We start from the raw sequence: 230,686 nt of genomic DNA on the forward strand, positions 1-230,686 counted from the left end.
AGTGGGTGATTATAGTTTTGTCGCCGGTAATACCGCGCTCGGCTAAATACTCGCGCGCGTCAGAGCGAATGCGCAAACTATTATCGCGGTCCATCAGCTCGGTCCACTCCACATTGATGGCGCCGGGAATATGTCCGGCTTTTTGCGCCAGCACTTTTTCGCCACTGTATTCGGCAGGGTTGCGAGCATCTAAGATTTGAATCGAATGCGTCTCAAGTCCCGCCAAAATGTCGGGAATCTCAATCAGGCGTTCGGGGCTTATTTCTACCTCAATGGGCTTGGTATTGGGGTCTTCCACGGCTTGGGTAACCGGTAAATCGTCATTTAGCCATGCATGTAGGCCGCCATTGAGATAGCTATAATGCTTGTGGCCAATCATATCCAACGTCCAAATAAAGCGGCCCGCCCAGCCGCCACCCTCGTCGTCGTAAACCACAACGTGGGTTTCTGGTGTGAGCCCTAGGTAGGTAAATAACCGGTTCAGTTGCTCAACCGGGGCAATACGTCCAGGTGCCGGCGGTCGGTTGCACAGTAGCATTTGCGGCGGCACGTGGGCGGCACCGGGTATGTGACCGCGACGGTAGTTTGCCTCGCTGGATAAATCCACAATCAGCGGCGCCGCTGGCCCGTCTAAAAGGGGCAACAGCTCGGCAGGCTCGACAATTAAAGGGAGGGTGGACATACGGCTATCCTTACTTATCAATTGCAGTGCGGTATACGCGCCGCGCGATGGTGCAGATCATGATGACAGTTGTTCGTGAGCTTAATAGCTCCCTCGGCCCGGGTGCAAATCCGCCAGAATATGGCGGTAGCCAGCCAGTCGGCCAGGGCTAATGTCGCCCGTTTCTAACGCTTCCAAGATAGCACAGCCCGGTTCGTGGGTATGTGAGCAATCGCGGAATTTGCAGTAACCGATATAGGGTCGAAACTCCTTAAAGCCCGCTAGCACATCATCCGGGGCTATGTGCCACAGACCAAACTCACGAATCCCGGGCGAGTCGATTAAACAGCCGCCGGTGGGGATATGGAACAGCTGTGCACTGGTGGTGGTGTGGGTGCCGGTTTGGCGCTCACTTAAGCCCCCGACACGAATATTGCTCTCGGGGAGCAATGCATTCACTAGGGATGATTTACCGACCCCCGACTGCCCTACAAAAACGCTGGTAAAGTGGGCCAGATAAGCTCTAAGTGGCTCGAGCCCCTCATCATTTTTGGCGGAGGCGCGCAGTACCTGATAGCCAAGCTTGGTATAAAGCGCGGCAATGGCTTCGACTTTAGCCCGCTGCTGGTCATCAATTAAATCGACTTTATTGATGACCAGCGCCGGCTCAATGCCAATCGCCTCGGCGGCCACTAGGTAGCGGTCAATCAAGTTAAAGTGCGGCTCGGGGTAGGGGGCAACCACAATGGCGATACGATCGATATTGGCCGCGACCGTCTTCATGTCGCCGTAGGGATCAGGGCGGCTGAGGGCCGACTCGCGCTCGCGTTTGGCAACCACTACGCCGTAGGGGTTACCGTCGCGCCAGATTACCTTGTCACCGGTGACAAGCCCGCCTAAATTACTGCGAAAATGGCAGCGTTTGCGCATCCGCTCGGCGTCTTCAATCATCACCTGAGTGCCGTAGTGAGTGACAATTAAGCCGTCCTGTTCCGGGCCCAAATCGCTTTCGCCCAACTTGGCGTCGGCGGTGTCGTCACGCCGCGAGACACGCTTTTCACGCTCTTTTTGAATCTTCTCGATCCGCCATGATTGGCGTCTTGTCAGTTTGCGTTTGCTCAACGGCACGTCTCGGTCAGTAGATGTTAAGATGCTGAAAACATCATTGTAAAGGAAAACACGGTATGAACCCTACCTCCAACGATGACAATCTGATCTGGATCGACCTAGAAATGACCGGTCTCGACCCGGACAGCGACGTTATCATCGAAATCGCCACCATCGTCACTGATGCCAATCTCAATATTCTTGCCGAAGGCCCCGTCCATGCCATCTATCAAGCGCAGAGCTTTTTAGACGGTATGGACGAGTGGAACACCCGCCAGCACGGTAAATCGGGCCTCACCGAGCGGGTGCAAAACTCCAAAATCAGCGCCGCCCAGGCCGAAGCCGAAACCATCGAGTTTTTGCAGCAGTGGGTGCCCGCGGGCAAATCCCCCATGTGTGGAAACTCCATTTGCCAGGATCGCCGCTTTCTCGCCCGCGGTATGCCCACACTCGAGCGCTACTTTCACTACCGTAATCTAGACGTGAGTACCCTCAAAGAACTCGCCCGCCGCTGGAAACCCGACGTACTCGCCGGCGTTAAAAAATCCGGTGCGCACTTGGCGATGGATGATATTAAAGACTCGATTGCGGAGTTGGTGCATTACCGGGAAGAGTTTATTGATTTGGGGTGATGTAGTTGTAGTAGGGCGTAACTAACACAGAAGGGGCGCTAAGCCTCAGGTGGCTCCGTGCCCTGCTTTGGCAGGGCCTAGTATTTAGAGTTTCTTGAATTTACTAAAAACCATTTTGAACCTCCATTAGCTGGCCATTACAGTTACTAAGATAGTAGATTTGGGGGGAAGTTCAATTGTTTTGATTAGCTTTCACTGACTCTATGTATGTTGAGAATTTTGGAGAGTTCGCCATCAGATCTATAAAGTCAGTCTCGGGAGCCTTTTTGTCTTCTTCTTTCTGTATTCCGGAGTCTTCAAGTAAAACTTCGATAAGCTGCTCTTTGGAGAGCTCTAGTGATAGCTTAAGATATTTGATGACTTCGTCAACATATGATTCTGGTTGGCAACTTTCTCTGTGATGAAGGTGCATTATGCATGCATGGTTGTAGTGTATAACCCCTTGCTCAAACTCAGTGAGTTTTGGAGCATCAGAGCTGATTTCTTTGACTAGAAGCTTTAGTGATTTGCAGGAATACTCATACGCTTCGTCGTCTCGATTCATATAGCTAAGGCTAGAGGCCACACCCGCATAGCCTTCTGCGGTAGGTTCTATGTTTATAGATTTCAAGTAAGTTTTGTACGCGGCACTGTAACTGTCGTCTCTCAGTAGCTGGGCTGCTCTAACTCGAAGGTTGGCGGCCGTAATGTGTACCAGTTCTTCGTGTATTTTGACGTCGTCGACTCTTAGGGCTTCGACTTGGTTGGTAAGCTCGCTAACTTTTTTATCTAAAGTCTTTGTTACTCCGTCTACAATTGAGCTTAGCACTTTGACTGACGCTAAGCCTCCAATGGCAGAAATTGAAGACAGTATGAACCAAGCTTTCATTGCCTCATAGTTTTTCTTGCAGCCTGTGGTGCCGCACTCGTTTTCAAATACTGGGTCTAAGTCTATATTGGTAAGCCACATTGCTATTGCAATTAACGTTATCGAGCCAAAAGCACCGGACGCGAAAGTCCAAAGAGGGTTGTCAGTTATGACCTCAGGAAAGATGCGCGCTCTTTTTTTGTTAGCTTGTTTTTGACTGTTAACAAAATGAGTGCTTAGTAGTCCGGCTATGCCGCCAAGAAAGATAGCCCATATAATAGGTGGGTATATTAAAGGGCCTAAAAAATTCAAGAGATAATTGGTGTCGATCACTTGTTCTCCTTGTGGTAGAGCGGCGCCTTCACAATGTGAGGCTCCGCTGCTCCTGTTATTGTGGTGTTAGACTTAAGCTCACGCACGTTGTTTTTAGTCGAGTGGTTTTCGTGATGCGAGAAAAGCTATGTAGATGCACAAGCAGAAACGGGGAGCTATAAGCTCCCCGTTTTTGTGTGTGGCTTCTCGGCGTCAGTCCTCAGACGTCCGACTTTACACGTCGTAAGTCGTAGACGCCGTATCTCCACCACGACCGGTCCAGTTGGTGTGGAAGAATTCACCGCGTGGCTTGTCTAAACGCTCGTAGGTGTGGGCGCCAAAGTAGTCGCGCTGCGCTTGCAGTAAGTTGGCGGGCAAGCGCTCGGTGCGGTAGCCGTCAAAGTAATTCAGTGCTGCGGTTAAGCAAGGCACAGGTACGCCGTTGGTAATGGCGGTGGCCGCCACGTTGCGCCAGCCTTGTTGTGATTTAACCACTACATCTTTGAAGTAATCGTCCAGCAATAGGTTGTTAAGCTCTGGGTTCTTATCGAAGGCCGCTTTAATGTCGCCCAGGAAAGCCGAGCGGATAATACAGCCGCCGCGCCACATCAGGGCGATGCCGCCGTAGTTTAAGTGCCAGCCAAACTCTTTCGCCGCTTCGCGCATTAAAGTGTAGCCCTGTGCGTAGGAAACGATTTTAGCCGCCAGTACCGCTTGGCGCAGGTCTTCAATAAACGCGGCTTTATCGCCGGTGAAGTTCTTCGCGGGGCCGGTAAGTACTTTAGAGGCTTCTACGCGCTCGTCTTTAAGCGCTGAGATGCAGCGGGCAAATACCGACTCGGCAATTAGAGTCAGAGGTACGCCAAAGTCCAGTGCGACAACACCGGTCCATTTGCCGGTGCCTTTTTGGCCGGCGGTGTCGAGGATTTTCTCAACCAGTGGCTCGCCGTCTTCGTCTTTGTAGGCCATGATGTCGCGGCTGATTTCAACGAGGTAGGAGTCCAGCTCGGTGTTGTTCCACTCGGCAAATACCTGGTGGATTTCATCGGCGCTCATGCCCAGTAGTTCTTTCATGATTTGGTAGGCTTCACACAACAACTGCATGTCGCCGTACTCGATGCCGTTGTGCACCATTTTGACAAAGTGGCCGGCGCCATTTTCACCAACCCAGTCGCAGCAAGGTGAACCGTCTTCAACTTTGGCCGAGATGCCTTGAAAAATAGGCTTAACATATTCCCATGCCTCGGGGGCGCCACCGGGCATAATGGATGGGCCAATGAGTGCGCCTTCTTCGCCACCGGATACGCCGGCACCAATAAAGTGAATGCCTTTCTCGCGCAGGTATTCAACGCGGCGGTTGGTGTCGGGGAAGTGGGTGTTACCGCCATCAATAATGATGTCGCCTTTGTCCAGATGCGGGATCAGTTGCTCGATAAATGCGTCAACCGGTGCGCCGGCTTTTACCATCAGCATAATTTTGCGGGGCTTTTCGAGCGATGCTACCAGTTCTTCAATCGATTCGGCGCCGCGAATGTTTTTGCCCGCTGCGCGACCTTCAATAAAGTTGGTGACCTTGTCCACAGAGCGATTGTACGCCGTTACTGTGAAGCCTTTGCTTTCCATGTTGAGGATAAGGTTCTCACCCATAACGGCGAGACCGACTAAACCGATATCAGACAGTGTTTTCATAGCGGACCGTATTTTTCAGTGGTTAGTATAAGAGAGCTGTGTGACCGGTTAACGCCGTCAGGTGTTGCTGGGCATTTGCGGCTGGGCCACAGAGGGCGGCAATTGTACCCGAAAATCTGGGCTTTTGCTTGTCAGGGCCTATTTTTATTGACTATGACGGCAATAGTGAAGGGTTAATAAGACCTTGAAACCGGTTGCTTCGGGGGTGTTATCGCTTACTGGACGGCTGTTTGATTTTACGCCGCCGGCGCCGGTTGGGGTTGGCCTGTTGCGCAAGGGCCCACTGGATGTGTTCATCGACCATGGGGCTAACATGGCCCAGTGCCTGCTCGAGGGCGGTGATAATGTCTGCTTGTGAGGGCGCATTGCCCAAGCCGATGGCGAGGTTGCGCTGCCAGCGCTCAAACCCGATTCGGCGAATGGCCGAGCCCTCGGTGTTTTTTAAAAACGTCGCCTCGTCCCATTTAAACAACGTGAGCAGGTCGGTGTTGTCCAGCCCGTGGCGCGGTAAAAAGTCGGGCTCAAGGGTAGGCGTGGCGTATTTGTTCCAAGGGCATATGGCCTGGCAATCGTCGCAGCCGAATACCCGGTTGCCCATAGGCTCGCGAAACTCCTCGGCAATCGCGCCTTTGTGCTCGATGGTTAAATACGAGATGCAGCGCCGGGCGTCCAGTGTGTAGGGCTCGGGGAAGGCGTCGGTGGGGCAGACTTTTAAGCAGGCGGTGCAGTCGCCGCAGCGGTTGGGCTGCTCACTGACATCGATCGGCAGTGGCAGGTAGGTGTAGAGTTCGCCCAAAAAAAACCAACTGCCGACCTTATCGTTGAGTATTAAAGTGTGTTTGCCGGTCCAGCCCAGGCCAGCTTTATCGGCCAGCGGGCGCTCCATGACCGGGGCGCTATCTACCAGCGCGCGCATTTGTTGATCGCCCTTGGGCTTTAATTCATCGGGCAGGGCGCTTTCAATTTTGTGCCCCAGCGTGGCTAGGCGCTTGCGAATTAATTTGTGGTAGTCGCGCCCCAGTGCGTAGCGAGAAACGTAGGCTTTTTCGGGGTTTTTAAGCACTTTTATTTGCTGCGTATCGCCGGGCAAATAATCCATCCGCGCTGAGATGACTCGCAGTGTCCCTGGCACTAACTCGGCCGGGCGCGAGCGCTTATTGCCGTGTTCGGCGAGCCACTGCATATCGCCCTGATAGCCTTTTGCCAGCCATGCCTGTAGCGCACGCTCCTGTTGGGCGAGGTCGGTGTCGGTGATGCCCACCTGCTGAAAGCCCAGCTCGCGGCCCCAGCGTTTAATATCGCGGGCAAGTTGCTCCCAATCAAAGGTGGTGGTCAAAATAGTTCTCGTTGGCGTCCGTTGGGCGGCATGTTGGTTGTTGCATAGTGTTGCTTGCGTGCATCCCCTATAATGGCGTTTTTACGATACGGGCTGGCGTTTTGTCGGCTTATTGTACTGATTTTTGTCCCAACTTTTGCGGGTTTCCCTATTTTATGAGTGCCATCACACGATCGACCGCGCTTTACACCGCCGCTCAAGTGCGCGCCCTTGACAGCGCGTTTATCGCCAGCGGCGTACCGGCAGCGGCACTAATGAAGCGCGCCGGCCGCGCCGCGTTTGAATTACTGCTAGAGCGTTTTAGTGAGCCAGACGAGATTACGATTTTTGCCGGCGCGGGCAATAATGCCGGCGATGGCTTTGTGGTGGCGGCATTGGCCGCGACACGCCGTATACCGGTTACCGTGGTGCTGTTGGGCGAGCCAGAAAAATTCAGCGCCGCTGCGCGCGCCGCTTACGAATACGCCCGCCAAGAGGGCGTGGTCATGATGCCGCCGGGCCCCGCGCCCACCAGCGGCGTAATTGTCGATGGTTTGCTGGGCACTGGTATAAGCGGTGAGGTGCGACCCGAGTATCGCAAAGTTATCGAGCAGATTAACAGCACCCCATTACCCGTGCTGGCACTGGATATCCCCTCGGGCCTGTGTGCCGACACCGGTGCCGAGCTGGGCGTGGCGATTAACGCCGATATTACCCTGACCTTTATCGGTAAAAAGCGCGGCCTGTTTACCGGCCGTGGCCCAGCCCTGAGCGGCGAGCTGGTATTTGATGATTTAGCCGCGCCCGATGAGATTTATCACGAGGTTGAGGCTACGGTTTGTCGGCAAGATTTCGCGAGCTTGCGAGCCACCCTGCCCGAACGCCAAGCGGATGCTCACAAAGGTGATTTTGGTCACGTGATGGTAATCGGTGGCGATGTGGGCCACGGTGGCGCCGCAATGATGGCCGCCGAGGCCGCGGCGCGCGGTGGTGCCGGTTTAGTGAGCTTGGCCACAAGGCCCGAGCACGTGGCCGCCATGCTGGCGCGCCAGCCCGAGGTAATGGCCTGTGGTGTTATTTCGGGCCAAGAGCTCGAGCCGTGGCTGGCTCGCCCGACCGTATTGGTGGTGGGGCCGGGGCTCGGGCAATCGCCTTGGTCTGAGCAAATGCTGCAGCAGGCGTTGGCCACCGACTTACCCTTAGTACTGGATGCCGACGCATTAAATTTAATTGCTAAGGGCCGTCTGTGGCCAGCGGGTAAAACCCGCGACAACTGGCTGCTAACGCCGCACCCAGGTGAGGCGGCGCGCCTGCTTGGTTGTGAGAGTGCGGAGGTACAAGCCGAGCGCTTCGCCAGTGTACAAAAGCTGCAACAACAATACGGTGGCGTCGCGCTGCTAAAAGGCGCAGGCACGTTAGTGGCCGGTGCCCAGCGGCCGGTTAACATTATTGGCGGCGGCAACCCCGGTATGGCCAGCGGCGGTATGGGCGATGTACTAAGCGGTTTGCTGGGGGCGCTGTTAGCACAAGGGCTAAACGCCTATGACGCGGCCAATCTGGGCGCCAGCGTGCACGCCCATGCTGCTGATTTGGCGGCGGCCGATGGCGGGCAGTTGAGCTTGCTGGCAACGGACATTCTGGCGTATGTGGGGGAGCTTTTAGGTGACTGAGTGGTCTACCTGGCTGGCTGACGAGTCGGCGACGGTCGCGTTTGGCGAGTGCTTGGCTGAGCAGCTAGCACATTGCTCAGGCTGTATTAGCGTGCACTTAGATGGCGATTTAGGTGCGGGTAAAACCACCTTGACGCGCGGCGTGTTGCGTTACTTTGGTCATTCAGGCGCGGTTAAGAGCCCGACCTATACGCTGGTTGAAGGCTACGAGCTGCCTGCGCGTACGGTGTACCACTTTGATTTGTACCGTTTGGGTGACCCGGAAGAGCTGGAGTATATGGGCATTCGCGATTACTTTGCCGACAATAGCCTTTGCCTGATTGAGTGGCCCGTGCGCGGCGCCGGTATTTTGCCGGAGCCGGATCTAACCGCTGCGCTCAAGGTGCAAGCGGGGGGGCGTCTTGTTATGCTGGAGGCGCATACCGATACTGGTGCGGCGGTGCTGGCCGCAATGCCTGCACGCTCTTAAACCGCTACTTCTTTTAAACACTAAAAAACGATGATATGCCGCGAACCATTTTGACACTACTTAAGCCCCTGCGGGCGCGTCGCTTAGGCCAGCTACTACTAGCGTGTGCCTTGTGGTGGCCGCTATTGGGGCAGGCAGTAGATGTCGACAGTGTAAGACTTTGGCGCGCACCTGATCACACCCGCTTAGTGTTTGATTTGTCTGGCCCGGCGCAGCACACCTTATTTACCTTAGATAACCCCGACCGGGTAGTGATTGATGTGAGCAACACGCGCTTTAAGGCCGATTTAGCGTCACTTAACTTAAGCGAAACCCCTATTAAAGAAATTCGCTACGCACCGCGTGATGGTAGCAACTTGCGGGTGGTGTTGGATTTATCGACCAAGGTGAACCCCGACAGTTTTTTCTTGCAGCGCCAAGCGGGCGCGGCCGATCGCTTAGTTGTTGACCTAAAAGATCGTGGCCCCACAAGTGCTGGTCCGCCGTCGCCGGTAACTCAGCCGCCAGAAGAGGCGAGCGGCAGTATGCGCGATATTATTATCGCCATCGATGCCGGTCACGGTGGCGAAGACCCGGGCGCCTCCGGCCCCAATCGGCTGCGCGAAAAAGACGTGGTGTTTAAGATCGCCCAAGAGCTGGCTCGTGCGATTAATAATCGGCCGGGTTATGTGGCTAAATTAGTGCGCACCGGTGATTACTACGTGGCCCTGCGCGAGCGGCGCAATATTGCGCGTAAAATGCAGGCTGACTTGTTTATCTCGATTCACGCCGATGCCTTTACCAAGCCCTCGGCCAAAGGCGCCTCTGTGTTTGCCTTGTCGCGCCGCGGCGCCACCAGTGAGATGGCTCGTTTTTTAGCGCAACGAGAAAACGAGTCGGATTTAATTGGCGGTGTCGGCAGTGTTAGCTTAGAGGATAAAGACGAAGTGCTGGCCGGTGTGTTGGTGGATTTATCCATGACCGCCACGCTGGGCGCAAGCTTGCAAGTGGGCGATTACGTTTTAAAGTCTATGGGACAGGTGGCACACTTGCATAAGCATCAAGTCGAACAGGCGGGCTTTGCGGTGCTTAAATCGCCGGATGTACCGTCTATTTTGGTCGAGACGGGGTTTATCTCAAACCCTACCGAGGCTAAAAACTTAGCCAGCAGCCGTTACCGCACAAAATTGGCGGCGCAGTTGCTTAAAGGTATCGAGCAGTATTTTAATCAGTTTCCCCCCGCAGGCACTTACTTGGCCAACAAAAAGTTTGGTCCGGGCGGTGGCGTGACGGAATATATCATCGCCCGCGGTGATACCTTAAGTGAGATCGCCAAACGTTTTAACGTGAGCGTGAGCCAGCTAGAGCAGCTGAATAATCTGAACTCTCAAACCATCAAGGTGGGGCAAACCCTACGGATTCCCACCTCTTAAACGGCAGTAACTCTTATTTATTATGGCTAAAATTAAGCTATTAAGCCCCCGCCTTGCCAACCAGATAGCCGCCGGCGAGGTGGTCGAGCGGCCGTCGTCCGTGGTGAAAGAACTACTAGAAAACAGTCTTGATGCCGGCGCGACGCGCTTGGATGTCGAGGTTGAAGACGGCGGCGTTAAATTAATGCGTGTGCGCGATAACGGCTTTGGCATTGATAAAGAAGATCTCGCCATGGCGCTATCGCGTCATGCCACCAGTAAAATTATGGACTTGGACGACCTTGAGGCGGTGGCGACGTTGGGTTTTCGCGGTGAAGCGCTGGCCAGTATTAGCTCTGTGGCGCGTTTGGCGCTCACTAGCGCCACCGACGAGACCGGTGCCGGCTGGCAAGTGATGGCCGAGGGCCGCGATATGGAGGCCGAGCTTTCACCCGCCCCTCACCCGCGAGGCGCCACTGTCGAGGTACGCGATTTATTTTTTAACACGCCCGCGCGCCGCAAGTTTTTACGCACCGAAAAAACCGAGTACAACCACTTAGAAGATGTGGTTAAGCGCCTGGCACTGTCGCGCTTTGATGTGGCGTTTACTTTGCGTCACAACGGCCGGGCGATTCACAACTGGCGCCCCGGTGTCGGGCAAGCCGAGCGCGAGCGTCGAGTGGCCCAGGTGTGCGGCCCGGCATTTATGGACAACGCCGTGCACTTGGATATCGAGCGCGCTGGTTTGCGTTTGTGGGGGTGGGTGGCGCTGCCGACCTTCTCCCGCTCGCAGGCTGACTTACAACATTTTTTTGTGAATGGGCGCTCGATTCGCGACAAGCTTGTGAGTCACGCGGTGCGCCAGGCGTACCAAGATGTGCTGTATCACGGCCGGCACCCGGCCTATGTGCTCTATTTGGAAGTCGACCCCGCGACGGTGGATGTTAATGTTCACCCCACCAAGCACGAGGTGCGCTTTCGCGATGGCCGCACGGTACACAATTTTATTTTTAGCTCGTTGCACCATGCCCTAGCCGAGGTAACGCCGGGCGCCATGCTCGAGCGCGAGCGTGCCGAGGCGGAAAAAATCCCCGATAACGCCGCCGGGCAAATGTCGCAGCAGTCGGCCATGGCCTTGTCGGGGCGTTCATTCGAGCAGCCGCGCCCCGACGGTGATTGGCGGGCCAGCTACTTTCCTGCGGCTATGGGTGAGGGCGCTGCGGGCGTGGCCGAGGCGCAGCCTCAGGGTTACTCGCCAGCCACCGGTGGTGGCTATGCCCCTAGTGCATCGGTGAGCCGCTTGGCGGATATTGATGATGCTGAAGGCGAGGTGCCGCCGCTCGGTTTTGCTATCGCGCAGCTTAAAGGCATTTATATTCTGGCCGAGAACGCTCAGGGTTTGATCATCGTCGATATGCACGCGGCCCACGAGCGTATTACCTACGAGCGCATGAAGACCTCATTTGCCGAGGGGCGGATTCAGGCTCAACCCCTGTTGGTACCGGCAACTCTGGCGGTCAGTGAAAAAGAAGCCGCTTGCGCCGAAGATAACCCAGATACTTTTGCCGCGCTGGGTTTTGAGCTGCAGCGCGCGGGGCCCGAGTCTTTGTTGATTCGCCAAGTGCCCTCTATTTTGCATGGCGCCAAGGTGGATCAGTTAGTGCGCGATGTGCTGAGCGATTTAATCGAACACGGCGCCAGCGAACGTCTGGGGCAGCATGTGAACGAGATTTTATCGACCATGGCTTGTCACGGCTCGGTGCGTGCTAACCGGCGCTTAACCGTCCCCGAGATGAACGCGCTACTGCGCGATATGGAAGCCACCGAGCGCAGCGGTCAGTGTAACCACGGTCGTCCGACCTGGACGCTGCAGTCGCTGGATGAGCTGGATAAGCTCTTTATGCGCGGGCAATAATAGTGAGCGATTACAAACCCCAAGTGCTTTTTTTAATGGGGCCCACCGCCTCCGGCAAGACAGATTTAGCAATCGGTTTGCGCGACCACTTGCCGGTCGAGCTGGTGAGTGTGGACTCGACCTTGGTGTACCGCGGTATGGATATTGGCACTGCCAAACCCAGCGCCGCCGAGCAGGCCGCCGCACCGCACCGCTTACTTGATATTCGCGATCCAGCTGAGCCTTACTCGGCGGCGGACTTTGTCAGTGACGCCGAGCGCGAGATTGCCGATATTCACGCCGCCGGTCGTATTCCGCTGCTGGTCGGCGGCACCATGCTGTACTTTAAGGCGCTGCTGGACGGCTTGGCGCCGATGCCAGCGGCTGACTCCGCCGTGCGTGAGCGTATTGAACGAGACGCCCGCGAGCACGGCTGGGAGTCTGTGCATCGCCAACTGGCCGAGGTCGACCCTAAAATGGCCGCCGAGATTCACCCGAATCATTCCCAGCGGTTATCCCGGGCGCTTGAGGTGTACCTAAGCTCAGGGCAAACCATGACCGAGCTGCGTGAGCAGCAGGCGCGCGAGCGAGGCCCGGTTTTTACCGATCGATTCAATTTGACCCAGCTGGTGATCGCGCCGCGCGATCGCAGCGTGTTGCATCAACGTATTGAGCGGCGCTTTAGCGCCATGATGGCGGCCGGTTTAGTGGCCGAGGTCGAGGCGCTGTATCACCGGGGCGACTTACACAGCGAACTTCCCGCGATTCGCGCGGTCGGTTATCGTCAGGTGTGGGACTACCTCGATGGTCGCCTCGGTTACGATGAAATGATCGAGCGCGGTGTGATTGCCACCCGGCAACTGGCCAAGCGTCAATTCACTTGGTTGCGTGGTTGGGAGGGGGCAAATTGGCTATTTAGTCAAAATATCGATGGAAAAGCGTATTCTCGTGAAGAAATTATACGATTTAGCTTGAATTTCATGCCATCGGGGGCCATATAATATAACTGTGAAAACCCTAGTCAGTTTTTCATGCTTATCATCGCCCCCTTTCAGATCGATCTGAAAGACTTAGGCGTATATTTATTATCTAAAGGAGAACAAAAATGTCAAAAGGGCACAGCTTACAAGACCCTTACTTGAACGTGCTGCGCAAAGAGCGGGTTCCAGTATCTATTTATCTAGTGAACGGTATTAAGCTGCAGGGCCAGGTCGAGTCATTTGACCAGTTTGTGGTGCTGCTGAAAAATACGGTCAGCCAAATGGTGTATAAGCACGCCATTTCTACGGTTGTTCCGTCGCGCGCTGTTCGTGTGCCGCTGCTCAACCCCGCCGAAGGCGAGGGAGAGGGTGACGACGAAGGACAGGGCGAATAACCAACCTTTGAGGTAAGTCATTGTTTTTTGATCGTCCCGATTCAGGTGAACTGGCGGTGCTGGTTCACTTGGATATCTCTAGTGGCCAAGAGCCCGAAGACCCCCGCGAATTTGAAGAATTAGTCCTGTCAGCCGGTGGTGACCCTGTCACCATGGTGTTTGGTTCGCGCGCGCGTCCCCACGCCAAATATTTTGTCGGCACGGGTAAGCTGCAAGAGCTGCAAGAGCTGGTGATTGAGCACGAGGCTCAGCTAGTGATCTTTAACCACACCCTCAGCCCCTCGCAAGAGCGCAATCTAGAGCAGGCGTTGGAGTGTCGGGTGCTGGACCGGACCGGCCTGATTTTGGATATTTTTGCCCAGCGAGCCCGTACCTTTGAAGGCAAATTGCAGGTAGAGCTGGCGCAACTTAGGCACATGTCGACCCGTTTAGTGCGCGGCTGGACTCACTTGGAGCGCCAAAAAGGCGGTATTGGTCTGCGTGGCCCCGGTGAGACTCAGCTGGAAACCGACCGTCGTTTATTGCGCGGCCGTATTAGCACGATCGAGAAGCGCTTATCTAAAGTGCGTACCCAGCGTGAGCAGGGCCGCCGCGCTCGTCAGCGAGCGGCGATTCCGACCGTGTCACTGGTGGGTTATACCAACGCCGGCAAGTCGACGTTGTTTAACCGCATTACGGGCTCCGATGTCTTTGCCGAAGATCAGCTTTTTGCCACGCTCGACCCGACCATGCGGCGAGTCGAGCAAGATGATATTGGCGCGATGATCTTGGCCGACACCGTGGGCTTTATCAGCCATTTGCCGCACAAACTAGTGGAGGCCTTTAGGGCGACGCTGGAAGAGGCGGCGAGCTCTAACTTGCTGCTCCACGTAATCGACTCGGCCGCCGATGAGCGCATGCACTATATCGAGCAAGTTGACGAGGTGCTGGACGAAATTGGCGCTTCGGAGCTGCCGCAAATTCGGGTTTACAACAAAGTGGACCTGATTGGGCTGGAGCCTCGCATTGACCGAAATGATACCGGCAGCCCTGTCGCGGTATGGCTATCGGCGCAAAGCGGCGCTGGCTGTGAGCTGTTGCAACAGGCGATATCTGAGCTATTGGGTGAGGAGATCATTCAGGGTGAGTTGATTTTGTCTCCCGCTGATGGTCGCCTGCGCGCCCGGTTATTTGAGCAAAACGCCATTGGCGGTGAGCGCTATCGCGATGATGGCGCCAGTGTGCTGACGTTGCGTATCCCGGCGAGCGATTTATTGCGTATTTTGAGTGCTGTTGATGTTCAGTTTGACCAGCTGCGCTGGGTCGAGGACGTAGAGCCACCCCAGCAGTTGGCAGAAAACTTCTAAAGCCGTTTGTAAGTGCGTGAGTTCACCCCTAACGCGCAGTATTTGCTAGAATCCAATGGCACATAAGAAAACCGAATTTCCAGGTAAGCACACGGGGCGGGTTAGCCCTTTGTGCTTACCTTTTATTTTAATAACTGGAGTAAACCTATGGCCTGGAATGAACCGGGAGGCGGCGATAAAGACCCTTGGGGTAACCGCAATGGTAATAAAGGCGATGGCCCGCCGGATTTGGATGAAGCCCTGAAAAAGCTACAGGAAAAGCTCAGCGGCCTGTTTGGCGGTTCGGGCAAAGGTAATAACGGCAGCGGTGGCAGTAGTAGTGGCAGCTTTAGCACCTTGATTATTGCCGTATTGGTGATAGGTGCGTTGCTTTACTTGTTTGCCGGTATTTATCAGGTTGATGAGAAAGAGCGCGCCGTGGTGTTGCGCTTTGGTGCCTTTCACGAGATTAAGCAGCCGGGGCTGGGCTGGAATGCGCCCTTGGTTACCGAGGTCTTTATCGAGAACGTGACCGAAGAGCGCCAATACCCAAGCCGTGGCTTGATGTTGACCGAAGACGAAAGCATTGTTGAGCTGCCGATTACCGTGCAGTACAACGTCAACGACGTAAAAGCCTATGTGTTGAATGTTCGCGACCCCGAGGTGAGCTTGCGTCATGCGGCTGATTCGGCGCTGCGTCACGTGGTGGGTTCGACCGAGCTTGAGCAAGTGTTATCTGAAGGTCGTGGCAAAATAGCCGACGAAGTGGAAGCGCGCTTGCAGCAATACCTCGACAGTTACGGTACCGGTATTTTAGTGCGCGACGTCAATATTCAAGAGGGGCGCCCGCCCGAGGAAGTGCGCGCTGCCTTTGATGATGTGATCAAAGCTAAAGAGGATGAAGAGCGCCTTAAAAACGAAGCACAAGCCTACGCCAATGGCGTGGTGCCCGGTGCTCGTGGTCGCTCGCAGCGTCTGCTAGAAGAGGCTGAGGCCTATCGCGCCGAGGTAACCAGTCGCGCCGAAGGTGAAACTTCACGGTTCTTGAACTTGTTGGCTGAGTATAAAAAAGCGCCAGAAGTGACTCGCGAGCGTCTCTATATCGAGGCGGTTGAACAGGTGATGGGCAATGCCTCTAAGGTGTTGGTCGATGTCGAAGGTGGCAATAACATGATGTACTTGCCGCTGGACAAGCTGATGCAAGAGGGCGCTAATGCCAGTGGCCCTGCGCGGGCAACGCTCACGCAAGATCAATTGCGCCAGATCAGTGACTATGTGTCGCGCCAGCTTGGCCGTGACAACAATACTCGTCAGGGGGTGCGCTAATGTCTAATCGTTCATTTTTAGGCTTGATTGCCGTTGTCATCCTGCTTGCGGTGGGCGCCAACAGTGTGTATATCGTATCCGAGTACGAGCGTGCGGTAGTGCTGCGCTTTGGTCGCTTGATTAACCCTGACGTGGCACCGGGGCTGCACGTCAAAATTCCGTTTGCTGACAAGTTGCGTAAATTTGATGGCCGTATTTTGACTACCGATGCTCGTCCTGAAAGTTTTTACACCATTGAAAATAAGCGTCTGATTGTCGACTCTTACTCTAAATGGCGGGTGCAGGATGTGCAGAAGTATTACAAAACCACCGGTGGCGACGAAACGGTTGCCGCCAGCCGTTTGGCCAACCGGGTTGCCGATGTGCTGCGTAACCAAGTCGGTGGGCGCACTTTGCACGAGGTGGTCTCAGGTAAGCGCGACGAGTTGATGCACGAGCTGACCGTCGAACTCAACCAAACCGCCAATGAGCTGTTGGGTATTGAGGTGTTGGATATTCGCGTTAAGCGCATCGACCTGCCCGAAGACGTGAGCCAATCGGTGTTCGACCGGATGTCTGCCGACCGCGAAAAAGAAGCCCGTGAGTACCGCTCTAAAGGTGCCGAGCAGGCCGAAGTAATTCGCGCCGATGCCGACCGACAAGTGGCAGTGCTTGAGGCCAATGCTTATCGCGATGCCGAAAAGATCCGCGGTGAAGGCGATGCCACTGCCGCAGCGACCTTTGCCGAGGCCTATCAGCAAGATGCCGACTTCTACGCTTTCGTCCGCTCATTAACGGCTTACAAAAACTCGTTTGCCAATAAGAGCGACCTGATGGTGGTGGACCCCGAGAGTGAATTCTTTCGCTACTTGAAGGATCCACAGGGCACAAAATAGGCGATTTATCGCTCAACATTTGCCACGGAAAGATGGTAAAATCCCCCAGCCGGGCCGTAAGGCCCGGTTTTTTTGTGTCAGGAGAGTGGTCTCGCACCGATCAATCTGACGAGCGCGGTGTGTTTGGTGTTTGCCTGCTGCCGCTGCCTCATCTGTTAAACCCTTTTTTGCCTGCGGTTTGAATGCTGCTGGCTGAACGTAAAACGAACCGACAGAGTCTGTTATGACTTACGCCGATCGCTGGCTGTTGCCTGATGGGGTGGAAGAAATCCTCCCTGCCGAGGCACGGCCGATAGAATTATTGCGCCGCAGGTTGCTGGAGCTTTACCGCACCTGGGGTTATGACATGGTGATTCCGCCCCTGCTGGAATACACCGATTCACTGCTTATTGGCCTGGGCCGCGATGTGGATTTGCTGACCTTTAAGGTCACCGATCAGCTCAGTGGGCGCACCCTGGGTATTCGCGCCGATATCACCCCGCAAATTGCCCGTATGGACGCTCACAGCTACAAGCGCGATGGCGCTAACCGCTTGTGTTATGCCGGCCATGTGGTGCACACCAAACCAAAAAATCCGCTGGCGACCCGCACCCCGATTCAAGCCGGTGTTGAGCTATACGGCGAGCCGGGTTTACCGGCCGATGCCGAGGTCGTATCGCTGCTGGCCGAGTCACTGCGCACGGCGGGTTTGCCCCGTTTGCACATCGATTTGGGCCATGTGGGCATCTACCGCGCGTTAATGGCTAAAGTGGATGTAGAGCCGGCCCTCAAAGACGCCTTCTTTGCCATGCTACAACGCAAGGCAGTAGCCGAGATCGAGCAGTGGGTGGCTGACAATATCAGCACGCCAGCTATCGCAAAAGTGCTGCTGGCGCTGCCCGGCTTGGCCGGCGGCCGTGAAATTCTGGCCAATGCTCGCGCCCTTTTTGCCGCCGTGGCGAGCGATGCGGTTACCGCAGTTGATCAGCTGGCCGGTATTGCCGATGTGATCGAGCAGCGCTACCCCGAGGTTGAGCTGTACTTTGATTTGGGTGAGCTGCGCGGTTACCACTATTTAACCGGGTTGGTGTTTGCCGCTTTTGCGCCCGGCTACGGCAACCCCATTGCCAGCGGTGGTCGCTACGATCACATTGGTGAGGTGTTTGGTCGCCGTCGTCCTGCTACCGGTTTTGCGGTGGATATTACTGCGCTGTCCAAGTTGGGCTTGCTCAGTGCCGATAAGGGCATTTTGATCGGCGTGGTAAACGATGGTAGTGATGCACAGTGGGCCGCTATTGGCGCCTTGCGGGCCGAGGGTGAACGCGTGGTTAGCGCAGAGTCGCGCGCTGCATTAGCCGGCCTTGGTTGCGATCGAGAGTTGGTTAAGCAAGACGAACAGTATCGGGTGGTAGCGCTTTAAGCTGCCGCTTGGTGCTTCATTGAATTTACATTTAGTTTAGAGAGTAAGGCCAAAACATGGGCAAGAATGTCGTGGTATTAGGCACCCAGTGGGGTGACGAAGGTAAAGGTAAAATCGTCGACCTGCTGACCGATCAAGTGTCGCTGGTTTCCCGTTTTCAGGGCGGCCACAATGCCGGCCACACGTTGGTGATTGACGGTAAGAAAACTGTTTTGCACCTTATCCCCTCTGGCGTCTTACGCGAAGGTGTAACCTGTTTGATTGGCAACGGGGTGGTGCTCTCGCCCGAGGCGCTGTTTAAAGAGTTAGCCGAGCTGGAAGACGGCGGTGTGCCGGTGCGTGAGCGTTTGCGTTTGTCGCCTGCCTGCCCGTTGATTTTGCCTTATCATATTGCCCTTGACCAAGCTCGTGAGTTAAAGCGCGGCAAAGATAAAATCGGTACCACCGGCCGTGGTATTGGCCCCGCTTACGAAGATAAAGTCGCCCGCCGCGGGTTGCGCCTTGGTGACTTGCTCGACATGGAAAGCTTTGCCAAAAAACTTCAGGATGTGATGGAGTTTCACAACTTCGCGCTGACCGAATACTACAAAGTCGATGCGGTGGACTACGAGGCCACCCTTGAGCAAGTTAAGGCGTGGGCTATCGAGCTTAAGCCGATGATTGCCGACGTGACTGATATTTTACATACTGCGCGCGAAGAAGATCGCAGTATTTTGTTTGAGGGTGCGCAGGGTTCGCTGCTAGATATCGACCACGGCACTTATCCGTTTGTGACCAGCTCTAACACCACCGCTGGCGGTACCGCTACCGGTTCTGGTTTTGGTCCGCTGTATCTTGATTACGTTTTGGGTATAACCAAGGCTTACACTACCCGTGTTGGCTCTGGCCCTTTCCCTACCGAGCTTGATTGTGAAGTTGGCCGTCACTTAGGTGAAAAAGGCCACGAGTTTGGTGCCACCACTGGCCGTCAGCGTCGCTGCGGTTGGTTTGATGCGGTTGCTGTGCACCACGCCAATCGCATCAATAGCGTAACCGGTATATGCTTAACCAAGCTCGACGTACTGGATGGTTTAGAGACCGTTAAAATTTGTATTGGTTATCAGGATTTAAACGGTAACCCCATGCCGATTCCGTTTGATGCGGATGGTTGGGACCGCGTACAGCCAATTTATGAAGAGATGCCCGGCTGGAGCGAATCGACATTTGGTGTTCACGCCCTAGAAGAATTGCCGCAAAATGCGCGCAACTATATTAAACGCCTAGAAGAGTTGTTGCATACACCGGTGGACATTATCTCTACCGGACCGGATCGGGTAGAGACTATCGTGCTGCGCCACCCGTTTGCCGAGTAAAAGATAGCGCTTAAAAAGACATACGGTGCAAACCGAATCGGCTGTCTTTTACAGTAAAAAGCCCGGGCTGTTGTCTCGGGCTTTTTTTAACCGTTATAAAGGGCATTCGGTTTTGGAGTGCCACCGCTTGGCTCTAGCAGGTATTGCGTGCCGTTTCGCCTATCAAGCGACAAAATCGTGCCACTCTACGCCATCGGGCTGATAAGTTGGCGGTAATCTGGTATGTTTCGCTAGCCTTTTCATAATTCTGTTACATAAATATTGTAGGCGGGCGATCAAATTGCCTACCGCATTTGCGCGCCTAGTAAAAAAACGGCCGAGATCGGTCGCTAGCAGCAATAATAACGAGATCGTGTTTTATGGATGAAAACAAAGAGGCGGACGTGACTCCCCCCGGTTCTTCGCTTGCGCTGATGCCGTTACCCAAAAGGTATGGTTTGTTTGGCGTGCTCGCGCTTATGCAAATTTTGTTGGTTGCGAGGGTCGCTTGGCAAGCCGATTGGTCTTGGTTGCAGTTTTTTAATACCGCTGCGATTTCGGCTTTTTCTGTCGTGGTATTTTTTTTACTCTGGTACTCGGCGCTATCACAGCTGCGTTACCGCTGGACGGGGACGGTTACAAAAGCTGTGATTGCCATCTATGCGCTGCTGCTGGTTTACCACTGGTTGCGACTTGAGCCCTTATCTTTTTTGATCGTCTACAAAAACGGCGCCGACTTGTTGACCTGGGAGGCGGTAGATTACCTGCTTAGTAATGCTTCTGTTGTGGGGTGGGTCGCGCTGCTGGCGGCCGTGTTTGTGGTGATCTGGCTGTTTCGGCGTTATGAGATGGTTGGCTCGCCTCTGCGGTACCCTGCTAAGGTGCCGGCCCTTATTGTCCTTTTACTTTTAAATATCGTTTCTGTGGCGGCCTTCTCGTCCTCTCGTAACGAAATTGTCGAATTCAGTGCCTCGGTGTACCGCTATTTTCAATATGATGACTCGGACTGGAATGATCACGAACCTTATCCGTACTTAAAAAAGTCGGACGGGGCGAATGATCATTTTGATGCCGATTTTGCCCCCAACGTGTTTGTGGTTATGTTGGAGTCGTTTAGCGCTGAGTATATTGATAAGGTCGAAAATGGGCAGTCGGTTACCCCGTTTTTTAATCGCTTAAAAGATGAAGGGTTATACGTAAATAACTTTTTTAGCGCCTCGGTCGAGACCAGTAAAGGCCAGTTTGCGACTCTGTGCTCTGTGTACCCCAGTTACCGCACCAATGTTTTTACCAGTTACCCTGATAACAATTTTCATTGCTTGTCACATATTCTGCAAGAGCGTGGCTATACCACGGTATTTATGAAGGCGTTTCACAGCTTGGGTTTTGAAAATACCGGAGATTTTGTGGCCGCTAATGGTTTTGAGTATGCCCACGGGATGGACGGCAAGTTTGTAACCCCGCAAGAGCGCAAGCAGTACAAGATAGGGTGGGGGATAAGAGATGATATTTTTTATCGCAAAACGTTCGACTACCTTGACTCGCTAGAGAAATCTAACAGAGATAATCCTAAGCAAAAGAGCCCGTTCTTTGTCACAACCATGAGCGTGACAAATCATATGATGTTTGATGATATCCCGCCTGAGCATCGGTATATCCACGCTAACCCGCAGTCGCATCAAGATAATTATGCCAATTCGATGTACCTGACGGATCAGTATCTTAAGGTGTTTTTTGAGGAGTTGAATAAACGCGACTATTTAAAAAACAGCGTGGTTGTGGTGCTGGGAGACAACGGCTTTCCGATGGGCCAACACAACAATTACCACAATACCAAAACGGTGTATAACGAGCTTTTTAAAACACCTCTGCTCGTTTGGTGGCCGGGGCATGTTAAGCCCAAGGCTGTTACGAATACGGCCAGGTCGCAATTGGATGTGGCGCCGACCGTGACGGATTTACTTGATATTGATACCAATCATCACTTTGTGGGTGGCAGTGTCTTACGTACACCGGCAGACGACTATTTTGTGCCCTTGATTCAGCCCTTTGACGGGACGTATCTCGCATCACTGCGGTATCCCTATAAATACGTGAAGCACTTAAAAACGGGGAAAGAGTCTTTGTTTGATCTCCGCCAAGACCCGCAAGAGCGCACTGACCTGATGGCTGAACGAGAGTCGCCGGACACCCCGCTGCCTTGGGGTGTCCCCCTGGCGAGTTTGCGGCACGACGTTCAGGTGTTAAAGCGCAACGAGGCTTTGCTGAAAGAGGACCGCATTTACCCGTCTGGCGAGCGGGACAATGTCCGAGTGGTTTTTACGGCGAACCGTATTGGCGAGGGCCAACCGCTGATTTATCGGGTGTTAGGCGACACAGATGGCGTCTCGGTGGCGATCACCCTTGAGCCTTATGTTAAAGCAAAAGGAACAACCTTTTTAGCGGATGTGTCGCGCTCTGAAACAGAGGTTTTTGCGGTTGCCGCCGAGCGCTTTGAGCCGGGCGTTAGCCGGGTGAGCTTTGAGGTTTATGTCGACGATGAGCTAAGTTCTACCACCTCGGGTGATGTTTTTGTCAGTACCGGGGAGGTTAGGTTATTGTCAGACCTGGGGGCACAAGGGCAGCAAGACTGGGGCTCGCTGCATACCAACCGCAGCGTGCGTGGTGGCCCGTTAAGAGTGGCGGGTAACTCTTATGGTTTTGGCCTGGGTACACACGCGAGCAGTGACTACCGCGTTAATTTAGATCGCGACTATGAGATGCTTTATATTGCTTTTGGTCTCGATGACGAATCCGCTTGTGGGAACGGTGCTAAGTTTAGAGTGTTTGCCGACGGAGAGGCTATTTACATCAGTGAGCGCATTAAAAGTGGTGAGTTTGATTCGGCACTGTTGAATGTTGCCGGCCATAGTCACTTGCGCCTGAGCACACGCAACTTGGGCAATGGCGCCTGCGATCATACTAACTGGATTAATCCAGTGCTGTTTCGTCAGAACCCAGCGGCCCTTTAGCGTGGCAGGTTTGAGTGCCTGAGGTTAAGGCTAACTTCGTCTCGCAGTGAGGTAAATACCCCAACCTCTTCGGCTAACTCGGGCCAGCGTTTGACGCTGTTAATGACCTCATCGATAACGGCGTTGGCTTGCTGTTCGCTAAAACGGGTAATCAGTGTAGCCACTTGCAACAGATCGTGGCGGGTAAAATGGTCGCGCTTACCGTTGATGGACATTTGATGGCTATTAACCCACGGGGAGCCTGGCTTGTAACTGTAAGCGATGTCGTAGCCGGGCGCTAAACGCCAGTTAAAGTCGTCATCGACAAAAAAGGCGGTGTTTTTTGTGTGGTCATCATGGTTGCGAGCTATCACATTAAATACCATGCGGCGATAAATTTGCTTTTGCTCAGGTATCGTCAGGTTCAGCTGCCGGGCGACCGTTAGTAGCTCTTCGTAACTGAAATAACCGGGCTGCTTATAATCGGCATGCGCCATCGCGCATAGTGTGAGCATGTGATATTTTTGGTTGTTCTCCCGGTCAAAGCGCTTGGTCATAAAGTGGCTGCGGCCATTCTCCGTCAGAATTTCGCTGGGGGCCATGTCTATGCCGCAGTTGCGCGCCATCTGGTAGTAGGCGTACTCCATTAAGCCGTAGCCTTTGGGGTCACCAAAAGTTTCCCGGTCAGCGTGGTGCTCGACCACGCCATCAAATTTTAATAGGTAGTGCTCAAAGCCGTCTGGTGCATCTACTTGCCCGGATACAATGTGTGTCCGCGCTCTATTGATGGCGATTACCGCTTTGGGGCGGGCGCCGCCAGCTGAGGTACCCACTTGCAGTAGGTGTGTCATCGCGCCGCTGTTGTATGCGGTAACGTCTAGATCATTGCGGGCATTTAGAACCTGCTGCGCCAGGGTGACCAGCTCTGAAAGCTGTAAGTTGTTGGCTTGGTTATTAAATGGGTTGATGGCGGTTTGGTACTCTAAGGCGCCCATACCCCGGGTGCCTGTGTAGAGTAATCGGTCGATGGCGCTGAACTGAGATTTGTCCAGCCCTTGGCGGGCCAGCCAGCTATTAATAAGGGCGTTGCCAAAGTCATCGGGAAGAGAGTCGGCAAAGGCGGCCGGCAGCCCTCGGAACGTGTTTGGCGAAAGCGCAGGAAACTGATACACCGCCGCTGTAAGCGGCATGTAAAGTGGAGCGATAGAGAACCCCTCTGCAAGCCATGAGCGCTCGTACTCAAACGTTGCATAAGGTGAGTCGTCGGTATAGGCGAGGGTGCCGACATCGACTCCCATAAACTGTACTTTGCAGGCATTGGCCACCATGTTTTTGCCTTCTCCTTTATTGGTCCCGGGTTTTTAAGCGCTGGCGAGCGGCGAGCCGTTCGCCGACTCCTGCAGAGGGCTCCCTGATGCCCTCTGCGCTAGACTGGGTTTGACGCCAGACATCGGTAGGTCGAACCGTGGGCTGGGGTATCAGCGAGTCTAGGTTTTCTAATAGGTTGAGTTGGCGTAATAGGGTCAGCAATACCATAACGCTGCAGCTGCCCTTTTTGAGGTTGCGGTAGGTTTTGGGGGTAATATCAATACGCGCAGCCATATCGGCCTGAGTAATTTGCAAGGCCTTGCGGCGCGCTTCAATGCGGGCAAACAATTGCTCGGCAATGACTTCGTCGGTCATGGCGGCGCTAATTTTTTTCATGGGTAGTAATATACCTTATTTTAGCGATTAACAGGTTTAAGGGTATTATAGTACCTCTTTTGTACAAAGTTTACATTTTGGGTCTTATTTTACTCTTTTTGTTTATTTTAGATTTTTATGGGTAATATTTTACCTTTCTTGGTGGGCATTGTCTTTTGATACAAGCTATTTGAGTTGAGAGTGTAGAAATAGCCGGCAAAGCTCTGGTGAGAGCCTTGTTGCCTGTAGATGCGGCATCTATGATGGTTAAATGAATGTTGCAAATAATTTGGGCCACAAGGATTGCGCGCATGATCATGGTTCTACAGTCAGGAGTGACTCTGCGATGTTTGCTAATAGGTGGTTTAGTGGTGGCGCTTAGTGGGTTTACGGGCTGCAGCTCGGCGCCAGATCGTAGCGGTATTGCGAAGGGGTACGCCGGTGAGCCGCCCACTGACACTGACCTGGCTCGATGGGTGTCACAGCTGCGTGACAATAGCACGGCTATAGAGGGGGACTCGGGTGTTCATTTGTTGGGCGCCGGTACCGAGGCCTATGCGGCGCGTTTGGCCTTGATTGCTGCGGCTAGCGAGAGTATTGATGTGCAATACTACTTGTTTCACCAAGATGCGACCGGGACAGTTCTAACGTGGTCTTTGTGGCAAGCGGCAGAGCGTGGCGTAAAAGTACGCTTGTTATTAGATGACCTGGAAAAGCGCCCCGACGATTTTCCTATTAATATACTCGATGCCCACCCTAACATTGAGGTACGGCTGTATAACCCGTTTTACCGTCGCAGCGGCCGTGCATTGCAAATGTTGGGGCAGTTTGCCCGGCTTAACCACCGCATGCACAATAAATCGCTAACCGCCGATAACCTTGCGACGGTAGTCGGCGGGCGCAATGTGGGCGATGAATACTTTGACGCTAACAAGCGAGTTAATTTTGGTGACCTCGATGTGCTTGCGGTAGGCCCTGTGGTGAGCGAAGTCTCCAGTGCATTTGATCGCTATTGGAACAGTGAGTTGGTGTATCCCTATCAAATGCTCACGAACAACGGTGGCGTAGAGCAAGGTGATAAAGCCCGAGCCCAGGCCCAAGTCGAGCAGAGTATTACGGCGTTGGAAGGTAGCCCTTATGCCGATGCATTGGTCGACTCGGAAATTGCTAAACACTTAAAAGATGCCAGCCTAAGCATGGCATGGGCGCCTATGGCCCTGTGGGTTGATAAGCCCGATTTGGTGGCCATGAATGCGCGCGAGAGCGGTGGTACTTTTGTGATCGACCGCTTGCTGACCTTGTTTGGCAATGCAGAGAAAGAGCTGTTTTTGGTGTCGCCTTACTTTGTGCCACGTAAAATTGGTACCGAGCTGCTTACCGAGAAAGCTGAGGCTGGCGTTAAGGTGACCGTTGTTACCAATGCATTGGCTGCGACCGATGTCGTCGCGGTACACAGCGGCTATGCTAAGCGGCGTAAAACATTGCTTAAGCATGGCGTTAATGCCTATGAGATTAAAGCCTCTCCCGATGTTGATCCAAAGGCATGGAGTATTGAATCCAACTCGAGTTTGCACGCAAAAACCTTTGTGATTGATCGGCGCTGGGTGTTTGTTGGCTCATTCAATCTCGATCCGCGCTCCGCTTGGCTCAACACCGAGATGGGTATTTTGATTGACTCGCCCAAGCTTGCCGAAACCATGCTGCACAACATGCAAGAGATGATCGATAAAGTGGCTTACAAGGTAGAGCTGGCTAATGACGATTTAGTCTGGATCGATACCTTTAATAAAAAACGTTACGACACAGAGCCTAATGCTGGCTGGTGGCGGCGTTTTAGTGCTGGGTTTATGAGTTTTATGCCGGTGGAAGCGCAGCTATAACAAAAAACTTAGCCGGCGTTGAGAGCGCCGGCTAAGTTATATTCACGTTACTTTTTACGCTTCTCGGGGCGACGCCATTCGTCGCCCTGTTTGCAGAATGAGTAATCTCCCCGCGAGTGCGCGCCATTTTTATCGGTCAGTTCGATACCGGTGAGCCGGCAACGGTTGCCCTGCTCGTCAGTGCTGGTATTGAGTGGCGTTAAACGGGCGCTGTGTCCTTCGTATTGCCACTGTCTCGCTTCGCCATCCTGATTGTTGTTTAGCGTGTCGCTTAGAGTTGTACTTAGGCTGTCCCAATCGCTGCGACTAAAGTTGCTGGCCGCTGTTTTGGTTACCACCCACTTGCCATTTTGTTGGCACACATCGGCGTGATAAAAGTCGCGGCGATTTTCGTCGTTGCGTAAATCGACAATGGCATTGCGACATTCGGTACCATTGTTGCGGTAGCTGTATTTGATCTTAACCCGGCCGCGTAAGTTTGATGTGTCAGACTGCCAATTGATGGTGCGTAAGTCGGGTGTGGTGTTTAGGGCTTCGCCAATACGCTCTTTAAACGACGACACCTCAGCGGCACTGAGCTCGCTGATAACACTGCGGTTCATAAATTGGAGGTTGGCGCCAAAGGCGGTGTTGCCTGCGAGCAACAGTGTCAAGCCTGCAATGAGACGGCGGTTGTTCATAGGTACTCCGAGACTAATCCTTGTAAGAAACAGGCGCGTAAGTAGTGAGCGTTTTGGCCATGCTACACTGACGCTGCCAAGCATTAGCTTATGATAGCGTGAACCCGCCGTGAGCGCAGTAAGTCACCGCAATAAAACCAGGATCGCCGGTATGGAGTTAACAATTTCATTTGTTTGGGGGTTGCTACAGCAGCTGCTGATTTGGGGGCACTTGCTGTTGGTTATCACCTTTTCGGTGCGGGTTATTATGCTGCGCCTACCGGTGGGCGTTTCACTCGCCTGGCTGTTGGTGTTGGTGCTGCTGCCCTACGTGGGGGTGGGGCTGTACCTATTGTTTGGCGAACGGTTTTTAGGGGTTAAGCGCTCGGCTCGCACCGCCCGCCTAAAGCAGGCGTATCTTCATGCGCGGCGCAACGGGCCCCATAATCATCCCGAGAGCTGGCGTGACAGTCACCCGGCGAGTCAGGCGTTAGCGCGCCTTGAGTATCATACCTCGGGCATCCCGCCGCTGGGGGGCAACCGGGTTGGCTTTTTACAAGGCGCCGAGCACATTATCGATGCGCTGGTGGCGGATATCGACCGCGCCGAGCAGTTTTGTCACCTTGAGTTTTATATTTGGCAGTCGGGCGGTCTAATCGAGCGGGTGGTTGATGCCTTGCTGGCGGCCGCCGGGCGCGGCGTACTTTGCCGTATTATGCTTGATGCGGTGGGCAGCTCGGTATTTTTTTCATCGTCCGCTTTGCACCGTTTGCAAGTGCCCAACATCACCGTTGTAAAAGCCTGCCCCATTCGTTTTATGCCCTGGCAGTTGGCCCGCTACGATCTGCGCAACCACCGTAAAACCGTTATTATTGACAATAAAGTTGCCTATATGGGCAGCTTTAACTTGGTGGACCCAGCGCACTTTAAAGTTGACGCCGGTGTGGGCCAATGGATCGATATGATGGCGCGTATCGAGGGGCCGACTGTTCCGGTGTTTGACGGCGTGTTTCGCTGGTACTGGAACATTGAAACCGCAGATGAGCTGCCGCTGCTTGAGCGTGACATTGAGTCGGATGATTCGCCCGCCTTGTTGCAGGCCGCCCCTTCTGGGCCAGATGTGGCCAAAGAGAGTATCTTAAGCGCACTGCTGCAAGCCATTTACGCCGCGGTTGAATCTGTCGATATCGTTACGCCCTATTTTGTACCGGGCGAGGCACTCGAGCAGGCCTTAAAAATTGCCGCGCGGCGCGGTGTGAAAGTGCGATTAATTGTGCCGGAAAAAGTCGATTCGTTTCTGGTGCGCCATGCCAGCCACTCGTATTTTGCTGGCATGTTGGAGTCAGGGGTAGAGGTCTATACCTACAGTGCAGGGTTGCTGCATACCAAGGCGGTGGTGATCGACTCCGCCCTGGCTTTTTTTGGTACCGTCAATCTCGATTTGCGTTCGCTCTGGCTTAACTTTGAAATGACCATGATCATTTATGATCGCGCTACCGCCGCAGAGTTGGGTGGGTTTTTGGATGAGTACCGCGCGGATGCCGACGCTTTAAGCCTGAGTGTTTGGCGCCAGCGCAGCGCCATGTCACGATTTTTTGAAAACATTACCCACTTGTTTAGCCCGTTGATTTAACGGGCGGCTACCCACTCTTTTTAACAAACTCCGTCAAAATCACAATGCGGGTGCCGTTAACCCGGCCCTCGATGTGAGCGGGGTTGTCGGTGAGGGATATCCCTCTAACCGCCGTGCCGCGTTTGGCGACAAAGCTGGTACCTTTAACGTTTAAATCTTTAATAATGGTGACGGTATCGCCGGCGGCGAGGATCGCGCCGTTGCTGTCTTTGTGCACCACCGCGTGCTCATCTGCCGTGGTAATGCCGGCCTCGGCCCAGGCGCGAATATCGTCTTCTAGGTAGGCCATATCCAGCTGCTCTTGCGCCCAGGTTTCACTGCGCAGCTCGTGCAGCAGTCGATACGACAAAACCTGTGCGGCGGGGGTGGTGCTCCAAACGCTGGTGGTGAGGCAGCGCAAATGATTCACATCGGTGGGTGCGCCGGCCTGCTCTGTGCAGATGGCGCATAGCGCTAAGCGGTCGTCTTGGCCATCGCTATTAGGCAGATGATAGGTGGCAAGCGCCGCCTCAGCGTTGCACAGCTCACATTGGTCTGCGCAGCGCTGCTTAAGATCGTTATCCAGTGACATAGTAAAGCCTAAAGAGGTAAAGCCGCGCATTATGCCCGAGCGCGCGGCACTTGTCTTTTGCGTGGCGGTTAGTCTGCTAGCTAAACGCTGCGGCGAACGTGTCGTGGCCATTGACTAACGGGTAGATTCTGCCGAGTGTGGATTTGTGATCCAGGCAATAAGCTAAAGCGCCGGCGACGTCCTCACGGGTGATAATTTGTGCGTCTTTATCGTTTGGCATCTCGGTGCTAAGCAGGCCGGTGGCGGGCTCGTTGGTCAGCCGGCCGGGGCGCACAATGGTGTAGGGCACATGGCTGCGCAGTAAATGGTCGTCGGCGATTTTTTTGCACACCGAGTAGTGCTTAATGGCGGCCGGGCCATTGTTTGGGTCCTCGGCGCCGCGCGAGCTGACCATCACAAACTGTTTGATGTTGTGCTTTTGGGCTAAGTCGACTGCGCGCATCGCGCTCCACATGTCCACTAAAATCGTTTTATCGGCACCGGTGCTGGCGCCTGAACCGGCGCTAAATACGATCTTGTCACAGCCTTTTATTGCGTGCTCAAAGTCCTCTTCTAGGTTGGCGACCACCACCTCTGCCCCCAGCGCCTCAAGAGCTGGCGCTGCACTGCGCACCATGGCTCGTGGCCGCTCGCCGCGCTCGCACAGCAGTTTGACTAAGGTTTGGCCGATCTGGCCGTTGGCGCCAATAATTAGAGTCGTCATAGGAGCTCCTAGGTGGGGAATAACATCATTTGCTGGTATGGTAACGCGCTCAGCTGGCGGGCGCGAGCCGCCCTTAGCGTACCCCATTAATTGATTCGACAGAGGTGATGTATGTCTAACACAGTAGTAATTACCGGCGCTAATCGCGGTATTGGTTTGTCGTTTGCGCAGTTGTACTTAGCGCGCGGTTATACCGTGTACGCGGCTTGTCGCAGCGCATCGGCCGAGCTGAGTGGTAGTGGGGCAAAGGTGATAGAAGGCGTTGATGTTGGCACTGATGCCGGAGTCAAAAAATTAGATGATGCGCTGCAGGGCGTAAGCATTGATTTGCTGATTAACAACGCGGGCATTTTGCACAATGAGAGCTTAGGGCAGCTTAATCTCGATACCATTCGCGCCCAGTTTGAAACCAATACGCTGGCACCACTGCGGATCACCGATAAGCTTGCCGACCGTTTAGCGGACAATGCCAAAGTTGCGTTAATTACCAGTCGTATGGGTTCTATTACCGATAACACCAGCGGTGGACGCTACGGTTACCGTATGTCCAAGGCCGCCTTAAATGCGGCAGGTATGTCGCTGGCGTGCGATTTAAAACCGCGCGGCATTGCGGTGGCAATTTTGCATCCGGGTTTGGTGGGTACCGAGATGATTGGTGGCCATGGCGATATTACTCCGGATCAGGCGGCCGAGCGTTTAGTGGCGCGTATCGATGAGTTAAATCTGGATAACAGTGGCACCTTTTGGCACTCCAATGGGCAGCAGTTGCCTTGGTAGGTGATAAGCCCACCCACGCGGTAGGGCTGGGCGATCCGAACTATCGCTTGGCGTTTTGTGTGGCCAATCGTCCGGGGTTGGATCACTACCCAGCGCTCGATCATATGGCGCCCCTGGTGACGGGCGAGCTGCAACATATTGTGGCCAATACCAGCAACCACTGGCGTAAACTTTTTAGTGTTTACGCCAAGTTTTTGTACGCGTTAGGGGGGCAGCCGGATTGGCCCGAGCGCTGGCAGGATTACCGCGATCATCGTTTGTTGCACGCCGGTAGTGAGGTGGCTTTACTGTTTAGCGAACCGGACGTTACCCGCAACGCGGTGCATATTGTGGCCGGTAAAACCTACGCCGCCGAGTTAGGGCTTAAAGGTCTAACCTGGCTCGATAGCTACTTTGCTATCGACCTAGAGCATCGTTTATTGGTGTCGCCTTATCTGGATTACCGGCAGTTATCCAACGAGAAAATTGCTATACTGGTGTCGCTTATTCACCAGCACCGGCTGCTCAATAACGCTGATTAACGAGCGGCGTCTCCTTAAACTCTTATTCAATTCATCATGTCGTGGGACCTAACGAATGAACGTAATGCTGTTGACCTTTGGGCCGAATACCAAAAATCACTATCAAGCATGCTTTGCGATTTTGACTATTTTAAAGGCTCAGCTTAAACCCGCGATTACGGTCTACACCGATGTGCCGGAGTATTATGCAAGCTTTGGCGACAGTATTCATATCGAATACACTTCGCCTGAGCGGCTGCAGCAGTGGCGCGGCGAGCAAGACTTTTTTTGGCGTATAAAATGTAAAGCTGTGCAGGACATGGTGCAGCGTCACCCCGGCGAGCACTTAATGTATGTCGACTCGGATACATTTTTAGCCTCTGAGTTGGACGGTATCGTGCAACAGCTGGATCGTGGTGTGTGTTTAATGCACGAGCGTGAAGGGTGCTTGTCTGAGTTTAGCAGTAAAACTGAGTCGGCCATGTGGCAGGCGCTGCGCGGTGGTTGCTACAACGAGGTTTCAGTCAATGAGAGCACCGCTATGTGGAATGCGGGCGTTATTGCGATTCCGGGTCAAATAAGCCAACAGGTGGCGGATCATGCCGTGCATTTGTGCGACAGTTTGTGCGCCACCCAAGCACCTTGGCGGCTGCTAGAGCAGTTTGCATTTTCACTGGCGCTAGCGCAGCAAGGCCCGCTGGAGCCAGCGGCTAGGTGGATTGGGCATTACTGGGGTAATAAAGATGACTGGAATGCAGCCATTGCTGAGTTCTGTTTGACCTCAAAGCTCAAGGCACACACGTTAGAACAAGATCTGCAAGCGCTGGATGGATTTGATTACTCGGCTATAGCGCTGCGCCGTAAAACGAAATCGTCAAAAAAACGCTTGGTCCGTTGGTTGAACCAACTAATGCCGGATAAAAACCTACAGTTTTTCTCACCCTAAAACCAAGCTTTTATTTCATGCGCTTTAGGTGCTTGCGCGTTATTATTAGCGTTCTTTTTTCTGTGCCTCTGTTGCGGTTAGCTCCCGCATTAGCGCATTTAAAGTAGTCGAGTGAAACTCGCGCCGGTAAAGTACAAAGACGACTGCGCCCACCGCCGCAATAAAAAAATACGTATTAAAAAACCATGGCAAGATGGCCAGTGAAAAGTAATAGGCACGCAGTCCGTAGTTATAGCTATGGCCCGCCTGATCGATAATTTTTGCAGTGCTTACGGCGTAGCGGCGGCGCTCGTCTTCTGATATGTCTGCATCGTGAGCCGGCGCCGCACCCAATAAAATCGAGCAAAAACCATACTGGCGCATGGCCCAAGTCAGAGTGAAAAAGGCATACACGTAAATGACCAGCAGCAATATAATTTTAAGCTGTAACTGATGGGCCGACATGGACTCGTTGGCAAATGGCAGAGCGGTGATGGTGATATAGACCTTGTCGATCGAGGCCATAATCGTCACGAAGCCCGCGATAATCAAAATAGAGGTCGACGCCAAGAAAGACACATTGCGCTCTAAACTGGCAATCAGCGCGGTGTCGGCAATACGGTTTTCCCGGCTCAACATCTCAATCATCCAGTTTTTGCGGTACACGTGCAGCACCGAGGCCAGGCAGTGATCGGTGCGGGCGCGCTTGCGCGCAAAGCGGGCGTAACCGGCCCAGCAGATAAGCAGCCAAAAAGCGGCGCCGATGTTTAGATAATCGTGAGGGGTCAACTAACGCTCCTTAAGTGATGCGGTACATCATCTAGTCGATATCCCGTATCTTACTACAGACCAAATGTTATTTTTGCTCTGTATCAAAATTTGACGAGCCAATCGGGAGTGCGCTGGCGGCAACCCTTCGCTAGTATGGGGGTAAGCAAGCCCTTTGGCGGGATAACGCTATGACACATACAACGGCATCCGATCATACCGAGCAATTTGAAGCCCGCTGGCGCCAAGTGCTTGAGCGCGATAAGCGAGCCGACCACCAGTTTGTGTTTGCGGTGCGCACGACCGGCATCTTTTGTCGGCCTAGCTGCCCGGCCCGGCGCCCCAAACGCGAGAACGTTGCCTTCTATACTGACGCACTGGCCGCTGAGGCGGCAGGCTTTAGGTCCTGCAAACGCTGCCTGCCCAGGCAGGCGATCACTCCTGGCGATCAAGCTATCGCGGGTGTTTGTCGGGCCTTGCAACAAGCGGTTATTAGCGCCGAGCGCCCCCCGACGGCGGAGCAGCTTGCGGTTGTGGTGAAGCTTAGCGCGTCTCGGTTGCACACATTGTTTAAAGCCGCTGTCGGAATGACGATCAATCAATATACGCAAGCATTACGCAGCGTTCAGGTGCGCGATGCTCTGGATAAAGGCGCATCGATAACCGACGCGATCTTTGCCGCAGGTTACAGCTCGACCGGACACTTTTATAGGCGTGCCGAACGCGAACTAGGTATGCCGGCGCGCCGTTATCAAAACAAAGGGCAAGCAATGACTATTGAATACACTATTGCCACGTGCGAGCTGGGTCAGCTGCTAGTGGCACGCAGTGAGCGTGGTATTTGCGCTATTGCGCTGGGCGATAGTGGCGATGAGTTGATCGCCGACTTACTCGAACGCTTTTCTAATGCTCAAAAAATTATGCCGAGCGATGATTTCGCCGAGCAAATACAGCAGGTTATTAGCCATATCGAGCAGCCCGGCGCAGCCTCGCTTAACCTGCCGCTGGATGTACGCGGCACCGCGTTTCAGCGCCGGGTATGGCAAGCTTTGCAAAATATTAAGCCGGGGCAAACCATTAGCTACCGCGAGCTGGCGGAGCAAATTGGCGCGCCCACCGCGGCACGCGCCGTGGCCAATGCCTGCGGTGCCAACACCTTGGCGGTGTTGGTGCCGTGTCACCGCGTAGTGCGCGGCGATGGTAGCTTGTCCGGCTATCGCTGGGGTGTTGAGCGTAAGCGTGAGCTGCTTAAACGCGAAAAGATGAAATAGTATTGAGCGTACATCGATAAATTGAAGGGGAGCAGCGCTTCCCTAGCTGAAGGCCGTGAGCGCCGTCGCTAACCGAGCGGCGAACCTGACGCCGCCCGTGTTTTTTAGAGCGGTAAATTGGACTGAATAAAAGCGTACCTTTGAGGTACGCTTTTAACTTTTAGGGCCTAAAGGCTATAGTGCCTAGCGCTCAAGCCAAGGCGTATTGATATCAGCTTGGCCTCTCGGTAAGTCGCGTCCGGCTCCGATGTTGCTTACTACCACCTTGAATGCAATGTCTTCGCCCAGATAGTCGTAACACCGGGCTTTATGTTCAGCTTGATAATGTTTTCACAGACCTTTCATGGCCGCGCGTGCCCATTTGAGTGCTCCGCTGCTTGTCCATTCTGGTAGGGTGGCTTGGCGGTACAGCCAGGCCTCGTCTTCACCGCCGAGCGTGAAGCCAAAAGGTGACATTTCTGGTTGTTTGGCTTTGGCCTTAAGTAGCATATTGAGCGCGGTTTGGTGGCGCTCGGCCGCTGTCGTTAGCGCCAGCTTGGCCTCCTTGGGCCGGTTTAGCATGTACAGTGCCAGGATGCGGTTTAATGGCATATGGCATGCCGCTTCATCCGGGTATTGCTCGGCAAGTTGCAGTACTTTTTGCGGTTGGTTGCGGCGCAGGTAGGCAGCCGCTAAGTCCCAGCGCACGCCTTGGTTATCGTTGGGGTTGAGCTCCAGCAGCAGCTCGGCGTAAGCGCAGGCGCGCTCCAGCTCATTGTGCGCAAAGTAGTCTTCGGCTATTAAATGAATCAGGCTTAGAAACGGGCGGTTTTCCAAAAAGCCCCAGGGCAGTTCCTGCGCTGGCGGTTTTACGTTGAGCGTCAGCTTGATCAGCGCTTCGCTGCGCTGGATAAGCGGCTCGTAAAGCATTTGATTCAGATCGGGGTCATCGCCGCCAGCCAGAAGGTTGAGCAAGTCGCTTATAACCATAGCACTGTGCCAGAGCTCTTTTTGGCGCAGCAGTAGTGGCGCCCAGTCGTCCAAGCACTCCCAGGGTGAAAGCTCGTGCCACAACTCGGTGGCTGCTCCCCATTTGTCTTCAGCTTGGGCGAGCTTAGGCGGGCTTTGTAGTACGGCCACATCGCCGTGATCTTCTAAGGTGTAAAGGGCCTTAGGGACGGGCGCGTCGTCCAGCGCCTGCACCAGCTCCACCAATAGAGCGGCTTGTGCCTCAGGGGCATCATGCGCCACTGACCGGAGTGCTCCTACGGGGTCTGAGGTGCAGTGCGTGAGTAGCTCTAGCAACTCCGGATGACCAAAACCTTTGCGTTGCAGGCGAGCCAGCCAAAATTGTGCCCTCGCACGGGCTTGCTCTGTTTCGTTGTTGGCACACAGCAGTGTCAACTCCAGTATCGCCAGCGCTGGCGAATCGGGTGCGACTCGCTGAGCCTGTTTAAACGCCGCCCAAGCGCCGGCGGTATCACCTTCGTCCATCAGCATAGAGGCCTTGCGCTGCCAAGCATCGGCCTGCAGGTTCGAGTCCTTGGCTTGACAGCCCCGCTCAAGCAGTTGTTGGCGCTTGCGGGGTTTGTGCACAATCAAATACACATCCATCATGGGGTCAAACAAGGGCTGGTGGCGTCGCGTGAGCGGCCCATTGCCTTTAAACCAAGGCTCTAACAGCGCTAAAGCGCGTCGTTCATCACCTTCGCTCAACCATTGCATCGCCGTATCTGCCAGCGCCTCGGTGTCTATCCGACTGTGTGGCAACTCGCCCATCGCCTTTTGCGGGTAACTATCAAGCACATGGCGGAGCATATTGTAACCCTCCAGCATGGGTATATTTTCCATTCGCTCACAGCACTGTTTGTACTTGCGGCCCGAGCCGCACAGGCAGGGCTCGTTGCGCTTGGGTTTAGGGATGGGGCAGGGCCTGAAATCGTTCGCAGGCAGCGGGGTAATATTGTAAAGCTGTACCCCCATTAAACGGAAAAATTCACTGGGGGAGCCGCTTTGCGGGTTTATGCCTGCGCTCATGGTTGGCGCCAATACGGGGCCGGCCTCGGCCATCCAATCCAAAAAGGGCTGGGGCTCGGGCGATTCCGCCAGCTTGCGACCGGCGATAGAAAGAATCAGAGGCAGTTCGTTGTTGGTTTCCGATGTTTGGTTATGCATGAGTGTGTCGGTGCTGTAGTTAAACTTGTCTTACCTTAACGGTTTGCAGCGCGTTAATAAAGCCGGCTAAGCAAGTGCTTTTTTGGCATTGAAAACCATGTTTCTCACTTTGTACGAATGGTGGTTTGGCGCTTACTTCTGGGCTATTGCCACATACGCTGCCGGCCGTTTATGGTTGCTGGGAGGTATATCCAGTCGTTTTGGCCTACAAGCCTAAAGGTTAAATTCTGTTTTCTTGGAGTGTGCCGGTCAACTCACAAACGCCTCCGTTTTATAGACAGCCCATAAATAGATATTTAGCTTTTTCAGTGTACCGACAGGCGCTAATCTGCCGAGGTGGTCATGACCTCGTTTTTCATCATGTTTCAGCGTTGAAGACCAGCTAAGTTCACGAGCCTGCTCTAAAGTGCGCGACGCTCAGCACCCGTTAGAGTGAAAGCACTAACCCCAAGAGTTGATTAAAAGTTGCCGCAGCTCCGGGAACCGTTTAGTTGCTGGGGGTGATTAGCTGAACGACTGCGTTAAGTATCTGACTGTTACGGCCATTTTTAATACCGCGGGGCAAATCAACGCTTATCGCCTTGAAAGCATTCGCTTGGAGCCCATGTTAGAGTGGTGTTTGATGTTTTCACCTGCGGGTGGGCATCTTCCTTTTTATACAACCACTTCCGGGACAGAGCACTATGGATACCCTCTACAAACCGTTTCAACAGCGGTCTTTCTGGCAGTTAGCGCCGCTGATGGCGCTGGTTTTATTACTCAGCGGCTGTGGCATCAATAATATTCCCACGTTTGATGAGAAGGTCACTGCCGCCTGGGCTCAGGTGGAAAACCAATACCAGCGTCGGGCCGATTTGATTCCCAATCTGGTAGAAACTGTTAAGGGTTTTGCGGCCCAGGAGCAGGAAACCCTGACGGCGGTGATTGAGGCTCGCTCTAAGGCGACGTCGATTCAGGTGGACGAAAGCATCCTTAATAACCCGCAGAAGCTAAAGCAGTTTCAGCAAGCGCAGGGTGAGCTTAGTAGCGCCTTGAGCCGTTTGATGGCGGTATCTGAGCGCTATCCGGATTTGAAGTCGAACCAGAACTTTCTGGCTTTGCAGTCTCAGCTTGAAGGCACTGAGAATCGTATTGCCGTGGCACGTCGGGATTTTATTCAGGCGGTGGAGCGTTACAACACCGAGCTGCGCACCTTTCCGGGAAAAATCTGGCACAGCATTCTGTACAGCGACTTAGAGCGGCGCGCTAACTTTGAAGCCACCACGGAAAATGCGGACGAAGCGCCCGCGGTGGAGTTCTAATGGTTTTATTGTTGCGCAAAAACCTGTTGCTGGGGTTACTGTTGTTGCTGCCGGCTATGGCTTGGGCTCAGTCGGCACCGGAGTTTCCCGAACTGACCGGCCGGGTGGTAGACCGGGCCCAGATGCTCTCGCCAGAGGTGGAGGCCCGCCTTAGTCAGATGCTTCAGGCCCACGAACAGGCCAGCACTGAGCAGGTGGTCGTAGTCACCTTGGCTAACCTTCAGGGGTACCCAATAGAAGATTACGGCTATCAGTTGGGGCGGCACTGGGGAATCGGCCAAAAGGATAAGGACAACGGCGCTCTGCTGATTGTGGCCAAAGAGGAACGCAAAATCCGTATTGAGGTGGGATATGGTCTTGAAGGCCGACTCACCGACGCGCAATCATCGGTCATTATCGATAGCGTGATCACTCCGGCGTTTCGCCAGGGTGATTTTCAGGCCGGCATCGTCAAGGGCACCGCCGCAATGGTTAAGGTTCTGGGAGGCGAGCCTATGGCGATGCCTCGGGGGCAGCCAACCCGTGCGGCTCAGGAAAAGCCCAATGTTATTGTGGCCGCGCTGTTTCTTATTGTGATATCCGTGTTGTTGCTTTTTGGTGGCCGTGGCGGGCGCGGTGGCACGGCGTTGATAGGCGCGGCCTTGCTCGGTGCTGCCATGGGTGGTGGTCGTGGGGGCGGCGGCTTCGGTGGCGGAGGTTTTAGCGGCGGCGGAGGCGGCTTTGGCGGAGGCGGTGCCTCTGGCGGCTGGTAACTCTGCATGGGTATTCGCGCGCGCTAAACCCCTCATCTGAAATAAGAGCCAAACAATTATGACATTACTCAGTAAAAATGATCAGCAAGCCGTTACCGCTGCCATCAGCGCGGTGGAGCGAGAGACTGACGCCGAGTTGGTGACCGTGCTGACCGCGCAGTCCGACAACTACAGCTACATTCCCTTGTTGTGGGCCGGCATTCTGGCGCTGCTGGTGCCGGGCGCTGCCAATTACGTTGGCAACTGGTTGGGGGCTGATACGCTGCTGCTGGTGCAGTGGGGGACTTTTATCCTGCTCAGCCTGCTGTTTCGCATACCCGGCATCAATACCCGCTTGATTCCTCGGCAGGTGCGCTACTGGCGTGCCTCCAATCTGGCGCGACGTCAGTTTTTGGAGCAAAACCTGCATCACACCAAAGGCGCCACAGGTGTGCTGATCTTCGTCTCGGAGGCCGAGCGCTATGTGGAGATTTTGGTGGATCAAGGCATTGCCGATGTTCTGGACAACGCCGTATGGGAAGGCATCGTGGCTGATTTTACCGCGAAAGTGCGCCAAGGTCAGACTCGGCAAGGGTTTCTGGATTGCATCGCCGCCTGCGGCAGGCTTTTACAAGAGCACGTGCCCGCCACCCACGAGCGCAATGAATTGCCCAATCACTTAGTGATTTTGCCGTAATGTTCGCGCCGGTTTATGGTTGGGTAGGTCGCTCAACCTTTGCTGGCTGACGCGGGATGGATGTATTTAAGCAATAAAAAAGGCCGAGCCCCCAAGGGGTTCGGCCTTTTTTGTATATGGTGCCCAGGAGAGGACTTGAACCTCCACGGCCGTGAGGCCACTAGCACCTGAAGCTAGCGTGTCTACCAATTTCACCACCTGGGCAGATGGTTAGCGGTGTTTTACGCCCGATTGACTTGCTGTCCAATTCCGCTTGGGCATTGCATCTGACGTAGGCCAAAAGCTAAGGACGCGCATATTAGTGGGCGGCTGTTGGCTTGTCAACGCTTGGATGAAGAAAATCACGATTTTGTATATGGCTTGTTCAAGCCGATGTTTTTACGTGGGTTTTTGGTAGTAACACGATAGGTTTGTGTAATTTGAGTTATTATATTATATTTATAGCTATCAAGCTCGACGTACACTGCCAGCGTACGCAAACCTAATAAAATAGATAAGAGGTAGATATGAATAAGATCTTTGCGAGTGTTGCGCTCGCCTCTATGGTTGTTGCCTCTCAGGCCGCAAGCGCCTTGACGGTGGGGTTTTCTCAGGTTGGCTCTGAAAGTGGCTGGCGCACGACCTTCTCGGAGTCTGTTAAAGCCGAAGCCGAACGCCGCGGAATCGATCTCAAGTTCTCGGACGCCCAGCAAAAGCAAGAAAACCAAATCAAAGCCATTCGCAGTTTTATCGCTCAAGGTGTGGATGCGATTGTTGTCGCCCCTGTGGTTGAGACCGGTTGGCGGCCGGTGCTGATGGAGGCCGCTCGCTCGCGCATTCCAGTGGTGATTGTCGACCGCAATGTGGATGTGGGCAATAGTCGCTTGTATGTGACTCGAATTGCCCCGGACTTTGTCGATGAAGGGCGCAAGGCGGCGGGCTGGCTGATGGACGCCACCGGTGGCGATTGCGACATTGTTGAGTTGCAGGGCACGGTAGGCTCAAGTGCCGCGATTGGCCGCATGGAAGGGTTTAATGAGGTGCTGGCTGAGTACCCGAATGCGCAGATTGTTCGCTCGCAAACCGCTGAATTTACTCGCTCGAAGGGTAAAGAGGTGATGGAAAGTATTTTAAAAGCTGAGGGCGGCGGTAAAAATTTATGCGCGCTTTGGACTCACAACGATGAGATGGCGCTGGGCGCTATTCAGGCCATTAAAGAGGCGGGGCTGCAGCCGGGCAAAGACATTTTAGTGGTGTCGGTGGATGCAGTAGACGATATTTTTACCGCGCTTAAAGCTGGTGATGTAAATGCGACTGTGGAGATGAGTCCACACTTAGGTGGCCCGGCGTTTGATGTGATTGATGAATACTTAAAAGGTAAGCGCGATTTTGAAAAATGGATCGTGATGGACGGCGAGGTTTTTACGCAACAAAATTACCAGGCCGAATACAACAAGCGCATGGGTGCCGAGTAGGCGCTGCAATTAATAATAATGATGGTGCTGTTTGTGTTCGGCCCAAGCCCTAGGGTGTTGGTCGCGCGATCAGCCAGTCGACGAGTCAGATTATGAGTCAAGAAGAAGCAGTGTTAACGCTTCGCGGATTGGTAAAAACCTTCCCGGGCGTCAAAGCGCTCGACGGCGTAGATTTTACTTTGCGTCGTGGCGAGATCCACGCGTTACTGGGCGAGAACGGCGCGGGGAAATCTACCTTAATTAAGGTGATGACCGGCGTCTACACCCGCGATGGGGGCGATATTACGCTTGATGGTGACGCGATATTTCCGGCTAATACCGGCGATGCCCAGGATCTGGGGATTAGCACCGTATACCAAGAGGTGAACTTGCTGCCGAACTTATCGGTGGCACAGAATTTATATCTGGGTCGTGAGCCAAAACGGTTTGGCTTAATCGACTGGCGCCGTATGAACCGCGAGGCGCGCGAGCTACTGTTGGAATACAAACTCGATTTGGATGTGAGTGCGCCGTTAACCGATTATTCGGTAGCGATTCAGCAGTTGATTGCGATTGCCCGCGGTGTGTCTATGTCGGCCAAGGTGCTAATTTTAGATGAGCCTACCGCTAGTTTAGATGCCGACGAAGTTCGATCTCTGTTTGAGATTATGCGTTCGCTTAAGGCTCAGGGCATCGGTATTGTGTTTGTGACACATTTTCTCGATCAAGTTTATGCCGTGTGTGATCGCATCACTGTTTTGCGCAATGGTGCATTGGTGGGCGAGTATAAAACAGCAACCCTAACGCAAGATAAGCTCGTTAGTCATATGCTGGGTAAGGACTTGGAAAAAGCGGTGCATCAAAAGCGGGTCGACAATGAAGATCACGCTGGCGAAACACTGTTGAAGCTCGACCAGTTTGGCGGTGACGATTTACAGCCACTCGATTTGTCGGTGCGTGCCGGTCAAGTGGTTGGTTTGGCAGGTTTGCTGGGTTCCGGCCGAACGGAATTATGCAAGCTGGTGTTTGGAGTCGACTCAGCCAGCACTGGCACTATGACACTGAGACAGCAAAGCACACGCTTTAAGCATACCCGCCAAGCGGTTATGGCCGGGCTGGGCTTATGCCCGGAAGATCGTAAGCGCGACGGTATTTTTGGCCCTATGTCGATTCGCGAGAATATGATAATGGCGCTGCAAAACAAACGTGGCTGGTGGCGTTATATCCCCCGCAGCAAACAGCGTGAGCTGGCCGAGCACTATGTGCAAGCGCTTAATATTGCCACCAGTGATATCGAAAAACCCATCAACCAGTTAAGTGGCGGCAATCAGCAAAAGGTTATTTTGGCGCGCTGGCTTGCCTCTGAACCGCAGCTGTTGTTGCTGGATGAACCCACCCGCGGTATTGACGTAGGCGCCCACGCCGAGATTATTCAATTGATCCGCAAGCTGTGCGATCAAGGCCTTGGTTTGTTGGTCGCCTCGTCAGAGCTGGATGAGTTAGTCGACTTTGCCGATAAAGTGGTGGTGTTGCGCGATCGGCGCAAAGTGGCCGAAGTGGCGGGTAACGATATCTCGCAGCAAACGATTATGCAGGCCATCGCCGGCCAATAAGTTAGGTTTTATCATGAGTTATGCAAATTTATCACCCGAGGTGCGGCGCTTTATTTGGCCCATCGCAGGGTTAGTGTTGTTGTTGCTGGTCAATGTATTGATCTCGCCTGAATTTTTCCAGCTAGAGGTAAAAGACGGCCGTTTGTACGGCAGCGTAATCGATGTGCTTAATCGCGCGGCGCCGGTGGCGCTGCTGGCGATTGGCATGACCTTAGTGATCGCCACTGGCGGTATCGACTTATCGGTTGGTTCGGTAATGGCCATTGCCGGTGCAGTTAGCGCGAGTTTAATTGTCAGCGGTGTCGATAATATCGCGCTGATCATTGGCGGCGGTTTGTTGGCGGGTGTCGCAGCGGGTTTTGTCAATGGCTTTTTAGTGGGCTACTTTGGTATTCAGCCGATCGTTGCCACCTTGATTTTAATGGTGGCAGGGCGGGGCATTGCGCAGCTTATTAACGCCGGCCAAATTGTGACTTTCCATCACGATGCATTTGCTTTTTTAGGGGTGGGTTACTTTTTGGGTCTACCTTTTCCTATTGTGCTTGTCATTATAACGTTCGTGTTAGTGCAGCTTTTGATGCGCCGCACCGCACTTGGTTTGTTTGTCGAGGGTGTTGGCGCTAACGCCAGCGCCAGCCATTACATTGGCATTAACGATAAACTGATTAAGTTAATGGTGTACTGCATCTCCGGCCTGTGCGCTGCAGTGGCCGGCATGATTGCCGCAGCGGATATCGGCGGTAGCGACGCTAATAACGCGGGCCTATGGTTGGAGTTGGATGCAATTCTTGCCGTGGTGATTGGTGGCGCTTCACTGATGGGTGGGCGATTTTCTATATTTTTGTCGATTATCGGCGCGCTGATCATTCAAACGTTAACCATTACTATTATTTTAAGTGGTGTTCCGCCTAAGTTTAATCTTCTGATTAAGGCGGCCGCTATTATCATCATTTTGTTGTTGCAATCACCTGAGTTTCACCGCCAGGTTGCACGTTTTCGCAAGCGGCGGGGTGCGTAATGTTTAACCGTAAATTTTTACCCTTATATGTTACTTGTTCGCTGTTTTCATTGTTGTTTTTAGCCGGCTCCGTCCAATTTGAGAATTTTGGTACGCTGCGGGTTTTTATGAACCTGTTTACCGATAACGCGTTCTTGATTATTACGGCCGTCGGCATGACGTTTGTGATTTTGTCGGGCGGCATTGACTTGTCGGTCGGCTCCACCATTGCTTTAAGCGGCGTCATTATCAGTGTGTTGTTGCAAGCCGGTTGGCATCCGCTACCGGCGTTTGCCGTGGTGTTGGTCCTGGGAACCGTGTTTGGTGCTGTGATGGGGGCAATTATTCACTACTATAAGTTGCAGCCTTTTATTGTCACCTTGGCGGGGATGTTTTTTGCGCGCGGTTTGAGCTCGGTTATCAGTGAAGAGTCTGTGCCTATCATGCACGAGTTTTACGACAGCGCCGCCATGTTTGCCTTTGAGTTGCCGGGCGGGGCTTGGCTGGGTAGCTCTACCATTATTGCGTTATTGGTGGTGGTGCTGGCAATTGTGCTGGCGAATTTTACTCGCTTTGGTGGCCGGGTGTATGGCTTGGGGGGCGATGCCCACTCAGCGGCCCTGATGGGCATTAATATTGCGCGCACGACTATTAGCGTTTATGCCCTTAGCTCGTTCTTGGCGGCTCTTGCCGGTATCGTATTTAGTTTTTATACCTTCTCGGGTTACTCGTTAGCGGCGGTCGGGGTTGAACTGGACGCGATTGCGGCCGTGGTGATCGGCGGCACCCTGCTAACCGGTGGTTATGGCTATGTTATCGGCACCCTGTTTGGGGTACTTATTATGGGTGTGGTGCAAACTTATATCTCGTTTGACGGTACCTTAAGCAGCTGGTGGACGAAGATTGTGATTGGCCTGCTGTTGTTTATCTTTATCGCTTTGCAGCGCTTTTTGGTGCGTCGCCGGCGTTAATGTTGCTTACACTTGAGTGAACCCGCCGATGGCGTATGCTAAGGTATCCTTAGTGTTAGCAATAATAGGGTGCTGGTTATGAGGCTTGCTGTCAGCGGGGGCTTGCTTGTTGCTCTGGCGAATCGGCTATTTAGCGTTTGGCTCAAGAGCGCGACCTGGCTGTTGGCTTGTTTGGTTTGGACCCCTCACTTGCAAGCCGTTGACGCTGAGCCTCGGTTAACCACAACGAGCCGGGCAGCTGACACTGATGCCGGGATTCGCTCAGATAAAGATACCACCGTGCTGCGAGTTCGGTACCCTCATAATAACTCTCCCGATCCCGCTTATGCCCACCGCCTGGAATATGTCGAGTCGGTGCTCGATCTTGTTTTGTCGCACTCGGGGCAACCTTATACGTTGCTGCCGGTGCCCACTCAAACGGTCACTGATAATCGCAACAGCCGAAACCTGCTATCGGGGTATTACGATGTGAACTGGTTGCACACTAATCGTCAGCGGGAGGCGGCCTTGCAGTCCGTGCGAATCCCGTTGTTTAAAGGTGTTACCGGTTGGCGTGTTCTATTAATCCACAGTAATGACCAAGCGCGCTTTAGCGCGATTGATCATCTTGAGCAGTTAAAGGCTTTGCGCGCCGGTCAAGGTCATGATTGGCCGGACACGCCTTTGTTGGCGTCTCACAGTTTTTCGATGCAAACATCGGTCAGCCGCAATAGTTTGATCAGTATGTTGGCCGGTCAGCGTATTGATTATTTTCCGCGTTCGGTGGTTGAGGTATTTGATGAGCTGGAAATGTATCAACACGAGAACATTGCGTTGGAGCAAACTTTGGCGCTGGTGTATCCCACTGCACAGTATTTCTTTGTGGCGCCAGACAACCAACGCTTAGCCGATGTACTTAAGTCAGGGCTTGAAGCGACTATTGCCAGTGGCGATTTTACTGACTTGTTTAACCGCTTTTACGGTGATGCGATAGCCCGTGCGCACCTATCCAACCGCCACGTTTTTAAGCTGACTAATCCGCTGTTGCCCAAAGAGACGCCGCTCGACCGACCAGAGCTGTGGCTGCGCTTCCCACGGGCCGAGTAGCCGTGATTTTTAATGGCTTTGCCCGCGTTATAGGATTGTTTTTGCTCGCGCGTTCGTACTGAATGTGACTTTTACCTGCGCTTTTTGTTGCCTGTTCCGCGATGCGTTTGGTCAAAGCGTTGGCGCTAAGGTTTAACCATGGCGGGTAGGATGGTATTCTTTTAGCGCGCCGATCGCGGCAGCTCGGCGCACCCTTCACCTTCAGTGTGTTCACCCCTAACTTAAGTAGGCACCCCTTTGTACGATCAGTATCAAGCCATCATCTTTGATATGGATGGCACCTTAATCGATAGTGGCCAGCTGCACGAAGTCGCTTGGACGGAAACCCTCAATAAGTTTGCGATTCCCATCGATAGGCCGCTAATGCGCTCGTTGGCGGGCGTGCCAACCAAAGGCACCATCGAAATTTTGCTCAAACATTTTGACTGCAAGGTTGAGGCATCGTTGGATGTCATGAACGACTTTAAAGAGGCGGTGGTGCGCGACAAGATTAACGATTACGTTAAGCCCACCGCATTGCTGCAGCTGGCTGAGCGCTATTACGGTAAAAAGCCCATGAGCGTGGGCACCGGTGCCTACACTGACGAGGCGAAGAGCATTATTGAGCAGTGCCAGATTAGCTACCTGATCGATCATGTGGTGGGGGCCGATTTAGTGGCTGCCCCTAAGCCCGCCCCCGATACCTTTTTGCGCTGCGCCGAGTTAATGGGGGTTGCCCCGGAGCACTGTGTGGTGTTTGAAGACGCCAAGCTGGGGTTAGAGGCTGCACGCCGCGCCGGTATGGCGGCCGTTGATGTGCTGGATGTGCTGGGTATTGAGAACGATTACTTTTTATAGTCCTAGACGCAGTGGCTAGCGCTTGGCGGTGAGGTTAATGGCTCACCCCAGCGCGGCCAAAATGTCCAGCGCCGTTACTACGCCTACCAGTACTCCTTGCTCGGTGAGGTAAATCACATCTGCTTGCTGCGCCAGCATCAGGCTGCGCACCGTTTCTATGCTGGTGTCGGCGTCGGCACTGACCGGATTGGTTCGCATAATCTGGTGCGCCGTGCAGTAAACCTGGGCGCGTCGCACCCATTGGGTTAACTCGTCGAGGTTCTCCACCTCGGTGCCCGTCGCACGTCTAAAGCTATCGTTTACCGCCTGAGCGCGGTAGGTCTCGTCGCTGTTAAGAAACCCCGCAATCTCACCGCTACTAAGCACGCCGACCAACTGATGGTCCGAGGCGATCACTGGCGCCTGGCTGACATTGTGGCGCGCCAAAAAGTGGCGTGCGCGATCGACTGACCAGCCTTCATAAATGCAGGTGACGTGGGGGCTCATGATAGAGCGCACGGGGGTGGTACCTAATGTGTCGGTCATTGTTGTCAAGGTGTCGTTGTTATTTTGGTCATGCGACATCTTAGCGCTAATCGATGTTTTTGACGACCTGTGTCAGCGCTGTCTTTTTTATTATAATATAAAACTATTAAAATCTTTATGTTGGCAAGAATAATAATCTGAGGGCCTGTTGAGAGGGGTGAGAGCGCATTAGCCGAGGCATTTCGGGCTTAGTGAATACGCCCTGGCACTGCGAAAGCCTAAGTCGCCTCGGGTTCACCCTGTAAAAGTGTTTGACAAGGGTGGAAGTGATTAGGATAATATTATAATACAAAATAAAGATGCGCCCGAATTCCGTGCGCTTGGGATATGTCTTATGAGTTCTTATGCCTTGGGCCTGGATTACGGCTCAGATTCAGTCAGAGCACTGTTGGTCAACACCGCCACTGGTGAAGAGGTGGCCACCAGCGTTATTAATTACCCCCGCTGGGCTAAAGGCCTTTACTGCGAGCCGGCGGCAGATCAGTTCCGTCAGCACCCGCTGGATTACCTAGAGAGCCTAGAGCAGGTGTTGGCTGGGCTGTGGCAGCGCGCACCAAAGGGTGCGGCGCAGGCCGTGGTGGGAGTCAGCTTTGACACCACAGGGTCTACCCCGATTGCGGTAGATGCCGAGGGTACGGCTCTGGCGTTAAAGCCGGCGTTTGCCGACAACCCCAACGCAATGTTTGTGCTTTGGAAGGATCACACCGCTGTGCGCGAGGCCGCCGAGATTACCGCGGCCGCTGAGCAGGCCCCCGAGAACTACCTAAAGTACGAGGGCGGTATTTACTCGTCCGAGTGGTATTGGTCGAAGGCGCTGCACGTAATGCGCGCCGACAAAGCCGTCGCGGCTGCCGCCTATATGTGGGTTGAGCACTGCGATTGGATGTCGGCCATATTAACCGGCACCACTCACCCGGATGTGTTCCGCATGGGCCGTTGTGCGGCAGGCCATAAAGTCATGTGGCACGAGAGCTGGGGCGGCTACCCACCCAACGATTTTTTTACCGGCATCGACCCGCTATTAGACGGTTTATGCGAGCGCCTGCCGAGCGAAACCTTTTGCGCCGATGAGCGCGTTGGCGGCTTAACCGCTGAATGGGCCGAGCGTTTGGGGTTGCCCGAGGGCATCGCCGTGGGCTTTAGCGCGTTTGATTGCCACATGGGCGCGGTAGCGGCCAATGTGCAGCCCGGCGTACTCACCAAAATTATGGGTACCTCCACCTGCGATATCACCATTGCCAGCCACGCGGCTATTGGCGATAACTGCGTGCGCGGTATTTGCGGCCAAGTGGACGGTTCGGTCATTCCCGGCATGGTGGGGTTAGAGGCGGGGCAGTCGGCCTTTGGTGACTTATACGCTTGGTTTAAACGCTTAGTGAATGGCCCGGCGATTCAGGTTATCGAGCAATCTGAGCATTTAGACGCGGCCACCCGCGAGCGGTTACTGGCCGAGCTAGAAGATAAAAGCTTAATCGCCATGAGCGCGGCCGCAGCAAAATTAGCGCCAGGTACCAGTGGCGTTACCGCACTCGATTGGGTTAACGGCCGGCGCACGCCGGATGCTGATCAAACCGTATCGGGCGCGATTACCGGCTTAAAAATGGGCAGCACCAGTGCCGAAGTGTTTCGCGCACTGGTCGAGGCTACTGCCTTTGGTGCCCGCGCTATTATCGAGCGTTTTCGCGCTGAAGGCGTTGCCGTCGACAGCGTGGTGGCCATTGGCGGTATCTCGAAAAAGTCCGACTTTGTCATGCAAACCTGCGCCGATGTTTGGAATTGCCCCATCGATGTTCTGGAAAGTGAGCAAAGCTGCGCACTGGGTGCCGCGATTTTTGCCGCGACAGTCGGCGGGGCTCACCCGGATGTTGCCAGTGCGCAACAAGCTATGGGCTCCAGCGTGAGCCAAACCTATCAACCCAACGAGCAAGCGGCGGCGATTTTTGATGAGCTGTACAAGCAGTATCAAGCGCTAGGCCAATACGTGGAGGCGGCAAAATCGTGAGCAAATATCTCGAATTAAAACGTCAGGCGTTTGAAGCCAACATGGAACTAAACGCACGCGGTTTAGTGGTTTACACCTGGGGTAACGTATCGCAAATTGATCGCGCCGAAGGTGTTATTGCCATTAAGCCCAGCGGCGTGGCTTACGCCGATATGCAGGTTGACGACATTGTTGTGGTGGATTTGGACAATAACATTGTTGAAGGCGCGATGCGGCCCTCGTCGGACACCCGCACTCATACCCATCTGTATCGACACTTCGACGCCATTGGCGGTGTGACTCATACCCACTCGACGTACGCCACCGCGTGGGCACAGGCGCAAGAGTCGATTCCGTGCCTCGGCACCACTCACGCGGACTACGCCTATGGCGCTATTCCCTGCACAGCGGTAATGAGCGATGCACAAATTGCGCGCGATTACGAAGAAGAAACCGGTGTGCAGATTACCGATTGCTACAAAGATCGCAACCCGGTGGAATCACCCATGGTGATTATTGCCGGCCACGCGCCCTTTACTTGGGGCAAAGATGCGGCGCAATCGGTTTCCCATGCCGTCATCTTAGAAGAAATCGCCAAGATGGCTTACCTGACTCGCACCCTTAAGCGCGATGTAGCGCCGCTTAAACAAGGCATTATCGATAAACACTATTTGCGCAAGCACGGCAAAAACGCTTACTACGGGCAGAGCTAAAGCTCGGCCACGACCCCAATAAAAGAGAGGCTATTATGAAAGTATACGGCGATAAAAAAGTATGGTTTGTGACCGGCTCGCAGCATTTGTACGGGCCGGCAATGCTTAAAGAAGTGGCTGACAACAGCGCAAAGATTGCCGAGGGATTAACGGCCTCGGATGCGCTCTCGGCAGAAATTGTCAGCAAAGGTGTGGTCACGACCCCTGAAGAGATCTTGGATGTATGCCAAGCGGCCAACTCAGATAAAAACTGTGTGGGTTTGATTTTGTGGATGCACACGTTCTCGCCCGCCAAAATGTGGATTGCCGGTTTGTCAGCGTTAAGCAAACCCTATATGCATTTGCACACCCAGTTTGGCGCCGAGCTGCCTTGGGCAGACATCAATATGCACTATATGAACCTTAACCAAAGTGCCCACGGTGATCGGGAGTTTGGTTACATTGGTACCCGCTTGCGTCAGGAGCGCAAAGTCGTGGTGGGCCACTGGCAGCGAGAGAGCGTACAGCAGCAAGTTGATAACTGGGTACGCGCCGCCATGGGTTGGCACGAGTCGCACACCCTAAAGGTGGCACGCTTTGGCGATAACATGCGGCAAGTCGCGGTAACCGAAGGCGATAAAGTCTCGGCACAAATTCAGTTCGGTTACGAGGTGCATGCGTTTGGTTTAGGTGATTTGTCGGCCGCGTGCGACAAAATTACCGATTCTGAGATTGCCAGCCAGCTTGAGTTATACAAGCAAGAATACACGATTGATGCCGCCGTATTTGACGATGCCCACCAGCTAGAAATGCTGCAAAACGAAGCGCGCTTAGAGCTGGGAATGGAGCGCTTTATGGAGGCCGGTAACTTTAAAGCCTTTACTAATTGCTTTGAAAACCTCACCGGTTTGTCTGGCCTGCCGGGCTTGGCAACGCAGCGCTTGATGAGCAAAGGCTACGGCTACGGTGGTGAGGGCGATTGGAAAACCGCCGCCATGAACCGCATCGTTAAAGTGATGAGCAAAGGCCGCACCGGTGGCACCTCGTTTATGGAAGATTACACCTACCACTTTGGCGCGACCGATCAAGTGCTGGGGGCGCATATGCTAGAAATTTGCCCCAGCATTACCGACGCGAAACCAGAGGTTGTCGTGGCGCCGCACACCATTGGTATTAAGAAAGACATTGCGCGCTTACTGTTTACCGGTGCCAGCGGTCCGGCGCTTAATATATCAACCATCGATATGGGCACGCGCTTTCGTATTATTGTGAACGAAGTAGAAACGGTAGCGCCGCCGGCCGATTTGCCTAATTTACCTGTTGCTAAAGCCCTGTGGGAACCTAAGCCAAGCTTAGAGGTTGCCGGCGCTGCCTGGATTCACGCCGGGGGTGCGCACCACAGTGTCTACACTCAGGGCATTACCACCGAGCAAGTCATCGATTTTGCCGAGATGGCGGGTGTCGAGTTGGTGGTGATTGACGAGAACACCAATATTCGCGAGTTTAAACAAGAGCTGCGCCACAATGCGGTGTTCTACCATTTAAGTCAGGGCATCTAAGCGTTTAGCGTTTAAAGCTTGGCGCCGGTGTAACGCCGGCGCGGCTGAGGCCGTCAGTTTAATGTTAAGCCACCTGTAAGTCATAATCCTACGGGTGGGGCCGCTATAAACGAGGCGCTTTAGTGGCTCGCCCTACGGCAAAGGCCTTTTGGGGCTTTGTCTTCAAGTAATCGCAACATTGATGATAACAAACTAGCCTAAGGGGACGCGAGCGGCAATAATGTTCGTTTAAGTCAAAGCTTAATCGCTAAGTGCAATAATAACGTTTGATGCCGGAGTAGCCTCCGGCCACGACAGGCAGATAATAATGAAGACAGAAAAGCTATCGGTACTGGAGAAAGTTGGTTTTGGTGCAGGGGATATGGCGGTAAACGTCATGATCGCGGCCATGTTCTACTTTATGCAGTACTTCTATACCGACATCTTCGGTCTTAAGCCTGCCCACGTGGGGATGCTATTTTTAGCGGCCCGCTTTGTCGACGCCTTTAGCGACCCCTTTATGGGGTTGTTAACCGATAAGTACAAATCCCGTTGGGGGCGGTTTCGCCCGTACTTTTTGTACTTAGCCATTCCTTATGGCTTCTCGGTGTTCTTGCTGTTTACCACGCCCGATTTTAGCTACAACGCCAAGCTGGTGTGGGCCTACGTTACCTATTTGTTTGCCACCTTAATGTTTACCGGCGTGGCCATTCCCTATATCTCGTACATCGGGGTGCTAACGTCCGAGCCGCAAGAGCGGTTATCGGCCAATGGCTATCGGATGTTTTTTGCCAAGATCGCCAACGTGGTTATCGTCGCGTCGGTGCCAAAATTGGCCATCATGTGGGGCGATGGCAACCCGGCACAAGGTTATCAGGCGGCGATGGGCTTGATGTCGTTTCTGGGCGTGCTGTTGCTGCTTATGTGCTTTTTTACCACTCGCGAGCGGGTTGAGCATGTGGTGGATAAAAAGTCGTTGCGCGAGCAGGCCAAATACCTACTTAAAAATGACCAGTGGCTGGTGCTTAGCGCTTGTTGCGTATTAGGCACGCTGGGTTACGCTCTGCGCGGTGGCGTTGCCTTTTATTACGGAATTTATTTTTTGGGCGGCGATGAGGCCTTGGCCGGTAATTTTACCGCCGCCGGTATTGCCGCCTCTATTGCCTCAATGGTCGCCTCCACCTGGATTACCAAGCGCTTTTGTAAAGTACAGCTGTTTCGCTGGTCACAGATTTTGGTGTTTGTGTTAAGTGTACTGATGTATTTTGCGGTCGATCCCGGCGATATCGTTTTGGCGTTTGGCTTGTATATTTTATTGTCGTTTGTGGTCGACTTGCATGCGCCGGTGTTTTGGTCGGCCATTGCCGAAGCGGTTGACTACGGCGAGGCGAAAACCGGTAAAAGAGTATCTGGCCTCTCGTTTGGAGGGATTTCATTCTGCCAAAAAGCCGGCTCCGGTTTGGCCGGTTACGTTACCGGTATGCTGCTAACCTACTATGGGTATCAGGCCGGTGAAGTACAAAGCGATTTTACCATGAATGGCTTGGCATTGATGTTGACCGTTATTCCCGGCGTATTTCACGCCTTGATGGGGCTGGTAATGTTTAAGTACCGCATTACCGATCGTTTTTATAACGAGCTAAAAGCGCGCGGCGAAATAGCCGGCGAACAAGCGCCCGACCACACAACAGAGACACCTTTATAGCGGGCTGCTGGTGCGTTATAGGTTTGTTTTAAATATTATTGGAGAGACACGTGAGCGTATTAACCCCTTTGATCGAGCAGCGCGCCGATCCGTATATACACAAGCATACCGACGGTTACTATTATTTTACCGCTTCGGTGCCCGCTTACGATGGAATCGAGCTGCGCCGTGCCACCACGATTGCCGGATTGGCAGCTGCCGAAACCGTGATGGTGTGGACTAAGCCCGACACCGGCCCCTATAGCGATTTGATTTGGGCGCCCGAGATTCATTTTAATGAGGGTGCTTGGTACGTTTATTTTGCCGCTGCGCCCTCGCGAGACATTAAAGACGACTTGTTTCAACATCGTATGTATGCGATCTCGACGAACGCGGATAACCCATTAACTGGCGACTGGACTTTTGAGGGCCAAATCGAGACCGGCATGGACACCTTTTGTTTAGATGCTACCACCTTTAATCACAAGGGGGTGTTGTACTATTTGTGGGCACAAAAAGAAGAGGGTGTTCGCGGTAACTCAAACCTCTATATTGCCCCCATGAAAACACCGGTCGAGATCGACGGCAAACCAGTGCGCTTAACTATCCCCGAGTACGATTGGGAAACCATCGGCTTTTGGGTTAACGAAGGCCCGGCTGTTGTTAAACACGGTGGCCGTTTGTTTATCACCTACTCGGCCAGCGCAACCGATGAAAATTACGCGATGGGTCTGCTGTGGGCGGACGAATCGTCTGACTTATTAGACCCGGCCAGTTGGAGTAAATCAAAAACCCCGGTGCTGACCAGCAGCCCCGGTTACAATATTTTTGGCCCCGGCCACAACAGCTTTACCCAATCGGAAGATGGCCAAACCGATATGTTGGTTTACCATGCCCGTACCTACACCGAAATTGAAGGTGACCCGCTGTGGGACCCTAATCGCCATACTTTTGTTAAGCCGCTAAAGTGGGGTGACGATGGTATGCCGGTATTTGGTGATGCGGCATTGGATGATTAACTGTTTATGGCCCGCAACTGCGGGCCTTTTTTTACGCACGCAATAACCGCCTGTCATTGATATTGAGATTCCCCATGAAATTGTCCGCATTATTGCTTGGCGCTGCGCTGAGCATGGCCACAGTCACGCCCGCTCTAGCCGTTGAATATTTTCCGCTGCAGGATGTTCGCCTAACGGAAGGTCCCTTTAAGCACGCGCAAGAGAAAAACCTGCAATACGTACTGGCGATGCAGCCCGATCGGTTGTTAGCGCCTTATTTAATAGAGGCGGGGCTTAAACCCAAGGCCGATAATTACGGCAACTGGGAAGATACCGGCCTTAATGGCCATATCGGCGGTCACTACCTAACCGCGTTAAGCCTTGCCTACGCCGCCACTGGTAACGCGGAAGTGTTGCGACGGCTTAACTATATGCTCGATGAGCTAGCGCGGGCGCAACAAGCCAATGGCAACGGTTATTTGGGCGGTGTACCCAAAGGTGACAAGCTTTGGCACGAGATCGCCAAAGGCGATATTCGCGCCGACTTGTTCGCGCTTAACGGCTATTGGGTGCCTTGGTATAATTTACACAAAGTATTTGCCGGCCTGCGCGATGCTTATAGTTACACCGGCAGCGAGCAGGCCAAAACCATGCTGCTAGCCTGGGCCGATTGGGCGGCTAACCTGGTGGACGATTTAACCGATGAGCAAGTTCAAATTATGCTCACCACCGAATACGGCGGCATGAACGAAACCTTTGCCGATGTCTACGCCATTACACACGATAAACGCTATTTAACGCTAGCCGAGCAGTTTTCTCACGAGACTATTTTGCAACCGCTGGAAAAACATCGAGACCAGCTCACCGGTTTGCACGCTAATACCCAGATTCCTAAAGTGATTGGCTTTGAACGAGTTGCAGAGGAGGGAGGCTTAGCGAGCTGGCACGAGGCTGCCGAATATTTTTGGCATACTGTTGTACGCGAGCGCAGCGTGGCGATAGGCGGTAACAGTGTGCGTGAACACTTTCATGCCAAAGACGATTTCGAGCCGATGGTAACCGAGGTCGAAGGCCCGGAAACCTGCAATACCTATAACATGCTTAAACTCACCAAGCTGTTGTACGGTCGCGATGACAAGCTCGAATATGTTAACTACTACGAGCGGGCACTCTACAATCATATCTTGTCGTCGCAAGATCCAGACACAGGCGGCTTAGTGTATTTTACCCCCATGCGGCCTAATCATTATCGTATGTATTCGCAGCCGCAAGAGGCTATGTGGTGCTGCGTGGGTTCAGGCATCGAGAATCATATGAAGTACGGCGAGTTTATATACGCCCACGAAGGCGATGCGCTGTACGTCAATTTGTTTATTGCCTCGACTTTGCAGTGGCCAGAAAAATCACTGGCGTTAACCCAAGTAACTCGCTTCCCCGACGAGTCTTCGACCAAGCTAACGTTTAACAAATCGGCAGATATTACGTTAAAGCTGCGCTACCCGGAGTGGGCCGCTAAAGATCAAGCTGTGGTAAAAGTTAATGGTAAACCCGTACCAGTGAAGGCCGCACCAGGGCAGTACATCAGCTTGCAGCGCGAGTGGCAAAAAGACGACGTAGTGATCCTTGAGCTGCCCATGCAAACGCACCTAGAGGCGTTGCCGGATGGCTCGGATTACTACGCCATTTTATATGGCCCTATTGTGCTCTCGGCCGCAACCAAGCCTTTTAAAGATGAAGTGCTTAACTACTATTCCGATGCCAGCCGTATGGGACATATTGCTAGTGGCGAGATGTGTCCGATTGAGCAAGCGCCTATGCTGGTGGCTAACAGCACCGAGTTTGCCGATAAAATTAAGCGCCTTGACGGCGATACGCTGCGCTTTGAAGCCGCCGGGATTATTCAGCCAAAAGCCTATAAAGACCTTGAATTGATTCCGTTTTTTCGTGTGCATCAGTCGCGCTATATGTTGTATTGGCCCTATAGCACGCCCGATAATTTAGCCGCGAAGCGCGCGGCCGGCGCCGAAAAAGAAGCCGTTATGCTAGCGCTTGAAGCGCGCACGGTTGATAAAGTCGCGCCCGGGGAGCAACAGCCCGAGTCCGATCACTTTTTTAAAGCGGGTAACAGTGAAGCCGGCGTTAACGCTGGCCGCCATTGGCGCCACGCTTACGACTGGTTTAGCTACCAGTTGAACGACCCGGACGCGCAGGCAAAGGTGTTGCGCATTACCTATTTTGGTGGCGATCAAGGCCGTCGTTTTAGTATTTTGTTGAACGGTGAGACCATTGCCAATGTGGCACTTAGCAACGAGCAAGGCCCGGTGTTTTACACTGTGGATTACCCGCTACCAGAGGCGGTACTCGCCCAGGCCCAAGGCGGCAAGCACGAGCTAAAATTTGTCGCCGCTGAGGGCTCTATTGCCGGTGGTATTTATGGTGTGCGCCTGTTAAAAATGTCCTCACCATCAGCATTAACGAATTAGCTTCTAATGAGCGGCAAGGATGCTCTTCTTACTTACCGTCGCGCGGCGAATATTTAATATTCGCCAGCATCTTTTTACCTATCGCGACAAAAGCCTCGTGCTCTTCGGGGGTTAAACCGTGGAGGTATTGCGCCTCTACCTCCTGCTCTGCTGCGCGAATTTTTCCTAGCAGAGCGATTCCTTTTCTGGTGAGTGACAGTATTTGGCTGCGTCCGTCCTCTGGGTGAGGGCGGCGGTCGATAAGCCGTTGGGCCTCTAGTTCTTTAACGAGCCGGGTAATCTGCCCTTTGTCCCGACCGCTAACGGCGCACAAACGGTTGGCGGTGCAGGGTTGTTTTTCGGCTTGTATCAGGTGCAGGGCTCGCACATGCATACCACCCAAAGAGACGCCAAACTCTTGCGCCGCGCGCTTGCAGTTCACTTTTATATGGAACGCTAGTTGCCATAATGTGTCGTGTATATCGGATGCTTGGCTCATAAACTGGTTGACTTTATCAACTTGAAATAATATGGTTGATATTGTCTACTATATTTCTGTCTGCTACAAGTTGTTTGCCACAAGGGGAATCCTTATGTCTCGACCTGCTCCGCGGTTGCTGCGTGTCATACGTGCCTACTCTGTCACTCCCCATATGCGTCGCATCGTGCTGGGGGGCGAGGGGTTAACGGGGTTTCCTGACGGTCATGAAAGCGCCAACTTTAAACTGCTGCTGCCTCCGGCTGATGGCGGGCCGTTAAACCTTGATGACCTCCGCGCTACCGATCGTGCCACTCGCCCTATTGTGCGCACCTACACCGTGCGTTATTACGACGCCGAGCGGCAAGAGGTGGCCGTCGACTTTATGATGCATCGCAATCATGGGCCGGCCTCAGGCTGGGCTGCTCAAGCGTCGCCAGGTGATGAGGTGGGATTTGCCGGGCCGGGACAGCCCAAGTTTGTGAATGCCGAGGCTGACTGGTTTTTCTTCGCTGGTGATATGTCGGCACTGCCTGCCATTGGTGCAAATATCGAACGCTTGCCTCCGGCGGCGAAAGGCCATGCCGTGCTTGAGGTATTGAGCGAAGAAGATCGCCAAGAGTTGACGTTCCCTAAGGGAATAAAGGTTACCTGGGTAATTAACCCCGAGCCGGAGCGGTCTAACTCGTTATTGTTGGATGCGGTGAAACGCCAGCCGTGGTTAAGCGGTCAGCCTTCGGTTTGGGCGGCTGGTGAAGGGCAAACCGCCCGCGCGTTGCGCCACTATTTTAAGCGGGAGCGGCAGGTCGAAAAGCACAATCTATACACCAGTGGTTATTGGCAAATCGGTATGACGGAAGATGTTCATCAAATTGCAAAACGTAAAGAGTAAGCGCTTTGTTGGCGCGGATCACACTTGTCGGTGTTTTGTGCAACGTGATCTGCGTCGTATCGGGGCCGGCGCGTTTTCGCTTATTCTTGCGCCCCCAACCCTTGTTTAGCCTATCACGGAGAGGCCATTATGAAGTGGATAAAAATCTTACGTAGCGCGGTATTCATGCTGTTAGTTGTCGCCAGTTATGCCAAAGCAGAAGACGCGTTATCGCTAAAGTTGTTAGAGCGTTGGGCTGCGACTAACGTAGAGTTAAAGCCGCTTGGCGAGCAAGTGAAAGACTTTCAAAACACTGAAGCTCTTAAAAATTACTCTGAAGATCCGTTCGAAATATTGACACTTAGTGACGCCAAACAGGACGAGCTAATAAATGCCGCGTTAAAAGAGCGTGGTATTTACGACGATGTGCAGGCGGTTATGGACGAGTACGACTGGGACAATTACGGCGAATTTTCCCGTGTTCATATGCGTTTTTCGGGGCTTTATATGTATAAAATGCAGCAAGATCGTGGCGGGCAAGCGTATGCGCCTATACTGGAAAAGCTGCAATTAACACAGGAGGATCTCGATTTTTTAGAGGCTCACTGGGAGCAGATGCAAGCGGCGATGACACAAGTCGGCAGCTCTTAATTCTGCGAGGATGAAGAGGGCCTACCGGGGTAGGCCCTCCGTTATAAACCGTTCAGAAACGATTATTTAAACACCCTCCGTTTAGTTACAGTTGCCGCTAAAACAATCGTCGGTATGGCCAAAGCCAATGACACCGCTGCAGTGCATGGTTTCTGAGTAAGAGCCGCCACCACATTCGCCGTTGGCGTAAGTCGCCGTGTTGTACTCCATATCTTCCGCCTGACGATTCTCACCATTGACCGTGACGTAATCTAAAATCACATCGCGGCCAGAGGCGTCGTTGTCGTATTCAACGTTTACATCGCCACTGGCGCCACCGCTATAGGTGTAGCTTTGGTTGCTGGTGGTTAATGTCCAGTCGGCTACCGTCGCACCGCCCACCCGCAGGTTAATGTGTTCACTGCCGCTGACGCCGCGCGCGCGTACGGTAACATCGCCACCATTGTTGCTGCCGCCACCGTTATTGCCACCGCCGGTTGTGCCAAGGGTAATGTTGGAGTTACCGCTGCTTTGATAGCCTTCGGTAGCCATCACCATGTAGTCGTGGTTACCGAGGTTTAAGCCGTGGCTGGCCCAGGCGTCAAAGTGATTACCGGTGGTAATGGTGCCGCCAGTGCGTTTTTGCTGACGCACGCTCCAGTATTGGTAGAAGGTAGCGGTACCCTGAATTGAGGGCTGGTTAACCCGCTGGGTGCGGTAGATATCGTAGGTGCCGCCGTCGGTATTAACGGTGCCGTAGTAGGTGCCGCTCTCGCCGGGGCGATAGCTGCCCCAGTTATCGACGATGTAATACTCAATCAGTGGGCTGGTGGTCCAGCCGTACAGTGTCAGGTATCCGTTACCGGACGGGTTAAAGGTACCGGAGTAACTTACGGTACGACGCCCGCCCGGATTCCAACCTTTGCCGCCCACCCAGTTGCCGGTATTGCTCCACTGTGACGAATAGTTGCCGCCGGAGCCCAGCGTCATCGATACCGTGCCTGGGGCATCGGTCCAGAACGAGTAGTAGTAACCGTTGTGGGTACCGGTTTGGTTAGAGGTTAGGGTTTGTGCCTGGGTGGCGGCTACCGATAATACGGCAGCGGCGGTAGTCAGAATGGCTAAGCTTTTTTTGGCGTGCATTTTTGTGGCTTTTATTATGGTCATAATAACTCTCCGGTTATGCCTCGCAACCAATACCACCTTTAGAGGAAGAGGCGTTAAGGATGGTTTGCTTTCTAGGAGCAAACATTTGGGCGACTTAACCCACTGCTTTTATCGTTAAAAAGAGTTAAGCGGTTAACACTGTAGAGGTCACAGCTTTCGTGGTCAATGGGACTATAAGGTTTTGGTCGAAATAACCATAAGGTGAGAGGTGGTTCGCGTAATCGTTGTTAACTTTAACTGTTCTAGCAAGAAATAATCATATAAATAAGAGGGGCTATTAGTCGCATTGGTCTGACTTTATTGATCGTTATCGTGTATCGGGGGGGTGCATTTGACGTAGTGTGGTGAGCATCTTTGTGCATTAACCTGAGCTTTTGATTGGGTCAGGTATGCAGCACGTTGGGGTAATCAAAGAGATATGGCGCTATCCGGTTAAAGGGATGGCGGGGGAGTCGCTCGCTCAGTGTGACCTTGGCCCTGAGGGGCTTGAGGGGGATCGAGTTTGGGCGCTGCGCGATTCTGCCCGTGGGGAAATTCAAAGTTGCAAGTTTCGTCCGGAGTTACTGCAGTGCACGGCAGCGCTACGCCCCAGCGGTGCGGTTGATGTGGTTATGCCCAGCGGCGATGTCATCGCCAGCGACGACTTACATATTCATCAACGGCTGTCGGAGCTAGTGGGGCACCCGTCGACGCTAGAATCGCTCAAGCCGTTGGATAAGGCGGGTGACAACCGACACTTTTACCGGCGCTATAAGCCTAATAAGCACAGCTGGCTCGATGAGTTAAAAGACACTTTTGCCCGCGAGCCTGGCGAACCTCTGCCGGATTTTAGTCAAATGCCGCAACAGGCGCAGGACTTTGTCACATTGCCCGGCACCTTCTTTCTGGTGTCGCCGTTTCATATTATTACTACGGCAAGCGTAAGGTGTCTGCAAAAGCAATTGCCGGCGGCTGATTGGGATGTGCGTCGTTTTCGTCCAAATGTTGTTATTGAGACCAGCGATGGGGCTGAGGGGTTGTTAGAGCAAACTTGGCTGGGGCGGCAATTGTTGCTGGCGGGCTTGCCCATAGATTGTACGGCAGCCGCGCCACGCTGTGGCGCCGTTACACGCGCGCAAGCCGGCCTCGGAGCCGATAAAACCATGTTGCGCACCATTGTTCGCCGGGCGGCGCAAAATCTGGGTATTTATGGCGCCCTTCGCGAGGCGGGGACAATTCGGGTCGGAGATCCGGTGGCATTACTCTGAGGCGTTGAAGCCTATCATTAATTCATACCGTCCGAGCTTCACTAATGCGGCCGCGCTGCATAGAATAGCCGCTTAAATTGTTTCTAGGCTGGAGCTATTATGAACGACCAAACGCAAACTGAAATCGAGGCCGCCGCATTTCGCCGTCTTATCGAGCATCTCGACAGTCGCAAAGACGTGCAAAATATTGATTTAATGGACTTGGCCGGTTTTTGCCGCAACTGCCTGAGCCGCTGGTACCAAGAGGCCGCCGAAGAGCGTGGCGTCGCTATGGATAAAGAAGCCGCTCGCGAAGTTGTGTATAAAATGCCGCACAGTGAGTGGAAAGATAAATATCAAACTCCGCGCTAGGGGGTTGGTGCAGTCTGTCGATCGTGGTTTACTGCACGTTTAACGATCTTGGGGGCGCCGTTGATCATGAAGTATTCGTTTTTTGCGCTCGTCTTAATAGTGGCTACCTGCTCGTTACAAGCGGCGCAGTGTGTCTCTGAAGACGCCAGCGCGCAGAAAGATACGGCTATCTCATTGGCGGGCTTCGCCGACGCTATACATCATTGGTACAACCGCACCGACCAGTTAGATGCGCCCCTTTACGATACTTTTAACACCGTTGCCATTGCCGACAATATTGTTTTGTATCAGCGCGACAATGGCGGCTGGCCTGAGAACAAACACCCACAGCGCGTATTAAGCCCAGACGAAACAGTCATTATTGCAGCGAATAAATCACAAGCTGATGCCAGCTTTGATAACCGCAATATCTACCCGCAAATAACTTACCTAATGTGTGCGTACGAACAAACGGGTAACGAGCACTACCGCGCCGCGGCGCTAAAAGGCTTAACCTTCACGCTAGGCGCGCAATACGCTAACGGCGGCTGGCCGCACTCCCCCGGGCGCGCCGATCGCCCCTATGGCGATTACATTACCTTTGCCGATGAGGTAATGCCTGGTGTGCTGAGCTTTTTGCGGCAAGTGGCCAGCGCGCAGCCGCCCTTTAAAAGTATTCCTGCACCGCTACGTCAGCAAGCGGCGGCGGCCGTAACAAAAGGCGATGCATTAGTGCTTAACTTGCAAGTGCGAACAAAAGGACAGCGAGCCATTTGGGCGGGGCAGTATCATCCGCAAACCCTCGCGCCGATGGCGGCGCGCACTTATGAATTACCGGCGCTACAAACCTGGGAGAGCGTCGCCGTGGTGGAATATTTAATGTCGATTCCCAACCCTTCGCCCGAGGTAATAGCCGCCGTTGACAGTGCGGTGACTTGGTTTAGCGCCAATCGCATAGCGGGTGTACGTGTTGAAGAGTTTGCTATTGATCCGGTTCGGTTTACCTACCACACGGCGCGGTTCGATCGAAAGCTGGTAGCAGACGCGAATGCGCCGGGTTTATGGGCGCGTTTCTACGACTTAGACACCAGTGAGCCATTTTTTACCAATCGCGACGGCTCGAGAGTCGATGCGTTGGCAGACGTCGCACTCGAGCGTCGCAGCGGGTACGACTGGTACGGTAATTGGCCGGTGCACCTTATCCGCGATGCTTACCCCCGGTGGCGCGCTACAGTCAAAGAATAAAGTGGTTACTTATCGCTGTAAATGTAACAACGACAACGCCATTGTGAGTTTTGCCTAAAAAGATAACTAATTTGGTGTCAATCTAGGGTTAGAAAGGCGCTTGGAGGCTGGTTTAAATTTTGCTTTCTTTCTAGTTTAGGCACTTACAGTAGAAGGAGTTTGGCATGAAACCGACGGCAACGCTTTATCGCATGGTAACCCCCGAGCATGTCTGTCCTTTTGGATTAAAGTCGCGCGCGCTACTTAGGCGTAAGGGGTTTGCGCTAGAGGATCATAAGCTCAGCTCCCGCGAGCAAACCGATGCCTTTAAAAAACAACACGACGTTGATACCACACCGCAAACGTTTATCGATGGCAAGCGAATTGGTGGTTACGACGATCTGCGCCGCTATTTTGGCTTATCGCAAGAAGGTAGTGAGGGCACGAGTTACACGCCAGTAATCGCAATTTTTGCCACCTGTTTTTTATTGGCGTTGGCAGCGGTGTGGGCAAGCGATATTAGTTTACTGTCGGCCCGAACACTGGAGGTCTTTGTGGCGCTGAGCATGACTGTGCTGGCGATTCAAAAACTGCAGGATTTAACCGCGTTTTCTAACCAGTTTATTACCTACGATCTGCTCTCAATGCGCTTTGTGCGCTACGCCTATGTGTACCCCTTTGCCGAGGCCTACGCGGGTATTGGTATGCTGGCCGGGCTCAGTGCGTGGCTGGTGTCGCCGGTGGCGTTGGTTATCGGCTCGCTGGGCGCGATATCGGTGATTAAGGCCGTATATATTGATAAGCGCGAGTTAAAGTGTGCCTGTGTCGGCGGCAACAGCAATGTGCCGTTGGGTTTTATCTCGCTCACCGAAAACCTCTTTATGGTGGGGGCTGCTATTTGGATGTGGCTAAAATAGCGGGTTCTTCTGCGCGCGTCACCGGTACATTCACAAGCCGTTCACAGGGGGAGGGTTAAGCTCGCGACAATACGTTTATTACTGTGAGGTTAACTGTGGAGAACACACAAGTGCCGGCCCCTGCGGCTGGTATAACGCGCATTATCAAAGCGGGTGGTTACTCGCTTAAAGGGCTGGCCTTTGCCTGGCGCGCGGAGGCGGCGTTTCGTCAAGAGGTAGTGCTGTGTGCCGGTTTGCTGATGTGCGCAATGTTGGTGTCTGTGTCGGCCGTCGAGCGAGCGTTATTGATACTTACTTTAGGTTTGGTGCTCGTGGTCGAGCTGGTTAATACCGCGCTCGAGGCTTGTATTGACCGTATCGGGCCGGACTATCACGCTTTGAGTGGCGCGGCAAAAGACGTCGGCTCTGCCGCGGTGCTGGTAGCGTTTGTGGTGGGAGCTTTGGTTTGGGCTACCATTCTACTGTAAGTGCGGTTAGGTGGAGGTAGTGGAGGTAAAAGGAGCAATCTCAATCGTGACAGTAAACCTTTGCTCGTTGCTGGCAACGTTATAACCCCAATGGTTTAGCTCGCAAATACGCTCGATGATTTGTAAGCCGATGCCTTGCCGGGATTGCTCGAGTTCATTATCAATAGCGTTGCTAATGTTTATACCGGATGCAGTAATCGCCAGCGTAATGCAGCCTGTACTGTGTTGCGTCGCGTTGCGTATTAAGTTGTCCAGCACAATGTTCAACAAGTCACTGTTTATGTTCCAATCCAGTGAGGCAACGTGCCATTGTATGCGTTCACGATTTTGCTCGCCGGCGTGCTCCAGTAATAGATTCACAATATTTTCTAGGTCGCATTTTTGCAGTGGCGATACTTTTGTTTCATCTAGGCGCTCAGACTCTCGGCCTAAGTACAAAAAGGCGTTTATCAGCAGTGTTATGCGGTGGCTCGCGGCATCCAGCCGGCTAATCGCCCGGTGGGTTACCTCGGGGGCTAAGCCATCTTTTTTTAGCAGATCAATATTGCCGCGGATAACTGCCGCCGGCGAGCGCAGCTCGTGACTGGCAAAGCGGGTAAAGTCGCGTTCGCGCAGGGCAAAGGCTTGCATTCGATTAAACAAATTACCAAAGGCACGGCTAAGCTGGCCTATCTCGTCATCGCGCGATAGCGTGGGAAACTGAGTGTCCTCTGCAGAAAGGTTTTGCACCGAGTGGGTGAGCGAAACGACAGGCTCAGCTAGTTGGCGTGCCATTTTAGTCGCCATAATAAACAAAATAAGGGTGGCCAGTACCACCGCCATAAGAATAAACACCATGTCGTCAAACTCAGCGATAAAAAAATCGCCCAGCCCCGTCGCCTTAGAGACGACGTAATAACGCTGTTGGTTTGCTGGGTTGATACCCACATACACAGGCGTATCGGTTAGCGCTTCGGGCTGGTTTGATGTTAAAGCTTGGCGAATAATCTCGGGCAGTTCGGCCTCATTAAAATAGACGGTATAGTCGTCGGTGACAAAGGTATTGTGCCCTTCATCGCTGTGTTGCAGTGCGATAGCTATTGCCGTTTGCGCACTGGCGCCGGCTGAGGCATCCTCCTCTGAGGCTTCAATCATTAACCAAACAATAGAAAACGTAAACAGCATCAGCAAGCAGCTGTAGCCTACCAAAGAGGCGATTAGTTTTTGTGTGTAGTTAAGCTTCATCGGCGGTGCCTGCGCTGCCATCGGTAATACAAAAGCCAACGCCACGAATGGTTTTAAGTAACGGTTGCTCGAATGGTTTGTCTATTAATCGGCGCAGTTGATACAAGTGGCTGCGTAATGCGTCACTCTCTGGCGGTTGATCGTGCCAGATGGCTGACTCTAAATTCTCACGGCTAACAATACGTGGTGACTGGGTCATCAAGTGGCGCAGAATTTGAAACTGATATTTATTAAGGGAAATCGTTTGGCCATCGCGCTGAACGATATTTTGTTCTACATCCATTGTGAGCGGCCCGACCGAGAGCTGGCGCGCTTGATGACGCGAAATCCGTAGGCTGAGCGCGCGTATACGGTACAAAAGCTCTTCCATGGCAAAAGGTTTTACCAGGTAATCATCGCCACCGGCTTTAAAGCCGTCAATTTTATCAAGCAGGGTGTCGCGCGCAGTTAAAAAGAGTATGGGGGTGGTGCAGCCAGCGGAGCGCAAAAGTTGGCAGGCGTTTAAGCCATCCATGCCGGGCATCATAACGTCCAACACAATGACATCGTAGCGATGTTGCGAGGCTAAGCTCACCGCCTCCCGGCCGTTGCGGGCGCAATCGGTTTGCATGCCGTGTGCCTGAAGCTGGTCGATAATGGTGGCTAAAATATCGCGATCATCATCGACGACAAGTACGTCCATAGCGGCTCACTACTGAATGCGCCAATAGGCGGCTTTGAGTGGGTTTGGAGAGTTGTTTCACGATTCTAGCAGACCCGTAGCGACACTGGCTATGTAAGTGGCGTGGCGCGCGGCAATGGCCGCCGGTAGATAACACAGTAACAGGCCAGCGCGGAAAACCAACAAATAGCGAGCGTCCATAGATCGTGCGATACAAAGTGTGCGCCGCGCAATTGTTGCGTTACGCCAAATAGTAAACCTAACAGTAATACTAGCCCCAGCGCCCAGCCACGTTTGCTCGGGGCATACCGCAAGGCAATAAAATACAACCCTATCCAGGCGTACCCCGCACTGGCGTGACCGGCAGGAAAGCACTGGCCGGCGGGTATCGTATCGGGACGACGGGAAAATATCGGCGTGTAATCTAAGCTGCCGCCAAATAGCGCTAAGTCCCACGGGCAGTTAACACCAGTGGTGTGTTTTCCCACCGATACCAGCGTTGCCGCGACTCCGGCTGATAAGAATAGGTAGCCCATCGCCTGCTGGTACGGTTTAAGCTTCGCTACCGCAAAACTCAAGCTCCATGTACCCAGGAGTATCACCAGCATTAGCACCATAAGGTTGCGTCCGCCGCGGTGGAGTACTTGCTCGAGTAGCCAATGATTTTTCAGTGCCCAAGAATCGCCCTCGGCGTGATAGAAAAGCTGCCCTAACGTCAAATCAAAGTGGCTTAGCTCGAGCGTTGCCGCCAGGGCGATAAATACCGCCAAGGGTATCCACAAGTGAGTGAAGTAGAAGCGTCGGCTGTTCATCGCTTGGCGATTACATTTAAGGGCTGTCCAGCCGTTTGGCACTGGCTGATGATGTCCATGTTTGGAGTGTAGTTGTCGGTATCCACAGCCATTAATCCGAGCAGTGAGTGGTATAGGTTATCGTGGCTTAAGCTCTGTGAGGCCTTGTCGGCAAGGCATTGCTTAGAAACGTGAAATTGCATTTGATAATCGTCCGACAGCCACATAATCATAGGTACATGCTTTTGCTCATCGGGGGCTAAAAAATAGGGTAAACCGTGTAAAAAGACATTGCCCTCGCCGAGGGATTCGCCGTGATCGGATACGTACAGCATCGCGGTGGTATAGGTTTGTTGTCGAGCTTTTAAGTAATCAATAACCTTGGATAAAAAATGATCGGTATAGCGGATGCTGTTGTCATAGGCATTGATGATCTCTTGCCGGCTACAGCGTTGTAAATCACCGGTTTTACAGGCGGGTTGAAACACCGAGAATTCGTCGGGGTAGCGCTTATCGTACGCGGGACCATGGCTGCCTTTTTGGTGCAAAACAATCAATGTGTCGCCATTGTTTTTTGCTAAATACTGATCTAGGTTGTCGAGTAACATGTCGTCAAAGCATTCACTCTCTAGGCAGGTGATCGTGTTTTCTGGGCCGCTTGTGCCCTGCTTGTTAATACGGTCACAGACGCCTTTGCAGCCCGAGTTGTTGTCGCGCCAGACAACGTCGATACCCGCTCGTTCAATAACGTCTAAAACGTTTTCTCGCGAGCGGGCTCGATCACCGTTGTAGTTTGCGCGGTTCCGGTCTGAAAACATACAGGGTAGTGACACGGCGGTGCTAGTGCCGCAGGATGCCACCTGACTGAAGTTAATAATATCTTGTTGTTGCAGCTGCGGGTTGGTATCGCGCGGGTAGCCATTTAAAGCAAAGTTAGCGGCGCGGGCGGTCTCACCGACGACGACAATAGTAATAACCGGTTTTTGCTGGGCATCCCAAATAGGTTCCTTTTTGGCATCTAGCCCAATGCTGACTAGCGGTTGCTTGCTTTCATTATAAGCGCCGCTTAAGTAGCGTGCGCCGTAATACAGAGCATTAGACGGTACCAATAGGTGGCGAACTTCACGGTGATTGCGAAACAGCGAAGAGTAGGTTTTGTAAAAGGGCAACACGGCGGCCACTAAGGTGATAACGCTTAGGGTTGCCACTAGGGCTTGTCGTTTAAGTTGTTGCATTGGCCTGGCATACGAAATTCGTATGCGGCTGATGATCAGTGCCGGAATAATACCATACAGAGCTAGGTGAATTAGCATTGAGGCGTTGATTAGGTCTAGCGCTTCGTGACTATCGGTCTCAACAATATTTTGAATCATGTTTTTATCAAACACGACGCCATAGTTTTGCATAAAATAGCTGATTCCAGCCGACACCAAGATAATCGATATTAATACTGGTTTTTGAATCCACTTAAAGCAGATGCAAGCTAACAGAAGATTAAATGCGGAAACCACAAAGACAAAAAAGGAGAGAAAAAATAAACTCTGGGGGCGTGTCTCGGTAAAAATTAGAGTCCAAAGGCTACTGTTGTAAAGCAAGGTCAGTATAATGCAAAAAAGCAGCGATACGGCGCTACTGTGCAAGGGCGTTTTTAACAGTGGGTGCATAATCAATCTCACCAGTAAATGGGCGCGAGCAAGGTGGCGCAGCTCACGCGGTACTGAGGAAAGATAGCCGCTGTTGGGTGAACGGATTGTGAAATTTATTCGTGATGTTCGATTTTTAAAAAATTGTTCTAGCTTTTCTGGTTTTTTCGACTAAATAAGTCAATTTTTTTTTGATGAGTTGGTTGTATAGATCACTGTTGTCGATAGTCAATAATAATTCGCTTAAAGAGAAATCTCTGTGATGCTAGTGCTTGCTCTGGTTTTTGTAAAGATTTTAAGGACGTTATTGTCGTAACTTCAGTCGGCTGGATCTTGGCATTTGTCTGTTTTAGGTGGGTTTGATAGAAGCGCTATATCGCAAAAAATAAGGGTTTTGTCGTCGACTAGAACTTTTCTGTAAAGGTTGTCTTCATAGATCTTCTCCCCTTGATAATATGTTACATTTCTTTCGATGTTCGAGTTTTTCACACGAAACCCCATTAGGCCTGATAGCCAAACGCTCAGGTCGTAATGGCTGAGGTGGTGCTCGTTTGGTGTATCCCATTTCTCTGATGTGCTGTTGGGTCTTTGATAAAAAACTATAGGGACCGAGGATATCTCTTTGGTCAATCTATTGTGCCCCCATATACCGTTTTCACCTAAGCTCTCGCCGTGATCTGAGGTGATGATGACAACTTGGCTTCCTTTCAATGCGCTTTCAGTGTAATGAATAATCTTGTCTACCACGTCATCGAATAAGGCTATGGAATTGTCGTAGGCGTTTATGGTTCTCTGAGACAGTTTGGTGTTTTCGCTATCGTCCCATATAGAAAATTTATTTCTGTGGTTTTCATAAGACTGAATGTAGGGTGCATGGCTGCCCCAGAGGTTAATAATAATAAAGTTTTTGGCGCTAGGCTGGTAACCCTCAAGCCAGTTTAACATTTGGTAGTCGCCTGATAATTTCACCCCGACTGGGTCGTTATCTCTGGTGATGATATTATCAATATAACTGACGCCTAAATCGTTTAGCAGCTTTGATTCCATGGTGGAAAGCCACGATGTCTTATAGCCGGAGAGTTTCGCGAGTCGAAATAGATTTGCCGTCTTCGACTCCAGCTGCTTCGTGTTGCCGGGCTCGTACACGGTGTTAATAAGTAATGGCAGCGATGCTCCCGTCGCTACGGAAGACGAAATCCCCTGTTTTGATATGACTCGCCCTTGAGACATTCTTTTATCGAGGTTAGGGGTTGTTGGTCTTGAGTAGCTGTTGATCGATAAGTGATCGTACCTTATTGAATCGCCGATTATCAGTACGATGTTGTCAGGGGTTGAGTCATCGCTTCGGCGGGAAACCGTGTAATCTTCGTATTCAGGTGCAGAGAAGGAAGATGGATTCCAGAGAATTTTTACCAGATAGTAGCTGAATGTATTGATGGAGTTGTGTAGTGAACTTCTGGTGGGGCTTGGAAGAAACGCGATGAGGTCTCGGTCAAGAGCGCGTATGGGTTTGCTGATTAAAATCGCCAGAATAAATACTTGGGCAGTCGCCGGAGTTATACCGGCCGCTCTCTTTTGAAATTTATTGAATAGCAAAAAATGTAGCGTATAGGGTATAGCGACCGCCAGAATAGCAAGATAGTGGCTCACCCATTCGCTGGCAATGACTTTCGTTATATCGTCTGAATCTGAAAAGACCTTTGACATATCAATCGGGTTGATCGGAGTCCCCGCGTAGGAGATATAAGAAATTTGTATCAGCTCTATGAAGGCGAACACTCCTAAAACGACGCGGGGAACCGCTTTTGATCCGCTAAACCACAACGATGCACTAAGTGCGTATAAAATAAAAACGTATTTTAATTCAAGTTCTGACTGGTTTGCGTCTGTGTAGATCTTCTGTAAGAAATCATCCGATAGAAATAAAAGTACAGATGTTGAGGATAGTAACAGGTATTTAAGGATGGATTTATGGTGTGACGTAAGAGTTCGAATAGCCATTTAGAGGTAAAACCTGTTTTTTATCGTAGTAATACGAGATAGATGGTTAGACCAAGCAGTAATCTGTACACGAGAAAGATTTGCAGGCTAAATTTCTCAATAAATTTAAGAAATAGATGTATTGTTATGATTGCCGAAAGAAATGAAACGACACAGCCTAGGATTAGTGGCGTCCATAGAGTTGTATCGTTTGTTGTGATTAATTCATAGCCTTTGACAAGAACCGCTAAGAAGGTGATGGGGATAGCAAGCAAGAACGAAAACTTAGCGGCATCTTTTCTCGTCAGGCCTAACGCCAGGCCCGCCGTAATGGTGGCTCCTGATCGAGATGTTCCAGGTATCAAGGCTGCTGCCTGAGCTATGCCTATAATCAGTACGTCTTTCCAGTTTATGGAGTTTAACTCTCGATCTTTTTTTCCGACGTAGTCTGTTAAGCCCAATAGCAAGCCAAATATTACGGTGGTAAAAAAAATAACCGTTGCAGATCTAAGGCTAGTGTCGATATAGTCCAATAGCATAAGTCCGGCGATTCCAGCCGGAACCGTACCAAAAACAATCGCCCAGGCCTGCCTGCTCATGCCTACATGCTCTCTTGTCGCTAAAGACAGAAATCCATCTTGAACCAGGCGTTTTACGTCTGCGTAAAAATACCCAATGACCGCCATCAACGTGCCTAGGTGCACCGACAGATCAAACGCGAGGCCTTGATCGCTCCAGCCAAGCAGTTGTGGAACCAATATCAGGTGGGCGGAGCTTGAGATGGGAAGAAATTCTGTAAAGCCCTGAAGTATTGCCAGGGTAACGATGTGAATCAGCAGCATTATAGGTAGTTTCTATTGAGGCCGTGAAGTCAAGAAGACCGGATGCCTATAAGCTACTTTGTTGTGTGTGAATGGACTGTGAAAAGTGTGCTCGTGGTGACATAACCGTGGTGTTTGCCTTATTTAGCACTGTTCTAGAGCTGGTATTTCATCCAATACTAATGGGCATAGTACTTATCATAAAAAAGGGGCCTAAGCCCCAAAAGTGACAACATAGTTACGCCAGTAAAAATATTGATATTGCTCTCCGTTGGTCGGTTCTCATCGTTATTGGGGTGCAACGATTTCACTGATGTAGTTATCGAGACCGGCGGGGTCTATTTCGGGCCAGCCGTCGTTCCAGCCAATCGGTAATATCTTTAGCTTTTGCAGTCCGTTATCGGCGGCTTCGTAGGCGTGAAATACCAAGTAGTCTTTGCCGTCAAAGCTGTAGGCACTGTTGTGGCCAAGGCCTGGCCACTTTTTATTGCCTTTTAGAATAACCGTCGCACCACCTTGGGCCAGGTCGCGGCCGTCTTTATCTAGGTACGGGCCGGTCACGGCTTCGCTGCGGCCAACGGCAATATGGTAAGTGCTGTCGGCCCCCCGGCAGCATTTACCCAATGAGATAAATTGATAGTAGTAATTGCCGTGCTTAAAAATAAAAGGGGCCTCAAGTTCGGCGGGGCCGGCTTCGTGGGCGGGAACACCAGCCGGACGAGTACCAGCGGCAATGACGTACCACTGCTCCGGTTCGGCTGGGGCCGACCAGTCGTCATTAAGCTTAAACAACTTGTGCCCGCTCCAGAAAGAGCCAAAGGCCATCCAGCCGTTGCCCTCTTCGTCGGCAATTACCGCGGGGTCAATCGCGTTCCAGTTGTCGCGGTTGGGTACCGATTCAATCACGATCCCCTGATCCTTCCAGCCGTACTCCGGCGAGGCTGGGTCTAGGGTGTCGGTTATGGTTAAGCCGATGGCTGAGGTGTTTTTGCCAAAGGCAGACACTGAGTAATAGAGGTAGTATTTTCCATCTTTTTCTACAATATCGGGCGCCCATAAATGACCATCAAACCCCGGAGCGACCTCTTTAGCCCAGCTAGGCTGACCGGCAAAAGCGCGGCCTTGTGGGCGCCAGTGGATCATATCGTCTGAGTTGTAGATGGTGATGCCGGGACCGGTGCTAAATAAGTAGTAGCGACCGTCTTCTTTGGCCATTACGGGGTCGTGAATACTCACTTGAGCGCCCACCTGATTGGGCTGAGCGCTGCTGCAGGCGGCGAGGGCGAATGTCAGAGCGGCGGTGGCTGAGCGCCAAATTGGTAACAGTCGGGACGTCATGGGGGTTCCTCGTTATCTATTTTCAGTAAAGGCGCGTTTCATGTGCCTGTTTCACGGCTGTGTCGGCGCGGCTCTGTTTAATTGTAAAGATTTGCCAATAGCGGTGGTCGATGACCTTGTAGTCATTATTGTATTATAATAGTATCCATATGCAAGCCGTAATACAGCTGTTGCCCCGTGCGCACGAGCGCAGCGTGGCGGTAGATACCGGCTGTACAAGCAACATAACCCAAATAATAGGTAAATAAAGGGCGGTTAGTCGCGATGACAAGTTTATTATTTCGAGTGCTTGGCACTATGGTGTTGCTAGCCGCGTGGCCCGCGCTAGCCGACGGCGATTTTCCGTACCACAACCCCATTGTTGAGCAGCGCGCCGACCCTTGGGTTCACAAGCACACCGATGGTTATTATTACTTTATAGGTACAGCGCCCGAGTTTGACCGGATCGAGCTGCGCCGAGCGAAAACCATCAACGGCTTGCGTGAAGCCAGCGCCAAAGTGATTTGGCGCAAGCATGCCGGCGGTGAGTTGGGGGCAAATATCTGGGCGCCTGAGCTGCACTTTATTGATGGCCAATGGGTGATTTACTACGCGGCCGCCCCCGCTGACAAACCTTTTTTGATTCGTATGCACGCCTTAACCAGTAATGCCGTTAACCCAATGGACGGCCCATGGGTTGAAGCGGGCCAAATTCAAACGCCGTGGGACAGTTTTTCTCTGGACGCCACCAGCTTTAGCCACAAAGGTAAGCGTTATCTAATCTGGGCTCAAAAAGATAAGGCCGAAAGCTACAATTCGGCCCTCTATATGGCTGAGCAAACCTCTGCGACCACCATCAAAGAGCCGGTCATTACCCTGACCGAGCCGACCTTAGACTGGGAAACCATTGGCTATAAAGTTAACGAAGGGGCGGCGGTGATTAAAAAGCACGGCCGTGTGTTTGTGACTTATTCGGCCAGCGCTACCGACCACAACTACGCGATGGGAATGCTCTGGGCCGATGCCGACGCCGACCTAATGGACCCGAGCGTGTGGCACAAATCGCCGACGCCAGTGTTTGCGACGAATGCCGAGTTAAAACGATTTGGCCCTGGCCACAATAGCTTTACCGTGGCCGAAGACGGCGTTACCGACCTGATGATTTACCACGCGCGCGACTATCGCGAGCTAAAAGGCACCCCTTTGACTGACCCTAATCGCAATGCCCGAGCCCGTGTGTTGGGTTGGGATGATCAAGGGATGCCGGTCTTTAACCAAACCCAGGACGATTAAGTCGTCTGATCGCCAGTAACGGAGAAACGCCCGCGCCATGACCGAGATATGTACAATTACAAAATCCCCCTACGGAAGATTACAGGACGGCCGCGCGGTCGAGTTGTATACCCTGCAAAACAATCGTGGTATGAGCGTCGGTATTATTACCTATGGCGGCATCATCACCTCATTGGTGTGCCCCGATCGTGACGGTCAATGCGATGACGTGGTGTTAGGTTTTGACACCCTGGCGCCCTACGAAACCGACTCGCCGTATTTTGGCGCCTTAATCGGACGGGTTGGCAACCGCTTGGCCGATGGCCGGTTTGAGCTGGACGCCAAGCCGTATCAGTTAGCGTTAAACGAGAATGGCGTAAGCCACTTGCACGGTGGTGAGTGCGGTTTTGACAAAGTGTTATGGCAAGCCGAATCACGCATTACGAGTGATGCCGCCGAGTTGGCGCTGCGCTACGTTAGCGCCGATGGCGATCAGGGCTACCCGGGCAACCTCACCGTCGAGGTCGTGTATCGCTTAACCGGTGATAACCGTTTATTTGCCGAGTACCGTGCCACAACCGATGCGCCGACACCGGTTAACCTCACACAACACAGCTACTTTAACTTGGCGGGTAAGGGTGATGTGTTGCACCACGAGCTTACGCTAAACGCAAAAGCCTATACCCCCATCGACCAACATTTAATCCCCACGGGTGAAATTGCTCCGGTGGCAAATACACCGTTTGATTTTCGTGTGGCAAAAAAAATAGGGGCTGAGCTAGACACTAGCGATGCACAATTAACTCTGGCGGGCGGTTACGACCATAACTTTGCGGTAAACCAAGCCACCGCCGGCGAGCTAACCCGCGCGGCGCGAGTGCACGAGCCAACCACCGGCCGGGTATTAACACTGCACACCACCGCGCCCGGCGTGCAGTTTTACTCGGGCAATTTTCTCGATGGCAGCTTGCAGGGCAAGGGCCGCGATTTTACGCATCGCAGCGGTTTTTGTTTAGAGCCGCAACACTTTCCCGATGCGCCCAACCAGCCAAATTTTGCGGATATTACCTTGCGCCCCGGCGAGGAGTATCGCTCGACCTTGTGTTTTAGTTTCTCGACAGATACCTGAGCTAGGTATCCGCGTCGCGCCATAATGAATAACTCAATGAATTCGAATAAATGAATAGAGGTAACACTATGAAAAAATCACTTAGCGTTCTTATCGCTTCGCTCGCTCTTACCGGCGCCGCTGCGCAGGCGGCCAACCCATTGTTTAGCGATGTACTGACGGCCGACCCGGCCGCGATGGTGCACGATGGTACCGTGTATCTGTACACCGGCCACGATGAGGCACCCGACAATAAAACCTTTTACCAAATGAATAAGTGGTTGGTGTTTTCCTCCACCGACATGGTCAACTGGGAGTCTCACGGCTCGCACATGAACGTCAAAGATTTTAAATGGGCCAAAGGTGATGCCTGGGCCGCCCACACGGTAGAAAAAGACGGTAAGTTTTACTTTTACACCACGGTGCGCCACGCCACTATTAACGGCTTTGCCATAGGAGTGGGTGTGTCTGATAGCCCCACCGGACCCTTCAAAGATGCTCTGGGTAAAGCTTTGGTCACTAACGATATGACCACTGACATCGACATCGATTGGGATGACTTAGACCCTGCGGTTTATATCGACGATGACGGCCAAGCCTATATGTTTTGGGGCAATTCGCAGGCGTATTACGCTAAGTTAAAAGACAATATGATCGAGTTGGATGGCCCGATTCATAAAATTGATATCCCCGACTTTACCGAAGCGCTGCACGTCCATAAGCACGGCGAGTATTACTATTTAACGTATGCCACAGGCTTTCCCGAGAAAACCTCCTACTCCATGAGTAAGTCGGTCACTGGCCCCTGGGAGCATAAAGGTCTTTTAAACGAGCTGGCGGGTAACTCGAATACCAACCACCAAACTATTATCGACTTTAAAGGCAACTCGTACTTTATTTATCACAACGGCAGCCATATTCCAGACGGCGGCAGCTTTCGTCGCTCAGTGTGTATTGACGATTTGCACTACAACGCCGACGGCACCATCAAGCGTATTGTGATGACCAGTGAAGGCGTCGATCCAGTTAAATAAACACTGGCTCAACCAAATGTAAATTAGCGGTGGTAAGGAATGGGTATGAAAGTTTGGATGGTTGCGGTCCTGAGTATATTGTTGGCCGCTTGCGGCGCTAAATCGCACTACACGGTTACCAGCCCCGATGGTGATCTAACGCTAACCTTGACGCAGGCCAGTGACGGTAGCGCCTTGTATGAGGTTGCCCAGCATGGGCAGCCAGTGCTGACGCCATCGCCTTTGGGCTTAACGTTAAGCTCGGGTGACTTTACCCGCGAACTCACGGTGGAGGCCGCAGGCGAGCCGACGCTGGTAAAAGAGCACTACACCATGGTGCAAGGTAAACAGCAGGATATTAATTACCTTGCGCGGGAGCAGCGCTTTACCGTGAGCAATGCCGACGGCCAGGTTTTGCAGGTTGTGTTTCGGGTGTCCGACGACGGTGTTGCATTGCAGTACCGTATTGCCAACCCAAGCGATCAGGCTATTAGCGTCACCGACGAGCTAACCGGCTTTGCGCTGCCTAAGGCAACCAAAGCGTGGTTGCAGCCGGTGGCGTTGGCGCAAACGGGTTACAAAAAGACCAACCCATCCTATGAAGAGCATTACCAAATGGGCATTGACGCCGGCACCGCAAGCCCAACCGAAGCGGGCTGGGTATTTCCGGCGTTGTTTAAAACGCCCGGGGCGTGGGTGCTTATTACCGAGGCGGGCATGGATGGCGATTTTCATGCCTCGCGCTTGCAGCAACACAGCGATAATGGTGTTTATCGTATCGGCCAGCCAATGCAGCCCGAGGTCACCGCCGGCGGCGCGCGTATGGCCAATGCCCGTGGCGACTTCCATTCGCCGTGGCGCATTATTACGCTGGGCGATTTAGCTACTGTCACCCAGTCGACTCTGGGTACAGATTTAGCCGACCCCGCAGTGGATGATATGGCGTGGGTTAAACCCGGCGTGGCGTCATGGAGCTGGGCGCTGTTAAAAGATGACTCCGTCAACTTTGATACCACCAAAGACTTTATCGATTACGCTGCCGACATGGGATGGCAGTACACTTTGATAGATGCCGATTGGGATAAAAAAATTGGCTGGGATAAACTCGCTACTCTGGTCGATTACGCCGCTAAAAAAGACGTGGGAATACTGGTGTGGTACAACTCATCGGGCGCCTGGAACGAAACCGTGTACTCGCCTAAAAGTGCATTGCTTAGCGCGGCCGATCGCGAGCGAGAATTTTCGCGCTTAGAAAAAATCGGCGTTAAAGGGGTTAAGATCGACTTCTTTCCAGGTGATGGTCAGTCGGTTATGGCGTACTACAATGATCTTGTGCGAGACGCCGCCAAGCATCACCTGTTGCTAAATTATCATGGCTCGTCGCTGCCGCGCGGTTTGCATCGCACTTACCCCAACCTAATGACGATGGAAGCGGTGCATGGGTTTGAGATGATTACCTTTATGCAAAACTCCGCCGACTTGGCGCCGTCTCATATGGCGATGCTGCCTTACACGCGCAATGTCTTTGATCCGATGGACTTTACTCCCACCACCTTTGGTGAAATTCCCAATATCGAGCGACGCACTACCAACGGTTTTGAATTGGCGCTGCCGGTGTTGTTTACCTCAGGTATTCAGCACATTGCCGAGACGCCAGACAACATGGCCACGGTGCCCGCTTACGTTAAAGGTTTTATGCGCGGATTACCGGTACTGTGGGATGAGTCGCGTTTTGTTATGGGCTTTCCCGGGCAGTCGGCGGTGTTCGCGCGGCGCAAAGGCAGCACTTGGTACGTGGCGGGCATTAATGGCGATGATCGCGCTAAAAACATGACGTTAAATTTAGACTTTATTGCTGGCAAAACCGGCGTGTTGATTACCGATGGTAAAACGCCGCGCAGTTTTAGTCGCTTTAGTATTACCGCGAGTAACGAGCTGGAGCTGCCGGTAAAAGCTCACGGCGGCTTTGTGATGACGTTTAACACCGGTCAGTAACAACTTAAATTAATAATGGAGTGGGCGTTGCATCGCTCAAGGGTAAGTTATGAAATTACACAATGTAAAATCGGCGGTTTTAGCCGGCGTTATTGCGGCGCTAACCGTAACAGGTTGCGCCAGCCAGAAGGAATCCGTCAGTACACAGGATGTTAATAAGAAGAATACGAGCGCGAGCGAGCTGCCCGAGGGCACTTTTGCCAACCCGTTATTCGCCAACGGCGCCGACCCTTGGCTGGAGTATTGGGACGGCAATTACTACTTAACCACCACCACCTGGACGTCACAGCTGGTCATGCGTAAATCGCCTACTTTGGCCGGTTTGTCTGAAGCGGCGCCAATTAATGTGTGGTCCGATACCGACCCGGCGCGCAGCTGGAATTTTTGGGCGTTTGAGTTTCACCGCTTAACCGGCCCCGATGGCCCGCGCTGGTATTTAATGTATACCGCCGGCCAGCATGGCACGCTTGATCATCAACACTTGTCCGTACTCGAAAGCGCCGGCGATGATCCTATGGGCCCCTACGAATACAAGGGCCACTTTATGCCTAACGAGTGGAATATCGACGGTACCTACCTTGAGCACGACGACAAGTTGTACTTGTTGTACTCGCAGTGGCAGGGCGATGAGCAGCTCAACCTGATTACCGAGATGGAAAACCCTTGGACCCTAAAGGCAGGATCACCTAAAGTGGTTGTTACGCGCCCGACGCTCGACTGGGAAACCAGTGGCCGCAAAGTGACTGAAGGGGCCGAAATTTTAAAGCATAAAGGCCGAACCTTTTTGATCTACTCGGCGAGCTTTTGCGATACCCCCGATTACAAGCTGGGGATGAAAGAGTTGGTGGGTGATGACCCGTTAAACCCTGATCACTGGAAGCAGTTTGACGAACCCGTTTTTCAGCGCGGCAATGGCGTTTTTGCCCCTGGCCACAATGGCTTTTTTGTCTCGCCCGACGGCACGCAAGATTGGATCGTGTACCACGGTAACTCGAAAGAAGAGTACGGCTGTGGTTCTACCCGTTCGGTGCGGGCGCAGCAGTTCAGCTGGACGCAAGACGGCCTACCTGATTTTGGCGAGCCAATTCCCGAGGGGACGCCCGTCGCAATGCCCTCCGGCGAAAACGGCCCAATCAAGGTGAGCGTGCAGGGGGTTCAGCAGCAGCTGGTTAATCGCAAGTCTGGCCAGTGTTTAACAAGCCACCAGGGTGTGACCAAGTTGGCTGCCTGTGGCACCGGTAGCGGATTGTGGGTGCTCGATTCAACCGCCGATGGCGCTTACCGCGTGGCGAATGTAGCTGATGGTACCTTTTTAGATGATAATCAAGACGCATCTGCATGGCTTAATACCGCAACGCAGCGTTGGACAGCCAGCACCACAGAGGACGGTTGGTTAAGCCTTAACAATAACGCTAGCGGTAAAAAATTAGCGGCATGCAATGCCAGCGAGTGCGCTGAATGGCGCTTGGCACCGGTCGGCAAGGTTGCGTTAATGAGCGTACAAAGCGGCAAGGCAGTGCAGGCGGGCAGCGCTAAAAACCCGACTAACGTGGTGCAAGATGCCTGGGGTCAAAAATTGTCACAGCAGTGGCAATTTAGCCATGTTGGCGAAGGTTATTATCAGCTACACTCAAACGCCAATAACCTGCAGTGTTTAGCGGTGGGTGGCAACCCGATTGTCCCAGGTGCCAATGCTATGCTCGCCGCCTGTGAGGGCGAAAGCGCGCAGTGGCGAGTCGACAATTTAGGTGATGGCTCGGTGCATTTAATCAACCGCTTTAGCAGCCTAAGCCTAAACGTTGACAGCTGTGCACTGGATAACGGGGCCAATATTTCTCAAGCCCCCACGATGGCAAACGACTGCCAGCGGTTTCAGTTGCGCGAGGTTAAATAACCCAGCTTTGTGATGGCACTGGGCGGTATCGTTTGCGATAGGGCCGAGTGTCATTTCAGGGTTAGATGAGTAGATGGAAAAAAGCTAGTATTAAAAAGTATTCATAATCAAAAAAAGTAGGAGACCACAATGAAGTTAAAAGCCCTAGCGGCGATTGGTTTACTGTGTGCAGGCGCCCAGCTGTCCGCTAAAACCTTAAACGTCGATATTGACATTCATGCCGACCAAACCGGCCCGGTAATTAACAAAGACGTCTATGGTCAGTTTGCCGAGCATTTAGGCCGCGGTATTTACGAAGGCGTGTGGGTCGGTGAGGACTCAGCTATCCCCAACACTCGCGGTTTTCGTACTGATGTACTAGAGGCTTTGCGTGCGATTAAAGTGCCGTTAGTGCGCTGGCCCGGTGGTTGTTTTGCCGATGAATACCACTGGCGCGAGGGCATTGGCCCCCGTGAAGATCGCCCGACTAAAGTAAACACTCACTGGGGTGGCGTCGAAGAGCCCAACTCGTTTGGTACCCACGAGTTTTTTGAGTTTGTCGAATTGCTGGGCGCCGACGCTTACGTTAACGGCAACCTCGGTAGTGGCACTGTCAAAGAGATGGCCGAGTGGGTCGAGTATATGACGGGCGATAAAGGCTCAACGCTGGCCAATGAGCGCCGCGCCAATGGCCGTGAAGAACCTTTCGATATCGCCTACTTTGGCATTGGCAACGAGGCTTGGGGTTGCGGCGGCAATATGCGCCCAGAGTACTACGCCGATTTGTACCGCCAGTACGCCACCTTTTTAAAAACGCCTCAGGGTAAGCGTCCCAAGTTTGTCGCCAGCGGCGGCCATACCGAAGACACTAGCTGGACTGACGTGTTGAGCAAAAACATCGACTCTAATATCGACGGTATTAGCTACCACTTTTACACCTTGCCCAACAGCGATTGGGATGAAAAAGGCCGTGCCATTAAATTCAGCGAGCAAGAGTGGTTTAAAACCATGGAGCGTACTTACCGGATGGAAAAGTACATCCGCGCTAACGTTGCCAAGCTGGATGAAAATGACCCCGAAGGCAACATAGGCTTGTACGTGGACGAGTGGGGCACCTGGTACGACCCGGAGCCCGAGCGCGACCCAGGCTTTTTGTATCAGCAAAACACTTTGCGCGATGCAGTGGTTGCGGCGGTGAACTTTAATATCTTTCATCAGCATGCCGAGCGGGTCACCATGACCAATATCGCGCAAATGGTGAATGTGCTGCAGGCAATGATCCTGACCGACAAAGAAAAAATGGTGCTAACGCCCACGTATTACACTTACGGTATGTACAAGGTGTTTCAGGATGCAACCAGCATTAAGTTCAACCTAAAGACCGACAAGTATAAAAGAGGCGATAAGACCGTCCCCGGTGTTACCGCCTCGGTCGCGCGTGGTACCGGTGGTAAGTTGTACCTTGCACTGGTTAACCTAGACCCTAGCAACAGTGCGGACATTGATCTGAATGTTGCCGGTGCTAATGTGACCCGTGCGGTCGGTCAAATTTTAACCGCCGATGCGATGGATACTCGTAACACCTTCGATGCCCCCGAAACCATCGCGCCAACAGCGTTTGAATCGGACTTAGACGATCTGACGATTCCGGCAAAATCGGTAGTGGTGGTTGAGTTAAAGTAAGGCCGTCACCATGTGAGTGAAAGCTCGCAATCCAAAAGCCCGGATAAGCCATTTGCTGCTTACCCGGGCTTTTTTGTGCGGACGTTGTTTATTGCTACTAAGTTGCCTTGCCTATCAGTCAACCGCTATGCTTGTGGCTGATACAACCAAGGAGACACCCATGCAACATGAGCAAGACACACAGGCTGAACAAAACGCCTCTTTGATCGACGCCGATACCCGTTATACGCTCGCCCCGCGTATTGTGCGCTTGTTTGCGGCCCTTATCGATTTAGCGTTATCGCTGCTGGTTGTGGTGCCGGTTACCGTGTATTTTGGTGTATGGGATGGTGTTCTAGAGAACCCCGAAGCGGGCTCGGCATTGCCTTGGACCACGACTTTGTTGTTAGCTCTGCTTAACTGGGGGGTGTTTTTCTTGTTGCATGGCGTGCTGCTGTATCGCCACGGGCAAACCATCGGTAAGCACTGTGTCGATATTGCCATTGTCACGCTGGATGGCGATAAACCCGATTTTATCCCGTTAGTGGCCAAGCGTTATTTGCCCATTGCACTGGTGACCTATGTGCCGGTTGTGGGCGGCTTACTTTCCCTGATTGATATTTTGTTTATATTTCGCGCCGATAAACGCTGCGTACACGATTTAATTGCCGGTACACGAGTGGTTAAGCTGGCAGACTAACCGTTAACCTAATGGGCGAGTAACGGTTTCTTTAAAAGCGAAACGAAGAAAATCACTGGCAGCAAAAATAAAACCCCCGCCGAGCATTTGCTTGGCGGGGGTTTTTATTGGAGGCTTCGCTTACTGGCAAATGTCTCCTGTCACGGAAACGGTCTCGGCACTGCCCGAGCCCTGAACCCCAAAGCTAACCGACTGCCCCGGGTTGATGGTACTGTTGCGGCCAATATCGCTGGCGGTAAATGGGCCGTTACCGGTCACGTCAGCTTCCCAGCTGTTGGTAATGCTCACGGGGTTACTGTACTGCCATTGTACGCTCCAGCCATTGACGGCGCTGCTCCCTTCATTGGTAAGGGTGATGTTAGCGGTAAAGCCTGAGCCCCACGCGTTTTGGGTTTCGTACTCGCAGTTTACCTCGCCCGTACCCGAGGTACTGCTGGACGAGCTGGACGCAACGCTCGATGAGCTGCTAGAAGACGATCCACCGATAATGCCATAAGGTGCCGGCTGCGCCGCACAGGTGTTGGCACCAACGCAGCTTTGATTATCCTCATAGCCCCAACCATCGTTGCTGTTGCTGCACAGTGGTGTGGTGGTGCCGTACCAGTTACATTGCGTGCCGGCGGGTACCGAGCTGTTCGAGCTGCTGGCCGACGAAGTGCTGGAAGAACTGCTGGATGAGCTCGCAGTATTGAGCTGCAAGAATGCGCTGGTGTAGTTTGAGGGTGTTTGGACGTACACGCGATTGTCGGTTGCGCTTTGCATAGCCACCACGTCACCGTCTGAGTTTAATACGCCGACCTGTACATCGGAGTTTTCATCGTTTACTGCTTGTGCCAGAGCGTAAGGCCAGTCATTCGCGCCGGCATTGTTAGCGTCGAGTATTAAAGATTGCTCGGGTAAGTAAACATCGGTGCCGCTGTTTTCAACTAATCGAAGGCTCACGGCATCACCAGCGCTTAGGCTCTGTGAGGTTTCGCTTAGTGCGCCAAGGTCTTCCCAGTTAGCACCCGCGGCTGGTACGTGAACAATATCCACCGAGGTGGTGCTAGTGGCGTCGGCATTATTCACCTGTAAGTTTACGGTGACGGTTTGTTGCGCGTCTGGTTCGGATAAAGTTAATACCGTATTGTCGCCACTGGTGGTGCTTAAACTGTATAGCGAGTCGTTGTCGGCGCTTAGGCTCCAACTGTAACTTAGATTGTCACCCTGTGAGCCCGAGCCGTCAAAGCTGATACTGCCTGCGCCGGCAAAGGTGCCGCTCGACGGGGTGGCGCTAATATCGGCAACCACCGGTATGTTGCCGGAGCCGCCATCAAAGCTTACATCCACGCAACCGTGGAAGCGTTCGTAGGTAAATTCATTGCGGCCCCACTCGCCATAAATAACGTGTCGGCCACTGCGCTCGGGTACATCGCAACTGGTGTGGAACAGGGCATTACCTTTGTCGGGCACAATGTCGGGGTTGGCGTTTGGGTTGCTGTCGTCATACTCAAGCACGCAAAAGGCTTCGCTTTCAAAATCGTTCCAGCTTAGTGGTTGGCCTACCTGAAAATCAAAACCGGGCTTGGTGATCCAATATCGAAACTCTTCGGTGTCATCAAAGTGCGGCCCCCAAGAAATGTTCCAAGTAAAGGTTTGCTCGCCCGCGCTCATGGGGTTGGTGGGCCAATCGATGGCGCTGTCCCACGGGGTGGCGCCGCCTTGCCAGGTTTCACTGTCAAAACCACAAACATTGTCGGGCAGTGGGGTTACCCCTGCGCGGCCCACGTCGTGAGTCAACACACTCATAAATGAATAGCCGCTGGTAAAGTCATCGGCAAATGCCTGGGCACAGGCGCTGCCGGGTTCGGCGGTATCAGGCTTAGTGCTGGCGCCGCAAAACCAATTGCGCGCGGGCGGGTCGGAGATTAAACCGTGACCCCAAGCGCCACTGCTGGCGAACAAAATTAGCGAGCTTAGAAATACTTTGTTGTTACGCATAAAAAATCCTTCTAGTGATTATGTTTTGTATTTAGCGCGTGGCCTAAATACATGGGCAGTCACATCTATTGCTGTTAGGGCGTCCAGCCCTTTTTTGATGTGAACGGGCTCTCCTTGATTTTGCTGGTTTAACGCTGCGAACTTTAATGTCAGCGCTACCATTTTTTGTTGAAAAAATATCGATGTTATCGATAAAGCTAGGTGGCATCATTTTGTAATTGCTCAGGTAGAAGTTACCTGCTAATGGCCTGTCCTTTTTGTTTTATAAAAAATATCCATGGTGTTAATTAGGCGCCATTAAAAAATCAGAGGTCGTGAATGCTAAGGTTTATCTTTAAATTTTTTCGCTCGCCTTCGTGAATCCGTAACACTGATTAGTTTCTTTGTGGCGCTATTTCAAATGCTGCGAACTGGAAACGAGAACCGACGCACGCTGTTAACATCTTTTGACTTCTGAATCATCCCGCCGAGAAATATAACGAAAAAGAAAGGGGTGAATAAATTTTAAAGACATTAGAAAAATCGTTCAGGCGATTAAAAAAATAATGACGCGTAAAGTGAGGTTTTGGTGCTTGCTGTAATCAAAGAACCGGAGGATTGCGGCGCCAGAGAGGTGGTGAAAATGCGCCTTGACCCACCCTGGCGCAAGTGGTTTTATAAGCCACATAACACTAACGGAGATTAAGCGTGAAAAACTGTAATAATTGTCATGCGCCGATAGGCTTTCGCAGCGTACTTAAATCGGTAAACCCGGTCCGTATTACCTGTTCTAACTGTAAAGCACGTCTGCCAATTAAATTGCTGCCGGTACTGGTACTCATTTTTTTGGTGTCGCTGGTCTCTATCGCGGCGGTGGTGGCGTTAATACCTTATACCGAGGTGATGTTGTTGGTGTTGTTTGGCATCGCCTTTGCCGGGGAGTATTTCTATTATCTATTGCTGCGGGCCGGCTACCTAGAGTAGCTTCGCCCGCGATCACTTCGCTTGAGGTAGCGACCGCCCCAGCGTCGGCCCGACTAGGGCCACCAGTAGCAGTAATCCCGCGACAATCAAAAAGGCAGCGGTTAGCCCGGTGACATAGGCGACAAAACCAATCATTGCCGGCCCTACCAAAATACCGGCGTAGCCAAGGGTGGTTAGTGCTGGCACTGCTTGGGCCTCAGGCATGGTCGTTTGCTTGCCCACCAGCGAGTACATAATAGGGGCGATATTGGCGCCACCCATCCCCACGAGTGCGTAACCCACCAAGGCCAGTTGCCAGCTAGGTGCCAAAGTGGCCAGCGCCACTCCCGCGGCGGCGAGTGCCGCGCCGCTTACCAACACCCGAAGCAATCCCGCGCGGTGAATCAGCCAATCACCGCTGAGCCTACCAATGGTCATGGTCAGCGCAAAGGCGGCGTAGCCCAACCCCGACTGTGCGGTTGCCATATTTTGCATTTGGGTTAGGTAAACGGCACTCCAGTCGAGCATCGCGCCTTCGGCTAAAAAGGCGATAAAACACAGGCCGCCGAGTACCAGAACGATGCCGTGGGGCAGTGCGAAGAGTGGTCCGTCTTGCGTACTGGCGGTGTGGCTTAGTAAATAGCGCCAGGTTATGGCCAGCGCCAACAGGATCAAAAGCGCGATGCTTAGTGCGGCGTACAGCGGTGCGAGCCCGATACTTAATAGCGTGCTGACGCCCACTGCGCCGATAATACCGCCAAGACTAAAAAGGCCGTGAAAGCCTGACATTAACGGCCTGCCGCTGGCCTTCTCGACGGTGACGGCGTGAATATTGGCGACGCAGTCGGCCGTGCCAAGGGCCGCGCCAAAGACAAAAAGTGTGACGGCCAATACCCAGCTTGTGTGACTGCTGGCCAAAATAGGTAGGGCGGCACACAAAACGGTAGCGGCCAGAGTAAACACCTTGCGGCAGCCAAAACGTGAGGCAAAAAGGCCCGACAGGGGCATAGCGATTAACGAGCCAATGCCGAGGCAAAGCAGTAGTAAACCCAGCTGGGCCTCGTTGAGTGAAGCCCGTGCTTGCGCGTAGGGCACCAATGGCGCCCAGGCGGCGAGTGAGCTACCGGCGATAAAAAAAGCGGCGCGGGTGGCGTGCTGGGCGTGGCGGCTGGCAGGGTGTGGCATCATAAAATAACGTGGTTGACTGCGGGGGCTACAGCATACTAAGTTTTGCTCGCTAGCGGTCGAAAGATAAGGCAAATAGTGTAAATGACCACTAAGACCGCGTATACTGCGGTGCATTAATAGGGCGCTTGCTAGCGGTAGCAGTAGTCGCGCCTCACAAAAACAAGTACGATCAGAATATACAAGAACGGCTGCCCTGCCGCTTTAATCACATGAAGCATACTCAAACACTAATAAACAAGTGAGTAGTGCTCTATGCTTCGCAAACGTTTTTTAACCCCTGCATTGGGGGTGAAAGTGCTGCTGGTTGCAGCCTCGGCGGCGGTTTTTTTAAGCTGCTACCACGGTAATACCCCCCCTAACCTCGATACCTCTGCTTATACATCGATATTTGGCGATCACGTGCTGGTGTTTGATGACACTATGGACGAGCGCGATATTCAAGATACCTTGGATGCGCTGCACCATCAGCAAAAACACAATGAATTTGGCTCTGAGCGCTATGCCCTGCTGTTTAAACCTGGCAACTATGGCTTGAATGTAACGGTGGATTATTACGTACAGGCACTGGGGTTGGGTCGAGTACCGGGGGATGTCAGTATTAACGGCACCGTCCAGTCCATTGCCTCAACCGAGGGCAATAAAGTTACCACCATGTTTTGGCGCGGCGCCGAAAATTTTAAAGTTAAGCCACACCATGGCAACACCTTGTTGTGGGCGGTATCTCAAGCGGCGCCTTACCGCCGTATGCATGTCGAGGGTAGCGTTAATTTTGACAAGGGCAGTTGGGCCAGCGGCGGTGTATTGGCAAACTCGGTGGTTGAGGGGCGCGCCGGTCTTACCACCGGGCAGCAGTGGTTTACCCGCAACTCTGAGCTAGGCCGCTGGGTGGGTGGCAATTGGAACCGAGTGTTTGTCGGGGTGAAAGGCGCGCCGGTTGACCAGTGGCCCGAAGAACCCACCACCATCATTGATCAAACCCCAGTGATTCGCGAAAAGCCCTTTTTAACCCTGGATGATAGCGGCGCTTACGCGGTATTTGTACCGACGGTGACGCGCAATACAAGCGGCGTTAGCTGGCGCGGCGAGCCGGAAGCGGGCGAGCTGTTAAACCTTAAAGATTTTTACATCGCGACGCCCAGCAATGACACCGCGGCGAGCTTGAACCAAGCGTTGGCCGCCGGTAAGCACTTACTGCTAACGCCTGGCATTTATTCGCTCGATAGCGCCTTAAAGGTATCGCGTGCCGATACCGTAGTACTCGGTCTTGGCCTGCCCACTCTGGTGCCACAGCAGGGCAGTGCGGCCATTTCCGTGGCCGACGTCGACGGGGTAAAGCTAGCGGGTGTTATGGTTGATGCCGGTCCGGTTAATTCACCGGTGTTAATTGATCTGGGCGAGCAAGGCGCCAAGGCCAGGCACGCGGACAACCCCAGTAGTTTGCACGATGTGTACTGCCGCGTGGGGGGCGCTATTGCCGGTTTGGCCGAGATTTGTCTGCGCATTAACAGTCACCATGTGTTGGTTGATCACGTGTGGTTGTGGCGCGCCGACCACGGTACCGGTGCGGATTGGAATGTGAACAAAAGCCGCAACGGGCTGGTCGTTAACGGCGACGATGTGACGATTTACGGTTTGTTTAACGAGCACTTTCAGGGGTATCAAACCTTGTGGAATGGCGAGCGCGGCCGCACTTATTTTTACCAGTCTGAGATTCCCTACAAGCCGCCGAGTATGGCGGCCTGGAACGATAACGGTAAAGCCGGCTTTGCCTCGTACAAGGTGGCGGACCACGTACAAACACACAATGGTTGGGGCTTTGGTATTTATAGCTTTTTTCGTGGTGAGCCCACGGTGAGCAATAATGTGCGTTTAGAAAACTCGCTGGAGGCGCCTTATAACCCTGGCACTGCTATTCATCATATTGCGAATTTTGCCGGTTTAAACGGTGGCATTAACCACGTGGTGAACGGCGAAGGGCCGGCCACCGAGGTGGGCGAATTAAATTTTTACGATGGTTTTTGGGGAGAGAAAGCCGACGAGAAATAGCGCGAGATAAAAAAGCCCCCGCTGAGCAATCAGCGGGGGCTTTTTTGTGCACTTATAAAACCCGTGGCTTACTCTATGTTGATGGTAAAGTCCGGGGTCTGATTGCGGATGTTGATCGCGTTGTTGGTTAGCGTTAGGTTGGTGAAAGTGACGCTACCGACCGCCGGGCCTTGTCCGGCCTCGGGCATGGGGTTTGCCCAAATACCAAAGCCTGAACGGTCGGGGAAGCGCGGATCGATACGCGCCCCAGAGATGGTGACGTTATCGAGCACAGTGTCTGCAATTGGGTTTTGCGCATTGTTACCCACGTAGTTGGTTTGAAACATAATGCCGTGAAAGGTGGGGTCGATAATGTCTAGGTTGTTGATACGAATACCCTGGAACGTATCGGATGCCGAAAACATCCACAGTGCGGGGAATACTTGGTCGCCCCAAAACTGACCGCCGGAGCGAGCGATAGTGATGTCCTCGAAGTTGGTGGTGGGGTTGGCTTGAAACCCGGTAAAAGCGTAACCAAAATCCAGCGAACTAATGGTTAGCCCCGAATAGGTTAGGGTATCTTCCACGCGGATATTGCGAAAGGTGTTGCCCTGCCCGCCGTAGGCGGCTAAGCCCGCGGCGCGCCAAGGTGTCATCGCGGTTAAGTTCTCATAGAGGTTGTCTTGCACCACACCGCCGCCATTGTCAGTGGCACCAAACAGGGCAAAGCTGTCGTCCCCGGTGCTGCGCGCTTCAATATTGCTAATGTGATTACCGCTACTGCCATTGGTAAAGTTTAAACCATCGGCAAAAGTGTTGCGGATACGTGAATTTTTAATGGTGGTGTTGTGTACCGATGACCCCCAAAACATACACACTTGGTGCTCGGCCCAGATGTTGTCGATGGTCATATCCGATACGCCACTAAAATCAAAGACTTTACCCGGCCCGTCAATGCGACTGGTGTAGTTGCCAAAAAACGCAAAGTTAGCAAAGGTCGAGCCGTTGGCCGAGTTGTTTACCATAAATCCGGCATCGGTATTAGTTTGACTTTGCGGCGTGGTAAATTTTGTATACCAAGGGCCGGCGCCCACAATGTTAAGTGGCTTGCCGTACACTTGAAACTTATAAGCGGTTTCGTAGGTACCAGGCGGTAAATATACCCCTTCGGCCGTGTTGCTCATTCGCGCTTCGTTGATGGCGTTTTGTACATCCTGATGACTAAAGCCCGTGGGGGTGATATAGGCCGCCGGGTTGGGGTTAGGGATGGCTGAAACCTGTTCCAGGCTGATGAAATCAATTGTGTACTCACTGGTGTTTGCTGCATCTTTTTGCAGGCGAATGTTACTGCCTGCGGGGATCGTGCGGTCAAACATCACGTGGGCTTCGTCGTAAATATGACGTGCCGGGCCTGAGCTTGGATTATTATTGGGTTGCGTTTCGTCGCCGTACAGCCACGCGTGTTTTGAGGTTAACTCAATGGCTTTTTCAAATTGGCCGTCAACGTAAATGTTGAGCGTGCTGTCAATGCCGCCACCGCCGGGCGCGTCGGGAATCGAAAAACGCGTGACCAGCGTGTTAGTTGGTTCGTCACTGGTAAAAGCCACATAATCACCGGTGTCGCTGAGCGTTACCGCTTGGCGCCCCGACGCCTCGCCGGCCAGATCGCCAATGATACGATTGGGTGCGAGTGCTTGAGCATTGCCACCAAGCTGACCGTCTTCGGCTTGGTATAAGCTGTAGGGCATACTGGCGCCCCGGCCGTCATTGGGGTCTGGGTCTGTTCCCTCAGCTTGCGTTGTACCGCTTATCGGGGAGCTGTTTGCCGACTCACCAAATTCGTTGTAGGCAATGAGCGTGTAGCTGTAGTCGGTACTCGCGGCTAATCCGGTATCTTGAAAACTATTGGCGCTGATGTCGGCAATCTCATTGCCATCGCGCAATAAACGGTAACCGTCTGCTAGCGCTACCTCGTCCCACAGTAAATACAGGGTAGAGGACGTGCCACCCGCAATCGTTAAATTTTGTGGGGTGTTAGGCGGCACCGGGTCGGGGTAGCCGTACATTTCAAGTTCGGAAATTTGTGCGGCGGGCCAACCGGTGTTGTCGTTTATTTCTAGCTGGACAAAGCGGGTACCTACTTCGTTAAATGCGATGCTTACGCGGTTACCATTGTTTGGGTCAAAATGATAAGCGGCTGAATTTTTTATGCTCGTGTAGTCGGTACCGTTGTTGCTACCACGTATAGAAAGTGTTTGGCTGCGCGATTCCCACGCCATATCATCGGGTAACGTTAGGTTTATTTGGTCGATGTAGTGCGTGCTACCAAGATCCACCGTTAAGTGCTGCGGAAAGCTATTGCTGGCGCTCTCCCAGTAGGTGCTTTGATCGCCATCGACGGTATTGTTTTGCAAATGGTAAGGCCCGGAGCTGGACGCACTCACTGGTTTGTCGAGTGCAACATTATCGTTATCAGGGGGCGTGACTTCGCTGTCAGTGGTGGCCGATACACTCGCGCTTGGACTCGATTGTCCGTCGCTGTTATAGGCGCGAATGACGTAGGTATAAGCGGTGTTGGCAGATAGGCCGCTGTCGACAAATTGCGTGGATGTGGTCGAGTCAACCACGGCGCCATTACGCAAAATATCGTAGCCTTGGGCATAGGCCGCGCTATCCCAACTTAGGCTGACACTGGTTGCAGATGTATTGTTAACTGCTAACCCTTGTGGCGTTGCCGGTAGGGTGGCAGTGCCTGAGTCAAACTCAATCCAGTTGACATTAAATAAGCCGCCCGAGTCCGAACCGTTAAACACTAGATAGAGGTCGTGAATGCCGCCGCTTGTGGCAACCGATCCGGTAGCGGTCGTCCAGTTTTGCCAGCCGCCGGTGTTATTAACCGCCAGGCTACCAAGCAGGGGGCCGGTGGTACTGTCGAGGTGAAATTCAATGGTGCCCCCGCTGTGATTGCTAGCGACCCGCGCGCTTACGCCGTTCAGTTCACCGCTTGCGCCAAAGTCGACGTTGTTGAGGCGCACCCAGTCGCCATTGTCGATCCAGCCAATGTTGTTGCCGCCACCGGTGTCAGTGGTGGGCTCGGTTTGTACTCCGCTCATCCCGTCGTATTGTGCCACATCGATTTTGTCGTAGGCGTAGCGGATCTGGTTGTTGGTTTGGTCTGCGCCGTAAACTTCAAATTCGGCGATTTGCCCGGCAGCCCAGCCCGAGTTGGCGCTGATGCTCAAGCGCACATAGCGTGCATTGGCTTCGGCAAAGTTAAGGGTCACCCGGTTGCCGTCAGCGGGGTCAAACATATAGCTGGATTGATTCACCAGCGTGTCGTAGTTGGCGCCGTCGCTGCTAGCAAGTAATGTAATAGTCTGAGTGCGACTGCCCCAATTGGCGGGTACGGTGAGTGCCACTTGGTTGATAGCGCGGCTCTGGCCAAGATCGACCGATAACGTTTGTGGAAAACTGTTGTTCTGGCTCTCCCAGTAGCTAGATGAGTTGCCGTCATTTGCTTGAGTGGCTGAGTAAACATCGGCGTAGCTACTGGCGCTAATGCTTTGTCCCTGGGCAATATTGTTTGGCGCAGTTTGCGCGAGGGTGACACTGGTGGCAAAACACAGGGGGGTCATTAGGCCTATAAGCTGAGCTAAGCGTTTGCGATGTAAAAAGATAGCGGTATGCATAATAATAACCTGTAAAGTTTAAAAACAGCTCTCCGGTTTTGGGCGCGACTGGCAAAAAAAGAGTGATGGCGAACCATAAAGCGCCGGAGCAGTAAGGAGAGACGTTATATTGTCGGGTAACATCCAGAGCCGCCCGAGGGCGACTCTGGTGAATAGGTTTTACTGAATGTTCAGATCAAACCCTTGCTGGATAAAGTTGGTGTCTGGGTAAGCCACATTGCTGGTGCTTAGATTGTTAAAGGTGGCGCTACCGTTACCTGTGTAGGTGTAAATCGCCGCCCCTAAGTGTTTACCCGAGAACCGAGAGTCAACCTCGCCGTCAAGGCCGGTACCGTCGATGGTGATATCGTTAAACACGACGTTTTCAAAACCGCCGCCGTAACCCATTTGAATGGCGTCGCGTTGGGTGTCGTAGATATCAATATTGGATACGGTTAGGTTGCGAATCGGATCAACCGAGGCTTCTAGGTCAATCGCACCGCGCTCGCCACCCCAGGTATCCAAGCTGGTACCACTGCGGATAATTGTGCTGTCAGAGAATACGATGCCGTTGTTATTTTGAAAGTGATAACCCGGAAAAATCGTGTTCATCCTAAAGCCCGAAGCGCCCACGCCATCGACAATCAAGTTGTAGGTGGCTTCGTGTCCGCCACCGCCAAAGAAGGCGATGCCGGCGGCGCGCCAGTTAAACTCGATGGTGTTGTGGGTAAAGGTGTTGTTGACACCGGCCGGTGCACCATTGACGTTACTGGTCCATACGGCCAGGCCATCGTCACCGTTGTTGCGCACGCTGCTGTTGCGCACCGTGGAGTTACTGGTGCCTTGAGCAAAGTTAACGCCGTCGGCCAGATTGTTGCGAATACGGCTGTGTTCAATCAGCAGGTTGTCGGCAATAATAGCCGGCGTATGGGCGTAATCCCCCACCCAAAAGCCACACTCAAAATGCTCGACCCACACATTGTGGATACGTGAGTCGGTGCCCATGTTATCCATAAAGGCTTTGTAGATGGCCTGTTGGTTGTAGCGCGAGCGCAGCATCGAGTTCATGTACACATGGCTGAAGTCCAGCTGACCCACCACCCGGAACGAAACACCGCCGGAGGCTTTGTTGGGGTTGGTAAACTGGATGTTGGTGTGCCAGATGCCCGAACCCATAATGGTTAGGTCGTCAATTTCGTTGCCGACATCGCCAATCACCCACATGTTGCCTAAGTCGAAGGTGCCCGGTGGAATGTACAGTGGCTGACCGTTGGCAACCGCGGCATCCACGGCTTGGTTAAACGCTGCTAAATCATCCATGCCGTCGTTGGCTATTGCGCCAAAGTCGGTAACGGCGATGGCGTTGCCCGGGCGAGAAATAGGCGAGGGCACACTTTCTATCTCTAAAAAGTCGACGCCGTATTCGAGATTGTCGCTGTTGGATTTCTCGATGCGAATCACATCGCCCGCTTGCAGCGGCGTCGCCAGCTTCCAGTGAGTTTCGTCAAAGCGGAACAGCGGGTTGCCGCCGCCGGGGGCATCTGAGGGGTGACCACCACCCACGGCAAAGTACTGGTAGTTATAGTAGGAAGTTAACGGCACAGTTTGCGCTTTAGTGCCATTAACGTAAACGTCCAGTGAGCCATCTAGCCCCATACCGTCGCTTGAGTCGGGCATGGTAAAGCGCATGGTAACGCCCGCGCCGCCTTCGTCGTTGCGTATTGTCCACTCGGCGTAAGAGCCACTGCTAGGCAGCGCGATATACGCTTGGCCCGATGCCTCGGAGGCGGTTTTTAGCTGATCGAACATGGGCGCGGTTTTTAAAATGGCCCCGCCACCGTAGTTAGCACTTTGGGTATCGTAGCGATCGTACGGCATATTAGCGCCGTGCTCATCGTTAGGCTCTGGGTGATCGGGGTTAGTATCACTGCCTTCCTCAAGTGTTGTGGCGGTAATAGTACCGCTGGTGTTGGATGCACCAAACTCGTTGTAAGCGCGCACGCTGTAGCTGTAGCTGGTTTCCGGAGTTAGCTCGGTGTCTTGGTAAAACGTGGAAGTTATGTCCGCGACCACCGCACCATCGCGCAATAACTCGTAACCATCGGCTTGGCTTGAAGCCTCCCAACTTAAGAATATAGCGGTAGACGATTCACCGGTCACATTTAGGTTGCCCGGTGTGCTAGGCGGAACTGGGTCAGGGTAGCCATTAACTTCAAACTCAGAGATTTGCGCCGCCGGCCATCCGGTGTTGGCCGTTACCTGCAGTCGTACATAACGTGCGGTGGTCTCGTTAAAGCTAATGGTAGCGGTGTTGTTTGAGGTCGGGTTAAAAGTCGCCCCCGTTTGACCGGCAATGTTCGTAAAATTAGTGCCGTCGTCACTGCCCAGTACCGTGACCGTTTGCGTGCGGGTTTCCCACGCGGCATCGTCGGGTAGTTTTAGAGTGACTTGGTTAACGTAATGGGTGCTGCCAAGATCCACGGTTAACTGCTGCGGAAAACTATTGCTGGCGCTTTCCCAGTAGGTGCTTTGGTTGCCGTCCACTGCGTTGGCATCTGTGTGATAGGCATCCGCTGATGAGGCGCTAACGGGCTTGCCGTCGGCAACATTACTGCCTGTGGGCGTGGTTCCGGTGTCGCTGGTTGTGGTGCTAACGCTTACGCTGGCCGCCGAGGTGCCATCGTTGTTGTAGGCGCGTACCTGGTAATCGTAGCTGGTGTTAGCGCTCAGGTTGGTGTCTTGGTAATAAGTATCGCTGGTCGATGCAATCACACTGCCGCCGCGCAAAATATCGTAACCGTCGGCATTGGCCGAGCTGTTCCAGCTCAGGCTGACCGATGAGCTGGTAACGGCACCAACACTTAACCCTTGTGGCGTTGTTGGCAAACTTACGTCGGAGCCTGAATCAAACTCTAGCCAGTTGATGTTAAATAGGCCGCCTGCGTCTGAACCGTTAAACACTAGGTATAAGTCGTGAACGCCCTCGGCGTAAATGTTGGCAGTTTCGGTTACCCAGTTTTGCCAGCCACCGGTGTAGCTGGCATTGATGGAGCCGATCAGCTCGCCCGTCGGACTGTCTAAGTGCAGCGCCATGGTGCCGCCTGAGTGATCGCTGGCAAGGCGGGCGCTCACCTGGTAGGCGCCAGTGCCAAAGTCAACGTCTTCAAACATCAGCCAGTCGCCGTTATCAATCCAGCCGACGTTGGCGCCGCCACCAGTGTCGCTAGTCCCTTCAGTCTGCACGCCGCTCATATTGTCAAACGATTCAGCCTCTATGCGGCTGAAGGCGCTGCGTGGTTCGGTACTGGTGACTGAACCAAAAACTTCAAACTCTGAGACTTGCGCCGCGGGCCACTCGCTGTTGCCGGTCACTTGCAAGCGAATAAAGCGTGCATCAGTATCGGGAAAGTCAATGCTGACGTGATTTAAGTTAGCGGGATCAAACAGGTAATCGCTGTTACTTGCTACGGGCGTGAAGTTGCTGCCGTCACTACTGGCCAACACTGCCATACTTTGCGTGCGGCTGCCCCAAAAGTCCGGTAGTTTTAGAACGATTTGTTCAACCGTATTGCTGCTTCCTAAGTCGACCGTTAGATTTTGTGGAAAAGCGCTGTTCTGACTCTCCCAGTAACTGTTGCTGTTGCCATCATTAGCATTAGCGGCGCCGTACACGTCGTTGATGCTGGTGGCGCTGATGTTTTTGCCTTGCGCTAAATTGGTTTGCGCCAGTGCCTGTACCGATACCATACACGGAATGCTTAGTACCCCGGCCACTAGCCCGGCTTTACTGAGTGGGTGTAACCATTTTGGTTTAAATGTCGTCATTATCTAGCCTCTCTTATTAGCTTTATATGTGCTCTAACTTTCAAAAAAGCAGTCGTTTTACACTCATAAGCAACGTTACGCCGCGCTGAGTGACTTGCTTTTCGATGGTGGCCATCCGTGCCGTTCGACACTCCGGTACGACTCGCTGTGTCGGTGCGACTTGAAATATGCTGTGTTTAATACTGAACCGGCTCGGCGTTTATTGGGGGTTCTGCGCAACGATCTTAAATCGCAATGGTTATGACGAATTACATGAGCCGTTCAACCAATGTTGTTATTGTGCTTAATGCGTAATGAGAACGATGACGAGATTTAATAGCAGGGTTTTTAGAGTGTCTATAGCGATTGGTGACGTCGGGCCATGAAAACGTTTTCGCAGCATGAAATCGTTTTCGAGCTGTGACCGATGGGAATGACAAGATTATTTTTTACTACGATTTTAATTATCTGATTTTTTCTAGATAGTAACCCGTAGGTTTACAATGAGAGGCGTTTGTGCGTGCTGGTCGATGGGGTTTCGCATCGACCAGCACGCGACGTTGTTCTTTAAAGCCAATAAAAATAAGGGTGGGACAAATTTCTACGCGAGCCTAATTTTCTCGCGTGCGGTGTTAATCCTCGTTTAGCGATAAACTTGCTACCGTGTGCGATACCTTTTTTGCGCTAACATTAATGTCGTGGATAACCTCCGCGACCTGCACATTGAGCGCGCTTCCCTCGCCAACAGAGTGCGACACTGAGTTTATCTGGGTGGTAATGGTTTGCGTTAGCCCTTGATTTTGTTTTACGACTTGTGCGATTTCCTGGGTTGATTGCGATGTGCGCGCGGCCAGTTGCCTTACCTCATCGGCGACCACCGCAAAGCCCCGGCCGGAGTCCCCCGCGCGGGCCGCCTCAATGGCGGCATTTAGCGCAAGTAGGTTGGTTTGCTCGGCGATACCACTAATGGTCGAGACGATAGCGGTAATGTGCGACGACTGCTCGTTGAGCTTATCTATTAACGTCACCGCGTCTTCTACATGCTGATTGATGGAGGCAAAGTTATTCACCGCTTGCTCGAGCATTTTAGTGCCTTTAACGGCTGTGTCAGCGGTTTGCAGAGCTGAATCATGTGCGACGTGAGCGGCGGCCGACACTTGTTTGGCGTGCTCAACCCGGGCACTGATGTCGGCGGCAAACTTAACCACCTTATAAACGTTACCCTTGTCGTCCATAATGGGGTTGTAGGTGGCCTCTAGCCACAGTGTGTTGCCCGAGGCGCTGCGGCGCTCAAACCGGCCCGATTTGAAGCCGCCTTGGGATAGCTCGCGCCAAAAATTAGGCTGCTCGTGGTAGAAGTCTTTGGTGCAAAATATTTTGTGGTGTTTGCCTTGTATGTCTTCTAAACGGTAGCCGACGGTACGTAAAAAATTATCGTTGGCGGTAAGGATGGTGCCATCTGGGCTAAATTCTATGACCGCCATAGAGCGGTTTAAGGCCGTGGTAATATCGGCCTGAGCATTTAATCGTAAGTGTTCTCGGGTGACGTCAGTGGCTATTTTTGCGATTTTGTGAATCTGACCATCGCGAGAGATCGGAAAGTAAGTGGCCTCCAACCATATTTGCTCGCCGCTTGCTGTGACGCGAGCGAAAGTACCACTGATGCTTTTTCCTGCCGCTAAGTCTCGCCAAAAGTCTTGGTACTCGCGGCTGTCGGCATAGCTCGAGCTACAGAAAAGACGGTGGTGCTTGCCGACGATACCGCTTAAGGCATAACCGGTCGTGTTTAAAAAGAGCTCGTTAGCATCGAGTACTGTACCCTGGGGTGAAAACTCGATGTAGGCCATATGATCTCTGATTGAGCTAACAATAGCGTTGGCCGCGTTCGCACTGTGTTGTAGCTCGCTCACTTGCCGTTTAAGAGCATTGTTAAACATATTGGGGTGTCTCCTGAAAGACTGCAGCGGTACACCGGCTGCCTGTTCTAGTATCCCCTTATGTACGTGAAGAATGATGTTTTAGATGCCATTGTTTGGGTAAAGAAGCGTAATGGGGCTGACGGCAAAACCAGACGATTACACCGAATAACGCTAAGCGGCGAGTGCGGCATTTTTAAGGTGGACTCAAGAGGTTGCTCCCAGCGCTGATACAAGACGCCTGCGCATTGGCTGGCGCTGCCAGTACACCAAAGAGCGCCAAAGCCACTCCAGTGGACCAAAGCGGTAGTAGCGTAGCCACCATTGGCTACCGATTAATTGTAGGGCCCAAATGAGTAAAACGACGCTGTAGACTTCGACGCGCGATAGCTGACCATACCAGCCAAGGCCAAAACCATAAAATATAAATGCACAAATAATTGACTGGCTCACGTACAGCGTGAGTGCCATTTTGCCGCAAGAGGCTAAGTAACCTTGGGTTTTCTGAAGCCACCCTTGCTGATAAACCCAAAGTGCGAGTCCGACATAACCCAGAGTAAGTGGCACTCGGCCGAGATCGTAGTACAGGCCGAGGAATCCCCATTTCAAGACGGCAACGATACTGAACTCGTGACGAATCAGTGCGGCTAGCTCAAGCACGTTTATGCTAAGTCCAAGCCCGATGCCGCCGGCTGCGAGTCGTGCGTAAAAGCGCTGTGAGCGCTCTCCAGTTAGCACGCCGGCTTTAAAAAGCGCCATCCCGAGCAACATCATGCCCAGCGCATCGAAGAAGCCACCACGATACAAAATGGTCGATTGGTAGGCGATGATCGTGGGTTTTAGCTCATAAAAAGCAGAAAGGTAATCGCCGCGCAAGGCATCAATTTGCCTTTGTACCTCAGTGCTGTTGGGTTTGCGCCAGCGCTGGATGTCGGCCCAGTGATCGAGCGCGCCTTGCTCGTGTTGACTTAGCTCTTGTCTCTGGTCTAATTTCCACTCAGCCGCTTGAGCTTCTCGCTGAGTGGTTACCGCATCGGAGACTTTAATAACGCTGCGGGGAATCAGTGTCGCTAATAACAGCACGCCGAGTATTACCAGCCAGCGCACCCGCAAAAGGCGCAGTGGGTATAAAAACATGCCGGCCAATGCGTACCAATAAAGGACATCGCCAAACCACAGAAAGCCCCAAGCGTGAATAACGCCGAATAAAAATAGCCAAATCATACGCCGGTAGTACAAATCTGCCGTGTCTTTTTGCGTACGTGCTTGGCTCCAGTAACCGGTCAACAGTAATACACTGGCACCAAATAGTAATGAGAACAGGCCGCGCATAGTGCCTTCAAAAAACAAATGAGTAATACCAAAAGCTGCTAAGTCCCACCCCTGGTGGCCGCCGTAGACACTTGGGTCCATATAGGCGCGAGGCAAGCTAAAACTGATAATGTTTAACAGTAAAATACCTAAAACCGCGATACCTCGAAGAGTATCGATGGCTTGAATGCGCGGCGCTGGGTTATTTGCCGTGTTATCCGTTAAGCTTCGCATAGACGCCCTGTTTGCACGCGACGAATTTGGTGGCAGTCTTCGGCAATAATGGCTTGAGGGTTATGACCGAACCACTCAAGTGATGCACTGTGGACTCGATCTTGCGGTAGCGTTTGGATAAAAGTGGCGAAGTCGTAAGCGCCCTCAAATAGAGGAACCATCCCTTCCCGACTGCCGGCCGCTGAGTAAACGTTGGCTGGGGCGAACGCGGCAAGGTGCTGTCGCTTACTGATATTCTTAAAGTGCAAATGATGAATATAAGGCGCCATTAAATGCCAAGCTTTGATGGGGTCTTCATGTGCCTCCCATATATGCAAAACATCTAAATTTACTTTTAGGGCCGGGTGATCGACCGCATTAATTAAATCTAACGTAGCCTGAATAGAGTCCGCTTGAGTATTGGGGTGAGTCTCAATAAGTAAATTGCAGCCACTTTCATGCGCTTGGGTACAGTAATCTTTTAGGCGAGAGACTAACGCCTGTAGCTCTAAAGCACTGGTATCGGCACTGGCTTTTTGGCCGGCGAAGGTACGCAGTTTTTGGGCGTCCCAGTGGTTCGCCATTTCGCATAGCTGGGTTAACGTTGTTTGCCCATCTTTGGCGGGTCCGCTAAAGGGAAGATAATCACTGAGCATGGATACTTGTAAGCCCATCGCTTTTAGCCAGCGACCGCTTAATGCTGGCTGATTACGCAGGCTGCGTGCATGGGCGGCCCACAGTTCAATACCGTCCAATCCAGCGCGCGCGGCAAAGGTGGCAAGTTCGGGCATAGACACTAAATGATGGCGAAAACTAATGGTACACAAGGATAAGTGGATCATGACAACACCTCCTGCGGTTGTGAAGACGGCGATAGCGGCTGTTTGAGTAAGGTATGCCAATCGTCAACGGCGGCTTGTATGGCGGTTTTGATACGGTCTTCGCGCCGGTGTTGTTCGGTGATGAGGTTGATGAGGGCGCTATGTTCGCTCTCCTTTTGTGTTATTGCCCATTTATTGGCTAGGTATAGAATTTTCTCGTAGCCTTTTGCTAAGGCCTCAATCACTAAGCACCAGTTTTCAAACTCATCCATCGAGCGTCCGGTGGCGCGGTAGAAGTAGGCGAGCCCGTGTTCGTACGCGTATTTTCGAATCGCTAGCACCGGAAGCTCAGCCAGTGCTTGCCCCAGTAGTGCGAGCGGTTGCGATCCGGTTAGCGGGTGATGGGCCTTGATAACACGCTCAACCGTTTGGGTTAATAGGTTGTCGGGTTTAAAGCACACTGAAAAATACGCGGCGACAGCATCGGCGCTTGGCTCGTGGAGGTGTTCGGTGTCCAGCAGATAACCGCCGGCTACTGCAGGAGACTCGATGGCGTGTAGTACCCGGCGCCGGTCGAGTTCGCCTTCCCAGCGAAAATCTGGGTCCCACATCCAGATTTTATCGGGTTGTTTGCCGTTCTCGAGTAAGACGTAGTGAGGGAATGGGTCTAACTCAAACCGGTTCTCGCGCTCAGGTAGGCGATACATATCAATCATTACCAATAAATGTTCCCACTGGGAGCGCTGACACATGAGCGACTCTAAACTGGCAATGTTGTGAGATTTACTCAACGCTTTGTCGTACCACTCGGTAACGGTTGCGCCGTACAGTCTTTCAAACCACGCAAAGAAAAAATCGTGATCGACCTCTTCCGAGTGATAACGCAACTTCGATGCTTCGTCGAGAAAAACTTCGGCATCCCATACGCCAAAGTAAAGTGGCCGGTGATCCAGCTTGGCTTGCTTAATAGGATGGCACAAGCAGCTTACAACGCAGTGTACTTTTACATCGAGATCGGGCTCGCCTACGGACTCGTCTGTGTGCGTTGTCATTATTCGCTCTAAGTCCCCAAGCGTTTGCAGTGTATCGGGATTAAGCGCGTAATCGGGGATAACATAGCCCGCCTCGGTCTCCAGCAGAACCAAAAGTTGCATCAGGTCCACCGAGTCAAAGTTTAAATCGTAACTTAAATGGGCATCTGGTGAGAGCCTGTCTCGCGGAACGAGAGGTAAGTGCTGTGCGAGTAAATCTTCAATCTGTTGTAAAAAATCCGGTTGCGCGGCGGCATTCATACTTGTGTCCCCTCAGTGGCGTAAAGGGTGTCTGGAGGTGACAGGCGGTCGGGTTGGGTGCTAGGTTTTTTTTCGAGAAAATCTTGTGCTAATTGCCGGCGGCTGATTTTTCCGTTCGCTAAGCGTGGAATTTTTGTCACATACTGAGTCCAGCTTGGCCGCTGGTGAGTTGCGAGTTTTTGCCGGTATAAATCGCGCAGTTGAGTGTCGTTTAGTGCAGATGGCGCTGTGTAAATGGCGGCGACTCGCGCACCTGCTGAGGCGTCCGGCATGTTAAATACCACGGCCTCAGATATGGCCGGATGTGTCATAAGAGCACTCTCGACCTCTTGCGGGTATACGTTCAGGCCGGCGTAGATAATGGTGTCGTCGATACGTCCGCAAAAGTGCAGCGAGGAATTGTCGCTTGAATCAATATAACCAGCATCACCTGTGTGAATATTATGGCCACTTTGCTGCACAATCACTTCGGCTGGCGCATTGCTGTCTGAGCTTGCAAGTAGCTGACAATGGGCCAGTGCGTGACCCATCACTCGGGCATTTTTTGGCTGATAGGCAATGGTGATGCACCCGGCCTCTGAGCACCCATACTGCTGCCATACGTGCTGCACCTTGTGCGTTAAGTTGGCAAAGTCATGTTCGGGCATGACAGCGCCGGAGGTCATGACGCCATACAGTGACTGGGGGCTGCGCCAAAGCATGAGCAATGTTTTGATAAACACTGGTGAGCTATACAGCAGCGGCTTTGGGTATAGTTGTAGGGTGTGTAATAAATATTTGGGATTCCAGCCTGTGACAATATGTGGTGTGGCACCGCGCGCCAGACTAGCCAGAAAACCGCAGATAAAACCATAGGAGTGGGTAATAGCGCATGCAACAACTGGAACGATATCCGATGTTAAGTTTATTGCGCTGTTGTAATGCTCAATTTCACGGTCAATTTCTGCCCAGGTTCGTTCGATTTTTTTCGCCGCGCCGGTAGTACCCGAGCTAAATTGGATTAACGTTCCCGCCGGGAGAGCGCTTTGGCACAAGCGCTGGATCTGCTCGGCGTTTTGCCATATTAATGCATCGCAATCGAGCTCTTTGGCTTTTCTCTGAGCGGCGCAATGGGGTGTGTCAGGATGAATGGGGGCAACTGATAAGTTATTTTTACGACAGTAAAGCGCAATCGCCAGCCACTCGAAATGATCTGTCGTACACACGGCGAGGCGTCGAGCTGACGCGACGTTATCGTTTCTTTCTAATGTTTGCCAGCGCTCGTTTAGGGCGTCTTGGTCGTAACGTTTATCATTGAGGTAAAACAGCATGAAGCACCTCTTAGTGGGCTAATGGAGCGTGTGAAAGTGGGTTGAGTACGCGATGGTGATACTCTTGCGCGTTGGGACAGAGTTTTTTGCGTAGTAGAGACTCCACTTGAATACTGGGTGATTGATAATTTAAGGCGTCGAGTCTTTCAGGATCGCAGTAACCTGCACTTCGGTAAGCTTCTAGGCAAGCGTTTACCATTGCCCAGAACTTAGCTTCGGCTAACCCATAGTGCTCGCAGCATACTAGTGCAAGCTCTGATAGGTGAAACACAAACAATGTGTCCATCGCCAGCTCGCGCAGCGCGTCGACAGATTCCATCCAGTAATATTGGTTGGGTTTGGCGTGGGCGTAGCGAGGCTCGTTGGGGAAGTTTGGTGCGAACTCTGGATGAGCTAAAAAGCTGTTGACGTACTCAACGCTCTCGTGAAAGTCACGCGCGGCGAGCCTTACCGGCCAGCCCTCTTTGTGTAGTAAAAGTGTATTTTGGCCATGCGCTTCAAGGCCAATACCGTGATGCGCAAGTAAATGCCAGACAGGTAATATCAGCGTGTCTAGTAGTTGCGTAAGCCAGTTGCTAAGACCGTAGCGCTGTACCCACGGATCGATAAACGGCTTGCCATCTTGCTCGATCAGGGCCAGTGCCATTAGCGGTGCGGCGGCTTCATCGTGGCGTTGGTGAACGGTTAAGCTCTCGCGCCACAGCGCGCCGATCCGGCATACCTCGGGATCTGCTTCTAAAAATAGCTCGCTTTCGTTTACATGTATTCCGGCATATTCCCGTAAAATAATTAACGGATGCTTTTGAAAAAACTTATCTCCTGCAACAATGTCGGCAATCCACTGAGAGAGTGTGGGCCCAGACTCAATACCGTGACTGAGTAAGTGCCTTGGTGCTGAGGTATTGATAATGCTAAGCGGTAGTTTTAGATCCGCTTTTAGTGGCCGATGACGATTCATTAACGTTCGTACTGATTGGCTTGCCCAGTAGTCATCACCAACCTGGCCGAGGTCGACGATTTTCTTCGACGATGTCTGCTTGAGATCGGCTATGTATTGTTGCCATTGCCACGGGTGCACCGGTACAAATGCCACGGCGTTTGGATCAAGACCAAGTGCTTGGGCACGGGCACGTAGAGTTGCAAAATTTTTATCCCCGAGCTCCACCTGATAAAACGCTTTGGTGTCCTTAGCCAGACCCGAGTAGATGACATGTGTATTAACAACCGCAACCCAGTGTGGCGTAATAGCCGTGTGTGACTCTGGGCTGTAGCGTTGATGGTCTTCGTCGTTAAACCCAATGCGCGCTTTAAAGCAAGGGTGATAAGGGTGACCCTCACTCATCGCCATTTCTAATTCGGCATGGGATAATGCACGTCGGTTAGTGTTTGTAAGGCTGGCATTGCCATTTACATCTATCCCCTTTGCCTTGTTCCACTCGCACCAGTATTGAGTTTTTTTAAGCTCCAACGCAAAACGCGATCGCGGCTCTTCTTCGGCGGGTAGTGCGATTAGTAGCTGACTCAGAACTTGCTCGCAGGTGGTTTCTTGGCCGGTAGGGTGTACTCGCGAGAGTGTTGTTATTTTCAGTCGTACCCGATCGAAATCGCGCACTCGCCCTACGCATCGGTAGTCAATATTGTTTAAGCTAAAGTAGATCGTTCCCCAGAGGGGGTTGTCAGAAGGTGCGCAGACGTAGTCGATCAACGCTTCAAATAACGCCGCTTCTAGTGCTTGCCTTAGAATTCGTTCTGGCGACGTTTCCTTTTCATTGTGAGTTTTAGCTTTCAGCAAAGCAGTGTCTTGGTGCGTTTTCTTTGCGACATCTTGATTGATGTTAGCTGCTTCGCTATTGCAGTTATTCCATTCGGTATTCGTCGTTGTGTTAAACATAGGCAGCTTCTTTAACCGTGTCGGAGGGACTCTCTGCCGCACACAAGGGGTTTTCAATCATGGTGTAGGCGGCGAGCTCTAAATCTACCTCAAGTTCGTCGATGTCTGCCACGCGAGTCAGTAGATTGGCCTTGGCGGGAAGCTGTGCTTCGTTTAGCCATTGCTCAATCAGCAAACGACCACTGCCGGTTAGTGTTGTAAGCAAGCCGCTAAGTTTGGTGCGAAGGTTGGCAATAAGCTCCTGCTCACTGACTATTCCGTCGGCACCTAGGCGATAAATAACCGAAAATATTTGGTTTACCAAAAGGTAGTAGCCAAAGCGATCAATAATATTTTCGGTGGAGTAAAAAAGTTCGCTGTCTTCGCTAAGTTGCGGTTGCCATTGTCGTAGTTGGGGCTTAAGAGCCTCGTCAAGATAAAAGCCTTGATTGTCTCGGTAATAGTAAATATCGGGGTAACCATCGGTTAAGTGCAGTAGGCTATTTTGTTGGTGGGCCTCTAGTGCGATACCGTATCCATCAAACAGAGTAATACAAGGTTCGATAGCGCAGCGCCAGTAAGCATCAAACCAATCGCGCGCAACGGCATGGATGGAGCGGCGCTCGCGGTCTGCGCGCCGCTGTATAATGTCGCATAAGATGCTGTGTTTTTGTTCTGGATGCCAAGTGTCTTGCACCAGTGCTCCGATACAAAACACGTTGTGACCCGAACGTGCGCCAAAAGGGTTGTCGCGCAGGATGGTTTCAAAGCCACTTTCATCATCGCTTGGGTGGCGCAATGTTAGGTAGGCGGGATCAGAAATAAGTTGAAACTGTGTAAAACGTTGATGAAAATTCAGGTTTTTCATCAAGCCTGCCATTAGCACGCCGGCGCGAAGCTCGTGTGTTTTATTTTGCCGCAGTGAGTTGGTTATTTTTACTGGCAAGGATACTTTATACATCCACGATGTATGGCGGTGATACACTGAGCGCACAGATGAGGTGGCTGAGAACATCTGCCCTAGAGGACCTAGGTAACGTAGCGTGCCGGTCGCCAGCCACTCTTTAACATGAGATCTTGTGAGCAACCACTGTGCTTGCAATGGATGGGTGGGAACCAGCACTTCATTGTAGGCCAGCGTTAGTGAGTCCTTATTGCCATCCAGCGCGTCGATAATTAAATCTTCAGCCGTTTTGGTGTGTAGTGATTGCTGCTCCACAAGCTCGCGCGAGGCGGCAAAGTAATGCATTTGAAATTTACCCTGTAGTTCGGGGGTCATCATTTCGTGTTGCCACTCTAAAATACCCTGACGGCTTTTCGGGGTGGGATGCAGCCAGTGGCCCAGCAAGAGACTTTGCTCGGCGCTAATAAAATCGTCGCTACATTGGTAGGGTGATTGCCAGCGCGCCTCTAAATACCGAATGGTGTTCTGCAGACTGTCAGTGAGTCTGTGGGTAAGTTCCAGTTGGCGTTGCTTTAAGCCGTTATTGTGATGTTCGCTATTGCTGTGAAAAAGCTCTTTAACCAGTAGCAACAGCGTGCTCCAAAACCCTTCTTGGTTAACACCCTGCTTTGCCAGTGACGTTTGGGGTGAAAACACGGCGTCGATATGATGCCGACCAACATCAGAGCGATAGCTAATGAGTAGCCACAGCGTAGTTTCTTGTCGCGGTAGGTGCAGTAACAGTAATGATTTTCCCGTGAGCAGTGTGGGTGAAAATAATGTCCGAGCTTGGGGGGCGTTCGGGCTAATCCATTGCCCTGGGTTAACCTCGCGCAAGTAACAATTTACAAAGGCTTGAAAGGTGGAGTATTCAGCAAGATGTCGCGCAAAATCGGCCATAGCAGGTTCCTCGTTACGGTTCCTTTGAGGAGAATGTACGACCGATTATATGAGAGTGGTTCTCATTGTCATTTGTTTTTACGATTGTTACATTTCGCTGTGCGCTGGTTTACTTTGGCGTTGTGTTTAAGCGCCACGCGCTTGATTGCTGCGCCTTGAGCAAGAGCGCCATTGCTAACGTAGCTGCCTCGGCAAGGGGTAGTGCCCACAAAAACGAGTGGGCCGTTTGCCAAAAGTACAATATCCATAAAAACACTAACGGCAGAGCTAAGCTGCGTGATAATGCGATGAATGCTGAGCGCCCGGGTTGCTGCAAGCCGGTGAACCATGCCGATAACACTAAGTTGGCCCCGGTGAACAAAAACACGGGGGCAATAACTGGCCAAAAATCTTGTGCGTATACGGCGGCGTTGTCGCCCCTAAAAAACCAGTGGCTTAACGCCGCGCTGCTCCAGTGACTTAAACCCCACAAGAGCGCCCCCGTCGCAACCGCTAAGCTCATACCAAAACGAAAAAATATCTTTGCGCGCCGCCACTGTCCTGCACCGCGGTTTTGGCTTACCAGTACGTGCACCACCTCAGCTATAGCGCATGCCAGCATAATATTGAGCAGTAGGGCATAGTGAATAAGTGCAAAACCGGCGACGCCCGCTACACCGTATTGGCGGCTAAGTAGCCAGTGGATCACGAGGAGTATTAAGCCCGCTGAGACTTCGTTAACGAATTCGGATACTCCGTTGGCGCAGAACTGAGCAAGCCGGCGCGGGGTTAATCCAGTGGGAGCCCAGCGCAGTGGCATGGGAGCGCGCTTAAAGGTGCCAACTAGCAATGCACATTGTGTTAATTGGGCTACTAAGGTTGCCAGAGCTGCTGCGCGAATATCCCAGTGCAGCCAGCCGAGCAAAACAACATCAAGAATAATGTTGACTAGAGCCCCGATCACCAGCGCGCGACTGGCGCGCTGTGGTTGTCCCGCTACGCGCAAAAAATAATACAAAACCACGGCAATATACTGTGGAGCCAGGCCCGCGAGCACGATTAGTAGATACGGCTTAATCATTGTCTGTAACGATTCGGGCACCGCGAGTAACGTCATGATGGGTAGGTGAAGCGCGCCGATGACGGCAGCGAGCACTGCGCCGCCTACCCCCGCAATGGTTAAACTACCGCAAAATACTTTACTGGCAGCGGTGTTGTGGCCCGCGCCCAGATAGCGGCTGGCAACCACGCTGCCGCCTATGGCAAGCATTAATACCAGGCCAAACAATAGTATCCACAGTGGAATTAATAAGTTGACTGCAGCTAATGCATCGGCGCCCAACCATTTGCCGACCATCACGCCGTCGACAATTGCGGCGCCCGTAAGCGCGAGCAGGCCGATAACGGACGCGCCTACGTAGCGAGTAAACGTTGCCAGTGCCGGGGCGTGGATAGCAGGATTACTTGGCGCCTTAGCTTGGGTGTTCATCGGTGCCACAAAATTACTGGTGGTGTGTTGGGTTGGCCGCTCATCGGGCCGATGTGGCGCTCAATAGTGTGCTCGATTTCGTTTAGATCTGACAGTTGTTGCGCGTGGCATGTTACGAGCAGTTGTTGTGCAGCTGCCTGTAGCTTGCACTCGCCAATACCAAAATCGACTTCGCCACTAGCGTGTTGCCAGTGGGCGTTTACTTTGTGGTTAAAGTGTTTACACAGCTTTTGGAGCGTGCGCTGAGGCGATGTTAAAGCGATGTTGGCGCGAGAGGTAATTTGCAAAGTAAAGTCCTTAATATTCGGTGCGGGTATGAATGATGCCGAATGCTATAGCGGTTAGTTTGTCGGCATAGCCGAGGGCAGTAGTGACAGTTGATAGCCGTGACCGCGCACCGTTTGAATGGCATCAGGAGGCATGCCCGCCGTCTCTAATTTTTTACGGATGCGGCTTAAGTGCATATCGATACTGCGGTCGTCGCGACAGTACGATTTATTCAGGACCCAGCGGTGCAAGTCGGCTTTATTCAGTAAGAGGTTGTGGTTGCGGGCCATACACAGCAGCAGCTTAAACTGAATTGCCGTTAGCTGGATGGGGCGGTTGTTGTAAGAGATCAGCCGCTCGTGGCGGTATAGCACCAGCGGCCCCAACGTCAGTGCGGCGTTATTCTGGTTGCGCGTTGAGGGGGGGCTAGTGCGACGAGTGTTCGTGCGCCGGAGCAATGCACTGCAGCGCATTAATAGCTCTAATGGATTAATAGGTTTGGCTAAAAAGTCATCGGCGCCACGGCGAAACGCGTTAACACACAAACTACAGTTACGCGCGAGTACGATGACTGGGGCGGTCTGCCATTGGTGCAACAGAGCCAGCACTTCCCATGGGGTTTCTAAGGCATCGGCATCGAGTAATATTACGTCGAACCCGTCATCGGGTAAGTGACCTGCCAGCGTGTTACCTGTAGTGTTTGCGTCTACTGGGCAGGTAGTCAGCGTCCAGCCTTCAGTTTGAAACTCTACCAGAACCGAGGCCTGTAAATCGTCATTACGCCCTACCCATAATGTTCGGGCCAGGGTGCTTAATTCTAGCGGGGTCGGGTCCATATCGCCTCCAGCGGTTGCCGTCCATCCTTAATGATAACGATACTCATTATTATGTTTTGCTGCAATCCCAGAAAACAATATTTGTGCGTAAGTCTATAAAATTGCCAGATTAAAAGCGTTGTAGCGCTGAGTGTTAAAGGGGAGGGGTGGCGGTTTAAACGCCGTTAACATGGGGCGAGCTCTTGTGCTGCCTGGCCTCTGGGCGATTTTTAGATTTGTTCTGGCTGGATGCTGGCGTTGGTCTGCGTAACAATTGTAACAACGGTTTACAGCGGTAAAGAAGATAATGATAATGCTTCTTTTTTAGATTGCCTAAAAGGACGCCGTCATCATGCAGCGCTTGTTTATGCCCACGACCCCCCTCCGCCCTTTCTGCCTCGCTCCCTTGGCTCTGGTTTCAATGAGCGCGCTGGCGCAAACGGATTCCAATTCCAGTACTCAAGAAAATCGCCAAGAGATCGTCGAAGAGCTGGTGGTTATTGGGGAGCCGGTGGACAGCTTATTGAACTTCGATGATTTAGAGCGCAAGCAAGCGAATGATCTGGATGATATTTTTTCTGGTGTGACGTCGGTGTTGGTGGGTGGATCTGTCGGTGCGGCGCAAAAAATCTTTGTGCGTAACTTGGGTGAAGACACCTTGAATATCAGTGTCGATGGTGCGACCCAATCGGGCGTTACCTACCACCATACCGGCCGCGTCACCATTGAGCCTGAACTGCTTAAGCAGGTTCGCGTGCAAGTGGGGGCGGGCGACGCCACCAGTGGCCCGGGTGCACTGGGCGGGGCTATTAAGTTTGAGACCAAAAGCCCAGAAGATATGTTGGGCTCTGATGATTTTGGCGCGATATTAAAAACGGGTTACTTCTCTAATAGCGACGGCACGAAAAACAGCGCTACGGTTTATGGTCGTCTTAACGATACTTTCAGTGCCATTGGTAGCTACGTTGCATCCGACCAAGACAACATGGAAGACGCTAACGGCGATGAGCTGACCGGCACCAACACCGAGCAAGAGCTGGCGTTTGTGAAGCTGGTGGGGGATTTTAACGGCGGTCATAAAGTTAGCCTAAGTTATGAAAACCTTGCCGAAGAAGGAGACAAGCTGACGCGCCCAGAGTGGGGGGAAGGGCCGCGCAACCCATTGCGCGCTTTAGAATTTGATCGCACCACCAGCACTTTAAAGTACGAGTGGGACAAGCCCGGAAGTGACTGGGTGTTCTTGGACGCCAGTGTCTATCAAACCGACTTTGAGATTTATCGTCCGTTTGATAGCTATATGAGCGACGTCAAAACTCAGGGCTATATCCTCAGTAATACCAGTGATCTGGGCGGCCACAGCGTGACCTACGGTAGCGATTACCGTGATGATGAAGTCACCGCCGGGGAGCGTGGCGGCGCCGAGCGTTTTGTCGAAACGAGTAACGTTTTGGGCTTTTTTGTGCAAGATAACTATCGCGTAACCGATAGCTTACTGTTGAGCTTTGGTACCCGGTTCGATGATTTTGAGGCGGTGGACAAAGAAGGTCATAAATTCACCGAAGACGGGTTTAGTCCCAATTTGGGCTTTAAGCTGGATATCACTCGTGACTTGACCTTTAGTGGTGGCTACGCCGAAGCGCTGCGCGGGGTAGAAACCAACGATGGCTTTAAGTTGTTTGGCACCACAAATGATCCTGATTTGAAAGCAGAGCGTGCTAAAAATATCGAGTTTGGTGTGGATTACGAAATTGGAAGCTTTTTACTGTCCGCCGGTTATCACGACACCACCATCGAAGATGCTATTGGCAATGCCGTGCCTTGGTCGCGGCACTACGAAAACCTGGGTGATTTAGAGTCGGATGGTTACTCGCTGGGTTTTACCTATAATGGTGAGCGTCTATTCTCGAAATGGAGCTTTTTGGATACGTCCGCGGAGATTAACGGTGAGCAGCTAACCCGTTACGCGTATGGCTACCTGGGAACCTCCACCGGCGATACTCTGTCGATTGACACCTCTTATCAGGTTACCTCGTCGGTGGATATCGGTTGGATTGCGACAGTGGTGCAGGACTTAAACGATGTTTACGTCGTTTCGTCTGATGCCACCATCGATAAGCCGGGCTATGATGTGCATGACTTTTACGCCCACTGGCAGGCGCAGAGCGTCGATGGGCTAAGCCTGACACTCACTATTAAAAATGCCTTCGATAAAGAATACCTGGATCATGGTAGCGTTGAAGACTTTACCGACATCCCCGGTTACACCGGTATTGTGGGCTACCCAGCCCCTGGTCGTGACGTGCGTGTGAGCTTGGCGTATCGTTTTTAAGATGTAGTGCTTAAGCGCTGATGATGGGCATTAAAAAAGCGTCGCGGCTCAAGTCGCGGCGCTTTTTTATTTTGTGCGTTTGAAAGCGCAGCTTTGGCGCAAGGCTCTGCGTTTTTGCGGTTACGCGAGGCCGTCGTTTGTCGTGACAGCTACCCATAGAATGGCCTAGACTTCTAGCGGAAGCGTTTCCGCTTTATTATTTGGTCGATCTGGGAGTTTCTATGTACGACGGCGAGAGAATCAATAGCATTACCCACCTGGTCGGGGCGGTTCTGGCGCTGGTGGGCTTTGGTGCGCTGTTAACCATCAGTATTCAACAGCTAGACGCCGCGTTGATTGCAAGCTTCGCAGTTTTTGGGGTTACCTTGGTTCTGCTTTACACCATGTCCACGCTGTATCACAGCTTTCGCTCACCCCAGGTGAAAGCCGTGTTTCGCAAGCTCGATCATGTGTGTATTTATTTGCTGATCGCGGGCACTTACACACCCTTTATGCTGGTCACCATCGGCGGTACTACGGGCTGGATCATGCTGGTGGTTATTTGGGGGCTTGCCGTGGCGGGGTTGTTGCTGGATATCTTGCCTAAAAAGCGTATTAAGTGGCTGCAGATACTTATTTATTTGGTCATGGGCTGGGTGTGCGTGGTGGTTTACCAGGATCTTGCTAAGGGGTTTCCCGCCGCTGGGCTTTACTGGTTATTGGCCGGCGGGGTCACCTATACAGTGGGGGTGATTTTTTACGTGCTTGACGGGTTAAAAAAGTTGCGTCACGCCCACGGTATTTGGCATTTGTTTGTACTGGCCGGATCTTTTTGCCACTTTATCTCCATCGTCGCTTACGTACGTTAGAGAGGCCCGAGGGAACCGCCCTCCAGCCACCGCTGTACTCTGGCAACCTGATCGTCCGAGGTATCTTGATCGGTGGGAAGGTAGATGTCTGGCAGCACGCCAGTGTTGTCGACCGGGTATTGCGGTAGGCGATTACTGCGGGAGATTGCGTACCAGAGCGTGATGCCCGACTCTGGCAACTCGTGAAAGGCCAGGTTGGAGTAATCGAGTGCGCCGCCGGTCGGCTGACCAACCAGTTTAACGCTAAAGCTTTGGCGCACGGTCAATAAAAATTGTTCGCCCGAGCTGTAACATTCCGGACCAATTAAAATTGCCACTCGGTCGGGCCGCTGTGGCTCGGGTGTAACGCGCTCAAAGTGTACGGCTTCGGGCTCGGGGTTAACAAAGGTGCCGGGCGCGGCCTGCTTCATGCGCGTTACGGCAGTCTCTAAGTAAGCCACTATCTCCTCGTTGCCTCCGTTGCGCTGCAACATGTCTTTTACAAACTCACGGCATTTTATATTGTCTGCTGTGGCAAGCCATTGGGTGCCGATGGAGACAGTCTCGTCGGCCACTAACCAAGGCAGTAGACTGTCATAATTATGATCACTGCCACCGGCGTTGTAGCGCATATCAATGATCCAGTTGTTACACTGCTGTAGTAGTGAACGGTGAGCGTGGAGTAGTTGCGCTAAGGGTTCTTTGTAATGATCTTCAAAACTTGGCAGGCGCAGTAATAACGTTTGCTCTGATAATGCCTCGGCACTGGGTGATTCATCTGTATGTTCGCGGGCGGAAAATTCGCTGTCTGGAGTCGCTTGTTGCAAATGCGCCGGTAACTGTAAGCCCATGTGGTTAACCCGAAAGTGCTCAAGGTAACGGTAATAAATAGGGCAGCACTCGCTCCATGTGCCGGCTTGTTGCAGTTGTTTTTTTGCCTTAAGTAAGGCGTTATCAAAATAGGCGGTGCCTTTCTCTGTCAATCGTGTCGGTGCGCCAGCATCGTTCTCGCGAAAAAACTTATCGAGGTAAGCGAGTTCTCGCTCGGCGGCTGCGACGGTAAAGGTTGCAGTGGGTGCTGACATGCAAAACGTCCTTGTTCTATTCAGTCCAATAAGCTTCTTTTGATTGCTTTGTGCCAGCCTTTGATCATGGTCTCGCGAGTGTCGCCGGCCATTGCCGGCTCGGTGCGGCGCTCTAGCGCCCAGCTTGATGCGATGTCGTCTAAGCTACTAAAGACGCCCAGTTGTAAACCGGCCAAACGCGCGGCACCCAAGGCGGTGGTCTCGATCATCTCAGGGCGCTCGGCGCAGATGTCGGTGACGTCGCTTAAGGTCTGCATGAGCCAATTATTGGCGATCATGCCACCGTCGACGCGCAGGGTGTCCGGGCGCTTGCCAGCGTCGGCGGTCATGGCCTCTAGCAAGTCGTGGGTTTGGTAGCACACCGCCTCTAATGCGGCGCGGGCTATTTCGGCCCGGCCAGTGTTGCGGGTCATACCGCATATTAGCGCCCGCGCATCGGGCTCCCAGTGGGGCGCGCCCAAGCCGGTAAAAGCTGGCACTAAATAAACGCCGTGATTACCGTCTAATGATTCGGCTAGAGCCTCGGTCTCGGCTGCCTGCTCGATAATACCGAGCTTATCGCGCAACCACTGTACCGCGGCGCCGGCAATAAAAATTGAGCCCTCTAGTGCGTATTGTGGTTTACCGTTTAAGCGGTAGGCGAGGGTAGTGAGCAATCGGTGCTCGGAGGCGATAGGTTTATCGCCGGTGTGTAATAACGCAAAACAACCGGTGCCATAGGTGCTTTTGATCATGCCGGGGCTAAAGCAAGCTTGGCCAATCATAGCGGCGTGCTGATCGCCCGCGACGCCGGCAATAGGCAGTGCCAGACCGTCCAAGCCATCAGTTGTGGTGCCAAACTCGGCGGCGCAATCGAGCACCTCGGGTAGCATAGATTTTGGGATATTAAACAGGTCGAGTAACTCGTCGTCCCAGCACTGCTGGTGAATATTAAACAGTAAGGTGCGGGCGGCGTTGGTGGCATCGCTCGCGTGAACTTTGCCGCCGGTAAAGTTCCAGATCAGCCAGCTATCGATAGTGCCAAACGCCAGCTCGCCCTGCTCGGCACGCTCCCGTGCGCCCTTAACGTTGTCCAGTATCCAGGCGATTTTAGTGGCCGAAAAGTAAGGGTCGAGCAGCAGACCGGTGCGCTGGCGTACGGTGTCTTCATGACCTTCGGCTTTTAATGTTCTGCAGGTTTCGGCGGTGCGCCGGTCTTGCCAGACGATCGCGCGGCAAATGGGCTTGCCGGTGGTGCGATCCCACACCACCGTCGTTTCGCGCTGATTGGTGATGCCAAGGCCAATCACGCTGCTTGGATCGTCCAGTTCGGCCAGTGCGTCGCGACAGGCCTTGGCGGTGACTTGCCATATTTGTTCGGCATCGTGCTCCACCCAGCCATCATTGGGAAAGTGCTGCTCGAACTCACTTTGGGCGCTGGCCAGCGCGCGGCCCTCGGCCGAAAAAACAATGGCACGACTGCTGGTGGTGCCTTGATCAATCGCCAGAATGTGGTTGCCCATAGAGATCTCCGCTTAGTTTTATGCCTAAAGCCTAACACGTGATACAGGTTAGGCGCTTATAACTGTTTCGCCTTATTATAAATGACAGTGGGAGCTATTAGCAGGCGATTAAACACGCTGGATCGTGGACAATACACTGCGAAGCGATTGTCACCGGAGCAGCATCGGGTACTATCAAGGCCGCCGTGCGACAGTTGCTGACGACGGCTTTAATACCGTGGGCAATGGCAGGCAAGACGATAAGTTGCAAACGCTTGATGCTGTGATCGCGCGGCGACTTAGCCGTTGTGCCAAACAGGTTGGCGAGTACCTGCTGCAGCGTGAAGGGATCGCCCGCGCGAGCGGGTTGATGGTGATTCCGCGGGCCCCTGATTTGTAGGCGGTAGGCTGGTGCGGCCCACGGGACAAGAGTATCCTTAAGCGCTTGCGTTGATCGGTAAAAGGACTTGAAATGATTTTGGAAAAAGCGACACTGGATGTTATTCCACACCAAACTGTGGACTTTGAGCGGGCCTTTTCTGAGGCAGAAATCATTATTGCCGCCATGTCGGGATACGTGGGCCATCAGTTACATCATTGTATTGAGCAACCTAACCGCTATTTGTTGTTGGTGTGGTGGGACACCCTTGAAGATCACACCGAAGGGTTTCGACAAAGCGCTGAATATCAGCACTGGCGTGCGCTGCTGCATCACTTTTACGATCCGTTCCCGGTGGTTGAGCACTACCATCAAGTTAGCGGGCCGGAGGCGTGATGCACAACGTGACAGAAGTGATGGGCGTGCGGCGCGTAAGGTTGGTGTTGCTGGTCGGCGCGCTAGTCTTGCTCACAGGGTGCGCCGCACCGCGGCAGCCAACGACCGCGAAGCTTGCCAGCGATACTGGCGATTGCATCCGCACCCAGCCACAGGTGGATGATCCAGGAAAGCCTGACTACTTATCGCGTTGCTTGAAGCGGCAGTCTGCCTTACGCAATAGCGGGCAGTCGATCGCTTTTACCTTTTTTGATGGTGTGGTGGGCGCCGTGTTTAACCAGGTTTTTAATGATGCATTTGATCGCCCGTACGAGTGATGGGTTACTCGTACGGACACAGGCCACTACCAAAACCGTACATAAATACCAATGGTAATCGCAACGATAATGGCCGAGTGAACAATATCCCACTTAGAGATGCCCGCGCGTATTTCGGCGCGCTGCTCGGCGCTAATGGAGCCGTAGGTAATGCCGGCCAGCTGTGCCTCGCACGCGGGCTTGGTAAACAAGCTCACCCCTAGTACGATAACGCACACAACAATAAATAGGCCGATGCAGTAGTACAGCCAGTTAACGGTTAATAATTGATGCAGCAAGCCGCCGGTTGGAATGGACTCGGAAAATACCTGCAACAGCAAGCGCGACATACCCAACACAAAGCCCGCTATCAGCCCAACAAACCCGGCCGTGGGGGTGATGCGCTTTGAGAAGGCCCCAAGTAAAAACACCACGGCTACGCCGGGGGCTAATAGCGATTGCACCAGTTGCAAATATTCGTACAAAACATCGGCCACCAGTTGCATCACCGGAATCCAGACGATGCCCAGCGCGACAACAACCAGCGTTGCAAGGCGCCCCACCTTTACCAGTTGCTGCTCGCTCGATTCGGGCCGAAAGCGCTTATAAAAATCGATGGTGAACAAAGTGGCCGAGGAGTTAAACAGCGAGGCGAGCGAGCTCATAAGAGCGGCAATCAGGCCGCCGATCACAATGCCTTTTATGCCCGCTGGCAATAGCGTAGAGACGAGCGTGGCGAACGCCTGATCGGGACTGTCTAAATTGATAATGCCTTTTTCGTGTAAGGCGAATGCGATCAAGCCCGGAAACAAAAAGATAAACACCGGTAACAGCTTTAAGTAGCCTGCCAAAATGGTGCCTTGCCGCGCGGCCTTAACCCCCTTGGCCGACAGAACCCGCTGCACAATGTATTGGTCGGTACACCAGTACCAAAACCCGATAATTAATGACCCAAAAATAACGCCGGGCCAGGGAAAGTCCGGGTCAGATGCCGGACGGATCAGGTGCATCTTTTCGGCATTAATGCGTTCCAGCTCGGCAAAGCCGCCCACCGCCTCAAGCCCTGTAACCAAAATAACCACCGAGCCAATAATAAGCACCGGCGTTTGAATAACCGAGGTCCAGAGCACTGCCTTCATGCCGCCAAGCACCGTGTAAATGCCGGTTACCACCACTAAGCCAATGGCCGCCACCCAAAAAAAGTCAAACCCCCATAGAGTGTCGATACCCAATACGGTTTGTAACACCACGCCACCGGCGTAAACCGTGACCGAGACTTTCGTCAGTACATAGCTCACCAGTGAGATAACCGATAAAAACGTGCGCGATGAGGGGCCGTAGCGTCGCTCTAAAAACTCCGGCATGGTGTAGATTTTACTGGACCAATAGAAGGGCACAAACAGCCAGCCAAGCAAGATGATAATAAACGATTGCAGCTCCCAGTGAGCCATGGCCATGCCGGTTTGCGCGCCGGCACCCGATAAGCCAACCAAGTGCTCCGAGCCGATGTTAGATGCGAAGATGGATGAACCGATTACCAGCCAGCCGGCATTGCGCCCTGCTAAAAAGTAATCGGTGGTATCACGCTCTTTTTGGCGCATGGCGAAACCGACAACAGCGGCTAGAAGGACAAAAAATAACGTGAGAACCCAGTAGTCCAGCGGCGCGAACTCGATCATGGCAACTCCATATTGACTATTATTGTGGGAAGAAACATTTGTTTTTAGTTTTTTAGTAAACCAACCTAGGGCTTATTATATTGTACTATAATATATATTCTGTTGTGAAAGTGGCAGTTAGCTTGTTTATCTGGAGGAGGCGGGTGTTGATGGGTGCGAACTCTGACTTTTTGCGCTTTTCCGTGCGGTTTACACGAGTTTTCGAATGTTTTCTTATTTTTATTGGTGGTTTTAAGTGTTGCATATGGTTTTTACTGTTTTTTATAGCTTTTATAAGTAGGATAAATAAGGTGTTATTGGGTGTTGACTATCTCTCTTTAAGACATTAACATTCTAATTGTAATACAAATAACTGAGGAGAGCCGCGATAGTCCACTGGCGCTATCGCCTGTGTCGACGCTGGTCGGTGCGGTTTGTATTTACTGATAATAATCTAGCTGCAGGCGCAAACCGACGTTTAAGGCCTGTCAAAATAATGAACGGAGAGTAATTATGTTCAAGCGAAGTGTGCTCAGCTCATCCATAGCCCTGGTTGCTGCGTTGGGTTCTACACAGGTTGTCGCTCAGGCCACCAGTGATGATGAGATGGAGATGCTCGAAGAGGTGGTGGTCACCGGCATCCGAGCCAGTCTGAATAAAGCCATCGATATTAAGCGCGACTCCATGCAGGTGATGGACGCGATTATCGCCGAAGACATCGGCAAGCTTCCCGACAATAACGTGGTAGAGTCCCTGCAGCGCGTTCCTGGCGTTCAGGTGACCGACCGCGCCGATGGCGAGATAAATGCCGTTACCATTCGTGGTTTAACTGACGTTAGCACCACCGTCAATGGCCGCACTGTCTTTACTGCTTCTGGTCGTGCCATGGCTTTGGCCGATTTGCCCTCTACTTTGGTATCGCGTATCGACGTGATCAAAAACCGCTCTGCCGGTCAGTTTGAAGAAGGTATTGCCGGCCAGGTCGACGTGCACACCTTCCGTCCGTTTGATTTTGACGGCTCAAAAGTGTCGCTGGCGGCTCGCGGCGTATACAACGAAGAGTCTGAAGAGACAGATCCAGTCCTAAGTGGTCTGTTTAGTAACGTATGGGAAACCGGGGCAGGCGATTTTGGTGCTTTGGTGAACGTTTCGTACGCCAAAACTAACTTTCGTACGCAGTCTGTGACCCCGGGTGCTCAGGTTCCTTTTGTGAGCGAAGATCCGATCGCGGAAGGCTATACGCCGCTGCAGCGTATTTTTGATACCAATGTGTGGACTCCCGGTCTGGAGAATGGCCTGCCTTCAGAGGCTGGCTCGACTCTGACGATGGGCGGTGTCGAGCAAGAGTACTACTTAGGCCGCGATGCTTTTATTATGACCGACTATACTGGCGAGCGCGAGCGTACTGCTGCGAATATCTCGCTGCAGTACGCTCCTAATGACTCGTCTATTTATACCTTTGAGTCTATGTACACTGGCTTTCGCAATGATACCTTCAATAATCTGTTCTTTTCGTATGCGGACTGGTGGGGCGATCTGTCCACTTTGGGTAATATTGAAGATACTTTTGAGGTATACGAAGGCACCAATATTATTAAGTCGCGCACTGTTGCTAACCCGCTGGGTAGCTTTGTGAGTGGTGATTTTAACACGGCCGCTACCGACTCGTTTATGCATGCGTTGCGCGGTGAGTGGGATCTTTCGGACAGCTTTACCTTAGAGTCTGAGCTGGTTTATCAGGACAGTGAGTTCGAAAACGATTTTATCGCGTCGCGCGGAGCTGACCCGAAGCGCTATCAGATGATGTTGGATTTCACCCAAAATGCCTCTTTGTCCTTCGTGGATGACCCGAATACCCCGGATGTTAACGAGGCTGATCTGACTGACCTGACGCACTATCGCATGGGCCCCTTGTACGACAATGGTGCCCGCAATGAGGGCTCGGCAGTAACTTTTACGGCGGATGGTGAGTACCTGAACGAAGGCGGTTTCTTTCACACCTTTAATTTTGGTGTGCGCTACGATGATCATGATGCTACGGAGTATGGCCGTGATCAGTGGGAAGAGTTTTGTCAGGGCACGGCAGAAGAATGCCAGTTCTCCACTTACTTAGATGACGGCATTGCCTACGTAAACAGTGGTTTTATGGATGGTGAGTACAGTGTGCCGAGCACTTGGGCCAATGTGGATGGCCAGTTTCTGTTTGACAACCGTGAGCAGTTCATCAGCCTTTATGATGACGGCACCGAAGATGCCATGGATGTTAACCAGCAAAAAACTGAGCAGTTTAACCTCAACGAAGTGAATACTGCTTTTTATGCCTCCGCTCAGTTTGAAACCGAGTTGGCGGGTATGCGCTTTGACGGTGAAATCGGTGGTCGTTACGTAAACGTACAAACGGATACTGAGTTTGTGGATAGCATTAATGATGAGCGTAGTCAGGGCTCTACCGAGGTCTCCGAGTTCATGCCGAGCTTGACTGCGCGCTGGCACTTTACCGAAGGCTTGTTATTGCGCTTTAACTACGGTGAAACTCTGCGCATGCCGCTGTTTACCGACCTGAACCCCACGTTCACTTACTTCGATGATCTGTCTAATTTGGGCTACGGTACCGGTGAGGGGGGGAATCCAGACTTGGAGCCGACCACCTCGCAAAATATGGACTTGTCGTTGGAGTGGTACTTCGGTGATGCCAGCTCAGTTTATTTGACTGCATTCCAGCGCGATATCGAAGGTTTGGTTGTCGGCTTTCGCAATATGATTGAGCAGGATGTTCCTGGATATCAAGCGGATCGGTTTGTTGTGTCGCAGCCCGATAACGCTTCTGACGGTGAGCTGAGCGGTGTAGAGTTGGGGGCGAGCTATTTCCCGGAAAATCTGCCGGGTGTTCTGGACGGCCTCGGTGTTCAGGCGGCTTTGACTTTGCTGGACTCCGAGCAAACGATTCCGGTGACGGATGAGTTTGGTGATGTGGTTGGTACCGAAGACACCGATATTGTTGGTGTGTCTGATACCTCTTATAACATCACTTTGGTTTACGAGCGTGACTCGTTCGATACCCGCTTGGGCTATGTATGGCGTTCCGACTTTTACAACAACAACGAAGCTGCTGGTTTTGCGAACCCGCTGGCAGTTTATCGCGACGCTCAGCAATCGCTGGACTTCCAGTTGAATTACAACGTCACTGACGACTTAACCGTTTCGTTTGATGCCACTAATCTGACCGATGAGACATCACACAGCCGCTACGGCAACAGCGAATATCACACCTTGGGTAACTGGAAGATCGCTCGCACCTTTGCACTGGGTGCTCGTTACAGCTTCTAAAGAAGCGCTAACGGCCGCTGCATTTGTGTCGTAGTCGTTATGCCTCGGGCGGCAAAGCCGTGCCGAGGCACTTATTTCGCTTGCTGGGAGTTTCCCGGCGGCACTTAGATCGGGCTTGCCCCGAGTCCGGTTGCCAGTCAACTCCGGTGGCCGGAGCGGCGTTTGCGCGTCGCACTGTTCCGAATACATGCGGAACAAGTGTTTAGCTGTGATGACGTGTGTCGGCTATGGGCAGTCGGCCGCAGGTAAAATTTGCAGTTATGCATGGTCTCTTCTTTTTGCCCCCGCTATGCGGGGGCTTTTTTGTGCCCGTCTGTTATGTTTAATCCCTGTTGTTTGCTGTTATTTATCGCTAATTACGCTTGATTCAAAGCCGTCTAGCCGATACCTTTAGCGTTTACGGGTATTGAATTGCCCTGTGTCGAGTGAGAGATTACATGGCTGTACTTGAAAGAAATAATAATTTGTCACAACGCATGACCCAACAGTTGGGGCGCGCGATCGTTTGCGGGGACTATAGTCAACACGAAAGCCTGCCAACTGAGGCGGAGTTGTGCGAAGAGTTTGGCGTTAGCCGCACGGCGGTGCGCGAGGCGGTAAAAATGTTATCGGCCAAGGGGCTGATATCGAGCCGCCCGCGTCAAGGCATTCGCATTATGCCCGAGGAAGACTGGAATATTTTCGACTCTGACTTGTTGCGTTGGTCCCTCGAGGGTAACCCCTCGCTTAAAGTGCTAAAAGAGTTCCTGCAAATGCGTATCGCTATTGAGCCCGAGGCGGCGGCCTTGGCGGCGAGGTTTGCCCGACCCGAGCGCATTCAGGCGATTGGCGATGCACTGGAAGGGATGCGCGTGGCGGCTGAAGCCGGTGAGAATGGCTTAGAGCCTGACATCGATTTTCATATTAGCATCCTGTACGCCAGCGAAAACCGCTTTTACATTCGGATGCGCGATTTTACCCGCACGGCACTCAACGTTAGTATCAGCCACACCAATGTCATTAAGGGTAACCCTGATGGGGTGATCGATGACCACGCTAAGGTGTACCAGGCGATTGCCAGCGGCAATGCCGAACGCGCCAAAAATGCCATGTTTTTGCTGATTGACGAGGCACTGAGCTTTATTGAGCAAAAGCTGGAGAAGTCTGATTTGGCGTAAAAACGCCGGTTCGTAGGTTTAACCTTCTATATACCCTATAATGTCTGACATCGGGCCACCCGCATTGGGTGGCCGTTTTATTTTTGCTAATTTATGGGGCAAATCATTTGAGTAAACGCCAAGGTCCACCGGTGGACCCTTTCGCCGAGCGAGAGGCGCAGAAGTACGACAATCCTATTCCCAGCCGCGAGGTCATTCTAGAGTTGCTGGATCGGCAGGACGGGCCTGTCACCCACCCCGAAGCCTGCGACTTGCTGGGCATGGAAACCGACGACGACATCGAGGCGCTACGCCGCCGGCTTATTGCCATGGCTCGCGACGGCCAGTTGATCAGTAATCGCCGCGGCGCGTTTGCGCGGGTCGACCGCATGGATATGGTGCGCGCCCGTGTCCAGGGCCATCGCGACGGTTACGGCTTTGCGGTGCCCGTTGAGGGTGGCGAAGATCTCTATCTGCACAACCGCCAAATGCGCAAAGTGTTTGATGGCGATGAGGTGCTGGTTAGGCTGCAGGGCGAGAATTACCGCGGCCGAGAAGAGGGCGCTATTGTTGAGGTGTTGTCGCACAACACGACAACGCTAGCTGGCCGCTTTATCAAAGAAGATGGCGTGCAGTTCTTGCGCCCCGAAAACCGCCGCGTTACCCAAGACATCATGATCGCTCAGGGCGCCGAGATGAACGCCACCTCTGGGCAGATTGTGGTGGTGGAGATTACCCGCCAGCCGGAAAAACAGCGTCCGCCACAAGGTAAGGTGATTCAGGTGCTGGGCGATCATATGGCGCCAGGCATGGAAATCGAATTGTCTATTGAGGCGCATTCGATCCCTAATCAGTGGAGCTACAACGCCCTGAGTGAGGCCGAGGCGCTGCCGAGCGAGGTCGACGAAGACGATAAGGGCGGGCGTGCCGATTTGCGCGATTTGCCCTTTGTCACCATCGATGGCGAAGACGCCCGCGACTTTGACGATGCGGTATTGTGTCAGCCTCGCAAAGGCGGCTGGCGCTTGTTTGTTGCCATCGCCGATGTGTCTCACTATGTCCGCCCCGGCACTGGTTTAGATGACGACTCTAAGCGCCGCGCCACCAGCGTTTACTTTCCCGATCATGTCGTGCCCATGCTGCCGGAGAAGATCTCCAATGGCTTGTGCTCGCTCAATCCGCACGTCGATCGCTTGGTGATGGTGTGTGAGATGAACCTTGATAGCCACGGCAAGGTTACCGGCTATAAGTTTTACGAGGGGATTATTAACTCTCACGCGCGCATGACCTACAACCAAGTGGGCGCGATTATCGCGGGCGACGAGGCGGTTAAAGCTGAATACGCCGACCGTTTGGATGATATTGCAGCGTTGCATAATTTGTACAAAGTTTTGCGCGAGTCGCGCAGCGAGCGCGGTGCGATCGATTTTGAAACGGTAGAAACGCGTATCTTGTTTAACGACGAGCGCAAAATCCAAGACATCGTGCCGGTCAAGCGCAACGACGCCCATAAACTGATCGAAGAATGCATGCTGTGCGCCAACGTCTGTGCCGCACGCTTTTTAGAGCAGCACAAAATTCCCTGTTTATACCGCGTGCACCAAGGCCCGACAGCCGAAAAACTCGAGAATTTACGCGAGTTTTTAGGTGAATTAGGGTTAGGTTTAGGCGGCGGCGATGAGCCAACCTCGGCGGACTATCAGGTATTGATGGAGGCTATCAAAGGCCGTGCCGACGCCAATATGATTCAAACCGTGATGCTGCGCAGCTTGCGCCAAGCGGTGTATCAGGCTGAAAACGACGGTCACTTTGGTTTGGGTTACGACGCCTATGCGCACTTCACCTCGCCCATTCGTCGCTACCCCGATTTAATGGTGCACCGCGCTATTCGCTCGGTAGTGCGCTCCTCGCAAGAGTCGTCGCATGTGGTTCGCGTCGAAGGCGTTAAAGATATACCCCGCGCAAAAATTTACCCCTACGAGATGGTCGATGTGATTGCTTTGGGCGAGCACTGCTCGCTGGCCGAGCGTCGCGCCGATGAGGCCACCCGCGATGTGGTGAGCTGGCTTAAGTGCGAATACTTAGAGGATAAAGTCGGCGATGTGTTTGACGGCATTATCAGCGCCGTGACCGGCTTTGGGGTTTTTGTCGAGCTAAAAGATATCTACGTCGACGGCTTGGTGCACATTACCGCACTGCCACAAGATTACTACCGCTTTGATCCGGCCAAGCACCGTTTGGTGGGCGATCGTACCCGGCAGGTATTTGGCCTGGGTGACGAGCTGACCGTTAAAGTAGTACGCGTTAGTCTGGAAGAGCGCAAAATCGACTTTGAGCTGGACTCTGTTAAATCCGGTCGGCGCGCCGCCGCCAAAGATAGTCGCGGCTCGGGCAAAGGCAAGTCTGGCGCCAAAGGCAAAAGTAAGGGTAAAAAGCCCGGTTCGCGTGCTGGCGGTAAAGGCAAGGCTGATGAGCGGCAAGGCAAGCGCGGTGGCGGTCAAAAGTCTTACTCGGGTTCAGATGGCAATCGCAAACCACGTAAGAGGAAGCGTTCTAATGGCTCTCAAACCGACTCGTCGGTTCGTAAATCGGCGCAAACTGCAGCAGTTCGACCGGCGCAAGATGGCTCAGCAGCGACGGGCAAATCTCTATTTGCGAAGGCAGCAGCTGGATTTAAGAAGACGTTGGCGAAGTTTAAAAAGAAGTCTTAGGCGCACCAATGCCATGCTGTTCTGGTGCGATAAGTACAGCGGCGGCGCGCCTCCATTGGAGAGCGAAGATTCGTGAGTAAAACCGAAACTCTGTACGGCTTGCACGCCGTCACTACGGTATTGAAAAGCGCCCCAGAGCGGGTGCTGAGTTTAATGGCGCTGCAGGGGCGGCAAGATCAGCGGGTGCAAAAAGTACTGCAACTGGCCGTGCAAAACGGCATCTCTGTCGAGCAAGTGGCGCGTAAAAAACTGGATGCCCTGGCCGGTGATGGTAACCACCAGGGCGTTATTGCCCACTGTCGGCCAGGCCAGGCTCACGATGAAAACTTTTTGTATCACTTGCTGGATCACTTAGATGAGGCGCCTTTTTTGTTGGTGCTCGATGGCGTGACCGATCCGCACAACTTGGGCGCCTGTTTGCGCTCGGCTGATGCCGCCGGCGTGCACGCCGTGATCGCCCCCAAAGACAACGCTGCAGGGCTTAATCCCACGGTGCGCAAAGTGGCCTGTGGCGCGGCCGAGTCGGTACCGTTTATTCCAGTGACTAATCTGGCGCGCACGCTTACTCAGCTGCAAGAGCGTGGCTTGTGGCTGCGCGGTGCGGCGGGTGAGGCAAAAGCAACAGTGTACCAGTCAGATTTAACCGGGCCTTTGGTGCTGGTGATGGGGGCCGAGGGCAGCGGGCTGCGCCGTCTAACGCGCGAGACGTGCGATGAATTAATAAAAATCCCTATGGCTGGTAGCGTCAGCAGTTTAAATGTCTCGGTGGCTACCGGAGTTTGCCTGTTTGAGGCGGTGCGTCAGCGTAACAGTTGATTTAAGTGGGCACCTTTGTGCCGCTTTTTTGTGCTAATATGCGCGCAAATTGCGCCAAGCGAGGCTGAACGTCATGCATTGTCCATTTTGCAGCGCCGATGAAACCAAGGTGATTGATTCGCGGCTGGTGGCCGAGGGCGACCAGGTGCGTCGGCGTCGTGAATGCTTAGCATGCCACGAGCGCTTTACCACCTACGAAATTGCCGAGCTGGTGATGCCCCGTATTATTAAGCAAGACGGTACTCGCGAGCCCTTTGATGAGGCAAAAATGCGCGCCGGGTTGCAGCGCGCCCTAGAAAAGCGCCCGGTATCTGTGGAGTCCATCGAGAGCTCGATCAACAACATCAAACACTTTTTGCAAGCTACCGGTGAGCGCGAAGTAGGCTCGCGGCGCTTGGGTGAAAAAGTGATGGATGAGCTACGAGATTTGGACGAAGTTGCCTACGTGCGCTTTGCCTCGGTCTATCGCAGCTTTAAAGATCTGCACGAGTTCCGCCAAGAGATTGACCGCCTGGAAGCCCACGAGGGCGACCCGGCGATCGAGCAATAGCCGTTATTTGCCCAGATTCGGGCCCGTTTTCATGACAGACACTATGACAATCACCGATCGCGCCTATATGGCCGAGGCGCTGGGCCTTGCCCGCCGTGGCCTTACCACCACAACCCCCAACCCTATGGTCGGCTGCCTGTTGGTACGCGACGACGAGGTGATCGGCCGCGGCTGGCACGAGCGCGCCGGCGGCCCCCACGCAGAGATCAATGCCCTGCGCGATGCCGCCCGCAGCGCCGGTGGTGACCCGGACAGTCCAGATGTCTGGCGCGATGCCGCCAGCGGCGCCACCTGCTATGTCACCCTTGAGCCCTGCAGCCACACCGGCCGCACCGGCCCCTGTGCCGAGGCTTTGGTACAAGCAGGTATTGCGCGGGTGGTTTACGCCATGGAAGACCCCAACCCTGAGGTTTCCGGCGCCGGCTTTATGCGCTTGCGCGAGGCGGGTGTTGAGGTGTCTGGCCCCTTGCTGGAAGAAGACGCGCTGGCGCTAAATGCCGGTTTTGTGCGCCGGATGACTCGCGGTCGCCCTTGGGTGCGCTGCAAACTGGCCATGAGCCTGGACGGTCGCACTGCCATGCAAAGCGGCGAGAGCCGCTGGGTAACCAGCCGCCGCGCGCGCGAGGACGTACAGCGTTTGCGCGCTGCTAGTTGCGCGTTGATCTCAGGCGTCGACACCGTGTTAATGGATAACGCCAGCTTAACGGTGCGGCGCGAAGACTGGATAGAAGCGCCCAGCGAGGGAGAGTTGCGCCAGCCGCTGCGGGTTATTCTCGACTCTAATCAGCGGTTAAAGCCCGACTGCGCGCTGGTAAAGAATGCCTCACCTATACTGGTGGTGCACACTGGCGGTGAGCTGCGCCACGAGTGGCCAGAGCACGTCGAGCATATCGAACTACCCGCACTAAAAGGGCGGGTGCGGGTCGAGGCCGTGCTGGATGAGCTGGGCCGGCGCGGCTGTAATAATGTACTGGTCGAGGCGGGCGCAACCTTGGCGGGCAGTTTTTTGCGTCGCGCCCTGCTGGATGAAATTATTATTTATATGGCGCCCAAGCTGATGGGTAACAATGCCCGCGGTTTGTTTGACTTGCCGGTGGATAAAATGTCCGGTCAGTTGCCACTGCACATTAACGATATCCGCGCGGTGGGCCAAGATTGGCGTATCACGGCCGTACCGGATATGGATAGCTAGAGGGGGCGCGATGTTTACCGGAATCATCGAAGCGGTGGGTGAAGTCATTGAATTGACCCCCAACAATGGCGATATTAGCCTGCGCATTCGCACGGGCAAGCTTGATTTGGCCGATGTGGCGCTGGGCGACTCCATTGCCACCAATGGCGTGTGTTTAACGGTTGTCGACTTGCCCGGCGACGGCTTTCGCGCCGATGTATCGCGCGAGAGCTTGGCGCTGACGACAATCGGGCACTGGCGCACCGGGCAAAGCGTAAACCTAGAAAAAGCCCTGACCCCGACTACCCGCCTGGGGGGGCATATCGTCAGTGGCCATGTTGATGGCGTGGGCGAGGTGGTTAGTCGCGCATCGGACGCACGTTCAGAGCGGTTTCGCTTGCGCGCACCCGATGCGTTGGCGCGTTATATTGCGCATAAAGGCTCCATTACCGTCGATGGTACCAGCCTAACGGTAAATAAAGTTGAGGGCGCTGAGTTTGAACTGAATATTGTGCCGCATACCTTAGCGGAGACCGTTATGGGCCGTTATGGTACGGGTAGTAAAGTTAACTTAGAGGTGGATGTATTGGCTCGCTACCTGGAGCGCTTGCTGCAAGGCGATAAGGCCGCCGCAACCGATGGCGATATCACCCTGGAATTTTTGACAGAGAACGGCTTTAACCGATGATGGAATTGAATACAGTTGAAGAGCTGATCGACGATCTGCGTCAGGGCAAAATGATTATCCTGATGGATGACGAAGACCGCGAAAACGAAGGCGACCTGATTATGGTGGCTGAGCAAGTGCGCGCCGAAGACATCAACTTTATGGCGAGCCACGCGCGCGGTTTAATTTGCCTGACTATTACTCCCGAACGCGGTCAGCAATTGGGCCTGCCGCTGATGGTGCAAGATAACAAAGCCAAACATTCGACTAACTTTACCGCCTCGATTGAAGCGGCCGAAGGGGTTACTACGGGAATTTCGGCGGCCGACCGAGCACGCACTGTGCGGGTTGCCGTGGCGGCCGACGCCCAGCCACGCGATATCGTTCAGCCGGGGCATATTTTCCCGATTATTGCTCAGCCCGGTGGCGTGATGAGCCGCGCCGGCCACACCGAGGCCGGCTGTGATATGGCCCGCATGGCAGGCTTTGATCCTTCGGCGGTGATTGTCGAGGTGATGAATCCCGATGGTTCGATGGCGCGCCGCGCCGAATTAGAAGCGTTTGCGAAAACCCACGATTTAAAAATTGGCACCATTGCCGATTTAATTCACTACCGGGCCACCAAAGAGCAAACCGTCGAGTGTATTAACAAGCGCACGGTTGCCACCGAGCACGGTAACTTTGAATTGCACACCTACCGCGATCTAGCCCGTGGCGACCTGCATTTTGCGTTGGTTAAAGGCGAGCTAGAGGCCGAAGACGATACCTTAGTGCGCGTGCATGTGATGGATACCGCGCGGGATTTGTTGGCCATTAAGCGGCCAACGGTCGACGGTGTGTGCTCCTGGACTTACGCCGAAGCACTCAAACGCATCGAGCGCGAGGGCAAAGGCGTATTAGTGCTCATTTGTCACGATGAAGCTACCACCGATGTCGAAGAGTCTATCGATTGGTTATTGTCTGGCCGGCCTCAGCGCCGCAGTCCGGACGTGGTTTATAAGCAGGTAGGCACCGGCTCGCAAATTCTGCGCGATTTAGGCGTGCGCAAGATGCGTGTTATGTCTGCCCCGATGCGTTTCTCGGCGCTGTCGGGTTTTGATTTAGAAGTTGTGGGTTACGTCGGCCCTGATGCCGATTAAGCGAATATTACACGGTAAGAGATAGCGATTATGAGCAACACAATTGTTGAAGGTGATTTTTCGGCATCGAGCGGTAAGTACGCCCTGATTGTCAGCCGTTGGAACAGCTTTGTGGTAGAGAGCTTAAAAGACGGTGCGTTGGATACCCTGCGCCGCCACGGTATTAGCGAAGACAACGTCACCATTTACTATGCCCCCGGCGCGTTTGAGTTTCCGCTGGTTGCGCAAAAAATTGCTGCCAAAGGCGAGTTTGATGCAATCATCGCACTGGGCGCTGTTATTCGCGGTGGGACGCCACACTTTGATTATGTGGCTGGCGAGTGCACCAAAGGATTGTCGCAAGTATCGCTGAATGCCGGCGTGCCTATTACGTTTGGTGTGCTAACGGTAGACTCTATCGAGCAAGCCATTGAGCGCTCGGGCACCAAAGCCGGTAACAAAGGCGTCGAGGCGGCCGCAACTGCACTCGAAATGGTTTCACTGTTAGGTAAGATTTAATGAGCACAACCGATAAACAAGGTCCGTCACCTTCGGCGCGGCGCAAAGCGCGGCACTATGCGCTGCAAGGTTTGTATCAGTGGAAAATGTCGGGCAATAGCGTCAACGTGATTGAGGCGTCGTTTCGCGCCGAGTACGACATGAAAAATGTCGATGTGCCTTATTTTCACGAGCTTTTGCACGAAGTTCCCGCGCGCCTGGACGAAGTTCAAGCGTTGTTTGAGCCACACTTGCAAGACCGCTCATTGGCCGAGCTAGACCCGGTAACCGAAGCACTGTTGCGCCTGTCATCCTACGAGCTTAAGTATCGTATCGATGTGCCCTATAAAGTGGTCATCAACGAAGCGGTCGGCTTGGCAAAAAAATTCGGCGCCACTGACAGTCATAAGTTTGTTAACGGTGTGTTAGATCGAGCCGCCGTGGATGTTCGCGCCCTCGAAGTTAAGGCGCAGCGTCGTTAACCCGGCCAATAAGGATTAACGCGTGAGCGCTGGTGAATTTGAACTGATCAATCACTACTTTAAGCCTGCGCCGGATGCACTTAATCCGGCGTCAGTATTATTGGGTATTGGTGACGATGCCGCGCTGATACAACCGGATGCGGGTCAGGCGCTGGTGGTGGCCGCCGATACTTTGGTAAGCGGAGTACATTTTCTGGCCAATGCGCCCGCCGCTGAGGTTGCGCAGCGAGCGCTGCGGGTTAATCTCAGTGATATGGCTGCCATGGGGGCCGAACCGCGCTGGTTTACGTTGGCGTTGACACTGCCTAAAACGTGGTCCGATGAGACGCGCCGCGAATGGGTTGCTGATTTTAGCCGCGGCCTTAAAGACTGTGCCGATGACTACGCGTGCAGCTTAATTGGCGGTGATACCACCAGCGGCCCATTGAGCATTAGTATTCAAATGCTTGGGCAGGTGCCAGCCGTTAAAGCGTTACGGCGCGACGGTGCCGGCCTTGATGATTTTGTGCTGGTAACCCACACCCTGGGCGATAGCGCGGCGGCACTTGCGACGTTGGACGAAGACAGCCTAAATGTCGCTGAAGCAGCGCTGGACGAGACAGACCGCGCGTACCTGCAGTCGCGCTACTACCGCCCCGAACCACGCATTAGTCAAGGGGTTTTGTTACGCGATATTGCCAGCAGCGCACAAGATATTTCTGATGGCTTGTTAGCCGACCTTGGGCACCTGTGCGAGGCGAGCGATGTTGCCGCCGAAATCGATATTGCCGAGCTGCCTTTAAGTCTAACGCTGCAAAAGTTTGATGTCGGGCAGGCGCAGCGATGGGCCTTAACGGGCGGTGACGATTACGAGCTCGTTTTTACCGTGCCCGAGCAAAATATGCCACAGCTTGCGATGGCGCAGGCTCAAGGCCGTATTCAAGCCACTGTAATCGGCCGTATTGTCAGTGGCGCCGGAGTACATTGCGAATTGGATGGCGCTCCCTTTAGCGTCGACACAACAGGTTACCGACACTTTTAATATGAGCCAGTCACACCCTTTACCCATGCCCACCCGCCGCGAGCTGTTTAGCAACAGTAACCATTTCTTTGCCTTTGGTTTTGGCTCCGGCTTTGCGCCTAAAGCGCCGGGTACTGCCGGAACACTGGCGGCTATACCGATCTATTGGCTGATTAGCGATTTAAGTGTGCCCTTGTACTGTGTGTGGTTGGTGGTGACCTTTGCGCTCGGGGTTTATTGGTGTGAAAAAAGCTCCCGTGCTTTAAGTGTGCACGACCACCCGGGTATTGTCTGGGATGAAATGGTTGGCTATTGGCTTACCATGTTGTTGGCGCCGCCAGACTGGTACTGGATGCTGGCCGGTTTTGTGTTGTTTCGGATATTTGATATCGCCAAGCCTTGGCCGGTATCGTTGGCCGACCGAAAAATATCGGGCGGTCTTGGCATCATGGTGGATGATGTTTTGGCGGCCGTTTACGCGTGGTTAGCCATGCAGCTATTAATTTGGTTGGTGGTTTAAACACGACTCGTAAATAAGGAAGCGCGAGAAAGGAGAGGGATATGTGGCGACTAAAGCTAATTGTATTTTTAAGCTCATTCGTGCTGAGCATGGTGACCGTAGCGGCGGATTTATCAGCGCAAATGCTGGCCAATGGCACTGCGCTGATTAGTATTGATGGTAAGCAGCGGATGCTCCGTGCCGGACAAACCAGCCCCGAAGGCGTCACACTTATTAACGCCTCCCGCGCTGGCGCCGAGGTAGAGTATGAGGGTGCCACCTACACATTGACGTTATCGAGCCACATAGCCACCAATTTTGCCAAAGTCGAGACTATAGAGGTACGGCTCAATCAATCTCGCGGTGGTCATTATCGGTCGTCGGGAATGATTAACGGCCAAAGCGTGAGCTTTATGGTAGATACCGGGGCGACCTCGATTGCCATGGGCGTCGTTCAAGCCGAGCGGTTGGGGCTTAATTATTTAAGCGGTGACCAAGGCATGGTTACCACCGCCAACGGGCCGGCCCATGCGTACAGTGTATGGCTGCGAAGCGTATCCGTAGGAGGTATTACCTTGAGCAATATTCAGGCGATGGTGATTGCCAACTTTGGCAGTCAAGATATTTTGTTGGGTAACAGTTTTTTGGGCAACGTCAGTATGTCGACAGAAAACGGTGTGTTGGTGTTGCGCGCCAGCCAGTAGCCCGCAGTTTTTGTTACGTTAATAGAGAGAAATTAGTGACCATACAATTCGTCGAGTCATCTAAGCTGCCAACCCCTTGGGGAATGTTCGTGATGCACGGCTTCTCTGATACCGGTATGGATAAAGAGCACATAGTGCTCACCATGGGGGATATAGCCGGGCCCGAGCCGGTATTGGCGCGGGTACACTCAGAGTGCTTGACGGGTGACGCACTGTTTAGCATGCGCTGTGATTGTGGCCCCCAGCTGCAGGCGGCGATGCATAAAATCTCCATTGTCGGGCGCGGGGCGATCTTTTACTTGCGCCAAGAGGGGCGAGGCATTGGTTTGCTGAACAAAATCAAAGCCTACCATTTGCAAGATTGTGGCGCCGACACGGTTGAGGCCAACGAGCAGCTAGGCTTTGGTGCCGATATGCGCGATTACAGCATTTTAAAGCCCATGATGGATCATTTAACGATTCGCTCACTGAAGTTAATGACCAACAATCCACGCAAAGTCAAAGCGCTAGAGGATATGGGCATTACCGTTGCCGAGCGTATCCCTCACCAAACGGGTCGCAACCCCCACAACGCCAAATACCTTGAGACAAAGAAAGGTAAGCTTGGCCACTTATTTGAAGACGACAACAGCGCAGATTAATTAATAGTAGGTTTATTCATGACAGTACGTATTGCCGTGACCGGCGCCGCCGGCCGTATGGGAAAAATTTTAATCGAGGCGGCGGTTGCTGTCACAGGTGCTGAACTGACCGCCGCTATCGTGCGCCCCGGTAGCTCATTGGCGGGGGCTGATGCCGGCGAGCTGGCGGGTGTCGGCAAACAAGGCGTCACCATTGCCACCGACTTGGCCGAGGTAATCGATAGCTTTGACGCCTTAATCGACTTTACCTCGCCAAGCGCAACGCTGACCAACGCCGAGCTGTGTGCCAAGCATGGCAAAGCGATGGTGATTGGCACCACAGGTTTTACCGATGCGGAAAAAGCCCAGCTGCTCGGCTATCAAAGCCAAATTCAACTGTGCCTGGCGGCCAACTTCAGCACTGGCGTCAATTTATGTTTTAAGCTGCTCGAAACCGCCGCGCGCGTCATGGCCGAAGAGTCGGACATCGAAATCTATGAGGCGCACCATCGCCATAAAGTGGATGCCCCCTCGGGCACCGCCTTGCGCATGGGCGAAGTCATTGCCGACACCACCGGGCGAGACTTAAGCAAAGTGGCCGTATACGGCCGCGAGGGCCAAACCGGCGCGCGCGATCACGACACTATCGGCTTTGCCACGGTACGCGGCGGTGATGTGGTCGGCGAACACACGGTGATGTTCTTGGCTGACGGCGAACGCGTTGAAATTACCCACAAAGCCTCTAGTCGCTTAGCCTTCGGCAATGGCGCGGTGCGAGCGGCCGGCTGGTTGTTGAGCCAAAAGCCCGGGCTTTACGATATGCAGGATGTGTTGGGTTTAAAATAAAGCCTTCGGTTCGTTTAAGTGAAGGGCGCCGTGGCGTGCTCTTTGATTGTTAGTGCTTGGTTGGGCAAAGGATAATACATGAATATAGGGAGTTCGGATTTAATCGTTAGATGGTGGACTATTCTGACGGTGGTACTTCTGGCTGCCTTTACGTTGCCGCACTTCATCGACTTTTTACAAGTGCAGTTTTGGCGACATGACTCGATTTACTATGTTTTGTCTTACGGTAATAAGCTTGAAGGCGAGGGTCGTTGGCTTAACTATTACGCTTTTTCTTCGCTGAAGCTGGTGCCGGCTTGGTTAAGTCTTTTGGTTAGCTATGGAGCGATAGGCTATTTTGCATATTGCTGTAGTTACCGTTTAAATCGAGATTTATGGTTTTCTTTGTTGCTCGCTCTGGCGACGTTGAATATTCCGTTGTTGCGTATGCAGCTGGAGTGGCCGACCACGTTGCTACCGGCTTTTATTCTACTTTTTCTTGCTCCGTGGTTGGCCCGCCGTATACCAGATTTTGTTTTCTTTCCTGTTTATGGTGTGTTGTTGTTTGGCAGCTTTAGCTCACTGTATTTTTTATTGCCGTTACTTTACCTACCTTATACGAGCATAAAAACCTGTGCTCGAATATTGTTTTTGTGGGTGGCGAGCTTTGTTTTTGGGTACTTAGTGTCACAGCTGATTGTTTGGGAAGTCACCGGAGATATTATAAAGGTCGCCGGTTGGCGTCACCCTAAACCAATTGATAGTTTGCTTTCATTTACAGCCAACTTGCAATCTATGTGGGTGTATTTGAGCAGCCACTTTCAGTTTATGGTGGCTACGTTTACCGCACCGCTTTTTTTGTTGGCGTTAGTCTGGTCTTTGGCTGGCGGTAGTCCTTTACGGCGAGCAGCCTTGTGGGGTACGGCCGGCTTAGTTTTTCTTGCTCCCTATGTGACGACGTTACCGTATGGCATTGTGGTGTCTGGCCGAACGGCTTTTATTAGTATGTTGGCACTCCTTTTTGCGTTGTGTGCACACGAGCGTGCTAATCATTGGTATCGTGCTTCCGGAGCACTTTTGTTACTGTGCATGGGGGTTACGATGGCTCAGGTTACAAGTGCTTATACCGATTGGTACAAAGGGCTAACCGATGGGATCGTGAAGGGGGTGAGGGAAGCTATGCCACTGGCTCCTCAGGAAGTAGATGCTGTTTATATTCGTATTGACGATACTCAGTGGCGCAGCTTTACTGATTGGGTCACACGGAGTAAAGCGTTAGTCAGTCCGTCGATGTTCTCTGAAGACCTTGGGTCAGCCCACTACCGACGTAGCTTGGTTGCCTCACTTGGCTATGAGCGCGTAATTGTATGTGGGGACGGTTTACGTGGGGCTTGTGAAGAACCATTATCTTTTCCGCAAAAGGAAGTGATCCCTAATTATGCCATTTACGGTCAGGTGGTTGAAGGGGCAAGTATTTTGCTGAGCATGCCACACTCAGCCCTAGAGTGAGCTGCAGCTACTCAAGGGCCGTATTAAAAAGTGCGGTTGATTTTAGCCTTATCGCTGTGGTGTAGGCGATAAGTCGTGCTAGTTTTTCGGAGCAAAAATCATCTTGCAGGGCGAAGGGGTTAATTCCCATTGTTCAGTGCCAGGCGGGAGCTCGTGAGATGTCCAATCGATAGTTTGTTTGGTGTTTTTGTGCCCAAGATAAACGCCGTTACTGCCGGCAGGGGCTTCTAGCCAACTCGGGAGTGTGCTGGTTGTTGCATCGCTAAGTGATACCCAAATGGCTATCCAGCTGCGGGTGATGTCGCTTTGCGGTAGGGTTCGAAGCTGATTGGCGGCGCGTTCGGCGGTTGCATATTCGGTGCTCTCTAGCCTGCCGTTAGCGTCAAACCATAAAAGATAGAGTCCCGCTGAATTTTTGATTTTACGTCCTTCTTGCGAGAAGTAATGTCCGATACTTCTGCCTTGTAGTTGTACCAGCAGCGGCTCATCGTCGGTTGTTGGAAATGTTACTGAAACGGGTGTTGCTTTGTCGCAGCTAAGTGTTGCGGCAACTTGGGATTGGCTCTCGACTTGTCGACGCAATAAGCTGAATAAGTCATCTCGTTGGCAGGCGCTGGGTATGGAGTCTGTGTAGGGAGTGGGTGCATTTTCGTTACATTGGCGTGCGCTGTTTCCGTGAATTCTATCGTCGTAGATTTCGGTGTAACGGCTTAGTAAATAAGGCGGCCTTGTGCTGGGTTGCAGTAATGAACGACCCAAAGCGAAAGTGGCGTTATGTTTAATGTTGAGTAGATCGAGCACTGTGGGTGCTAGGTCGTAGCCTGCGCCGGTTACCGCAGCGCGTGGTTGTTCCGGCCCCAATACAATTAATGGGACGCGACGATTCTCAATGGTCTCGCCAAATAGGCGCTTCATTGCTGGACTGCTAAAGGCGCTATGATCGGCAGTAATTACCACGGTGGTGCTGTCAAAAGCGCCCAGCGCTTTAAGCTGTTCAAGCCAGTTGTGCAATAGCTGGTCGGTGCAGTGTAGTCCATCTAAAAAAGGGTCGTCGTCGACGCTGTAATGTTCGCATTCATCGTAATAAAAACCGGGTAAATGGGTGCCGATTGTCAGTAATGTGATATTGAACGGTCGGTCTTCGGTGCTGAGTTCTTGGTATTGCGTTAACGCTTGCGCAAAAATATCCGGGTCGCTGATGCCCCACGTGCCAGCGCGCTGCTTAATGCCTTGTTCGCGCCAATAGCTGAGCCCCATGGGGTTGTTAAAACCGTGGCTTTGCAAGAAGCGTCCTTTTCCGGCAAAGGCGAGCTCGGCACCACCTAGATACCGATTTTGGTAGCCGGCGTGCTGTAAAACATCGGCGAGGCAGGGCATGTTTTCACCTAGGTTGTGGCCGTTGGCCAAACTGTCGCTACCGCGACCAAACGGAAATAGCGTGCCACACTGAGTGTTAACAATACCTTCGATAGTGATAAATGAACTGGCGTATATGTTGTCGGCGAGAGAGTGTTGCGCAACGAGTTCGCTCAAGTGCGGCATAAGTCCCGGCCAGTCGGGATGATTGATAACAGGTATGCCGACTGACTCGAGATACACCAAAATTAAATTGCGCGGCTTGCTCGGTAATTCGGTTAGCAGTTGTGACTTTGGGGTGATCTCGGTCTCAACCAGAGTATTGTTTTGCCAGCGCAGTTTTAGTTCGGCGTAGCCTGGAAGGTCGGCCGGGGTCATTAAGGTGCGGCTGGCACTGGCTAGCTGTGCTTCGGGTAGCTGGTTACGGCTAAGGAGGAGAATAAAAGTCGCTGAAAGTACAATAGTCACGGCTAGTAATGGCGTTGGCCGCGCCATACGTATGGTGAGAAAACAGCCGAGAGCTAGGTAAATAACCGAGGCGGTAACGCCGGCTACTAACCATAGGCCGAACATGCGCCAGGCGGCGATGACAGATTCGCCACCAAAATGCAGAAAAAATTCCGCGTTAAAGCCGGCGCCACTGAATTGAATGAGCCCGAGATAGGTTAGGCGAATGAGTAGTGCCACGCTGAGTATGATGATAACAATGACGCCGCCAATAGGGCGAGGTAGCGCGCGTAAACCGTAGAGTAGTAACGCAATACCACCCCCCCCCATGGCAATGATCAGCGCGGCATAAAAACTTAGCTGCTGCACTAGCGCTGCAGCATAGAGCACGGGGGCGGCAATTAGACTGGTCAGTAAGGTCAGCAATAAAAAGAGTTTTTGGCGGCTGTGACTTGGCATAGGTGGCGTCTGATATACAAAAATGAGATTGATGCGGGGCCGTAAAGGTAGGCGTGTCATCAAAATGAAACAAAGGTATGGATGATACCATAGGGTCCGTGGTGAGCGTGTTGAATCGTAAATCTTGACTTAGGTGGTGTGATGATGAGTGAAAGTCGTGGAAGATTGCTTGTGATGTTTAAGGTGGCGGGCTTGGGGGCGTTACTGGCCGCGGCGACCGCTGGTTATGCGGGCGAATATCTGGTTAATACTGGATTCACCCCAGAAAGCGCGTTTGCCAAAGCGCAAAAAGAGCACCCTGGTATTGCGGTGGCGGGTGTGGCGCCGAGTGCTGGTGTGTCGATCAGTCGGGACTTGGTGTACCGGGATGATGTTGGTCGTGCGTTGCATGTCGATGTGTTTGCCCCTAAGGGCGACAAGCCGGCCCCGGCGGTATTGTTGGTGCATGGTGGTGGGTGGATGTCGGGCAGCCGCTCCCATCAGGAGCCGATGGCAACCTATTTGGCTAATCGTGGTTTTGTGGCGGTGACGGTGGAGTACCGGTTGTCTCCCGAGGCGCGGTATCCGGCCGGGATGAGTGATTTGTACGCGGCTGTTCGCTGGATGCGTGCAAAAGCCGCCAATTACAATATCGATTCGTCAGCTATCGCGATTCTTGGCTGTTCCTCGGGGGCCCAGATGGCGACTTTACTGGGTGCGATAAAGACGTCGCCTGAGTACGCTCAAGGTGGGCCGTATCAGGCGCAGTCGTCCAAGGTGCAGGCGATTGTTAATATCGACGGCATTGTGAGTTTTACGACACCTGTGGCGCTGAAATACGAAAATGATCCGGCCAAAAAGCCTTCGGCGGCGGAGGCGTGGTTTGGCGGGCGTTACCAGCAGGTGCCAGAGTTGTGGGAGCAGGCCTCGCCACTCGCTTACGTTGACAAGCATACTCCGCCCACGTTGTTTATAAATAGCTCGCAACCGCGTTTTCACGCCGGCCGCGATGAGTATGTGGCTCGGCTTGATGGGGCGGGAGTGTACTCCGAGGTGCATACGCTGCCCAATACGCCGCATCCATTTTGGTTGTTTGACCCCTGGTTTGAGTCGACTGCATTTTGGGTTAACGCGTTTTTGCAGCGGGTACTAGCCTCCTTCGATCCATAAGTGTGATTTAGCATTGGACAATTTCCCGGTTTTCGCCTAAAATTTGCGGTCAGATTGGCTGTAACCTAAGCCGCGCCGATGGTCGCCAGAGTAATGAACAATAAGCGAGATGAAGCCCGATGTTTCATCTCGCTTTTTTGCAACTTGTGACCGGGCTTTTATTTCCGAGCAGATGTATCTAAATCAGCGACGCACCCCGGTTTGTGTGGTCGTTTCGCTCGGCATGAAGAAAGTGAATTGTTGAGGAGGTTGACTTGATTACTGGGGCTCAGAGACCCGCGCTACTGGTGCTAGAGGACGGTAGTGTCTTTCGCGGTACAGCTATTGGTGCCGACGGCCTGTCGGTTGGTGAGGTGGTGTTTAATACCTCGATGACCGGCTATCAGGAGATCCTCACCGATCCTTCCTATGCCCGCCAAATTGTAACGCTGACCTATCCACATATTGGCAATACCGGCACTACGCCCGAAGACGAAGAGTGCGCGACCATTTGGTCGGCAGGTCTGGTGATTCGCGATTTACCGCGTCTGTCCAGCAACTTCCGTCAAAGCCAGAGCTTGGATGACTACCTCAAGCAAAAGGACGTGGTAGGCATTGCCGACATAGATACTCGCCGCTTGACTCGCATTTTGCGCGATAAAGGCGCGCAAAACGGCTGTATTGTCGCCGGTGATATCGACGAGGTCAAAGCTTTGGAAGCTGCCAAAGCCTTTCCGGGCCTTAAAGGCATGGATTTAGCCAAAGAGGTTAGCTGCGAAGCGCCCTATAAGTGGACCGAGGGCAGCTGGAGTCTCGGCTCTGGTCACTCAGATATCGTCGAGACCCGCTTTAAAGTGGTGGCGTACGATTACGGTGTTAAGCGCAATATCTTGCGTATGCTGGCCGATCGCGGTTGCGATATTACCGTTGTACCGGCAAAAACCCCGGCGGCCGATGTGCTGGCGATGAATCCAGACGGTATCTTTTTGGCCAATGGCCCGGGCGATCCACAGCCCTGCGATTACGCGATTGCCGCCATCAAAGAGATTTTGACCACCAACATCCCCGTATTTGGGATTTGCCTCGGTCACCAGCTGCTGGCGCTGGCTGCCGGTGCTAAGACCGTTAAGATGAAGTTTGGCCATCACGGCGGCAACCACCCGGTGCAAGATACCGCAACCGGCCTGGTGATGATCACCGCGCAAAACCACGGCTTTGCGGTGGATGAATCCACCTTGCCCGCCAACGTCAAAACAACCCATAAGTCGCTGTTTGATGGCTCACTGCAGGGCATTCACCTTACGGACAAGCCAGCCTTTAGCTTTCAGGGGCACCCCGAGGCCAGCCCTGGCCCGCACGATGCCGACGGTCTGTTTGACCACTTTATTGAATTGATTGAGGCGCACAAAGCGGCCCAGTGATCCCTCGGGATTGGCAACAGATTTTGGAGAGAAGATGCCAAAGCGTACCGACATTAGCAGTGTATTGATTCTCGGCGCAGGCCCGATTGTGATCGGCCAAGCCTGCGAGTTTGACTACTCCGGCGCCCAGGCGTGTAAAGCGCTGCGCGAAGAGGGCTACCGGGTGATTCTGGTGAACTCAAACCCCGCCACCATCATGACCGACCCGGCTATGGCCGATGCGACTTACATCGAGCCGGTGGAGTGGCAAACCGTTGCCAAAATCATCGAGAAAGAGCGCCCCGATGTAGTGTTGCCCACCATGGGTGGTCAAACCGCGCTTAACTGTGCGCTCGATCTGGCCAAACACGGCGTGCTGGAAAAGTACGGTGTGGAGCTGATTGGTGCCAACGAAGAGGCCATCAACAAAGCCGAGGATCGTGACTTATTTGATAAGGCCATGAAAAGAATTGGTCTTGAATGCGCCCGCGCCGACATCGTGCACTCGATGGAAGAGGCCAAAGAAGTCCCCAAAAAATATGGTTTTCCGGTCATTATTCGCCCGTCTTTTACCATGGGCGGATCGGGTGGCGGCATTGCCTACAACTGGGAAGAGTTTGAGGAAATTTGTGCTCGTGGCCTGGACTTGTCGCCCACCAACGAGTTGCTGATTGACGAGTCTCTGCTCGGTTGGAAAGAGTATGAGATGGAGGTTGTGCGCGACAAAAATGACAACTGCATCATTGTCTGCTCGATCGAAAACTTTGACCCGATGGGTGTGCACACCGGTGATTCTATTACCGTAGCGCCGGCACAAACCCTGACGGACAAAGAGCTGCAAATTATGCGTAACGCCTCGCTGGCGGTACTGCGTGAGATTGGTGTGGAAACCGGTGGCTCTAATGTGCAGTTTGCGGTGAACCCGGACAACGGCCGTCTGGTAGTGATCGAGATGAACCCTCGGGTGTCTCGCTCCTCGGCTTTGGCCTCTAAGGCGACCGGCTTTCCTATCGCCAAAATTGCGGCTAAGTTGGCTGTTGGTTACACCCTTGATGAGCTGCAAAACGAAATCACAGGCGGTGCCACCCCCGCCTCGTTTGAACCGTCAATCGATTACGTGGTTACTAAAATCCCGCGCTTTACCTTCGAGAAGTTCGGCGATGCCGACGCTCGCTTAACCACTCAAATGAAGTCGGTCGGTGAAGTGATGGCCATTGGCCGCACTTTCCAGGAGTCGCTGCAAAAAGCGTTGCGTGGCCTAGAGGTTGGCTCTGCCGGTTTTGAGTCTAAGCTGGACTTGTCGGCCGAAGAGACCCCGGCGCGTATTCGTCGCGAGCTGACCACGCCGGGTGCTGAGCGTATCTGGTACGTGGGCGATGCCTTCCGTCTAGGTATGACGGTCGATGAAGTGTTTGATACTTCTAAAATCGATCGCTGGTTCTTAGAGCAGTTGCGCGAGTTGATCGACCTTGAGCAAAAAGTCCGCGCGGCGAAGTTGCCAGACTTAACGGCCGATGATCTGTACTTGTTAAAGCGCAAAGGTTTCTCCGATAAGCGTTTGGCTTTGTTGTTGGGCGTTAAAGAGGCCAAAGTGCGCGCCGCGCGCCACGCGCAAGATATTCGCCCGGTGTATAAGCGGGTTGATACCTGCGCGGCCGAATTTGCGACGTCTACCGCGTATATGTACTCGAGCTACGACGAAGAGTGCGAAGCCGAGCCCTCGGGTAAGCCAAAAATCCTAGTGATTGGCGGTGGCCCCAACCGTATTGGACAGGGCATCGAGTTTGACTACTGCTGTGTACACGCCGCGCTTGCCATGCGCGAGGACGGCTACGAGACCATTATGGTCAACTGCAACCCCGAAACGGTCTCCACCGATTACGACACCTCCGATCGCCTGTACTTTGAGCCGGTGACATTGGAAGACGTGCTGGAGATTGTCCATAAAGAGCAGCCCAAAGGCGTGATTGTACAGTTTGGCGGCCAGACGCCACTCAAGCTCGCCCGCGCTCTGGAGGCCGAAGGTGTGCCCATTATCGGCACCAGCCCCGATGCCATCGATCGCGCCGAAGATCGCGAGCGTTTTCAGCAAATGATCGAGAATCTCGGTTTGTTGCAGCCGCCGAATGCCATTGTTCGCTCGCTGGAAGAGGCCTTGATTAGCGCCGAGAAAGTGGGCTACCCGCTGGTCGTGCGTCCGTCGTATGTATTGGGCGGCCGGGCGATGGAGATTGTTTATAAAGAAGAAGAGTTGCGCACTTATATGCACTCGGCGGTTAAAGTCTCTGAAGATGCGCCGGTACTGCTGGATCACTTCTTGAGTGCCGCTATCGAGGTCGACATCGACGCGGTATCGGATGGCTCTCAAGTGGTGATTGGCGGCATTATGCAACACATTGAGCAGTGTGGTGTTCACTCAGGTGATTCGGCCTGTTCGTTGCCTCCTTACTCGCTGCCAGCCGATGTGCAAGATTTAATGCGCGAGCAAGTAAAGGCTATGGCGGTGGAGCTGGGCGTGGTGGGCTTGATGAATACTCAGCTTGCCTACCAAGATGGCAAAATCTATGTGATCGAGGTTAACCCTCGCGCCTCGCGGACCGTGCCTTATGTGTCCAAGTGTATTGGCGTGTCTTTGGCTAAAGTTGCCGCGCGTTGTCAGGCGGGCATTTCTCTGGCCGAGCAAGGTTTCACTGAAGAAATCGTACCCAAGCACTTCCATGTTAAAGAGGCGGTATTCCCCTTTAATAAATTCCCGGCGGTCGACCCGATTCTGGGCCCCGAGATGAAATCCACCGGTGAGGTGATGGGCGTCGGCGCGACCTTTGGTGAAGCCTACGGCAAAAGCCAATTGGGCGCCGGTAGCAAATTACCCGAGGGTGGACGCGCCTTTATCAGTGTGCGTGACGTGGATAAAAGTGGCGTTGTTGCGGTGGCGAAAAACCTGCTGGAGCTTGGCTTCTCGCTCGTGGCGACTCGCGGTACTGCCAAAGTACTGAGCGCCGCCGGCTTTGATGTTGATGTGGTTAATAAGGTGGTCGAAGGTCGTCCGCACGTTGTCGACATGATTAAAAATGACGAGGTGACCTTAATCATTAATACCACCGAGGGGCGTCAGGCTACCCGCGATTCGGCGCCTATCCGTCGCAGTGCCGAAGCTCGCCGCGTTTACTACACCACAACGTTGGCCGGTGGTGAAGCCGTAGCGATGGCGCTGCGCGCCGGTGGTGAGATTGAAGTTCGCCGCTTGCAGGACCTACACAAGGAGGCCGCACAATGAAAAAAGTCCCTATGACTGTAGAGGGCGCTGAGGCGCTGCGCGCCGAGCTGGAAGACCTTAAAAAAGTTCAGCGTCCGCGTATTATTCAAGACATCGCCGATGCTCGCGAGCATGGTGACTTAAAAGAAAATGCCGAATATCACGCCGCGCGGGAGCAGCAGAGCTTTTGCGAGGGCCGTATTCAAGAGATCGAGGGTAAGCTGGCGGACTCTCAGGTTATCGATGTTAAAGCGATACCGGCCACTGGCAAGGTGATTTTTGGCACAACTGTGACCATCGTTAACGTCGAGACGGATGAAGAAAAAACCTACCGTATTGTCGGTGACGATGAGGCCGACGTTAAAATTAATAAAATCTCTATTAGCTCACCGATTGCCCGCGCATTAATTGGCAAAGAAGAGGGCGACGTGGTGGTGGTTAAAACGCCGGGCGGAGAAGTCGAGTACGAAATCGACAAGGTGGAACATATTTAAGGAACGGGGAATGGGGAACGTTTTCGTTCTCCATGCCCCGTCTGCTGTTGCCCGCTTTAGCGCAGTAAGTTGGACAGCTTAGGGTTAGGTTGTTTCGCGGCGCGAAACAACAGCAACACCTTGCCGATTTGCTGAATAACTTCGGTTTTGGGCAGCTTGCGAATCTCATCCGTAATTTGCTGACGGTCTTCACGCTCGGTCAGAGCGAGCTTTACTTTGATCAGTTCGTGGTCATCCAATGCGCGGTTCAGCTCCGAAAGTACGCCCTCGCTGAGGCCGTTGTCGGCAATGGTCACAATCGGTTTTAAGTTGTGGCCGAGCGAGCGAAACTGTTTTTTGCGTTCGGAGTTTGAGGACATAGCGTAGTTACCTTTTGCGAGACTTCGTGCCACCCACTGGCGGGCGGCTATTGTACCCTAAACGCCGGCAGGAAATGTATTTCTCCGCGCTTCCATTAGGTAATTCTAGCGCAGTAGTCGCGGCGCCGTACGTCGGTGATAAATCGGCCAAAACCGGTCAATCCGGTGTTGAGGTGCTCAATTGGACGAATACTAGGTTCTGACGCGCCCGTCTGACCTTGTAATCTCCGATGCGGCCCCCATATGAGTGAGGTAGGCGCTGTCAGTTAGCCCTGCGCGAAGTGTTGGGTGAGAGACCCGGGTTATAGCCCTAAACAGCTTTGCTCTTGCAAGGCCCTGACATCGGTGCGCGCCCCAGAGAATTTGCGTGCTCATTGGCGCGTATACTGGCTCTTTTTGTACCATCCGAAGCGCTTTTCATGAGGTATATCTCACGGGTAAGGGCTTTAAATGCTGAATATCGAGTGCCGAATGGGGTACCCTGTTCTAGCGAGTTGAAATTTCATGACAGGCGGAATTTTACGGCCTAAATGTGATCTACGGGGCTATACTGTAAAACGGCTGTCATTATTATGAGCCTTCTAAATTTGCCCGTTATAACGCAGAAGGCCAAGCAGCGGCGCTAGGCGCCCGATTTGATGTAAATTGAGGGTTATACCTTGAACGATATGACGAAAAATCTGATTTTATGGCTGATTATTGCTGCTGTTCTGTTCAGCGTGTTTCAGGGCTTTCAGCAGCCCGCACAGTCCGAGTCTATGAGCTATTCGGAGTTTGTCACCGCTGTGGAGCAGGATCGGGTGCGAGAAGTGACCATCCAAGAGACAGATATTCGTGGTGTCATGGCCGACAGCTCAAGCTTTAAGACCAAAATGCCATCCGTTCCCGATACTAATTTGATGGGCGATTTACGTCATCACGACGTTAAGATCACCGCCTTGGCGCCCGAAAAACCCGGTCTTTTGTATCAGCTGTTAATCGCCAGCTTCCCTATTTTGATTATCATTGCGGTATTTCTGTTTTTTATGCGCCAAATGCAGGGCGGTGCAGGCGGCGGCGGTCGCGGCGGCCCTATGAGCTTTGGTAAATCTAAGGCGCGCCTTTTGGGCGAAGACCAAATTAAAACGACCTTTGCCGACGTTGCCGGGGTCGATGAAGCCAAAGAAGAAGTGCAAGAGTTGGTTGAGTACTTGCGCGACCCGACTAAATTCCAGCGCCTGGGTGGCCGTATTCCACGCGGTGTACTGATGGCCGGTGCCCCTGGTACGGGTAAAACGTTGTTGGCGAAAGCCATCGCCGGTGAAGCCAAAGTGCCTTTCTTTTCTATCTCGGGTTCCGACTTTGTTGAGATGTTTGTCGGCGTGGGCGCCTCGCGCGTGCGCGATATGTTTGAGCAGGCCAAAAAACAGGCGCCTTGCATCATTTTTATTGATGAAATCGATGCCGTTGGTCGCCATCGTGGCGGCGGTCATGGTGGTGGCAACGATGAGCGCGAGCAAACGCTGAACCAGCTACTGGTCGAAATGGACGGGTTTGAAGGCAGTGAAGGCGTGATTGTTATCGCCGCCACAAACCGCCCCGATGTATTGGATAAAGCCCTGTTGCGCCCCGGCCGTTTTGACCGTCAAGTCGTTGTGGGCTTGCCCGATATTCGCGGCCGCGAGCAAGTGCTTAAAGTGCACATGCGCAAAGTGCCCATCTCCGAGTCGGTCGAGGCATCCGTTATTGCCCGTGGCACACCGGGCTTCTCGGGGGCTGACCTTGCTAACTTAGTCAACGAGGCCGCACTGTTTGCGGCCCGGGCCAACAAGCGTTTGGTCACGATGGAAGAGTTTGAGAAAGCGCGCGATAAAATCATGATGGGGGCCGAGCGCCGCTCCATGGTGATGAGCGAGAAAGAAAAAGAGAACACCGCGTACCACGAGGCCGGCCACGCGATTATTGGTCGTTTGGTGCCTGAGCACGACCCGATTCACAAGGTGACGATTATTCCCCGTGGCCGGGCGCTGGGGGTAACGCAGTTTTTGCCCGAGGCCGATAAGTACAGTATGAGCCGCCGCTCTATTGAGTCGAGCATTTGCACTTTGTTTGGTGGTCGCATTGCCGAGCAAATGACGTTAGGCGATGACGGTATCACCACTGGTGCTTCTAACGATATCGAGCGGGCGACGGAGCTGTCGCGCAATATGGTGACTAAATGGGGCTTGTCGCAAAAGCTTGGCCCGCTGCACTATGGTGAAGACGAAGGCATGATGCCTGGCTCGGGGCAAATTAACTATTCGGGGGAAACCTCGAAGTTGATTGATCAGGAAGTGCGTCAGATTATCGATGGCTGTTACAAGCGTGCTGAGCAGCTGTTGCACGATAATCGCGATATTCTGGAAGCTATGAAAGACGCACTGATGGAGTACGAGACGATTGATGCCGAGCAGGTTGATGATTTGATGGCGCGCCGTAAAGTTCGTCCACCGCGGGATTGGCACGATGGTGACTTTAATGGCCATGTTGGCGGTGGCGGTGTGAGTGATAAAGCTGACGACTCTCCGAAAGAGGGTAAAGCTGGACCTATCGGCGGCCCTGCGGAAGATCACTAAGCCGCACATGCCGTACTATAACCCCGCTTTTGCGGGGTTATTTGTATCCGGCTAAAATTCCGCGCTGTTATAAAGCCGTTTATAACTCGACTGTTTTAGTCAAATCTTATTCGTTAAGCCGTGACCAGTATGCCCTTGCCCTCGTCTGCCTCTAGTTCGCTTGCCCCTATAAATTGCGCTGCTCATCGCTTGGTGTTTGAGCGGCCGCAAGTGATGGGCATTTTGAATGCCACACCCGACTCCTTCTCTGATGGTGGCCGTTATTTTAAGGGCGCCTCCGTTGATCTTGCGCTGGCGTTAGAGCGCGCCCGTCAAATGCTGGCCGAAGGCGCCGCTATTATCGATGTGGGCGGCGAGTCTACTCGCCCCGGTGCCGCCCCGGTTTCTGAGGCGCAAGAGCTGGAGCGGGTTATTCCAGTGATTGAGGCGATTACCCGCGAGCTGGGGGCACTTGTATCGGTGGATACCAGCAACCCAGTGGTTATGCGCGAGGCGGCTGCGGCAGGCGCCGGTTTGATCAACGATGTGCGCGCGCTGCGCCGAGAGGGCGCGTTGAAAGCCGCGGCACTGACTGGGCTGCCAGTATGCTTGATGCATATGCGTGGCGAGCCAGACAATATGAGCGACCTACAAACTTACCCAGACGTAATGCGCGAGGTGCATGACTTTTTTTCTCAGCGGCTGGACGCTTGTGAAGCCGCTGGCCTCGATCGCGACAGGGTACTGCTAGATCCAGGTTTTGGCTTTGGCAAAACACTGGCGCAAAATTTAACCTTGTTGCATGGTTTATCTGAGTTCCAACGATATCAGCGGCCGCTTTTAGTAGGCTTGTCGCGTAAATCTTTGTTAGGCGCGTTACTTGGCCGCGATGTTGATAAGCGTTTGCCTGGATCACAGGCGCTAGCGCACGAGAGTGTGTTGCGCGGTGCCAATATTATTCGAGTGCACGATGTGGCCGCCACCAGCGATATGATTAGTGTTCACCTAGCTGTGCAAGATGGCTGGTGCGAGAAAGAGAGTTAGTAAATATGAGCCGACAATATTTTGGTACCGATGGTATTCGCGGACGCGTGGGCGAAACGCCCATCACTCCTGACTTTATGCTTAAACTGGGTTGGGCGGCGGGCCGGGTGTTAGTGGATCACTACGACGGGCCGGGCTTGATCCTAATTGGTAAAGACACCCGGATATCGGGGTATATGTTTGAGTCTGCACTGCAGGCGGGCTTGATTAACGCAGGGGTCGACGTCGGGCTGTTAGGGCCAATGCCTACGCCTGGCATTGCTTATTTAACCCGTACGTTTCAGGCGCAAGCCGGCATTGTCATTAGCGCCTCGCACAACAGTTATTTTGATAACGGCATTAAGTTCTTTAGCGCGGAGGGCACTAAGCTACCCGATGATATAGAGCACGCCATAGAAGAGCAGCTTGAACAGCCGATGGTGACGGCGGAGCGGCTTGGTAAGGCGCGCCGGATCACGGATGCCGCGGGTCGTTATATTGAGTTTTGCAAAGGTACTATGCCTTGGGGATTTAAGCTCTCGGGGATGCAAATCGTGGTGGATTGCGCTCATGGCGCCACGTACCACATTGCTCCAAGTGTTTTTAGTGAGTTGGGCGCTAAAGTCATCCCGTTTGCTTGCGAGCCCAATGGCACGAACATTAATCGCAGTTGTGGCTCGACTAACCCCGAGGCACTGAAAGAAAAAGTGCAGGAAGTGGGGGCCGATTTGGGTATCGCCTTTGATGGCGACGGTGATCGCTTAATCTTTGTCGATCACAAGGGGGAGGTCGTCGATGGCGATGAGCTGCTCTACATCATTGCGGCGTATCAGCACAAGCTCGGCGGTGGCTGCCCCGGTGTGGTGGGCACCCTTATGAGTAATTTTGGCTTCGAGCTCGGTCTTAAAGCGCTAGGTATTCCATTTGCTCGCGCTAAAGTGGGGGACCGCTACGTGATCGAGACCATGCGCAATAATGGTTGGACGCTGGGTGGGGAGTCGTCAGGGCATATCGTCTGTGGCAATGTGACCACCACCGGTGATGGCATCATCTCGGCCCTGCAGGTTTTGCTGGCGATTAGTGCTATGGACAAAACTCTGCACAGTGCTAAACAGGGGATGGTGAAGTTGCCGCAAACTATGATCAATGTCCATCGCTTGAAAAAAGTCGATTTAAGCAGTGATCCTGCCGTTCAGTCCGCCGTCGCCGCCACGGAGCAACAGCTGGGTGGTCGTGGCCGGGTCCTGCTGCGGCCTTCGGGCACTGAGCCGGTCGTTCGGGTTATGGTTGAAGGTGAAGATCGCGCCGAGGTAAAGCGCTTGGCCGGGCAGCTCGCGCAAGAGGTGGAAAAGGCGCTGAATTAGTCGCGTAACCTACGGTTTTTAGGGCAATTTGCCGTTGTATCTTGAAGAGTGTTCGGATACCATTGGCGGCCGTTTTACGGAGGACACCAAAGTGGGATTGCAGTCCAGAGGAGATCGACGCAAGTTAGTCGTCGGTAACTGGAAAATGAACGGCACTCGTGCCGCCAACGACCGGTTACTCCAAGCAATTTTGTCTGGCTGGCGTCCGCTGCAACACGTTGATGCTGCGATTTGTCCTCCATTTGTGTATTTGCCACAACTGGCCGAGACGCTTGCGAGTAGCCCGCTTATTGTGGGGGCGCAAAGTCTTAATCCGCGTGCCAATGGCGCTTTTACCGGCGAGATCTCTGGTGAAATGCTATCGGATTGTGGTTGTCACTATGTGATTGTCGGTCACAACGAGCGCCGCCGGATGCAGTCCGAAAGTGATTTGTATGTGGCAGAGCAGTTTTTAGCGGCGCAAGAGAGTGGTCTAACCCCCATTTTATGTGTCGGCGAATCCGAGCAAGCACGTGAAGCGGGAAATGCGCTTGACGCTATTGGTCAGCAACTTAGAGTTGTGATTGAGGCGGCGGGCTTAGAGGCGTTTAGTCGTGCCGTGGTAGCTTATGAGCCAATTTGGGCGGTAGGTACAGGTAAAACGGCGACGCCAGAGCAAGCCCAAGAGGTACACACTTTTATCCGCGGTCAGTTCGGTGCCCAGGGTAACGGTTTAGTCATATTGTACGGCGGCAGCGTTAAGGCCGACAACGCGCTGAGCTTGTTTGCCGAGCCGGATATCGATGGCGCCCTCTTAGGGGGAGCATCGCTTAACGCAGAAGAATTTATAGCGATATGTCAGAGCGCCGAACAGGTTGCTACTGGCATGACACAGTAAGCTCGTAAAGAGAGCGGAGTAATGGAAAAAATAGTACTGATTGTTCATATCTTAACGGCGCTGGCCATCATTGCATTGATCTTAATGCAGCAGGGCAAAGGCGCCTCAGCCGGTGCCTCTTTTGGTGCTGGCGCATCGCAAACCGTCTTTGGTAGTGAGGGCAGTGGTAACTTTTTTACCCGCGCCACGGCTATTTTTGCGTTTGTCTTTTTCTGCACCAGTTTTGGTCTCGCTATTATTGCAAAAAATAGCTCTTCCATAGCTGACGATTCAATTCCGAGCGTGATAGAATCCGCACCCGCTGAGAGTGACGTTCCTGCGGCTGGCGGTGCTGTTGACGCATCTGCCGATGAGTCAGACGTCCCCGGCGGCTCTGATGTGCCGAGCGTCGAGCAAGGTGCCGGTGTTGCAGAAGATGAGGTTCCAGCCGCTCCTTAACAGTGAGTAGCTAATATAGAATTGCCCAAGTGGTGGAATTGGTAGACACGCTATCTTGAGGGGGTAGTGGCGTAAGCCGTGCCGGTTCAAGTCCGGCCTTGGGCACCATCTCAAAGAAAAGGCTCTTCACGAAAGTGAAGGGCCTTTTTTTATGCCTGACAGGTCGAGCTAAGGTTTGAAGTGTACTTGCCTCATCCCCGATACTCAGTTCTACGCCAAAGCGCAGGGTCTTTTTTATAGGTGTTAGCTTGGATTAGAGGGTTCTTCTTGTTTGTTGGTATGCATTGCAGCATTGCTAGATGTCTGGTGAATGTCACGATTGGTGGTGTTTATCGCTAAAGTTGGGTGCCAGCATTAACGTAGTTCTAGCTCTTGGCGGCCGAGAAAGTACTCTTTGTACTTTTCATTAATGCCCTCAAGGTATGGATTACGCAAAATAAAAATCCGGCGGTTGTTAAGGTTAATGGCGCCGAGGTTGGCTTGGTAGTGCTTGCGCCAAAGCTCGAGTGCCGAGCCATCGGTGTAGGCGAGCTGAAGCCCACGGTTAAGGCGGGCAAAAACCTTGGGTTTACTTTTGTGAACCCAAAAAAAGCGCGGTAATGGGTAATAAAGGGCTAAATTTGGGTTGATACGAAAGCCGCCGATGTCGCCATAGTTTTGCCATTCTGGTTGTATCTCGCTCGGTCCGCGGCAGAATAAGTCAAAGCGCTCGCCTGCGAGCATGGGGAATAGGTTTTCATAGTTGGCGGCCTCCATGACGGAAAACCCGTTGTGTTTAAGTATGTCGCTATCGAGCCAGCCGACACCTTGCCCAATACTGAGTTTGCGCAATTGCTCGAGGTTGACGATGTTGCCGGTTTGTGTGGCCGATTGGTTGTTTTCAAAACAGATTCGGTAGCTGAATATTCCGCGATCGATGGGGTAGGCGGGGTAGTAAAATGTGTTGGTTAGCTTTTGCGCGTAACTGGTTTTAAAAATTAAATTGTCTTTGCCTGTGGCCAGCGCCATGGCGCGGGGTAAGTTCATGGGGGCGGCGGGCGTTAGGGTGTAAGGGCCAAATTCGGGCGTAGTTTTGTCGAGCGCTAAACGCAACAGTTCCATCTCGTAGCTAAAGCGATGGTCGCCGGTGGAGCCGGGGGTGCGGTATTGGTAGTTGGTGATGCTGGCACTGTTGTCTGCAAGCTCCTCAGCATAGGCGTTGATGGCCGGGAGGAGCAATAAAATCCAGCACAAAATTGGCCACGTCCCTATAGGTTTGCTTCCTATGATGATCTGTCGGTTTTGCTGCATTTGGTATAGCTGTGTGGCTCTATCAGTGGGTCTTATCTGTGTAGTGTAGCTGACGGGCTACCGCTGTGTGCTTATTCTGCCAGCTGGTTATGAGAAAATAGCGTGATCTGGGGGCAGAGTGGTTGCCCCGCTCGTGCCAGCGCCATATGGAGACCCTCGATCCCCATAGGCTCGTGGTGGTAATACAATTGCCTGGGAAGCGTGTTGCGGCCGGTTTTACGGGCGAACTCTGGCTCGAAGTCAAAATACGCCGGCGGTTGTTGGCCTTCTGGTGCGATACGTACGCGGTTTAAACCCTCTGATATGCCCGTGCCCCGGGCTTTAAAAAAGGCCTCTTTCAGTGTCCAGAGTCGGTAAAACTCGCGGCTACGCGCTGGCTCATCGAGGGTCGAGAGCCGTTGGTGCTCACTTGGATGATAGTAGTGGCGGGCGATGGCCATGACATTGCGCGGCTTGCGTGGGTGCTCTAGGTCAATGCCGATAGCGCCCTCGGGAGCCACCGCTAAGGCGATCCAGTGGCCGCTGTGGCTCAGGCTAAAATGGGGTGCGTGTGGGTGTTCGAGTTTCGGTTTGCCGGCGCGGTTTGTTGTAAATCGAAGTTGCCCGGGCTTTTGGTGGCAGTAAGTGGCCAAAATGGTGCGCAGCAGTGCTCGCGCGCTTAAAAATCCGTACTTTTGTCGCTCGGTGCGGTAGCGCTGCATACGCGCGCGCTCGGTATCGCAAAGTCGCTTTAGCCAGAGCGTTGTCTGAGGCATGTTGGCAGTAAGTAGATCGGCCGGGCAAAGCCAGACGTTGGTTGGCATAGTCTTAAGGCTCGGCGGTCAAGGCGGTCAGTTGGCCGCTGAGAACGTCAGTGGCGCCGCAGGTTATATGGAACTGGCACATTGAGCTTGTAAGGTTACTGGCGAGCAGCTCAACGCGAATGGTTAAGGCGCCCGTATGTTCGTCGAGCCACTGGCAGCAAGGGGTTAGCTTGGATGCGGTGGCAATCATCCCCCTTTTGGGTGGCAGGTCTGGTTCTCTTAGGCGCGCGTGGGCGGCTAACGCTTGAGCGGCGTACTCGACACCGGCAAATACTGAAAGGCGGCCGTCATCGCGCAGTGGGTTGTCTCGCTCTATGTGTGACGTAGCGTGGCAGATAATATGGTGTTCGTCCCAAGCGGTGATAGAATCCACCAGCACCATGGGTGCTTGATGGGGGATCAGCTCGGCAATGTCGGGAATCAGTGTCGCAGTCATAGAGTCTATCGTTATCCGGTTAGTGAGGGCATGATAACCGATGTCAGAGCAATTTCGTGTTGATGAGTTCGCCGCCTGCGTGCAGGGGCATTTTGTCGGTTATCCGCTGGTGCCGGGTGCGTATTTATTGGGCAAAATACATGCTCACATAGTCAGCCGGTTTCCGGCGAATCCTGTGCTCGATATTAAAAAGGTTAAGTTTGTTGCCCCAGTATTACCGGGACAGCTGGTGCAGATAACGATCGACGACACCCGCTGGCCTAGGCTGAGCGTCCAGCTTAGCACTGAGCAAGGCCGAGTGTTAGAAGCTTCGGCAGTGCTCGCGGCCGGTTAAACATTCTCTCGGGATCATTACCAGTGTGCCAATAGCCTGCAAGGTGGTGTAAAATGTCGCCCGATTTGCCCGTTGTGGCGGGCGAGAGGAGATGACAATAATTGCGTGCATCAATGGTTGTGTGGGTATCAGAGGCTAGAGCTTGGGCGCCGGGCATAGAGACGCCTGCCGCGTGGTCTATCTGGTCAGATAATCCGCAGGCGGTGACGTCGAGCGAGCGCCCTGCCGCCGCGCAAGTGCCGGCGATGACACGGCGGCGGCTAACTCGCTGGGGGCGCCAAGCACTGGAAGTTGCGGGCCCTTGCGCCACTCGTTTGAATGTTGACACCCCAGTTATTTTTAGCTCCCGCCACGGAGATACGCAGCGTACGCTGGGGTTGCTCGAGGCGCTTGCGGCGGGCGACCCTTTGTCACCCAATGCCTTTAGTCTATCGGTGCACAACTCGGCGCTCGGGTTATTTACCATTTTGCATAAACTGCAAGCGCCCTCACTGGCGCTCGCCGCCGGCCGCGAGACTTTGGCTCACGCTTGGGTCGAAGCGGTTACTCACCTTGCGGCCGGTGCGCCGCGGGTGTTGTTGGTGCATACCGATGAGCCGCTGGCGGGCACTTATGAGCCGTTTATTGACGAACTCGACATCCCCGCCTCTATTGCCCTGGTGCTGGAGCGCAAGCCAACAGCGGGGGCGGTACCGGTTAGCTTGAGCTGCGAGTCTTTTACGGGGGTGCCCGATAATCGCTCGCTGTTGTTGGCTTTTTTAGCTTGGTGGTTTTCGTTTGAGCCCAAATTGCATTATGGTGCAGGCGACAAAAGGTGGTGCTGGGAACGCCTCGACCATGTGGCTTAAGCGACGTCTGGACCGGCTTTGGCGAATCAGTGCAACGGGCTTCTGTTTTGGCTTTTTTTTCGTAGGCGGTCTGCTGCAATCTTTGCTGGTGTTTCCGGTGGTATATGGCTTGCCTGGCAGCAAAGCTAAAAAGGCGCGGCGGGTACGGGCGATACAGCAAAAAACCTTTGCCCGGTTTGTTCAGCTTATGCAGTTGTTCGGTTTGATTCGGGTAAGGTTGCACAATACCGAGCTGTTAGCGCAGTCGCCGGGTTGCCTGGTGATCGCCAACCATCCGACCTTGATCGATGTTGTGATTTTGTTTGCTAATTTGCCCCGTGCAAATTGTGTAGTGAAGGGCGAATTATGGCGCAACCGGTATTTAAAAGGGGTGATGCGGGCAGCTGGTTTTATCAGTAACGACAGCGGCGAGCAGTTGCTACAAGGCTGTCGTCAGGCGCTCGACTCTGGCGAGGCTGTGCTGATTTTTCCGGAGGGCTCGCGTACCGCCCCCGGTGAGGCGCCTAGATTTAAGCGCGGCTTGGCTAATATTGCGGTGCGCACCGGCGCGCCGATACTGACAGCGTTTATAACCTGCAACCCATTGACCTTGACCAAAGGGGCGCCTTGGTATCGGATTCCGCCGCGCCGCGCTGATATCGATGTTTATTTTGCCGAGCTATTGCAGCCGCAGGCGCTAGTTGACGATTTTGCTGATAAGCCTCGTGCAGCGCGACTGTTGACTAGGCATTTAGAAAATTATTTTGAGGAAGGGTTAAAGCGTTATGGCTGATACAGCTGAAGAGATTAAACAGATGATCATTGATGAGCTGGAGCTAGAGGATATTAGTACGGCTGATATCGCTACCGACGCGCCGCTGTTTGGCGATGGTTTGGGGCTCGACTCTATCGATGCGCTGGAGCTCGGCTTGGCATTGCAAAAGCGCTTTAATGTTAAAATTGATGCAAATTCTGAGCAGAACAAAGAGCACTTTCGCAGTGTCGCCTCGCTGCGCGATTTTGTTTTGGCGCAACAAAGTTAAACGAGAGTTTCATGACTAAAGACGAAATATATTCAGAGCTAAAAGCGGTTCTGGTTCAATCTTTTATGATCGACGAAGGCGACATCTCTTTGGACGCCGATCTGTATACTGATTTGGACTTTGACAGTATTGATGCTATCGACCTAGCGGCAAAAATCCATAGTGTTACCGGTAAGCAGTTAAAGCCCGAGCAGTTTAAAGGGGTTCGCACCATTGGCGATGCGGTTAATGTTGTCGATGAGCTTATGAGAAACGGTTGATGCGCGGGTTGGGAGTAGTAATTGCGTTATTACTCCTGCTGTACCCGCTGCTGGTGTATTTTGGTACTCAGTGGCTAGAGCCCCGCTGGTTGGGGTTGTTGTTTGCCAGCGTTTATTTGCTTCGTTTGATTGTCGTTGCGCGTCGTTGCTGGCAGCGACTACTGTTAATAGGCGCAATGTTTCTGGGCGCTGGTATATTGTGGTGGGTTAACAGCGAGACCTTGCTAAAGCTGTTGCCGGTTTTTATTAACCTAGGGCTGGCGAGTTATTTTGCGTATACCCTTTGGTGTCCGCCTAGTATCCCGACTCGCGTTGCTACCTTAGAATATCACGGTAATTTACCCCCGGTGGTCGAGCGGTACACAATCGCAATTACGCGTTTGTGGTGTGGGTTTTTTATCGTAAATGCCAGCGTTGCTTTGGCAACTGCACTGTTTTTTAGTCGCGAAGTCTGGACACTTTACAATGGCCTGATTGCCTACATTGCCATAGGGCTGCTGTTTGCGTTTGAGTATGGTTACCGAATATTGATTTTTCACAAAAAACACGGGTTATGAACACCTCGGTTAATGTCAGGGATGTCGTTTTGGCGGGCGGTAAGCAAACGCTTGCGTGGCGCTCGAAGGCCGCTATTAACGGCGATGAGCTACGCGCTCAGGTGCTGCTTCTGGCGCGCGCACTTGCACGTCTGGACGCGCACTCTATAGCTTTGTGGCTCCCCGATAGTTACGATTTTTTAGCGGCCTTTTTAGCGCTCGCGTTGGCGGGTAAACGCATCGTTTTGCCTCATACCTTGCAAGCGGGCGCCAGTGTGCAAATGGCCGAACATTTTGATGCGTTATTGGCGTATGAGCCTCAGCCTGCGCTTACTTGTCCGCAGTACTCCCCCTCTGAGCTAATGGCCCGTGGTCTGCTCGAACCCGAGCGGGAGTATTCTTGCCATAATCCGGTTGCCATTACTCTATTTACGTCTGGCTCTACCGGCGCGCCGCAGCCGGTGCATAAAACCTTGCAAGAGCTGGAAGCGGAGGTGGCGGTGCTGGCCCACGATTTTCCGAGTGTCGGTGCGAGCCCCGTGATTGCCAGCGTGTCCCATCATCATATTTACGGTTTGCTGCATGTGCTCTTGTGGCCGTTGTATCGCGGTGCACCGTTTGTGGTCGAGCCGGTGCAATTCCCAGAGGATCTGATCGAGCAACTGTCCCGGTATGGCCCGGCGGTGTGGGTTGCAAGCCCGACGCATTTGGCGCGTATCCCTCAGTCTACGGTGTTTGTTGCCTCCGCCCCGCTTTTGTTGGAGGTATTCTCCTCTGGCGGCTTACTGTCTGAGCGGGCCGCCGCCGGACTTACCGCCAAGCTTGCTCGCTCGCCCGTTGAGGTGTTGGGCAGTACCGAGACTGGCGGTGTGGCATGGCGGCGCCAGAGCGACTCACCGCGCTGGCGCGCTTTGCACGAGGTTGAATTAGCGCAATCGGCGCGCGGTTGCCTGCTGGTGCGCAGTAGCCATCTGAATTTGCCCGACGCCTTTGAGATGGGCGATAAAATTGCAACGCTTGACGGACACGGTTTTGAACTCTTGGGCCGGGTCGATACGGTTGTTAAGGTGGAGGGCAAGCGCTTGTCTTTGACGGAGCTGGAGGCGCGTCTTAGCGAATCACCCTTAATCGACCAAGCTCGTGCGGCGGTGGTTCGCGGTCGGCGCGATGAAGTGGGCGTTGTGGCAACGCTAACAGAGGCGGGGGCACAGGCGCTTGAGCGCAGCGGCAAACATAAGTTGAACACCCAATTGCGACATTACTTGTCAGGCTTTTTTGATCGACCCTTGATCCCCAGGCGCTGGCGTTATCTTGAACACATGCCGAGCAACGCTCAAGGAAAGGTTTTAATGGCTGATATTGTTCGCTGTTTAGAGGAGCGTCATTCGTAATGCAGTTGCCCGAGCCTATTGCTGTTCAGCAGCGCGCCGACGAATTTATCTTGACGCTAGAGCTGCAACCTCAAGAGCCGTGTTTTGCCGGTCATTTTGAGGGGCTGCCGGTGTTGGCGGGTGTTATTCAGGTGGGCTGGGTAATCGCTTACGCCGAGCGTTTTTTACAGCAGCGTTTTGAGTTTTTGGGATTGGCCTCCAATAAATTTTTACAACTGGTACGCCCGCCGGTGAGCTTACAGTTAACGGTGCAGTATCAGCCTGAGCACAAACGTTTAAAGTTTGTGTATCGCATGCCAAATGGTGTCTGTTCTCGTGGCGCGATCAATGTTCAGGAGATGTCGTGAACGAGACTGACGTTAAGTGTTGTGCGGTTATCCCAGTTTACAAGCACGCGCATGTAGTAGAGCCTTGTGTACGTCAGTTGCGGGCGCAAGGTGTTACTTGTGTGTTGGTCAACGATGGCGGCGATGCTGATGCCAGCGCTACGTTGCGTCGGTTGTGCGATGACACCGGCAGTGAGCTGTGTGAGCAGTTTCCCAACGGCGGCAAAGGCAGTGCGGTACTGCTGGGTATGCAGCACGCGCAGCGCTTAGGTTTTACTCACGCGCTGCAAATCGATGCTGATGGCCAGCATGAGGTGAGCGATGCTCCTAAGCTAATAGCAATGGCTACTCGGCATCCGCAGGCGGTTATTTCGGGTGTGCCTCAGTACGACCAGTCAGTGCCCAGGCTGCGGTTGTATTGCCGATACTTAACTCACGTTTGGGTTTGGATAGAAACTCTATCGTTTGATATTCGCGACTCTATGTGTGGTTTTAGAGTGTATCCGTTAGCGCCGACGCTAACACTTGCCCGCGCGGTGACACTCGGTTCGCGTATGGATTTTGATACCGAAGTGTTGGTGCGTTTGCACTGGCGTGGCGTCACAATCATGAGCGTTCCTACCCGGGTGGTGTATCCCGAGCACGGCATTTCTAATTTTCGATTGTGGGGCGATAATGTGGCGATTAGCTGGATGCACACTCGTTTAGTCTTGGGCATGCTGGTGCGTTCGCCGATGTTGTTGGCGCGCAAAGTGCGCCGTAGTTTTGGGGGCGTTTATGACTGACCCCCATTGGTCCGAAGCGCGCGAGCGCGGCAGCGCTTGGGGTATGCAGCTATTGTTTTCGGTGTACCGCTTTGGTGGCCGGATTCTGGTGTATCCGGTGGTGTGCATTATTGTCTCGTATTTTTATCTAACGCGCGCCTCGGTGCGGCGCCACTCGGCGCGTTATCTGGCAAGGGCGACCGGGCATAAAGCCCGTGCGTTGCAAGTGTGGCGTCATCACTTGGCGTTTGCCCGGGCCTTAATGGATCGGCTCGATGCTTGGATGGGGCGTATTCAGCGTAAAGATGTCGATTTTCCAGGGCACCAAACACTGCGCCAATTGCAGGCGGATAAAAAGGGTGGTGTATTACTTGGCGCGCATTTTGGCAACTTAGAAATGTGTCGCGCGGTGGTAGAGAACGACGGCTCGCTTAAACTCAATGTTATTTTGCACAACGCCAATACCGCCAAGTTTAATAAAGTGGTGGAGCGCGCAAGTCAGCGCTCGGGCGTGCGTTTGATTCAGGTTGATGATATTACCCCGGCCACTGCCATGATGCTGAAAGCCAAGCTCGACGAAGGTGAATTTTTAATTCTATTGGCCGATCGTTTGCCACCGGGCAATACCCAGCGATATTTTTCAGCCCCGTTTCTTGGCGCTCAGGCTCGTTTTCCGACGGGGCCATTTTGGCTGGCTTTGTTGCTTGATGCCCCGGTATTTTTTATGGCGGGGTTTGACACTGGCAGTGGCTATCGCGCCCGGCTGGTGCCACTGCGTGAAGCGGGCCGGGTACGTCGTTCTGAGCGCGACCGCGCCTGTCAGACAATGCTCGCCGACTACATCGAACAGCTTGAACAGTTGTGCCGCGCCTACCCGTTACAGTGGTTTAATTTTTTCGATTACTGGGGCGATGAGCGCTCCGCTGAAAACAGCACCAGGAGTGATGTAACCAATGAGCAATAAGCAATCAGCCAACGCGATCGAATTTGGTGCTCGACACATCACCATTGAGGATATTGTTGCCATTGCCCAAGGTGATGGCGCACGCTTAACCGATGATCCCGCCACCCGCGAGCGGATTAATGCCAGTGCGCGATTTGTGCGCGACTTGTGGCGTGAAGAGGGCGTTATTTACGGTGTGACAACCGGCTACGGTGACTCCTGTACTGTGTCTATTCCACCGCATTTGGTTGAGGAGTTGCCACTGCATTTAACGCGTTTTCACGGCTGTGGTATGGGGCGTGAGTTTGATCCGACCCACGGTCGCGCTATTTTAGCCGCCCGTTTGGCCTCTTTGTGCAAAGGCTATTCTGGCGTGCGCGAAGAGTTGTTAGAGCAGTTGGTCAGTTATATTAATAACGACATTGTCCCTGTCGTCCCCGAGGAGGGCTCGGTGGGGGCCAGCGGTGATTTAACACCGCTGTCGTACGTTGCTGCTGCTTTAATTGGCGAGCGAGAGGTGTATGTTAATGGTCGCAAGCGCGCCACCGCTGAGGTTTTACAAGAGCACAATTTAACCCCGTTAAAATTGATGCCGAAAGAAGGCTTGGCCATTATGAACGGCACGGCGGTTATGACCGCCGTCGCCTGTTTGGCCTTTGAGCGCGCGCAGTATCTGGCCCGCCTAGCCACTCGGGTAACTGCTATGGTGAGTGTGGCATTAAAGGGCAACACCAATCACTTTGATGCACGTCTGTTTGCGGTTAAGCCGCATCCGGGGCAGGGGCAAATTGCCGCCTGGATTCACTCGGACTTAAACGCCCACGAGGTAGAGCGCAATTCCGATCGTCTGCAAGATCGCTACTCGGTGCGCTGCGCGCCGCACATTATTGGTGTGCTGCAAGACTCTTTACCTTGGTTGCGTCAGTTTATTGAAACCGAGCTAAACAGCGCCAATGACAACCCAATTATTGATGGCGAGGGTGAACATGTGCTGCACGGCGGGCACTTTTACGGTGGCCACATTGCGTTTGCGATGGATTCGTTAAAGGTCGCCGTCGCCAATTTAGCTGACCTGATTGACCGGCAAATGGCGCTGTTAATGGACGTCAAATTTAACAATGGCTTGCCCTCTAATTTGTCTGGTGCGAGCGCCGAGCGAGCGATGATTAATCATGGCTTTAAGGCCGTGCAAATTGGCACCTCAGCTTGGACCGCCGAGGCGCTAAAAAACACCATGCCGGCCAGTGTGTTTTCTCGCTCGACCGAGTGTCACAACCAAGATAAAGTCAGTATGGGCACTATCGCAGCGCGCGATTGCGAGCGGGTGTTGGAGCTTACCGAGCAAGTCGTTGCCGCTGGTGTTTTGGCGGCAACCCAAGCGCTGCACTTGCGACAGCAACAACCGGATTTTGATCAGGCCGCGATTACCGCACCGCTAGCCAGTATGATGGCTCAGGTGCGCGAGGACTTTGATATTGTCTCCGAAGATCGGCCGCTGGAGGGTGTGCTACGCCAAACGGTAGAGGCTATTCGCGCGCAGCGCTGGGAGCTTTACCCCAATGAGCAATAGTGCTCCGCTTGTGCAAGCCAGTGTTGAGCTGCGTGTGCCCTTTTACGATGTCGATAGTATGGATATCGTCTGGCACGGCAATTACTTAAAATATTTCGAAGACGCGCGCTGCGCGCTATTGGATAAGATCGCTTACAACTACACAGCCATGCGCGAGTCAGGGTATGGCTTTCCGGTGGTAGATGTTCGTTTGAAATATGTTAAGCCCGCCACGTTTAATCGCACCATTCGGGTCGATGCGACGTTAGTTGAATCTGATGTGCGGCTAAAAATCGACTATCGAATTATTGATATTGCAACGGATACGGTATTGACTAAGGGCTATAGCATACAAGTTGCGGTGGCGCGCGATACCGGTGAGATGTGTTTTACCTTGCCCGATATTTTTCGGCAAAAGCTTCGAGTGTTTGCCGGGCAGAAGGGAGAAATAAATGAGTGATTTAATTGAGTGGCGCGCCAGAAAATCCGTTGTTCTGGCAAAGGTGTTGGGTTTTTGTTTGTGTGTTTGGTCGTGCGTGGGTGTGGCCCAAGGGGTATTTGATCATCCGGTGCAAGCAGGCAGTGCTGAGGCAGAATCGCTGGACGTTATCGCCGACGAATTGCGGCAAAATCTACCGGTCAGCGGTGCTATTAAGCAGCAAAAGCATTTAGCCATCTTACGCGAGCCGATGGTGTCTAAAGGGGCGTTTACGTTGGCCGCTGACGGTGATTTGCAATGGCGTATCACTGAGCCATTTGCGGTTGCCTATTCGATGGCCGCTGGCGAGTTGACGCGAGAAATGGATGGCAAAAGCGAAACTATTACCGCGTCGGCCGAGCCTGCATTGTACGGCTTTTTTCAGTTGTTCGGGCGTTTGTTTGACTTAAGTTTGCAAGATTTAAACAGTTATTTCTCGGTTTACTTGTTAACGGCGGCCGAGGCCGGAGAGCATTGGGTGATTGGTTTGACGCCGCAGGATTCGCGTTTGCAAAAAGTGCTGTCGCACATTGTTGTACAGGGCGAAGACGGCATGATTGACCAGGTTACGCTCACCGAGCCCGGGGAGGACTACACTGTATTGTATTTTTCTTATGCAGCCGCTGACGAGACAGAGTAACCCCGGTGAATAGCTTGTCTCTGGCGCGGCGCTTAAGTGGCTTTTGGCTTTTGGTGATGTTGGCCTTAATGGTTTGGCAGCTGCCTAAGCTCGCTCTTAATAGCAATATCTTGGCGCTGTTTCCCGACGCTGACTCACGCAGCGCTGAGACGCGTGTTGAGCAGGCGTTTTCGGCGCGCTTTGAACGTCGGGTGGTACTCTTGTTTGGCGCGGATGACGAAGTGTTAGCCCGCAAAACATTACCGTTTTTGACTGAAACGTTACGTCAGTGCGATTGTTTTGAGGTTGCTGCTGCCGATAGCCAGGTGGGTTTGCTGGATCAGTTTTATCGTGGTCACAACGCATCGTTGTTAACTAAGGCTTGGCGCGACAAACTGAGCAACCTAACGCCTAATCAGTTGGTTGACCAAGCCCAGCGGCGTTTGTTAACGCGCCCCGGCGGTATGAGTGCCCAATCGCTTATTAATGATCCTCTTGGCTCTTTGTCCGATTTTAGCCGCGCTACTGCCCCCAGCACCAATATCCGTCTCGATCAGGCGGGTAATGCTTATATTTCACTTGATGAGCGCCGGTACTACGTAATACCGCTAGAACTTAATGGCTCGCCTTTTAATGTTTCACTGCAAAATCGGGCCCGCAAGGCACTGGCACGCGCTGCAAGCCGTTGGGCAGATTTACCCGGCGCCGATGTACTTAAAACCGGTGCGCTGTTTTATACCTTGGCGGGTACTGATCAAGCACGACAAGAAATCTCTACCGTGGGCGCGGGCTCGCTGCTGGGTATTATCCTTTTATTATTGCTGGTGTTTCGCTCTCCGGCGTTGTTGCTATTGGCCTTTGTGCCGTTAATCACCGGGGTATTGGCCGGCCTTGCGGTTAGCGCGTTGGTATTTGGCGCAGTACACGTGATGGCATTGGTGTTTGGCGCAGCGTTGGTGGGTGTGGCCATCGATTACAGTTTGCATTATTTCGCCGCGCGCATGGCGACTGGGCGCCAGTGGGTGGTCAGTGAAGGCAGCCGCCGATTACTGCCGCCGTTAGTGCTTGGTTTGGCCACCAGTGTTGTGGGTTATCTCAGTTTTATGGCGGCCGGTTTTCCGGGCTTTAGCCAAATTGCGGTGGTATCGAGCGCGGGGTTGGTGACGGCATTGGCCACTGTTTTGTTCTGTTATCCGAGCTTATTGGCCAAAGCGCCTAAGCGAGCTATGCCGACTTACTTGCAGCGTTTGGTGCGAGGTTTGAGTCGGGCCCACGAGTACATACTGCAACCGCTGGCCCGTCCCGGCTGGTTGCTCTTGGTTTTATTACTGCTTATTGGTTGGCTGAGTTTAGCCCCTACCAGTGACAGTATTCGCCAAATGCAGCGCCCCAATCCGGCGCTGGTGCAAATGGAAACGCGGGTGCGTGAGAGTTTGGGGGCGGGCGCAGCGCTGCAATATGTTTTACTGCAAGCGCCGAGCGACACGGTGTTAATGCATCGCCTTGAAAAAGCCGCCGAGCGTTTGCAAACACTGCAAGAGGCGTCGGTTTTAGACGGCTTTGATGCTCTGACCCGAGTGTTGCCTTCGCCGCGCCAGCAGCAGGAAAATCGTGCGCTTTGGCAAAGCGCGGTGGTCGATGCCGGGGTGCTGGAAGAGCTTGCCCAGCGTTTACAGCTAACCGATAGCGCCTATCAACAAATGCTTGATGCCAGTGCAACATCAAACACGATTACTCTAAAAGCTTTGCAACCGGTGTTGATGGAGCGGCCCGATTTACCCCTGTATTTTGTCGAGGAGGGTTTGCATTACAGTGCGATAAGCCTAACTGCACCGCGTGAGTTAGATACCATCAAACAGGCATTAGCGGGGGTTGAGGGCGTCACACTGGTTGACCCTGTGGCGCGCACCGACCGCTTGCTGCAGCACTATCGTCATAGCGCCACCGGTTTGTTGTTGCTCGCTTACGGCGTGATTGCTTTGTTGTTGGCGCGTCGCTACGGTGCGCCGGGTGCCTTGATGGTGATTTTGCCGCCCGCGCTTGCCAGTGCCGTTAGTTTGGCACTCATCAGTGCGCTGGGGCAGGCGTTGAATGTTTTTAATATGATGGCGCTGTTGCTGGTGTTAGGTATTGGTATTGATTACACCTTGTTTTTGCGCGAGGCGCACTCAGAGCAGTTGGGCACCCGTTTGGCCATTGGTTTATCGACCTTGACGACCGTGCTATCGTTCGGCCTTTTAGCGCTATCGGCCACCGCCGCTATTCACAGTTTTGGCCTGACGGTACTGATTGGCATTTTATTGGCGTATTTTCTGGCGCCGCTGGTCGTGCTGGCACGGACAACAACAAAAGCGTAATGGAATCTTTATGGCAGAGCCAATAGAAAGTATAGATGTAGTTGTTATTGGCGCGGGCCCAGCGGGGGTAGTTGCGGCAACATTGCTGTGGCAAAAAGGTTATCGGGTGCGGGTGTTAGAGCGACAACACTTTCCGCGCTTTTCGATTGGTGAGAGTTTATTGCCTCAGTGTATGGTCTATCTCGAAGAGGCCGGCCTTGCCGATGTAGTCAACAATGCCGGCTTTCGCTATAAAAACGGTGCCGCCTTTGCGTGGGGTGATCGTTATACTTGGTTTAATTTTGAAGAGAAGTTTACCGCGGGGCCGGGCACTACGTTTCAGGTAGAGCGCGCGCGATTTGATAAATTGCTTACCGATGCAGCCGAGGCGCGCGGTGTGGATATCCGCTTTGGTCAGACGATCACCGATTGTGTTGCTACTGACACGGGCTCGCGTTTAACCGCTCGCGCAGACGACGGTAGCCTTAGCCAATTAGATTGCCGTTTCGTATTGGATGCCAGTGGTTTTGGCCGGGTGTTGCCGCGCTTGTTGGATTTAGAAACGCCCTCCAATTTTCCGGTGCGTCAGGCATTTTTTACCCATGTGGAGGACGGCATTGCTCCCGGGGCGTTCGATCGCGATAAAATTTTGGTAACCGTGCATCCCCAAGAGCGCGACATTTGGTTTTGGTTGATTCCGCTCAGTGATACTAAATGCTCTTGCGGTGTGATTATCAGCGACGAAAAGCTCGCCCAGCGGCGCGGTGAAACCCCCGAGCAGCTATTGCATGAGCTGATTGCCGAGGCGCCGGTATTGGCCAAACTGTTGGCGAACGCCAGCTGGCCAATACCGGTGAATAAGCTCTCGGGTTATTCGCGCAATGTAAAGCAGCTGGCCACCGATCGCTATGCACTATTGGGTAACGCGGGTGAGTTTCTCGATCCGATATTTTCCTCTGGCATTACCATCGCCATGCGCTCGGCCAGTACGGCTGTAGCAACCTTGGTGCGTCAGCTTGAAGGTGAGACGGTTGATTGGCACGCCGATTACGAACAACCGCTGCGCCAAGGGGTTGATACTTTTCGGGTGTTTGTCGACGCTTGGTACGAGGGCTTGTTTCAGGACATTATTTTTTTTGAAGGGCAAGTCGTTAGCGTGAGAGATATGATCTCGTCTGTATTGGCCGGATACGCCTGGGATAGAGCTAACCCGTTTGTGGCAGACCCAACCCGACGTATGAATGCATTGGCCCAGTTTTGTCGGCCGGAAGAGGCCTCGTGAATGCACACGGTTAAAGCCGGCTTGCTATTATTTATCAGCGTATTACTGAGCGCGTGTACTAGCACCGCACGCTTTAGCTCAAGTGGCGCTTGTGCTCCTGCCGTCGACAGTACGGTGCGCTTAGCGGTACAGCACGGCGAGCAAGTACAGCATTTATTGCTGCGCACTGAGCGCAGCGACGCACAGACGGTGTTTGTTGCTCTGGATACGATTGGCTCGCCGCAGTTTACGGCGACTCTCGCGAGTGGCCAATTGGCGTTGGAACGCTCGCCGTTATACCGCGGGCTCGACCCCGCCGCTTTATTGTGGGGGTATAACTGGTGGCGCTTGCGCACAACACCCCTGAGCGCATGTACCGAGAGTGCAGGTTTACAGTTGCATCAGACCGCAACATCGATAAGCTTGGCTTATCAGGGGCGCCCCAGTTGGTATTGGGATGCCGCGCGACCGCAACAGTATGATTTGCCTCAGCAAGGGGGGCGTGTAACCGTGACCCCTCTAGAGAGATAACCATGGCGACATATCTAACAGATTTAGGGCTGGTTAATGCCCTTGGTGCCGGCCAAAAAGCCGTGGGTCAGGCGCTATTTGCCGGCCAGCGGGCCTTGACGCCCTGCGATTGGGTGCCCGGCCGTCAGACGTATACGGCCGCGGTTACGGCCGATCTGGCGCCCCTGCCAGATGCCTTGTCACCTTTGCGCAGCCGCAATGCGCAGCTCGCGGTGACGGCGCTGACGCAAATTAGCTCGACCATCGAATTGGCTCTGGAGCGCTATGGCGCCGAGCGTGTGGCGGTGGTGGCCGGCACCAGCACCTCGGGTATTGCCGAGGGCGAGGCGGCAATTAAAGCGCTGCAGCAAACTGGGCGGTTGCCGGCCAGTTACGATTACCGCCAGCAAGAGATCGGCAATTTGTCGGCGTTAGTGGCAGGTTTTACGGGCGCCGCCGGGCCCGCTTACACGTTATCGACCGCCTGCTCATCCAGCGCCCACGCGCTGGGCTCGGCCAAGCGTTTATTGGATGCCGGTCTGGCCGATGCTGTGATTGCCGGTGGCGCCGACAGCTTGTGTCGTTTAACGGTAAATGGCTTTGCTGCGCTCGACTCGGTTAGTGCCGAGCCCTGTGTGCCTTTTAGTGTAAACCGCGCTGGCATTAACATTGGTGAGTCGGCGGCGTTTTTTTTAGTCACCCGGGAGCCATTACTCCACGACATTGAGTTGCTTGGCGTTGGTGCCTCGTCCGATGCCCATCATATCTCGGCGCCTGACCCCTCTGGCGCCGGCGCTGAAGCGGCTATTCGGGCAGCGCTGGCAGCGGCGCAATGCCGGCTAGATGATGTGGATTACATCAATTTGCACGGCACTGGTACACCACTAAACGATGCCATGGAGTCGGCGGTGGTAGCACGACTGTTTGGTCATCAGCCGCTTTGCAGCAGCAGTAAAGGTCAGGTGGGCCATACCTTGGGGGCGGCGGGCGCCACTGAAGTCGCACTGTGTTGGTTGGCTTTAATTGAAAGCTGTGCGCCGCCTCATGTGTGGGACAATAGTCCCGACCCGGCACTGCCCGAGCTACAGCTTGCGCAGCACAATAGCCTGCTGTTACCCGCCTCGCCACGGGTGTTGCTGAGTCATTCATTTGCCTTTGGGGGCAATAATGCCGTTGTTGTTTTGGGGGACTCGCGCGCGTGAGCTTAGCTAACTATATTCCTCACCAAGCGCCGATGCGTTTGGTGGATACACTACTCAGTAGCTCGCCGCTAGAGGTCGAGGTCGAGGCGCATATTCTGGCAGACAATATTTTTTACGATGCGTCTCGGGGCGGTGTGCCCGCTTGGACTGGGATTGAGTATATGGCTCAAGCCGCCGCTGTGTGGGTGGGTATTGAGGATACTCGCTTGAGCAAGCCGATCGAGCCGGCGTTTTTAATCAGCTCACGGCAATACACTGCCCACTGCCCGTTGTTTGCGCTGGGAGAACCTTTGCGTATTCGCGTGCACGCCGACTTGGTTGACGGCCCTTTGGTCGCATTTCGCGGGACGATACACAACCGCACCGGTTTGCTGGCCGAGGCGATTTTTACCGCGTACCGGCCCGACGATATTGCCGCCTATATGGCGGCAACTGAGCCGCAAACGTTGTCAGCAGCATCACCGCTGTCACAATCAAAGAAAACACAAGGAGTAACACCATGAGTCGCCGGGTACTGGTTACCGGATCGAGCCGTGGCATCGGTCGCGAAATCGCTCTTGAGCTGGCTAGTCAAGGGTTTGCCATCACCGTGCACTGTCGCACCAACCGCGCTCAGGGTGAGGCCGTGGTCGAGGAGGTTCGCGCGCTGGGCGCCGATGCCGAGCTGGTGTGTTTTGATGTCGCCGATCGCACCGAGACACGCGCCGTGCTCGATGCTTTAGTGGCCGATCACGGCGCCTTTTACGGCGTTGTTTGCAACGCCGGCATCACCCGCGATAACGCGTTTCCGGCCATGAGCGAAGATGATTGGGACAGTGTGATTCACACGAACCTAGACGGCTTTTATAACGTCGTACAACCGTTGGTGATGCCGATGGTGCAGGCCCGTAGCGGAGGCCGAATCGTGACTTTATCATCCATTGCCGGGCTAGCGGGCAACCGTGGTCAGGTGAATTATAGCGCGACTAAAGCGGGTTTAATCGGCGCAACTAAAGCGCTAGCCCTTGAGCTTGGCAAGCGCAAAATCACCGTTAATTGTGTCGCGCCAGGCATTATCGAAACCGATATGATCGATGAGGTGTTTGCTGACGAGGCGAAAAAAATGATTCCGCTTAAGCGCTTTGGCGAGGCTCGTGAGGTGGCAAGTTTAGTGGGTTACCTGATGAGCGACTCGGCCAGCTATATTACCCGGCAAGTTATTTCGGTAAACGGTGGGATGCTCTAATGCGCAGAGTCGTGATTACCGGTGTGGGTGCCGTCAGTGCCTTGGGCAACAATTGGGCGGATGTACAATCAGCATTGGCCGCTGGACACAATAAAATTCAGCGCTTTGCCGAATGGGATGAGATCGAAGGGCTTAACACCCGCTTGGGGGCTCCGGTAGATTTTACGACGCCCGCGCATTATCCGCGTAAAAAATTGCGCAGTATGGGACGCGTGTCGGTGATGGCCGTGAGCGCCACGGAACAAGCATTAACCGAGGCAGGTTTAGTGGGCGAGCCGTGTTTAACCAATGGCAGTACCGGTGTCTCTTATGGCTCCTGTATTGGCACGCCCGCCGATGTGCCAGCGCTAACCCGCGTGGTCACTGATAAAACCACCATCGATTTAAACGCCTCGACTTATTTACGCACCATGACCCACACCGCCACGGTGAATATCGGTTTATTCTTTAATATGACCGGGCGGATCATCCCTACCGCGTCGGCGTGTACCTCCGGCAGTCAGGGGGTGGGTTACGCCTACGAGGCGATTAAGTACGGCATGCAAGACGTTATGGTGGCTGGCGGCGCCGAAGAGTTTCACGTAACACCGATCGCGGTGTTTGATACTTTGTTTGCCACCAGTACGCGCAATGATGAGCCAAACCTAACCCCGCGCCCGTTTGATGCTGAGCGCGACGGACTGGTGATTGGCGAAGGTGCGTGCTCGTTAATACTAGAAGAGTACGAGCACGCCCGCGCTCGCGGCGCGACTATTTTGGGTGAGATTGTCGGTTACGGCACTAACTCCGATGGCGCCCACGTCACCGAGCCCAGCGCCGAGACTATGACTCGGGCCATGCAGCTGGCGCTGGCCGATGCTAAGGTCAGCGCCGACGCTATCGGCTACGTCAACGCCCACGGCACTGCCACGGCCAAAGGCGACATCGCCGAGAGCCGCGCGACCGCAGCCGCCCTGGGCGAAGGTAAACCCATCAGCTCGCTAAAAAGCTACATCGGTCACACCTTAGGCGCCTGTGGCGCACTGGAGGCGTGGATGAGTGTAGAGATGATGCGCAGCCAGTGGTTTGCCCCGACCATTAACCTTGATCGTGTCGACCCCGAGTGCGCCGAGCTGGATTATATTCAACACGCCGGTCGCGCGATTGATTGCGATTATGTGATGAGTAATAACTTCGCCTTTGGTGGCGTCAATACGTCTTTGATTATTAAGCGCTACTCTGCATGAACCGGGTGGTTGTGACCGGCATGGCCGGGGTTACCTCTATTGGCAGCGACTGGGCAAGCCTGTCCGGAGCCTTAAAAGGCGGCCGCAGTGGTATCCGGGTTATGCCAGAGTGGGCCGACTATAAAGGCTTAGACACCCAGTTGGCGGGGCCGGTGGATGATTTTGCAATGCCCAGCTCTTACCCGCGTAAAAAAGTGCGCGGCATGGGCCGGGTGGCACAACTGGCCACTCGTGCCACTGAGTTGGCGCTTATGGATGCGGGCTTAATTAATGATCCGGTTATCGCCAGCGGTCAATGCGGCATTGCCTATGGTTCATCCACTGGCAGCACCCCGGCTACGCGAGAGTTTGCCGAGCTACTTAACCGCCAGGATTTAACCCGGGTAACCGCTACCACATACGTGCGAATGATGAGCCACACCACGGCCATTAACTTAAGTATATTTTTTGGTGTAAAAGGGCGGGTGTACACCACATCGTCGGCCTGTACCTCTGGCAGTCAGGGGATCGGTTATGCTTATGAGGCGATTAAAAGTGGCTATCAATCGGTGATGATCGCCGGTGGCGCCGAAGAGCTGTGTCCGTCAGAGGCCGCGGTGTTTGATACCTTTGGCGCCGCCAGTACCAAAAACGATACCCCTGGCTCGACCCCCAGCCCGTTTGATACTCACCGCGATGGCTTAGTGATTGGCGAAGGGGCGGGCACGTTAATTTTGGAGTCACTCGATCATGCACAGGCGCGTGGCGCCACTATTTATGCCGAGGTGATCGGGTTTGGTACCAATGCCGATGGTGCCCATATTACCCAGCCCGACGCCGATAGCATGCAAGCGGCCATGGCACTGGCTTTACGCGATGCCGGCTGTGCGCCACAGGCGATTCATTACATCAATGCTCATGGTACCGCCACACCCTGGGGTGATGTTGCCGAGAGTCTGGCGACACAGCGGTTGTTTGGCGATTCCCTACCTGTGAGCAGCATTAAAGGGCATATTGGTCACACCTTGGGCGCCAGCGGTGCCATTGAGGCGTGGGCGAGTATTGCTATGATGCGCGAGCAGTGGCTGATGCCAACCCTTAATTTATCTCAGGTGGACCCAGACTGTGCCGCGCTTGATTATATTATCGGCTCGCCCCGCACCACCGATGGCGATACTCTAATGAGCAATAATTTTGCTTTTGGCGGGATTAACACCTCGTTAATCTTTCGCGTTAATGTGGCGTAAATATCGCTCGAATAAATGCCTTTGGTGCGGCGTCGCATTTAAATCCTAGAACTTACCCTCACACATTGTTGATTCACTGAATTGCTCCTATAGTCTAAGGCATCGCGCCATTTGGCGTCAGACGCTCGCCGTCGGGATTTGTTGACAAGGGGAAGTCATGGTGAAAGCAATCGTTCAAGTGCCGTTACTGATGGGATTGGTTTGCAGCGCTGGCGTCTATAGCGCTGAGTTAGACGAAGTGCAGCGCGAGCTTGAGCAAACGCGGGCGCAACTCGATGCGTTGCAGGCGCGGGTTACCGCCGGGGAGCAAAACACGGCCGCGCGCGCGAAGAGTTTTGTGGTCTACGGTTTTGCTCAGCTGGATATGATTCAAGACTTTGAGCGCGTTAACCCCAACTGGGAGGCCACTTTAAGGCCCTCGCGCACTCCCACCCAAGATGGCCAGTACGGCAGCGACGGCCAAACCATTGCCAGTGTGCGCCAGAGCCGTTTAGGCGTCGAGGCAACGTTACCGCTGGGCGACGATAGCATCCATACCGTTTTTGAATTTGATTTATACGGTGTCGGCAGTGACGAAGGTCAAACCACCATGCGCGTGCGTCACGCTTATGGCGAGTGGCAGTCTGTTTTGGCAGGCCAAACCAACTCCCTGTTTATGGACGGCAATGTTTTCCCCAATGTGATTGATTACTGGGGGCCGGCGGGCATGGTGTTTTTGCGCAACCCGCAAATTCGCTGGACGCCTGTGCGCGGCACTAACACATTGGCAGTAGCGATTGAAAAACCCGGCAACGATGTCGACGATGGTATTTTGGGGGCGGCGGGGTACGATATTACCGGCGATCAGCCATTGCCCGATCTGACCGCGCATTTTCGCCGTGAAGCCGATTGGGGGCATTTTCAAGTGGCCGGTATTTTGCGCGATGTGGCGTATGAGTCAGTACAAAGCACCGACAACGAGCCCTCTGGCGGTGATCTCGGGTGGGGCGTAAACCTAACCGGTACGCTTAAAGTGGGGCGTGATACTGTGCGCTTGGGTACGGTTTACGGCGAGGGTATCGCCAGCTATATGAACGACGGCGGCATGGATATGGCGCCCCAAGGGCTGAGTGCCGATTCACTTAGCAGCGTGCCATTGTTGGGTGTGATTGCTTATTACGATCACCAGTGGAGCGATCGCTACAGCTCATCGATGGGCTACAGTTTTACTGAGGTGGACAACCAGGCGTTTCAGTTGGGCACTGCCTTCAAAAAAGGTGAGTACCTGTCGGCCAATGTGCTGTTTGCACCGCGTAAAAACCTGTTGCTGGGGGTTGAATACCTTTGGGGACAGCGCACTGATTTTAATGGGGCAGCGGGAACGGATAATCGCGTGCAGGTTTCGTTTAAGTATTCTTTTTCTAGCCAAGATTTTTAAAAAATTGCGCATGCCAATGGCAGCAGGGAGTGAACGATGATGCGAATAATGGAAAAGAGGTTTGTGGGGCGGCACATTAACACGCTGTATGCGCGTGCCGCTAAGCTCCTTGTGGGTTTGGCCCTGAGTTTGGTATCCGTAGCGGCAGCCCAAGGAGGCGAGTTCTCGCTAACCCAAGAGAATATCGAGGGCGCCTTAAAAGCGGCGTACGATAAATATAAAAATATCGATGAGGGCGCCAACGCCGATTACATTCCGGCCTTGGCAAAGGTCGACTCGGATATTTACGGCATTGCCCTTGTTACCACCGATGGCAAGCTTTATACCGTAGGTGATATCAGCTCTGAGGTATCCATTCAGTCGATCTCCAAGGTGTACACCATGGCGCTGGTGATGGATCAAGACGGTACTGAGGAGTTGGTTACAAATATGGGGGTGGATGCCACCGGCCAAGTGTTTAACTCCATTGTCGCGATCGAGCAATATCAGGGCGCCGAGATGAACCCGCTGGTTAATGCTGGCGCTATTACCACAACAAGCCTGGTAGATGGTAAAGACGGCGATGAAATCTGGGGAAAAATTCTGACCAAATACGAACAGTTTGCCGGTCGTAAACTAACCGTGCTAAACGATATTTATGAGTCAGAAGCGGCGACCAATCAGCGCAACCAGGCAATCGCTTCTTTGATGCACGCCTATGGTCATATCGATAATAATTTTTTGCGTGCCACTGATATTTATACCCGCCAGTGCTCTGTGGGGGTTAACGCCAAAGATTTAGGCGTAATGGCTGCCACCCTGGCGAATGGTGGTAAAAACCCGGTAACGGGTAAGCAGGTGACTAAAGCCGAAAACGTGCCAGAGATTCTGGCGGTGATGGCCACCGCAGGGCTGTACGACGATGCCGGTAAATGGCTTTATAAAACCGGCTTGCCTGCTAAAAGTGGTGTCGGGGGTGGTATTGTTGCGGTTTCGCCCGGCAAGTTTGGTATTGCGGTGATCTCGCCGCCACTGGATGCCGCTGGCAACAGCGTACGGGCGCAAAAAGCGATTGCCGATATCTCGAATGCGCTGGGTGGAAACCCCTACCAAGTGACGCCCAAGTAAGACGTATGTAAGCAGTTGGTGTAAAATCGCGCCGATAATGCTTAATCCGGCGGTGCGATGATAGATCAGTGGTTGTTTTACCTACTAGCAGTACCCGTAGTATTGCTAGTAGGTTTATCAAAAGGCGGTTTTGGTGGCGGGCTTGGCTCGCTTGCGGTGCCGGTGTTATCGCTGGCTGTCGATCCGCGTTTAGCCGCGGCTGTTTTACTCCCCATTTTGTGCAGTATGGACCTGGTGAGCCTGTGGAGTTTTCGCGGCCAGTGGGATAAGCGCAACCTTAAAATCATGTTTCCCGGTGCCATGCTTGGTCTTGCCCTTGGCGCGGCTATGTTTACCTATATGGATGCCAATATGATCCGCCTGATGGTGGGGTTAATGGCACTGTATTTTGTCGGGCACTACCTGTGGGGCCGGCATATTTTGCAGCGTGTAGCGGTGCAAAAGGCGAGCGTGGTGCGCGGTAGCTTTTGGAGTAGTATCGCCGGCTTTGTCAGCTATATTGCCCACGCCGGTGGTCCGCCTATTTCTATTTATTTACTGCCGCAGCATTTACCGCGCACCTTGTTTGTGGGCACTACGGTATTGTTTTTTAGTGTGGTCAACTTTATTAAGTTAGTGCCTTATGTAGCGATGGGGCAATTGGATTTAAGTGCTTTTGTCACCTCGTTGGTGTTGCTGCCGCTGGCGCCTATTGGTGTGCGGCTAGGGGTGTTTTTGCATCACCGGGTGAGCGATACATGGTTTTACGGGGTGTGTTATTTATTGCTCGCCGTGGCAGGCCTTAAGTTGGTGGGTGAGTCTGTACTGGTGTGGTTTGGAGGCTAGTGATGGTTTGGATGTTATTGGTTATTGCCATCGTCTCAGAGGTGATTGCCACCTCGGCTTTAAAATCAGCTGAGGGGTTTACCCGTCTCTGGCCGTCAGTTGTGGTGGTGTTGGGGTATGGCGTGGCATTTTATTGCTTATCAGAAGTGGTTAAAAGCTTGCCCCTTGGTGTTACCTATGCGATTTGGTCTGGGGTGGGAGTGGCGCTTATTGCTTTAGTGGGCTGGTTGGTGTTCGACCAAAAGCTCGATGGCGCCGCATTACTGGGCCTGGGTTTGATTGTTACGGGTGTCGTAATTATTAACGTGTTCTCTAAAACCGTGAGTCATTAAACGCCCAAACTGTGACCGCGTCGCCTGCGTGGCGCCTAGGTGCGACAATTTGTCACTGTGCGGGCACCGCGCGGTACCGTAAAGTTCTTTCCACTCTGGGGGAGAACAATGACAACAACAAAAATATCAATTGCAGTACTAATGACGGCGCTCTTGCCGGTCAAAGCGGGAGCACAGGCTCCGGCGGTAGAAGAAATCACCGTGTGGGGCACGCAAGATGGAGGCTCCAGCGCCGAGCGGGTTGGGCCTACCAGCGTACTGAACCCGCAAGATTTAACCAGTATTAATGTTGCCACCACCGAGGATGTGGTGAAGTACGAACCGAGCTTGGTAATTCGCCGGCGCTTTATTGGCGATTCAAACGGCACTTTGGGTATTCGCAGCGCCAATATGTTTCAAACCTCACGCTCAATGGTGTTTGCCGATGGCGTGCCGCTGCATTATTTGTTGCAGTCGCGCTGGAGCGGCGCACCGCGCTGGACCATGGTGTCGGCCAGTGAGATCGCCCGCGTCGATGTGATCTACGGGCCGTTTTCGGCTGAGTACAGTGGCAACGCCATGGGTGGTGTGGTCAATATCGAAACGGCCATCCCCCAAGAGCGTCAGGTCCATGTCGATGGCTCTTTCTTTAGCCAAAGCTTTAACGATTACGGTTTTGATGATGACGTCAGTGGGTATAAGGGCTTTGCCTCTTACGGCGATAAGTTTGGCGATTTAAGTGTTTATTTATCGTATAACCACCTCGAAAACGATTCCCAACCACAGTCGTTTTACTATGCGGGCAATAGCGCGGCAGACACCACGGCTACGTCGGTAACCGGGGGCATACTCGGCGCCGACTCACAGGATGTTGAGCGTTTGTACTTTGGCGATACGGGCGTCATTAATACCACCACCGATAATCTTAAATTTAAAACCGGTTATGAATTTGGCCGTTTCTCAACGTTGCTCAACGTGGCCTATGAAGATCGCCACTCGGATACCGGTCGTGCCAATAGCTATTTAACCACCGCCAGAGGTGAGTCGTTTTGGGGTGGCACAATCGAGCAGGATGGACAGTATTACAGCGTGCCCAGCAATCGCCTTAATGTTAGCAGTGCCGATCGTCGCAGTTTGTCGCTAGGGTTGCGTTTGCTTGGTGAGTTGACCGAGCAAACAACACTGGAGGCCAATGTTAGCCAGTTTGATATTCTCGAAGACGTTACTCGCAGCTCGGCCACGAACCCGATGCACCCTGATTACAATCTTACGGGCCAGGTCGCAGATTACGACGATACTGGCTGGCAAACGGCCGATGTTAAGCTGAGTGTTAACGACTTTGTGGTGCCGGGCTTGGATTTTATTACCGGGGCGCGCTATGAGGCGTATGAGCTTAACTACGACGTATACGCCTCGGATAATTATCTCGCCAGCAGTAAAGATGCTTACACCAGTCGCAGTGGCGGCCGTACCGATATCGCTGCCGTGTTTGCGCAGTTTAACTGGCAGTTATCCGAGCAGTGGGATGTAAGTTTTGGTGGCCGCTATGAAGATTGGCGCAGTGACGGGGGGTATTATTCTAACGACGATGCCGCGACGCCAGAGTTTGATCTTGAGAAGGTGCCGGGCAACGATATTGCACGCTTCTCGCCCAAGTTCTCGCTGGGTTATTCCCCAGCGCCGCAATGGCAGTTGCGTTACTCGATTGGGCAAGCGTACCGTTTTGCGATTGTCGAAGAATTGTTTAGTCAGTACGAGGCTTACAACTCTGTTAGCGAGGCAAACCCTGAGCTAAAACCGGAAGATGGTTTGCACCAAAACCTTATGCTGCAGCGGGAGCTGGATAACGGCTACCTGCGCGTCAATATCTACCAAGACGACATTGATGACTCTATTGAGTCTCAGGCGACGACGTTACCCGGCGGCACGTCTATTCGTACGTTTATTCCGATTGATTCGGTGCGCACTCGCGGTGTGGAGTTTATCGCTAATGCCTATAATTTATGGCTCGAGAACCTCGATGTGCGTTTTAATCTTGCCTATACCGATGCCGAAATTCGCCGCAACGCCGCCGACCCATCCATAGAGGGCAATCAAGTTCCGCGTATGCCAAAGTGGCGTGGAAACCTGTTGGCGACCTATCACCTAAGCGATAAATGGGATGTGGGCGGCAGCGTGCAATATGCCAGCAATAGCTATGGTCGTTTAGATAATACCGATACCGCTGACAATGTGTACGGCGCGCAAGACGGTTACACCCGGCTGGGCCTTAAAAGTAGTTACCAGTTCTCTAAGCATTTTAAAGCCGGTGTCGGTATCGACAACCTCACTAATGAGATCGCCTATGTGGCACACCCTTGGCCTGGGCGCACACTCTACGTTAATTTTTCGTACGATTGGTAAGTGGGTTAAGCAATGAATCAAGCCGTTAGTCACACCGCGCCCCGGGAAAGTGTCCGGCCGCAAAAGTCTCGCCCTCAGCGTTTGTATCGCACTGTGTGGCGCTGGCACTTTTACGCCGGGGTTTGTTGCATTCCGTTTGTAATTATTTTGGCGCTATCGGGTGCGATTTATTTGTTTAAACCGCAGTTTGAGGCCTGGGTTGATCGCCCCTATCAGCAGTTGCCGGTGGGCGTTACCTCTGTGTCGGTGAATGCGCAGATCGCGACGGCGCGCGCCGCCGTTCCCGGTGCGCAATTTATGACGTATCAACTGCCGGCAAATGCTACTAGCGCGGCGATTATCAGTGTGAATGATGCCGGCGCGCGGACACTGGTCTATGTCGATCCGTATCAAAATAAAGCACTCAAAGTAATCCCGTATAGCGATCAGTTTATGCAGCAGGTCAAAGCGTTTCATGGCGCGCTTTTGGCCGGTACGGCGGGCTCGGTGATTGTCGAGCTTGCCGCCTGTTGGGCAGTCATCCTGGTGGTCACTGGTTTGTATTTGTGGTGGCCACGCACGTCGAACGGATTCGCTGGCGTGTTATACCCTCGATTGCGCCAGGGACGGCGCATTTTTTGGCGAGATATTCACGCCGTTACGGGTTTTTGGTTGGCAAGCTTTACGCTGTTTTTATTGGTCTCGGGGCTGCCGTGGACGACTGTGTGGGGCGCGGCATTTAAAGAGCTGCGTCAATGGAATTCGGCTCCGGTGGTACAGAGCTGGAGCAGTGGTGCGGTTAAAGCGGCGCCAGCGTGGCGGCCACAAGCCGTTGAGTCTGTTGATTTGCCCGATCACGTGGTGCGCGCCGTGCAGGATTTAACTATGGCGCAACCCGTAGAGTTGTCGGTAGCGGCCAGCGAGCCCTTGGTCATTAAAGCCAGCTCGCTGAGCCAAAACCGACCTAAGCGGGCGACCGTTTGGCTGGACGGGCGCACCGGAGATGTTCAGCGGGCGCAAAACTTTGCTCAAAAGGGCACCTTAGACCGAGTGATAGGTTTTGGAATTGCCGCGCACGAAGGGCATTTGTTCGGCTGGTTTAACCAATTGTTGGGTGTCCTGACCACACTGGGCTTAGTGCTGCTATGCGTGAGCGGGACCATACTCTGGTGGCGTCGTAAGCCGGCAAAACGGCTGGGGGCGCCAACTGCTATGCCCGCGGGCAATGCCGCTATGGTGGTGACGGGGCTGATTCTCGCGCTGGGTGTTGCTTTGCCATTGGTGGGCCTTTCTATGATCGCCGTATTGTTACTTGAGTGGTTAGTGTTGCGCCGTATACCCGCGCTACGCCACTGGTTGGGGCTCACGCCGGCAACGAACCCGTAGCAATATCGGTTGTAGTAAACGTCATATCGACCAAACGGCGGGTTTTACTAAAGCCTTTCTGGCAGCGCATTGCGCCTCTTTTGCACGTCGTGAGGTTTTATGTTGATACCAGTAGGTGATGCGTTCTGGTGACGCTTACTGCCTATTTACCATGTTGGCAACCTAGCTTATAGTGTAATTAACTATAACAAGAAGTTAGGAGGTCACACATGCACGCTCATCACGCCCGTCGCTCTCTTTGGGCTTTATTGTTTATCGTATCGTATGCTTTGCTTGTCACCGCTTGCGGTAGCGGCGGCGGTGGTACTAGCAGCCCACCAGCGGTAACGCCCCAGCCCGAACCGGAGCCCGAGCCCCAGCCAGAGCCGGAACCCCAACCTGAACCTGAACCCCAGCCAGAACCTGTTACCGAGATACCGGCAGGCGGCGTATCGGTTATTACTTCAACGCCGGCAACCGGATACGCGTTTTGGGAAGGCAATAACGCCGGCCCCGTGGGCTCGGCCGAAACCGTTGACGCCGAGCACGAGGAGTTCTCGCAAGCGGTGCGCGTGTCGGTTAGCAACCCGTCGGGCGAGTTTTACAATGGTCAGTTGCAGTATCCCACCACCGTAGCCCTAAACGATGGCGATGTGCTGTTATTGCATTTGTATTTTCGCTCGGTCGAGAACACCTACGAAACCGGTGCCGGCTTTGCCACTGTGTTTATGGAGACGCCCGATTTTACCAAGTACGTTCAGCACGAATTAAACAGTACGGGCGAATGGGAAGAGTACTTTATTCCATTGCAAATGCCGCGCTCCGAAGCTGCCGGTGAAACGATTGTTAAAGTGGGCTTTGGCGATGGCGACCGCGCGCAAGTGTTTGAGGTGGGTGGTGTGCAGTTGCTGAATTATAGCAATACCTTAACGATGGACGATTTACCGCTGACTAAACTGAGCTATGTTGGCCGGGAGCCGGACGCCAGTTGGCGGGCAGACGCTAATGCGCGTATCGAGCAATACCGCAAGGGGGACTTTACCGTAAACGTCGTCGATGCCGATGGCGCGGCCGTGAGTGGTGCCGACGTTAATGTTGAGTTTGTACAACACGCTTATCACTTTGGCTCGGTTACCGTAGGTAATATTTTGATGGGTGAAGGTGATGACAGTGACATTTACCGTGAGAAAGTACTGGAGCTATTTAACCAAAGTGGACCCGAAAACGACTTAAAGTGGGGCCCATGGGAAGGCGAGTGGGGCAGTAGCTTTAATCAAACCACCACCATCGCGGCACTGCAGTGGCTGCAAGATCACGACTTTTACACCCGTGGCCACGTGTTGGTGTGGCCCTCTAAACGCAATTTGCCGGAGTTAATGCAAGGCTATTTGCCTGAGGGTAATCCCGCGGCGGCCGACCCGACGGCGAAGCAAGTAACACTGGATCATATTGATGATATCACCAGTGCCACGGCGAGCGTGTTGGACGAGTGGGATGTATTAAATGAGCCCTACGATAACCATTATTTAATGGATGCCTTTGGCGATGAGGTGATGGTAGGTTGGTTTGAGCAAGCCCGCGCCAATTTGCCGGCTCACAAACTGTATATTAATGACTACTCGATTTTGTCGGGGGGCGGGCGTAACTTTGCGCATCAGGATCACTATCAACAGACGATCCAGTATTTACAAGATGCTAGCGCGCCGATTGACGGTATCGGCTTGCAGAGCCACTTTGGTAACTCCCCCACATCGATCTCGCGTATTTACGATATTATTGAGCGTTTTCATCAGGCGTTTCCCGATTTAAAAATTCGCTCCACCGAGTTTGACGTTAACACCACGGACGAAGCGTTACAGGCGGATTTTACCCGGGATTTTCTCACCATATTTTTCAGTCATCCAGCCACCGTAGGCGTACAAAACTGGGGCTTTTGGGCTGGCGCCCACTGGAACCCCAACGCCGCAATGTACACGCAAAGCTGGCAAGAAAAACCCAACGCGGTTGCTTGGAAGCAAGCCATTTATGACACTTGGTGGAATGATTTTTCAGGCGTGTCGAGTGACGCTGGCGAGTTTAGCAGTCGGGGCTTTTACGGTAAGTACAAGGTAACCGTGATGGCTGATGGCCAGCAGGTACAAAGCACGATTGAGCTATTACCCGGTGGCGAGAGCGAGTTTACGCTGCAGCTTGCGCCGCAATAGGTTTAATATTTAGTAAAAAAAACGGCGGCCTAGGCCGCCGTTTTTTATGTTGCTAGCCATGTGGCGTTTAGTTGCTAAGGCCGCTATCAATGGCGTTAATTAATTCACCATTGCTTGTGTCGCCGTTTAGCTCCCAAAAGAACGCGCCGCCCAAGCCTTGCTGCTTAACGTACTGCATCTTGCCGTTAATGGTGGCAGGGGTGTCGTAGCTCCACCAGTTATTGCCGCACTTGGCGTAAGCTGTACCGGCAAAGGTTCCGGTCACTGGGCAGGTGTTTTTAAGAACCTTGTAGTCCTCAATGCCCGCTTCGTAGGTGCCGCTGGCTGCGCCGGTTGCGGTGCCGCCGGGGGCGGCTTGGCTGACGCCGGTCCAACCGCGACCGTAAAAGCCGATACCCAGCATGATCTTCTCGGCGGGAACGCCTTTGCTCTTCAACACTTCAATGCCGTGGTTGGTGGTAAAACCTTCCTGCGGAATGCCATCGTAGGTATACAAAGGTGAGTGGGGCGCGGTAGGACCTTGCTTATTCCAAGCGCCAAAGAAGTCGTAGGTCATGATCATATAAAAGTCGAGGTACTGCGCTGCACCGCCATAGTCAGCGGCGTTGATCTTAGCCTCGCCTGCACCGATAGCGGACGTTACAAGAGCGTCTTGACCAAACTCTTGCCGCAGAGCGCGCATCAAGTTTTTGTAGCCGTCAAAGCCGCTGTTGTCACAGGTTAGGCCGCATTCGTTAGGGTATTCCCAGTCGATGTCGATCCCGTCGAATACATCCGCCCAGCGTGGATCTTCGACTAAGTCGTGACACGATTGGGCAAACTGCTGAGCGTTAGCGGCGGCTTGCTCAAAACCACCAGACCAAGTCCAGCCACCAAATGACCACACCACTTTAATTTGTGGGTACATGGCTTTTAAACGACGTAACTGACCAAAGTTGCCACGCAGTGCGCCAGCATCCCAGGTATCGCCAACGCCGTCGACACTCTCGGCCGCGCTATAAGCTTTGTCGTAATCGGCGTACGAATCGCCCACCACACATTTGCCGTTTTGCACATTACCAAAGGCGTACACAATGTGCGTTAGCTTTTCGGCTGAGCCGCTGGTGTGAATATCTTTGACGTGGTAATCGCGATCGTAAACACCCCAGTTGGTGAAATAGCCAATAACTTTATCGCCATGAGTGACGTCAACCGTGCCTACCGTAGCGGTGGTGGTAACGCTGTCGGTGGCGCCTTCGTCATCGGTAATGGTTAGCGTAATAGTGTACTGGCCATCGCTGGTGTAGCTGTGGCTGGGGTTGGCGGCCGTGCTGCTGTTGCCATCGCCAAAGTTCCAGCTGTAGCCGACAACGTTGCCATCCGGGTCCGCGCTGCCGGCACTAGACAGGCTAATACTGGTGTTAGCGTCGGTGTTAAACGGGCCGTTAATTTGCGCCACGGGCGGTTGGTTTTGGTCGGCGGCCACCACGGTTACGTTGGCGCTGTCGGCATCGGTGGCACCGGCATTGTCGGTAACCGTTAGGGTGACTTGATAAGTGCCCGCGTCGCTATAGCTGTGAGATGGGTTGGCGGCGGTGCTGGTGGTGCTGTCGCCAAAGTCCCAACGGTAGGCGCTGATGCTGCCGTCACTGTCGCTGCTACCATTACTGCTAAAGGTAATGCTGCCGCCGGCGCTGCCCGAGTAGGGGCCATTGGCTTGCGCGGTGGGCGCTACATTGGTGTTTGGGTCGCCACAGGAGTCTGTTTGGCTCCAGGCGTCTTGCCAGTGGGCGCCATTGCCAGGCTCGTAGGCCCAACTTGCGGATGACGAGCACCAGCCGGCGATGTCACAGCGATACGCTTGTCCGGCGTTTTGCACAATGTCACCGGCGGCGTATTGGGTGCCGGCCATATAGACAGCAGCATTACAGTCGTTTGGATCGCCCGGGTCGGCGCTGATAGTGGCACTGGTACTGGCGCTGGCGCTGGCGCCCTCGTTGTCGGTGACGGTGAGCGAGACGCTGTAGTTACCGGCCGAGGCGTAGCTGTGTGATGGTGAGGCTTGCGTGCTGCTGCCGCCATCACCAAAGTCCCATGCGTAGCTGGCGATGTTACCGTCGGCGTCGCTCGAGCCGGCGCTATCGAACGCAATTGTGCCGCCAGGCATACCGCTGTAGGGGCCATTAACGCGGGCGAGCGGCGCTTGATTGGCGTCCGGATTAGAGCCATCACAGGTGCCGAGGCTGGACCACTGTTGGTACTGGCCAGAGTTGCTGCTCGGATCGTCGCCTTGAGTCCACCAGTTAGCTTGGTAGGCCTCGCCACTGTGCTGTACTTGTGAGCTGCCGGTGTAGGCGGTTTGCGCGTTCCAGCTATCGAGATTAGTGCAGGTGTAGGCTTGGGCGCTTTGTGCCGCGATAGCGGCCACAGAGCACAAGCCAATGGAGTGCAATATTTTCATGGGGTTATCCCTGTTATGTTGTTGTATGGGCGGTCGCAATTGATCGCTCCCAACATAAGGGCTCGATACACAACCGCTGGCAGTGCCGCTGCTCGTCCTGCAGTAGTGACACTTTTTACCTCAGCGCTGTCCCCGTAGATTTACCCGGAGTTGTGCATCCCTGTTAGACAACGTTGTCACATTCTGCCGTAAAACCCTATACCTCGGTCAATAAGTGGTCGGTTAAAGTGTGACCTTGTTAAAAACTGTGATAAAAATAAGCCGGTTAGATCGAAAAATAATCATGTTTGGCATGAAAACACTTATTTTAATTACCTGGATTCCCGGTTTTTAAATCTTTTATTCCATATAATTATTATTTATTGGATAGAGCCTGCGGACCTTAAAGCAATCGCGTTAGGTGCGCTGGCGGTTTAACGTGTTTTAGACAGAGGGCAAATCGCGCCATGTGACGATAGGAGGGCGTCGGTACTGAAAAGGCTGTTTGAGGTTGGACCGGTATGCGATATAAGCGATTTTATAAAAGCCGCAAGGGCGAAGTGGGGGCTGAAGCTCTGGTGACTCTTTGCTTAAAGGTTCTGTTAATGGTTGCGCGCGCCAAGGCTGTGGCGATTTACCCCGGTGCGCTCGGCAGCCCAAGTAAGCAGCAGAAGGCACCAGAATTGATGGTTTGGGTGCGGAGGTTAGCTCACACGCATTCCCTTTGTTTGACTATTATAGTGCGATGTAGCGTGGCACTGAGTGGGCTAGTCACCTCGCACATAGCGTTGCCCCCAGCGGGTTAATACCACCGTAGCGATACCGGCAAGTAGCCACACAGGGGAAAGCAGTAACGCTAATGCGATACCGTCCACTAGACCCATACCGGCAATCATCCATGGAATAACAGGAAACCCGTAGCCCTGGGGACGCTTGTTTTCGGCTCGTGCCACCACCGTCACTAGCAGGGTGTAACCGCATTGAATAAGCCCCAACAGGACCACCGCTTGAGTGGCAGAGCCGGCAATGGCGAACGCGGCCACCAAATAAACCCCAAGGCGCGTACTAGCCATGAGTGCCACAGTGCTCCAGTGGCGTTTATGCCATGCATCGTAGGCGACAATAAGCGCGAGTAATCCGCCCGCCGCCAGAATGCCGCGAGCGTTGGGGGTAAACCACAGCAGAATAAAGCCTGCGCTAAACAGAGCCAAAGACAACGTAAGTACGCTGCCAGCTTTGATACTGCCTGCGGGAATAGGACGGTAAGGCTGACGTTCGGCGTCCCAATGGCGGTCGCAGTAATCGTTAAGGCTCATGCCGCCTGCGTAAAAGCACGACAATGCCAGTAAAACCAAACCACAAGCGAGGATGGGAAAACCTGTCCCCAAAGCCGCACTGGTTAGCGCAATACTGGCAATAGCATTCATCCATACGGTGGGTAGGTTACTGACGCGGCCGAGTTTTAGGGCGGTGTTAAGCGTCAGTGGCATGGTCTTGCTCCGTCGTAGAGTGAGTTTGTTCATTAAAAATATGCTGCAAAATTAAATCGCAGACATCGGTGGCGTGTACTTGATGATCGGGTAATAAATCGGGCGCGGTGCTCATCAATACCGGGGTGGAGTAATCGCTGCCATCGTAGATACCATGCGAGCCTTTTACCTGGGTTGGGTCGGTTGAAATCACATCCAGCACATAGCGCATCCCCATTTTCTTTTGTGCCAAGCGGCGGGCCACTTTAAGTTTGGGGAATTTCAAACGCGGGTCAAGAAACAGCTCGCAGGGGTCAAAGCCCGGCTTGCGATGAATCTCCACTTGGTGGGCAAAGTCGGGTGCCTGGGCTTCGTCGTTCCAGTAGTAATAGGTAAACCAACTATCCGGCTCGGCCAGCAATACCAACTCGCCAGCGCGTTCGTGATCGAGCCCGTATTCGGCGCGCTCGGCCCCTTCTAACACTTTTGCCACGCCCTCAGTGTTGGCGAACAATGCTTTAAGCTCGGCGATATCCGCTTTAGCTTGCACATACACATGAGCAATTTGATGATCGCTCATGGCAAAGGCGCGGCACGTGTCAAAGTCTAAATACTCGCGGCCCAAATCTACCTTAAGCGATAGCTTGCCGGCCTCGCGTAAGATGCGGTTGGGGTGCACGGGCCGCGAGACGGGCACAATGCCATATTCGGATAACAGTATTACTTGGCAATTGCGCTTGCTAAAGTAATCCAGTAACTCGCCCACTAAATCGTCAATTTCTTGTAGGTCTTTGGCGATGTCGCCATCGGGCCCGACTTTTTGTAGGCAGTAATCCAAGTGTGGCAAGTAAACCAATTGCAAGGTGGGCTCGTGCTCGGCCTCTATGTGCATAGCGGCATCGGCAATCCAGCGGGTGGATTTAATGCTAGTGGCCGGCCCCCAAAAATTAAACAGCGGGAAGTTGCCAAATTTTTTGCTGAGGGTTTCGCGCAGCTGTAACGGATAGGTGTAACAGTCGGGTAGCTTGCGGCCATCGGCGCAGTACAGTGGTCGCGGCGTCAAGGTGTAATCGGCATCGGTGGCCATGGCGTACCACCAAAAAGTATTGCTGCAGGTAAAGTCTTTATCGCGCGCGCGCGCCATATCCCAAATCTTGGGGGCTTGAATTAGTTTGTTACTTTGGCGCCACAGCCAGACTTCATTTTGATCGCGAAAGTACCAGCCGTTAGCGACGATACCGTGTTCGCTGGGCAGCTTGCCGGTTAAGTAAGTCGCCTGTGCCGAGCAGGTAACCGCGGGTGTAACCGGCTTAATGGTGGTGCTGCGGCCAGCGAGTTTGTTGATGTTGGGGGTGTGCTCACCCAAGAGTGCGCGGGTCAGGCCGACCACGTTGAGAACGACGGTTCTTTGCATTTTGGGGCCTCGTGTTGGCAGTAAATGTTGCGGCGACTATTTAGACAGCTGGATTCAGTGTAGCAGCGCTTTAACCCAAAGGAGTTCTCGCGCAATGCTAGCACTGACCGTGTCGGTACGCAGGTGCTCGGGGATGGCGGCAAAGCTATAAGTTTCAACTTCGAGTGGCGTGTTTTTATCCAGTAACGGCAGCAGTGCTCGCAAAAAGTCTTGGGTGGTGCCGCACTCGCCGAGGTGCTCAAGAAAAATAGGAATGTGAAAATGTACCCGGCACTCATCAAAACGCTGTCCTTGTTGCAGCGCATTTTTAAAGTCGGATAAGTCGGTAAAGCGGTGTAGCCGTCCGCTTTGTGGGCAGTGCGCGACCGCTTGGTGTAAGTACACCGGCTCGTCAAAGTTGAGTAGTTTTGCGATCTCGTCGCCAGTGGCTTTTAGGGCACTGGATACCTGCACCTTGCCAATGGGGATCTCTTCGTCGATAAGGCGCTGTAAACACTCCTGAGCATCTTCAAACTCTACCGCTTGGTGGCAGCAGTCAAAGCACAGGCCGACGTGCTGACGCAGGCGCTCGGGTAAGCGCAAGCGTTTAAAAAAGCCAATGGCTTCGTCGGTGGTTTCGAGTACGCACATGGGCTCGGGCTCAAGCGAGAGCACCAAGAAAACTCCGGTTTGTTGGTAGAGCTGGTAGTAGTGTTCGGCTACCTCGCGCACATTGGCGCAGGCGATCTCCCACTCGTGTTCGGCTGTCTCATCAAACGCGGGTTTAAAGGCAATGGGGACGGTGGAAATAGAAATACGTTTAGCGTGAGGCTCAAGCTTTACCGCCAAATCTCCCAGTCGTTTGCTGTAGTCGACACGGTCGCTGGTGCGCCAGTCGGGTAGGTAAACGTTTTCTTTTACGCGGCGGTTGTGAAACGTGCCGTAGGGAAAACCGTTGATGGTTAATAAGTAGCAGTTGTGTTGTTCGCACCAAGCGCGAAACTCGGCGATCGCTTGCGCGTCGGCCTCAAGCGCGGCTTGCTGGGCAATGCGCAGCCCGAGAGGGAAGGGGGCGCTGGAATTAAGCTGCGCTTTTACCTCCAGAGCGTGACTGTCCAGGTTGTGCATTACATCGGCCCAGTGCTCGCCCGGGTGAATGTTGCTGCAATAGGTCAGCTCGGCCATGTGCCCTCCAGCAAGTGCTGGCGGCAGCGCTCCATTAACACGTGGTCAATTTCATCAACCTCTTGCGCGGCCCCTTCGCAGGTGAGCAGGGTAATGCACAATTTGCCCCCTAAGTGCTCGCGAAAATCTTGCAGTGCCTTATTAATATCCAGCGACTCGAGCGCGGCGTGGCTCAGGGTAAAACCAACGCCCTCAAGGGTGGCACGAATGCGGTTGAGCGAGTCGATACTGATCATGCCTTTGAGGTGCGAGTAGATTGAATCGAGCGCGATGCCGATGGCGACGGCCTCGCCGTGACGCAATTCACTGGCCGAGATTTCCTCTAATCGGTGTGCGCACCAGTGACCAAAGTCCAGCGGTCGGGCACTGCCTTGCTCAAACGGATCGCCACTGGTGCGAATATGGTTTAAGTGCAGCTCGGCGCAGCGGGTAATCATGTACTCGGTGGGCTCGGCATTAAACGCGGCTAAGCCTTCGCGGTTGTCGTGCAGCCAACTAAAAAATTCGCCGTCGCGAATGAGTGCGACTTTAATGGCCTCGGCAATGCCCGATACTTTATCGCGCGCCGGCAGAGTGGCTAAAAAATCAAAGTCGTTAATCACCGCAAAAGGCGCAGCAAAGGTGCCTAAATAATTTTTCCGGCCACGATAATTAATGGCATTTTTTACCCCGATACCGGCGTCGTTTTGCGCCAGCACGGTGGTGGGCATACGGATCAGCCGAATGCCCCGATGGGCTGTTGCGGCGGCATAGCCAATGGCATCGACCACCGCGCCGCCGCCGATTACCAACGCAAAACTGTGGCGATCGATATTTTGTGTTTGCGTGCGCAGATAAAACTCGTCCACCTCGGTTGGCTCGGACTTACTGATCTCGCCGCCGCGCACAATCAGCGGCGGCTCGATCAGCTCCAGCGCTTCGCCGTGGGTGTCGGCGTACAGCTGCAAGCGGTCGACGATATCGGGATGTGCCTCCAGCACATTTTGATCAATGACCGGCAGCACTCGGTGCGGCCCGTCGCCAGCGCGCTCGACAATATCCCGCAGCAACGGGTTTTCGGGCGCGAGGGTATCCCGGTCGAAGCAGACCGGGAACTGGTAGGTCATGGTAAAGCTTTGATCAATCTGTCGCACGGGCACGCTCTTTTTAACTAGTTTTTAACAGGCTCGTCGATACGGGGCTGCTGGCCTCGTAGTACGGAGTTATCGCTAAACGATTGCGATTGGTCGATCACGGCGTCCTGCATGAGTGCCTCGACGTCGATCTGTCCGGATTGTGCATAGGCCTCCAGTGCATTGCCCCAGCAAGTCAGTTCGATAGCGGCGGGGTCAATGCCGCGCTGTTTCATCAAATGGGCTGTTTTGGGGACTGACAGCGGATCGCTTACGCCCCAATCGGCCGAACTGTCGACAATAATGCGCTCGGGGCCGTACTGACGAACAATCTCGGCCATCCGTTCAGAGCCCATTTTGGTGTTGGGGTAAATGGTAAAGGCGGCCCAGGCTCCGGCGTCGAGCACGCTCTGTACTGTCTCTTCGTTGTTGTGGTCGATCACCAGCTTATGCGGTGGCACGCCCATCTCAAGCGCGACATCGATGCTGCGAATAATGCCGTTCTTTTTGTCGCGGTGGGGTGAGTGCACCATCACTACCATGTCGTGCTCGACCGCAAACTTAAGTTGTGCTTGGTAGATAAACTCTTCGGCGGGGGTGATTTCGTCATAGCCAATTTCGCCAATTGCCACCACACCTTCTTTTAATGCAAAGTTGGGTAAAAGCTCCAATGCCTCGCGGGCAAGGCCCTCATTGTTGGCCTCTTTAGAGTTAATGCCGATGGCGCAGTAGTGGGCAATACCAAACTGTGAGGCGCGAAAACGCTCCCAGCCGACCAGACTTGAGAAGTAATCGACAAAGCTGCCCACGTTGGTGCGCGGCTGGCCCATCCAAAAGGCGGGCTCGATAATGGCGCGAATACCAGCGGCGGCCATATTTTGGTAGTCGTCCGTGGTGCGGCTGGCCATATGGATATGCGGGTCAAAAAATCTCATGTTTCACTCTCGCTTTTGTCTGTGACTAGACGGGCAAATTGTGCCTGATCAAACTTACCCCCTAGGGCCGCATCGATAGCGTGTGCGACGTCGATATCTGACTCGGTTTCGGCCAGACGTTGTACTTGCGTGTGTTGCTCGGCCCGCGCCAGGCCCAATACGATCGCCGAGCGGGTCACGCTGTCGGCGTCGGGCCAAAGGCGCTCGGCCAGTGCGAGGCTGCGCTCGGCGTGACTGGAATCCAAACACAACCATAAGTCGTGGGCAATGGTACGCCCGGCGCTTTCGCGCTCATCGGCTAAATCCAGCGCGATACGGGTTAGCTCGGCGCTGCGGCGCTCGTCCAAGCCGATGATACGGTGTAAGGGCAGCTCTAAAAAGAGTGTCTTAATGACCAGTTGGTTCCATCCGGTGTCGTCAAAATGCTTAACCGGGTAGGGGTTATCCAGCGCTATGGCGCTGAATACGCTTAGCATATTGCTGCGGCAACCCTCGCCCGCACGCCAGACAAACCGCTCGGCGGCCGGTAACAGTGCCAGCGCGCGATACAGCGCGCAGGTTTCGCCCTCGTCGGCATAGACGAATAGCGACTCAAAATCCTCGGCAAAACTCGCCTCGCCGACATCCTCGCGGGCGCAGATCAGGGCAACCCGCAGCAGTTCTAGCAGGTTCCAGTTTTGTGCTCGCCAGCCGGGCTTGGCGCTCTCGCAAGCGGCCAGCTCAGCCTCGGTTAACCTCAGTGGCACCCGCTTGGCGTGGCGGCTAGCCATTGATATAAGCGCGGAAAAGCGCGAGCGCTCGACGCCGGCGGCCACTTCTCGCTGGGATTTTTGCCAGAAGTCGAGAGCGGCATCGCTAAGGCGTGGCTCAAGCAGTTGCGCGAGTGTTGCTGTTGTTTGATCGTTCATAGAAATTCGCTATGTTATTAGAGCGTCGATTATACGGAATCGCCCTAGGGTTATCGAGTTGCTCGGGCGAAGGCGGGCCGCTGTTGCGGCAAGTGGGGCGCGCTCTGTAAAGATTTGTTGCACGCGTTTCGACCTTTATTAATGGTAAGCTTGCAACCTACAAGTTGTATTGGAGCAGATTAAAGCATGATTGGTAAGATAATTGGTGGTGTCTTAGGTTTTGTGGTCGGTGGCCCCTTGTTGGCGATGCTGGGTGTGTTTATTGGCCATATGTTCGACAAAGGCTATCGCAACCAAGCCCGTATGGCCTCTCCAGAGCAGCAGGCGATTATCCGTCAGTGCTTTTTTGAGACGACTTTTACCCTGTTAGGGTACCTTGCCAAGGCCGATGGCCGGGTGAGTGAAGATGAAATCGCGCAGACTGAGCAGTTGATGACCCAAATGGGGCTCTCGCCCGATCAACGCCGGGTGGCCATTAACTTGTTTAAAGAGGGGGCGGCGGCCGATTTTAACCCCGAGGCGACTTACTCGCAATTTCGGGCCAAGTGCGGCAATAACCGTAATTTGGTGCAGATGCTGCTGTCGTATCTTGTGAACCTCGCGCTGGCCGACGGTCAGTTTGACGCCAATGAAGAACGGGTTCTGCGTGAAGTGGCTGCGGCGCTGGGTATTAGCGGTTTTGCCTTCGAGCAGCTGCTGCGCATGATTAAAGCGCAACATTCGTTCTCAGCCGGTGGTGGTTATCAATCAGCCGGTGGTGGGCAGTCTCGAGCGGGTGATTTAGACAACGCGTATGCGGCACTCGGAGTCGAGTCCAGCGCCACAGATGCCGAAGTGAAAAAAGCCTACCGAAAATTAATGAGCCAGTACCATCCCGATAAACTGGCAGGTCAGGGTTTGCCCGAAGATGCGGTGAAGGCCGCGACTGAACGTGCGCAAGAAATACAGGTGGCCTACGATATAGTTAAAAAATCTCGTCAGTAACGCTTGCTCAAAAGCGGTGAGCGGTTAGTCTTTCCGTTCACCGTTCACCGTTCACCGTTCACCGTTCACCGTTCACCGTTCACCGTTCACCGTCGATATGCTCAATTAAGTCGACCAAATCATCGGCGTGTTCTTCCTCTTTTGCCAGCAGTTCTTCCAGAATCCGGCGTGTGGTCGGGTCTTTTTCGCCGACATAGTTAATCATTTCTCGGTAGCTGCTGATGGCAATGCGCTCGGCCACTAGGTCTTCTTGCAGCATTTCCAGCGTGTCGCCACCGCTGTGATAATCGCTATGGGCACGTTTTGATAGCTCATCGGGATTCATCTCGGGTACGCCGCCGAGTTGCGCAATACGCTCGGCCAGCTGGTCGGCGTGCTCTTGCTCCTCTTGGGCGTGCTCCCAGAATTCGGCCGATGCCACTTTGGCGCCGCGGCCATGGGCGGTGTAATAGTGCGCTTTATAGCGCAGCACACAGATAAGCTCGGTGGCGAGCGCTTCGTTGAGCAGATCGATAATCTTATCTTTGTCTTGGGTAAAGTCTTCGGTGACCGCCCCGTTCATCATGTGCTTGCGTGCGAGTGCGCGACGGTTGTCCAGATCTTTGATAAATGCACTGTGTGTCATTTGGCTGCCTCTCGGTTGTTTCGTTTTATAAAATCCAGTGGCCTATGGCTCAATGGTTAATTGGTTGTGTACTTTTTCGATGTCGGAATGTTTGGTGACCATCGCCTCGGCCAATTTTAATTGCGCTTCGTTGGCAACGGAGCCCGACAGGGTTACCTCGTTTAAGTAGGTATCGACATTAATGCCAATACCGTTGAGGTTGGACGAAGCAAGCAGCTCAGTCTTGATTGAGGCGGTGGTCGACATATCCGAAAGGTATTCGGAAAAATCACGACCTTGTTCTTCGTCGGTGTTTTTTGCCAGCGAGTTGTCGATGGTGATCTCATTGGCGACTTTTTCGACGCCTTCTATACCCATGGCGACATTGGTCGCAAGTTCTCGGTCGATCTCGTTGGCAACTGCACCAGTAAGTGTGGCGGTTGAGGCGGTCACTTTGGCGGTAATGTTAAAGGGGTTTAAATGCTCGTTTAACGCAAGTACCGCGCCGAGCCGTCCTTCTACCCAGCCATCGCGAAATGCCTCCTGTTCTGAGTCCCAGCTCTGGCCTTGATCTTGGCTAAACTCGGCCCAGTACTCATCGGCACTGGGTTTATCCGCGTAAGCGCTTTTGCCGTTGGCGCCAATGGCCGTTGAAACCGAAAATGCAGTGACCAACGCGACTGAGGTAACGGGGGCAATCATATGATGCAGTGAATGTTTTTCCGGGCTGTTCATGGGGTAACTCCGCTATTAAACCTACTGTTCGTCGATAACACTGACGGGGCGATTCTTTTGCTTACTTAACCTTAATGGGTGGGACGTATGCGTAAATCGTGCCAGTAGGGCTGTTGTGTAAAAAAGCGCACTCTTACATATCGCGTAAAAGCCTTCGGGCGCCGTCTATATAAGAGGTGCGCAGCCGGTATGGCCGGTGCGGCTGCTCTGTTTGTCAGAGCGTGCGGTCGCGCTTTACGGCGCTTACCTGAAATCGTCGTGCCGCAATTTGCAAATTTGTGAAAAATCTACAGATAAAATGCGCTGATATTTTGCAAAGCGCGTTTGAATGGCCGGCGGAGAGGGCTTGCGCGGCCGTTTGGTACGATTTTGTGCGCTGGTACGCTTTTCGCAGCTGATTACGCTTTTGTTTATAGGGCGCGGTGCGGCTATTGGCACTGCAACACCACAAAGGCGAAGGCCAGAGGCGCACAACGAATGACTACATCATTAAAAATCGATCATGAAAAAACGGATGTTAGCGCTAGGTTTGTGGCTAACGGGGCTCGGCTGGCGCTTAAGCTGTTGGCGGTGCTCGCTGTGTTGTACACGCTGTATTTTTCGCAAACATTATTGGTGCCCATTTTCGTGGCGGCATTTGTGGCATTGTTTTCGAGTCGATTGGTGCGGTTGCTGGCAGTCGTTTATGTGCCCAAGCCTGTCGGTGCCATACTTGTCATTAGTGCATTAACCGGCGGGCTGGGCTATTTGTTTAGCTTGTTGGTTGAGCCGGCGACACGTTGGCTGCAAGTGATCCCGAGATTAAGCGAAAAGCTTGCCAGTGAGATGGGCGAGATGAGTAAGTCGCTGTCGGCGATCAAGGAGAGTGTTATGTCTGGCTCTTCAGGTAATAGTGATTCGATAGAAAACGCCGTCGACTCGACGCTGCACTCTGCGGTGTCGGTATTAGCGGAAACAACCGCGTCTTTTGCCATCCAGGTAGGCGCGGTGGTGGTTATCACATACTTCTTTTTGGTGTTTGGCGAGGAGCTAATGCGCCATGTGGTAAAAGCTCGCCAAACTTTTAGCGCTAAAAAATCCACAGTCGTGGTGTTTCAGGCGGTTCAGAATGATATCTCGCATTATGTGTTGGTGATCTCTCTTATTAATGTCGGCTTGGGGTTGGCGACCGCGGGTGCGATGCATTTACTGGGGGTTGAGGATGCGCTTTTGTGGGGGGCGCTGGCCACTATTTTAAATTTTGCACCTTATGTAGGGCCCATGTTGTTGGCGGTCATCCTTACGGGGGTTGGCTTTATGGAGTTTTCCAGTTGGGGCAGTATCGTTTTAGTACCGGGTGCCTTTTTGGTTTTAAATTTTATTGAGTGCCAATTTGTAACGCCAACCTTGTTGGGGCAGCGCTTTAATATGAACCCGCTGCTGGTGGTACTTTGGATGTTTGCCTGGGGTTGGCTGTGGGGCGCGGTAGGGATGCTTATAGCGATACCGCTGTTGGTTTGTGGCCGTATTTTGGCGACCCACCTAGACCTTATGGGGCGCTGGGTAGGTGTGTTGGATGGTGGTTACGAAGACGATGGCATTGCCGCGACCGAACATCATGAGGCGCCTTCAGAGTCTTAATCGCTAACGCAAAAGATCTTCAGGTTATATGTAAAAGCTGCGTCGTTACGTGCAGATGTTGCAATAAAAAAGGGGCCAAATTGTTTTTACCCCGGTTTAGTTTCTTGCGGTTGCTCTGCAGCCCAGTAAAGGCAGGGTTTTTAAGAGTTGGCACGAGGCTTGAAGTATAAACCGTGAAAGCCGCCAAAACTTAACAGTTGCAAATGGCGGCGTTAACAGCAAAGGAGAAAGGCTATGTTAGGTTACGCAATTTTATTTTTTGTTATCGCACTGATTGCAGCAGTATTTGGTTTTGGCGGTATTGCTGGTGCCGCGACGGGCATTGCACAAATCTTGTTTGTCGTATTTTTGGTGTTGTTTATCTTGTCGCTTATTTTTGGTCGCCGCCGGCCTTAACAGTCGGTACTGTACCGGCTAACGTAAAAGGCAAGAAAAGAGATGTAGCTTAAGTGTATTTGACAGTACTGAGCCCCTGCACAATAGTTAAAGGGGCTCCTACTACCTACATCAATCCGGAAGACCATTATTGAGAGGAATTTAACAATGGCTACACAATCAGGTAAATCGCAGAAAGCTGGAGCCACAACCAACGCAGAAGGAGTAACCATGTCTGAAGCAATGGACCAAGTTAAACAAGCGACCTCGAGTGTTTATGATGCTGTAGGCTCCATCGGTGCGGCCGGTGCCGCAGGCGCACGCTTAAAAGCAGAGGAAGGAAAAATTCGAGCCCGTGAGTACGGTGACCGCGCTGAGGACTTTGTGCGTGAGCGCCCACTAGTGACCGTTGGGGTTGCTTTTGCTGCGGGCTGGTTAGTCTCTCGTTTACTGAAATCTTCTAACAGAGATTAATCCTAAGTGGCGCCTGAAAGCGTTAAAGATGAGAGCGGGGCGAGTAAGCCCCGCTCAGTCGATCCTGAGTTAGAAGCAGAGGCGTCGTCCGGGCAGAAAAGCCGTGGACCCGCTGACCGAATCGCGGAAGAGTTTCACCAAGCCGTTGTTATTGGTGAAGAGTTAATTGGCTGCTTAAAGAGCTATTCTGAGCTGTTGGGCTTAGAGCTGCTTTTGGCCTTTAAGAGCTTTTTTGCTCTTTTGGGTAGCTGGCTTTTATTGCTGCTGGCGTTATTACTGACCTGGTTGTCGTTGTCAGCATTGCTCGCATGGGCAGGCTACAGTCTTAGTGGAATGCCGATAGTCGGGTTTGCGGTACTTTTTGTTATGCAGTTACTGTTGTCTTTGACACTGTGGTTTAGTGTTAAGCGCTATCGTCGTCGGATGACAATGTCTGAATCGCGCCGTCAATTTAAGACTATTATGCAGGGGGTTCGCAATGAGCTTGACCGGTCGGGTAAAGCAAAAGAGTCAGGAGCTAAGCCGCCAGAGGGCGATCTTGGGTAGCAAACTTGATGTCGATTATGGCGGTTTTGACCGCCGCTCCTTATTTTGGGGTGCCGTTGCTGCTGCGGCGGTGGCGGGCGTCTTGGCCGAGCGTATAGCGCCGGATAAAAACTTACCCCTTAAAGCGTTGCGCTACGGCAGTTTATCGATGCGTTTATTTGGGTGATTGGCTGCGGCTGCTCCCCTGAGGTGTCTTAGCCAGAGGGCTATATTGTTTTTTGCGTACTTTTGGCGTTGTCTTTTGGGGGTAGGTTAGCAGCGTATCTCAACTCAATCGTAGTCATTAGGCGTGATACCTTTCTTACGTTAGCAATCCTTAATCGCTCCTCCTGCGTGGAATTTGTTACAAGAAGAGCGACAGGGTGTTTACGCCCTGGCGCTGTCGCGCCGGCGTTTTTTCCATATGACCCGAAGGCGCTGAGTTAAGCTGCGAGGCTTTTGGGGGTGGCTGTTGTGGTTGTGCCGCGAAAGGTTATCGGCCTCGAGCGAGTCAACACCACTAAGTCCTGCCAAGTAAGTTAAGGTCTTGCCGCTAGGGGCGCTAAGGGGAGAGTTGTTCATGGTATACCTCGTTAAAACCAATCGTAGTCATGTTGTTGACGCTTGTCTGATTGGAACCTGAGCAACGTTTATGCCATGCTTGCCCATTAAATTCTCTTTGGCGGGCACCCGGCTCCTGTGGGCTGAGGCGTAAAGGCGTTAATATGCGCCCAATTCGGGTGCAAATAAGTGCGCATATTTTGCAAAAAGGTGTAGCATTATCGCCCTGAGTAAGACTGGATTAAAGAAACGAGGAAGACGGCGTGGCGCAAATTTTACTGGTTGATGACGATTTAGGATTTTTAGAGGCGACTACCGAGCTGTTAGAGTTACTTCAGCACACCGTGGTGTCAGCCAGTACGGTCGAGCAGGCGCAACGGGCCGCCTCGGGACGATCTTTTGATCATGTAATACTCGACCTGATTATGCCTGATGGCAGCGGCCTGCATGTGCTGGACTCCATTAAAAACCGTGATCAAACCCGGGTTACTCTAGTAACCGGGCACCCCTCGGTAAAATCTATCGTTAAAGATCTGTACGGCCCCAATATCTCGTATTTGATTAAACCTATTGATCTGGCCCAGTTGCAATCGCTGTTTGAGGCCGATGATGATGTCGGTGAAGCCGATGCTGCTTTGCATTTTGGTCATTTGGTGGGCGAGTCGGCGCCTATGCAAAAGCTGTATCAGATGATTGAGCGCGTTTCTCAGACTAAGGCGAATGTCTTGCTGATGGGGGAGAGTGGCGTGGGTAAAGAGGTGGTAGCGTCAGCTATTCATGCGGCGAGTAAGCCCAAGGGCGCGTTCGTCCCTGCAAACTGTGGCGCGTTTGCCCGGGATTTAATCAGCAGTGAGCTGTTTGGCCACGAGAAGGGCGCTTTTACGGGGGCCACTCACCGCAAAGCCGGGGTGTTTGAGCTGGCCCACGAGGGGACTTTGTTTTTGGACGAGGTTACCGAGATGCCAATCGATCAGCAGCCCAACCTGTTACGGGTGCTGGAGACCCATAAAGTCACTCGGTTGGGCGCTACCAGTGCAATTGATGTCGATTGCCGAGTGGTATCGGCTACCAACCGCAGCGAAATGGATATAGCGGAGCAAGGGTGCTTACGGGAGGATTTGTACTTTCGTTTGGCTGTGTTCCCGATACATATTCCGCCTTTGCGTCAGCGACCCGATGATATTCCGATGTTGATCGAGTTCTTCTTGGCGGGCTTTAACCGACAGTATAAAGCGAGTATTGCGATCGACCCTAAAGATCTGGCGCGGCTGCAGGCGTACGACTGGCCGGGCAATGTGCGTGAGTTGCGCCACGCGGTGCATCGCGCTTTTATTATGGCCGATCCTGAGACTCAGATGCTGGTGTTGCCAGATGACTTGTCGTCGCCTTTCTCTAAAGTTGGCGATAACAAAAATGCTGGTATTACGGTCGGTAAAACGGTCGAAGATGTTGAGCGTGAGTTGATTGAGTCGACCTTGGAGCACTTGGGCGGCGACAAGAAAAAAGCGGCCGAGATGCTGGGTGTTAGTTTAAAGACTCTCTACAACCGGTTGAATAGCTACTCCGAGCAGTAGCTCGGACTGAGATGGTCAGCGGTAAGTTTTGGTTTAATTCACTTTTTAAAATATGCAAGGATTTGTATGAGTAGCGACACGCAGCGGTTGCTTCACGATGTGCGAAACCCACTTAATAACATTTCGGTAAATGCCGAACTCGGCAAGCTAACACTAGAGCGGACCGGTGACACCGACAAAGCAACGGCTATTTTTGAACGGATTTTGCAGGAGTGCCGACGCTGCGATACTGTGCTGTCGGAGCTTCGTGATCAGCTGTCTCACGAGCAGTCAGCTAATGGCACTGATGCAGGAGATAACGCTTGATCGGATTTTTTCGCGAAGGTAAGAAATTACCAGGTCGCTCTTGGTTGTTTGTACTCTTGGCGCTGGTGGCATTTTTTATTATTAGCATGAGTACTGCCTATCGCTCCATTGGTGTAATGCACGAAAACAGCCAAGGGGTTACTAATACTCTAGAAGTGTTGGCTCTTATCAAAGAGCTAAAAACAGAGCTGGTGAATGCCGAGAGTGGTCAGCGCGGTTATTTATTGACTAGCGACGGCCAATACCTGCAACCCTACCATGACGCGCTGGCAAAAACCGACGAGTTACTCGCATCGCTTTCGGGTGCCTCTACGGAGCTACCTGTGCAGCAAACACGTTTTAAACGCGTGTTTGAGCTAACTAATCAAAAAATTGATGAGATGCAAGAGACTGTCTCGCTGGTGCATGCCGGTGAGCGTGAGCAAGCCATGAATCGTGTTCGCTCGGATGTGGGCGCTCGTTTGATGCGCCAACTCAGTGAGCTGCTTGATGATATGGAAGCCGATGAGTTGATGTTGCTGTATAAAAATCGCTACGAATCGCAAGAGGATCGTCAGTTTATTTTGCAGTCGTTATTTGCTACCAATATTTTAGGGTTGCTGCTGTCGTTGGTGATTTTCCTGGCGGTGTATCGCAGTTCGCGGCGCGTGAGTGCGCTTTACGCACAGATTGAACAGGCCAATAGCGAGCTAGAAGAGAAAGTTGAAGAACGCACCTATGCCCTGCAGCAGTACTCCGATGAATTGCAGCGCAGCAATCGCGAGCTAGAAGAGTTTGCGTTTGTGGCCTCGCACGATTTGCAAGAACCGCTGCGCAAAATTCGGGCCTTTGGTGATCGCCTGCTTAAAAAATACAGTGAGGCGCTGGGGGACACCGGCGCCGACTATATCGCCAGAATGCACGCCGCGTCCGAGCGCATGTCGCACCTTATTGATGACTTGTTGAGCTTTTCGCGGGTGACCACGCAGCAAAAACCGTTTGAACCGGTTGCCCTCAATGATGTGATGAAGGGTGTGCAAGAAGACCTGGAGTATGCCATCGAAGATTCCGGGGCGACAATTGAGGCGCGTGATCTGCCACAGATTGACGCCGACCCCTCGCAAATGGGCCAAGTGTTTATGAACTTGATAGGCAATAGCCTTAAGTTCCGACGCCCGGACACGGCCCCTGTGATTAAAGTCTATAGTGAGCCGGTAGCGGCAGAAGATGTACCAGAGGACGAAGGTGAAGAGACTCGCGAATGGATTCGCTTGGTGTTTAGCGATAACGGTATTGGGTTTGACACTCAATACAATGATCGGGTGTTTAACTTGTTTCAGCGTTTGCATGGCCGCAATGAATACGCTGGCACGGGTATTGGATTGGCGCTTTGCCGAAAAATCGTCGAGCGCCATGGCGGTAGTATTATTGCCGAGAGTGAAGTCGGTGTCGGAACCCAATTTATTATTATTATGCCAACCACTCAGTTCGAGCTGGCAACGATAGAGGAATAACCTTCCATGAATGTAGAAAAGAAGCCGTTAATCATCCTGATGGCTGATGATGATGCTGATGACCGACTGCTGGCCGAAGAGGCGATGGTAGAAAGTCGTGTCCTCAATGAGCTGCATTTCGCCGAGGATGGAGTCGAGCTATTAGAGTACCTAAAAGGTGATGGAAAGTTTGCCGATCGCAGTGCTTATCCTTTGCCAGGGTTAATTTTACTCGATTTAAATATGCCGAAAAAAGACGGCCGCGAGGCCTTGGCGGAAATCAAAGGCGATCCGGCTTTACGGCGTATTCCGGTAGTGATTTTAACCACCTCAAAAGCGGAAGAGGATATGATTAAAGGCTACGATCTGGGCGCCGCGTCGTATATCTCTAAGCCAGTAACGTTTGATGCTTTGGTAGATCTGATGCGCACCTTAGGTAAGTACTGGGTAGAATTTGTCGAGTTGCCGTAACTTTTTATGCAAGACGTAAAGCTATTAATCGTCGATGACGATGAAGATGACTTTTTACTCGCCCGCGACCTGCTGGATGAAATAACAACGGGGCCCAATCAAGTGGATTGGGCCCCTAGTTACGACGCCGGTAGAGAGCAGTTGCGCAGCAATGTGCACGATTTGTGTCTTATGGATTACAGCTTAGGTGCCCGCGACGGTATTGAGCTGCTAGGCGAGGCGCAGTCGCTGGGCTTTACCGGGCCGATTATTCTACTGACCGGTATGCACCAGGGCGAGGTGGATATGCAGGCGTTGCAGGCCGGCGCGGTAGATTATCTGGTAAAAGCCAGTCTCAGTGCCGAGCAGCTTGCTCGAGCCATTCGCTACGCGTTGGCGCGGCGCGAAATGGAGCGAGAGCGAGTCGAGCGCTTAAAAGCCGAATCCGAAAACCGCTCAAAAAGTGAGTTTTTAGCCCACCTCAGTCATGAATTACGCACGCCGTTATCGGCAATTCTCGGGTTTACGGAGCTGTTGCTTAACACCAACAAAGATGTGGAGTCCGCCGGTCATTTACGGGTGGTGCATCGCAATGGTAAGCACTTGTTGGGCTTACTGAATGATATTCTCGATTTATCTAAAATTGAAGCGGGCAAGCTTGAGCTTGAGCCCCAGCAAGTTTATTTGTCGTCGTTTTTAACCGACATCTATTTTTTAATGCGCGGCGCTGCCGTGGATAAAAACCTTGAGTTGTTGATGGAAACCCCGACGCCGCTGCCGCGCCGGATTGTTACTGACCCGACCCGCTTGCGCCAAGTGTTGTTAAATTTAATCGGTAACGCCATTAAATTTACTGATCATGGCCGCGTTATTGTTAGGGTTGAAATGGTGGCGGTTGAGGGAGCTGAGCAACTTCACTTCTGGGTGGTCGACTCTGGTGTGGGTATTACGCCTGAGTCCCAGGCGGCAATATTCCAGCCGTTTGTCCAAGCCAAAGATTCTTACTCGCAGTCTCAGGCGGGTACCGGGTTGGGGCTGGCCATTAGTCGCCAGTTGGTCGAGCGCCTGGGTGGTGCTATCGACGTCACCAGCACGCCGGGGGAGGGCAGCACCTTTAGCTTCCATGTCGGTGTGGGTGAAGTGCCGGACGAAGACCGCGAGATGTTTTCTCTTGAGGTGGACAACGAGCGCGGGCCGTTAAGCGAGGTGCCGCGGCTTAGCGGTCGTGTCTTGGTGGTGGATGACCTGCGGGATATTCGAATGTTGATTGGCCACTTCGTTAAAATGACGGGGGTCGAGGTCAATTACGCTCAGAACGGCGCTGAGGCCATAGAGCGGATTAAGTCCAATAAACAACAGGGAAAGCCCTACGACCTGGTGCTGATGGATATTCATATGCCCGTGATGGGCGGGCATGAAGCGGCCCAAACCCTGAGGGAAGTTGACCCTACAACGCCGCTTATCGCCTTAACCGCTGCCCATATGAAAGGCGATATGGATGCCTGTTTGGCGTCGGGTTTTAATGCTTATTTAAGTAAACCAGTCGATCAGGCGCAATTGCACATCTTGTTGTTGCGCCATCTGCGCGCCGAGGCCGCCAGCGCAATACATGGCCCGGAGGCCGAAGCGGCTGACGCTCAAGCTTCAGAGCAGCCTGTTATTATGGTGGTCGAGGACAACCCTGATGCATTGCTGGCCACCAGCAGTTTGCTGGAGCTGCTGCAGTGGCGAGTGCTGGGCGCGAACGACGGGGCCGAAGCTTTATCTTTGCTGGTGAGCGAGTCGCCCAGTATTATTTTGCTGGATGCCAACCTGCCGGATATGGATGGTTATCAGCTGGCGCAGCAATGCCGGGCATTAGTGCCTGATGCCCGGCTGATTTTGGCCAGCGGTGATCCCTTGGACGAGGCGCGTGCCAAGCAGTGCGGTATTGAATCGGGCCTGTTAAAGCCATTGTCGCTGGCGGCATTGGAGCGATTGCTTGGTTAAGCGCGCAGAGCATTTGTTTGCTATTAACGGGGAGTGTGCTAAAACCTAATAGCAGCTGATGGCATCGGAGGCCGAGGCGTTAGTGCCTGTAGCCTTGGCCGCTGGTGATGATTGCTTTTGTAAGCTACCAGATGTTGCGTGTAAAAGTTGCAAGAAAAGCCTTTTTAAAGAGTTAGAGTCGCGTTGCAGGCCACTAATACGGTCTTATTAAAAGTTGGCACGGTTCACGCATAAGGTAAAACACGTAACGCCAGACATAGGTTGTAAATAACAGTCTTATGTTGGGTGCGAAGAAAAAACAGCCAATACCAAGGAGCAAAAAATGAAAGCAATTAAACAATTACTGTTAATGATGATGATCACTGTCCCTCTTATGGCGTGCGATACCAATGATGGCCCTGTCGAGGAAATGGGCGAAAGCATGGATAACGCGGCCGAAGAAACCAAAGATGCAATGGGTGATGCGGCTGATGACGTCGGTGACGGCATGGAAGACGCTTGTGAAGAAGTCTCTGGCGAGAATTGCTAATCTTGCCATTGTGGGTCTTACTTAAGTAATACCAAGTAGTACTAAAACGGTGGCGTACTTTAGAGTACGCCACCGTTTTTTTATTGTGTGACCTGACGGTGCACAGTCTATACGCCTAACTGTAATCAAAGAGAACCTTGCTATGAACCCTTCTCGTTGCGTCGGATGGCGCCTAATCTTAGCGTTTTTATTGCTTGCTTGTGTCAGTCAAGCCGCGGTAGCTATGCCGGGGTTTAGTCTTGATTTGGGTGAGGGTTCCTCTTCTTCGAGCTCAGAATCCTCAAGTGCGAGTTCGGCATCAAGCGATTGCGAAGGCGACTCGTGTGAAGAAAGCGCGAGCAAGTCCCACTCGTTGGCGGTGGATGTCAACCAGGTGATTAATGTCGACGAGGTAACCGAAAGCTGGGAGAGCGGAGTAGAAGGGGCTTTGGATGCTCTCGGTATTGAGTCAACGGTCTCTGGCCGCTGGCTGGCGACTGGCTTAATTGTATTTATCGCCGTAACGGTCGTGGTGTTGTTTCAGTGGCTGAATAAAAAGCTGTTTACTCGCCTGCATGCAGCCCGAAAACGTTTTCGCTTTAACCATAACCGGCTGAATTTTTATCAGCGTTTAATCAACATTATTTTCTTTCTGTTTGTGTTTCTGTTTACCGGCTTGGCGATTATGGTTGTGGGCTGGGGTGGTATTGCCGATCTCACCATCAGTAAAACCGTTGTGTCATGGTTTGAAAGCTTGTTTAGCTTCCTGATCGCTCTGATTTTCTCGGTGATTTTATTCGAGCTGATATCAGCCGCCGTGGAACGTTATTTTTACCGCTTGGAAAAGCGCGGAAGCTCGCGGGTTAACACGCTAGTACCCATTGCGCGCAATGTGCTTTACGGGGTGGTTTTGGTCATTTTTGGTATCACTGTTATTGCCGAGCTGGGTATCGATGTAACACCTCTACTGGCCGGTGCCGGTGTTATTGGTGTCGCCGTCGGCTTTGGTGCGCAAGCGCTTATTAAAGATGTGCTAAATGGGTTTATTATTATTGTTGAAGACCTTATCCAGGTAGGTGATGTAGCTTGTGTGGGTAACCGTACGGGCCTGGTTGAAAAGATCACCCTGCGCAAAGTGCAGCTGCGGGATTTGGACGGTCGAGTTTATACCGTACCCTTTAGTGAGATTACAGTGGTTGAGAACTACACCAAGCACTTTAGTTACTATATGTTTAATGTTGGCATCGCCTATCGTGAAAGCCCCGACGAGGTGATTGATGTGTTAAAAAGCATTAGCGCAGAAATGGAAAAAGACGAGGATTTTAAAGAGCTTATTCTAGAACCATTGGAAGTGCTCGGGGTTGATGCCTTTGCCAATAGCGCCATTATTATTAAAGCGCGCATTAAGACCTTGCCGATCAAACAGTGGGTCGTGGGCCGAGAGTTTAATCGCCGCATGAAGTACGCGTTTGACAAACACGATATCGAAATACCGTTTCCCCATCAGACTCTGTACTTTGGTGAAGATAAAGACGGCACTGCGCCGCCGGCGCGCATTATGGTTGAGCGTATGACAGATGCCGACGATGCGTTAGAGGCGAAAGCCGATAACGACGAGGACGCTGCTGCTAACGGCACGGATACGGATGCCAAGCACGCTAAATCGCCCGTATCACAGCGCGGAGCGCAACAGCCGTCTACCGATGATGATTCAGGCGGTGACCAAGGTAGGTAACGTCGGCGAGCTGCAGGTGCCGATCATTGAGCCGTGGCTGCAGTGCAGAGCGTCCACGGCTCATGCCTGGCGGGTAAGAGCCCGCGCTTAACGGCTAAGACGTTTGGCGAGCTCGCGGTATTTTTCGTTCGCGCTCCAGGCTTGGCCATCGGGAAGCCGGTAGAGGGCTAAGCCTTCTTCACTGTAATCGACCCCGACCCCTGGGGTGGTGTTCATTTGGTAGTGGCCGTCGACGACAATGGCGGGGTTGCGGAACACGCCTTCGTGAACACTGCGGTCGGGCTCTTCGACAAACTCTAAAATGTCGGGTGTACCGCCAGCGTTTGTGTGGCCAAACAGCGCGTGCTGCAGGGCTTGTACATTGCGCATACCCTCACACAAGCCGATGCCGCCAGTGTGTGGGCAAATCCGCACATCGCGGCCTTGGCGGCGCGCCTGTTGGGCGAGCAATAAAATTGCAAGGTTATCAGCAATGCCTGCCACTCGAGAGTAATCCATCTGAATGACCTCAATGGCGCAGGTCTGTTCGTGCTCAAAACGCCCAAGGTTGGCAAATAACAGGTCTTTAAAGACCACCGGTGACGCACCTTGCTCGCCGGTCGATAATGGTATGTTTAAGCTGGGCTCATAATCGGTAAAGGCCAATTGCAGGGCATGCTGAATAGCTAAATGTGCCATGGCACTGTGTGGGGTTGTGGGCTCTTCAAACCAGACGATTTTATAGTCCGGGTTGAGACGGTACAGCTCTTTTGCGAGATGCCCGATAAACACGACGGCAGAGCGTGTATCAAACACTTGGTTGCTGTCCACCGCAATTTGCAGTGGGTGGTGCCGGCGGTCATACGCGGCAATGGTTTGAAACACTGCTTGCAATCGCACCAGATCGTCGTCGGCGGCTTGCCGGGCCAACTGGTCAAGCTCGGTACGGCTGGGGGCTTTTGCGTGCTCGTTAAGCTTAAGGCGACGCTCGGCAAAGCTGGCGCCCACCTTAATTTTAATTTGTGGCCATCGGCGATCAATCATCAGCCGGGTTTGCGTTTGCAGCTCGTCGATACTAATACCGCTCCAGCCCGCGGTGTTGTAGGCGAGCAAGCCGCGTTGATACACCCGCTTGATACGCTCTGCAAGGCCCGTTTGAGCGTCCTGCAGCAAGGCGAGTGCTTCGGCTGGTGCCAGCACATCGCTGATGTGTTCAAAGTCAATACAGGCAATCAGTTGCTCCGGGGTCATCTCGGCGAGCACATGCCACGCGGGCTTTTGTTGCTGCTTTGCGAGCAGATCCCACAGCGCGTTAATAACGGCACCAATGGCCATACGAGACATGCCCACCGCACCCAGCCAGCCGTAATCGGAGTCTTGCAGCATCGATTGGCACAGGCGGCCAAAGTTTGTGCCCTCGTGTAACGTGTCGATTCGCACCGGGGTATTAGCGTCAAGCAAGAAGCGTGTTGCAAACTGCTCGGTTAAATCGCACATCTCCTTAAGGCCGTGACCGTTGGTGAAGATAATACTGCTGCCGCTTAGTTGGGCATCGTTAGTGCCAAGCTGTAGATAAACATTGGCGTACGTGGGGCCACCCTGAGCGATATTGCGGGCATCGCCGCCAAATCCCGTCGGGGGCGCGGCAACTGGCGTGACTTTTACGGACTCGATGGTGATCATGGGGACGAGTCTCCTATTGCTGGTATATAAATACGTGTGTGGGCGCTACTATGCGCTATTAGCATAAGCGTTTATCTTAGCATTGTACGGCGGCTAGTAGTGTCGTGGTTCAGTGTTTGTGTGCAAGAGGTGGCGTTGAGGGATAACTTCCAGGAGACGGTTTGATGTTACAAAATGCGCTGATCTATTTGTGTGCAGCTATTATCGCGGTGCCAATTGCCAAGCGGTTGGGGCTTGGTTCGGTGCTGGGGTATTTATTTGCCGGCGTTATTATAGGCCCTTACGCACTAAGCTTGGTGGGTGATCAGACCGACGTCATGCATGTGGCCGAGTTCGGCATTATTATGATGCTGTTTTTGATCGGCCTCGAGCTGCAACCGGCGCGATTGTGGGCACTGCGCCGACCGATTCTTGGCTTGGGTGGCCTTCAGGTTGTGCTCACGGCGGCCCTGTTAACCTTAATCATCGTCGCGGTGAGCGATCTCGCCTGGAAGCCCGCTCTCGCCATCGGCTTGGCGTTAGCGTTGTCGTCGACAGCCATTGTATTGCAGTCGCTCACCGAGCGGGGGCTGTTAAAAACCCCTGCCGGCTCCAATAGTTTTTCGGTACTGCTGTTTCAGGACATCGCTATTATTCCGATTCTGGCGTTATTGCCTTTACTCAGCAGCGGTAGTGGCAGTCCTGATGCGGTTACCCCCGATGCCAATTTTATTGCGAGCTTATCGGCGCCGATGCAGGTGCTGGTTAGCATTGCGACCATTGCAGTGGTGATTTTGGCCGGGCGCTTTTTGGCCGCACCTGTGTTCCGGTTATTAGCTGAGACAGATACGCGTGAAATCTTTACTGCCTTTGCGTTATTGATTGTCGTTGCCATAACCGTATTGATGCAGGCCGTGGGGCTTTCGCCTGCGCTCGGGGCTTTTATTGCCGGTGTGGTGCTGGCTGACTGTGAGTATCGTCACGAGATCGAGGTCGATATCGAGCCCTTTAAAGGGCTGTTGTTGGGGTTATTTTTTATTACCGTCGGCGCCAGTGTGAATTTTGATGTGCTACTTGATAAGCCCATCGTGATCGCGCTGGCCGTTGTTGGCCTGATTACACTTAAAGCGAGCGTACTGATGTTTCTGGCGCTTATTTTTAAGATGGGCGTTAAGCGCGGCCTGTTGTTTTCATTGGCCTTAGCGCAAGGCGGTGAGTTTGCCTTTGTAATTGTCTCGGCCGCGGGTGAGATGACTGTTTTTAGTGACGAGGTTGGACAACTTATTACGGTGATAGTCGCGCTGTCGATGCTGGTTTCACCACTGTTGCTGGTCGCGTATGAGGTGTTTTTTAGCCGAACCGGACAAAATAAACCGGAGCCAGAGGCGGATGCCGATATTGCGCCTACCGATCATGTGATTATCGCCGGATACGGCCGCTTTGGGCAGATTGTCGGACGTTTGCTTAGCGCGCAGGGCTACCGCATGACGATTTTGGATCATAGTCCGGGGCAGGTAGAGTTGGTACGTCGCTTTGGCAACCAAGTGTATTATGGTGATGCGTCGCGCGCTGACTTGTTGCGTGCCGCTGGTGGCGACGAAGCCGCAATACTGGTGGTGGCGGTCGATGAGCCCGACCGGGCAATGCGCATTGTGACGACGGCGCAAAAGCACTTTCCCAATTTAAAAATACTGGTGCGGGCCATTGACCGACGGCACGCTTACCAGCTTATTGCCGCTGATGTGGCAGGGCTGCGGCGCGAGACATTTCACTCGGCCTTGATGCTTGGCGTTGATGCGCTCAAGGCTCTGGGGCAGCCAGAGCAGGCGGCCGAGCGAGCGGGGCAATTGTTTGAAGAGCACGATGAAAAATCATTGCGCAAACTGGCTAAGCTGTGGGGCGACGATAAAAGCTACGGCCGCGCCATTCGCAAAAATCTTGATGAGCTACGCCGGGTTCTGCAGGACGATGCCGGCACGACGCAAGCTGAAGACGTGGCCTTTAACGATAAACATAAGCGCTAAAACATTATTACTGCGTACCGATCAAAAGAATTTGGAGAAGTTTTTGTCGTTAATTTGTAGAGGCAGTTGGTTGGTCAGTATAGCGCTGAGTTTAAGCGTTACCGCTCAGGCACAGGTGCTTGAGCGCTTGGCAGAAAAGAGTATCGAGGCGCCGCCGGTCGTCCCTAGTCTAACAGGGATAGCGCAGGCGGGTTTTGTCTATGAGCCGGTGTTCAATAGCCGTATGTATTTAGTTGAGGCCGGAGTGGGCAATCCCGAGACCGTCATTCTGGTGCACGGTTTAGGGCAAAATGGTTATCGCGATTGGCGCAATGTTATTCCCGTACTGGCGCAGCGTTACCATGTGTTGGCGATGGATTTGCCCGGGTTTGCGTTATCGCAAAAACCTAAAGGGCGTTATTCGCCCACGCAATATGCGCGCGTACTACAGTGGTTAGTGAGTCAAAACGGGCATGAGCGCGTTTATTTAGTGGGCCACTCCATGGGCGGCGCGGTTGCCTTACGTTATGCGGCGAGCTTTCCCGATACCTTGCACCGCGTGGCGCTGGTCAGTGTTGCTGGTGTTTTGCAGCGCACGGCTTTTTTATCACACTCCAGTGCATTGCCAATCAGCAGCGGCACCGCACCTTATATTGATTCGTTGCCTGCCTCTGTCAAAGAGATGGCGGGCGATCAGTTGCGTCAGTGGAGCAGCCAAGTGCTAAGCTTTGCCGAAAGTCTGCCCGACCCTATAAAAATATTGCGCGCTAGCGATACCGCCTGGTCGACCCTGTTAGACGATCAGCCCAACGCAAACGCCGCACTTGCTTTAATTGGTGAAGATTTTACGCGTGCTTTTGCGCAGGTAAGTGTGCCGGCCTTAATTGTTTGGGGCGATCAAGACCCTGTGGCACCACCGCGAACAGGCGTTTTGCTGGCGGGGCAACTACCTCAAGCTCGGCGAGTGGTTCTTCGCAATACCGGGCACGTGCCTATGGCGCAGCCCAATGCGTTTAACCCGCTATTGCTCGATTTTTTTGCCGGCAACACAGTAGCATCAGAACCGGCTACCCCCTCCTTGCAAAACGGAGATCTGGTGTGTCGCAATCAGCGCGACCAATATTACACGGGCGTTTTTACCGCCATTGACTTGCGCGAATGCGATGGCGCGGTACTAGAAGATGTACAAGCCGAATCGATTGTTGTGACAGACTCTGACGTGGAGCTGCGCAATGTGAATGTGTTATCGCAAAAGGTTGCACTGCAGGTAAACCAATCGCGGGTGAACATGACCAATGGCCAGCTTATCGGCGCTATCGGAATTCTCGCCCACAATAGCCAGCTGGACTTAGCGGGTGTTACCGTGCGCGGCAGTGTCTCCGGCATTCGTGCCTCCGGCCCATCCAGCTTTATCTTCTCGGTCAGTCAACTCCGCAGCCCGGCTGTCAACCGAACCTTGCACGGGGTGTACGAGATTGGAGGGACGATGGAGTAGAGCTATGAGCCGTTTGCTCGTGTATTCAGTGAATATTGATTCAATCGTACAGGCACTAGACGTAAAGTAGGCCATCTTGGCTTGCGCCGTGAACGCCGGTTACATAATTGCCCGCCCCGACTTTCTTTTATTTGAGTTTTCCAGCGTCCTCGCCGTCTTTAGGGAACCCCCTCTCGTTCAGACGCACGATCAATAGGATGTCGCTCGGGTACCTCAATATCGAGCAATATCTTTATATCCCATTGAAATTTATAGATTATTTGGCTTTTTTATGGGCTGGTGTTTGGGCGTGAAAGGCTCGTTCTGCATGGTTAAGACCTTAGTTGTGAATGTCTTGGCGGTAAATCTTTGTAATATTTTGTTGTAATCGGTTACATTTTTGTGGAGAATACCGCGACGATAAAGGCAGTTATCGTATAAAAAGATAACAGTCTGGTATGCCCGTTTGCCCATCCGGCTCTGGTTGCTCCTCAGCCAGCCTAATGAGCAAAGGCCAATAAAATATAAAAGAGGCAAGTCATGAGAAAAACACTCCCTAATCAGCGAGTTCTGTCCACATGGATTACGGCACTGTCCCTGACGGCAACTGCCAGTGTGGTTCAGGCCCAACAAACGTCCGATGAGCAATTGCTACTTGAAGAGGTTGTTGTACGCGGTATTCGCAGCTCTCAAGAGGCGGCGGTTGACGTAAAACGCGACTCCAAAGTTATTGTCGACTCTATCGTTGCAGAAGACATAGGTAAGCTACCCGACGTAACCATTGCGGATTCATTACAGCGTGTAACCGGCGTGCAAATTCAGCGCACCGCAGGTGAAGGTACGAGCCTGAACGTGCGCGGTATGCCTCAGGTGTTGACCACTTTGAACGGCGAGCAATTTTTAAGCCCTTGGTCTATTACCGATGTAGGCGCTAATTACGGTGATATTCCCGCCTCGATGATCTCGGGTGTGGATGTTTATAAATCGCAAAGTGCGGGCCTGTCAGCCGGCGGTATTTCGGGCGTTATCGATTTAAAAACCCGTCGCCCGCGCAACCTAGAGCAAGGCTGGACGGCCGTTGGCAGCGCCGAAGTCTCACAAGGCTCCATTACCGAAGACGACAACTACAACACCAATGCGTTTGTGGGTTATAACGGTGATCGATTTGGCTTTACCCTCGGCGTTTTTAAATCCAACTCTAATGCTGCCAATTATCAAATTTGGGAGGATGCGCGTTTAGGTTTTGTGAATGCGGGTGGCGATCCGTTGGACCTTAATGATAACGGTGATTTGAATGATCGCTACTTAGTGCCTGCTGGTTATGGCGTAAGTGCGTTTGTGATGGAGCGCGAGCGCGAAGGCTTTGCCGGCTCGTTGCAGTTTGACATTAGCAATGCGCTGGAATTAACCGCGGATGTGTTTTACACCAAAATGGATCAGTACGATCGCGGTGTTCGCACTCAGTTTAATGGCAGTAATGAAGACAATTACGATGTGTTGCGGCCCGGCACGCAAACCCAAGTTGAGGCCGTTGTGCCAGCCGAAGGCGATACTCCAGAGCGCGTCATTAACTCGGTTCAAGTGGCTGTAGTTGAGGCGCCTGATTTTCAGGCAACCACGCAAAGTAAGCAAAACCATACCGATGCGCTCAATGCCAACCTAGAGTTGAGTTTCGACAATGGTGGCCCGTTTACGGGTTCGGTGCGTTATATTCACGCTGAGGCCGAGAAAGACTACGCCAACGCGAGCTTTCAGCAGGGTACTCCCGAGTGGTACTGGATCGATGAAGACGAAGATGGCCAGGATGATCCGGTCGAACCGTTTTGGGTGACGGTGGATTACGGCGAAGAGTACCCAACTTTTCAGTTTGAAGATGATTTATCCAGCACCGATCGTTTAAACCTGTTTCAAGCTTTTGCCGACGGGACTAACGATGAGGCTACACTCGACGCTGCCCGCGCCGATGGCTCTTACGAGTTTGAGTTCTCGGGCTTTACTTCGGTAGACTTTGGCGTTCGCTACGGTCGTCGCGATGTCGATCATACTCGCTTTATTTACATGACCCCAACAGGCTACCACTCTACGTGGGCCAATCCCAATGTTCCAGAAGATCTGTGGTACGAACCTTTGCCGGGTGATTTTATTTGGCAGCAATACCCCGACTGGACAGACTTTAAAGGCAATGCTGATCTAGGCTTGGCGCCGTATGATGACCTGCGCGAGCAACTGATCTCTTATAACGACTTTGGCCCCTTTGGTGGCTGGGGCGATGGTGTTGCGGCGTTAGACCCTAAAAGCCTAGACGATTTGAATGGCTTTATGAACTTCGTCTACCCCGGCGCCGAAGAGTTTGCGGATCCGTCGCGCGCTTACTCGGTAGTTGAGGAAGAAACCTCGGGTTATGTACAGTTTAACTTTGAAAGTTTAGATGGCCTGTTTGGTGTTCCATTTGATGGAAACATTGGTGTGAGCGTTGTTGAAACTAGCCGTGAAGTCGTCAACAGTGTTTATGATCAGAGCGCAACCCCTGAGGAGGGCTCTTATTACGGCGGTGGTTACTCAGCCACTTACGGCGAGCCGGAAGGCTGGCAGGTCTTGCCTAAAGTGCTGGGCAACGAGACGACCGAGACGTCGTTCACCGATGTATTACCCTCGGCTAATATTAACTTTTACCCGCGCGAGGATTTAATTGTTCGTTTTGGTTATAGCGAAACTATGTCTCGTAACGATCTACAAAATGTAGGTGAGGGCGAGTCTCTGTGGTATCAGGAGTATCGCGTTTATACGCCGGAAGGTGATCTCGTAGACGATAATGGTGAAACTTACAAAATGGTCGCAAGCCCTGGCGGTGGTAACGATCAGGGCAACCCATACATCGACCCTTGGCGTGCCAACAACTACAACATCTCGACTGAGTGGTACTTTGGCGAGGGCGGTATCTTGGGTGCCAGTGTATTCTTAATTGAGGTTGAAAGTGCCGCGCAAGCGATGCAAGAGCAGCGTCAGTACCCAGACTCTGACGGCGTTATCCGTCGCTCCGTTAATATCTGGACCACCCAAAACGTTCCGGCCTCTGACCTGAAAGGGTTTGAGGTGGGCTATAAGCAGGCGATGACGTTCTTGCCGGGCATTTTGGCTAACACCGGTATCGAGGCTAACTATACCTACTCGGATAACGACTCCGGTAGCGTCGACCTTGAAGGCAACAGCTTCCCGCTTAACTCCAACTCCGAGCACCAGGCCAACTTGGTGTTGTGGTATCAGGGTGACAAGCTTAGCTCGCGGGTCGCTTACAACTGGCGCAGTGATATCTTTCAAGGCCAAGTGGGTTTGAATACCAACGAGGCGGCTATCAGCTTGGGCAATTGGTCTGAGTCCGCCGGTTATTTGGATGCCTCGATTAATTACGATATCAACGATAACGTGGCGGTTTATTTGCAAGGTACTAACCTGACCGAGACCGATTATCGCAACTATGCGCAGTTTGAAGATCAGTTCCGCTCTTTGAACGTGCAAGAGCGTCGTGTGGCTTTGGGTATCCGCGCGCGCTTGTAAGCTCTCCGACCCAAAAACTTGTGTAGCATGTACATAGCCTTGTGGGAGCCGGGAAACCGGCTCCCACTTTTGTGTTTTTACGCTTCGGTACCTGTTTGCAGGTGTTTTTGGGCAACACGCTGTAGTATGGCTACCACAACTCAGTTTTAAGGGCTGTATTCATGTTAAAAACAATAATCGCCACGCTGGCACTTTGCTCGGTGGTTGCGTGTGCTCCAGTGTCCGGCGTACTACCCCCTACGGCGACACTGCAAACAGAGCAAGGCTTTTCGGGGGAGTCTGTTACGTTGGTGGGCCGCTTTGATCAGCGCACGGATGGGCGCGCGGCATTTACTTGGCCGGGCTCTTCAGTGGCGTTTCGGTTTAAAGGATCAAGTGCTGCCATCCGGCTTGCCAGTACGGCCGATATACGCTTTATGGTGGAGGTCGACGGTGAGAAGTCCGAGCTTTGGGTAAAAGCGGGTGAGGCCGATTACACCCTAACCTCCGGCCTCGAAGACAAACCTCATCAGGTGCGATTAACCCGGTTAGCCGAGTCCTTCTCCGGGGTGACAGCGCTAGTTTCCGATCCGGTTACTGATGGCCGACTGCTGGCGCCTCCGGCACCCGCGTCGCGTCGCGTGCTGGTGATTGGCGACTCCATTACCGCAGGCTATGGTGTCGAGGGCACCAGTAAAGATTGCAGTTACTCGCAGGCAACCAGTACCCCTTTGCTTGCTTACGCCGGGGTTGCGGCGCGCCAGCTTAATGCCGATATCCACACCATCGCCTGGTCCGGTATTGGGGTATGGCGTTCGTACGGCGAAGAAGAGCCCATCAATCCGACTATTGGCGAGCGCCGTAAATTGACGCTGGGTGACGATTTTGACAGCGCTTGGGATAGCTCGCGCTTTCGCCCCGATGCGGTTGTGATTGCGATTGGCACTAACGATTTTTGGCAGGGCAGTGCGGCGGGGTATCGCGCGGCGATGGGCGAATTTGTGTCGCAAGTACAAACCGACTACCCCGAGCGACCCATTTATTTAATGGTAAGCCCCATGCTCACGGGTGACGCCCGTGCGGCGCAGCAAGCCGATCTTGAGGCTATTGCCTCTGGTCAGGTTAAGGTTATCGATTTGGGTAAAATTGAACCTGACGATGGTTACGGCTGTGATTATCACCCCAATGTTGTCACGCAAAAACGTCTGGCAGATGCTTTAGTTAAAGCTTTAAAAAGCGACTTAGAATGGTGAGTTAGGCGGCTTGATTCGCTCTTTTAAATAAAAAGCCGCTACCAGAGAAGATAGCGGCTTTTTGTATGGTGGCGTCTCAAAGTTGAGCTGGGAGCTTGCTATTTTAGGCTGTTGGGTGGAGCAGGCGATGAGCGTTAGCTACTGCTGTAAATGGTTGCGAGGCTTACACGACCGCTAAACTAGGCAATTTATTAGACTGCCTCAAAAGCTTGCTGTCTGGAGTCGAAGGGCCAAACAATAATTGGTGCAGCTCATCTACTGGTAGGCGCAATTCCTTCGATAAGTGATTGAGCGTTTTTCTCTCCTCTCTAAGAGAGCTCAATATAACTTCTAAAATTTTAGATTTTTCGCGCTCCGGCATAGGATCTGGCTCAGCCTTGAAATACCCTCTCATTCCCATCTGCCGGCTGAAGTCGTGATAGTGCCAATCGGAGATTTTATTTAAGTCGAAAAGCCGCCTAACTAATGCGGCAAGCGATACTTTCCAGTTGTGCTTAAATTGGATTAGATTTGATAAGTTGGTATGCCGGAAGGAGTATTGACTTATGGAGTCCTCCGGCATTAGTAAGGCGGACGCAAACCTATTAGCTTCCATTTCAGCCTCCCTTCCGCGAGGCGTGCCATCGTGGTGCATTACAAGGTGCCCAAGTTCGTGGCAAGCATCAAACCGTTGGCATTCAGCAGATTTCTTGTTGTTAAGGAAAACAAATGGTACGCCATCCTTCCAGAAGGAATAAGCGTTAACGTTCAAATTGTTCTCTGACAAAGAAAACACACGTACGCCGTTCTTTTCGAGAAGGTGGACTACATTAGAAATACTTTTGTTACCAATTGCCCAAATACTTCTAACTACTATGGCTGATTTTTCGGCATCTTGAGAGTTTTGAAGGCCTAACTGAGGGACATTTACCTTGGGAAGATTGAATTTATTTTCCATCCACTTATTGAATTCATACGCCAGTGTTCCTGCTGCAATGGCGCTAAGTTTCTGGCTTGCTTTGGTTGATGAAAGCGAGCGAAAACTCACAGACTCGAAATCTATAGGTTCGAGATCATCTCCGTAAAAAAAAGCCAACGGATAATCTAACGCTTTGGCAAATTTCGAAAGTTCGTCTATCGTTAGGTTTTCAAACCCTTCTTTTTCATATTTTCTGAGTGTTCTGTCTGCGATCCCCGAACTTTCTGCGAAAGCTTTTTTGGATAACTGTCTTCTTTGTCTGGCAACTTCTAATCTCTGGGGATTAAATACCTGTTCCATAAAATCTCTATTTAAGATGTCTTTCTCTTTATATCAAAGTCAGAATCTTCAGTGAAGTCTGCTGTCGGAAAATCTGGTTCTCCGCCAACAGAACCAATAATAATTCTCTGCTCCCATTCGGATACGTACTGCTTTTCTTTGTTTGCAATTTTATCTCTGTCAGAAGGGCTGGGCAAAGACAGTTCACAACGAGTTTCCTTCTTCGATTGATCGTAGTAGTAAAGAAGGATGTATGTAGGGCACTCGCCAGGCGTCTTTTGCATCAGATTTTCAAGTGGAGCTTCTTTGTCGAATAGGTCGCGTGTATTGCCGCCAAAAAGCGAGGAAAATTTCACCCCCTTTTTTTGGAGTGTCGAGGGGGTCAAGCTCTCAAGCGCTGTCCCCGTCGCAATGTCTCCGCTTGAGACAACGATTTGAAAAGCGCCGTTTGGATGTCGAAGGATCGGTATGTTATCTACAACATCTCTTGACCAACCCTCATCAATTAAGCGCCGACTTAATCCGAAATTGGTATCTGACCAAGCATTGAAGCCCGGAGTTGTAGGTGGGTGTAATCCACCGGCGTTAGATCTTGAGCCATGCCCGACTTTAACTGCTTCAAGTAAGTGATCAACGTTTAGGTTCATTTGGGATAGGTGCTCGGAAGCTTCAGCAGTCTTAACTAAGGCTTTGGCTAGATTGTTCTGGGGCATTGAGTTCTCCGTGCCGGTTTTCATTCCTCATTTTAGGTGGAAAAAGCGGTATGGTCAAGTGTGCTTGAGTTAATTAGTGAGGCGGTAACCGCACATGCTCGTTTGTACGCTTATTTTAAATGATCGATTTAAAAAGCCTCGAAAGCCTCGAAAGCCTTATAGGCCGAGGCTTTGGTAGGCTTTAACTGGGGCCCGCCCCGGCTTTGATGATAGGCTGGTCGAATGCTCTAACCATCTGAGCGAGCGGCCAATAAAAAAGCCGTTATCCGCCATTAGGGTGGCATGAGCTGGCCGGTGATTATATCCGTGCAGCTCATCTAATGACTTGATGTTACGTAGAGGAAGATCCAGTGTCAGCTGCGTCGACAGAAAGCCTAAGGCTTTGTTGTCTATGCTGGCCACATTAGCACGAAGTGGAACTTGTCAAATTCAATAAGAATTAGGCGGGTGAGCGCTAGATCATTGCAGTCGCCACGGTGCACATATAGAGGTGCCAGATAGGTGTGTGTAAGCGTTTATTTGTTGGTGGGGTAAATCTTGTGTTTGCGTTCCCACCATACAAAAAAGAAATGGGATTGAACGATATAGCCCCAAGCTCGCTTGGTTCCACCTAGCCTGAACCTAAAGGCTGTGTCGAACTGCTCAAGTCCGAGGTTTTTCCATCGCCGTCTGGCCTCTTTAATAAGAGTTGAAACTTCCTGATCGTGGTGCATCTTGTGACCGCTGCCAGATGCTAGCTTGTCAATTTCAGCCCATGTTTTTTGACTGAACTCTTCAAAGTGTGGGGAAATATCTGAGGTCCATTCTTCGTCGGTCCATTGGCGTGGACAGTGCCAGCTCCATTTGCCCTCAACGTCTTTCTTTGTTTTGCACCAAGTAACAATGTCGCCGAACCTGCCGCCGTCTTTGATGGCTTTCGGTATGTTGCCTGCTGCTAGATTAACCTGCGGGGCTATGTGAGGGGTTTTGGGGGTGTCAGGATTGGATATGTATTTAGGTTGGTGCGACTCAGATACTTTTTGAACAAAAGAGGCTTTCGCCTCTTCAAATCTTTCTTGCTTCTGCGCCTTCCGTTTAGCGCGCTCTTCGCTCTTCTTCCCCATTGCGCTGCTGAGTTACGCTAAATCGAGGAATAGTATTCGTGAATCGCAGACTGCGGAATCGTTTCGTTTGAGTATGCGCCTACGGGTGAGTCGCCTCGGGCGTTAAGCCAAGGGTCTTCCTGATGAGTAAGGTTGCTCAACCACTGGGCTGTTTTCTCTCCATAGAATCCAAGCACTTTATCAATGTTTTCTTTTTGGGCGGTTGATAGGTTTGAGCTGCTGCCATCTTTAAATAGCGATTTTTCAACTTTAAACATTCCGCGATGACGATCATACAAAGCAGGCAATACGGGACCGTTTGCCCAAGCTTCAAAATCATCAGAGAATAGTGGCTCTTCCTCCCAAACAAGATTCCATGCTTGAGAGTAAAACATCAGCTTTTGGAGCTTCATGGCAGACATTTCGCCGACTGATTCAGCGATGTATGCTGCAACGTCATAAATTGTGGCCATATTGTCCTCCCTTTTTGCTTAGCAAATGCTTTTAATTAAGCTGTTTGCGCAAGCAGTATAGCAGTGAGCCCGCTAAAAAACTGTTAATAGTTATCGTTTGGAAAATACGATTAGCGGGTTAAAAATGGTGGGCCTTCCCAGACTTGAACTGGGGACCTGCCGATTATGAGTCGGATGCTCTAACCAACTGAGCTAAAGGCCCTTAAACTTGTTCTTTTCCGCTGTAGCGTTGTCGCGTGCTCGCCTCACTCGGTCACATACTTAATGTATGCTCCCTCTTTCGTCTGCGCGGCTCCTAGCTACAGCGAAAAAGCCCTGCGTTTAACTTTTAAATTTGTCTTATCCACTGCGTTCAGTAGTAATGTTCTTTTTGCGGTGAATAATAAACCGTTCACCGTTCACCGTTCACCGTTCACCGTTCACCGTTCACCGTTCTGGGGCGGCATTATAGCCGTCCCAAAACTCTTGTAAATCCCTTATTCGTCCAGGAAGCTACGCAGATGATCGGAGCGTGAAGGGTGGCGCAGTTTGCGCAGTGCCTTGGCTTCGATCTGGCGAATACGCTCGCGGGTAACGTCGAACTGTTTGCCCACTTCCTCAAGGGTGTGGTCGGTGTTCATGTCGATACCAAAGCGCATGCGCAGTACTTTTGCTTCACGGGCGGTGAGGCCCGAGAGTACTTCGCGGGTCGACTCGGTTAGGCCGACACTGGTGGCGGATTCTACCGGTGAGACGATGGTGCTGTCTTCAATAAAGTCGCCCAGATGCGAATCTTCGTCGTCGCCGATGGGGGTTTCCATCGAGATAGGTTCTTTGGCGATTTTAAGCACCTTGCGAACTTTATCTTCTGGCATTTCCATGCGTTCGCCCAGTTCTTCTGGGGTGGGCTCGCGACCCATCTCTTGGAGCATTTGGCGCGATACGCGGTTGAGCTTGTTGATGGTCTCGATCATGTGCACTGGAATACGGATGGTGCGGGCCTGATCCGCAATCGAGCGGGTAATGGCCTGACGAATCCACCAGGTGGCGTAGGTTGAGAACTTGTAGCCGCGACGGTATTCGAACTTGTCTACGGCTTTCATCAAGCCGATGTTGCCCTCTTGGATCAGATCCAAAAACTGCAGGCCGCGGTTGGTGTACTTTTTCGCAATCGAGATAACCAGACGCAGGTTAGCCTCGACCATCTCTTTTTTGGCGCGGCGGGCGCGCGCCTCACCGATGGACATGCGGCGGTTAATTTCTTTAATGCTGCTAAGCGGCAGGCCGCTGTCTTCTTCAATTTGTTGCAGTTTGCGTTGGGCGCGAGCGATTTCTGGCTCGTAGGCTTTTAGGGCCTCAGAGTAATCGCGCTTTTTGGCAATGATTTCACCGATCCACTCGTCATTAGACTCGTTGCCGGGAAACTCTTTAATAAAGGTTTTGCGCGGCATCTTGGCTTTGCGGATGCACAGCTCCATGATGGCGCGCTCTTCGCGGCGGGCGCGATCAAGAATGATGCGCACGCTGAGATACACCGGATCAAACTGCCGTGGCGGCAGTTTGAAGAATTTGAAGATCTCGCCTAGCTCGTCCAGCTCTTTCTCGGCTTGCTTGCTAGCGCGGCCGTGCTTTTCGATAACTTTGTCGGCTTTAGCCAATTGCTTTTTTAGGGCGCCAAAGCGCTCTTTGGCCTCTTCGGGGTCAACGCCCGAGGTGGTTTCTTCGTCGTCATCATCGTCGTCGTTATTTTTCGCGGCGGCGGGGGCGCCAGCGGTAGGGATCTCGTCAGACGGGTCGAGCCAGCCGATAATCACGTCGGCCAGGCGACGCTCTTCTTTCTCGACCATTTCGTATTCGTTGATGATGGCTTGAACCGAGCCCGGCCAATAGGCGACGGCGTGCATCAGCTCGCGCACACCTTCTTCGATCCGCTTGGCGATGGCGATTTCGCCCTCGCGGGTTAGCAGCTCAACGGTACCCATTTCACGCATGTACATACGCACGGGGTCGGTGGTGCGACCGGCTTCGGTCTCCACGGCGGCCAGTGCGGCGGCGGCTTCGGCGGCGGCAATTTCATCGGCAGAGGAGTCGCCATCAGCCATCAACAGGTCATCGGCGTTGGGGGCTTGTTCAAACACCCGAATACCCATGTCGTTGATCATTTGGATGATGTCTTCGACCTGATCCGGATCGGAGATGTCCTCTGGCAGGTGATCGTTCACCTCGGAATAGGTTAAGTAACCTTGTTCCTTGCCTCGGGCGATGAGCTCTTTGATTCGAGACTGTTGCTGTTTAGCGTCGTCAGCCATTAGGGACCCTGTAAAACGTAGCGGTTAAAAAAGCAAGCGCGGGATTATAACGTAAAGCGCGTGTTAGATACTAGGTAATAGGTAAATAAGTGCCACTAAATACGATGATATTCGGGCGATTGCGCGCTTTTTTGGCGCGTGGTGCGGTTAGTGGAGTTTTTGCCCGAGCGCTTCGGCGTACAGCGCCTCTTTTTCGGCGCGGCTCAGCTTGTGGGCGTCGCTGCTGCTTAATTTTGCTAGGGCGCGGGCGCGGGCGTTCGCCTGCAGTTGCTGGCGCGCTTTATCAAGGCTGTGGGCAAAGGCGGCGCTGCGATCGTATTCGATGACTTCGCTGCGCTCATCTTTGGGGCGACTTAAGTGTGCGGCGGCGCGCAGCATATCGTGGCCGGCGATGGCGGCAAGCTTTTCGGTGTCATCCGGGCCGTAATTGGCGCGCCAGTGTCCCAGAATGTGCGATAGCTGATAGTGGCTGCGCTCGTGCAGTAATTTAAGGAGGCGTCCTAGCTGGCGTAGTTCGCCATTGTTTTGGCTGAGCCACTGCTCGTAATCGGGGGCTTCGGCGGCCAGCTCTGGGTGCGCAAGCAGTAGGGCGATGGCTTTTTTGTGGGGCGGCATTAAGTATTGGCTGTTGCGCGCAATGGCGGTTTCTGGCCCAGTGGTGTCCGGCTCGCCCGGCGGCTCATCGCGTTGCTCGGTGTAATCCGTGGGCGGGGCGTCGTCATAGGCGCTGACTGGCAGTGATTCAAAGTCGGCGTAATCAGCCGGGGTCCATTGTTCGCTCTCGGCGGGTGGCGGCTCGGTTTGTTCGTCCCAGTCGGGGGTGGACAAGCTGGAATCTTGATCGTGCGGTTCGCGCCGCGGACTTTGGCTGCTGTGGGTGCGCGGTGAGGGCTGTGGTGAGCGATCTTGTGGCGAGGGCTGCTGCGAGGGAAGAGGCTCTGGCGTGTCGACCAGCTCTTCCAGTGTGGCGCGGTTTAGCCCAGTTCGGGTGGCCAGCGCCTCAAACATCAGTTCGCGAAATACACCTTTGGGAAGCTTTGCCAGTAATGGGGCGGCACGTTTGCTTAGGTGGGCGCGGCCTTCCATGGTGCGAATGTTAATGCCCTCGGCGGCGGCGTCAAACAGGTAGTCCTCGAGCGGTACCGCCATGTCGATTAAGTTTTCAAACTTCTCGGGGCCGACCTGGCGCACTAGGGTGTCGGGGTCTTCGCCGTCGGGTAAAAACAAAAACTTAACCTGGCGGCCATCGGTCATGGCGGGCAGTGATGCCTCCAGCGCCCGGGTGGCGGCTCGGCGCCCGGCGCTGTCGCCATCAAAACAAAATACGACTTCGCTGGTGTAGCGAAACGCTCGCTCTAGGTGTTCTTCGCCACAGGCGGTCCCAAGTGTGGCGACGCCGTAGCGAATGCCAAATTGTGCCAGCGCCACCACATCCATATAGCCCTCGACCACCAGCAGGCGGGGCAGGTTGCGATACGCTTGGCGCGCCTCGTGCAGGCCGTAAAGCTCGCGCCCTTTGTGAAACACGGGGGTTTCGGGGGAGTTCAGGTATTTGGGTTTACTGTCGTCCAGCACCCGCCCGCCAAAGCCGATTACCCGGCCACGGGTGTCGCGGATCGGGAACATAATGCGCAGGCGGAAGCGGTCGTACAGGCGGTCGGAGTCCTCAGGCTGAATCAGCATGCCTGCCTTAAGTAGGCCGTCGCGATCGTCGCCGTTGGTGCCCAGTGTTTTTAACAGGTTGTCCCAGCCCGGCGGTGCGTAGCCGATGCCGTAATCGCGGGCGATATGGCCGTCTAGTCCGCGGTTTTTAAGGTATTCGATGGCTTTGGTTTTGCCGGGGTGTTGGCGCAGTTGCTCTTGGTAAAAGTCGTTGGACTTTTCCAGCAGCTCGTACAGCCGCCGGCGCATTCGCTCTTGCCGGGTGGTTTCAGGCTTTTGCTCTTCGCGGGGTACTTCCATCCCGCACAGGTGGGCCAGTTGCTCGACCGCTTGAGGAAACTCGGTGCGCTCGTAGTCCATCAAAAAGCCCACGGCATTGCCGCTGGCGCCACAGCCAAAGCAGTAAAAAAATTGCTTGTCGGGGCTGACGGTAAAGGAGGGGGTCTTTTCGTCGTGAAACGGGCAGCAGGCGCTGTAGTTTTTGCCGGTCTTTTTTAGTTTGACGCGATGATCCACCACCTCGACGATGTCGACGCGGTCTAACAGCTCATCAATAAAAGACTGTGGAATGCGGCTCATAGAGAGATTTTAGCCGCTTTCAAATTCGGCGGGTAGCGATTTTGCCAGGCTACCCAAGGCTCGATTTGATGCGGCGGCTAACGTCAGCCATATCGGCACGGCCTTGTACTTGCGGCTTAATTAGGCCCATTACCTTACCCATGTCGCGCATCTCGTTGGCACCCGATTGGATAATGGCTTTATCGACAATCTCATCCAACTCGGCGTCGCTGAGTGGTTGTGGTAAAAATTCTTGGATAATGACGCTTTCGGCGCGCTCTTGGTCGGCTAATTCGGTGCGACCGGCGCTGTCGAATTGCTCGATAGAATCGCGGCGCTGCTTTAGCATTTTATCTAAAACAACAAGTACGCGGGCGTCGTCAAGCTCGATGCGCTCATCGACCTCGATACGCTTAAATTCTGCCATCACCAGACGCAAAACCGCCACGCGAGCTTTTTCTTTGGCTCGCATGGCGGTTTTAAGCTCGTCATTGATGCGGGTTTTCATTGCAGAAACTGCCATAATAGACCCTGTCTTTCTCTGAGAGCTAGCTGCTGCAAAGCCTTGGCTTAGCAGCAGGCGCCATTAATACAGGCGCTGAAACTTACGTGATTCGCGCTGTACTTTTTTGGCGTGGCGCTTAACGGCGGCCGCCATGTTGCGCTTACGAACAGCGGTGGGCTTCTCGTAGAATTCGCGGCTGCGAACTTCTGCTAAGACGCCTGCTTTTTCGCAAGAACGCTTGAAGCGACGCAGAGCGACGTCAAACGGCTCGTTTTCTTTAATCTTTACTGAAGGCATGTTTTTACCTTTGGTTAATAAAGGCCAGCGGCCCTGAAATGACTCAACTTCTAAGGGGCGCAGATTCTAACCACTTATCCAGATGCCTGCAAGCACCCGAGGCGGGTTTTTTATCGAATCGCGGGAGTTTTTTGGTTGGTTGCTGGCCCCGACCGTGTCTGGCCTATATGATAGCGGCAAAAATGGACCCAGTGGGGCTCTATTTAACCCGGATTTTGAGATAACTTTTGTGAGTAAGCCCTTCGTGACTAAACCCATGTTGGTATTGGGGGTTGAAACCTCCTGCGACGAGACGGGTCTGGCCGTCTACCACACCGAGCGCGGCCTGCTGGCCCATGGCCTGTACTCGCAGGTGGCGGTGCACGCCGAATACGGCGGGGTGGTGCCCGAGCTGGCCTCGCGCGATCACGTGCGCAAAATACTGCCACTGATTCGCGAAGTAATGGCCGATGCTAATTGCAGCGCAGCGGATATCGATGGTATTGCCTACACCGCAGGCCCCGGACTGGTCGGTGCTTTGATGGTGGGAGCAAGCGTTGGCCGCGCCTTGGCCTATGCCTGGGATGTTCCGGCGGTGGGGGTGCACCATATGGAGGGCCACTTGCTGGCACCTATGCTGGAAGACAACCCGCCGGAGTTTCCGTTTGTGGCGCTGCTGGTGTCTGGCGGTCATACTCAGCTGGTGAGTGTTGCGAGTATCGGCCGCTACCAGTTATTGGGTGAGTCGCTGGATGACGCCGCCGGCGAAGCTTTTGATAAAGCCGCTAAAATGCTCGATTTGGACTACCCCGGTGGGCCGCATATCGCGCGCTTGGCGGAGCGCGGCACCCCTGGCCGATTTAGCTTCCCACGCCCTATGGTTGACCGACCGGGGCTAGACTTTAGTTTCTCGGGCTTAAAAACCTACACCTTAAATACCGTGGCCAAATACGCCGGCGCCGATGGCTTGCCCGATGAGCAAACCTCTGCCGACATTGCCTGCGCGTTTCAAGAGGCTGTGGTCTCGACTTTGGTGATTAAATGCCGCCGGGCGCTGGAGGCCACTGGTTTAAAGCGTTTAGTGATTGCCGGCGGCGTATCGGCCAACACCCGTTTGCGCGCGGAGCTAGAGCGAGCGCTTGGCAAAATAGGTGCCGAGGTGTTTTACGCACGTCACGAGTTTTGTACGGATAACGGCGCTATGATCGCGTACGCCGGCGCGCAGCGCTTGGCGGCAGGGCAGAGTGAATCGCTCGCGGTTAATGTGCGCCCGCGCTGGCCGCTGGATACTTTGCCGCCGCTTGATGTAAGTACCCCTGCTTAAAGGTGAATAAAGAGAACCCGATGGACATTGTTTATATACGCGACCTTGAGATTCAGACCATTATTGGCATTTACGATTGGGAGCGCCAAGTGCGTCAAACCGTTAGTCTTGATATCGAAATGGCCAGTGATATTCGCCGCGCGGCCGAAACGGACGACATTCAGTATGCGCTCAATTATAAGGCTGTCTCAAAGCGTATTATCGCTTACGTCGAAGGGCGCGATGCGTTGCTGGTTGAGTCGCTCGCTGAAGAAATCGCCGCCTTGGTACGCGAGGAGTTTGCTGTGCCCTGGCTCCGCTTGCGGCTCAGTAAGCCAGGTGCCTTACGCGGTGCGCGGGATGTGGGTTTAATCATCGAGCGCGGAGAAAAACCGGCATGAAGCCTGTGTATTTAAGTCTTGGCAGTAATATTGATCGCTATCGCCACATTAGTGCCGCGCTTGATGCGCTGGCCGATGAATTTGGTGAGCTGGATATCTCGACAGTGTACGAAAGCGAGTCCGTTGGCTTTGAGGGCAGCCACTTTTTAAATTTGGTGGTGGGTATTCACAGCGAGCTTGATATTGCCGAGCTGTCGGCCCGACTTAAGCAAATAGAGGACGATAACGATCGCAATCGCGACGGCCCTAAGTTTAGCCCGCGCACACTGGATATTGATATTTTGCTGTACGGTGATTTTGTTGGCACCACCGCCGGCATTGAGTTGCCGCGAGATGAGATCACCAAAAACGCGTTTGTCTTGCAGCCGTTAGCGGAGCTTGCCCCGAAAACGATTCACCCAGAGCTGGAGCAAAGCTATGCGCAGCTGTGGCACGGTTACGATAAATCCCGTCAGCATTTGTGGCCTATTGATTTTGTCTGGCGAGACTTGACGCTGCCCTGTCGTTATTAGTCGTTATGGCAGCCGTGCGGTGGTAAGCGGCCGGTTAAAAACCTGCCCCCAAGCCGAGCGGCATATTAAACGTAACACCAAGCCAGCCGCGTTGATCATCGGTCATGCCAAGAGCCACGCCAAATTTTATCGGTTGATTTTGCCACGGGTAAATATTAACCCGCAGTTTTAAATCCTCGGTGCCATTGTAAATCGCTGACCACAAAAGGTTGCCGTTACGATCACCAAAGAGCCCGACGCTGGGGCGGGTTTTATAGTTTAGCTCGCCATTGGGAAACGCAATGCGCGTGATGGCAGCGCCCACACCCCACGACAAGGTGTTACCGCTGGCCAGCGTATGTGATAGCCCCACCAGATTATTCATGCCCATGTAAGCAAATAGCTCCGTATTGCCGTGACTGAGAAGTTGCGGGCGCACCACGTAGCTGATGCCGGTGTTGCGTAACTGATCATTGCTGGGGTCGTAGAGAATCAAATGCGGCCAAACGGCCGGCTTGAGATTCTTTTCGATGTATTCTGCGCGCTGGTCATCAGAGAACAGCCAGATGCCCAGAGGGCGAAAAATAAAAACATCGGCAACCGGGTCGTCGGCGGCGGAGGTTTTTTTCTCTATCGCCTCCTGTGCCAGCTCGGCGGCCATCGCGGTGCCGACGGCTGCCCATAGCGGATGGGCGTATTGGTGGGCTCGGTAGTATTCTAAGTCGCGCCGATAAACGATACCGCCACCAAACAAATGTAAAGCGTAATTGGGGAGCGCGGTAGGCCAGTCGCTGGAGTGCTCTGTGTCGTAGGGCAGAATCTGGCGGTTGATAAAACGCCCCCAGCCGCCTTCGCTGTTGATGGCGGCGTCTGGGTGGGTAAGGTTGTCAAACAGTGTGCTAAAACGGTGATCGATGTTGTGTTGATCGAAGTTATCCGGTAGCTGCAAGGTATCAAAGGTATAGTGAGAAAAACTGTTTAGTGGTGTGTATAGCGCATCCGCGCCGGTATTGGCCGGGCGATAGTAGTCCGCGTGCAGGGTTTGCGGCAGCCCCACAGCCGCTATGGCGGTCAGTATTATTGCTAGCCACAACATTGGGGCGCGTCGTTTTGCCGTGTTTTTATCGGTTGTCACAGTGGGCCACGTTTAGAGTTTTTTTGGCTCTTAACAATACGGCCAGCGGGTTTTATAGGCCGTATTGTTAATGTAGCTTTTTATTATAACCAGCGCAGCTTTCTAAACAGCCCCAGCAAGGCCACCCCCATGGTTGCCATCAACCCCATGGCGATAAAATAGCCATAGCGGTAGTGCAGTTCTGGGATGTAGTCAAAGTTCATGCCGTAAATGCCCGCGACAAACGTCAGGGGAACAAAAATCGCTGTAATTACCGTAAGCACTCGCATGGTGTTGTTTAGCGTGTGCGATGCCAGCGATAAATAGCCCTCAATAAGATCGCCACAGATTTCATAGTACATGGCGGAAAGGCTGTTAACGCGTTCGCAACGATCAAATAAATCTTGCAGAGCGTGGCCGATGTCGGGGGATTGTTGTGCAAACACATCCGGTGTTTCATGCAGTAGTGTGGTTGCGACGCGCTCATGATAATTGAAGGTACGCTTTAGTTTGCGCAACCGCGATTTAAAGGCGATTAAAGAGCGCATTAGTTCGTCATTGGGGCGCTCTTGCATCATGTCTTCAAGGTCGTTAATGCGGGCCTCAAAGGTGAGAACCGCCTCTAAGTAGCGGCCTACAGAGTAGTGCATGATTCGCACCGCTTGCAGCGCCGGTTGGCGCAGTAAGTCGATATCTGGGTTGTTCCAGTTTTTCTCGATACTGATTGAGCGGCCCTGGTGAATGCTGATTAAACAGCGCTCTTCAGCAAACAGTGCGATGGGTACCTGGCTGACGTTTAGCTCTTCGTCAAAGTCCGTAATGCCGCGATACAGAATCAGCACTTGATTGTCGAAGGTTTCGGTTTTGGGTGGGTGGCGTTTGCGCTGTGCGTCCTCAATGGCGAGAGGGTGGCAGCCCTGGGCTAATAGCAGCGCTTTCTCATCTTCGATATTTTCACTTTCGATATCAATCCACAGGTAACCACTGTCGTCTGCACGCCAAGCGTCTATCTGCTCGACGCCGCCGTACTGTGTTTGACCATCGGTTGTGAGTCGGAGGGTTTTTATCATAGTGGTATCCTTAGCCTTGCGTGTAGCGAGTTAGTTGCTGAGGGTTCGGCCGCCATCCACAGCGATAATTTGGCCGGTAATATAGGGTGCATCGTTCAGTAAAAAATCAATAGTACGGGCAATATCGTCGGCAGCACCAGCCCGTTTTAGTGCAATTTTATCAACAATGGCTGCTTTTGCGGTATCGCTTAATTCGGCGCTGTCCTCTGGCCACATTATGGCGCCGGGGGCTACGCCGTTTACTCGCACCCCGGGGGCAAGCTCGCGCGCTAATGATTTGGTTAGCATAACGTTGCCGGCCTTGGCGATACAGTACAAGGAGTGTTCGCTCAGTGGTCGGTCGGCGTGAATGTCGGCGATATTAACGATGGCGCCCGATGTTTTTGTTAGCGCCTCGCACAAATGCTGCGCGAGAAAAAACGGCGCTTTTAGGTTGCTGCCAATCAGGTCATCCCACTGTTGCTCAGTCGCGCTGCCGATAGGGGTAGGGTAAAAAGTAGAGGCGTTGTTGATTAACGCATCGAGCTGTCCCCACTCATTAATAGCCGCGTGCGCTAATGACTCGACATCATCGAGTTGTGTCAGATCGGCGGCTAACGCCTGCGCCGAGTTCGCGCGCTGCTGGTTAAGCTCGCCGATGAGTTGTTCGGCCGCGCGGCTCGAGCTGCGATAATGCACGATAACGCGCCAGCCTTTGGCGTGTAAGCCGCGTGCGGTGGCCGCGCCGATGCGGCGAGCACCACCGGTGATTAATACCACGGGTTCGCTCATGCTTGTCGTTCCTTATCTGTTTGCTGTTTCAACGCATCGAGCTTTTGTAGTCGCTCGGCATCAATGGCGGCGCCTAGCTCGGCACCTTGGTAACCCTTTGCAACTAACGCTTTTACGTCTACGGTTTGACACAACTCCAGCGCGCGATGTAAGTAGCCAGGTTGTGGGTAATCTCGCGCCTCAAACCCAGTGCGACCACGGGAGTCTGCCTCGCAGGTTAATAACAGCTGTGCAAACCGTTCGGGGCGACGCAGCGCGTCGGTTTGCTTTAGCAGTTTTAGCACTGTGGCCGGGCGCAACTCAAAGGCGCGGTGCACGTGGGTGTGGAACTGCGCGGCCAGGAGTGCCAAGTCGCGGCAATCGTTGGGCACTGCAAGCCGTTTACACAGCGCCTTAATAAGCGGTAGACCCAATTGCTCGTGGTTAATGTGGCGGGGCCATTTGTCCGGCGGTGTCTCGCCTTTACCTAAATCGTGCACCAAGGCGGCAAAGCGCACACAGGTGTCGGTCGATAACCGACACGCTTGTTGCAAAACCATTAAGCTGTGTTCGCCGGTATCGATTTCTGGGTGATGCTCGGGCGGTTGCGGTACACCGAACAGTCGGTTGAGTTCGGGTAATATTTTAGCCAGAGCGCCGCAGGTTTTTAGTAGGGTAAAAAACACCTCGGGATTGCGCTCGCCCAGCGCGCGCGACATTTCTTTCCAAGCGCGCTCGGCGACTAAATGATCGGCTTCACCGTCCTCGACCATGGCGTGCATCAGGGCCATGGTCGACTCGGCGACGGTAAAACCTAAGTGGTGATAGCGCGCGGCAAAGCGGGCGGTGCGCAGGATGCGTACCGGATCTTCACTAAAGGCGTCAGAGACATGCCGCAGTTTTTTATCGCGAATATCTTGCGCGCCATTAAAGGGGTCAAATAGTCTGCCTTGTTCGTCTTCGGCAATGGCGTTGATGGTGAGATCGCGCCGAATCAAATCGTCTTCTAGGCTGACGTCTGGGCTCGCGTGAAAGGCAAAGCCGGTGTAGCCAGGGGCGGTTTTGCGCTCGGTGCGGGCGAGGGCATATTCCTCTTTGGTGTTTGGGTGTAAAAATACGGGAAAGTCTTTGCCCACCGGAGTGAAGCCTTGGGCGAGCATTGCCTCGGGGGTGGCGCCTACCACCACCCAGTCGCGCTCGTGGTAGGGGTAACCTAGCAGTTTGTCGCGCACGGCGCCGCCCACTAAATACACTTGCATTACGTCGGTTGCTCATTGGTTTATACGGAGGCGTCCATGGTAGACAATTTCTTAACGAAATGCGCGTTTTATGCTTGTTTGCCGCGTCCCTTGAAGGTAGAGTTAAACGCTTAATCTATTTGAGATGTTGTTTATGTTGCACTTGTTGATCGCAAACCCCGTCTGTATTGCACTGCGCCGAGTCTGGCTAGCGGTGGCGGCGAGCTGTTGCGGTGTTAAAGAGCAGGTGAGTAGATGTTAAAGCTAGATTAACAACACTTTGTTTCTTAAAGGCCGCAGCACTCCACTGCGGCCTTTTTTCGTTTAAGGCTTTGGTGGTTTTGCGGTACGTCGCGCCGATGGACGGGGCGGCTTTTACTGTGAGGGAAAAACCATGCCGGTACTGATCGCCTATATTCTTGTGGTGCTTATTTGGGGCACCACGCCTCTCGCCATTGTCTGGAGCAATGGTTCGGGCCATTTTATGACGGCGGTGTTGTCGCGCATGCTGCTGGCATTGGTGGTGGCGCTAGTGATTAACGCGCTGCTTGGCCGGCGCTTGTTTGATCGCCCGGGGGCTGTCTGGGTGTATTTATTTGCCTCGCTCGGTATCTTTCCCAATATGCCTTTGGTGTATTACTCGGCGCAGTTTATTCCCTCGGGTTTAATTGCCGTGATTTTTGCGTTGTCGCCGTTTGTAACGGGCGTGTTGTCTGCCTTTATCCTTAAAGATAATCCGTTTAACCGGCAGCGCTTATGTGCGTTGGTGTTGGCAGTGCTAGGGCTGGGGGTGATTTTTCGCAGTCAGTTGGCGCTGGATGAGGGGGCGGCCATAGGCATTGCCGGAATTTTGGGTTCGTGTGTGTTGTTCTCGACCAGTAGCGTGTTGTTAAAAGCGCAGCGCACCAGCGTCGATGCGTTTAACCAGACCACTGGCTCGCTGTTGTTTGCTATGCCCGGGTTGCTTGCATTTTGGTGGCTGGCCGATGCGCCCATGCCGGCGTTGCCCACCCAAGCGGTGGCGGCCATTGTCTATTTAGCACTGTGCGGTTCTCTGCTGGGCTTTACGCTGTTCTTTTTTGTGCTGTCGCGTTTGTCGCCCTCGGTGGTGTCCTTGATTACCTTAATAACGCCGATACTGGCCCTGAGCAGCGGCGCACTATTGGCGGGTGAGCGCTTGAGTACTGAAGCGCTTATAGGGACGGCATTGGTGTTTTGCGCGCTGGTCCTCTACCTCGATTTATTGCCATTTCGGCGCCACCCAAAGCATAGGTAATGGTGGTGCGCTATATTGGTGCTGTGCCTATCGCGCCGCTTTAATAAATGCACAGGCTTGGTGCTTGGGTAGTTGGTAAGGTTTGCTCTGCCTGCCCGTGAAATCTTCTATCTCTATGATTTCTAAGTGAAATTACAAGTTGGCGCGGTCTTCGCTATTAGCATCGCAAGCTGTATCGGTGTGCTATCGACGGCTACGGGACTCCTGCGACAGAATCGGGAGCTACCTTAAAAAACAGTTGCCATTAGAAACTAGAGGAAGATTTCATGAAGATGATTAACAAAAAAGTACTGGCCAGTGCCGTTGCCGCGTCAACCCTTGCTTTGAGCGCGTTTGCACCGGTTGCCAATGCTGAAGTATCGGCATCGGTGGGGGCAGCCAACATGTACTACTGGCGCGGTTATGACTTGGGTAATGGCGATCCGGCTATTTCAGGTGACTTAACCGTTAGCACGGGCGGTTTGTACGGTGGTGTGTGGGCTTCTTCTGGTGATGCGTCGCTCGGCACAGAGTATGACCTGTACGTAGGCTACGGCGGTGAAGCGGGCAGCTTTAGCTACGACATCAGTGTATGGAACTACAACTACCCCAGCGCGCCGAATGAGACATACTTGGATGACGCCGGTAACGAAGTGATTATCGATGGCTCTCCAGATATTGGCGATTTAACTGAAATTGTTGGCTCCGTGGGATTTGGTCCTGTTGCTTTGACCTACTATCACGGTGTGGCAGATTTGGATGAGTATTGGTATGCCACTATAGGTGCAACTTTTGACAAGTTCAGTGTAACTTACGGTTTGCATGAAGATGATTACTCGCACGTAGATTTGGGTTACTCGTTTAACGACAACCTGAGTTTTACCTTGGGTATTCCGGTCGATGATGTCGATGGCACAGTAGATGAAGATGCCAAAGTGGTTGTTTCCCTGAGTTTGCCTATCGATTTCTAAGTATATGAATTTTAAGCAAGCCAGACAAAAAATCTGTTCCGCTTAACAGATATCACAGCGAGCATGAAGCTGTCGGGGCAAACTTCGGTTTGCCCCTTTTTTTGTCTGTACTTTTCCGCCTCCCTTGGTATTGGCAATATGCGATAATCCCGTCTCTATAGTAAGGCTAAGGAGTGCGGCTTATGTCCCCGCAGGATACAGAGGTGTTAGTGACCGGCGGCGCCGGCTACATAGGTAGCCATGTTTGTGTGGCGTTGATTGAAGCGGGCTTTACACCGGTGATTGTCGATAATTTTTGCAACAGCAAGCCGCTGGTGTTAGATCGCATTGCCGAGATAACCGGTGTGCGACCAGCGGTTTACGAGCTGGATATTAATGACAGTACTACTTTAGCGGATGTGTTTGCGCGGCATAATATTCAAGCTGTGATGCACTTTGCCGGTTTAAAAGCCGTGGGTGAGTCGACACAAATCCCCTTAGCGTATTACCGCGATAACGTCGCTGGCGCTTTAACCTTGTGCGAGGCGATGGCCGAGGCCGGGGTACGGAATTTAATTTTTAGCTCATCGGCAACCGTGTATGGCGATCCGGCCAGCGTACCTATCGACGAAAGCTTTCCCCGCAGTGCCACCAACCCATACGGCCGCAGTAAGTTAATGATCGAGCAAATGCTGGAGGATGTGGCCGCCGCTCCGGAGTCGGGCTGGAATATCTCGCTGTTGCGTTATTTTAACCCAGTGGGCGCGCACCAGAGCGGCCGTATCGGTGAAGACCCGTCGGGTATTCCTAATAATCTAGTGCCCTA

General features: G+C 53.1%; 196 protein-coding genes, 3 tRNA genes and 1 pseudogene (2 of these 200 only partly in view). 132 read left to right on the forward strand and 68 right to left on the reverse strand.

Translation table 11 applies throughout. The features are described from left to right. Window positions 1-682 carry the 5' portion of a rhodanese-like domain-containing protein gene (locus AACY82_RS05060; RefSeq protein WP_339615696.1) on the reverse strand. 125 nt of this gene lie to the left of the window's left edge, so the window shows 682 of its 807 coding nt (coding positions 1-682); its start codon is at window positions 680-682; its stop codon lies off the left edge, out of view. Window positions 683-763: 81 nt separating this feature from the next. Beyond that, a complete protein-coding gene (rsgA, locus tag AACY82_RS05065) occupies window positions 764-1,783 on the reverse strand; it encodes a small ribosomal subunit biogenesis GTPase RsgA (RefSeq protein ID WP_339615697.1) in 1,020 nt (339 codons plus the stop codon). A gap of 62 nt (window positions 1,784-1,845) precedes the next feature. Between rsgA and orn the strand changes: the two genes are divergently transcribed. Continuing rightward, window positions 1,846-2,400 (forward strand): oligoribonuclease, encoded by a 555-nt coding sequence (gene orn / locus AACY82_RS05070; protein ID WP_339615698.1) that lies wholly within the window; start codon window positions 1,846-1,848, stop codon window positions 2,398-2,400. Window positions 2,401-2,572: 172 nt separating this feature from the next. Here the strand turns inward: orn and AACY82_RS05075 are convergent, their stop codons facing one another. The 3 genes from AACY82_RS05075 to queG all read right to left on the reverse strand — a co-directional run bounded on the left by AACY82_RS05075 (window position 2,573) and on the right by queG (window position 6,584). Beyond that, the gene (locus AACY82_RS05075) at window positions 2,573-3,580 is read right to left on the reverse strand and encodes a hypothetical protein (RefSeq protein ID WP_339615699.1); all 1,008 of its coding nucleotides are present in this window, start codon (window positions 3,578-3,580) and stop codon (window positions 2,573-2,575) included. Window positions 3,581-3,793: 213 nt separating this feature from the next. Then, window positions 3,794-5,248, reverse strand: coding sequence for a decarboxylating NADP(+)-dependent phosphogluconate dehydrogenase (gnd, locus tag AACY82_RS05080; RefSeq protein WP_339615700.1), 1,455 nt, complete (start codon window positions 5,246-5,248; stop codon window positions 3,794-3,796). Window positions 5,249-5,456: 208 nt separating this feature from the next. Next, window positions 5,457-6,584: a tRNA epoxyqueuosine(34) reductase QueG gene (gene queG / locus AACY82_RS05085; RefSeq protein WP_339615701.1), complete on the reverse strand. Its 1,128-nt coding sequence runs from the start codon at window positions 6,582-6,584 to the stop codon at window positions 5,457-5,459. 155 nt (window positions 6,585-6,739) lie between these two features. On the opposite strand from queG, the gene AACY82_RS05090 reads away from it, so the two are divergent. From AACY82_RS05090 to AACY82_RS05145, 12 genes are all read left to right on the forward strand, one after another. Continuing rightward, window positions 6,740-8,233 (forward strand): NAD(P)H-hydrate dehydratase, encoded by a 1,494-nt coding sequence (locus AACY82_RS05090; RefSeq protein ID WP_339615702.1) that lies wholly within the window; start codon window positions 6,740-6,742, stop codon window positions 8,231-8,233. After that, window positions 8,226-8,702: a tRNA (adenosine(37)-N6)-threonylcarbamoyltransferase complex ATPase subunit type 1 TsaE gene (gene tsaE / locus AACY82_RS05095; RefSeq protein WP_339615703.1), complete on the forward strand. Its 477-nt coding sequence runs from the start codon at window positions 8,226-8,228 to the stop codon at window positions 8,700-8,702. The genes AACY82_RS05090 and tsaE overlap by 8 nt, the downstream gene beginning before the upstream one ends. Before the next feature lie 35 nt (window positions 8,703-8,737). After that, the gene (locus AACY82_RS05100; RefSeq protein ID WP_339615704.1) at window positions 8,738-10,114 is read left to right on the forward strand and encodes an N-acetylmuramoyl-L-alanine amidase; all 1,377 of its coding nucleotides are present in this window, start codon (window positions 8,738-8,740) and stop codon (window positions 10,112-10,114) included. Window positions 10,115-10,136: 22 nt separating this feature from the next. Continuing rightward, entirely contained in the window at window positions 10,137-12,008 is a 1,872-nt protein-coding gene (gene mutL / locus AACY82_RS05105; protein WP_339615705.1) for a DNA mismatch repair endonuclease MutL, read from the forward strand. 35 nt (window positions 12,009-12,043) lie between these two features. After that, window positions 12,044-12,988, forward strand: a complete 945-nt coding sequence (gene miaA / locus AACY82_RS05110; RefSeq protein ID WP_339616062.1) for a tRNA (adenosine(37)-N6)-dimethylallyltransferase MiaA — start codon at window positions 12,044-12,046, stop codon at window positions 12,986-12,988. A 104-nt stretch (window positions 12,989-13,092) separates the two neighbouring features. Beyond that, window positions 13,093-13,362 carry an RNA chaperone Hfq gene (gene hfq / locus AACY82_RS05115; protein WP_339615706.1) on the forward strand — a complete coding sequence of 90 codons (270 nt, stop codon included), beginning with the start codon at window positions 13,093-13,095 and terminating at the stop codon, window positions 13,360-13,362. Window positions 13,363-13,382: 20 nt separating this feature from the next. After that, entirely contained in the window at window positions 13,383-14,708 is a 1,326-nt protein-coding gene (gene hflX / locus AACY82_RS05120) for a ribosome rescue GTPase HflX (protein WP_339615707.1), read from the forward strand. 147 nt (window positions 14,709-14,855) lie between these two features. Further along, window positions 14,856-16,013 carry an FtsH protease activity modulator HflK gene (gene hflK, locus AACY82_RS05125; protein ID WP_339615708.1) on the forward strand — a complete coding sequence of 386 codons (1,158 nt, stop codon included), beginning with the start codon at window positions 14,856-14,858 and terminating at the stop codon, window positions 16,011-16,013. Beyond that, the gene (gene hflC / locus AACY82_RS05130; RefSeq protein ID WP_339615709.1) at window positions 16,013-16,888 is read left to right on the forward strand and encodes a protease modulator HflC; all 876 of its coding nucleotides are present in this window, start codon (window positions 16,013-16,015) and stop codon (window positions 16,886-16,888) included. Before hflK ends, hflC begins: the two co-directional genes overlap by 1 nt. A 223-nt stretch (window positions 16,889-17,111) precedes the next feature. Further along, a complete protein-coding gene (locus tag AACY82_RS05135) occupies window positions 17,112-18,287 on the forward strand; it encodes an ATP phosphoribosyltransferase regulatory subunit (RefSeq protein ID WP_339615710.1) in 1,176 nt (391 codons plus the stop codon). 56 nt (window positions 18,288-18,343) lie between these two features. Next, window positions 18,344-19,639 carry an adenylosuccinate synthase gene (locus AACY82_RS05140; RefSeq protein WP_339615711.1) on the forward strand — a complete coding sequence of 432 codons (1,296 nt, stop codon included), beginning with the start codon at window positions 18,344-18,346 and terminating at the stop codon, window positions 19,637-19,639. Window positions 19,640-19,998: 359 nt separating this feature from the next. Continuing rightward, window positions 19,999-22,629 (forward strand): sulfatase-like hydrolase/transferase, encoded by a 2,631-nt coding sequence (locus AACY82_RS05145; RefSeq protein ID WP_339615712.1) that lies wholly within the window; start codon window positions 19,999-20,001, stop codon window positions 22,627-22,629. Here AACY82_RS05145 and AACY82_RS05150 read toward each other — a convergent pair. Both AACY82_RS05150 and AACY82_RS05155 read right to left on the reverse strand, forming a co-directional pair. Continuing rightward, the gene (locus AACY82_RS05150; protein ID WP_339615713.1) at window positions 22,626-23,936 is read right to left on the reverse strand and encodes a type II toxin-antitoxin system HipA family toxin; all 1,311 of its coding nucleotides are present in this window, start codon (window positions 23,934-23,936) and stop codon (window positions 22,626-22,628) included. The two genes, AACY82_RS05145 and AACY82_RS05150, sit on opposite strands and share 4 nt — an antisense overlap. A gap of 16 nt (window positions 23,937-23,952) precedes the next feature. Then, window positions 23,953-24,312, reverse strand: a complete 360-nt coding sequence (locus AACY82_RS05155) for a helix-turn-helix transcriptional regulator (protein WP_339615714.1) — start codon at window positions 24,310-24,312, stop codon at window positions 23,953-23,955. 290 nt (window positions 24,313-24,602) lie between these two features. Between AACY82_RS05155 and AACY82_RS05160 the strand changes: the two genes are divergently transcribed. Further along, window positions 24,603-26,171 carry a phospholipase D family protein gene (locus tag AACY82_RS05160; protein WP_339615715.1) on the forward strand — a complete coding sequence of 523 codons (1,569 nt, stop codon included), beginning with the start codon at window positions 24,603-24,605 and terminating at the stop codon, window positions 26,169-26,171. Window positions 26,172-26,218: 47 nt separating this feature from the next. On the opposite strand, the gene AACY82_RS05165 is transcribed toward AACY82_RS05160, so the two are convergent. Further along, complete coding sequence (locus AACY82_RS05165; protein WP_339615717.1) at window positions 26,219-26,851, reverse strand: hypothetical protein; 633 nt, start codon at window positions 26,849-26,851, stop codon at window positions 26,219-26,221. Window positions 26,852-27,002: 151 nt separating this feature from the next. Here AACY82_RS05165 and cls point away from each other — a divergent pair, with 151 nt between their 5' ends. Then, a complete protein-coding gene (gene cls / locus AACY82_RS05170; RefSeq protein WP_339615718.1) occupies window positions 27,003-28,463 on the forward strand; it encodes a cardiolipin synthase in 1,461 nt (486 codons plus the stop codon). A gap of 7 nt (window positions 28,464-28,470) precedes the next feature. On the opposite strand, the gene AACY82_RS05175 is transcribed toward cls, so the two are convergent. Then, entirely contained in the window at window positions 28,471-29,034 is a 564-nt protein-coding gene (locus AACY82_RS05175) for a PhnA domain-containing protein (RefSeq protein WP_339615719.1), read from the reverse strand. A gap of 76 nt (window positions 29,035-29,110) precedes the next feature. Beyond that, complete coding sequence (locus AACY82_RS05180) at window positions 29,111-29,737, reverse strand: SDR family oxidoreductase (RefSeq protein ID WP_339615720.1); 627 nt, start codon at window positions 29,735-29,737, stop codon at window positions 29,111-29,113. Window positions 29,738-29,848: 111 nt separating this feature from the next. On the opposite strand from AACY82_RS05180, the gene AACY82_RS05185 reads away from it, so the two are divergent. Genes AACY82_RS05185 through AACY82_RS05195 form a run of 3 tightly spaced genes read left to right on the forward strand, consistent with a single transcriptional unit; the run spans window position 29,849 to window position 31,960 of the window. Continuing rightward, entirely contained in the window at window positions 29,849-30,514 is a 666-nt protein-coding gene (locus AACY82_RS05185) for an SDR family oxidoreductase (protein WP_339615721.1), read from the forward strand. Beyond that, window positions 30,481-31,035, forward strand: a complete 555-nt coding sequence (locus AACY82_RS05190; RefSeq protein WP_339615722.1) for a hypothetical protein — start codon at window positions 30,481-30,483, stop codon at window positions 31,033-31,035. Before AACY82_RS05185 ends, AACY82_RS05190 begins: the two co-directional genes overlap by 34 nt. Before the next feature lie 55 nt (window positions 31,036-31,090). Continuing rightward, the gene (locus AACY82_RS05195) at window positions 31,091-31,960 is read left to right on the forward strand and encodes a hypothetical protein (RefSeq protein WP_339615723.1); all 870 of its coding nucleotides are present in this window, start codon (window positions 31,091-31,093) and stop codon (window positions 31,958-31,960) included. A gap of 45 nt (window positions 31,961-32,005) precedes the next feature. Here AACY82_RS05195 and AACY82_RS05200 read toward each other — a convergent pair whose 3' ends face one another. Beyond that, window positions 32,006-32,728 (reverse strand): DUF599 domain-containing protein, encoded by a 723-nt coding sequence (locus tag AACY82_RS05200; protein WP_339615724.1) that lies wholly within the window; start codon window positions 32,726-32,728, stop codon window positions 32,006-32,008. Between the two features lie 170 nt (window positions 32,729-32,898). On the opposite strand from AACY82_RS05200, the gene ada reads away from it, so the two are divergent. After that, complete coding sequence (gene ada, locus AACY82_RS05205) at window positions 32,899-33,978, forward strand: bifunctional DNA-binding transcriptional regulator/O6-methylguanine-DNA methyltransferase Ada (RefSeq protein ID WP_339615725.1); 1,080 nt, start codon at window positions 32,899-32,901, stop codon at window positions 33,976-33,978. Between the two features lie 330 nt (window positions 33,979-34,308). On the opposite strand, the gene AACY82_RS05210 is transcribed toward ada, so the two are convergent. Further along, window positions 34,309-36,132, reverse strand: a complete 1,824-nt coding sequence (locus AACY82_RS05210; protein ID WP_339615726.1) for an SEC-C metal-binding domain-containing protein — start codon at window positions 36,130-36,132, stop codon at window positions 34,309-34,311. 683 nt (window positions 36,133-36,815) lie between these two features. On the opposite strand from AACY82_RS05210, the gene AACY82_RS05215 reads away from it, so the two are divergent. The 3 genes from AACY82_RS05215 to AACY82_RS05225 are packed head-to-tail and all read left to right on the forward strand — an operon-like array spanning window position 36,816 to window position 38,861. Then, on the forward strand, window positions 36,816-37,433 hold the full coding sequence (locus AACY82_RS05215; RefSeq protein ID WP_339615727.1) for a LemA family protein: 618 nt from the start codon (window positions 36,816-36,818) through the stop codon (window positions 37,431-37,433). Beyond that, window positions 37,433-38,185, forward strand: coding sequence for a TPM domain-containing protein (locus tag AACY82_RS05220; RefSeq protein WP_339615728.1), 753 nt, complete (start codon window positions 37,433-37,435; stop codon window positions 38,183-38,185). The genes AACY82_RS05215 and AACY82_RS05220 overlap by 1 nt, the downstream gene beginning before the upstream one ends. Window positions 38,186-38,243: 58 nt before the next feature. Beyond that, window positions 38,244-38,861, forward strand: coding sequence for a TPM domain-containing protein (locus tag AACY82_RS05225; RefSeq protein WP_339615729.1), 618 nt, complete (start codon window positions 38,244-38,246; stop codon window positions 38,859-38,861). A 117-nt stretch (window positions 38,862-38,978) separates the two neighbouring features. Here AACY82_RS05225 and AACY82_RS05230 read toward each other — a convergent pair. Continuing rightward, window positions 38,979-39,065 (reverse strand) — tRNA-Leu (locus tag AACY82_RS05230). 302 nt (window positions 39,066-39,367) lie between these two features. Here AACY82_RS05230 and AACY82_RS05235 point away from each other — a divergent pair. The 6 genes from AACY82_RS05235 to AACY82_RS05260 all read left to right on the forward strand — a co-directional run bounded on the left by AACY82_RS05235 (window position 39,368) and on the right by AACY82_RS05260 (window position 45,798). Continuing rightward, window positions 39,368-40,315, forward strand: a complete 948-nt coding sequence (locus tag AACY82_RS05235) for an ABC transporter substrate-binding protein (protein WP_339615730.1) — start codon at window positions 39,368-39,370, stop codon at window positions 40,313-40,315. A gap of 92 nt (window positions 40,316-40,407) precedes the next feature. Then, window positions 40,408-41,907 carry a sugar ABC transporter ATP-binding protein gene (locus tag AACY82_RS05240; RefSeq protein ID WP_339615731.1) on the forward strand — a complete coding sequence of 500 codons (1,500 nt, stop codon included), beginning with the start codon at window positions 40,408-40,410 and terminating at the stop codon, window positions 41,905-41,907. A gap of 13 nt (window positions 41,908-41,920) precedes the next feature. Beyond that, entirely contained in the window at window positions 41,921-42,925 is a 1,005-nt protein-coding gene (locus tag AACY82_RS05245) for an ABC transporter permease (RefSeq protein WP_339615732.1), read from the forward strand. After that, window positions 42,925-43,875, forward strand: coding sequence for a galactofuranose ABC transporter, permease protein YjfF (gene yjfF, locus AACY82_RS05250; RefSeq protein ID WP_339615733.1), 951 nt, complete (start codon window positions 42,925-42,927; stop codon window positions 43,873-43,875). The genes AACY82_RS05245 and yjfF overlap by 1 nt, the downstream gene beginning before the upstream one ends. Before the next feature lie 189 nt (window positions 43,876-44,064). Further along, window positions 44,065-44,961 (forward strand): diguanylate cyclase, encoded by an 897-nt coding sequence (locus tag AACY82_RS05255; RefSeq protein ID WP_339615734.1) that lies wholly within the window; start codon window positions 44,065-44,067, stop codon window positions 44,959-44,961. Window positions 44,962-45,198: 237 nt separating this feature from the next. Continuing rightward, window positions 45,199-45,798: an HAD-IA family hydrolase gene (locus AACY82_RS05260; protein ID WP_339615735.1), complete on the forward strand. Its 600-nt coding sequence runs from the start codon at window positions 45,199-45,201 to the stop codon at window positions 45,796-45,798. A 42-nt stretch (window positions 45,799-45,840) separates the two neighbouring features. Here the strand turns inward: AACY82_RS05260 and AACY82_RS05265 are convergent, their stop codons facing one another. Then, window positions 45,841-46,362, reverse strand: coding sequence for a CBS domain-containing protein (locus tag AACY82_RS05265; RefSeq protein WP_339615736.1), 522 nt, complete (start codon window positions 46,360-46,362; stop codon window positions 45,841-45,843). 295 nt (window positions 46,363-46,657) lie between these two features. On the opposite strand from AACY82_RS05265, the gene AACY82_RS05270 reads away from it, so the two are divergent. The 6 genes from AACY82_RS05270 (at window position 46,658) to AACY82_RS05295 (ending at window position 55,699) form a co-directional block, all read left to right on the forward strand. After that, on the forward strand, window positions 46,658-48,325 hold the full coding sequence (locus AACY82_RS05270; RefSeq protein ID WP_339615737.1) for a ribulokinase: 1,668 nt from the start codon (window positions 46,658-46,660) through the stop codon (window positions 48,323-48,325). Further along, complete coding sequence (gene araD, locus AACY82_RS05275; protein WP_339615738.1) at window positions 48,322-49,017, forward strand: L-ribulose-5-phosphate 4-epimerase AraD; 696 nt, start codon at window positions 48,322-48,324, stop codon at window positions 49,015-49,017. Before AACY82_RS05270 ends, araD begins: the two co-directional genes overlap by 4 nt. A 35-nt stretch (window positions 49,018-49,052) precedes the next feature. Next, window positions 49,053-50,555 carry an L-arabinose isomerase gene (gene araA, locus AACY82_RS05280; protein WP_339615740.1) on the forward strand — a complete coding sequence of 501 codons (1,503 nt, stop codon included), beginning with the start codon at window positions 49,053-49,055 and terminating at the stop codon, window positions 50,553-50,555. Between the two features lie 307 nt (window positions 50,556-50,862). Then, window positions 50,863-52,239, forward strand: a complete 1,377-nt coding sequence (locus AACY82_RS05285) for an MFS transporter (protein ID WP_339615741.1) — start codon at window positions 50,863-50,865, stop codon at window positions 52,237-52,239. 50 nt (window positions 52,240-52,289) lie between these two features. Continuing rightward, window positions 52,290-53,237, forward strand: a complete 948-nt coding sequence (locus AACY82_RS05290; protein ID WP_339615742.1) for a glycoside hydrolase family 43 protein — start codon at window positions 52,290-52,292, stop codon at window positions 53,235-53,237. 74 nt (window positions 53,238-53,311) lie between these two features. After that, entirely contained in the window at window positions 53,312-55,699 is a 2,388-nt protein-coding gene (locus AACY82_RS05295) for a glycoside hydrolase family 127 protein (protein WP_339615743.1), read from the forward strand. A 28-nt stretch (window positions 55,700-55,727) separates the two neighbouring features. Here the strand turns inward: AACY82_RS05295 and AACY82_RS05300 are convergent, their stop codons facing one another. Then, window positions 55,728-56,177, reverse strand: a complete 450-nt coding sequence (locus AACY82_RS05300; RefSeq protein WP_339615744.1) for a MarR family transcriptional regulator — start codon at window positions 56,175-56,177, stop codon at window positions 55,728-55,730. 94 nt (window positions 56,178-56,271) lie between these two features. Between AACY82_RS05300 and AACY82_RS05305 the strand changes: the two genes are divergently transcribed. Together AACY82_RS05305 and AACY82_RS05310 are read left to right on the forward strand one after the other, a co-directional pair. Continuing rightward, window positions 56,272-57,048, forward strand: coding sequence for a siderophore-interacting protein (locus tag AACY82_RS05305; protein WP_339615745.1), 777 nt, complete (start codon window positions 56,272-56,274; stop codon window positions 57,046-57,048). Window positions 57,049-57,177: 129 nt separating this feature from the next. Beyond that, window positions 57,178-57,678 (forward strand): hypothetical protein, encoded by a 501-nt coding sequence (locus AACY82_RS05310; RefSeq protein ID WP_339615746.1) that lies wholly within the window; start codon window positions 57,178-57,180, stop codon window positions 57,676-57,678. Window positions 57,679-57,762: 84 nt separating this feature from the next. On the opposite strand, the pseudogene AACY82_RS05315 reads toward AACY82_RS05310, so the two are convergent. Next, a pseudogene (locus AACY82_RS05315) lies at window positions 57,763-58,731 on the reverse strand (glycoside hydrolase family 11 protein); the annotation flags it as partial. 482 nt (window positions 58,732-59,213) lie between these two features. On the opposite strand from AACY82_RS05315, the gene AACY82_RS05320 reads away from it, so the two are divergent. From AACY82_RS05320 to AACY82_RS05340, 5 genes are all read left to right on the forward strand, one after another. Further along, on the forward strand, window positions 59,214-60,071 hold the full coding sequence (locus AACY82_RS05320; RefSeq protein WP_339615747.1) for an MOSC N-terminal beta barrel domain-containing protein: 858 nt from the start codon (window positions 59,214-59,216) through the stop codon (window positions 60,069-60,071). A gap of 99 nt (window positions 60,072-60,170) precedes the next feature. Next, window positions 60,171-60,422 carry a DUF1244 domain-containing protein gene (locus tag AACY82_RS05325; protein ID WP_339615748.1) on the forward strand — a complete coding sequence of 84 codons (252 nt, stop codon included), beginning with the start codon at window positions 60,171-60,173 and terminating at the stop codon, window positions 60,420-60,422. Between the two features lie 66 nt (window positions 60,423-60,488). Then, the gene (pelA, locus tag AACY82_RS05330; protein WP_339615749.1) at window positions 60,489-61,646 is read left to right on the forward strand and encodes a pectate lyase; all 1,158 of its coding nucleotides are present in this window, start codon (window positions 60,489-60,491) and stop codon (window positions 61,644-61,646) included. Between the two features lie 164 nt (window positions 61,647-61,810). Beyond that, complete coding sequence (locus AACY82_RS05335; RefSeq protein ID WP_339615750.1) at window positions 61,811-62,542, forward strand: glutaredoxin; 732 nt, start codon at window positions 61,811-61,813, stop codon at window positions 62,540-62,542. Window positions 62,543-62,637: 95 nt separating this feature from the next. After that, the gene (locus tag AACY82_RS05340; protein WP_339615751.1) at window positions 62,638-63,009 is read left to right on the forward strand and encodes a diacylglycerol kinase; all 372 of its coding nucleotides are present in this window, start codon (window positions 62,638-62,640) and stop codon (window positions 63,007-63,009) included. 6 nt (window positions 63,010-63,015) lie between these two features. On the opposite strand, the gene AACY82_RS05345 is transcribed toward AACY82_RS05340, so the two are convergent. The 7 genes from AACY82_RS05345 to AACY82_RS05375 all read right to left on the reverse strand — a co-directional run bounded on the left by AACY82_RS05345 (window position 63,016) and on the right by AACY82_RS05375 (window position 71,467). Continuing rightward, on the reverse strand, window positions 63,016-64,233 hold the full coding sequence (locus AACY82_RS05345) for a HAMP domain-containing sensor histidine kinase (protein WP_339615752.1): 1,218 nt from the start codon (window positions 64,231-64,233) through the stop codon (window positions 63,016-63,018). Then, window positions 64,223-64,915: a response regulator transcription factor gene (locus AACY82_RS05350; RefSeq protein ID WP_339615753.1), complete on the reverse strand. Its 693-nt coding sequence runs from the start codon at window positions 64,913-64,915 to the stop codon at window positions 64,223-64,225. Before AACY82_RS05350 ends, AACY82_RS05345 begins: the two co-directional genes overlap by 11 nt. Window positions 64,916-65,004: 89 nt before the next feature. After that, window positions 65,005-65,706 (reverse strand): phosphatase PAP2 family protein, encoded by a 702-nt coding sequence (locus AACY82_RS05355; protein ID WP_339615754.1) that lies wholly within the window; start codon window positions 65,704-65,706, stop codon window positions 65,005-65,007. Further along, the gene (locus AACY82_RS05360) at window positions 65,703-67,349 is read right to left on the reverse strand and encodes a phosphoethanolamine--lipid A transferase (RefSeq protein ID WP_339615755.1); all 1,647 of its coding nucleotides are present in this window, start codon (window positions 67,347-67,349) and stop codon (window positions 65,703-65,705) included. Before AACY82_RS05360 ends, AACY82_RS05355 begins: the two co-directional genes overlap by 4 nt. Before the next feature lie 297 nt (window positions 67,350-67,646). After that, the gene (locus tag AACY82_RS05365) at window positions 67,647-69,329 is read right to left on the reverse strand and encodes a phosphoethanolamine transferase (protein ID WP_339615756.1); all 1,683 of its coding nucleotides are present in this window, start codon (window positions 69,327-69,329) and stop codon (window positions 67,647-67,649) included. A 20-nt stretch (window positions 69,330-69,349) separates the two neighbouring features. Next, window positions 69,350-70,150: an undecaprenyl-diphosphate phosphatase gene (locus tag AACY82_RS05370; protein WP_339615757.1), complete on the reverse strand. Its 801-nt coding sequence runs from the start codon at window positions 70,148-70,150 to the stop codon at window positions 69,350-69,352. A gap of 267 nt (window positions 70,151-70,417) precedes the next feature. Further along, the gene (locus tag AACY82_RS05375; protein WP_339615758.1) at window positions 70,418-71,467 is read right to left on the reverse strand and encodes an arabinan endo-1,5-alpha-L-arabinosidase; all 1,050 of its coding nucleotides are present in this window, start codon (window positions 71,465-71,467) and stop codon (window positions 70,418-70,420) included. 264 nt (window positions 71,468-71,731) lie between these two features. On the opposite strand from AACY82_RS05375, the gene AACY82_RS05380 reads away from it, so the two are divergent. The 7 genes from AACY82_RS05380 (at window position 71,732) to AACY82_RS05410 (ending at window position 81,069) form a co-directional block, all read left to right on the forward strand. Then, the gene (locus AACY82_RS05380) at window positions 71,732-72,739 is read left to right on the forward strand and encodes a glycoside hydrolase family 43 protein (protein ID WP_339615759.1); all 1,008 of its coding nucleotides are present in this window, start codon (window positions 71,732-71,734) and stop codon (window positions 72,737-72,739) included. 37 nt (window positions 72,740-72,776) lie between these two features. After that, window positions 72,777-73,847, forward strand: a complete 1,071-nt coding sequence (locus AACY82_RS05385) for an aldose epimerase family protein (RefSeq protein ID WP_339615760.1) — start codon at window positions 72,777-72,779, stop codon at window positions 73,845-73,847. Window positions 73,848-73,915: 68 nt separating this feature from the next. Continuing rightward, a complete protein-coding gene (locus tag AACY82_RS05390; protein ID WP_339615761.1) occupies window positions 73,916-74,860 on the forward strand; it encodes a glycoside hydrolase family 43 protein in 945 nt (314 codons plus the stop codon). 45 nt (window positions 74,861-74,905) lie between these two features. Next, entirely contained in the window at window positions 74,906-76,834 is a 1,929-nt protein-coding gene (locus tag AACY82_RS05395; protein ID WP_339615762.1) for a glycoside hydrolase family 97 catalytic domain-containing protein, read from the forward strand. Between the two features lie 49 nt (window positions 76,835-76,883). Then, window positions 76,884-78,728 (forward strand): family 43 glycosylhydrolase, encoded by a 1,845-nt coding sequence (locus tag AACY82_RS05400; RefSeq protein WP_339615763.1) that lies wholly within the window; start codon window positions 76,884-76,886, stop codon window positions 78,726-78,728. Between the two features lie 129 nt (window positions 78,729-78,857). Then, window positions 78,858-80,390: an alpha-L-arabinofuranosidase C-terminal domain-containing protein gene (locus AACY82_RS05405; protein ID WP_339615764.1), complete on the forward strand. Its 1,533-nt coding sequence runs from the start codon at window positions 78,858-78,860 to the stop codon at window positions 80,388-80,390. 160 nt (window positions 80,391-80,550) lie between these two features. Next, entirely contained in the window at window positions 80,551-81,069 is a 519-nt protein-coding gene (locus tag AACY82_RS05410) for an RDD family protein (protein ID WP_339615765.1), read from the forward strand. 120 nt (window positions 81,070-81,189) lie between these two features. Here AACY82_RS05410 and AACY82_RS05415 read toward each other — a convergent pair whose 3' ends face one another. After that, the gene (locus tag AACY82_RS05415; RefSeq protein WP_339615766.1) at window positions 81,190-83,049 is read right to left on the reverse strand and encodes a lytic polysaccharide monooxygenase; all 1,860 of its coding nucleotides are present in this window, start codon (window positions 83,047-83,049) and stop codon (window positions 81,190-81,192) included. Window positions 83,050-83,736: 687 nt separating this feature from the next. Between AACY82_RS05415 and AACY82_RS05420 the strand changes: the two genes are divergently transcribed. Then, window positions 83,737-84,012 (forward strand): hypothetical protein, encoded by a 276-nt coding sequence (locus AACY82_RS05420; protein WP_339615767.1) that lies wholly within the window; start codon window positions 83,737-83,739, stop codon window positions 84,010-84,012. A gap of 12 nt (window positions 84,013-84,024) precedes the next feature. Here the strand turns inward: AACY82_RS05420 and AACY82_RS05425 are convergent, their stop codons facing one another. Beyond that, complete coding sequence (locus tag AACY82_RS05425; protein WP_339615768.1) at window positions 84,025-85,179, reverse strand: MFS transporter; 1,155 nt, start codon at window positions 85,177-85,179, stop codon at window positions 84,025-84,027. 252 nt (window positions 85,180-85,431) lie between these two features. Between AACY82_RS05425 and AACY82_RS05430 the strand changes: the two genes are divergently transcribed. Continuing rightward, window positions 85,432-87,225: an adenylyl cyclase gene (locus AACY82_RS05430; RefSeq protein WP_339615769.1), complete on the forward strand. Its 1,794-nt coding sequence runs from the start codon at window positions 85,432-85,434 to the stop codon at window positions 87,223-87,225. Window positions 87,226-87,293: 68 nt separating this feature from the next. Here AACY82_RS05430 and AACY82_RS05435 read toward each other — a convergent pair whose 3' ends face one another. The 12 genes from AACY82_RS05435 to AACY82_RS05490 form a co-directional block, all read right to left on the reverse strand. Further along, complete coding sequence (locus tag AACY82_RS05435; RefSeq protein WP_339615770.1) at window positions 87,294-90,893, reverse strand: discoidin domain-containing protein; 3,600 nt, start codon at window positions 90,891-90,893, stop codon at window positions 87,294-87,296. Window positions 90,894-91,052: 159 nt separating this feature from the next. Continuing rightward, a complete protein-coding gene (locus tag AACY82_RS05440) occupies window positions 91,053-94,697 on the reverse strand; it encodes a discoidin domain-containing protein (RefSeq protein WP_339615771.1) in 3,645 nt (1,214 codons plus the stop codon). Window positions 94,698-95,308: 611 nt separating this feature from the next. Beyond that, on the reverse strand, window positions 95,309-96,613 hold the full coding sequence (locus AACY82_RS05445) for a PAS domain-containing methyl-accepting chemotaxis protein (protein WP_339615772.1): 1,305 nt from the start codon (window positions 96,611-96,613) through the stop codon (window positions 95,309-95,311). 186 nt (window positions 96,614-96,799) lie between these two features. Continuing rightward, complete coding sequence (locus AACY82_RS05450; protein ID WP_339615773.1) at window positions 96,800-98,137, reverse strand: DUF418 domain-containing protein; 1,338 nt, start codon at window positions 98,135-98,137, stop codon at window positions 96,800-96,802. After that, on the reverse strand, window positions 98,125-98,958 hold the full coding sequence (locus AACY82_RS05455; RefSeq protein WP_339615774.1) for a TIM barrel protein: 834 nt from the start codon (window positions 98,956-98,958) through the stop codon (window positions 98,125-98,127). The genes AACY82_RS05450 and AACY82_RS05455 overlap by 13 nt, the downstream gene beginning before the upstream one ends. After that, the gene (locus AACY82_RS05460) at window positions 98,955-100,229 is read right to left on the reverse strand and encodes a DUF6005 family protein (RefSeq protein WP_339615775.1); all 1,275 of its coding nucleotides are present in this window, start codon (window positions 100,227-100,229) and stop codon (window positions 98,955-98,957) included. Before AACY82_RS05460 ends, AACY82_RS05455 begins: the two co-directional genes overlap by 4 nt. Beyond that, window positions 100,226-101,539: an AMP-binding protein gene (locus AACY82_RS05465; RefSeq protein WP_339615776.1), complete on the reverse strand. Its 1,314-nt coding sequence runs from the start codon at window positions 101,537-101,539 to the stop codon at window positions 100,226-100,228. Before AACY82_RS05465 ends, AACY82_RS05460 begins: the two co-directional genes overlap by 4 nt. A gap of 10 nt (window positions 101,540-101,549) precedes the next feature. Then, entirely contained in the window at window positions 101,550-103,430 is a 1,881-nt protein-coding gene (locus AACY82_RS05470; protein ID WP_339615777.1) for an IucA/IucC family protein, read from the reverse strand. Next, window positions 103,423-105,252, reverse strand: a complete 1,830-nt coding sequence (locus AACY82_RS05475) for an IucA/IucC family protein (RefSeq protein WP_339615778.1) — start codon at window positions 105,250-105,252, stop codon at window positions 103,423-103,425. Before AACY82_RS05475 ends, AACY82_RS05470 begins: the two co-directional genes overlap by 8 nt. A 109-nt stretch (window positions 105,253-105,361) precedes the next feature. Continuing rightward, a complete protein-coding gene (locus AACY82_RS05480; RefSeq protein ID WP_339615779.1) occupies window positions 105,362-106,720 on the reverse strand; it encodes an MATE family efflux transporter in 1,359 nt (452 codons plus the stop codon). Beyond that, the gene (locus AACY82_RS05485; RefSeq protein WP_339615780.1) at window positions 106,717-107,007 is read right to left on the reverse strand and encodes a DUF2218 domain-containing protein; all 291 of its coding nucleotides are present in this window, start codon (window positions 107,005-107,007) and stop codon (window positions 106,717-106,719) included. The genes AACY82_RS05480 and AACY82_RS05485 overlap by 4 nt, the downstream gene beginning before the upstream one ends. Before the next feature lie 54 nt (window positions 107,008-107,061). Beyond that, window positions 107,062-107,823 carry a response regulator transcription factor gene (locus AACY82_RS05490; RefSeq protein ID WP_339615781.1) on the reverse strand — a complete coding sequence of 254 codons (762 nt, stop codon included), beginning with the start codon at window positions 107,821-107,823 and terminating at the stop codon, window positions 107,062-107,064. A 331-nt stretch (window positions 107,824-108,154) separates the two neighbouring features. Between AACY82_RS05490 and AACY82_RS05495 the strand changes: the two genes are divergently transcribed. Then, on the forward strand, window positions 108,155-110,131 hold the full coding sequence (locus AACY82_RS05495; RefSeq protein ID WP_339615782.1) for a TonB-dependent receptor: 1,977 nt from the start codon (window positions 108,155-108,157) through the stop codon (window positions 110,129-110,131). A 221-nt stretch (window positions 110,132-110,352) separates the two neighbouring features. Next, the gene (locus tag AACY82_RS05500) at window positions 110,353-110,979 is read left to right on the forward strand and encodes a hemolysin III family protein (protein WP_339615783.1); all 627 of its coding nucleotides are present in this window, start codon (window positions 110,353-110,355) and stop codon (window positions 110,977-110,979) included. Here the strand turns inward: AACY82_RS05500 and AACY82_RS05505 are convergent. Continuing rightward, window positions 110,976-112,043, reverse strand: a complete 1,068-nt coding sequence (locus AACY82_RS05505) for a S41 family peptidase (RefSeq protein WP_339615784.1) — start codon at window positions 112,041-112,043, stop codon at window positions 110,976-110,978. The genes AACY82_RS05500 and AACY82_RS05505 overlap by 4 nt on opposite strands. Before the next feature lie 20 nt (window positions 112,044-112,063). After that, complete coding sequence (gene glpK, locus AACY82_RS05510) at window positions 112,064-113,545, reverse strand: glycerol kinase GlpK (RefSeq protein WP_339615785.1); 1,482 nt, start codon at window positions 113,543-113,545, stop codon at window positions 112,064-112,066. 124 nt (window positions 113,546-113,669) lie between these two features. On the opposite strand from glpK, the gene AACY82_RS05515 reads away from it, so the two are divergent. The 3 genes from AACY82_RS05515 to AACY82_RS05525 all read left to right on the forward strand — a co-directional run bounded on the left by AACY82_RS05515 (window position 113,670) and on the right by AACY82_RS05525 (window position 114,616). Then, window positions 113,670-113,924 carry a hypothetical protein gene (locus tag AACY82_RS05515; protein ID WP_339615786.1) on the forward strand — a complete coding sequence of 85 codons (255 nt, stop codon included), beginning with the start codon at window positions 113,670-113,672 and terminating at the stop codon, window positions 113,922-113,924. Between the two features lie 72 nt (window positions 113,925-113,996). Beyond that, entirely contained in the window at window positions 113,997-114,299 is a 303-nt protein-coding gene (locus AACY82_RS05520; RefSeq protein ID WP_339615787.1) for an antibiotic biosynthesis monooxygenase, read from the forward strand. After that, a complete protein-coding gene (locus AACY82_RS05525) occupies window positions 114,299-114,616 on the forward strand; it encodes a hypothetical protein (RefSeq protein WP_339615788.1) in 318 nt (105 codons plus the stop codon). Before AACY82_RS05520 ends, AACY82_RS05525 begins: the two co-directional genes overlap by 1 nt. 26 nt (window positions 114,617-114,642) lie before the next feature. Here the strand turns inward: AACY82_RS05525 and AACY82_RS05530 are convergent, their stop codons facing one another. Continuing rightward, window positions 114,643-116,274 carry a sodium:solute symporter gene (locus AACY82_RS05530; protein WP_339615789.1) on the reverse strand — a complete coding sequence of 544 codons (1,632 nt, stop codon included), beginning with the start codon at window positions 116,272-116,274 and terminating at the stop codon, window positions 114,643-114,645. Between the two features lie 492 nt (window positions 116,275-116,766). Between AACY82_RS05530 and AACY82_RS05535 the strand changes: the two genes are divergently transcribed. The 16 genes from AACY82_RS05535 to AACY82_RS05610 all read left to right on the forward strand — a co-directional run bounded on the left by AACY82_RS05535 (window position 116,767) and on the right by AACY82_RS05610 (window position 133,886). Next, a complete protein-coding gene (locus AACY82_RS05535) occupies window positions 116,767-119,580 on the forward strand; it encodes a TonB-dependent receptor (protein ID WP_339615790.1) in 2,814 nt (937 codons plus the stop codon). A gap of 437 nt (window positions 119,581-120,017) precedes the next feature. Beyond that, on the forward strand, window positions 120,018-120,737 hold the full coding sequence (locus tag AACY82_RS05540; protein WP_339615791.1) for a FadR/GntR family transcriptional regulator: 720 nt from the start codon (window positions 120,018-120,020) through the stop codon (window positions 120,735-120,737). Between the two features lie 107 nt (window positions 120,738-120,844). Beyond that, window positions 120,845-123,427, forward strand: coding sequence for a ribonuclease R (gene rnr, locus AACY82_RS05545; RefSeq protein ID WP_339615792.1), 2,583 nt, complete (start codon window positions 120,845-120,847; stop codon window positions 123,425-123,427). Window positions 123,428-123,499: 72 nt separating this feature from the next. Then, complete coding sequence (gene rlmB / locus AACY82_RS05550) at window positions 123,500-124,243, forward strand: 23S rRNA (guanosine(2251)-2'-O)-methyltransferase RlmB (RefSeq protein ID WP_339615793.1); 744 nt, start codon at window positions 123,500-123,502, stop codon at window positions 124,241-124,243. Window positions 124,244-124,316: 73 nt separating this feature from the next. Further along, window positions 124,317-124,793: a transcriptional regulator NrdR gene (nrdR, locus tag AACY82_RS05555; RefSeq protein ID WP_339615794.1), complete on the forward strand. Its 477-nt coding sequence runs from the start codon at window positions 124,317-124,319 to the stop codon at window positions 124,791-124,793. Window positions 124,794-124,824: 31 nt separating this feature from the next. Further along, window positions 124,825-125,985 carry a bifunctional diaminohydroxyphosphoribosylaminopyrimidine deaminase/5-amino-6-(5-phosphoribosylamino)uracil reductase RibD gene (ribD, locus tag AACY82_RS05560; RefSeq protein WP_339615795.1) on the forward strand — a complete coding sequence of 387 codons (1,161 nt, stop codon included), beginning with the start codon at window positions 124,825-124,827 and terminating at the stop codon, window positions 125,983-125,985. A 10-nt stretch (window positions 125,986-125,995) separates the two neighbouring features. Beyond that, window positions 125,996-126,652, forward strand: a complete 657-nt coding sequence (locus tag AACY82_RS05565; RefSeq protein WP_339615796.1) for a riboflavin synthase — start codon at window positions 125,996-125,998, stop codon at window positions 126,650-126,652. Beyond that, complete coding sequence (ribBA, locus tag AACY82_RS05570) at window positions 126,652-127,770, forward strand: bifunctional 3,4-dihydroxy-2-butanone-4-phosphate synthase/GTP cyclohydrolase II (RefSeq protein ID WP_339616063.1); 1,119 nt, start codon at window positions 126,652-126,654, stop codon at window positions 127,768-127,770. The genes AACY82_RS05565 and ribBA overlap by 1 nt, the downstream gene beginning before the upstream one ends. 30 nt (window positions 127,771-127,800) lie before the next feature. Continuing rightward, window positions 127,801-128,268: a 6,7-dimethyl-8-ribityllumazine synthase gene (gene ribE / locus AACY82_RS05575; RefSeq protein ID WP_041524106.1), complete on the forward strand. Its 468-nt coding sequence runs from the start codon at window positions 127,801-127,803 to the stop codon at window positions 128,266-128,268. After that, a complete protein-coding gene (gene nusB, locus AACY82_RS05580; protein WP_339615797.1) occupies window positions 128,268-128,729 on the forward strand; it encodes a transcription antitermination factor NusB in 462 nt (153 codons plus the stop codon). The genes ribE and nusB overlap by 1 nt, the downstream gene beginning before the upstream one ends. Before the next feature lie 22 nt (window positions 128,730-128,751). Beyond that, on the forward strand, window positions 128,752-129,750 hold the full coding sequence (thiL, locus tag AACY82_RS05585) for a thiamine-phosphate kinase (protein ID WP_339615798.1): 999 nt from the start codon (window positions 128,752-128,754) through the stop codon (window positions 129,748-129,750). 1 nt (window position 129,751) lies between these two features. Continuing rightward, window positions 129,752-130,249 carry a phosphatidylglycerophosphatase A gene (locus tag AACY82_RS05590; RefSeq protein ID WP_339615799.1) on the forward strand — a complete coding sequence of 166 codons (498 nt, stop codon included), beginning with the start codon at window positions 129,752-129,754 and terminating at the stop codon, window positions 130,247-130,249. 41 nt (window positions 130,250-130,290) lie between these two features. After that, a complete protein-coding gene (locus tag AACY82_RS05595) occupies window positions 130,291-130,932 on the forward strand; it encodes a TIGR02281 family clan AA aspartic protease (RefSeq protein WP_339615800.1) in 642 nt (213 codons plus the stop codon). A gap of 35 nt (window positions 130,933-130,967) precedes the next feature. Then, the gene (gene ribA, locus AACY82_RS05600; protein ID WP_339615801.1) at window positions 130,968-131,573 is read left to right on the forward strand and encodes a GTP cyclohydrolase II; all 606 of its coding nucleotides are present in this window, start codon (window positions 130,968-130,970) and stop codon (window positions 131,571-131,573) included. 18 nt (window positions 131,574-131,591) lie between these two features. Then, entirely contained in the window at window positions 131,592-132,398 is an 807-nt protein-coding gene (dapB, locus tag AACY82_RS05605; RefSeq protein WP_339615802.1) for a 4-hydroxy-tetrahydrodipicolinate reductase, read from the forward strand. Between the two features lie 78 nt (window positions 132,399-132,476). After that, the gene (locus tag AACY82_RS05610) at window positions 132,477-133,886 is read left to right on the forward strand and encodes a hypothetical protein (protein ID WP_339615803.1); all 1,410 of its coding nucleotides are present in this window, start codon (window positions 132,477-132,479) and stop codon (window positions 133,884-133,886) included. 78 nt (window positions 133,887-133,964) lie between these two features. Here AACY82_RS05610 and AACY82_RS05615 read toward each other — a convergent pair whose 3' ends face one another. Then, window positions 133,965-136,148, reverse strand: a complete 2,184-nt coding sequence (locus AACY82_RS05615; protein ID WP_339615804.1) for an LTA synthase family protein — start codon at window positions 136,146-136,148, stop codon at window positions 133,965-133,967. 144 nt (window positions 136,149-136,292) lie between these two features. Between AACY82_RS05615 and AACY82_RS05620 the strand changes: the two genes are divergently transcribed. The 4 genes from AACY82_RS05620 to greA all read left to right on the forward strand — a co-directional run bounded on the left by AACY82_RS05620 (window position 136,293) and on the right by greA (window position 142,426). Continuing rightward, complete coding sequence (locus tag AACY82_RS05620) at window positions 136,293-137,297, forward strand: alpha/beta hydrolase (protein ID WP_339615805.1); 1,005 nt, start codon at window positions 136,293-136,295, stop codon at window positions 137,295-137,297. A 236-nt stretch (window positions 137,298-137,533) separates the two neighbouring features. Further along, window positions 137,534-138,697: a glutamine-hydrolyzing carbamoyl-phosphate synthase small subunit gene (gene carA / locus AACY82_RS05625; protein WP_339616064.1), complete on the forward strand. Its 1,164-nt coding sequence runs from the start codon at window positions 137,534-137,536 to the stop codon at window positions 138,695-138,697. A gap of 34 nt (window positions 138,698-138,731) precedes the next feature. Continuing rightward, window positions 138,732-141,953, forward strand: a complete 3,222-nt coding sequence (carB, locus tag AACY82_RS05630) for a carbamoyl-phosphate synthase large subunit (protein WP_339615806.1) — start codon at window positions 138,732-138,734, stop codon at window positions 141,951-141,953. Next, the gene (gene greA / locus AACY82_RS05635) at window positions 141,950-142,426 is read left to right on the forward strand and encodes a transcription elongation factor GreA (protein ID WP_339615807.1); all 477 of its coding nucleotides are present in this window, start codon (window positions 141,950-141,952) and stop codon (window positions 142,424-142,426) included. Before carB ends, greA begins: the two co-directional genes overlap by 4 nt. Before the next feature lie 56 nt (window positions 142,427-142,482). Here greA and yhbY read toward each other — a convergent pair whose 3' ends face one another. Beyond that, the gene (gene yhbY, locus AACY82_RS05640) at window positions 142,483-142,785 is read right to left on the reverse strand and encodes a ribosome assembly RNA-binding protein YhbY (protein ID WP_339615808.1); all 303 of its coding nucleotides are present in this window, start codon (window positions 142,783-142,785) and stop codon (window positions 142,483-142,485) included. A gap of 668 nt (window positions 142,786-143,453) precedes the next feature. Here yhbY and ftsH point away from each other — a divergent pair. The 6 genes from ftsH (at window position 143,454) to AACY82_RS05670 (ending at window position 149,168) form a co-directional block, all read left to right on the forward strand. Further along, a complete protein-coding gene (gene ftsH, locus AACY82_RS05645; protein ID WP_339616065.1) occupies window positions 143,454-145,379 on the forward strand; it encodes an ATP-dependent zinc metalloprotease FtsH in 1,926 nt (641 codons plus the stop codon). Window positions 145,380-145,592: 213 nt separating this feature from the next. After that, a complete protein-coding gene (folP, locus tag AACY82_RS05650; protein ID WP_339616066.1) occupies window positions 145,593-146,402 on the forward strand; it encodes a dihydropteroate synthase in 810 nt (269 codons plus the stop codon). A 5-nt stretch (window positions 146,403-146,407) separates the two neighbouring features. Continuing rightward, window positions 146,408-147,745, forward strand: coding sequence for a phosphoglucosamine mutase (gene glmM / locus AACY82_RS05655; RefSeq protein ID WP_339615809.1), 1,338 nt, complete (start codon window positions 146,408-146,410; stop codon window positions 147,743-147,745). A 97-nt stretch (window positions 147,746-147,842) separates the two neighbouring features. Beyond that, the gene (gene tpiA, locus AACY82_RS05660) at window positions 147,843-148,622 is read left to right on the forward strand and encodes a triose-phosphate isomerase (protein WP_339616067.1); all 780 of its coding nucleotides are present in this window, start codon (window positions 147,843-147,845) and stop codon (window positions 148,620-148,622) included. 21 nt (window positions 148,623-148,643) lie between these two features. Next, window positions 148,644-149,060: a preprotein translocase subunit SecG gene (gene secG, locus AACY82_RS05665; protein ID WP_339615810.1), complete on the forward strand. Its 417-nt coding sequence runs from the start codon at window positions 148,644-148,646 to the stop codon at window positions 149,058-149,060. Window positions 149,061-149,083: 23 nt separating this feature from the next. Further along, window positions 149,084-149,168, forward strand: a tRNA-Leu gene (locus tag AACY82_RS05670). Window positions 149,169-149,414: 246 nt separating this feature from the next. On the opposite strand, the gene AACY82_RS05675 is transcribed toward AACY82_RS05670, so the two are convergent. From AACY82_RS05675 to AACY82_RS05685, 3 genes are all read right to left on the reverse strand, one after another. Further along, window positions 149,415-150,293: a hypothetical protein gene (locus AACY82_RS05675; protein ID WP_339615811.1), complete on the reverse strand. Its 879-nt coding sequence runs from the start codon at window positions 150,291-150,293 to the stop codon at window positions 149,415-149,417. A 128-nt stretch (window positions 150,294-150,421) separates the two neighbouring features. Continuing rightward, window positions 150,422-151,153, reverse strand: a complete 732-nt coding sequence (locus AACY82_RS05680; RefSeq protein WP_339615812.1) for a 4'-phosphopantetheinyl transferase superfamily protein — start codon at window positions 151,151-151,153, stop codon at window positions 150,422-150,424. Window positions 151,154-151,157: 4 nt separating this feature from the next. After that, window positions 151,158-151,589 (reverse strand): hypothetical protein, encoded by a 432-nt coding sequence (locus AACY82_RS05685; protein ID WP_339615813.1) that lies wholly within the window; start codon window positions 151,587-151,589, stop codon window positions 151,158-151,160. A gap of 40 nt (window positions 151,590-151,629) precedes the next feature. Between AACY82_RS05685 and AACY82_RS05690 the strand changes: the two genes are divergently transcribed. The 28 genes from AACY82_RS05690 to AACY82_RS05825 all read left to right on the forward strand — a co-directional run bounded on the left by AACY82_RS05690 (window position 151,630) and on the right by AACY82_RS05825 (window position 179,256). Continuing rightward, complete coding sequence (locus tag AACY82_RS05690) at window positions 151,630-151,923, forward strand: hypothetical protein (RefSeq protein WP_339615814.1); 294 nt, start codon at window positions 151,630-151,632, stop codon at window positions 151,921-151,923. Between the two features lie 101 nt (window positions 151,924-152,024). Continuing rightward, complete coding sequence (locus AACY82_RS05695) at window positions 152,025-152,771, forward strand: beta-ketoacyl synthase chain length factor (protein WP_339615815.1); 747 nt, start codon at window positions 152,025-152,027, stop codon at window positions 152,769-152,771. Next, a complete protein-coding gene (locus tag AACY82_RS05700) occupies window positions 152,761-153,543 on the forward strand; it encodes a lysophospholipid acyltransferase family protein (protein WP_339615816.1) in 783 nt (260 codons plus the stop codon). Before AACY82_RS05695 ends, AACY82_RS05700 begins: the two co-directional genes overlap by 11 nt. After that, window positions 153,536-153,793 (forward strand): phosphopantetheine-binding protein, encoded by a 258-nt coding sequence (locus AACY82_RS05705; RefSeq protein ID WP_339615817.1) that lies wholly within the window; start codon window positions 153,536-153,538, stop codon window positions 153,791-153,793. Before AACY82_RS05700 ends, AACY82_RS05705 begins: the two co-directional genes overlap by 8 nt. An 11-nt stretch (window positions 153,794-153,804) precedes the next feature. Further along, window positions 153,805-154,053: an acyl carrier protein gene (locus AACY82_RS05710; protein WP_339615818.1), complete on the forward strand. Its 249-nt coding sequence runs from the start codon at window positions 153,805-153,807 to the stop codon at window positions 154,051-154,053. Next, entirely contained in the window at window positions 154,050-154,610 is a 561-nt protein-coding gene (locus tag AACY82_RS05715) for a hypothetical protein (RefSeq protein ID WP_339615819.1), read from the forward strand. Before AACY82_RS05710 ends, AACY82_RS05715 begins: the two co-directional genes overlap by 4 nt. After that, entirely contained in the window at window positions 154,607-155,980 is a 1,374-nt protein-coding gene (locus AACY82_RS05720) for an AMP-binding protein (protein WP_339615820.1), read from the forward strand. Before AACY82_RS05715 ends, AACY82_RS05720 begins: the two co-directional genes overlap by 4 nt. Continuing rightward, window positions 155,980-156,327 carry a hypothetical protein gene (locus AACY82_RS05725; RefSeq protein WP_339615821.1) on the forward strand — a complete coding sequence of 116 codons (348 nt, stop codon included), beginning with the start codon at window positions 155,980-155,982 and terminating at the stop codon, window positions 156,325-156,327. Before AACY82_RS05720 ends, AACY82_RS05725 begins: the two co-directional genes overlap by 1 nt. Beyond that, window positions 156,324-157,091 carry a glycosyltransferase family 2 protein gene (locus tag AACY82_RS05730; protein WP_339615822.1) on the forward strand — a complete coding sequence of 256 codons (768 nt, stop codon included), beginning with the start codon at window positions 156,324-156,326 and terminating at the stop codon, window positions 157,089-157,091. The genes AACY82_RS05725 and AACY82_RS05730 overlap by 4 nt, the downstream gene beginning before the upstream one ends. Further along, a complete protein-coding gene (locus tag AACY82_RS05735) occupies window positions 157,084-158,034 on the forward strand; it encodes a hypothetical protein (RefSeq protein WP_339615823.1) in 951 nt (316 codons plus the stop codon). The genes AACY82_RS05730 and AACY82_RS05735 overlap by 8 nt, the downstream gene beginning before the upstream one ends. Next, the gene (locus AACY82_RS05740; RefSeq protein WP_339615824.1) at window positions 158,024-159,583 is read left to right on the forward strand and encodes an aromatic amino acid ammonia-lyase; all 1,560 of its coding nucleotides are present in this window, start codon (window positions 158,024-158,026) and stop codon (window positions 159,581-159,583) included. Before AACY82_RS05735 ends, AACY82_RS05740 begins: the two co-directional genes overlap by 11 nt. After that, entirely contained in the window at window positions 159,573-160,022 is a 450-nt protein-coding gene (locus AACY82_RS05745; RefSeq protein WP_339615825.1) for a thioesterase family protein, read from the forward strand. Before AACY82_RS05740 ends, AACY82_RS05745 begins: the two co-directional genes overlap by 11 nt. Continuing rightward, window positions 160,015-160,680 (forward strand): outer membrane lipoprotein carrier protein LolA, encoded by a 666-nt coding sequence (locus tag AACY82_RS05750; RefSeq protein ID WP_339615826.1) that lies wholly within the window; start codon window positions 160,015-160,017, stop codon window positions 160,678-160,680. Before AACY82_RS05745 ends, AACY82_RS05750 begins: the two co-directional genes overlap by 8 nt. Before the next feature lie 5 nt (window positions 160,681-160,685). Continuing rightward, window positions 160,686-163,016 (forward strand): MMPL family transporter, encoded by a 2,331-nt coding sequence (locus AACY82_RS05755; protein WP_339615827.1) that lies wholly within the window; start codon window positions 160,686-160,688, stop codon window positions 163,014-163,016. Between the two features lie 10 nt (window positions 163,017-163,026). Beyond that, entirely contained in the window at window positions 163,027-164,277 is a 1,251-nt protein-coding gene (locus AACY82_RS05760) for an NAD(P)/FAD-dependent oxidoreductase (RefSeq protein WP_339615828.1), read from the forward strand. After that, on the forward strand, window positions 164,278-164,787 hold the full coding sequence (locus tag AACY82_RS05765) for a hypothetical protein (protein ID WP_339615829.1): 510 nt from the start codon (window positions 164,278-164,280) through the stop codon (window positions 164,785-164,787). A gap of 2 nt (window positions 164,788-164,789) precedes the next feature. Beyond that, window positions 164,790-165,968 carry a beta-ketoacyl-ACP synthase gene (locus AACY82_RS05770; RefSeq protein WP_339615830.1) on the forward strand — a complete coding sequence of 393 codons (1,179 nt, stop codon included), beginning with the start codon at window positions 164,790-164,792 and terminating at the stop codon, window positions 165,966-165,968. Beyond that, window positions 165,965-166,471 (forward strand): hypothetical protein, encoded by a 507-nt coding sequence (locus AACY82_RS05775; protein WP_339615831.1) that lies wholly within the window; start codon window positions 165,965-165,967, stop codon window positions 166,469-166,471. Before AACY82_RS05770 ends, AACY82_RS05775 begins: the two co-directional genes overlap by 4 nt. After that, window positions 166,468-167,193: a 3-ketoacyl-ACP reductase FabG2 gene (locus AACY82_RS05780; RefSeq protein WP_339615832.1), complete on the forward strand. Its 726-nt coding sequence runs from the start codon at window positions 166,468-166,470 to the stop codon at window positions 167,191-167,193. The genes AACY82_RS05775 and AACY82_RS05780 overlap by 4 nt, the downstream gene beginning before the upstream one ends. After that, window positions 167,193-168,419, forward strand: a complete 1,227-nt coding sequence (locus AACY82_RS05785; RefSeq protein WP_339615833.1) for a beta-ketoacyl-ACP synthase — start codon at window positions 167,193-167,195, stop codon at window positions 168,417-168,419. Before AACY82_RS05780 ends, AACY82_RS05785 begins: the two co-directional genes overlap by 1 nt. Further along, entirely contained in the window at window positions 168,416-169,645 is a 1,230-nt protein-coding gene (locus AACY82_RS05790; protein ID WP_339615834.1) for a beta-ketoacyl-ACP synthase, read from the forward strand. The genes AACY82_RS05785 and AACY82_RS05790 overlap by 4 nt, the downstream gene beginning before the upstream one ends. Window positions 169,646-169,802: 157 nt before the next feature. Next, window positions 169,803-171,062, forward strand: coding sequence for a DcaP family trimeric outer membrane transporter (locus AACY82_RS05795; protein ID WP_339615835.1), 1,260 nt, complete (start codon window positions 169,803-169,805; stop codon window positions 171,060-171,062). Between the two features lie 36 nt (window positions 171,063-171,098). Then, the gene (gene glsA, locus AACY82_RS05800) at window positions 171,099-172,169 is read left to right on the forward strand and encodes a glutaminase A (protein WP_339615836.1); all 1,071 of its coding nucleotides are present in this window, start codon (window positions 171,099-171,101) and stop codon (window positions 172,167-172,169) included. Between the two features lie 57 nt (window positions 172,170-172,226). Beyond that, complete coding sequence (locus AACY82_RS05805) at window positions 172,227-172,994, forward strand: sulfite exporter TauE/SafE family protein (RefSeq protein WP_339615837.1); 768 nt, start codon at window positions 172,227-172,229, stop codon at window positions 172,992-172,994. Next, the gene (locus tag AACY82_RS05810; protein WP_339615838.1) at window positions 172,994-173,326 is read left to right on the forward strand and encodes a multidrug efflux SMR transporter; all 333 of its coding nucleotides are present in this window, start codon (window positions 172,994-172,996) and stop codon (window positions 173,324-173,326) included. Before AACY82_RS05805 ends, AACY82_RS05810 begins: the two co-directional genes overlap by 1 nt. A gap of 108 nt (window positions 173,327-173,434) precedes the next feature. After that, window positions 173,435-175,708, forward strand: coding sequence for a TonB-dependent receptor (locus tag AACY82_RS05815; protein WP_339615839.1), 2,274 nt, complete (start codon window positions 173,435-173,437; stop codon window positions 175,706-175,708). Between the two features lie 12 nt (window positions 175,709-175,720). Further along, complete coding sequence (locus tag AACY82_RS05820; protein WP_339615840.1) at window positions 175,721-177,073, forward strand: PepSY domain-containing protein; 1,353 nt, start codon at window positions 175,721-175,723, stop codon at window positions 177,071-177,073. Window positions 177,074-177,282: 209 nt separating this feature from the next. Beyond that, the gene (locus tag AACY82_RS05825) at window positions 177,283-179,256 is read left to right on the forward strand and encodes an endo-1,4-beta-xylanase (RefSeq protein ID WP_339615841.1); all 1,974 of its coding nucleotides are present in this window, start codon (window positions 177,283-177,285) and stop codon (window positions 179,254-179,256) included. A gap of 67 nt (window positions 179,257-179,323) precedes the next feature. Here AACY82_RS05825 and AACY82_RS05830 read toward each other — a convergent pair whose 3' ends face one another. The 7 genes from AACY82_RS05830 to AACY82_RS05860 all read right to left on the reverse strand — a co-directional run bounded on the left by AACY82_RS05830 (window position 179,324) and on the right by AACY82_RS05860 (window position 188,677). Beyond that, the gene (locus AACY82_RS05830) at window positions 179,324-181,696 is read right to left on the reverse strand and encodes a glycosyl hydrolase family 18 protein (protein ID WP_339615842.1); all 2,373 of its coding nucleotides are present in this window, start codon (window positions 181,694-181,696) and stop codon (window positions 179,324-179,326) included. Between the two features lie 746 nt (window positions 181,697-182,442). Then, on the reverse strand, window positions 182,443-183,165 hold the full coding sequence (locus AACY82_RS05835) for a UbiA family prenyltransferase (protein WP_339615843.1): 723 nt from the start codon (window positions 183,163-183,165) through the stop codon (window positions 182,443-182,445). Continuing rightward, the gene (locus tag AACY82_RS05840) at window positions 183,149-184,558 is read right to left on the reverse strand and encodes a nucleotide pyrophosphatase/phosphodiesterase family protein (RefSeq protein WP_339615844.1); all 1,410 of its coding nucleotides are present in this window, start codon (window positions 184,556-184,558) and stop codon (window positions 183,149-183,151) included. The genes AACY82_RS05835 and AACY82_RS05840 overlap by 17 nt, the downstream gene beginning before the upstream one ends. A 54-nt stretch (window positions 184,559-184,612) precedes the next feature. Further along, window positions 184,613-185,722: a metabolite traffic protein EboE gene (eboE, locus tag AACY82_RS05845; RefSeq protein ID WP_339615845.1), complete on the reverse strand. Its 1,110-nt coding sequence runs from the start codon at window positions 185,720-185,722 to the stop codon at window positions 184,613-184,615. Then, window positions 185,710-186,861, reverse strand: a complete 1,152-nt coding sequence (locus AACY82_RS05850; RefSeq protein ID WP_339615846.1) for a 3-dehydroquinate synthase — start codon at window positions 186,859-186,861, stop codon at window positions 185,710-185,712. Before AACY82_RS05850 ends, eboE begins: the two co-directional genes overlap by 13 nt. 11 nt (window positions 186,862-186,872) lie before the next feature. Continuing rightward, a complete protein-coding gene (locus tag AACY82_RS05855) occupies window positions 186,873-187,769 on the reverse strand; it encodes a TatD family hydrolase (protein WP_339615847.1) in 897 nt (298 codons plus the stop codon). Next, entirely contained in the window at window positions 187,766-188,677 is a 912-nt protein-coding gene (locus AACY82_RS05860) for an EboA domain-containing protein (protein WP_339615848.1), read from the reverse strand. Before AACY82_RS05860 ends, AACY82_RS05855 begins: the two co-directional genes overlap by 4 nt. A 186-nt stretch (window positions 188,678-188,863) precedes the next feature. On the opposite strand from AACY82_RS05860, the gene djlA reads away from it, so the two are divergent. After that, complete coding sequence (gene djlA, locus AACY82_RS05865) at window positions 188,864-189,661, forward strand: co-chaperone DjlA (protein WP_339615849.1); 798 nt, start codon at window positions 188,864-188,866, stop codon at window positions 189,659-189,661. A gap of 79 nt (window positions 189,662-189,740) precedes the next feature. On the opposite strand, the gene AACY82_RS05870 is transcribed toward djlA, so the two are convergent. Together AACY82_RS05870 and AACY82_RS05875 are read right to left on the reverse strand one after the other, a co-directional pair. Next, window positions 189,741-190,286 (reverse strand): ferritin-like domain-containing protein, encoded by a 546-nt coding sequence (locus AACY82_RS05870; protein ID WP_339615850.1) that lies wholly within the window; start codon window positions 190,284-190,286, stop codon window positions 189,741-189,743. 42 nt (window positions 190,287-190,328) lie between these two features. Then, window positions 190,329-191,000 carry a BON domain-containing protein gene (locus AACY82_RS05875; protein ID WP_339615851.1) on the reverse strand — a complete coding sequence of 224 codons (672 nt, stop codon included), beginning with the start codon at window positions 190,998-191,000 and terminating at the stop codon, window positions 190,329-190,331. Window positions 191,001-191,477: 477 nt separating this feature from the next. On the opposite strand from AACY82_RS05875, the gene AACY82_RS05880 reads away from it, so the two are divergent. From AACY82_RS05880 to AACY82_RS05935, 12 genes are all read left to right on the forward strand, one after another. Further along, window positions 191,478-192,620 (forward strand): AI-2E family transporter, encoded by a 1,143-nt coding sequence (locus AACY82_RS05880; RefSeq protein WP_339615852.1) that lies wholly within the window; start codon window positions 191,478-191,480, stop codon window positions 192,618-192,620. Window positions 192,621-192,854: 234 nt separating this feature from the next. After that, the gene (locus AACY82_RS05885) at window positions 192,855-193,016 is read left to right on the forward strand and encodes a DUF1328 domain-containing protein (RefSeq protein ID WP_339615853.1); all 162 of its coding nucleotides are present in this window, start codon (window positions 192,855-192,857) and stop codon (window positions 193,014-193,016) included. A gap of 210 nt (window positions 193,017-193,226) precedes the next feature. Then, window positions 193,227-193,469 carry a hypothetical protein gene (locus tag AACY82_RS05890; protein WP_339615854.1) on the forward strand — a complete coding sequence of 81 codons (243 nt, stop codon included), beginning with the start codon at window positions 193,227-193,229 and terminating at the stop codon, window positions 193,467-193,469. Between the two features lie 6 nt (window positions 193,470-193,475). Next, window positions 193,476-194,015, forward strand: coding sequence for a hypothetical protein (locus AACY82_RS05895; RefSeq protein WP_339615855.1), 540 nt, complete (start codon window positions 193,476-193,478; stop codon window positions 194,013-194,015). Continuing rightward, the gene (locus AACY82_RS05900) at window positions 194,008-194,181 is read left to right on the forward strand and encodes a hypothetical protein (protein WP_339615856.1); all 174 of its coding nucleotides are present in this window, start codon (window positions 194,008-194,010) and stop codon (window positions 194,179-194,181) included. Before AACY82_RS05895 ends, AACY82_RS05900 begins: the two co-directional genes overlap by 8 nt. Window positions 194,182-194,818: 637 nt before the next feature. Then, complete coding sequence (locus tag AACY82_RS05905) at window positions 194,819-196,129, forward strand: sigma-54 dependent transcriptional regulator (protein WP_339615857.1); 1,311 nt, start codon at window positions 194,819-194,821, stop codon at window positions 196,127-196,129. 66 nt (window positions 196,130-196,195) lie between these two features. Next, on the forward strand, window positions 196,196-196,435 hold the full coding sequence (locus AACY82_RS05910) for a histidine kinase dimerization/phospho-acceptor domain-containing protein (RefSeq protein WP_339615858.1): 240 nt from the start codon (window positions 196,196-196,198) through the stop codon (window positions 196,433-196,435). After that, window positions 196,432-197,928 carry a CHASE3 domain-containing protein gene (locus tag AACY82_RS05915; protein WP_339615859.1) on the forward strand — a complete coding sequence of 499 codons (1,497 nt, stop codon included), beginning with the start codon at window positions 196,432-196,434 and terminating at the stop codon, window positions 197,926-197,928. The genes AACY82_RS05910 and AACY82_RS05915 overlap by 4 nt, the downstream gene beginning before the upstream one ends. A gap of 6 nt (window positions 197,929-197,934) precedes the next feature. Next, a complete protein-coding gene (locus AACY82_RS05920) occupies window positions 197,935-198,378 on the forward strand; it encodes a response regulator (protein WP_339615860.1) in 444 nt (147 codons plus the stop codon). A 6-nt stretch (window positions 198,379-198,384) separates the two neighbouring features. Further along, on the forward strand, window positions 198,385-200,346 hold the full coding sequence (locus AACY82_RS05925) for a response regulator (protein ID WP_339615861.1): 1,962 nt from the start codon (window positions 198,385-198,387) through the stop codon (window positions 200,344-200,346). A gap of 322 nt (window positions 200,347-200,668) precedes the next feature. After that, on the forward strand, window positions 200,669-200,875 hold the full coding sequence (locus tag AACY82_RS05930) for a hypothetical protein (protein ID WP_339615862.1): 207 nt from the start codon (window positions 200,669-200,671) through the stop codon (window positions 200,873-200,875). A 142-nt stretch (window positions 200,876-201,017) separates the two neighbouring features. Further along, complete coding sequence (locus AACY82_RS05935) at window positions 201,018-202,589, forward strand: mechanosensitive ion channel family protein (protein WP_339615863.1); 1,572 nt, start codon at window positions 201,018-201,020, stop codon at window positions 202,587-202,589. Window positions 202,590-202,676: 87 nt separating this feature from the next. Here the strand turns inward: AACY82_RS05935 and AACY82_RS05940 are convergent, their stop codons facing one another. Next, a complete protein-coding gene (locus tag AACY82_RS05940) occupies window positions 202,677-204,251 on the reverse strand; it encodes an enolase C-terminal domain-like protein (RefSeq protein WP_339615864.1) in 1,575 nt (524 codons plus the stop codon). A gap of 164 nt (window positions 204,252-204,415) precedes the next feature. Here AACY82_RS05940 and AACY82_RS05945 point away from each other — a divergent pair, with 164 nt between their 5' ends. The 4 genes from AACY82_RS05945 to AACY82_RS05960 all read left to right on the forward strand — a co-directional run bounded on the left by AACY82_RS05945 (window position 204,416) and on the right by AACY82_RS05960 (window position 212,494). Then, window positions 204,416-206,254, forward strand: coding sequence for a monovalent cation:proton antiporter-2 (CPA2) family protein (locus AACY82_RS05945; RefSeq protein WP_339616068.1), 1,839 nt, complete (start codon window positions 204,416-204,418; stop codon window positions 206,252-206,254). 43 nt (window positions 206,255-206,297) lie between these two features. Beyond that, window positions 206,298-207,728, forward strand: a complete 1,431-nt coding sequence (locus AACY82_RS05950; protein ID WP_339615865.1) for an alpha/beta hydrolase — start codon at window positions 206,298-206,300, stop codon at window positions 207,726-207,728. A 519-nt stretch (window positions 207,729-208,247) separates the two neighbouring features. Further along, window positions 208,248-211,262 (forward strand): TonB-dependent receptor, encoded by a 3,015-nt coding sequence (locus AACY82_RS05955; RefSeq protein ID WP_339615866.1) that lies wholly within the window; start codon window positions 208,248-208,250, stop codon window positions 211,260-211,262. Between the two features lie 161 nt (window positions 211,263-211,423). After that, a complete protein-coding gene (locus AACY82_RS05960) occupies window positions 211,424-212,494 on the forward strand; it encodes an SGNH/GDSL hydrolase family protein (protein WP_339615867.1) in 1,071 nt (356 codons plus the stop codon). A gap of 163 nt (window positions 212,495-212,657) precedes the next feature. Here the strand turns inward: AACY82_RS05960 and AACY82_RS05965 are convergent, their stop codons facing one another. From AACY82_RS05965 to rpsU, 9 genes are all read right to left on the reverse strand, one after another. Further along, on the reverse strand, window positions 212,658-213,752 hold the full coding sequence (locus AACY82_RS05965) for an XRE family transcriptional regulator (protein WP_339615868.1): 1,095 nt from the start codon (window positions 213,750-213,752) through the stop codon (window positions 212,658-212,660). Between the two features lie 11 nt (window positions 213,753-213,763). Next, complete coding sequence (locus AACY82_RS05970; protein ID WP_339615869.1) at window positions 213,764-214,444, reverse strand: hypothetical protein; 681 nt, start codon at window positions 214,442-214,444, stop codon at window positions 213,764-213,766. 515 nt (window positions 214,445-214,959) lie between these two features. Continuing rightward, a complete protein-coding gene (locus AACY82_RS05975; RefSeq protein ID WP_339615870.1) occupies window positions 214,960-215,547 on the reverse strand; it encodes a hypothetical protein in 588 nt (195 codons plus the stop codon). 17 nt (window positions 215,548-215,564) lie between these two features. After that, on the reverse strand, window positions 215,565-215,999 hold the full coding sequence (locus AACY82_RS05980; protein WP_339615871.1) for a type II toxin-antitoxin system antitoxin SocA domain-containing protein: 435 nt from the start codon (window positions 215,997-215,999) through the stop codon (window positions 215,565-215,567). A gap of 125 nt (window positions 216,000-216,124) precedes the next feature. Next, window positions 216,125-216,201, reverse strand: a tRNA-Ile gene (locus AACY82_RS05985). Between the two features lie 274 nt (window positions 216,202-216,475). Further along, entirely contained in the window at window positions 216,476-218,287 is a 1,812-nt protein-coding gene (gene rpoD / locus AACY82_RS05990) for an RNA polymerase sigma factor RpoD (RefSeq protein ID WP_339615872.1), read from the reverse strand. Window positions 218,288-218,434: 147 nt separating this feature from the next. After that, window positions 218,435-220,528 carry a DNA primase gene (gene dnaG, locus AACY82_RS05995; RefSeq protein ID WP_339615873.1) on the reverse strand — a complete coding sequence of 698 codons (2,094 nt, stop codon included), beginning with the start codon at window positions 220,526-220,528 and terminating at the stop codon, window positions 218,435-218,437. A gap of 49 nt (window positions 220,529-220,577) precedes the next feature. Further along, on the reverse strand, window positions 220,578-221,030 hold the full coding sequence (locus AACY82_RS06000; RefSeq protein WP_339615874.1) for a GatB/YqeY domain-containing protein: 453 nt from the start codon (window positions 221,028-221,030) through the stop codon (window positions 220,578-220,580). 63 nt (window positions 221,031-221,093) lie between these two features. Further along, window positions 221,094-221,309, reverse strand: a complete 216-nt coding sequence (rpsU, locus tag AACY82_RS06005; protein ID WP_041524939.1) for a 30S ribosomal protein S21 — start codon at window positions 221,307-221,309, stop codon at window positions 221,094-221,096. Between the two features lie 256 nt (window positions 221,310-221,565). Between rpsU and tsaD the strand changes: the two genes are divergently transcribed. Genes tsaD through folK form a run of 3 tightly spaced genes read left to right on the forward strand, consistent with a single transcriptional unit; the run spans window position 221,566 to window position 223,504 of the window. Further along, on the forward strand, window positions 221,566-222,612 hold the full coding sequence (tsaD, locus tag AACY82_RS06010) for a tRNA (adenosine(37)-N6)-threonylcarbamoyltransferase complex transferase subunit TsaD (RefSeq protein ID WP_339616069.1): 1,047 nt from the start codon (window positions 221,566-221,568) through the stop codon (window positions 222,610-222,612). Window positions 222,613-222,632: 20 nt separating this feature from the next. Continuing rightward, complete coding sequence (folB, locus tag AACY82_RS06015) at window positions 222,633-222,992, forward strand: dihydroneopterin aldolase (RefSeq protein ID WP_339615875.1); 360 nt, start codon at window positions 222,633-222,635, stop codon at window positions 222,990-222,992. Next, window positions 222,989-223,504: a 2-amino-4-hydroxy-6-hydroxymethyldihydropteridine diphosphokinase gene (gene folK, locus AACY82_RS06020; RefSeq protein WP_339615876.1), complete on the forward strand. Its 516-nt coding sequence runs from the start codon at window positions 222,989-222,991 to the stop codon at window positions 223,502-223,504. Before folB ends, folK begins: the two co-directional genes overlap by 4 nt. 34 nt (window positions 223,505-223,538) lie before the next feature. Here folK and AACY82_RS06025 read toward each other — a convergent pair whose 3' ends face one another. From AACY82_RS06025 to AACY82_RS06040, 4 genes are all read right to left on the reverse strand, one after another. Then, window positions 223,539-224,579 carry a hypothetical protein gene (locus AACY82_RS06025; RefSeq protein WP_339615877.1) on the reverse strand — a complete coding sequence of 347 codons (1,041 nt, stop codon included), beginning with the start codon at window positions 224,577-224,579 and terminating at the stop codon, window positions 223,539-223,541. Window positions 224,580-224,701: 122 nt separating this feature from the next. Further along, on the reverse strand, window positions 224,702-225,667 hold the full coding sequence (locus AACY82_RS06030; RefSeq protein WP_339615878.1) for a magnesium transporter CorA family protein: 966 nt from the start codon (window positions 225,665-225,667) through the stop codon (window positions 224,702-224,704). A 30-nt stretch (window positions 225,668-225,697) separates the two neighbouring features. Then, entirely contained in the window at window positions 225,698-226,438 is a 741-nt protein-coding gene (locus tag AACY82_RS06035; RefSeq protein WP_339615879.1) for a pteridine reductase, read from the reverse strand. Next, window positions 226,435-227,676 (reverse strand): multifunctional CCA addition/repair protein, encoded by a 1,242-nt coding sequence (locus AACY82_RS06040; protein ID WP_339615880.1) that lies wholly within the window; start codon window positions 227,674-227,676, stop codon window positions 226,435-226,437. The genes AACY82_RS06035 and AACY82_RS06040 overlap by 4 nt, the downstream gene beginning before the upstream one ends. A 373-nt stretch (window positions 227,677-228,049) precedes the next feature. Here AACY82_RS06040 and AACY82_RS06045 point away from each other — a divergent pair, with 373 nt between their 5' ends. From AACY82_RS06045 to galE, 3 genes are all read left to right on the forward strand, one after another. After that, a complete protein-coding gene (locus AACY82_RS06045; RefSeq protein WP_339615881.1) occupies window positions 228,050-228,931 on the forward strand; it encodes a DMT family transporter in 882 nt (293 codons plus the stop codon). A 266-nt stretch (window positions 228,932-229,197) separates the two neighbouring features. After that, on the forward strand, window positions 229,198-229,881 hold the full coding sequence (locus AACY82_RS06050; RefSeq protein WP_339615882.1) for a TorF family putative porin: 684 nt from the start codon (window positions 229,198-229,200) through the stop codon (window positions 229,879-229,881). Window positions 229,882-230,063: 182 nt separating this feature from the next. Beyond that, a protein-coding gene (gene galE, locus AACY82_RS06055; RefSeq protein ID WP_339615883.1) for a UDP-glucose 4-epimerase GalE crosses the window boundary here: on the forward strand, window positions 230,064-230,686 show its 5' portion. The gene runs 409 nt beyond the window's last position; only the first 623 of its 1,032 coding nucleotides appear in the window; it begins with the start codon at window positions 230,064-230,066; its stop codon lies beyond the right edge, outside the window.

This window comes from uncultured Gilvimarinus sp., from assembly GCF_963972205.1.
Classification (GTDB): Bacteria; Pseudomonadota; Gammaproteobacteria; order Pseudomonadales; family Cellvibrionaceae; genus Gilvimarinus; species Gilvimarinus japonicus.

Excerpts from the sequence above, each read along its gene's own strand:
- AACY82_RS05920 (WP_339615860.1), top strand. The coding sequence starts at position 197,935 with ATGAATGTAGAAAAGAAGCCGTTAATCATCCTGATGGCTGATGATGAT.
- AACY82_RS05745 (WP_339615825.1), top strand. The coding sequence starts at position 159,573 with ATGAGCAATAGTGCTCCGCTTGTGCAAGCCAGTGTTGAGCTGCGTGTG.
- AACY82_RS05785 (WP_339615833.1), top strand. The coding sequence starts at position 167,193 with ATGCGCAGAGTCGTGATTACCGGTGTGGGTGCCGTCAGTGCCTTGGGC.
- AACY82_RS05710 (WP_339615818.1), top strand. The coding sequence starts at position 153,805 with ATGACTAAAGACGAAATATATTCAGAGCTAAAAGCGGTTCTGGTTCAA.
- AACY82_RS05595 (WP_339615800.1), top strand. The coding sequence starts at position 130,291 with ATGTGGCGACTAAAGCTAATTGTATTTTTAAGCTCATTCGTGCTGAGC.
- AACY82_RS05925 (WP_339615861.1), top strand. The coding sequence starts at position 198,385 with ATGCAAGACGTAAAGCTATTAATCGTCGATGACGATGAAGATGACTTT.
- AACY82_RS05440 (WP_339615771.1), bottom strand. The coding sequence starts at position 94,697 with ATGACGACATTTAAACCAAAATGGTTACACCCACTCAGTAAAGCCGGG.
- secG (WP_339615810.1), top strand. The coding sequence starts at position 148,644 with ATGGAAAAAATAGTACTGATTGTTCATATCTTAACGGCGCTGGCCATC.
- AACY82_RS05375 (WP_339615758.1), bottom strand. The coding sequence starts at position 71,467 with ATGACGTCCCGACTGTTACCAATTTGGCGCTCAGCCACCGCCGCTCTG.
- AACY82_RS05590 (WP_339615799.1), top strand. The coding sequence starts at position 129,752 with ATGAGCCAGTCACACCCTTTACCCATGCCCACCCGCCGCGAGCTGTTT.
- AACY82_RS05685 (WP_339615813.1), bottom strand. The coding sequence starts at position 151,589 with ATGACTGCGACACTGATTCCCGACATTGCCGAGCTGATCCCCCATCAA.
- AACY82_RS05890 (WP_339615854.1), top strand. The coding sequence starts at position 193,227 with ATGTCTGAAGCAATGGACCAAGTTAAACAAGCGACCTCGAGTGTTTAT.
- AACY82_RS05565 (WP_339615796.1), top strand. The coding sequence starts at position 125,996 with ATGTTTACCGGAATCATCGAAGCGGTGGGTGAAGTCATTGAATTGACC.
- AACY82_RS05760 (WP_339615828.1), top strand. The coding sequence starts at position 163,027 with ATGGCAGAGCCAATAGAAAGTATAGATGTAGTTGTTATTGGCGCGGGC.
- AACY82_RS05225 (WP_339615729.1), top strand. The coding sequence starts at position 38,244 with ATGACATTACTCAGTAAAAATGATCAGCAAGCCGTTACCGCTGCCATC.
- AACY82_RS05305 (WP_339615745.1), top strand. The coding sequence starts at position 56,272 with ATGTCTCGACCTGCTCCGCGGTTGCTGCGTGTCATACGTGCCTACTCT.
- ribD (WP_339615795.1), top strand. The coding sequence starts at position 124,825 with ATGACAGACACTATGACAATCACCGATCGCGCCTATATGGCCGAGGCG.
- AACY82_RS06030 (WP_339615878.1), bottom strand. The coding sequence starts at position 225,667 with ATGATAAAAACCCTCCGACTCACAACCGATGGTCAAACACAGTACGGC.
- AACY82_RS05795 (WP_339615835.1), top strand. The coding sequence starts at position 169,803 with ATGGTGAAAGCAATCGTTCAAGTGCCGTTACTGATGGGATTGGTTTGC.
- mutL (WP_339615705.1), top strand. The coding sequence starts at position 10,137 with ATGGCTAAAATTAAGCTATTAAGCCCCCGCCTTGCCAACCAGATAGCC.
- AACY82_RS05680 (WP_339615812.1), bottom strand. The coding sequence starts at position 151,153 with ATGCCAACCAACGTCTGGCTTTGCCCGGCCGATCTACTTACTGCCAAC.
- AACY82_RS05965 (WP_339615868.1), bottom strand. The coding sequence starts at position 213,752 with ATGGAACAGGTATTTAATCCCCAGAGATTAGAAGTTGCCAGACAAAGA.
- rpoD (WP_339615872.1), bottom strand. The coding sequence starts at position 218,287 with ATGGCTGACGACGCTAAACAGCAACAGTCTCGAATCAAAGAGCTCATC.
- AACY82_RS06045 (WP_339615881.1), top strand. The coding sequence starts at position 228,050 with ATGCCGGTACTGATCGCCTATATTCTTGTGGTGCTTATTTGGGGCACC.
- AACY82_RS05805 (WP_339615837.1), top strand. The coding sequence starts at position 172,227 with ATGATAGATCAGTGGTTGTTTTACCTACTAGCAGTACCCGTAGTATTG.
- AACY82_RS05145 (WP_339615712.1), top strand. The coding sequence starts at position 19,999 with ATGGATGAAAACAAAGAGGCGGACGTGACTCCCCCCGGTTCTTCGCTT.
- AACY82_RS05180 (WP_339615720.1), bottom strand. The coding sequence starts at position 29,737 with ATGACGACTCTAATTATTGGCGCCAACGGCCAGATCGGCCAAACCTTA.
- AACY82_RS05450 (WP_339615773.1), bottom strand. The coding sequence starts at position 98,137 with ATGCGAAGCTTAACGGATAACACGGCAAATAACCCAGCGCCGCGCATT.
- ada (WP_339615725.1), top strand. The coding sequence starts at position 32,899 with ATGACACATACAACGGCATCCGATCATACCGAGCAATTTGAAGCCCGC.
- yjfF (WP_339615733.1), top strand. The coding sequence starts at position 42,925 with ATGTTTAACCGTAAATTTTTACCCTTATATGTTACTTGTTCGCTGTTT.
- AACY82_RS05100 (WP_339615704.1), top strand. The coding sequence starts at position 8,738 with ATGCCGCGAACCATTTTGACACTACTTAAGCCCCTGCGGGCGCGTCGC.
- yhbY (WP_339615808.1), bottom strand. The coding sequence starts at position 142,785 with ATGTCCTCAAACTCCGAACGCAAAAAACAGTTTCGCTCGCTCGGCCAC.
- AACY82_RS05425 (WP_339615768.1), bottom strand. The coding sequence starts at position 85,179 with ATGATGCCACACCCTGCCAGCCGCCACGCCCAGCACGCCACCCGCGCC.
- AACY82_RS05970 (WP_339615869.1), bottom strand. The coding sequence starts at position 214,444 with ATGCCCCAGAACAATCTAGCCAAAGCCTTAGTTAAGACTGCTGAAGCT.
- AACY82_RS05940 (WP_339615864.1), bottom strand. The coding sequence starts at position 204,251 with ATGATCACCATCGAGTCCGTAAAAGTCACGCCAGTTGCCGCGCCCCCG.
- AACY82_RS05165 (WP_339615717.1), bottom strand. The coding sequence starts at position 26,851 with ATGAACAACCGCCGTCTCATTGCAGGCTTGACACTGTTGCTCGCAGGC.
- AACY82_RS05295 (WP_339615743.1), top strand. The coding sequence starts at position 53,312 with ATGAAATTGTCCGCATTATTGCTTGGCGCTGCGCTGAGCATGGCCACA.
- AACY82_RS05240 (WP_339615731.1), top strand. The coding sequence starts at position 40,408 with ATGAGTCAAGAAGAAGCAGTGTTAACGCTTCGCGGATTGGTAAAAACC.
- tsaD (WP_339616069.1), top strand. The coding sequence starts at position 221,566 with ATGTTGGTATTGGGGGTTGAAACCTCCTGCGACGAGACGGGTCTGGCC.
- AACY82_RS05465 (WP_339615776.1), bottom strand. The coding sequence starts at position 101,539 with ATGCTGTTTTACCTCAATGATAAACGTTACGACCAAGACGCCCTAAAC.
- AACY82_RS05790 (WP_339615834.1), top strand. The coding sequence starts at position 168,416 with ATGAACCGGGTGGTTGTGACCGGCATGGCCGGGGTTACCTCTATTGGC.
- gnd (WP_339615700.1), bottom strand. The coding sequence starts at position 5,248 with ATGAAAACACTGTCTGATATCGGTTTAGTCGGTCTCGCCGTTATGGGT.
- rpsU (WP_041524939.1), bottom strand. The coding sequence starts at position 221,309 with ATGCCTTCAGTAAAGATTAAAGAAAACGAGCCGTTTGACGTCGCTCTG.
- AACY82_RS05495 (WP_339615782.1), top strand. The coding sequence starts at position 108,155 with ATGCAGCGCTTGTTTATGCCCACGACCCCCCTCCGCCCTTTCTGCCTC.
- eboE (WP_339615845.1), bottom strand. The coding sequence starts at position 185,722 with ATGGCCGAGCTGACCTATTGCAGCAACATTCACCCGGGCGAGCACTGG.
- hflC (WP_339615709.1), top strand. The coding sequence starts at position 16,013 with ATGTCTAATCGTTCATTTTTAGGCTTGATTGCCGTTGTCATCCTGCTT.
- AACY82_RS05750 (WP_339615826.1), top strand. The coding sequence starts at position 160,015 with ATGAGTGATTTAATTGAGTGGCGCGCCAGAAAATCCGTTGTTCTGGCA.
- AACY82_RS05505 (WP_339615784.1), bottom strand. The coding sequence starts at position 112,043 with ATGTCAGCACCCACTGCAACCTTTACCGTCGCAGCCGCCGAGCGAGAA.
- AACY82_RS05875 (WP_339615851.1), bottom strand. The coding sequence starts at position 191,000 with ATGAACAGCCCGGAAAAACATTCACTGCATCATATGATTGCCCCCGTT.
- AACY82_RS05930 (WP_339615862.1), top strand. The coding sequence starts at position 200,669 with ATGAAAGCAATTAAACAATTACTGTTAATGATGATGATCACTGTCCCT.
- AACY82_RS05215 (WP_339615727.1), top strand. The coding sequence starts at position 36,816 with ATGGATACCCTCTACAAACCGTTTCAACAGCGGTCTTTCTGGCAGTTA.
- AACY82_RS05345 (WP_339615752.1), bottom strand. The coding sequence starts at position 64,233 with ATGAAGCTTAACTACACACAAAAACTAATCGCCTCTTTGGTAGGCTAC.
- AACY82_RS05525 (WP_339615788.1), top strand. The coding sequence starts at position 114,299 with ATGCACAACGTGACAGAAGTGATGGGCGTGCGGCGCGTAAGGTTGGTG.
- AACY82_RS05815 (WP_339615839.1), top strand. The coding sequence starts at position 173,435 with ATGACAACAACAAAAATATCAATTGCAGTACTAATGACGGCGCTCTTG.
- AACY82_RS05825 (WP_339615841.1), top strand. The coding sequence starts at position 177,283 with ATGCACGCTCATCACGCCCGTCGCTCTCTTTGGGCTTTATTGTTTATC.
- AACY82_RS05300 (WP_339615744.1), bottom strand. The coding sequence starts at position 56,177 with ATGAGCCAAGCATCCGATATACACGACACATTATGGCAACTAGCGTTC.
- AACY82_RS05820 (WP_339615840.1), top strand. The coding sequence starts at position 175,721 with ATGAATCAAGCCGTTAGTCACACCGCGCCCCGGGAAAGTGTCCGGCCG.
- AACY82_RS05435 (WP_339615770.1), bottom strand. The coding sequence starts at position 90,893 with ATGCATACCGCTATCTTTTTACATCGCAAACGCTTAGCTCAGCTTATA.
- AACY82_RS05140 (WP_339615711.1), top strand. The coding sequence starts at position 18,344 with ATGGGCAAGAATGTCGTGGTATTAGGCACCCAGTGGGGTGACGAAGGT.
- glpK (WP_339615785.1), bottom strand. The coding sequence starts at position 113,545 with ATGGGCAACCACATTCTGGCGATTGATCAAGGCACCACCAGCAGTCGT.
- ftsH (WP_339616065.1), top strand. The coding sequence starts at position 143,454 with ATGACGAAAAATCTGATTTTATGGCTGATTATTGCTGCTGTTCTGTTC.
- AACY82_RS05360 (WP_339615755.1), bottom strand. The coding sequence starts at position 67,349 with ATGCACCCACTGTTAAAAACGCCCTTGCACAGTAGCGCCGTATCGCTG.
- AACY82_RS05780 (WP_339615832.1), top strand. The coding sequence starts at position 166,468 with ATGAGTCGCCGGGTACTGGTTACCGGATCGAGCCGTGGCATCGGTCGC.
- AACY82_RS05870 (WP_339615850.1), bottom strand. The coding sequence starts at position 190,286 with ATGACACACAGTGCATTTATCAAAGATCTGGACAACCGTCGCGCACTC.
- AACY82_RS05245 (WP_339615732.1), top strand. The coding sequence starts at position 41,921 with ATGAGTTATGCAAATTTATCACCCGAGGTGCGGCGCTTTATTTGGCCC.
- AACY82_RS05735 (WP_339615823.1), top strand. The coding sequence starts at position 157,084 with ATGACTGACCCCCATTGGTCCGAAGCGCGCGAGCGCGGCAGCGCTTGG.
- greA (WP_339615807.1), top strand. The coding sequence starts at position 141,950 with ATGAAAAAAGTCCCTATGACTGTAGAGGGCGCTGAGGCGCTGCGCGCC.
- AACY82_RS05395 (WP_339615762.1), top strand. The coding sequence starts at position 74,906 with ATGAAAGTTTGGATGGTTGCGGTCCTGAGTATATTGTTGGCCGCTTGC.
- AACY82_RS05480 (WP_339615779.1), bottom strand. The coding sequence starts at position 106,720 with ATGAACACCCAAGCTAAGGCGCCAAGTAATCCTGCTATCCACGCCCCG.
- folP (WP_339616066.1), top strand. The coding sequence starts at position 145,593 with ATGGGCATTTTGAATGCCACACCCGACTCCTTCTCTGATGGTGGCCGT.
- AACY82_RS06035 (WP_339615879.1), bottom strand. The coding sequence starts at position 226,438 with ATGAGCGAACCCGTGGTATTAATCACCGGTGGTGCTCGCCGCATCGGC.
- AACY82_RS05270 (WP_339615737.1), top strand. The coding sequence starts at position 46,658 with ATGAGTTCTTATGCCTTGGGCCTGGATTACGGCTCAGATTCAGTCAGA.
- AACY82_RS05840 (WP_339615844.1), bottom strand. The coding sequence starts at position 184,558 with ATGCAAAGAACCGTCGTTCTCAACGTGGTCGGCCTGACCCGCGCACTC.
- AACY82_RS05160 (WP_339615715.1), top strand. The coding sequence starts at position 24,603 with ATGATCATGGTTCTACAGTCAGGAGTGACTCTGCGATGTTTGCTAATA.
- orn (WP_339615698.1), top strand. The coding sequence starts at position 1,846 with ATGAACCCTACCTCCAACGATGACAATCTGATCTGGATCGACCTAGAA.
- AACY82_RS05955 (WP_339615866.1), top strand. The coding sequence starts at position 208,248 with ATGAGAAAAACACTCCCTAATCAGCGAGTTCTGTCCACATGGATTACG.
- AACY82_RS05770 (WP_339615830.1), top strand. The coding sequence starts at position 164,790 with ATGGCGACATATCTAACAGATTTAGGGCTGGTTAATGCCCTTGGTGCC.
- araA (WP_339615740.1), top strand. The coding sequence starts at position 49,053 with ATGAAAGTATACGGCGATAAAAAAGTATGGTTTGTGACCGGCTCGCAG.
- AACY82_RS05610 (WP_339615803.1), top strand. The coding sequence starts at position 132,477 with ATGAATATAGGGAGTTCGGATTTAATCGTTAGATGGTGGACTATTCTG.
- AACY82_RS05960 (WP_339615867.1), top strand. The coding sequence starts at position 211,424 with ATGTTAAAAACAATAATCGCCACGCTGGCACTTTGCTCGGTGGTTGCG.
- AACY82_RS05500 (WP_339615783.1), top strand. The coding sequence starts at position 110,353 with ATGTACGACGGCGAGAGAATCAATAGCATTACCCACCTGGTCGGGGCG.
- ribE (WP_041524106.1), top strand. The coding sequence starts at position 127,801 with ATGAGCAACACAATTGTTGAAGGTGATTTTTCGGCATCGAGCGGTAAG.
- AACY82_RS05725 (WP_339615821.1), top strand. The coding sequence starts at position 155,980 with ATGCAGTTGCCCGAGCCTATTGCTGTTCAGCAGCGCGCCGACGAATTT.
- AACY82_RS05740 (WP_339615824.1), top strand. The coding sequence starts at position 158,024 with ATGAGCAATAAGCAATCAGCCAACGCGATCGAATTTGGTGCTCGACAC.
- AACY82_RS05885 (WP_339615853.1), top strand. The coding sequence starts at position 192,855 with ATGTTAGGTTACGCAATTTTATTTTTTGTTATCGCACTGATTGCAGCA.
- AACY82_RS05855 (WP_339615847.1), bottom strand. The coding sequence starts at position 187,769 with ATGAGATTTTTTGACCCGCATATCCATATGGCCAGCCGCACCACGGAC.
- AACY82_RS05835 (WP_339615843.1), bottom strand. The coding sequence starts at position 183,165 with ATGCCACTGACGCTTAACACCGCCCTAAAACTCGGCCGCGTCAGTAAC.
- AACY82_RS05765 (WP_339615829.1), top strand. The coding sequence starts at position 164,278 with ATGCACACGGTTAAAGCCGGCTTGCTATTATTTATCAGCGTATTACTG.
- AACY82_RS05400 (WP_339615763.1), top strand. The coding sequence starts at position 76,884 with ATGAAATTACACAATGTAAAATCGGCGGTTTTAGCCGGCGTTATTGCG.
- miaA (WP_339616062.1), top strand. The coding sequence starts at position 12,044 with ATGGGGCCCACCGCCTCCGGCAAGACAGATTTAGCAATCGGTTTGCGC.
- AACY82_RS05350 (WP_339615753.1), bottom strand. The coding sequence starts at position 64,915 with ATGGACGTACTTGTCGTCGATGATGATCGCGATATTTTAGCCACCATT.
- AACY82_RS05455 (WP_339615774.1), bottom strand. The coding sequence starts at position 98,958 with ATGATCCACTTATCCTTGTGTACCATTAGTTTTCGCCATCATTTAGTG.
- AACY82_RS05490 (WP_339615781.1), bottom strand. The coding sequence starts at position 107,823 with ATGGACCCGACCCCGCTAGAATTAAGCACCCTGGCCCGAACATTATGG.
- AACY82_RS05705 (WP_339615817.1), top strand. The coding sequence starts at position 153,536 with ATGGCTGATACAGCTGAAGAGATTAAACAGATGATCATTGATGAGCTG.
- AACY82_RS05335 (WP_339615750.1), top strand. The coding sequence starts at position 61,811 with ATGAAACCGACGGCAACGCTTTATCGCATGGTAACCCCCGAGCATGTC.
- nusB (WP_339615797.1), top strand. The coding sequence starts at position 128,268 with ATGAGCACAACCGATAAACAAGGTCCGTCACCTTCGGCGCGGCGCAAA.
- dnaG (WP_339615873.1), bottom strand. The coding sequence starts at position 220,528 with ATGAGCCGCATTCCACAGTCTTTTATTGATGAGCTGTTAGACCGCGTC.
- AACY82_RS05415 (WP_339615766.1), bottom strand. The coding sequence starts at position 83,049 with ATGCGTAACAACAAAGTATTTCTAAGCTCGCTAATTTTGTTCGCCAGC.
- AACY82_RS05615 (WP_339615804.1), bottom strand. The coding sequence starts at position 136,148 with ATGCCAAGTCACAGCCGCCAAAAACTCTTTTTATTGCTGACCTTACTG.
- glsA (WP_339615836.1), top strand. The coding sequence starts at position 171,099 with ATGATGCGAATAATGGAAAAGAGGTTTGTGGGGCGGCACATTAACACG.
- AACY82_RS05135 (WP_339615710.1), top strand. The coding sequence starts at position 17,112 with ATGACTTACGCCGATCGCTGGCTGTTGCCTGATGGGGTGGAAGAAATC.
- cls (WP_339615718.1), top strand. The coding sequence starts at position 27,003 with ATGGAGTTAACAATTTCATTTGTTTGGGGGTTGCTACAGCAGCTGCTG.
- AACY82_RS06025 (WP_339615877.1), bottom strand. The coding sequence starts at position 224,579 with ATGTTGTGGCTAGCAATAATACTGACCGCCATAGCGGCTGTGGGGCTG.
- AACY82_RS05460 (WP_339615775.1), bottom strand. The coding sequence starts at position 100,229 with ATGAATGCCGCCGCGCAACCGGATTTTTTACAACAGATTGAAGATTTA.
- AACY82_RS05935 (WP_339615863.1), top strand. The coding sequence starts at position 201,018 with ATGAACCCTTCTCGTTGCGTCGGATGGCGCCTAATCTTAGCGTTTTTA.
- AACY82_RS05830 (WP_339615842.1), bottom strand. The coding sequence starts at position 181,696 with ATGAAAATATTGCACTCCATTGGCTTGTGCTCTGTGGCCGCTATCGCG.
- AACY82_RS06000 (WP_339615874.1), bottom strand. The coding sequence starts at position 221,030 with ATGGCAGTTTCTGCAATGAAAACCCGCATCAATGACGAGCTTAAAACC.
- AACY82_RS05320 (WP_339615747.1), top strand. The coding sequence starts at position 59,214 with ATGCAGCACGTTGGGGTAATCAAAGAGATATGGCGCTATCCGGTTAAA.
- AACY82_RS05530 (WP_339615789.1), bottom strand. The coding sequence starts at position 116,274 with ATGATCGAGTTCGCGCCGCTGGACTACTGGGTTCTCACGTTATTTTTT.
- AACY82_RS05155 (WP_339615714.1), bottom strand. The coding sequence starts at position 24,312 with ATGAAAAAAATTAGCGCCGCCATGACCGACGAAGTCATTGCCGAGCAA.
- AACY82_RS05355 (WP_339615754.1), bottom strand. The coding sequence starts at position 65,706 with ATGAACAGCCGACGCTTCTACTTCACTCACTTGTGGATACCCTTGGCG.
- AACY82_RS05090 (WP_339615702.1), top strand. The coding sequence starts at position 6,740 with ATGAGTGCCATCACACGATCGACCGCGCTTTACACCGCCGCTCAAGTG.
- AACY82_RS05860 (WP_339615848.1), bottom strand. The coding sequence starts at position 188,677 with ATGAACGATCAAACAACAGCAACACTCGCGCAACTGCTTGAGCCACGC.
- dapB (WP_339615802.1), top strand. The coding sequence starts at position 131,592 with ATGACAGTACGTATTGCCGTGACCGGCGCCGCCGGCCGTATGGGAAAA.
- AACY82_RS05945 (WP_339616068.1), top strand. The coding sequence starts at position 204,416 with ATGTTACAAAATGCGCTGATCTATTTGTGTGCAGCTATTATCGCGGTG.
- folK (WP_339615876.1), top strand. The coding sequence starts at position 222,989 with ATGAAGCCTGTGTATTTAAGTCTTGGCAGTAATATTGATCGCTATCGC.
- AACY82_RS05265 (WP_339615736.1), bottom strand. The coding sequence starts at position 46,362 with ATGTCGCATGACCAAAATAACAACGACACCTTGACAACAATGACCGAC.
- AACY82_RS05210 (WP_339615726.1), bottom strand. The coding sequence starts at position 36,132 with ATGCATAACCAAACATCGGAAACCAACAACGAACTGCCTCTGATTCTT.
- AACY82_RS05310 (WP_339615746.1), top strand. The coding sequence starts at position 57,178 with ATGAAGTGGATAAAAATCTTACGTAGCGCGGTATTCATGCTGTTAGTT.
- pelA (WP_339615749.1), top strand. The coding sequence starts at position 60,489 with ATGAAGTATTCGTTTTTTGCGCTCGTCTTAATAGTGGCTACCTGCTCG.
- folB (WP_339615875.1), top strand. The coding sequence starts at position 222,633 with ATGGACATTGTTTATATACGCGACCTTGAGATTCAGACCATTATTGGC.
- AACY82_RS05470 (WP_339615777.1), bottom strand. The coding sequence starts at position 103,430 with ATGTTTAACACAACGACGAATACCGAATGGAATAACTGCAATAGCGAA.
- AACY82_RS05540 (WP_339615791.1), top strand. The coding sequence starts at position 120,018 with ATGGCTGTACTTGAAAGAAATAATAATTTGTCACAACGCATGACCCAA.
- AACY82_RS05430 (WP_339615769.1), top strand. The coding sequence starts at position 85,432 with ATGCTTCGCAAACGTTTTTTAACCCCTGCATTGGGGGTGAAAGTGCTG.
- glmM (WP_339615809.1), top strand. The coding sequence starts at position 146,408 with ATGAGCCGACAATATTTTGGTACCGATGGTATTCGCGGACGCGTGGGC.
- nrdR (WP_339615794.1), top strand. The coding sequence starts at position 124,317 with ATGCATTGTCCATTTTGCAGCGCCGATGAAACCAAGGTGATTGATTCG.
- ribBA (WP_339616063.1), top strand. The coding sequence starts at position 126,652 with ATGGAATTGAATACAGTTGAAGAGCTGATCGACGATCTGCGTCAGGGC.
- AACY82_RS05175 (WP_339615719.1), bottom strand. The coding sequence starts at position 29,034 with ATGTCACTGGATAACGATCTTAAGCAGCGCTGCGCAGACCAATGTGAG.
- AACY82_RS05690 (WP_339615814.1), top strand. The coding sequence starts at position 151,630 with ATGTCAGAGCAATTTCGTGTTGATGAGTTCGCCGCCTGCGTGCAGGGG.
- AACY82_RS05365 (WP_339615756.1), bottom strand. The coding sequence starts at position 69,329 with ATGGCTATTCGAACTCTTACGTCACACCATAAATCCATCCTTAAATAC.
- AACY82_RS05235 (WP_339615730.1), top strand. The coding sequence starts at position 39,368 with ATGAATAAGATCTTTGCGAGTGTTGCGCTCGCCTCTATGGTTGTTGCC.
- AACY82_RS05390 (WP_339615761.1), top strand. The coding sequence starts at position 73,916 with ATGAAAAAATCACTTAGCGTTCTTATCGCTTCGCTCGCTCTTACCGGC.
- AACY82_RS05620 (WP_339615805.1), top strand. The coding sequence starts at position 136,293 with ATGAGTGAAAGTCGTGGAAGATTGCTTGTGATGTTTAAGGTGGCGGGC.
- AACY82_RS05980 (WP_339615871.1), bottom strand. The coding sequence starts at position 215,999 with ATGGCCACAATTTATGACGTTGCAGCATACATCGCTGAATCAGTCGGC.
- AACY82_RS06050 (WP_339615882.1), top strand. The coding sequence starts at position 229,198 with ATGAAGATGATTAACAAAAAAGTACTGGCCAGTGCCGTTGCCGCGTCA.
- AACY82_RS05410 (WP_339615765.1), top strand. The coding sequence starts at position 80,551 with ATGCAACATGAGCAAGACACACAGGCTGAACAAAACGCCTCTTTGATC.
- AACY82_RS06040 (WP_339615880.1), bottom strand. The coding sequence starts at position 227,676 with ATGCAAGTGTATTTAGTGGGCGGCGCCGTGCGCGACAAACTGCTAGGT.
- AACY82_RS05535 (WP_339615790.1), top strand. The coding sequence starts at position 116,767 with ATGTTCAAGCGAAGTGTGCTCAGCTCATCCATAGCCCTGGTTGCTGCG.
- AACY82_RS05520 (WP_339615787.1), top strand. The coding sequence starts at position 113,997 with ATGATTTTGGAAAAAGCGACACTGGATGTTATTCCACACCAAACTGTG.
- AACY82_RS05405 (WP_339615764.1), top strand. The coding sequence starts at position 78,858 with ATGAAGTTAAAAGCCCTAGCGGCGATTGGTTTACTGTGTGCAGGCGCC.
- djlA (WP_339615849.1), top strand. The coding sequence starts at position 188,864 with ATGATTGGTAAGATAATTGGTGGTGTCTTAGGTTTTGTGGTCGGTGGC.
- AACY82_RS05880 (WP_339615852.1), top strand. The coding sequence starts at position 191,478 with ATGACTACATCATTAAAAATCGATCATGAAAAAACGGATGTTAGCGCT.
- hflK (WP_339615708.1), top strand. The coding sequence starts at position 14,856 with ATGGCCTGGAATGAACCGGGAGGCGGCGATAAAGACCCTTGGGGTAAC.
- AACY82_RS05910 (WP_339615858.1), top strand. The coding sequence starts at position 196,196 with ATGAGTAGCGACACGCAGCGGTTGCTTCACGATGTGCGAAACCCACTT.
- carB (WP_339615806.1), top strand. The coding sequence starts at position 138,732 with ATGCCAAAGCGTACCGACATTAGCAGTGTATTGATTCTCGGCGCAGGC.
- hfq (WP_339615706.1), top strand. The coding sequence starts at position 13,093 with ATGTCAAAAGGGCACAGCTTACAAGACCCTTACTTGAACGTGCTGCGC.
- AACY82_RS05150 (WP_339615713.1), bottom strand. The coding sequence starts at position 23,936 with ATGGTGGCCAATGCCTGCAAAGTACAGTTTATGGGAGTCGATGTCGGC.
- AACY82_RS05700 (WP_339615816.1), top strand. The coding sequence starts at position 152,761 with ATGTGGCTTAAGCGACGTCTGGACCGGCTTTGGCGAATCAGTGCAACG.
- AACY82_RS05195 (WP_339615723.1), top strand. The coding sequence starts at position 31,091 with ATGAACGTAATGCTGTTGACCTTTGGGCCGAATACCAAAAATCACTAT.
- AACY82_RS05445 (WP_339615772.1), bottom strand. The coding sequence starts at position 96,613 with ATGTTTAACAATGCTCTTAAACGGCAAGTGAGCGAGCTACAACACAGT.
- AACY82_RS05285 (WP_339615741.1), top strand. The coding sequence starts at position 50,863 with ATGAAGACAGAAAAGCTATCGGTACTGGAGAAAGTTGGTTTTGGTGCA.
- AACY82_RS05975 (WP_339615870.1), bottom strand. The coding sequence starts at position 215,547 with ATGGGGAAGAAGAGCGAAGAGCGCGCTAAACGGAAGGCGCAGAAGCAA.
- AACY82_RS05325 (WP_339615748.1), top strand. The coding sequence starts at position 60,171 with ATGAACGACCAAACGCAAACTGAAATCGAGGCCGCCGCATTTCGCCGT.
- AACY82_RS05720 (WP_339615820.1), top strand. The coding sequence starts at position 154,607 with ATGAACACCTCGGTTAATGTCAGGGATGTCGTTTTGGCGGGCGGTAAG.
- AACY82_RS05475 (WP_339615778.1), bottom strand. The coding sequence starts at position 105,252 with ATGGCCGATTTTGCGCGACATCTTGCTGAATACTCCACCTTTCAAGCC.
- AACY82_RS05220 (WP_339615728.1), top strand. The coding sequence starts at position 37,433 with ATGGTTTTATTGTTGCGCAAAAACCTGTTGCTGGGGTTACTGTTGTTG.
- AACY82_RS05380 (WP_339615759.1), top strand. The coding sequence starts at position 71,732 with ATGACAAGTTTATTATTTCGAGTGCTTGGCACTATGGTGTTGCTAGCC.
- AACY82_RS05385 (WP_339615760.1), top strand. The coding sequence starts at position 72,777 with ATGACCGAGATATGTACAATTACAAAATCCCCCTACGGAAGATTACAG.
- AACY82_RS05370 (WP_339615757.1), bottom strand. The coding sequence starts at position 70,150 with ATGCTGCTGATTCACATCGTTACCCTGGCAATACTTCAGGGCTTTACA.
- AACY82_RS05185 (WP_339615721.1), top strand. The coding sequence starts at position 29,849 with ATGTCTAACACAGTAGTAATTACCGGCGCTAATCGCGGTATTGGTTTG.